Origin of the sequence: Xanthomonas sp. NCPPB 2632 (assembly GCF_041228075.2) — a bacterium.
GTDB lineage: Bacteria > Pseudomonadota > Gammaproteobacteria > Xanthomonadales > Rhodanobacteraceae > Luteibacter.
This window is the reverse complement of the sequence record NZ_CM192979.1, coordinates 3204267-3433866: the sequence shown is the minus strand read 5'-3', so window position 1 is coordinate 3433866 and position 229600 is coordinate 3204267. Positions and strand designations below refer to the sequence as shown.

Below are 229600 nucleotides of genomic sequence, written 5' to 3'. Positions count from 1 at the left end.
CACGGGTAGCCTGCTCTCGCCTACATTCATCTCCGGCCTCCGCCGGGCGCGTCGCGTAGGGCGACGACGTAACCTATCCCTGTCGCCAAGCTCTCCCCCTAAGGACGGCGACACTCCCACGGAAGGTCCGGCGCCGGCATGATTCATCCCATGCCGGCGTTTTCGCGCCCGGCGTACGCCCACGCGGTAAAATGGGGGCATGGAGCACACCGAGTCGCACCCCTTCGACGGCAAGACCTTTGTCCGCCACCTGACCACCTCGCCCGGCGTCTACCGCTATTTCGACGCGGAGGACGAACTGCTGTACGTCGGCAAGGCCGCCAACCTCAAGAAGCGCGTTAGCAATTATTTCCTGAAGCCGCCGATGGACCCGCGCATCGCCTCGATGGTGTCGCAGATCGCGCGGGCGGAAGTGACCCTGACCCGTACCGCGGGTGAGGCGCTGCTGCTCGAATCGCAGCTGATCAAGTCGCTGAAGCCGCGCTACAACATCGTGCTGCGCGACGACAAGAGTTACCCCTACATCTACCTGTCCAGCGCCGACGAGTACCCGCGGCTGGGCTTCCATCGGGGCGCCAAGACCGCGACGGGCCGCTACTTCGGCCCCTATCCCAGCACCTTCGCCGTCCGCGAGAGCCTGGGCCTGATGCAGAAGCTGTTCAAGGTGCGCCAGTGCGAGGACAGCTATTTCCGGAACCGCTCGCGGCCCTGCCTCCAGCACCAGATCGGCCGTTGCAGCGCCCCCTGCGTGCGCCTGATCGACGTGCCGGACTACCGTAACGACGTGCGTCACGCCGAGATGTTCCTGGAAGGGCGCAGCAGCGCCGTGATCGACGAGCTGGCCGTGGCGATGGACACCGCCAGCCAGGCGTTGCACTTCGAACGCGCCGCCACCCTGCGCGACCAGGTGGCGGCCCTGCGCCGGCTCCAGGCCCAGCATTTCGTGCAGGGCGCGAGCGCCGACATGGACGTCATCGCGTGCAGCATGGAGGGGGGCATGGCCTGCGTCAGCGTGCTGTTCTTCCGCAACGGCGTCAGCCTGGGCTCGCGCGACTTCTTCCCGCGGCTGGGTACGGATGCGTCGATCCCCGACGTGCTCGCGCAGTTCATCGCCCAGTACTACCTCGAGCGCCAGGTGCCGCGCGAGCTGGTGCTCAGCGACGACGTGGAAGACATCGAGGTGCTGGCCGGCGTGCTGTCGGAGCATGCCGGGCACACGGTGTCGCTCAAGCCCAGCGTGCGCGGCGAGCGCGCCCGCTTCCTGGAAATGGCCCAGCGCAACGCGGGTGCGGCGCTGACCTCGCGCCTGGCCAGCCGGCACACGCTGCTGGCGCGATTCGACGACTTGCAGAAGGTGCTCGAACTGACCGACATGCCGCGGCGCCTCGAGTGCTTCGACATCAGCCACACCATGGGCGAGGCGACAGTGGCCTCCTGCGTGGTGTTCGGTCCCGAGGGGCCGGAAAAGTCGCACTATCGGCGCTTCAACATCGCCGGGATCACCCCGGGCGACGATTACGCCGCCATGCACCAGGCACTGACGCGGCGCTTCAAGAAGGTCGTGGAAGGCGGCGTGCGGCCGGACATCCTCCTGATCGACGGCGGCACGGGCCAGGTGGGGCAGGCGGTGGATGTCCTGCGCGAGCTCGGCGTCGAGGGCATCCGGGTGGTCGGCGTGGCCAAGGGCCCCGGCCGCCGCGCCGGCGAGGAAACCCTCGTGCTCGCCGACAGCGGCCGGACCTTGCACCCCGGCACCTCGTCGCCGGCCCTGCACCTCGTGGCCGCGGTCCGTGACGAAGCGCACCGTTTTGCGATCAGTGGCCATCGCCGCCGTCGTGAAGCGGCCCGCGAACGCAGTACGCTGGAGGACGTGGCCGGCGTGGGCGCGCGCCGACGCGCGGCCCTGTTGAAGGCCTTCGGCGGACTGGCCGGGGTGGAAGCGGCCGGCGTCGAGGAATTGATGAGCGTGAAGGGCATTGATCGCGGGCTCGCGGAGCGCATCTATGCCATGCTGCATCCCTGATCGAACGGAGGTGTCGGCTCGCACCGATTCCTCCCGTACTGGCTGACCTATGCGCATCAACCTCCCCACCTGGCTCACCCTGTTCCGCGTGCTCCTGCTGCCGGTCATGGTCGTCGTCTTCTACCTGCCGTTCCGCGGCGCCAGCCTGACGGCGGCACTGGTCTTCGTGCTGGCCGCCTTCACCGACTGGCTGGATGGCTACCTGGCCCGGCGCATGAACCTGACCTCGGCGTTCGGGGCATTCCTGGACCCGGTGGCGGACAAGCTGATGGTCGCCGTCACGTTGTTCCTGCTGGTGCAGTCGCACCCGGGCGGATGGCAGGGGATATTGCTGGCGGTCACGGCCGCCGTCATCGTCGGCCGGGAAATCAGCGTTTCCGCACTGCGCGAATGGATGGCCGAGATCGGCGCGCGCTCGCGGGTCAAGGTCGCCTTCCTCGGCAAGCTGAAGACCACGATGCAGATGGTGGCCCTCGTGGTCCTGCTTCTGCAGCACGACGCGGAGACGCTGCGCCTGTACCACATCGGCGAGGCCTTGCTGGTCATCGCCGGCATCCTGACGATCTGGTCCGGGCTGGACTACCTGCGTGCCGCCTGGCCGGCCTTGCGCGGCGACGCCGAGGCGATCCATAAAAGTGAAAAAAAACCGCTGCAAGGTGGTTGACACATGGGCGTCGTGATCTAGAATAGCCGGACAACGACGCGGGAATAGCTCAGTTGGTAGAGCACGACCTTGCCAAGGTCGGGGTCGCGAGTTCGAGTCTCGTTTCCCGCTCCAAAGTTTTCACGAAACCTCGGTCACCCGGGGTTTTGTTTTTTAGGCGCCACGCGATACTCTTCGCGCTGCGCCAGCGATGGCCGGGTGGCAGAGTGGTCATGCAGCGGACTGCAAATCCGCGTACGCCGGTTCGATTCCGACCTCGGCCTCCATCGCATTCCAAGGCGCTCCGCTCACGCGGTGCGCCTTTTTTCTTGTAAGCCCGGATGGCGAAATCGGTAGACGCAAGGGACTTAAAATCCCTCATCCGCGAGGGTATGTCGGTTCGAGTCCGACTCCGGGCACCATCTGTACCAAAGGGTTCCGCGATCCGCTGAACCCGCATTGCACCTCACCCGTAAAATTCTCCCTAAAATTCACGACTTCTCAGACGTGCCGAAGACCGGCACGTCACACCGAATTGGCGCCCAATAAACGACAGCGCCTGCCTCGTTTCAAAGCTATAAGAGGGGTCGGTCGGCAAGGCACGAGGTTTCGCTCGGTGCTCCGACACACTCGGTGGGGATAACCATGATTGTCGAAACGAATGGCCGGAAGGCCGCTATGGGCGCATGCGTCGCGATCGTCATGGGTGCTTTCAGCAGCCATGCGCATGCTGCAGCGATCAATTGCAAAGACATCCCGCCGGGTGCGACCTGGCAATACGCTTCCAACGATCCGTGGGGACAGGGCAACAAATACATTTACTCCTATGAATTGCTGTCCGCGAATCCCACCTTTAATGTCAGCCAGACGTTGGTGAGCCAGAACGCCTTGCCCGACCCGATAACCGCGACGTTTACCTCATCGAAGTCGGAATCGTTCACGTCCACCGTGAGCTCGAGTCTGTCGGTGTCATTCTTCAAGTGGCTTACCGCCAACGTCAGTGCGAGCTTCACCCAGACGATCACGACCCTGATCGGCCAGTCGGCTACAGTGCCCGTGCCGGCCATGTCCAGCGTTGTTGGCCAGTACGGCGTCGATGCATACGACATCACCTACAACGTGCGAACCTTGATGATGACCAAGTCGCAGAATTTCTATTTCTGCTTCGACCTTGGCAACGAGACAAGAACGTCGAACGTTCCGACCACCACGATTCGCTGGCGTTTCTCGCCCGGCTGATTCGGTTCGTCGTGTCTGCGACGCCGAACTGGCCCTGGTGGGCTGGACTGCCTCAGTTTGTCCTTTGCATTACCCTGTCGACTTACCCGAACGCGGCGCAGGTCATCCGGACCAGGTCCGGTGTGCCCCGCTCCGGCACCACGAGTAACGAACACAGGCCCACCTCATGACACACCAGACAGCGCTCAAGGTCATTATCGGCTCGCGCAATCCCGTCAAGATCGGCGCGGTACGCAACGCGCTCACGGCGCTCTTTCCCGAGCATGTCCTCGCCTGTGAGGGCATGCATGCGCCGTCTGGCGTCGCCGATCAGCCGATGACCGCGACGGAGACGCGGCAGGGCGCCATCCAGCGCATGCAGTACTGCCAGCAACACGGTGGTGAGGCCGACTTCCATGTTGCGCTGGAAAGTGGGATCGAGATGGGTGAGGACGGTCCGGGATCAGTCGGTTACGTGGCCATCGCTAGGGGCGACCGCCTATCCGTAGGTCGCAGTGCCTGGCTACCCGTTCCACCGATTGCCTACGAGGCCCTGCTCGAAGGCGAAGAGTTGGGCGACGTGATGGACCACCTGTTCGGCACGGTCAACGTCAAGCAGCAGGGAGGCGCCATAGCCCTCGTCACGCGAGGTCATGCCACTCGCGAGGGCGTCTACACGCAGGCCTTGTTGCTGGCGATGGCGCCGTTCCTGAATCCCGATCTGTACGGTTTGGCTTAGCGAGTCGTCCCGTGAGCGAGGACACCCGTATGTCGGTTCGGCGACAGGTCACACCCCCGTAACGCCGCCTGTGCGAAACGTGGGTATTAGGGAGGTGCGCCATGCTCGGATCTACCCAGGCCACGGTGACCGCCGCCGCGACCGAACACGTCAAGCCACTGCGCGTCTACGTCTTCTATCCATCGATCAATCACCGTGCATGGTGGGTCCTGCTTCCGGGATCGGCCAAGGAGTCGTTCGACTCGGAAGGTGCGGCGATCGAGTTCGCGGTGACACGCGCCCGCACGTTGCGCGGTCACGGCCGCCCTGTCGAGGTGCTTCAGGAAAAGATCTCGGGATCGTGGATGGCCGTTCGAGTGTCATGAGAGTCCCCTGTTCGTGAGTGCCTGTTGATCCAGTTCGACCTGTCCGGAGATGTTTCGCCATGACGACCGAGTACGAAACGATCAACCAGCGCCTCATCGGCGAACTCAAGGCGCACCGTCGGGAGATGCGGAGCCCGGTGATCGTCGATCCGCGGCGTTACCGCGACCCTGAAGACGAGGCAGTGCAGCTCGCCTATCCCGGCGATGCGAGCGCAGCGGATGTGGCCTGCGACGACGCCGAGCTCGGGCAGGTGGAAGACGATCACTGAAGCGCGTCGAGGGCTTGCAATGCGGGCAAGGCTTGCCTAGAATTGCCGGCTTGATGCGGGAATAGCTCAGTTGGTAGAGCACGACCTTGCCAAGGTCGGGGTCGCGAGTTCGAGTCTCGTTTCCCGCTCCAGATTTTCGAAGCCCCGGTTAATACCGGGGCTTTTTTTTTGTTTTCTGCTCAGAGCGCGAAGGAGGCCTAGGTTTGGCTTCGTGCTTGGCTTTGTGGTCCTGTGGTCCTGTGGTCCTGTGGCCTTGGAGCCTTGGAGCCTTGGAGCCTTGGAGCAAGAGCCGGCGGGTATCCCCCTCGGCGCCACGCCTGCGGCGACCCGTCGTGGAAAGCCGCTAGCGCGGCCGTGTCTTTGATTCGCGCACATCGTGCGCTCCTACCCGCGGCCGTTTGTCTATTGCCCTTCGGGCCCGGGTCGGGCTTCGAACGGAGGTTTCCGATTCGACCTCCTGTCTCAGCGGAAACGGCGGCCGTCCTGGCCGGCCCCCTTCGGGCTTTTTCCGTTCGAAGCCCTCGCCTGCGGCTACCGGCCCCGAGGGGGCTACCCGCCGGCTCTTCCTCAAACTGGGGTGGGGTGTGGGGCGAGCAGCGCGTGGTGGTGGGTGAGTAGACGCGAAGGTACGGCGTCGCCGCTTTGTTGGCTGTTCGCGCACATCGTGCGCTCCTACGCCTGGTAGGGCAGGTTGTGAAACGCGTGATCTGCCGGCTGTGTAGGAGCGCACGCGTGTGCGCGAACCCTCAACACACCTAAGGCGGTTGATGCCGCACGCAACAGCCCAGCGAGCGTTCCCAGCAACGAAGCGAACCCCCGCTCTGTGCTCGACCCCAAGCCACCTCAGTCGTCGAAAGAGCCGGCGGGTGCCACCCTCGTGGCCGGTAGCCGTAGGCGAGGGATTCGAACGGAAAAGGCCCGAAGGGGGCCGGCCAGGACGGCCGGCCATTTTTGCTGAGCCATGGATGGCGAATCAAAAATCCCCGTTCGAAGCCCGACCCGCTGCCCGAAGGGCAATAAGACAACGGCCGCGTCAGCGGCCTTTCCTTTTCGGGTCGCCGCAGGCGTGGCCACGAGGGTGGCACCCGCCGGCTCTTGCTCCAACGCCCGAAGGCTTCAAGGCTAAGCGCGATGCCGAAGGCGAGCCCTCCCAAAAGACACCAACCTCAAGGATCAGCCACAACCCAAAGCGCCGGCATGTGCAGCTCCGCACACCCATGCCGACAGGCGAACGTGCTGTGCTCGCCGACCAGGAAGACATGCTTTCCGCCAGCCAGCGTGATGTCGAGCGTGCCGGACACCCCGGCATCCCCGCGGACGGTCGTGCGCTTGTTGGCGGTGACCGCCTCGGTGAACGACTTCGTCCCCCAGTGCCAGGTGACCGTGCCCAGCTTGCCCCGCAGGGCGATATCGGCAGGGTCTGCACCCTTGCCCGCCAGGTGGAGGTCGTCGCCCGCGCAACCAGCGAGGAGCAGGGGGAGCAGGATGAGGCCGAGTACGCGGTAGCGTTTCACGTGATGTCCAGCCGGAGGGTCGCCACCGGTAACGGCCGAGGTCGGCAAAGCTTGATGCCGGAGGATGCGCCCATGTATCCGCGATTCATGGGCCCTCCTCGACGAGGCGCTCCCCGGACGTGACCGGCTTGCCCGCGGTAACGGGTGCGACAGGTGCGCGGCGCAGCGGCGCGTCCTTCATCCACCAGGCGACGACGAACGCCACCGCCATCACGCAGGCGCCGACGTCGTACACCGTATGCAGGGAAGCACCGAACGCCTCCAGGTAGGAAGCATGGATATCGGGGGGCAGGGCGTTCACGGCATCGGGGCGAAGCGACCGCGCCGGCGAGCCGGCAGGCAGCAGGTCGGCCATGCGCGACTGCAGGCCGTTGCTGAATACGGCACCGAACACCGACACGCCCACCGAGCCGCCGATCGAGCGGAACAACGTCACGCCGGAGGTGGCCACGCCCATGTATTTCATGTCGACGCTGTTCTGCGTGGCGAGAACCAGCACCTGCAGGATCATGCCCAGTCCCACGCCGAGCAGCCCGGCGTAGGCGTACATGAGCGGGATGAGGCTGTCGTTGTGCAGCGTACCCAGCAGCGTCAGCGCCACGGTCGCGAGGAACGTGCCGACGATGGGGAAGACCCGGTAGCGCCCCATGCGGCTTATCAGGCGGCCGCTGACGATCGAGCTGACCAGCAGGCCACCCATCAGTGGTAGCAGCTGCATGCCGGCTGCCGTGGGAGACACGCCCTTGACCACCTGCAGGTACAACGGCATGAAGGTGGTCGAGCCGAACAGCGCCGCGCCGACGAACAGGCCGATGATGCAGCTGAGCAGGAAGGTGCGGTGCCGGAACAGTCCCAGCGGGATGATCGGCTCGCTGGCTACCGATTCCTCGTAGACGAAGCCGATCACGCCAATGATGGCGAAAGCCAGGATGAACCACAGTTCCCCGGACGACCACGGCAGCATCGTGCCGCCCTCGGTGGTGAATAGGATCAGGCAGCTCAGCGCGAGTGTCAGCCACGCGGCTCCCCAGTAGTCGATGGTGTGCTTCACGTGGCGCACATGGGGATGGAACGCCGCGGCGATGACGCCGATGGCGACCAGTCCCAGCGGCAGGTTGACGTAGAAGATCCAGCGCCATGACAGATGGTCGACCATGAAGCCGCCGACCAGCGGGCCGAGAACGGTCGCCAGGCCGTACACACCACCGAACAGGCCCTGGTACTTGCCACGGTCGGCTGGCGGGATCACGTCGCCGATCGAGGCCATGACGATCACAAGCAGGCCGCCGCCGCCCAGTCCCTGCAGCGCGCGCATGGCGATCAGCTGGGTCATGTCCTGGGCCAGGCCGCACAGGACGGATCCGAGGAGGAAGAGGGCGATCGCGGTCTGCAGCACCACCTTGCGGCCGAACAGATCGCCGAACTTGCCGTATAGCGGCACCACGACGGTGGAACTGAGCAGGTAGGCGGTCACGACCCACGACAACTGGCTGAAACCGCCCAGTTCCGTCACGATCGTCGGCAGCGCGGTGGAGACGATGGTCTGGTCGAGCGCGGCCAGCAACATCACCAGCATCAGCGCAGGGAACAGCACGCGCAGGGAGGGGGTGGCGGTCGGCGAGGGCGCCGAATCCGGCACGGGGGAAGCGGTCACAAGGGTATCCCGTGAATTTAATTAATGGGTAAGTTAATATAGGTGCGACACGGCGTCCGGTCAATCCGACACGCTGCCGTGGTATTGAAGTCGTGGTGTCGAGCGCCTTTCGACCATGTCGGAGCATCCTTGGTTACTTCTGTCCCCCGCCGCGGCCGTCGCCCCGGTCGGCCACCCGTCCAGCCGGACGGCCCCGACCAGCGCCAGCGCCTGGCCGATATCGCCCTGGAACTGATCGCCCGGAAGGGCTACGCCGAAACCACGCTGGCGGGCATCGCCCGGGCCGCGGGCATGACATCCGCCGCGGTGCACTACTACTTCAAGACACGCGAGCAACTGTTCGACATGTTGTTCGACGAGCGCATCGCGCCGATGCAGAAACGCCTCGAAGGCATCTTCCTGGAGCACGCCGACGATCCGGTGGCGGCCTTCGCGAGCCTGGTGCGCCGCTTCGTCGAGATCGCGGGCGATTCACCGTGGGTGGGACCGGTCTTCTTCGGCGAGATGCTCAACGACAGCGACCTGTTCAAGCAGCACATGCGCAAGCGGCTGGGCGACTCGCGCCAGCTGGCGGTCGTCGGCACCATCCGCCGGTGGCAGGAGGAGGGGCGTATTGCCCAGGACCTCGACCCCGCCCTTTTGATGGGCACGGTGCTCAGCCTGACTGTGCTGCCGGTCACTGCCAGCCGGAAATGGAAGGGCGATGCCTTGCGTGGACACATCGACGCAGAGGTGATCATGCGGCACGCGCTGGCCCTGCTGATGCACGGCATCCGGGCCCCCAGCGACCACGCCGGCTGACGTAAATACGTCCTATCCCCCGGCTTCACGTGATTGCCATGCGGCCCCGGCGACTCTTGCCGCTCTGGCGCGCACTATCCACTCGGGGATCGGATCATGGCTAATACGACGGGCTCTCACGTCAACACCATCGGCGCATTGGCCGCTGGAAAACTGCTGGCCAAGGCCACCGGCGGAAAATGGGGTCCGGCCATCCTGATCCTTGCCGGCATCATCCTGCTGCGCAAGCGCGCCGCACAACGTGCCGCACAACGACAACGCGCCGACATGGCCCTCGTGAGCCACGCCGACGCGTCGTACTGACCGTAATCAGTCCTGCTGCTTGTTGTCTTCGCCGGTGCCGTCCAACGGATCGCCGGACGAGTCGGTCTTCGGTTGCTCGGTCGGGCCCCGCTTCTGCGGCGGGGCGTCGTTCTGGCCGGGATGCTGCGGCGGGCGATTTTTCTCATTAGCCATGGTCGTCTCCTCGGGTAAAGATTCACCTTGGCGTGTCGCCGCTGACGATGGTGTGGTCACTTCGTGAGTGCGATGTCGTGAAGGCCGATTCGGCTGAGGCGTTCACCACCGTCAGGCTGTAACGATCGGCGAATTACGCTCCGGTGGCGCAGGACATGTGGCGGCGAGATGGGGAGTAGGCGAACCCCTACATACCAACGCGGACGCGGCCTACGTGACGATCGGGTCGCGTCGCCTCACGACGCGGGGAGATTACCGCTACAGGCCCTGCGGGCATTCGATGATCATACCGGCACGCTGGTTGTCTCGCCTGCACATCTGGCATTGTATGCATTCGCAGGCAGCGTGCAGGTCATTCCTCGCGCACAGAAGTACAGTCGGCCCAGGGAGGGCAAAGAATGATTAATGTTGTTTTGGTCGACGACCACGAGCTGGTCAGGACCGGTTTCCGGATGATCCTGCAGCAGCAGGCCGACGTCCGTATTCGGGGGGAGGCCGGTTCGGCGGAGGAGGGCCTGCGGCTTATCCGCTCGCATTCACCGGACATCGCACTGGTCGACGTCCACATGCCGGGCATGAGCGGCGTCGAGCTTACCGAGCGCGTCATTCGCGCCAAATTGCGTACCAATGTCGTGATTCTCACGGTGGTGGACGACGCACGGTTCCCCAAGCGCCTGCTCGACGCCGGCGCACTCGGTTACCTGACCAAGGCCTGCACCGCCGACGAGTTGCTCGCGGCCGTGCGGCAGGTGGCGTCAGGCCGGCGTTACCTCGCCCCCACCGTGGCGCAGCAACTGGCGTTGGCCACGCTGGATGGCTCCGACTCGCCGTTCGACACCTTGTCCACGCGCGAGATGGAAGTCTCGATGATGCTGGTCCGCGGCATGCCGCTCACCTCCATCGGCGAACGCCTCAACCTCAGTCCCAAGACGGTTTCGACCTACAAACAGCGCCTGATGGAGAAGCTGCACGTCGAGCATGTCGTCGGTCTTGCCCATCTCATGACGGTGCATGGCCTGCTCGATACCCATAACCACCAGGTCGGCACCTGACAAGGCTGGCGTTCAGCGCCGCTATCCACCGATGGGACCATAAAAAACGCCGGGCTTAGCCCGGCGTTTTTTATGGTGGAGAGGGAGGCTTTCGCCTCCCCCGGGCGTTACGCGTCGCCGTGCGGCTTCTCGTCGGACGAGGGCTTGTCGGACGAGGGCTTGTCGGACGAGGTTTCCTGGCGCGGACGCGTCAGCAAGTCGCCCTGGGCCGGTGCCGGTGAGGCCGGCTGCGACGGAGCCACCGGTTCGTGGGACACCGGCGAGACGTTGGACGCCTCGGGCGACTTGGGCGTGACCACCGCGGGCGGTGCCGGGGCATCGACCGGCGGTGCTGGCACATGGTCCGCAGCTGCCGGGGCCGGGGCGACGGCGGTCGGCACCGGCGTGGGAGCCGGGGCCGGAGCACGCGGAGTCGGGGCAGGTGCCGGGGACTCCACGGGTGCCGGTGCCGGTGCCGCAGGCGCCGGGGCTTCCGCGGGAGCGGGTGCCTTTACCGGGGCGGGTGCTTGCACCGGGGCCGGAGCCTGAACCGGGGCCGGAGCCGGTGCCTGGACCGCAGCGGGAGCCGGGGCCTGGGCCTGGGCCGGTGCCTCCGCCGGTGCCGGAGCGTGAGCCACGGGCGCGTCGGCCTGGCGAACCGGCTCGGCACGAGGTGCCGTCTCGACCGCGGGCGCCGCCGGAGCCGGAGTCACGGCAGCGGCTGGCCGGGGCTTGCGCTCGGGCTTCCGTTCGATCGCGGCGTCGTCGGTGTCGCCTTCGGTCGACAGCATCCCACGCGCCGGTGCATCGAGCACCGAGGGCTGGCTGGCCGGGGAGGCGGCGGGCTGAATCGTCTCGGTTGCCGGTGCCGGTACGTCGCTTGCTGCCGGGACATGGGCGGCATGCGAAGCCGGCGGCGGCGTGCTCAGCGGTGCATCCGATTCGGTCTGCCGACGCTCGGTCGTGCGGACCGGGGCGGAGTCCGCCGGAGTGGCGCTATCGATCGGGTGTGACGGAGCCGGGGCGGGCGCCGATGCCGTGGGCTGGCCCGGAATCGGCGGCAGCTTGGGCAGCGAGCTCAGGGTGAGCGCCGACGGCACGTTTTCGTCGTCCGAGGCGTCGCCCTGGACGGCCGCCGGCGCCGGGACCGAAGCGGCCGGGGCGGGACGGGTGGCTTCGTGGCGCGGGGCTTCCACGGCGAAAGCGTTCTCGGCCGCGGCAGCGGTGTCGAGCATGGGCGGCACGCTGGCGCTGGAACGGCCCGTACCGACCGGTGCTTCATCCTCACCCTCAACCTCGTCGTCGTCGAGGTCGTCGGCACCGTTGGCACCATCGGCCGAGCCGACGGCACCGCCGTCTTCCTGGCGACGACGGCGACGGCCACCGCGACGACCGCGACGGCGGCGCTGGCCACCCTCGGTATCCTTGCCGCCATCGGTGGAAGGCGCTTCGCTGTCGACCTCGCCCGTGGCGACGGCATCGACGCCCAGTGCCTCGGCGTCGAGGATCAGCTTTTCGTCGTCGTTGACCACCGGCGCGGTGACTGGCTTCTCGGCCGGGTTGCGCGGGGCGGCGGCAGCGACGTCCGGCGCGATGTTGACGTTGGCGGCCTTCTCGATGCGCTCACCCTGCGGCTGACGCTCGCCGCGCGGCTGACGCTCACGACGGCCGGTGGTCTCACCCGAGGGCGAGGTCTCGGTACGGCCACCCTGGCGACCCTGCTGTGCAGGATCCTTCTGGCGCGTTGCCTTTTCGTCGCCCTGGCGCGGCGCGGCGTCGTTACGACCCTGTGCCGGCTTGTTGCCGTTACGCGGCTGCTGCGTCTTGCCCTGCGCGGGCAGGCCATCACGGTCCTTGCGCGGACCCTGCGCCTGGCGCGGTTCGCCACCGCGGCCACGGCCTTCGTTGCCACGACGGTCGTCACGGTCGCGGCGGTTGCCACGCTCGTTGCGATCACCGCGTTCGTTGCGTTCGTTGCGGCCAGCGGGGCGGGCCTCGTCACGGCGGGACGCCGGGCCGGGCTGCGCCGTGGGGGCGGGCTGCGTGCCGGCGTTGCCGCCGAACAGGCTGCCGAACAGGCGCGAGAAGAAGCCACCCGCGGGGGCGGCAGGCGCGACCGGTGCGGCGGCGCGGGGAACCGGCGCCGCAACGGCGACGGCCACCGGCTCGGCGATTTCCTCGCGAACCGGGGCGGGCGACGACGGCACGACGCCCGTGACCAGCGGCTGCTCGCCGCTGCCCAGCGCCTGGCCCATCTTGGGCAGGGCCTGGGCCACCACCGGGGTGGTGCGCTCGTAGCTGGGCTTGCTGTGCTCGCCCATGTCCACTTCGCGGATGCGGGTGATCTCGAGATGCGGGGTTTCCAGCTTCTCGTCGGCCACTACCACCACGTGCACGTTGTGGCGCAGCTCGATCTCGACGACGCTGGCGCGCTTCTCGTTGAGCATGAAGTTGGCCACCGAGGACGGTGCCTGCACCAGGACCTGCCCGGTGTTTTCCTTCATGGCGTGTTCTTCGATCAGGCGCAGGGTGGACAGCGCCAGCGATTCCACGCTGCGGATGTGGCCGTGGCCCTCGCAGCGCGGGCAAACGATCTGGGTGGCTTCGCCCAGGCTGGGGCGCAGGCGCTGGCGGGACATCTCCAGCAGGCCGAAGCGCGAGATGCGACCGATCTGGACGCGGGCGCGGTCTGCCTTGAGGGCGTCCTTCAGGCGCTCTTCCACCTCGCGCTGGTGGCGCGGGCTGTCCATGTCGATGAAGTCGATGACTATCAGGCCGCCGGCGTCGCGGATGCGCAGCTGGCGGGCGATCTCGGTCGCGGCCTCGAGGTTGGTGTTGAACGCCGTCTCTTCGATGTCGCTGCCCTTGGTGGCCTTCGACGAGTTGATGTCGATGGCGGTCAGGGCTTCGGTCTGGTCGATGACGATGGAGCCGCCCGAGGGCAGGCGCACATTACGCTCGAAGATGCTGTCGATCTGGCTTTCGATCTGGTACCGCGAGAACAGCGGGGTCGGATCCTGGTAGAGCTTGAGCTTGCGCAGGTTGTTCGGCATCACCTGCTGGACGAAGTCGCGGGCGTCGTTGTACAGCGACTCCTCGTCGATCAGGATTTCGCCGATATCGTTGCGCAGGTAATCGCGCAGGGCGCGGATGAACAGCTTGGATTCCTGGTAGATCAGGAACGGGGCTTTTTGCGATTGCGACGCGCCGGAGATCAACTTCCACAGCTGGAGCAGGTAGTCCAGGTCCCACTGGAGTTCCTCGGCGTCGCGGCCCATGCCGGCGGTGCGCACGATGAGGCCCATGTCGTCGGGCACCTGCAGGTGCTCCATGGCCTCCTTGAGGGCCTGGCGGTCTTCACCCTCGATGCGGCGCGAGACGCCGCCGGCACGGGGATTGTTGGGCATCAGCACCATGTATCGGCCGGCGAGGCTGATGAAGGTGGTCAGGGCGGCGCCCTTGTTGCCACGTTCTTCCTTCTCGACCTGGACGATGATCTCCTGGCCTTCCTTGAGGAGATCGCGGATGTTCGACTTGCCTTCCGCGTTGGGATTGAAATATTCGCGGGAGATTTCCTTCAGGGGAAGGAACCCGTGGCGCTCGGCGCCGTAGTCGACGAAGCAGGCTTCGAGCGAGGGCTCGACGCGAGTGATGCGGCCTTTGTAGATATTGGCCTTTTTCTGCTCGCGGGACGGGATTTCGATATCGAGATCGTAGAGGTTCTGACCATCGACGATGGCCACACGCAACTCTTCGCGCTGAGTCGCGTTGATAAGCATACGCTTCATTTGTAATTTCCTCGGCCTTGCCGCGCGGCCGCGGGCCGCGGTGGCGCCCATGTGGCGGCCTGCCGGGGATCGCGCCGCAGCGGTGAGGCTTCAAGCGGCATGGGATCCGGGACCGATGCCTGGACCCGGCGTGATTCGTGATAAGCGCCTTGCAACCGGTCCGCGTCCCTACGGATTAGCCGGACAACCGCAACCCGAACCGTTACGATGTGGGGTGTCTTCGCGTTCCGTCTCCCTGGACGGACCCGCGCGACACTCGCCTTACGTGACGGTACAGGCACCCCGCGAGAGATAAGTCTTCAGCGGAGCCTGGCGCTGGCCGAGTATCCTATCAATTTCGAGTTTTATCAATGCAGACGGCAACTTCCCTCGACGGCGGCCAAGGTGTGCGCATCGTCGAAATCGGACCCGAGCGGGACGGCCAGCGCGTGGACAACGCGCTGCTTACCCTCCTGAAGGGGGTGCCGCGCAGTCTCGTCTATCGCATCCTCCGAACCGGTCAGGTCCGCATCAATGGCAAGCGCGCCAAGCCGGAAACGCGCCTGGCCGCCGGCGACATGCTGCGTATTCCGCCGGTGCGCGTCGCGGAGCGCGATGAGACGGTGGCTCCCTCCGGCATGGTGAGAGCCGTGGCCGACTCGGTCATCTTCGAGGACAAGCACTTCCTCGTGATCGACAAGCCCGTGGGCATCGCCGCTCATGGCGGCAGCGGGGTCAGCCACGGGGCGATCGAGCTGCTGCGCGCGGCGCGCCCTACGGAGCACCTGGAACTGGTTCACCGGCTGGACCGGGACACCAGCGGTGTGCTGGTGCTGGCGCGTTCCCGCCCGGGCCTGACCGGCCTGCAGGCGCTGATCCGCGAGAACGAGGTGACCAAGCAATACCTCTGCCTGATGACCGGCACGCCGCGCAAGGCCAAGTTCGACGTCAACGCGCCGCTGCTGAAGTCGGTCATGCACGGCGGCGAGCGCCTGGTGCGGGTGGACGACGGCGGCAAGCCGTCGCTCACCTTCTTCCAGGAGATGGAGCAGTACCCCGGCTCGCGCCTCATGCAGGCCACGCTGGGCACGGGGCGCACCCACCAGATCCGCGTGCACGCCCAGTATGTCGGGCATCCGCTGGCGGGCGACCCCAAGTACGGCGACGAGGAAGCCAACAAGCGGCTGCGGGCCAAGGGGTTGAAACGGATGTTCCTACACGCCGCGCGCATGAGTTTCGATCTTGGCGGCAAGAACTACGATTTTTCTTCGCCGTTGCCCGACGATCTGAAGGTTTTCCTGAACAACCTGCGCGGCTGATCCCGCGCCCATGGTTGCGGCGGCCCCTGCCTAGCCCAGGTAGCGGGCGCTGACTTCCAGCGACCGCAACGCGCCGCCGCTGACGCAGGCCTGCAGGACCACCGCGCTCAGTGCATGCGCCACCGCCACCGGCACCAGCGCGCGGTGGCGCAGGTACCACCAGGCCCAGCCCAGTTCGCCGACGAAGCACAGCTGCATCAGCAGGCCGTTGGGCGTGTGCAGCAGGGCGAACACGGTGGCCGCCCCCAGGATGGCGAGCGGGCGCGGCCACACGCGGTCGAGCAGGGCCGCCACCACGGCCAGGATCAGCCACTGCTGGAACGTGGCCCAGGCCAGATAAACCAGCACGCGTCCGATCGGGGGCCACACGGGAGCATGACCGGCGATGGCGGCCACGACGAGCGCCGCGGGCAGGGCGAGCGCGGGCACCCAGGCGACACGCCAGCCGCCCGGCCAGCCCCACGGGGGCAGTCGACATTGCCCTGCGAGCAGGGCCGCGTAGGCCACGCCGATGGCGAACATCGCCACCTCGCTCGGGGCCGGGTGAAACGACAGCCCCAGGCCGGCGATGAAGGCGACGGGTCCGAGCACGGCGAGCAAGGCGTCCGTCGGCCCGGCGCTGCCACGGCGCAAACGGTGGCGGGCAATCAGCAGAAGCAGGTAAAGCGAAGGGAGAAGCCAGGCCTTCCAGCCCGACGCGGTGCCGTCGGCGCCGGGGGCATCCGCCGCTCGGGGTGGGGTGTCGCCGTCGCCGAAGATCACCAGGGCATCGCGGGCACGTGCCTCGTCGCGCCAGCCAAGCAGGGCTTCGGCGGTGAGGCCGGTCGGCAGGCCGGTCGTGGCAAGGGCAGGCGCCGCTGGTTCGTCGGTCGATGCTAGGCGGGCGTCGCGAAGGGTGAGCGTCTCGCCGACGGGCAGTTGTACGCGCAGGCGCAGCATCGCCACGCGGTGGGGCGCCGGCATGGCCGCGCCGCGCTCGTCGGTCCAGGCGAGCCGGTCCAGCCTCACGGCGGTCGACACCAGTGGGCCGGGTCCCAGCGTGCCCAGCTCGGCACGCAGGCCCGGACTGTCCAGCGTCTGGCGGACCGTCAGGCCGTAGCGGCCCGGGGCGTTCGCCTCGGCATCCAGGTGGAATACCGCGGTTCGTGCGAGGTCCGCATCCCGACGCAGCGGCAGGCCGATCTCGAAACCGGTGGCGGCCATGGCCTGTACCGCCACCCCCCGGGTCGAGGACGACAGCTTGCCTGCGCCGAAGGCGCGTCCCGCCACGACATCCCCGGCATCGCGGAAACGCCATGCCCAGGGGGACTGGCCGCGGGCGAAAGCGGCGCGGTCGACGGCGCTGTCGCGCTCGATGGCCGTGTGGACCACCGAGGCGGCAAAGCGCGGCAAGACAATAAAAAGCAGGGCGACGGCCATGACGATGGCCGCGACCACCGTCGCCATGGGGGCCCAACCGGCGGCGCGTGGCGGCACGTCAGCGATCGAGCAGCGCCTCGACCCGCGCCGCACAGATCACGTCGTTGAGCGAGAGGCCGCCCACGTCGTGGGTGGACCACAGCACCTGACAGTGGCCGTAGCCGGCTTCGAGATCGGGGTGGTGGTCTTCCTGGTTGGCCATGAAGCCGACGGCGTTGATGAAGCCCAGGGTGTGGCGGAAATCCGGGAAGGTGAAGTCCTTGACGATGGCCTTGCCGTCGGCGGTGACCGACCAGCCGGGCAGGGTGGCCAGGTGCTCGTCGAGGGTGGCCCGATCGAGCGCGTTCTCCGCGCCCTTGCGCGGCTGGCAGTGCTGGGAGGCGAGCGGGGAAAGCGACATGGGGAAGGTCCGTCCGGGGAAAGCGCGAAGCGTCGGCGCTCCGGCTGGAATTGTCAAAAGGCGGCGCCCTGGACTAAACAGTACTAGAATGGTGCTGTATTCCGGCGTCCCCACGCCGGTACCGGATTCGGAGTGATCATGATCGATATTTCGGAGCGCGCCCAGGCGCATTTCCAGCGGTTGCTCGCCCAGCAGGGCGGCGACGGCCTCGGTATCCGCCTGCGCGTGGTCGAGGCGGGCACGCCTGCCGCACAGTGCGAGCTGGAGTTCTGCGACGCCACGGAACTCACCGGCGACGAATGGACCGTCGAGTGCACCGGCTTCAACCTCTATGTCGACAGCGAGAGCATGCGCTGGCTCGACCCGGCCAACATCGACTACGAAACCCACGCCACCGGCAGCCAGCTCAATATCCGCGCACCGCGGATCAAGGGCGATGCGCCGGGCGAAGGCGCCGGCATCGTGGAGCGGGTGACGTTCGTGCTGGAGTCGGAGGTCGCGCCGCAGATCGCCTCGCATGGCGGCCGCATCTCATTGGTGGAGGTCACCGCCGAAGGCGTGGTGGTGCTGCGCTTCGGCGGCGGCTGCCACGGTTGCGGCATGGTCGATGTCACGCTGAAGAACGGCGTGGAGAAGACCCTGCGCGAGCGCGTGCCGGAAATTACCGAGGTGCGCGACGTCACCGACCACGAGACCGGCGACACGCCGTACTTCGCCAAGGCGTAAGTACGGCCCGATGGGTCAGTCGCCCTGGATGTGGTGTTCCAGGCCCTGCAGCTTCGTCGGCATCGTGGCGAAGTACGCCGACACGTCGTCGATGTCCTGGTCGGACAGCGTTGCGGCGAAGCCCTTCATGATGGCGTTGTTGCGGCGCCCGTCCTTGTACTCGTGCAGCGCCTGCGCAAGGTAGTCGGCGTACTGGCCGGCCAGGCGCGGGTACTGCGGATCGACGGAGTTGCCGTCCTGGCCGTGGCAGGCCACGCAGGTGGCGATCTTGGTCTTGCCGCGGGCCGGGTCGCCGGCGGCGAAGCTCGAGGTGGCGGTCAGCGCGAAGATCGCGCCGATGGCAATCAGGGAAAACCCACGGATCATCATTCGTCCTCGGCGGCTTACTTGGCGAGACTGGAAAGGTAGGCGGCGATGTCGTCGATGTCCTGGTCGGACATGCTCTGCGCCTGGGCGCCCATCGTTGGGTGAGTGCGCTCGCCGCTCTTGTAGGCCTTCAGGGCGTTGACGAGGTATTGCTCATTCTGGCCGCCGATATGCGGCACGTGGTACTCGGGATACGCATTGGCATAACCCGGTACGCCGTGGCAGCCATTGCAGGTGTAGACCAGCGTCCGCCCCCTGGCCTTGTCTCCTTCGGCATGCGCGGCGGATGCGGCGCACAGAGCTACAGCGATCAGGCCAATCAGATGCAGACGCTTCATTAAGAGTTCCCTGGGTGCCGGTCGGGGCCGGGGTTGAACAGCCGTCGAAGTATAGAGGGCTGTCGCAAGGTGGAACAACTCGGGCGTAAGTGCAGGTCAGAAAAGACTTTTGAGGATGTGGAAGCCAGCGATGTACTCGCCGGCGATGGTGCCGACGCAGACCAGGAAGAAGTTCAGCAGGGTGCGGGCCACGCGATTCTTCCACCAGCCGGTCCAGTGGGTGATGTCGTCGCGCAGGTGCTCGAAGTCGATCACGCGGGGTTTGCGGACCCATGCCTCGGCCATGGCGCTGAACGCACCGGAAGGAATGCCCGGGCGGAACGGTTTCAGCGGGCCGGCCACGAACGCGGCGACGATGGACAGCGGATGGCCGCCGGCGATCAGCGCGCCGAGGGCGGACAACCCGCCCGTGAGCAGCACCCAGCTCTTCACCGCGTCGGCGCCCAGGCTGGGGCTGCGGTAGAACGCGAAGCCGATGGCGGCGAAGATCGCCAGCACCAGGCCCACGGCGAACACCTTGGGCCACGGCGAGGCCGGCGGGGTGACGGCCAGCTCGTCGGCGGTGGCGCGCGCGTCGCCGTGCTGCTCCGCCAACTGGTGGCTCATGCCCTTGAGGTGGCCCGCGCCGATGACGACCAGCACGGTGCGCGCGGGCGCGGCGGCATCCATGCGCTGGCCGTTTTCGCGCAGGCGCGCGGCCATGAATTCGTCGCGCTCCGCAATCAGCGCGCGGTACAGCGGCGCGGAGTCCTTCGCGAAATCGCTGAACGCGCTTTCCAGCAGGTCGGACTGCTTGAGTTTCTCGATGTCCGCCTCGGCGATTTCCTCGCGTTCGAACACGCTGCCCAGCATGCCGGCCATCAGGCCGAAGCGCTGGAAGAAACCGACGCTGCGCCAGGCGCGCTTGAGGGTGGTGCCCACTTCGCGATCGACCAGCCACACCGGGATGCCGCGTGCGTCGGCGCCATCCATCGCGGCCTTCATTTCCGCGCCGGGCTCGATGCCGTACTGCGCGGCCAGGCGTTTCTGGAAGCCGCCGAGCACCAGACTGGCGGCGACCATGCCGGCCTTGCCCTGGCGGATCACCTGGAAGAGATCCATCTGCTTGAAAGCTTCCGGGTCGCGGATGCCGTGCGCGCGACTGGCGCAGAGCTCCACGGCCACCGCGTCGAAGTGTTCGCGTTCCAGCAGCGCATCCACCGCCTGCACGCTGGCGCGTGACACGTGCGCCGTGCCGAGGATGACGTAGTCGACGCCGTCGCGCGTCATGCGCTCGATGGGCTGGCCGTCCAGTGCGGGATGCGGTGTGACGTCGTGCTCGGCGGGAATCATGCGCTCGGTTGTCCTGGGCTGGGGCTTAGTCGCGGAAGCGCTTGGTGAGGTCGCCGTAGGCATCGATGCGGCGATCGCGCAGGAACGGCCAGATGCGACGCACGTGCTCGCTGCGCTGCATGTCGACATCCACGATCAGCAGCTCGCGACCCTCGGTGCCGGCCTGGGCGAGGAATTCGCCCTGCGGCCCGGCCACGAAACTGGAGCCCCAGAACTGGATGCCGTTGCCGACGGCGGTGGGGTCGGCCTCGTAGCCGGTGCGGTTGCAGGCGAGCAGGGGCAGGCCGTTGGCCACGGCATGGCCGCGCTGCACGGTGATCCACGCCTCGCGCTGGCGTGCCTTCTCGTCGTCGGTGTCTTTCGGGTCCCAGCCGATGGCGGTGGGATAGAACAGGATGTCCGCACCGGCCAGCGCCATCATGCGCGCGGCTTCGGGGTACCACTGGTCCCAGCAGACCAGCACGCCGAGCTTGCCGACCGAGGTGGGGATGGGATCGAAACCCAGGTCGCCCGGCGTGAAGTAGAACTTCTCGTAGAACGCCGGGTCGTCGGGGATGTGCATCTTGCGGTACTTGCCGGCGATGGCGCGCGAGCGATCGAAGACCACGGCCGTGTTGTGGTACAGGCCGGTGGCGCGTTTCTCGAACAGCGAGGCGACGACGACGAGTTTCAGTTCCTCGGCCAGCCGGCCCAGGCGCTCGGTGCTCGGCCCGGGGATGGTCTCGGCGAGGTCGAACAGGTCGACGTTCTCGTGCTGGCAGAAGTACGGGCCGTTGTGCAGTTCCTGCAGCAGCACCAGCTCGACGCCGGCCGCGGCGGCATCGCGCAGGCCTTGCTCGATCGCGTCGAGGTTGGCGTCGCGGCTGCCGCGATCGGTTTCCTGGAGCAGGGCGACCTTGAGGGTGGTGCGGGACATGAGGGGCTCCTTCAGGCGGCGACGGCGGCGGGAAGCTGCATGGTGATGCAATGCAAGCTGCCGTTCTGCCAGATCAACGGACGGCATGGCACCTGCACTACCTCACGGCTGGGGTGGGCGAGCCCGATGATGCGTGCGGCTTCGTCATCCCGGGCGTCGCCATACGACGGCACCAGCACGGCGCCGTTGACGATCAGGTAGTTGGCGTAGGACGCCGCGAGTCGACGACCTTCATCGAGGATCGGCTGCGCCCACGGCAGCGGGTGCAACGGATACGGCGTGCCTTCCGGCGTCCGCAGCGCGGCCAGTTCATCGGCCATCGTGCCCAGTTCCGCGAAGTGCGGATCGGCGCTGTCGTCGCATGCCTGGTACACGATGCCACCGTCCTCGGAGAAGCGCGCCAACGTATCGATATGGGCGTCGGTGTCGTCGCCTTCAAGGTAACCGTGGTCCAGCCACAGCACGCGGTCGGCGTGCAGGGTGGTGGCCAGGGTGTCGGTCATCGTCTCGCGGGATAGCGTGGGGTGGCGCTGGGCGAGGCACTTCCACGTGGTGAGCACGGTGCCGCGGCCGTCGCTCTCGATGCCGCCGCCTTCCAGGGCCCAGTCGATGCGCCGGTGCGGCAGCCCCGACAGCACGCCGCGCTCGAGCAGGCCGGCGATCAGCGCGTCGTCCTGGTCGGCGCCGAACTTGCCGCCCCAGCCGGTGAACCGGTAGTCGTTCAGCAGCACGCCATCCGGACCGGTCAGGGTGATCGGGCCCGAATCGCGCAGCCAGGTGTCGTCGTAGGGCAGTTCGATGAAGTGCAGGCGAGCCATGTCGGCACCGGCGTGCTCGACGGCCTGGCGCGCACGCTCACGCAGCGCGGCATCGGCCACGATCACATGCAGCGGTTCGAAGCGGGTGACGGCCGCGGCCAGCGCCACGTAGGTGGTCTCGACGTCGGCCAGGCGATTGGCCCAGTCGGTGCCCGCGTGGGGCCAGGCGATCAGGACGCCGGCCTGCGGCTCCCATTCGGCGGGCAGGCGATACGAGCTACGGTCGGTCATGGCGGGCAACGGCGGCAAGGGGTAAGCCCGCTAGTGTAAAGCCTCCACCCCACCCACCACACACCCGCGCCGTTTGCCGCACCACCCGGTGCCGCACCCCCCGGTGTAGGAGCGCACGATGTGCGCGATCCCCGTATCCTCAATCCAGCCTACAGCCCCTCACCGCGAACCCTGCGGATTCACATTGTTCCCCGCCGGCGTATTCAACACGGCATGCACCACATGGCTGCGCTCGAAATACACGATGTAGCCCGGATACATCCACCGGTTGATCACCGGCTGCTTCGCGCTGCCGCCGCCGCGGGCGTCCAGCTTCGAGGTGGGCGTACCGAACTGGCGCTCCACCTGGGCCATGCTCATGCCCTTGCGGGGCAGGTTCATGGCCTGCTCCTGCTGCACGCGGTTGACCAGCAGGCTGTCGCCGGCGTGGGCGACCGGGGCCAGGGCGGCGAACGCGACGGCCAGGGCGGTCGCGAGGAAAACAGGCTTGAAGGTGTTCATGATGGCTCCGGCGCGCTCCCCATGCGGCGCAAGACGCCGTTTTAACAGATCGCCTCCACACACGCCATGGGGCGGCTATCATGGGCGGTCGCCAGCCGCCAGTTTGCCCAATTCATGATCTCGTTCCGCAATCTTGCCCTTCGCCGGGGCAGCCGCACCCTGCTGTCGCAGATGGACCTCACCATTCAGAGCGGGTGGAGCCTCGGCGTCATCGGCCGTAACGGCTGTGGCAAGTCCACCCTGTTCGCCGCCCTCAAGGGCGAGCTCGAGCCGGAAGTGGGCGACCTGGACATGCCGTCCAAGGTCCGCCTCGCCTCGGTCGCGCAGGAAACCCCCGCGCTGCCGGACCCCGCCATCGACTACGTGCTGGGCGGCGATGTGGAGGTGGCGGCCGTCCTGAAGGCCGAGGCGGAAGCCTACGAGCGGGAAGACTACGAAGCCGTCGCGGTAGCCAACCAGCGCATCGAGGAACTGAACGGCTACGACGCCCGCGCGCGCGCCGGCCGGCTGATGCACGGGCTGGGCTTCAGCCCTGATACCCACGAGCGCGCGGTGGCGTCGTTCTCCGGCGGCTGGCGCGTGCGCCTGAACCTGGCCCGCGCGCTGATGGCGCCGTCCGACCTGCTGCTGCTGGACGAACCGACCAACCATCTAGATCTGGACGCCGTGCTGTGGCTGGAGGAATGGCTGCGCCGTTATCCCGGCACGCTGCTGATCATCTCGCACGATCGCGAATTCCTCGACGGCGTGATCTCGCACACGATGCACCTGCACGACGGCACGGCCAAGCTCTATACCGGCAACTACACCGCCTTCGAGCGCCAGCGCGCGGAGCACCTGCGCCAGCAGCAGATCGCCCATGTGCGCGAGCAGGCCGAGCGGGCCCACCTGCAATCCTTCATCGACCGCTTCAAGGCCAAGGCGAGCAAGGCCAAGCAGGCGCAGTCGCGCATGAAGCGCCTGGAAAAACTAGCCGGCACGGAAGCCGTGCGCGCCGAGCGCTCCTTCAGCTTCTCGTTCCCCACGCCGGACCGCCTGCCCACGTCGATGTTGCAGCTGGACCACATCGACGCCGGTTACGGCGAGCACGTGGTGCTGCGCGACGTGGCCTTCGGCCTGGAGGCCGGCGATCGCATCGGCCTGCTCGGTCCGAACGGCGCGGGTAAGTCCACCATGGTGAAGTCGCTGGTGGGTGAACTCGAGCCGCTCACGGGCGAGCGCTCGTTCCACAAGGACATGAAGATCGGCTATTTCGCCCAGCACACGGTGGAAAGCCTGCACGAAGGCTGGAGCGCGTACGACCACCTGCAGGAGAAGGCGCCCACCGCCGGCCAGCAGGCCTTGCGCGACTACCTGGGTACCTGGAATTTCCCGGCCGATCGCGTGTTCGAGCCGGTGGACAAGTTCTCCGGCGGTGAGCGCGCGCGCCTGGCGCTGGCCCTGATCGCGTGGGACAAACCCAACCTGCTGCTGCTCGACGAACCGACCAACCATCTCGACCTCGACATGCGCGAGGCCCTGGCCGACGCGCTGGCGGAGTTCGACGGTGCACTGGTGCTGGTCTCGCACGATCGTCACCTGCTGGGCATGGTCTGCGACGAGTTCTGGCGTGTCGCCGACGGCAACGTCGACGCCTTCGACGGTGACCTGGACGACTACGCGAAATGGCTGCGCTCGCGCGCCACCACGCGCAAGACCGCCGCCGTCGCCTCGGCCGCGGCGGAAGCGCCCATCCAGGCCTCCGCGAAGGAGAAACGCAAGCTCAGCGCCGAGGAACGCGAGAAGGAAAAACCGCTGCGCGCGCGGGTGAAGAAGATCGAGACGCAGATCGCCACGCTCGACAAGGAACTGGCCACGCTGGAAGGTAAACTGGCCGATCCGAAGGTCTACGATGGCCCGACGGTGGAACTGATGAATCTCAGCCAGCGCCAGTCGACCTTGCGCGGCGAGAAGGAAGCCCTGGAACTGGAATGGCTGGGCCTCCTCGAGCAGATCGGGGACTGAGGCGTGGGCGTCGTCCTCAACGTGTTGTTGCCGGGGCGCGACAAGCTCGCCACCGTGGCCCCGTTCGCCACCTGGCTGGCGCGTGGCAGCACGTTGCCGGCCGCCGCTCCGGGTTACCTGTCGGCGATGGCCGAATATTTTCGCTGGCCCGGCGGGCCGCTGCCCGCCGCCGCCCTGATCCGTCAGTCGGTGGCCGGCGATGCAGGCACGGCGCAATGGCTGTCCGCCGATCCGGCCTGGGTGCAGCCCGAGCTCAGCGGCGCGCGCCTGCTGGCGTGCGGCAACCTGGGGCTGACGGTCGAGGAGTCGGCTGCCCTGGTGGCCGCGCTGACCGAAACGTTCGAGGCGGAAGGCATGTGCCTGCAGATGGGCGATGCGCAGCACTGGCAGCTGCGCCTGCCCGCTGACGTGGACGTGCCGTCCTTCCCCGAGCCAGAAGAGGCGCTGGGTGCCGATCTCTTCGAGCAGCTGCCCAAGGGCGACGCCGGACGGCGCTGGCGTGCCCTGATCAACGAGGCGCAGGTGGTGTTGCACAACCATCCGGTGAACCACGCGCGTGCTTCGCGCGGCCTGCCGCCGGTCAACAGCGTATGGCTGTGGGGGCCGGGCGTGCTGCCCGACTGGATCGAGTGCGGCTTGTCGCGTATCCACAGCGACGACCTGCTGGCCTGGTCGCTGGGCCACAAGGCCGATGTCGACGTGCAGGCGCGCAACGCGTTCGTCGGCAGCGATGCCTCGCCATATACCTTGCTCGACCTGCAGGACGTGCATGCGGACGATTTCGCACGGTCGTGGTGGCCTGCCATCCAGGCGCGGCTCGAAGACGGCGCGGAGCTTTGTCTCGCTTTCGCCGACGGCACGCGCACGGTGCTGCGCAAGCACCACCGACTGCGGTTCTGGCGCAAGCCATGACGCGCCGCGTGTGGCGCCGACGCGAGGCGGAGGCCCCGCCGAGCGGCTGGCCCGGGCACGTCCATCCCGTCATCCAGCGCATCTATGCCGCGCGTGGCGTGTGCACGCCCGATGGCGTGGAACATCGCCTGGCGCGGCTGCTGTCGCCGACGCTGCTGGGCGGCATGGACCGTGCCGTGGCGGTGCTGATGGATGCCATCGCAAACGACCGGCACATCGTGGTGGCCGGCGATTACGATTGTGACGGCGCCACCGGCACGGCGGTGGCCGTGCGCGGTCTGCGTCTGCTGGGTGCGCGGCACGTGGCGCATGTGGTGCCCAACCGCTTCGTGCATGGCTATGGCCTCAGTGAAGCGCTGGTGGCATCGCTGCAACCGTCGCCCGACCTGATCGTCACCGTCGACAACGGCATCGCCAGCGTGGCCGGCGTCGCCGCGGCACGGGCACGCGGCATCGGCGTGCTGATTACCGATCATCACCTGCCGGGCGACACGTTGCCCGAGGCCGATGCCATCGTGAACCCCAACCTTGCCGACGACGGTTTTCCGAGCAAGGCGCTGGCGGGCGTCGGCGTGATGTTCTACCTGTTGCTGTCGCTGCGCGCCGCGATGCGCGATGCCGGCCGGTTCACGCAAGGCGAGCCGGACCTGGGCACGCTGCTCGACCTGGTCGCGCTCGGCACCGTCGCCGATCTGGTGCCGCTGGATTTCAACAACCGCGTGCTGGTCGACGCCGGCCTGAAACGCATGCGCGCCGGCAAGGCCTGCGCCGGCATCACCGCGCTGATCGAAGCCAGCGGCCGCTCGCTGGCCACCATCGCCGCGACCGACCTGGCCTTCGCCATCGGCCCGCGGCTCAACGCGGCGGGGCGGCTCGAAGACATGTCGCTGGGCGTGGCCTGCCTGCTGACCGATGAGGTGGGCATCGCGCGGCGCTACGCGGAACAACTCTCCGGCATCAACCAGGAACGTCGCGAAATGCAGGCGGGCATGGTCGAGGAAGCCGAGCGCATGGTGGCGCTGGCACGGCACGTGGATGCCGTAGGCGTGGCGTTGTTCGACGAAGGCTGGCATCCGGGCATCGTCGGCCTGATCGCATCGAAGCTGAAAGAGAAACTGCATCGCCCCGTGCTGGCCTTCGCGCCGGCCGGCGACGACACCGACGAGCTGCGCGGTTCCGCACGCTCCATTCCCGGCTTCCACATCCGCGACGCGCTGGCCGAGATCGACGCGAAGCATCCCGGCCTGATCCTGCGCTTCGGCGGCCATGCGATGGCCGCAGGCCTCAGCCTGCAGGCGCGCGATTTCGATCGTTTCGCCACGGCGTTCGACGCCGCCGCACGTCGCCACCTCGACGACGATCACCTCCAGGCGCTGGTGCACACCGACGGTGAACTGGACTACCGCGACCACACCCTGGACCTGGCGAAGCAGCTTCGCCACGCCGGCCCCTGGGGCCAGGCCTTCCCGCCGCCGGTGTTCGAAGCCCACTTCGAGTGCGCCTCGTGGAAACCCATGGGCAGCCGTCACCTGCGCCTGCAACTGCGGCACACCCAGGGCGGCGCGCCGCTGGAGGCGGTGATGTTCAACTGCTACGAGGGCACGCCTCCGCCTGCGCGCATGCGTGTGGCCTACGAGCTATCGGTCAACGACTGGCAGGGCAGGGAAAGCGTGCGGTTGCTGCTGACGCATATGGAAGCCCTTTAAGGGCCGAAGCCGCTTTCCTCGTAGGGTGCGGGGAGGAGGCGTCGGGTGGTCACCCTCTGCGCTCGGGCAGCGGCCGCAAGCGGCCGAACTCGCTCAGAGGATGACTACCCGACACCTCCCTGACGACTGAGGTGCGTTGCCGGGAAAGCAACGCTCGAGGTGTCGCACGGAGCGGCATCTCCAGGGCGGGCCGCACGAGGTTGCCAACGCTTTGCTTTTCCACTCCCGCTTGCCTCTGTCGTCGCAGAGGTGCTGGGTGGTTACGCTCTGAGCGAGTTCGGCCGCTTGCGGCCGCTGCCCGAGCGCAGAGTGTGACCACCCGGCGCCTCCTCGCCGCGCCATGCAAGGACAACGGCTTCGGCTTCTTCGCGTCCCTGCCCAGCGACTTGCCTGAAAAACCTCAGGCAAACCTGCCGCGCCGTCCACATATCTGAGACGGCGCCCGCCTAACCTCGGCGCCATGGCCACGGTGAACTGGATACGGATGGGTGAGCGGCAGTACGCGGTCCTCGAGGGGACGACGCGGCCGTTCGCGCGGGTCAGTCCGCAGGACGGGCGCTGGGTGGTGCGTTGGCGCTACGGGCCGCGGCAGGGGCAGGGGACGGTGCTGCGGGGTATGTCCCTGATGCAGCGCATGGTGACGCGCTGGGCCGAGCACCACGAGGCGCGGCTGCGCAAGCTGATTCCGCCACCGGTACAGGCCTATGCGCCGCCCAGCGCCCTGGAGCGTTATTTCTACGACGCCATCTGGCCGGGCTACGTGCCGGCGTCGCGCCGGCCGAGGCGGGAAGGACGAAAAGGGCGGGAGCGCCATTGAGCCGGGGGCACACCCCCCACACATAGGCTGCATATCGTCTTGTCGCAGGTGGCGCCATGTCTCCCGAGTGTTTCGTCTCCGCCCTCCAGCAGGCCGTGGTCCGCGACAACCTCGCCGTCTACGCCGAACTGTTCCGCACCACGCCGGCCGAACGCGCTGTGGATCCGCACTGGGTGAACGCGCTGGAACTGTTCAACGGGCTGGACGAGGCTGGCAAGGAAGTCTTCCTCCAGGTGATCTGCAATACCATGATCGATACCACGGCCAACCTGCTGGGCATCGTCGACGGCTGCTGCCCGGTGGCGGGTATCGAGGGCGACGTGACGCTGTGCATCGACGGCCATCCCATCGGGGGCGAGTTGCAGGAGTTGTTCCTCGAGCTCAACGAGGCGGTGGACGACGCCGGCTGACGTTGCGCACGGTGACTGGCACACTGGGGCCTGTTCGTTCCAGGTCATGCCATGCGTTCCCGTGCTTCCAGGGCGGTCGCCCTCGCGCTGCTGTCCGCGCTGTTCTTCACGCTCACCTATGTCCTCAATCGCGCCGTGGTCAGCGGGGGCGGGCATTGGCAATGGGCGGTGATCCTGCGTTATCTCATTACGCTGCCCTTGCTGGCGGTGGTGCTGCCCTTCCGGGGTGGGCTGGGCGCGCTGCCGCGGGAACTGCGCGGGCATACGCGCACCTGGCTCACCTGGAGCGGCGTCGGTTTCGTGCTGTTCGGCGTACCCCTGACCTGGGCGGCCAGCAGCGGGCCGTCGTGGCTGGTGGCGGGTAGCTTCCAGACCACCGTTCTGGCGGGGCCCCTGCTGGCGCCCTTTATCTATCGCGACGAGCGCGCCCGCTGGCAGGTCGGTGCGCTGTCGATCGGGGCGCTGATCGTGCTGGGCGTCATGCTGCTGCAGTTCGGCCACGCGCGGGGTGCGCTGGATGCCTCCGCCTGGTTGGCGGTGGGCGCGGTGGTGTTCGCCGCGTTCGCGTATCCGCTGGGCAACCGGATGATCCTGCTGCACCTGGAGCGCACGGGCACCCGGCTGGGCGCCGTGCAGCGGGTGTTCGGGATGACCCTGGCCAGCGCGCCGGTGTGGCTGGGGTTCGCGGGCGTGGCGTGGTCCTCCCTGGGGCCGCCGTCCCTGCGGGAGGTGTTGCTGGCCGGCGGCGTGGCCTTGTCCTCGGGCGTGGTGGCCACCGTGCTCTTCTTCCACGCCACCGAGATGGTCGGCCGCCAGGGCACCGCGCTGGCCGGCGTGGAGGCCATGCAGGCCGCCGAACTGCTGTTCGCCACAGGCATCGGCGTGCTCTTCCTGCACGAGTCGCTGCCCGGCCCGCTCGCGGCCTTCGGAGCCGTGGCCATCGTCGTGGGCATTGCCCTGTTCGCATGGGCGAGTGGCCGGGACGGTTCGCCCGATCCCGACGGGGTGGATGCCGACCGGGGCGCTTGACGCCATCCAGACACGGGAAGCGTACGCTGCGCCTATCTTCCCGAGGTGCGCCATGAAACCCCTTGCCATCGCTTTCCTGCTTGGTTGCACCTTCGCCGCCTCGGCCGCGCAGACCCCGCCGGGTACCCACGGGCAGCGCGCCCCGGCGGCCGATCCGATGAAACGTTTCGCCTGGCGCGATGAAGCGGCGGGTTACACCTTCGTCGGGCCGCCGCGCTGGACGGACAAGGTCACGGCGGTGCCGCTGGATTCCGCGGCGCTGGCGAAGTCGGGCGCCACCAGCGGCGTGCGCTTCGTGGCCGGCGCGAAGACCCTTCTGGTGCTGTTGTCTTCGGACGACGAACGCGCGCATGCGATGGCGAGCTCGGGCGCGCGGGAATTGTCCCGCCACGACGGCCATGTGCTGTCGCTCAAGACCGAGGCCGGGTCCGGTGCCCTGGCCCTCACCGACGAGGAACTGGCGGCGGCCATCCAGTGGGATGGCGGCGACACCGGCACCGTCACCCGCTGAGCCGATTCATACACAGGACATATCGAAGAGGACGCATACCGGTATCGATCCGACTCAATTCAGGGTCTAGCCTTGGCGACATGGCTTATTTCCTGGAGGTTCCCGTGGACGGTTCGTCGCCCGCACCGGTCGTCGTGGCCGATCGCCGTATCAGGCACGGCACGCCGGCGTTCCGGCGCACCAACCTGGCCCTGTTCTCGTCGGGGTTCGCTACCTTCGGCCTGCTTTATTGCGTGCAGCCGTTGATGCCCGCGTTCTCGCACGATTTCGGCGTGGACGCGGCCAGCAGCAGCCTGTCGCTGTCGCTGACCACCGGCGTGCTGGCCGTGGGCATGCTGTTCGCCGGTGCCATCTCCGACGTCCTGGGGCGCAAGCCGGTGATGCTGGCCTCGCTGCTGGGCTCGTCGCTGCTGGTGCTGCTCTCCGCCATGGCGCCGCACTGGGGCACGTTCCTGGTCATTCGCGCGCTGCTGGGTCTTACCCTGGCGGGTCTGCCCGCGGTGGCCATGACCTATGTGGGCGAGGAGATCCACGGCGATTCGCTCGGCTTCGCCATGGGGCTGTATATCGGTGGCAATGCCCTCGGCGGCATGGGCGGGCGCCTGATTGCCGGCTTCGCCGCGGACCATGCCTCGTGGCGCGTGGCCGTGGCGGTCATCGGTGGCCTCGGCCTGATCGCGTCGTACCTGGTGCTGCGCGGCTTGCCCGCATCGGCGTATTTCGAGAAGCGGCGCGCGCATCCGCGGGCCCTGCTGGCGTCGTTCGGTTCGCTGTGGCGGGACAAGGGGCTGCCGTGGCTGTTCGCGGAAGGCTTCCTGCTGATGGGTGCCTTCGTCACGATCTACAACTACGTCTCATACCGTCTCATCGCCGCGCCGTTCTCGCTGTCGCAGTCGCATGTGGGTGCCATCTTCATGGTCTACGTGATCGGCGTGGGCAGCTCGGCGTGGATGGGGGCGATCGCCGGCCGGCTGGGTCGTCGTCGCGTGCTGTGGTCGGCCTTCGTCATCATGCTGGCCGGCGTAGCGCTGACGGCCAGTGCGTCGCTATGGGCCATCGTCGCCGGCATCGCGCTGCTGACCTTCGGTTTCTTCGGCGGGCATTCCATCGCCAGTAGCTGGGTGGGTCGGCGCGCGTCGTTCGCCAAGGCGCATGCGTCGTCGTTCTACCTGTTCGCGTACTACATGGGTTCGAGCATCGCCGGCTCGATCGGCGGGCTGGCCTGGAACCACGGCGGGTGGAACGGCGTGGCGATCTATGCGGCCGTGCTGATCCTTGCCGGCCTGGCGGTCGCGTTGAAGCTGCGCACGCTCACGCCTTCAGCATCAGCGCCGTAAACGCCTTCACCAGCGGCGAGGCATCGTCGCGACGGTGGGTGACGTGCAGCGCGCTGGCGGCATCCGGCGAATCGATGGCGACGTAGGCCACGCCGTCGACACGCACGTGGCGCAGCGAGTCCGGCAGCACGGCGACGCCCAGGCCCGCGGCCACCAGGCCGATCATCGTGGACGACTCGCCGGCTTCCTGGGCGATGCGCGGCACGAAGCCCGCGTTGCGACACATCGACAGCAACTGGTCGTGCACGCCGGTGCCGGCGGCACGGCTGAAGACCACGAAGCGTTCGTCGGCCAGTTCGTCCATGCGCAGCCGGGCGCGCTTGCGCGTGGCTAGCGGGTGATCGGCGCGCAGCACGGCCACGAGCGGATCGTCGACCAGCTTGTGCGAGACCAGCGTGGCGGGCAGTGCACCGCCACGCAGCAGGCCGACGTGCTGGCTTCCCTCCAGCAGGCACGCCACCTGCCGCAATGTGTTCCGTTCCACCAGCACCAGCCGCACGGCGGGATAGGCGTCGCGGAACGCGCGGATCGCCCGCGGGAACCGCTCGATCAGCGGGGTGGACCGGGTAAAAGCGACATGCAGTTCGCCGATCTCGCCACGCTCGGCGCGGCGTGCCTGATCGGCGGCGGCGTCCACGCGCGCGACGATGTCGCGGGCGGCGTCGAGGTAGACGCGGCCGGCATCGGTCAGCTCGACGCGTCGGTTGGTCCGTCGCAGCAGGCGCAGGCCGAGCAGGCTTTCCAGGTCGCGGATCTGCTGGCTGAGCGGCGGCTGGGACATACCCAGCCGCTCGGCGGCGCGGCTGAAATGCAGCTCGTCGGCCACGGCGATGAAATAACGCAGGTGCCGCAGCTCGATGCCCATGGGCGGTTCAGTCCGGCCGGACGCGGATCAGGCCTTCCTGCGCGGTGGAGGCCACCAGCACGCCGTTGCGGGTGTAGATCATGCCGCGCGCCAGGCCGCGCGCGCCCTGCGAGGTGGGGCTGTCGAACGAATACAACAGCCAGTCGTCGATACGGAACGGGCGATGGAACCACAGCGCGTGGTCCAGGCTGGCCATCTGCATGTTGCGGGTGAGGTAGGAGATGCCGTGGGGCAGGGTGGCCGTGCCGATCAGGTGGAAATCCGACGCGTAGGCCAGCAGCGCCTGGTGCAGCCCGAGCGTGTCGTCGATCGGCGCGGTGAGGCGGAACCAGATGTGCTGGTACGGCGGCCGCTTGGCCGGGCGCAGTTCGTCGCGCGGCCACACGTGGCGGAACTCGAACGGGCCGTCGATGCCGAGCCAGCGCTGGGTCTTCTCCGGCAGCCGGGCCAGCTGCTCGGCGGTCATCGCCGGCATCGGCTCGACGTCCTCGGGCGCAGGCACCTCGGGCATCGACATCTGGTGCTCGTAGCCGGCTTCCGGTTCCTGGAACGAGATGGACCCGTTGAGGATGGGCTGGCCGTGCTGGATGGCGACCACGCGGCGCGACGAGAACGAGCCGCCGTCCCGCGTGCGCTCGACGCTGTAGACGATGGGCGCGTTGATGTCGCCGGCACGCAGGAAATAGGCATGCAGCGAGTGCGCCTCGCGGCGCGGGTCCACCGTGCGCTGCGCGGCGGACAGCGCCTGGCCCAGCACCTGGCCGCCGAAGACGAACTTGGTGCCGATGTCGCGACTCTGGCCGCGGAAGAGGTTGTCTTCGAGGCGCTCGAGTTCGAGCAGTTCGACGAGTTCGCCGACGTGGTTGTCCGTCATGGGGGTCTCTGTTGAGCGGGGTGGCGACATGGCCGGAAAGTATACCGGGCCTCAGCCCGCCAGCCGCGCGAGGCGGCCCGCATCGTAGGCGCGTGCCCAGGGGAATTGCGGGCCCGGATCGCGCTTGCGTGGCACCTCGCGGTGCGGATCGTCGCTGGCGGGAACCATGGCGGTGTCCAGGTCCTCGTGGCCGGCGATATGGCGCAATGACGGAAAGTGCAGCGTGAGGTCGTCGAGCAGGGCACGCAGGGCGTCGATCTGTTCGGCGGGGTAGGGCTCGGTCATGACCTGCCGGTCGGAGTGGAACCAGTCGGGATAACGCCCCGTGTTGACCAGTTCGATGCCGATCGAGCGCGGGTTGTAGCCACGGGTGTGGTTGGCGACGCGGCGCGGATCGACGTAGCACTGGATCGTTCCGTCGCGATCGACGTAGTAGTGCCCGCTGGCGCCCGTGCCACGGTCCTCGTAGAGCACGCGCTCGCCGTACTCGCGCGCCATGGCCAGGTCGGGCAGCTCGGTGCAGTGGATGACGACCAGGTCCACCGCGTCGGCCGGGCGCTCCGGGAGGCGGTGTTCGTAGGGGAGGGGGCTGTGGCGGATGTCGATCATGGCGCTTTGATAACATAGCCGGTCATTCCGCGTACGGAGTCCGCCATGCGCGGTCACATCATCCTTTCCCACGGTTCCGATTCCGGCCCCGACGCCACCAAGGTCAGCGCGCTGGCGGCCCTGGCGGGCTCGCTGGGCTGGACCACGGTCCGCCCCGATTACCGTGAAGACGACGCCCTCGGCCACGCCGGCTGCGTCGAACCGCGGCTGGCGCGGCTGGCCCGGGCCATCGCGGACTCACCGGCGCCCCCGATCCTGGTCGGCTCCAGCATGGGCGCTTTCGTCTCGGGGCTGGCCTCGCTGCAGGCCCCGGTGGCCGGAGTGTTCCTGCTGGCGCTGCCTGCGCGCATCCCCGGCTACGGCCGGGCCTTCGACCTCGCCAGGGGCGTGCCCGCCTTCATGATCCACGGCTATGCGGACGACGTCTGCCCGGTGGATGAGGCCTTCGCCTTCGCGCGCAGCCATGCGATCCCGATGCTGCTGGTCGAGGACGACCACCGGCTGGGCAACGCCATGGCGGACATCGAAACCACCTTCCACCGTTTCCTCGAGGGCCTGGCATGAACTTCTTCGCCACCTGCCCGAAGGGCCTGGAATACCTGCTCAAGGACGAACTGATCGCCATTGGCGCGACGGACGTGCGCGAGGCCCTGGCCGGCGTGTCCTTTGCCGGTGACATCGAGACGGCCTACCGCGCTTGCCTGTGGTCGCGCATGGCCAGCCGCGTGCTGCTGCCGCTGGCCGAGTTCGACGCCGCCGACCAGGACGCCCTCTATGCGGGTGTGCAGGACATCGACTGGGCCACCCACCTGGCCGCGCACGGCACGCTGGCCGTGGATGCGAACACGGCACAGAGCAAGCTCACGCACAGCCAGTTCATCGCGCTGAAGACCAAGGACGCCATCGTCGACCAGTTCCGTGCCGCCACCGGCGCGCGTCCGGACATCGACCCGGAAGAACCCGACCTGCGCGTCAACGTGCGCCTGCGCCGTGATCGCGCCACGTTGTCGATCGACCTCTCGGGCCTGCCGTTGCATCGTCGCAACTGGCGCGAGCAGCAAGGCGAGGCGCCGCTGAAGGAAAACCTCGCCGCCGCCATGCTGGTGCGTGCGCAGTGGCCGCGCATCTACGCCGAAGGCGGCGCGCTGGTCGATCCGATGTGCGGCTCGGGCACGCTGCTGATCGAAGGCGCGCTCATGGCCGCCGACGTGGCGCCCGGCCTGCGTCGTGATTACTTCGGCTTCCTCGGCTGGGCCAAGCACGATTACGCGTTGTGGCGCTCCATCTACGACGAGGCGAAGGCACGGGCGGACGAAGGCCTGCGTGCCCTGCGCCCGGTGTTCTTCGGCAGCGATTCGGATGCGCAGATGGTGCAGACCGCCAAGCGCAACGCGCAGAGTGCGGGCGTGGCGGGTTTCGTCCACCTCGACAAGCGTGACGCGGTGCACGTGGCACCGCCGCCGGAAACCCCGCTCGGCCTGGTCATCACCAACCCACCCTACGGCGAGCGCCTGGGCGACCGTGCCGAACTGCCGGCGCTCTACCGCGACTTCGGCCAGGCACTGAAGGACCGTTTCGCCGGCTGGCGCGCGGCGGTGCTGGCCGGTGACGAGGAACTGGGTCGTGCGCTGCGCCTCAGCCCCGACAAACGCTACGCCCTGTTCAACGGCGCGCTGGAAACCCCGCTGCTGACCTACGCCCTGCGCGCACGCGACGATGCCCCGCGCGAAGCGAAGCCGCTGTCGCCCGGCGCGGAGATGCTGAAGAACCGCCTGGAGAAGAACGTCCGCCACCTGCGCAAGCGGCTCACCCGCGAGGGCATCACCTGCTGGCGCGCCTACGACCAGGACCTGCCCGAGTACGCCGCCGCCATCGACGTCTACGAAAACTGGCTGCACATCCAGGAGTACAAGGCGCCGCAGGACGTGCCGGTGGACGTGGCGCGCATCCGCATGCGCGAGATCGGCCGCGTGGCCAGCGAGGTGCTCGGCATTCCCCGCGAGCGCATCGCGGTGAAGACGCGCGAGCGCGGCAAGGGGGGCTCGAAGTACGGCCAGTTCGACCAGAAGGGCGAGTTCATCGAGGTGGGCGAGGGCGGCCTGCGCTTCCTCATCAACCCCACCGATTACCTGGACACCGGCCTGTTCCTCGACCATCGCCTGGTCCGCGAGAAGATCCGCGAACTGGCGCCGGGCAAGCACTTCCTCAACCTGTTCGCCTATACGGGCACTGCCAGCGTCTACGCGGCGGCCGGCGATGCGCGCGACACCACCACCGTGGACCTGTCCGGCACCTACCTGGACTGGGCGTCACGCAACCTGGCGTTGAACGGCTTCGAAGGCGCACGCCATCGGCTGGTGCAGGAGGACGCCCTGACCTTCCTCGAGAAGCGCTCGATGCAGTACGGGCTGATCTACGTCGACCCGCCGACCTTCTCCAACTCCAAGAAGGCCGACGACTTCGACGTGCAGCGCGATCACGTGAAGCTGCTGATGCTTTGCCTGGACCGGCTGCTGCCGGACGGGGCCATTGTTTTCTCAAACAATTTCCGTCGTTTCCAGCTTGATAAGGCGGCCCTGGAGCCCCATTTTTCCATCGAGGACTGGAGCGCCCCCAGCATCCCGTTCGACTTCTCCCGCCGGCACAACATCCACGGTTGCTGGCTGCTCCGTAAGCCGTTCGTGAATCCGTGGAAAACGTGAATTGAGGGTGTAGAAAACTTCAGATTGGATTCAGTGGCCGAGCGCGAATCTGCAGTCAACACCCGGAGGTAACTGTCATGAAAGGTAAGTTCGTAAAGTCCGCTCTCGTCCTCGCCGCTGCGGGTCTGATGGCGTTCGCACCCGGCGCCTTTGCCCGCGGTGGTTATTACGGCGGCTACCATGGTGGTTACGGCTATGGTTACCACGGTGGTGGATACTACGGCGGTCGTGGCGGTTACTACGGTCGCGGTCACTACGACCACGCCGGCCGCTGGATCGCTGGTGCCATCGTCGCCGGCGCGGTCGTCGGCCTGGTCGCCAACGCCACGCAGCCGCGCACGGTGGTCTACGACAACGGCCCGGGCTACTACTACGCCCCGCCCACCCGCACGGTGGTCTATGACGACGCGCCGGTCGTTACCCGCCGCGTGACCACCACGACCACCTACGTGGACGATGGTTACGGTGGCACCCGTTATGTGCGTGACGACGGGTATTGATCGAGGTTGTTTTCGTTGCGTGGTTTGATCGAGGGAGCCCGGCGCGAGCCGGGCTCTTTTTGTTTTGGATGGTGGGGGAATGTTGGGCGCTTTGAAGAAGGCTCGCCTTCGGCATCGCGTTTAGCCTTCGGGCGTTGGAGCAAGAGCCGGCGGGTGCCACCCTCGTGGCCACGCCTGCGGCGACCCGCTAAGGAAGGGCCGCTCCGCGGCTGTATATCTATTCCCCTTTGGGGCGGGTCGGGCTTCGAACGGGGATTTTTGATTCGCCATCCATGGCTCAGCAAAAATGGCCGGCCGTCCTGGCCGGCCCCCTTCGGGCCTTGTCCGTTCGAAGCCCTCGCCTGCGGCTACCGGCCACGAGGGTGGCACCCGCCGGCTCTTCCATACACTGAGGTTGCGTGTGGGAGAGCACAGAGCCAGGACTCGCTTCGTAGCTGGGAGCGCTCGCTCACCTGGTGTGCATGGCATCGGTCGCCTTAGATACGTCGAGGGTTCGCGCACGTGCGTGCGCTCCTACCCCCAAGCCGGCAGATCAGGCGTTGGATATGCCACAACACGTCCTACCCCTGGGGTAGGAGCCCACGATGTGGGCGAAAAGCCAACGAAGCGCTGACGCCATACCCCGCACCTCTGCGACCGCTCGCGTCACAACCTGCCTCAGTCGTTGGAAGAGCCGGCGGGTAGCCCCCTCGGTGCCGGTAGCCGCAGGCGAGGGATTCGCACAGATCAGGCCCGAAGGGGGCCGGCCAGGACGGCCGGCCGTTCTCGCGAGACAGGATGTCGAGTCGAGAACCCCTGTGCGAAGCCCGACCCGGGCCCGAAGGGCCATAGATATACGGCCGCGCCAGCGGCCCTTCATCAGCGGGTCGCCGCAGGCGTGGCACCGAGGGGGCTACCCGCCGGCTCTTGCTCCGAGCCCCGGACTCAACCACCCGGAGACGGCAGCTGCGCACCCGAGCCGCGCCGCTTGGCACTTTTCTTCATCGACTCGAATGTCGCCTTGTCGATCGTCTGCACGGACTGGACCTGGCACGGCGGCTCGTTGCGGCGAAGGATTTTCTCATCGATGCCGCCGCAGATACGCATCTCGCCCATGGCCTTGTCGCTGTTGGACGACTTGAAGCGGATGCCGCCGCCCAGGTCCATCCGCGGGCAGTCCGCGCTGGTCTTCACCACGAAATGGTTGGGTCCGTTGCGCACCGCCACCGTGCGCGCGTCGACCACGGCCCATTCGTTGATGCGGTCGGTGCGCAGGCAATCGTTGAAGGGGAGTTCGTTGCGGGCCTGGGGGACGGCGGGGCCGGGACGGGGTGCGTTGTCCTGAGCGTGCGCGGTGGACGCGCCGGCGAGCAGGAGAGCGGCGCTGAACAGGATTCGGGCAGTCATGACGGGGTCCTCCGGGAGGAATGGCGATGTTAAGCCGGGATCGGCCCACGGGCCAGATTGACAGGGGCCACGGTGCACCTTTCGTTAAGGGCGTGGAGGATGCCACTCACGTTCGTTGAACGTTTCCTCGGCCATCCTTTCCGTAATGACTGACGCTATCAAGGCCGCACAGGAGGCCAGCGCATGACGGTCCGCCCGCTTGGCCTCGACCCCACCCCCTCGGCCCCTGCGGACCTCGTTACGCGCTTCCTTGGCGTGCGTCGTCGCAGCGCCGAACTGGCCTCGCGGTTACGTCCGGAGGATACCGTCATCCAGTCGATGCCGGATGCCAGCCCGACCAAGTGGCACCTTGCCCACACCACATGGTTCTTCGAGCACTTCGTTCTCGGTCGCACCGAGGGCTATGTGTCTGCGAACCCGGAATGGCACTTTCTTTTCAATTCGTACTACCAGTCGGTAGGACCGATGCACGCGCGCCCCAGTCGGGGAATGATCACGCGGCCGGACTTCGCCGAAGTGCTGGATTACCGGCGCCGTGTTGACGATGCGGTAGCGGAGCGCCTCATGCGCGGCGACGATCCGGCGCTGGCTGTCGTGATAGAACTGGGCTGCCAGCACGAGCAACAGCATCAGGAATTGCTCCTCACCGATATCAAGCACGCGTTTGCGCAGAATCCGCTGGAGCCGGCGTTTGCCGCGGAGGCACCGCGTGCGCTCTCCGTGGCCGCGCCTGCCTTGCGCTATGTGCCGTTCGACGAAGGCGTGGTGGAGGTGGGTCATGCCGGCGACGGTTTCCACTTCGATAACGAAGGGCCTCGCCATCGCACCTGGCGCCAGGCGGGGTCGCTGGCCAATCGCCCGGTGACGAATGCCGAGTTCCTTGCGTTCGTGCAGGACGGCGGCTATCGCGACCCGTTGCTGTGGTTGTCGGATGGCTGGGCCACCGTGCAGGCCGAGGGCTGGCAGCGCCCGTTGTACTGGGACGAGGCGTGCGAGACGGAGTTCACCTTGCAGGGCCGCCGGGCCATCGATCCGCATGCGCCGGTGTGTCACATCAGCTATTTCGAGGCCGACGCATTCGCGCGCTGGGCCGGCGCGCGGCTGCCGACGGAGGTCGAATGGGAAACCATGGCCACGTCGCTGCCGATTCGCGGCAATTTCCAGGACAACGGTTTGTTCCACCCACGTGCGTCGTCGTTCGAAACCGACCTGAGTCAGATGTACGGCGACGTTTGGGAGTGGACGATGAGCCCATATGTCAGTTATCCGGGGTTTCGTCCGCTGGACGGTGCGCTGGGGGAATACAACGGCAAGTTCATGAACGGTCAGTGGATACTCCGCGGGGGCTCGTGCGCGACGCCCTCCGATCATATTCGTGCCACCTACCGTAATTTTTTTCCTCCCCATGCGCGCTGGCAGTTCACGGGGATACGACTGGGAAACGATCGATGAGTGCTCAACCCAAAGACATCCGTGTCGACGACCGCCATCCGGATGTCGAGGACACCCTCGAGACCGTACGCCGCGGCCTCGGGGCCAAGATCAAGAAGCTGCCGTCGCGCCTGTTCTATGACGAACGTGGTTCGGCGCTGTTCGAGGCCATCTGCGAGCAGCCGGAGTACTACCTCACGCGAACCGAGATCCGCATCATGCGCGATCATGCGGCCGACATTGCCGACGTGATCGGGCCCGACGTGCGCCTGGTCGAATACGGCAGCGGCAGCGGGATCAAGACGCGGATGCTGCTGGAGCATCTGGTCACCCCCGTGGCCTATGTGCCGGTGGAGATCTCGCGCACGGCGCTGATGGAAAGCGTTGCCGAATTGTCCACGCGTTTCCCGGACGTCCCCATGCAGCCGGTCTGCGCCGACTTCACCCAGCCGCTGCGGCTGCCGGTGGCCACGCGCTCGCCGCGGCGTACGGTGATCTACTTTCCCGGCTCCACCATCGGCAATTTCGAGGCGAAGGATGCGGTCAAGATCCTTCGCCAGATGCGCGCCGAGATGAGCGACGGCGGCGGTGTGCTGATCGGCGTGGACCTGAAGAAGGACGCCGCACAGATCGAGGCGGCCTACAACGACGCCGCCGGTGTCACGCGCGACTTCACGCTCAACATGCTGGTGCGGCTGAATCGCGAGATCGGCACCGATTTCGACCTCGATGCATTCCGCCACCGCGCACGCTACAACGTGCTTGCCGGCCGTATCGAAACCTCGCTGGTCAGCACGCGCCACCAGGTGGTGCATGTGGGTAGCGACGCCTTCACTTTCCGCGAGGACGAGGCGATGCAGGTGGAATACAGCTGCAAGTATTCGCTGGACGACTTCGCGCAGATGGCCAACAAGGCCGGGCTGTCGGTGTCTCAGGTCTGGATGGACGAGGATCGCCGTTTCAGCGTGCAGTACCTGGTGCGGGCGACGCCGGTCGCCTGACCCTACCTGATCCCTACGCCCGCCGCCTCACCGGCGGCCCGGCGCATCGCACCGGCGGCTCGGCGCATCGCACGGGCGGCCCGGCGCATCGCACCGGATGTTGTAGGAGCGCACGCTGTGCGCGACATCCTTTCACCGCATTCTCCGAGCTGGCGTGCCAGTTCGGAGGTTCTGCCTCAAAAGATGTCGCGCGCAGCGTGCGCTCCTGCATGTGTCGCCTGGACGATGCGTGCAGGTGTTGTGCGGGGTTCGATCACCCCGGCCGGCGGGCACCCAGGGAGACCAGCAGATCCTGCGCGGTGCGGATGCGTTCGGCGCTGCCGGGTAGTTCGAGGATCACCCGGAGCTTGTCCTGGCCGTCCATCTTGAAGATGCGTGGTTGTTGCTGGATCAGCTTGATCAGGGCCATCGGGTCGATGTCGGGCTTGTCGCGGAAGGTGATGCGTCCACCGCTGGCGCCGAAGTCCACCTTGCGGATGCCGAGCGGGGTGGCCATGAGCTTCAGTTGCGCGACGGCGAACAGGCACTTGGTCGGGTCGGGTAGCAGGCCGAAACGGTCGATCATCTCCACCTGAAGCTCGCGCAGGCCGTGCTCGTCGCGTGCGCTGGCGATGCGCTTGTACAGCGTCAGGCGCGTGTGGACGTCGGGTAGGTAGTCTCCGGGGATCAGCGCGGGCAGGTGCAGTTCCACCTCGGTCTCGTGCTCGGAGGTGAGGTCGAAGTCCGGCACCTTGCCCGACTTCAGCGCGCGCACCGCACGGTCCAGCAACTCGGTATACAGCCCGAAGCCGATCTCCTGGATCTGGCCGGACTGTTCCTCGCCCAGCATCTCGCCCGCACCGCGGATTTCCAGGTCGTGGGTGGCGAGGGTGAAACCGGCACCCAGTTCCTCCAGCGACGCCAGTGCTTCCAGGCGCTTCTCCGCATCGGCGGTCATCGCCTTGCGGTCGGGCACGATGAGGTAGGCATAGGCGCGGTGATGCGAGCGACCCACGCGTCCGCGCAACTGATGCAGCTGGGCCAGGCCGAAGCGATCCGCGCGGTTCACCACGATGGTGTTGGCGGTGGGGATGTCGATGCCCGATTCGATGATGGTGGTGGACACCAGCACGTTGAACCGCTGTCGGTGGAAATCGGCCATCACCTGTTCCAGGTCGCGCTCGGGCATCTGGCCGTGGGCGACGCGGATGCGCGCCTCGGGCACCAGTTCGCCCAGCTCACGTGAGATGCGCTCGATCGACTCTACTTCGTTGTGCAGGAAGTAGACCTGGCCACCGCGGGCCAGCTCGCGCTGGATGGCTTCGCGGATGAGCGCGGGCTGGTAGGTGGAAATCAGCGTACGAACCGCCGTGCGATGGGCCGGCGGCGTGGCGATGATCGACAGGTCGCGCAGGCCGCTCATCGCCATGTTCAGCGTGCGCGGGATCGGCGTGGCGGTGAGGGTCAGCAGGTCCACTTCGGCACGCAGCTTCTTCAGCTGTTCCTTCTGACGTACGCCGAAACGCTGTTCCTCGTCGACGATGACCAGGCCCAGGTCCTTGAAGCGGATGTCCGGGCCAAGCAGCTTGTGCGTACCGACGATGACGTCGATCTGGCCGTCGGCCAGCCGTTGCAACGCGCCGTCCACTTCCTTCTTCGACTTGAAGCGGGAGATGACGTCCACGCGTACCGGCCAGTCCGCGAAGCGGTCGGCGAAGTTGCGGTAATGCTGCTGGGCGAGCAGGGTGGTCGGCACCAGCACGGCCACCTGCTTGCCCGCGGTGGCCGCGGCGAACGCGGCACGCAGGGCGACCTCGGTCTTGCCGAAGCCCACGTCGCCGCAGACCACGCGATCCATGGCGCGCGGCGCAGCCAGATCGACGATCACCGCATCGATCGCCGCCTGCTGGTCCGGGGTTTCCTCAAACGGGAAGGTGGCCGCGAATTCCTCGATCATCGGGCGGTCGACGGATAGCGACTGCCCCTGGCGCGCCTCGCGCTGGGCGTAGATGCCCAGCAACTCGGCGGCCACGTCGCGGACTTTTTCCGCAGCCTTCTTGCGCGCGCGCTCCCAGGCGTCGCCGCCCAGCGAGTGCAGCGGAGCCAGTTCCGGCGCGGTGCCGGTGTAGCGGCTGACCAGGCCGAGCTGGGCCACCGGCACGTAGAGCTTGTCGCCCTTGGCGTATTCGATGGTGAGGAACTCGCCAGGCATGTCGCCCACGTCCAGGGAAACGAGCCCCTGGTAGCGGCCGACGCCGTGATCGATGTGGACGATGGGCGAGCCGATCGACAGCTCGGTCAGGTCCTTGATGATGCTTTCGGGATCGCGCGCGGCACCGGCGCGACGCTTGCGATCCGTACGTACACGTTCGCCGAACAGCTCGCGCTCGGTGAGCACGGTGAAAGCCGGCTTCGTGATCGCGAAACCCTGTTCCAGGGACGCGACGGTGATGGCGAGCTTCTCGTCGCGCGCGAGGAAATCCTTCCAGCTGTCGATGTTGACCGGTTTCAGGCCGGCACCGGCCAGTTGCTCGATCAGCGCCTCGCGGCGGCCGGCGGAATCCGCCGCGATCAGCACGCTGCCCTTGTAGCTGGACAGGAAATGCCGCAGCGCAGCGCCCGGTTCGTCGCCCTTGCGGTTCAGCGGCACGTCCGGTGCCGGCTGCGTGCCCAGGTCCACTGCGTGCTCGTGGCCGGCGGGCACCACGTCGATCCGCACCTGCTTGTTGAGGCGTTCGCGCAGTTGCTCCGGCGGCAGGTAGATCTCCGCCGGCGGCAGCACCGGGCGCTCGATATCGTGCGCGCGCTGGTCGTAGCGCTCGGCGGTCTGCGTCCAGAACTGCTCCGCGGCGTCCAGCGTGCCCTCGCCGAGGACGAACATCGCATCGCCCGCGATGTAGTCGAACAGGGTTTCGGTCGCGCCGAAAAACAGCGGCAGGTAGTACTCGATGCCGCCGGGCGTCACGCCTTCCTTCATGTCCTGGTAGAGCGGACAGCGACGGATGTCGATGGGAAAGCGTTCGCGCAGGTTGGCGCGGAAGTTCTTCGCCGCGTCTTCGGTCAGCGGGAATTCGCGTGCGGGCAGCAGGTCGACGCTGTCCACCTGGTGGGTGGAGCGTTGGGTTTCGGTGTCGAAACTGCGGATGGACTCGATCTCGTCGTCGAACAGCTCCACGCGGTAGGGCTCGTCGGCACCCATCGCGTAGATGTCGATGAGCGCGCCGCGCACGGCGAAGTCACCCGGTTCGGCCACCTGAGGCACGTTGCGGTAGCCGGCGGCCTCCAGCCGACGCTGCTCGGCGCCCAGGTCGAGCTTCTGGCCCTTGCGCAGCACCAGTCCCGAGCCGGTGATGTGGGCGCGTGGCGCGATGCGCTGCATCAGCGTGGCCACCGGCACCACCAGCACACCGCGCCGGGTGGTGGGCAGGCGATAGAGCGTGGCGATACGCTGGGAGACCACTTCCGGGTGCGGACTGAAGACGTCGTAGGGCAGGGTTTCCCAGTCCGGGAAATGCAGCACCGGCAGTTCACCGGCGAACACCGCCAGTTCGCTCTCCAGGTTATCGGCACTGCGGGTGTCGCGGGTGACCACGACCAGTACGCCCTCGTGCGCGCGTGCCGCCTCGGCGACTTCGAGTGCCCACGCCGAGCCATGGGGCGTGGCCCAGTAGCGGCGGGTCTTGGCGGTGGCGGGGAGTGACGGGCGGGGGAGCACTAGAGGCATGGAGTCGGCTTGGCAGCTTGCGGACAAGCCGACGATTGTACTACCTGCCCGTGAAGGGCCAGCGGTGCCGGCCCCTCGGACGGGGTCAGTCGGTGATGTCGGGCTCGAAGAAACTCCAGCGTACATCGCGGAACTCGGCCTTGAAGTCGGCCTCGACGATGTTGATCGCTTCGACCATGGCCCGCGCGGTGGGCGAGGGGCTCATGCGGGCCTTGATCGCCACCATCACCTCGTTGCCCATCTGCAGCGTGAGCAGGTTGTAGACGGTGTCGATTTCCGGGCGGGCCTCGAGGAAGGCCATCATCTGCACGCGGCGCTTCGGCTCCACGCCCTGGCCGATCAGCAGCGCCTTGACCTCGCGCGCCACCGCCACCGCCACCACGATCAGCAGCACGCCGATGGCGATGGTGCCGATGGCGTCGAACATGAGGTTACCGGTGAGCATGGTGAGCAGCACGGCGAGCAGCGCAAAGCACAGCCCCACCAGCGCCGCCAGGTCCTCGCCGAAGATCACCAGCAATTCGCTGGCGCGGGTTTCGCGAAACCACTGCCACAGCGGCTGGTCGCCGCGGGCCTTGTTCACTTCCTGCATGCAGCCATGCATGGAAATGCCTTCGGTGACGATCGAGAAAGCCAGCACGCCGATTGCCAGCCACGCCCATTTGAGCGGCTCGGGATGGGTCAACTTGTGCACGCCCTCGTACACCGAGAACATGCCGCCGACGCTGAAAAGCAGGATCGCCACCAGGAACGACCAGAAATACAACGCACGGCCCCAGCCGAGCGGATAGTCCGCCGACGGGGGGCGCTTGGCCTGGCGCATGCCCAGCAGAAGCAGGCCCTGGTTGCCGCAGTCGGCCAGGGAATGGACCGCCTCGGCCAGCATGGCCCCGGAACCGGTGAAGATGGCCGCTACGAGCTTGGCGACGAAGATGGCGAAATTGGCTCCGAGCGCGAGAAAGATCGCGCGCTTCGAATCGGCGTGTCCCGACATGTGATCCCTGTTCCCGATGGGTAATCGAAGGATCTTACCGTAGGATGCCCACGCCCACGCCGAAACTCACGTTCGGATGGCCGCCGGACATTTCCTTGGCCGTCCATACGTGCGACTGGTTCACCGTCACCAGCGGGAAGGTGTAGGACGCCTGGCCCACGTTGGATGCGCGCGTGCCGTTGAGCCGTCCGGATACCGTGACCAGCCCGCCCGCCGGGTAATCCAGGCTTTCGACATAACCGGGCATGGCGGCGATGAAGCGGCCGTTGCCGGTGTCGTTGGCCTGCGGCCGCTGCGAGCGGTCCAGCGGGTAGGCGAGGATCTCGATCTCGCTGTGGTCGGCGAAGTTGCTGACCTTGACGATGCGTCCACCCCAGATGACGTCGGCGCTGCCGTAGCGTTCCGGCTCCCGGGCCACCTGGGACGGCGGCACGGCGGCGTTGTTGGGGGTCGGCTTGTAGATCGGTGCCGGGGCGCAGGCGGAAAGGGCGGCGGCGAGCAGGAAAGCGGCGGCGGTGGAACGAACGGTCTGGGGGCGCATGGGTCGGCTCCTGGCGTGTGCCCCCAATCTACCGCCGGCGGACTGAACGTGGCGACTGCGGCGCGTGGGCTACGTCTTCATCCTTGCCTTCCTCGACCAGCCAGGTCAGGCGGTATTCGGACTGGCCGGCGGTGCCCAGGAGTTTCGGCAGCAGCTTGAGGGAATCGCGCAGGGCGTCATCCAGCTTCCACGGCGCGTTCACGATGGCGATGCCCGTGCCGTTCAAACGCAGCGGGGAATCGTCCGGACGCAGCAGCAGCTCGGCCACCAGCACGCGCCGGGCACCGCACTTGGTCAGCCAGCGGTGGAACGGCTGGACATGGCTGCGCAGCTTGATCGGATACCAGACGGCGTAGACGCCGGTGGGCCATTTTTCCAGCGCGGCTTTCAGCGTCTTCTCGATCAACCGGAACTCGGCTTCCTGCGCCTCGAACGGGGGATCGATAAGGACCAGGCCGCGTTTTTCCTTCGGCGGAACGAACGCCTTCATGGCTTCGTAGCCGTCGCGCTCGTGCACGTGGATGCGCTTGTCGTGATGGAACAGCTGGCGCAGGGCGCTGGACTCGTCGTTGCGCAGGTCCACCATCTGGGCGGAATCCGTCTCACGCATGAGGTGCGCGGCGATCCACGGCGAGCCCGGGTAGTAACGCAGCGTATCGCTACCCTCGTTGCAGGCCCGGACGATCTCGAGGTACTTCCACAGCAGGGGCGGCAGCCCGCTGGCGGTCTTGAGGATGCCGAAGCCTTCGTCCGCCTCGGCCGTCTTGCGTGCCTCGTTGCCCTGAAGGTCGTAGCGGCCGCCGCCGGCGTGGGTGTCGATGTAGCAGAACGGCGAGGCCTTCTGCTTCAAGGCATCGATGAGGGCCACGAGCACCATGTGCTTGAGGACATCGGCAAAATTGCCGGCATGGTAAGCGTGACGGTAGTTCATAAGGGGAGTATACCGGCCGAAGGCCGGTATACCGTAGGAGCGCACGATGTGCGCGACATGTGTTGAGGCCACAGCCCGGAGCTGGCGCGCAAACCTGGGGACTGGCGCGAGAAGATGTCGCGCACATGCGTGCGCTCCTACAGTAGCGGTTGCGGTTGCGGTTGCGGTTGCGGTTGCGGTTGAGGTCGGGGTTGAGGTCGCGGCCACACCCCACACCCCACACCCCTCAGTACGCGAACGTCACCCGCTTCTTCGCCGCATCGCCTTGCTCGATCCGGTCCAGCACGCCGATGGCGAAATCCGCCGTGGAAATTTTGCTGTGCCCGCCGGCATCGACCAGCAACTGCTCGCCGCCGACGCGGAAGCTGCCCTTCCGCTCACCGGGCGCGATCTCGGCGGCGGGGCTGATATAGGTCCAGTCCACGTCCGCCGTGCTGGCGCGGAAGGCCTTCAGCGCCTCGATCTGCGCGTTCGCGGATGTCTTCCACGCTTCGGGGAAATGCGGATCGTCGATGACGCGCACGCCGGGCGCCGCTTCCAGGCTGCCGGCGCCGCCGACCCAGGCGAAGCGCTTCACGTGTGCCGCGGCCAGCGCGTCGAGCAGGGTGGTGGCCTGGCGGGGGACGTTGGCGGGATCGGCGTGGTCGTTGAGGCTGGCGATGGCGGCATCGGCGCCGCCGAGGGACGGAGCGAACGAGGCCGGCGCGGCCACGTCGCCCTTCACCACGTGAAGCTTCGGATGCTTCGTAGCGAGCTTCGACGGGTCGCGGACCACCGCCGTGACATCATGGCCGCGGGCCAGGGCCTCATCGAGGATGACGTTGCCGATATTGCCGGTGGCGCCGAACAGAACGATCTTCATGGGTAAACCTCGGGTTCGGTGGGTAGGAGCACAGCATGCGCCGCGTATCGTTACGAAAAAACCACTCCATACGCGATTCATCGTAAAGTTATACTTTACGATCTGGACCAAGCCGCATGGCCATCGATATCAACCTCAACCGTTTAGGCGTCTTCGTCGCCCTGGTTCGTGCCGGCTCGTTCACGGCCGCCGCCGAGCAACTGGGCACGACCAAGGCGATGGTCAGCCAGCACCTGGCCCGCCTGGAGGCCGAGCTTGGCGTGCAGCTGCTGGTGCGCAGCACCCGCCGCATGGCGCTGACCGACGCGGGCGAGCGTTTCCACGAGGATTGCGCGCGCGTGCTGGCGGAGGCGGAAGCCGCGATCGCCCGCCTGGGCGAATGTCGAGACACCCCGATGGGCACGCTTCGCATCAGCGCCGCGAACGACCACGGCATCAACGTGGTGGCGCCGGCGCTGGCCGCCTATGCCGAGCGCTACCCGCAGGTTCGTGTGGAACTGGTGGTTACCGACACTGTGACCGACCTGATCGCCGAGCGCTTCGACCTGGCCGTCCGCCTGGGCTGGCTGCGCGACTCCAGCCTGCGCGCGACGAAGCTCTCGAGTTTCCGGCAATGCCTGGTGGCATCCCCGGCCTATCTCGCCCGCCATGGCATACCCACTGTGCCCGAGGATCTGTCCACACACCGCTGGATCGCGGTCACCGTGCTCGCCTCGCCGACCCGCTGGGTGTTCAAGGATCCGAACGCCGCGGACTGCGTGGTGCAGACCCGCGCCGTCGCCAGCGCGAACAGCGCCACGGCGGCGTACCGCTTCGTGCTCGAAGGCCTGGGCCTCTCGGTGCTGCCCGACTACATCGTGGAGGCCGAACTGAAAGCGGGCGGCCTGGTGGCCCTGCTGCCTGACTACACCTTGCCCGAGGGCGGGGTGCATGCCGTTTATCCGGGCAACCAACCGCCGGTGAAGGTGCGGGCGTTTATCGACCTGCTCAAGGAACGTCTGGCCTGAATGCGCCGCGCCGCGTGGCGCGCCTGCCGCTCACGTGACCTGGCTACCCAGCCGAAGGTTGATCCCCAGCTTGGCCGCCAGCTGGCGCATGTTCTCGTCATCGCGCGAGGACGTGATCCAGCCGGCGTAGACGTCGTCGTCCTCCGCTTCGCGGGCCCACAACGTGTAACCGTACTGGTTGAGCTGGTCGAAGGCGCGGCTGAAGATCTCCGGCCCGTCGATGTCCTCGTGGAAGTCGTCCTCGCTGGGGTCGCCGTCCCAGTCGATGGTGACGTCGCTCCAGCGCGAGACCAGCTCGGCGATCGCATCCACCAGCGTGCGGGTATCGTCGGCGTCCACTTCGAAACTGGACTGCCAGTCGGTGACCTGCGCCACGACACGGATGGGATCGTCGTCGCCCTGGTCCTCGATTTCCGCGCGGTAGACGGTGAACTGGCGAAGCGCGTTTTCCTCGTCGCCCGGGTTGATCAGCAGCAACAGCTGCCACACCTGCGACTCGACCGTCTCCTCGCCTTCTTCGTCGTCGAACTCGCGTTCTTCGGGGTAATCGTCGTCGTAGCTCATGGGGAAGGGCCTGTGGAGAACTGGCGAAATCATCGCACGATGCGCGTCAAAGCGTCGCAGTCCTTGAAATGGACGTCCAATCGACCGGGTTGACATCGGGTCGCTGCGGTGCAACAAATGGCACCCGGCCCTATCCAGGCGACACCCGCTCACCGTGAACGCACACACCTGCCACGCACCTGCCTTTCCGTCGATGTCAGCGGCCACGCCGCGATGTCCGGTCGGCGCTGCGTGTCGTTCGTGTCGACGGGCCTGAGCGACTGACGCCACGCGTTGCGCGTGTCCTGCGGGTCCGCCGCAGGTAACGATATTTCGACTCTTGTCCGGCCATGCCGGCTGCCGCTGCCTTTGCCGCGGTGTCGTGTCGCCGTTCCCGGCTATCCGGCGCCTCAGGTGCCGATCCTTCATCGTTTCCAGGGGAAAGTCCCAACCATGTCGCCTTCGACCCATCGTCGTCACCCGTTGTTCCTCGCGCTGGCCCTCGTGCTCGGCGCCACGTCCGCCCATGCCCAGGAGGCCGCCCCGGCGGACAAGGCGGAATCGGCAAAACCGAGCCAGCTGGATACCGTGATCGTCACCGGCACCCGCAGCACCGAGCGCACCGTATCCAGCTCGTTGCAGGCGATCGACGTGATCACCCCGCAGCAGTTGCAGCAGACCGGCGCCACCCAGCTCACAGCCGCGCTGGCGCGCCTGGTGCCGTCGCTCAATTTTCCGCAGCCGACCACGATCAGCGGTGCCGAAGTGGCCCGTCCCGTGACCTTGCGCGGTCTCAGCCCAGACCAGGTGCTGGTGCTGATCGACGGCAAGCGCCAGCACGCCGGTGCCTTCCTCAACCTGGGCGGCGCGATCGGACGCGGTTCGAACCCCGTGGACCTCAACGCCATCCCCGTCTCGGCGGTGGAGCGCATCGAGGTGCTGCGTGACGGGCAGTCGGCGCGCTACGGCTCCGATGCCATCGGTGGCGTGATCAACGTGATCCTGAAGAAGTCCGGCACGGGCGGGCAGGTGACCGCCAAGTTCGGCGGCTACGACGCGGGCGATGGCCTCCAGCGCCAGCTGAGCGCGGACACCGGATTCAAGCTGGGCGACAAGGGGTCGATCCATGTCGCCATCGACACGCAGAACAACGATGGCACCAACCGCGCCGGCCTGGATCGCACGGCCGCCTCGGTCGGCACCACCTACGGGAAGAAGGTGTACTGGCTGGGCGAACCCGCCGTGCAGTCGAACAAGGTGTCGCTGGTGGGACAGTACGCCTTCAGCAAGGCGGCCGAGGTGTATGTCGAAGCGCTTTACCGGCGCGATCGCGACGAGACCGCCAGCCTCTATCGCCACCGTGGCGAATCGACCAACGTCGCGTCGATCTATCCGCAGGGCTACCTGCCGGTGAACGTGCCCATCGTCAACGACACCACGCTGACCGCCGGCGTGCGTGGCGAATTCGACAGCGGCTGGCATTACGACGCGTCGGTCAGCCATGGGTCGAACGAATACGACCAGCGCAGCCATGCGATCAACGCGGACTACTACCGCGCGTTCGGCAGCACGCCGTTCTTCATCCAGGGCGCCGATTACAAGACCAACCAGCAGGTGGCCAACCTCGACATCGGCAAGGAATTCAGCCCCTCGTGGCTGCCCAACCCGGTCAGCGTGTCGTTCGGTGCGGAATACCTGCGCCAGGGCTACAAGGTGAAGCCGGGCGACGCCGTGTCGCAGTACGGCGCCAACGGCGGCATTACCGGCGACCTGCAAGGCAACTGGCAGCGCCACGACACGTCCGTGTACGTGGACCTGGACACCAACCTGACCGACCGTTTCGCGGTGTCGCTGGCCGGCCGCCATGAGCAGTACAGCGACTTCGGCGGCACCACGTCCGGTGCGTTGTCCGGTCGGTTCGACTTCACCCCGCGCGTGGCCCTTCGCGGCAGCGTCGGCACCGGGTTCCGCGCGCCCACGCTGGTGCAGCAGCACTACGCGGATATTTCCTCGCAGTTGCAGGACCTCGGCCAGGGCCAGGTGCTGGTGCAGTCCGGCACGTTCCCCGTGGATTCCGCGGCGGCCGGCCTGCTCGGCGCGGTGAAACTCAAGCCGGAGAAGTCGCGCAGCGCCACGCTGGGCCTGGTGCTGGAACCGCTGGACGGCTGGAACGTCAGTGCGGATGCCTACTGGATCAAGATCGCCAACCGGATCAACCTGTCGTCCAACATTCCGGTCAACACGCCGGCCGTCAACGCCTACCTGGCCGCCAACGGCGTGGACGCGAATTACCAGTCGATCCGTTATTTCACCAATGCGGTGAACACACGCACGCGCGGGCTCGACATCGTCAGCCAATACGGTTTCGATTTTGCCAACGGCGATCGCCTCAACACCACCGTGGGCTGGGCATACAACGAGAACGAGGTGACGCGGGTGAAGCCGAACCCGGCGGTCCTCGACGAACTGGGGGTGGCGGTGCAGCGTGTGGAGCGCCGCGAGCGACTGGGGCTGCTGGGCGATACCAATCCGCGGACCAAGCTCGATGTCGGCTTCGACTACCTGCACAGCCGCTGGGCGGCACACGCCAACGTGCAGCGCTACGGCAGCTACACCGTCTACAGCAACAGCGGCCCGGCGCTGGACCAGGACTTCGACCATCGCTGGACGCTCGACGTATCGGCCGACTACAACCTCGACCGCTGGACGTTCACCGCGGGCGCGGACAACGCGTTCAATGCGCGGCCGGAGCAGGTGAAGTACGCCAACTCCACGAGCGGCAACTTCAAGTACAGCCTGTTCTCGCCGTTGAGCTGGAACGGCCGTTACTACTACGCCAGCGTGACCTACCGGTGGGATTGATGTCGATGCGTGCCTTTCTGCTTGCCTTGTCGCTGACCGTCACCGCGGCGGACGCCACGCCGGCCGCGGACGCACCGCTGGCCGGTTTCACCCCCGCATCGTCCGCTGCCGAACGCGAGACGGAGCATCGCGTGGACGCCGCGCTGGCCGGCGCCGACCTGGACGGCTGGCTGCGCCGACTCACCTCGGCGCCCAACCACGTGGGCTCGCCGCACAACGACGAGAACGCCCGCTTCATCGCCGACAGCCTGCGTCAGTGGGGCTGGGACGTAACGGTGGAGTCCACCCGTGTGCTCGTCGCCTATCCCACGGTGCAGAAGCTTGCCCTGCTGGACGGCGACGGCTACGCGGCGGACTTCACCGAGCCGGCGGTGGCCGGCGATGCCGACACCGCGCGGCGTGACGGCGTGCTGCCGGGCATGGAGGCGTACAGTCCCGACGGCGCGGTGGATGCGCCGATGATCTACGTCAACGAGGGACTGGCGAAGGACTATGCCGACCTGGCCCGCACGGGCCAGTCCGTCGTGGGCAAGGTGGTGCTGGTGAAGTCCAGCGGCGCCGGTCGCTGGGTCAAGCCCCGGCTTGCCCAGCAGCATGGCGCGGTGGGCGTGGTCATCTATTCCGATCCGCAGGCCGACGGCTTCACCAAGGGCGAGGTCTATCCCACCGGCGCATGGCGTACGCCGCGCACCGTGCAGCGCGGCACGCTGGGCATCGACAGCGTGCTGGATGCCGCCAGTGCGAAGACGATCCAGGCGGCCAGGCATACCGACGACCTGTCGATCCCGGTGGTGACCATCGGTTACGGCGATGCCGAGCATTTCCTGCGCGCGCTGGGCGGTCGCGTCGTGCCGAACCGCTGGCAGGGTGGACTGCCGCTGACGTATCACATCGGTGGCGAGGCACGTGTCCATCTGGAAGTCCGTTCGCCGTGGGAGTGGCGCACGCTACATAACGTCATCGCCACACTCCGCGGCAGCCGCTACCCGGACGAGTGGGTGATCCGTGGCGTGCACCACGACGCCTGGGTCTACGGGGCCTGGGACCCGCTGGCGGGCACCACGGCGCTGCTGGCCGAAGCGAAAGCCATCGGTGAGCTGGCCAAGGCGGGGGTTCGACCCAAGCGCACCCTTGTCTTCGCCAGCTGGGACGGCGAGGAACTGGGCATCCTGGGCTCGCGTGCCTGGACGGAGCGCCATGCCGCGGAACTGGCGAAAAAGGCGGTGTTCTACCTCAACAACGACACCACCGGCCGCGGCCTGCTCGCCGCCCAGGGCGACCCGTCGATCGGTGCACTGGTGGACGGCGTCGCCGCCGACCTGAGCGATCCGGAGACGGGAGCGAGCGTACAGGCACGCCGTCTGGCCAAGCGTGCCGTGGACGCCGACGAGAAGGGCAGGGAGGTACCTGCTGGCCCGGTCGTCCTGCCTCGGCTGGGCACCGGTTCCGATTACCTGGCCTTCGCCCATCGACTCGGCGTTCCCTCGCTGCATGTTCGTTACGGATACGACCGCGACGGCGACGAGGAAAGCGTGCCGGTCTACCACTCGCTCTACGACACGTATGCGCACTACCAGCGCTTTGGCGACCCCGGCCTGGCCTATGTCGGCCTGCTGGCAAAAACCAATGCACGCCTGGCCCTGCGTGTCGCCAATGCCGACGTGCTGCCCTGGCGGTTCACCGTCTTCGCGCAGGCGCTGGGTCGGGATATCGATAGGGTGCAGGCCGGCGCGACGAAAGCGCGCGACGAAGCGCAGCGGCATAACGCGCTGCTGGCGGATGGGTCCTACCGCCTCGCGGAGGTGGCCTATCGTCAGTGGCAGCCGCCGGCACGGGTGGACGACGCATGGCAGCCGGTGGGCCTGGACGCCTTGCGTGCGGCGCAGCGTGACCTGCTGGCAGCGGCGACCGCTTACGACGCAGCGGCCGACGCCAGCGGGGACATCCCGCCCGCGGACGCCGTCCGGATCAATCGTCACCTGCGCGAGGTCGGCGACGCCTACCTGCAGGCCGATGGCCTGCCGCAGCGGCGCGCTTACCGCAACCTGTTGCAGGCGCCCGGCCGCAAGGAGGGGGAAGACGTGGCACCCCTGCCGGGAATCGGCGATGCGATCGAAGCGAAAGCGTGGGACGAAGCGCGCGACGAGGCGGCGTTGACCGTGGAAGCGACACGCAAGGCGACCCAGGCCTTGCAGCGAGCGACCGTCTTGTTGGCGGGGCGGAAACCGTAGTGCCACGTCGCCGGAGGGGTGGCAGTCGCGCCCCTCCGGTGCATCGGGCATGCACTCGGCTATAGTCCGCCGCACTCTCAAGGCGGATGCAGGCATGAACGACACCTCGCAAAAACACGGGTCGCATCGCAAGAAGGTGTGGGCGCCCATTCGTTACGCGCATGCCCGCCCGCGCCTGCTGGTCGGTGCGGCCGCCGCCGTGGTCGCTGCGGTGGTGCTGGAATTCAGCGGACTGCCGCGTTCGCTGCCGTTGCTGATCGGTTTCGATATCGGTGCCGTCGTGTACTTCGTGCTGCTGTTACGCATCTTCGTCGGCGCCAACCCGGCCACGATGCGCCGGCAGGCCTCGCAGCAGGACACCGGGCGCTGGACCACCCTGCTCAGTGGCGTCGTGCTGTCCGCCGTGGTGCTGGGCGCGGTCACCACCGAGCTGAACTCCAGCGACAAGGGCGGCGTGATGGCGATCGCCGTGGCGGCAAGCACGATCATCCTGGCGTGGACGTTCATGAACACGCTGTTCTCGCTGCACTATGCGCACGGTTACTACGGCGAATTCGGCGAGCCGCACAAGGGCCTGGAATTTCCCGGCGACGAAGAACCCGATTACTGGGATTTCGCTTATTTCGCCTTCACCATCGGCATGACCTTCCAGGTCTCCGACGTGCAGATCACCACGCGCTACCTGCGCCGTGTGGGCCTGATGCACAGTGCTATCGCGTTTTTCTTCAACGTTTTCATCATCGCGATCAGCGTGAACGTGGCGGCGGGCAAGGCCTGAGTTTTGGGATTGGACGTTTGGTTCGGGCTCGCCTTCGGCATCGCGTTGGGGCTTGGAGCTTGGAGCGTCGCGGCGTTCGAGCAAGAGCCGGCGGTTAGCCCCCTCGGTGCCACGCCTGCGGCGACCCGCTAAGGAAGGGCCGCTTGCGCGGCCGTCTATCTATTGCCCTACGGGCCGGGTCGGGCTTCGAACGGAGGTTTCCGATTCGACCTCCTGTCTCAGCGGAAACGGCCGGCCGTCCTGGCCGGCCCCCTTCGGGCTTTTTCCGTTCGAAGCCCTCGCCTGCGGCTACCGGCCCCGAGGGGGCTACCCGCCGGCTCTTGTCGACACTGAGGTGGGTTGTTGGGCGAGCAGCGAGTGGCGGTGAACGAGCAGAGGTAGGGTACGGCGTCAGCGCTTTGTTGGCTGTTCGCGCACATCGTGCGCTCCTACCCCCAAGGGTAGGCAGGTTGTGGCATGCCCAACGCCTAATCCGCCGGCTGTGTAGGAGCAACTGTCTTTTTCAGGCCTCTACCGTGCCGTGCCATTGAGTCTGATCGCGGGCCATGGCGTTGAGGGTGATGAGCAGTTTGCGCATGCAGGCCACGATGGCCACCTTCGGAGGCTTGCCTCGCGCTTTAAGGGCCTGATAGTGGGCTCTCAGAGGTGACTGGGTGCTGCGGATGGCGGCGAGTGCGGCCATGTAAAGGATGCGCCGCACGAAGGGCCGGCCGGCCATGATCTGGCGGGGGCCGTCCCGCCGCCCGCTCTGCTTGGTGTACGGCGCGACGCCGACCAGCGCGCTGATCTGCCGATTGCCGCGTTGGCCCAGCTCCGGTAGGAAGGCCAGCAGCGTGGCGACGGCGATCTTGCCCAGGCCAGGCACCTGGAGCAGTTGCTCAGCAAGCGGCGCATCGGCGGCTTTGGCGGCTTCCGCCATGAGCCCTTCGAGTGCCTTGATCTCCGCGGTCAGCAGGGCGCCTACCCGCTCTAGCGCCCCTTGGACGACCATCGACTCGCACCGTTTGATCCGGCGGCGGTTGTCGTCGCGCTGCCGGATCAACTGATCCCGGCCCTTCACCAGGCCGCGCAGATGGCGTTGCGCCGGCGTTGGCGGCTTATAGGGCTGCGGCGTGATGGTCTGGGCCATGTGGGCCAAGGCCCTGGCGTCGGCCTTGTCGGTCTTGGCAAACTTGCCCAGGCTACGCACGAAAGCGGTGCCACGATGCGAGGCAATCCGGGTCACCGTATAGATCTGGGCGATGGCATCCAGAATCAGGTTCTCGTAGCCACCGGTGGCCTCCAGGACCACGTGTTGCACGTCCAGCCTGGCCATGACGCGAAGCAGTTTCTTCGCACCGGCTGGGCTGTTGTCGAACTGCTCACAGGCGCCGGTTTGTTCACCGGCACGGAAGAAAGCCACGTCAAGCGTCTTGCTGCTGACGTCGATACCGAGGTAAAAAGTCATCGTCTCGTTCCAGCTAGGGCGGGATAGAGAGCACTTTCCACGGGCCCACGCTTGTGATGTTCGAGCCGTTAACTCGGGCAACTGTTCGGGCTTGGTGGAAAGAAGGGAGTGTGGCGGCCCGGGCTCCTACACGTGCTCAAGGCACCGCGCACAATCGGCCTGCCACACTCCGCTCTCGACTTCGAATCTACCCCATCGAAAAGACACAAGCGCACGCATGTGCGCGAACCCTCAATGTATCTAAGGCGACCGATGCCATGCGCATCAGGCAGGCGAGCGTTCCCAGCAACGAAGCGAAGCCCAGCTCTTCGCTCTCCCCACACGCAACCTCAGTCTTGGAAAGAGCCGGCGGGTGCCACCCTCGTGGCCGGTAGCCGCAGGCGAGGGATTCGCACAGATCAGGCCCGAAGGGGGCCGGCCCGGATGGCCGGCCGTTTTCGCGAGACAGGGATGTCGAGTCGAAAACCCCTGTGCGAAGCCCGACCCGGCCCGAAGGGCAATCAATACATGGCCGCGCAGCGGCTTTCATTGACGGGTCGCCGCAGGCGTGGCCACGAGGGTGGCACCCGCCGGCTCTTGCCGCCGCTAACCCTCCCGATATCCTCAACTGACCATTTTTCTTATTGACGCGGCGCCGCAAACGCGGTGTCCTTCCCTCGGCCGTCCATACGGCCAGGCCCGCATCGGGCCGGGAACTGGGGGTAACCAATGAAAACCAAGATGTTGGCAGGGGCGACCGCCGTCGCCGTGGCATGGGTGCTGGCCGTCGCGCCGCTGACCGCGCGTGCGGCGCCGGAGACGCCGCCGGACTCGATTTGTGCGGTGCTCGACGGCGCGGCGCGCTATCTCAACACCACCGTGACCGTGCGCGGCATCGCCAGCAGCGAGGGCAAGGTCACCACGCTGTCGGACGCGCAGTGCAAGGGCGCCGTGGCGCTGGCGATGGACGAGAAGGCGATGGGCAAGCGGGATGTCTCATCGTTCCGGCGGGCCGTCGCCGCCAAGGGTACGCGGGCCGACGCCACCGTGTTCGGTCGCTTCAAGGCCACCGGCGATACCCGGCAGCCTTATGCGATCGACGTCTACAGCGTGCGTGACGTCAACGAACTGCGGGTCGCCGAGGGCGGTTGATCAGCCGATGACACGCGCCAGGTAGGGAGCCGTGCGGCTGGCGCTTTCGGCAGCCACGGTGCGGGGTGGGCCGCTGGCGACGACGCGTCCGCCCTCGCTGCCGGCTCCGGGACCCACGTCGATCACCCAGTCGGCACCCGCGACGACGCGCATTTCGTGTTCGACCACGACGACGGTGTTGCCCGCATCGACCAGGCCCTGCAGCTGTGCGACCAGTTTGTCCACATCCGACGGATGCAGGCCGGTGGTCGGTTCGTCCAGCACGTAGAAGTTGCTGCCGCGCTGCGAACGCTGCAGTTCGGTGGCCAGCTTGATCCGTTGCGCTTCGCCGCCGGAAAGCTCGGTGGCCGGCTGGCCGAGGCGCAGGTAACCCAGGCCGATGTCGTAGAGCAGCATGAGCGGCCTCTTCACGGCCGGCTCGTCGGCGAAGAACTCGCAGGCTTCCTCCACCGTGAGTTGCAACACTTCGGCGATATTCCTGTCGTTCCAGCGGATGGCGAGCGTGGCCTCGTTGTAGCGTGCGCCGTGGCAGGTGGGGCAGGGCGCGTAGACGCTGGGCATGAACAGCAGTTCGACGCTGACGAAGCCTTCGCCGTCGCAGGTGTCGCAGCGGCCCTTGGCCACGTTGAACGAAAAACGCCCCGCATCGTAGCGCTTCGCCGTGGCCGCTCGCGTGGCCGCGAACAGCTTGCGCACGTGGTCGAACAGCCCGGTATAGGTGGCCAGGTTGGAGCGCGGTGTGCGTCCGATCGGCTTCTGGTCGACCTGGACCAGGCGGGTGATGGGGTCCGCGCCCTTGTGGATGCGACCGCCGGTTTTCGTGACGATGCCGGGCGTGGCGTCGTCGGACTCGTCGTCGATGGTCGCGGGCTCGTGGCCCAGGTGGTCGCCGAGCAATTCGACCAGGGCCTGGCTGACCAGACTGGACTTGCCCGATCCGGAGATGCCCGTCACGGCGGTGAACAGTCCCAGGGGAAAGGCGACATCCAGTGCACGGAGGTTGTTGCGGGTGATGCCTTTCAGTTCCAGCCAGCGGGAAGGCATGCGCGGCGGGCGTTCGCTCGGCCGCGTCGTCCCGAACAGGTAGGGCGCGGTGCGCGACAGCGCCACATCGGCCAGGCCCGCCGGCGGGCCGCTGTAGAGGACCCGGCCGCCGTGCTCGCCGGCATCGGGACCGACATCGACCAGCCAGTCGGCGCGGCGCATCACGTCCAGGTCGTGTTCGACGACGAAAAGGGTGTTGCCCGATCGCTTCAGTTGTTCCAGCGCGGACAGCAGCGCCTCGCCGTCGGCCGGATGCAGCCCGGCGGAGGGTTCGTCGAGTACGTAGACAACGCCGAACAGATTGGAGCGGATCTGCGTGGCCAGGCGCAGGCGCTGCAATTCGCCCGGCGACAAGGTCGGGCTGGCGCGGTCCATCGACAGGTAGCCCAGGCCCAGTGACTGCAACGTACCCGCGCGAACCAGCAGGTCCTGCGCGATGCGCTGCGCGGCGATGCGTTTCTCCGGCGAGAGGTGCGAGGTGCGGCGCACGTCCGACGAGCCCTGGTGCGCGGCGCCACCGCCGGCCACGCGCTTCGCGTCGGCGCGCTTGCCTGCGGCGCGGCTGCGCGTGCTCGTGCTTGAGTCGTCTTCGAAGCGGCCTTCGGCGATGGGCCGCAGCGTGTCCACCAGCGCATCGAACGACAGCGCGGAGAAACTGCCGATGTCCAGGCCGGCGAAGGTCACCGACAGCGACTCGCGCTTGAGGCGCTTGCCGTCGCACAGCGGGCACAGGCTGCCGATCATGTAGCGCGACACGCGTTTTTTCATCAACGGGCTTTGCGTGCTCGCGAATGTGTGCAGCACGTAGCGACGCGCGCCCATGTACGTGCCCATGTAACTCGGCTCGGTCTTGCGCTTGAGCGCGGCACGCGTTTCGGCGGGGGTGAAGCCGGCGTACACCGGCACCGTCGGCGTCTCCTCGGTGAACAGTATCCAGTCGCGCTGCTTCTTCGGCAGGTCCTTCCACGGGATGTCCACGTCGTAGCCCAGCGTGACCAGGATGTCGCGCAGGTTCTGCCCATGCCAGGCCGGTGGCCACGATGCGATGGCCCGCTCGCGGATGGTGAGGGTGGGGTCGGGCACCATCGAGGCCTCGGTCACCTCGTAGACGCGCCCCAGTCCATGGCAATGCGGGCAGGCGCCCTGCGGCGTGTTCGGCGAGAAGTCCTCGGCGAACAGCATCGGCTGGTCCGGCGGGTACGAGCCGGCGCGCGAATACAACATCCGCACCAGGCTGGATAACGTGGTGACGCTACCCACCGATGAGCGCGTGCCCGGCGTGCCGCGTTGCTGTTGCAGCGCCACTGCCGGCGGCAGCCCTTCGATGTCGTCGACATCGGGAACGCCCACCTGGTCGATGAGTCGCCGCGCGTAGGGGGCCACGGATTCGAAATAGCGCCGCTGCGCTTCGGCGTAAAGGGTGCCGAAGGCGAGCGATGACTTACCGGAACCCGACACGCCGGAGAACACCACCAGGGCGTCGCGCGGAATGTCGACGTCGATGTTTTTCAGGTTGTGTTCGCGTGCGCCGCGGACGCGGACGAAGCCGCGGGTGTCGGTGGGCGTGGGGACGGTAGCGGGAATGGTAGGCGGGGCGTTGCGTCGGGTCATGCCCGCATTATCGCCACCGGATCATCTGCCGTGACGTGAAATTGCGTGTTGTCGCTTGGAGGTAGGGGGGTGTGGGGGCGTGTTTGCGTGTGTTTGGTCGCGGGAGCGAATCGCGGGAGTGGATCGCGGACATCGTCCGCTCCAACAGGTACACGTTGCGCCGATTACTTTTGTAGGAGCCCACGATGTGGGCGATCCAGACAACCTCAGCGCCGACGGGCAACCACACGTACGCGCTGCATACGCCGCTGCTGCATCAGGTTGAACCAGAGCAGCGTTTCCGTGACCACGCCTGCGCCGACGAGCAGCAGCGTTCCGGTGACCGATCCGGCGACATACGACACGACGGCCAGGGCCAACCATGCGGCGAGGATGAGGTGGCGCTGGCTCATGGTGTTTTCTCCTGCGTGCTGCACGACACCGGGACCCGGGCGCGGCCTGAAACGATCCTCGGCTAGGCAAGAGGTGGTGTCAATCGCCCGTATGTCAAGGTTCCGTGGACGATTCAGCCTCGGTAGCGCAGCGCGTCCACCAGCAGGGTGAGGGCCGGCGCGGTCTGTCGACGGTTGGGGTAATAGAGATGGTAACCGGCGAAGGGCTCGCACCAGTTCTCCAGCACACGCACCAGTTGGCCGGCTTCGACATGCGGCGAGACCACGTCCTCGGGCACCCACGCCAGGCCCAGGCCGGCCTGGGCCGCGCGGACGATCGCATTCATGCCGTCGAGGATCAACTGGCCCTCCACCCGCACCTTCACTTCGCGACCGTCCTTCTCGAAGTCCCAGGCGTACAGGCTGCCGTAGGTGGGCAGGCGCAGGTTGATGCAGTTGTGCCCGGTCAGGTCCTGCGGCGTGCGCGGAAGCGTGCGCCGCTCGAAATAACCGGGCGTGGCGACCACGGCCATGCGCATGGGTGGGCCCACCGGTACGGCGATCATGTCCCTGGCCAGGTGCTCGCCCAGGCGGATGCCGATGTCGTAGCGCTCGGCCACGATGTCCACCAGCCCGTAATCGACGCTCAGCTCGACATGGATGTCCGGGTACTGCGGCAGGAACCGTTCCAGCGCGGGCATGACGATGGATTGCGCGGCATGCTCCGCGGTGGTGATGCGCAGGTTGCCTGCCGGACGTTCGCGCAGTTCGCCCAGGGCCTCGATTTCCGCCTCGATCTCGTCGAAGCGCGGCCCCACGCTGCCGATCAGGCGTTCGCCCGCCTCGGTAGGCGAGACGCTGCGCGTGGTGCGTGTGAGCAGGCGCACGCCCAGGCGTGCTTCCAGTCCGCGGATGGTGTGGCTCAGCGCCGATTGCGAGGTGCCGAGTTTCGCCGCGGCCCGCGTGAAGCTGCGCTCGCGGGCCACGGCGAGGAAGGCCATCATGTCGTAGATGTCTTTACGCACGCGTTGCGATGCCCCGATGGGAATGCCCGGGATCGTAGCACCCGGGCCTCCGCGCTCGTGGCGGTTTCAACGCCCGATCATGGCCTGCAGGTGCGGCGGATAGCGTCCGCCTTCGATGTCGATGGCGGCGGCCGCCTTTTCGATCCCGGTCAGCTCGTCGGCATCGAGCGACACGGCTTCCGCGCCGATGTTCTCTTTCAGTCGATGCAGCTTGGTGGTTCCCGGGATGGGCACGATCCATGGCTTGCGTGCCAGCAGCCAGGCCAGCGCGATCTGCGCCGGCGTCATGCCCTTGCCGTCGGCGATGCCGCGGATCATCCCGACCAGGGCCTCGTTGGCCGCCATCGCCTCGGGAGCGAAGCGCGGCAGCGCCTTGCGGAAGTCGTCGTCGCCGAGCTTCGTATCCTTGTTCATGGCGCCGGTGAGGAAGCCCTTGCCCAGGGGGCTATAAGCGACCAGGCCGATACCGAGTTCCCCGCATGCATCGAGGATGCCGTTGGTTTCCACATCCCGCGTCCACAGCGAATATTCGTTCTGCAGCGCGGCCACCGGCTGCACGGCATGCGCGCGGCGCAGTGTCTGCACCCCCGGCTCGGACATGCCGAAGTGCTTCACCTTGCCTTCCTGGATCAGGTCCCGGACCGTGCCGGCGACATCCTCGATCGGCACGGCGGGATCGACGCGGTGCTGGTAGAGCAGGTCGATCTGCTCGATACCCAATCGCGAGAGCGAACCCTCGGCCGCCTTGCGAATGGACTCCGGACGGCTGTCCAGGCCCGATTGCTTGCCGGCCTCGAAGGCGAAGCCGAACTTGGTGGCGATGACCACGCGTTCGCGAACGGAGGCGAGCGCCTTGCCGACGATCGCCTCGTTGGTGAACGGGCCATAGACTTCCGCGGTGTCGAAGAAAGTCACGCCGAGGTCCACGGCGTCGCGGATGAGCTGCACGGCCGCGGCCGTGTCCAGGGCATGGCCGTAGCCGAAATTCAGGCCCATGCAGCCGAAGCCGAGTGCCGACACCTCGAGGCCGCTGTTACCGAGAATCCGTGTGTGCATGGCAAATCTCCGGGGATGAGGGAAGACAGGTCACCATGCTAGCCACCCTTCACCCAGCGATTAAGCGGGGTAACACGCTTGGTCCTATGTCTTGGATTCATCAATGGGCGGGGTGACATCGCCACGTTCGCCGCGATCGGAGCGCCCGGAGAGGTTGGGCGAGGCCAGTGGATCGTCGTGGTAGACACCGTCGCTGCCGGCGTCCAGTACCCGTTGCAGCTTACGCTCGGTGTCGCGCCGTGACCCGGGCGAGGGCGCGGGACCGCCGCGCAGTTGACCGGCCAGTTCGGGCTCCACGCCGTGCGACAGCAGCGTGCGCACGCGGGTCGGCAGCGGTGCCTCCAGGCTGGGCGGGGGCGTGCCCCGGGGCACCGTGTGTCCCGTACCCCATTGCGTGGCGGCGCGGGCACGACGATCGTCTTCCAGTGGCTGGAAGCTGCCCAGCACAGGCCGTCCCGCGGATTCGGGCTTGAGCACGGCGATCCGCGTATACGGACCGCGGCCGGAACGGGGAGGCATCGATGGCATGGTGGCGTCTCCGGCAAGCGGTGAACGATCGGATGGACAGGACGGCCTAGGGCGCGGCGGCCGGCGACGGTGGCGTGGCGGGCAGGCGGATCACGGGAAGATCGTCCACGCCGAGTATCGCCTGCACACGTGGTGCGGCACGCCGGGCCGCGTCCGCGGAAACATAGCGGCCGATGGCCACGACCGACCAGTGCCGCTGCGCGGCATCCACGGTATCCAGTTGCGCCAGCGCCATCCCCTGGGTGCGTCCGGCGATGCGCCGCAACGCCGTGGTGGCCTCCACGGTGTCGACGTACTGGCCCAGCTGCAGCGCATACACGGGCTGGCCTTGCGCAGGCATCGGCTGCGCCACGTCGGTGTCGACGAGCAGGCTGGCCGTGGCGGGTGGATGTGCAGTGGACGGGCGTGCGGGGGACGCCGCCGCGGGTGGCGTGGGGTGGCTGGCGGAATCGTCGGACGTTTTCGGCACACTTGCGGACGGACGGCCGAACGCGGGTGCCGACCAGGATGCCAGACCGGTCTTCCAGCCGTCGGGCGCGAGCATGCCTGCCACGAAACAGCACAGGCCGAACGCCACGATGAGCAGCAGGAACCCCAGGCGGATGAACACGATAGCCTTCCGTTGTGACGTGCCCGCGACACACCGCGAGACGAAACCACGATAGCCGAAAACGATGGTTGCCAGCGCACGCGTGGCGTATTAGATTTTCGCGCCCAGGGGAGTCGAAGACACGCAAACCACGGTCATGCCGACCGTAGTTTCTTGCGCCCGCCTTGCCGTCCCCTGCATGCCTTCAGGGGGTCCGTGTGGAAGACGTACTGGGTGCCAAGCTGCTGGGGTCGTCGCCCCAGTTCCACCATGTACTCGCGCAATTGCGCCGATTCGCGGCCTTCGACGTCACCGTGCTCATCGGCGGCGAGACGGGCACCGGCAAGGAACTGGCGGCACGGGCGGTGCATTACCTCAGCGCGCGCGCCGGTATGCCGTTCATTCCCATCAACTGCGGCGCGCTGGCGGAATCGCTGGTGGAAAGCGAGTTGTTCGGCCACGAGCGCGGTGCCTTCACCGACGCGAAGAATGCCACCTCGGGCCTGATCGCCGAGGCCGACGGCGGCACCCTGTTCCTCGACGAGGTGGACGCCTTGCCGGCCAAGGCCCAGGCGGCACTGTTGCGCTTCCTGCAGGACCGCACCTATCGCCGCGTGGGTGGTTCGCAGCAGCGAACGGCGAACGTGCGCCTGGTGGCGGCCAGCAACGCCGACCTGGGTGCGCTGGCGGAGGCGCGCCGGTTCCGGCGCGATCTGCTGTATCGCTTGCAGGTGTTGACGCTCACCCTACCGCCACTGCGCGAACGCGGCAACGACGCGGTCGAACTGGCCCATGTCTTCCTTGCCCGGTTGAACGAGCAATACCGTGGGCAGGTCTCGTCCAAGCGCTTCCATACCGATGCGCTGCACGTCATGGCCGGGCATGGGTGGCCGGGAAACGTCCGCGAGCTTGAACACTTCGTCCACCGGGAGTTCCTGCTGTGCGACGGCGACGAGATCCGCGCCACGGCCGGGCAGGGCACGCGGCGCGATGCGGTGGGCCTGGCCACGGAAGGCGAGTTCAAGGACGCCAAGGCGCGCGCCATCGAGGAATTCGAGCGCGGCTACGTAACGCGCACGCTGGCCATGGCGCAGGGCAATGTCTCGCATGCGGCCCGCATGGCGGGCCAGGATCGCAGTGCGTTCAGCAAGCTCGTGCGCAAATACGGGGCGAAGGACAAACGGGACACGGACACGGTCGAACACTGACCGGCCTCCCGTCCCCGATTTCCCATGCCTGCATTCGTCCAGCGAGGGCCCATGACCGAACCGCTCGTGCGCGACGTGGCCGACCGTCTGATCGCCTACCTGCGTGAGCATCCGCGTGCGGCGGACACGCTGGAGGGCATTCATCAATGGTGGCTGGCTTCGCCATCGCCCGGCGTGACGCCGCAGATCACGCAGCGCGCCCTCGAACTGCTCGAAGCCGAAGGGCGGATCGAGCGTCACGCGTTCATCCGCTGCACGGTATGGCGCCTTCGCGTCACGCACGGCGGTTCCGACGGAAACCCCGCGCCCTAGACGCAGGGTGACGGAACACACACCGTGTCGTTTTTCGCACACGGTAGCCGACTCCCGGTATACCCGCCTGCCACACGGATGGCACCGGTGCGCAGCATTGCACCCACCGTGTGGAATCGCACACGGTAGCGGGCAAACGAGCCCCTCGAAACCGCTTCGCACCGCGCTGCACGGCGCCTGCGTGGCCTTGGCACGGATCGTGTTTAGACACTCTCACCTGCGGCGGCGGGCCACGTATGCCTGCCGACCATCCTACCGAGAGGCCAAGTCCGATGAGTGCCGAGAGCATCCAGCAAAAGCTGTTGCGCGTGCGTCCGCCGCGCGTTCGTATTACTTACGACGTGGAAACGGGCGGCTCGTCCGAGAAGATCGAACTGGCCTTCATCGTGGGCATGTTCGCCAACCTGTCCGGCGACGTGGACATCGACTCGCTTCCCGCGATGAAAGACCGGCGCATGCGTGACATCGATGCGGATTCGTTTGATCGCGTCATGGCCGACGTGGGTCCGGTCGCCACGCTGCACGGGCTGCCCGACCTCATCAAGGGCGACGATGCCAGGCTTCAGGGCACGCTCGGCTTCCGTTGCCTGGCCGACTTCGAACCGCTGTCGGTGGTGAAGAACGTGCCGGGCCTGAGCAGCCGCTACGACGCCAGGGGCGACCTGCGCACCCTGCAGTCGATGGCCGAGAGCAACGACGCATTGGCTGCGCTGCTTGACCTGTCCACGCGCGACGCCGCAGCCATGGGCGCACTCAAGACCACCTTCGCCGGCGAGACCACCGACAGCTGGTATGCGCTGGATATCGATGCGGACGCGCCATTGCCTTCGCCGGTCGCCGGTGCCGACGTACCCAAGGCGCTGATCGCCGTACTGAAGGGGCAGATGGCCTCCAATGCGGATGCCGCCGCGACGGCACGCACCGCGCTGGCTGCGGCCAACGAGGCGAAGAAAAACGCTGACGATGCCAACACCGCCGCCGCCGCCGCCGCGAAGGCGGCACAGGACGCTTCGACCAAGGCCGAAGCGGACCTGACCGCCGCCACCAACGCACTGGCCGCCGCCTCGGGCGATGCGGCCGTGGCCAAGGCCAGCGCCGATATCGCCGATGCGGGCAAGGCCAGGGAAGTCGCGGATGCCGCGTTGCTGGCGGCGCAGTCCAAGGCCGCGATGGCGAAGGATGCGGCCGTTCGCACGGCCGATACGGTGACCCGGCGCCAGGAGGCGTTCGTGTCCATCGATCCGTTGTCGAAGGCGCGTCGCCTTGCCGGCCGGTACACGCACGAGATCATCGCGCCACTGGGCGACAAGCAGCTGACCCAGGTGGTGCTCGGCGCCAACGGCCTGATCGACGAGCGCACCGGCGGCATCGACGTGCAGATCGGACGCCAGCTGGACGTCATCATGCATTCGAACAGCTTCCAGGCGCTGGAGGCGACCTGGCGCGGCCTGTTCTACGTCGTGTCGCGGACAGAAAGCGGCCAGTTGCTGAAGCTTCGCGTGTTCAACGCGGAGAAGGAACAACTGCGCAAGGAACTGGAAAAGGCGGCGGAGTTCGACCAGAGCTGCATCTTCAAGATGATTTACGAGCACGAGTACGGCACCTACGGCGGCATGCCGTACAGCCTGCTGGTGGGCGGCTACGAGTTTGGCCGCTCGGCCAACGACATCCAACTGCTGGAAAGCATGACCCGGATCGCCGCGTCGGCGCATACGCCGTTCGTGGCCGCGGCGTCGCCGTCGCTGTTCCACCTGGACGGTTACGACAAACTGGCCAATCCGCGTGACCTGGCCCAGCTGTTCGAATCGCCCGAACTGGCGCAGTGGAACGAGTTCCGCGGCAGCGAGGATTCGCGCTACGTGGCGCTGGTGCTGCCGCATGTGCTGCTGCGCCTGCCCTACGGCAAGGATTCGCGTCCCGCCGAGGGCCTGCGCTACGAGGAAACGGTGACGGGCGAGCAGGGCCCCGATCACGGCGCGTTCCTGTGGGGCAACGCGGCCTACGTGCTCGCCGAACGCATCACCAACGCCTTCGCGCTCTACCACTGGACCGCTGCGATCCGTGGCGAGGAGGGCGGTGGCCTGGTCGGCGGCCTGCCCGTGTACACCTATCGCGACGACGCCGGCCTGCCGGCGATGATCTGTCCCACCGAGGTGTCGATTACCGACCGTCGCGAGAAGGAACTCAACGACCTGGGCTTCATCGCCCTGTGCAACTGCAAGGGCACGGGCCAGGCGGCGTTCTTCGGTGGGCAGACCACCAACCTGCCGCGCCAGTACATCAGCGAGGACGCCAATGCCAACGCGCGGCTTTCCTCCATGCTGCCGTACATGCTGGCCGCGTCGCGCTTCGCCCATTACATCAAGGTGATCATGCGCAAGAAGATCGGCGCGTTCCTCACGCGCTCGAACGTGGAGGCCTACCTCAACACCTGGATCGCGCAGTACGTGTTGCTCGACGACAACGCGCCGCAGGACGTGAAGGCGAGCTACCCCCTGCGCGCGGCCCAGCTCAACGTCACCGACGTGCCGGGTTCGCCGGGTGCCTACAAGGCCACGGTATTCATCAAGCCGCATTTCCAGCTGGAGGAACTGACCACCTCCATACGCCTCGTCGCCGACCTGCCGGCAGGCTGATCGCCGCCGCACGCCACGACGAACCCATCAAGGAACAAGACCATGGACCTGATTCTCCTGCAACCCGGCGACGACACCATCTTCGGTGGCTCGAAGAACGACTGGAAAGGCGGCGGCAGCCTGATCGACGACCAATGGCGCGACGAGGTGCTGAAGCTGGGCCAGTGCATCGAGCTGGTGTCGATCCACCAGGGCATGAAACAGCAGATCACCACCGATGTCAGCAACTCCGCGCGCACGTCCGGCCGCCCGATCATCACCGAGTTCACCTGCGTGAAATACGTGGACAAGACTTCGGTGAAGTTCTACGAATACTGCCTGCGCGCGCAGCCGCTGGGCGTGGGCGGGAAACAGCCGACCAAGATCTACATCGCGCGCAACTCCGGCGGCATGACGGCCAACATCATCACCATCGCGCTGCGCGACGCCATCCTGAGCGAGATCCAGTTCCAGTCCAACGCCGACGACATGCCCACCGAGCAGTTCAAGCTCAACTTCACCGAAGTGCTGTGGACATACACCGTGCAGCAGAGCGACATGACCACGGCCGGCAACGTGGCAACGGGATGGAGCGTCGCCCGCAACCGTCCGATCGGCCAGTTCACCTGACCGGCCGTGCAATACCTGATGGAAAAGCTGGTTCGCCGCGTCGATGCCGTACTGGGCACCGCGCTGCCGTTCGATCTGGCGAACGCCGTGGCGGCGCAGGTCGAGCGGATCGTGCTGTGCCGTCCCCAGGTGGCCTCGGGCGTGCGGCTGAACGACTTCGGGATGCCGAGCGTCGTGGAGATGGGCGGCGGCCGGGTGGACCTGGAAGCCTACGGCGCACTGCTGCGCCGGGCGATTGAGCGCTATGAGCCGCGCCTGCGCAATGTCAGCGTGGCATGGACGCCGTCGGGTCGGGCCCTGAGCCCGCGCACCCTGGTCGTGGTCGGTGAGCTGACCGGCGATGCGGGCCCGTTCCGCTTCGAACTGGCCGATGGCGGGATGGCGGCGTGAACGCCGAGTCGCCGCGGCTGAAGCTGTGGTACGAACAGGAACTGGCTTCGCTGCGCGCGGAGGCGGTGGAGTTCGGCACCGCGTTCCCGGCCCTGGCCAGGACGCTCGCCCTCAGCGGTGGACGCAGCGCCGATCCCCATGTCGAGCTGCTGGTGCAGTCGTTCGCCTGGATGGCGGGACGCCTGCGTTACCAGCTCGAAGCCGATCAGGCGGTGTTGCCCAACGCCTTGCTCGGGCTGCTCTACCCGCACCTGGAAGCGCCGCTGCCCTCGATGCTGATCGGCGAGATCGACGTCAAGCCCGAAGGCGCCAACTTCGTTCACGGCGCGGCGCTGGAGCGCGGACGCTTCGCCTACGCCTCGCTGCAGAACGACTTCGGCCAGACGGTGCGCTGCCGGTTCCGGACCAGCTTCCACACTCCGTTGTGGCCGCTGCGGGTCTCGGCGCTGGACCTGGTGGCGCCCAATACCTACGCGCTGGACCCCGCCGACACGCGGACGCTGTCCGTCCTGCGCGTGTCCATCGAACGCAGCGGCAAGGACCCGATCCATGCGCTGAAGCCGGGTTTCCTGCGCTTCTGCATCCTCGGCGAAGACGACCAGTCGTACGCGATCCACGACGCGCTGGCGCTGAACCTGGTGCGGATGGCGGTACGCGTGCCCGGCAGTGCCGAACTGCGTTACCTGGATGCCGATCGCCTGCGCTGGTGCGGGTTCGACGACGACGAGGCGATGCTGGAGGCCAGTCCGCTGACCCACCCCGGCTATCGCCTGCTGCAGGAGTACTTCGCGTTCCCGCAGAAATTCATGTTCTTCGAAGTGCACGACCTCGACGTCACCGGCGTGGGCGAGGCGTTCGAACTGCTGTTCCTGCTGGAAATGCCGCCCTCGCGCACGGACGTGCTGGATCGCGGGTTGCTGCGGCTGAACTGCGTGCCGCTGGTCAACCTGTATCCGCAGCGCATCGAACCGTTCGTGCTGGACCAGCAGCGCTACGAATACCGGATCATGGGCGACGAGCAGAACCACCGGTACTGCGAGATCTACCGGCTGGAGGAACTGGTGTCGATCCGGCCCGACCGCAGCCCGCGACCGATCGCGCCGTATTTCTCGCTGGACGAATTCCACCTGCTGGAGCAGCAGGACTATTTCTTCGCGGCACGGCGTGAGGTGAACCAGAACGGCACGGTGCACGGCACCGAGACCTACGTGTCGTTCCTTGACCCCGACCTGGAAACCACCCAGCCCGCCGAGGAGATGATCGGCGGCCGTGCGCTGTGCACCAATCGCCGCCTGCCGTCCCAGCTGGTGATCGGCGACTCGTTGCTGCTGGAAGGCGCGGGTCCGGTGGCGACGCTGCGCGTGGCCAGCAAGCCCACGCCGCACCAGTCGCCGAAGATGGTGGGTGAACGCCCGTGGGCTCTCGTATCGCAGCTGTGCCTGAACCACCTGTCGCTGGTGGACGGTGGCCAGGGCCCCGCCGTGCTGCGCAACATGCTGCGCCTGCACGTGGGCACGGCCAGCGTTACCGGGCACCGGCAAGTCGATGGCCTGCGCCAGCTGAGCACGCGGCGTATCCAGCGGCGGGTGCCGCGCACGGAGGCATGGCGTGGTTTCGCCGATTGCCTGCAGGTGCGCGTGCAGGTCGACCCGGTTCATTTCGAAGGCGGCAGCGCCGTGCTGTTCGCCGCCGTGCTGCATCGTTTCCTGGCCTTGTATGCCGAGGTCAACACCCTGGTCGAGCTCACGCTCGAATCGTCCGATCGCCGAGGAGAACTGAAATCATGGGCACCGCTGACTGGCGCACAGGCGAGTCTCTAGACCGCCGGCTGCGCACGCGGCCGGCCGGTTTCGAGTTCTTCCAATGGGTGCGCCTGGCGTCCTGGCCGCCGCGCGATCCCGTCCACCGTTCCGACACGGTGGAGCAGGCGTCGCTCACCGTGGAGCGTTCGCTCGGCCACGAGCTCAAGGCACAGGGCGCCCGGCGGGTCGGCTCGCAGGTGCGTTTTCGCGGCGAGTTGTCGTCGGCGTTTCCGGGCAGCGAGATATCGCATGGCCGGCTGCTGGCCGAGCGCAACGGCGCGGCGACGGCGACGCGGCTTGAACTGTTCGTCAGCAACTTTTCGCTGCTGGGCGTGCTGGGACCAATGCCTGACAGCTTCGCCGAGTGGGTGCGCGAACGGCTGGGCGAGCGCGACTCGGGCATGGCCGAGTTCCTGGATATCTTCAACCACCGCATCAGCACGCTGCGCTACGAACTGAAGGCCGCCAGCGCGCTTGGTTTCGACGCGCTGCGCCCGGAACGCACCGCGTACGCCGCCGCCGCGGGTGCGCTCATGGGCCTGTCCGCGTTCGAAGGGGAGGGCGACGCCATCCTGCGCCAGGGCATGCCGATGCCGCGGCGCGCGCTGCTGGCCCTGGCCGGCGTGGTCGGCAACGGTCGCAAGAGCATCGCCACCGCGGCCACCGTGCTGCGCGTGTACCTGGGCACGCCCCTGCGCATCGATCAGATGGTCGGCGACTGGAAAGCGATCGAGCCACGCGACCGTACGCGGCTGGGCCGGCGACGCCTGGTCGATGTGGCACCGCTGGGCCGTCGCGTGTGGGTGCCGCATGCGGGCATCGCGCTGGCCCTCGGGCCGGTGTCGTACGCGCGCCTCTGCCAGTGGCTGCCCGACCGCCAGGCCGGTGCGTCCGGCGACGGGTTGCCGCCGTTCGGCAACGGCCATGCGGGCTTGTGCGCGATGCTGCGCTACCTGTTCGACCGCCGGGTGGACGTGCATGTCACGGTGCGGGTCGATCCCCGCGATGTTCCGTCGGCAGTCCTTTCCCTGCCGCGCCGACCCGTCGGCGGCGCGGGGTATGGCGCGCGCCTGGGTCAGACGGCCTGGCTGCGGGGCAGCGGGCGCGCTCCCCGCGAGGTGCGTTTCACCGTGCACGCCGGCGCATCCGGGGTGGCGGCATGACGCTGGCCGTCGCCGTCGCCGGTGCCGGTCGCACGGCGCTGCGGGCCATCGGCAGCCAGGGGCAGTCCGATTCGCCGCTGTTGTACCTGCATGCCGCCATCGCCCTGGCGGGCAACCGCTGGCTGGGCGACGAGACGTTCCGTCTGCTGTCGTTCGAGGGCGAGGAGTCGATCTCGGAGCCGTTCGGCTACCAGCTGGAACTGCGCGGCAACACCTCGCCCGGTGCGCAGCCGCCGCTGGATTTCACCGCCGTGATCGGGCGTCCGGTCACGGTCGGCATCAATCGTCCCGACGGCGGCGGGGAACCGGATGCCGCGGCGCGCTTCGCGTCGGCGCTGAAGCAGGGCACGGCGGCAGACATGGTGTTGCGCAACGGTGTGGTCGCGTCGTTTTCGATGGCGGAGCCCGGGGTGTACCGGCTGGACATGAAGCCGTCGCTGTGGAAGCTGACCCTGACCAACCGTTACGCCGTTTATCCGCACATGACCATCCGCGGCGTGATCGCGCAGCTGATGCGCACGCATTACATCGATTATTCGCTGGAGGGCGTATCCGGCGACGACGACATCGCCCTGGCACGCACGCAGGACTGGCTACAGGCCGGCGAGAGCGACTACGAGTTCCTGCGCCGGCTGATGGGCAAGGCACACATCTATTACTACTTCCGGCACACGGGCAACGGCCACACCGTGGTGTTCGCCAACCGTCCCGCCTATCCGCCGGCCTGCGGCGACCGTCCGCTGCGCTATACGCATACCGCGATCGACCAGCTGGGCCTGTCCCAGGACGACATCGTGTTCGAGTACGGGTTCCGGCTCTCGCTCACCGCCACGGGCGTCAACGGTGGCTTCGCGCACGAGCAGAGCGCGTCCCAGGTGGATGCGATTCCCACCTTCCAGGCGTTCAGCGCGTTCACGCCCGCGGACCCGGGCGAGCTGCCGTTCAACCAGTACCGCACCTACCAGTACGGCCTGAGCGAGGACGAGGTGCGGCACTACGTGAAGAACACCGCGTCCAGCCTTGCCGCGTCGGCGCAACAGCTGACCGGTGGCAGCACGTGTTCCGTGTTCGCCGCGGGCCACGGCTTCAGCCTCAGGGGCGAGATGGCCGCGGGGTGTTACCCGGCGCCGGTGCACCCCTCGCTGGAGGGCCGGCGTTTCGTGTTGTCCCGTGTGCAGCATAAGGCCAGCGCGGACGGCGGCTACACCAACACGTTCGAGGCGACCGACGCCGGCGCGTTGCTCACGGCGTTCTCGGTGCAGGATACGCAGCAGGGCACGTTGCTGGCCCAGGTGGTGGACACGCAGGGGCGCCGTCCGAACGACTGGCGCTTCTACGACCCGACCAACTTCGATCCGCAGTCCAGCCGCCTGCGCGACACCCGCGCGACGCCGCAGGACCTGATGGCGCGCGGCGTCTACGTGCGCTTCTCCACGCCGGGCGCCGACGCCGGGCCGGTGTGGGTGAAGCTGGCCGCGCACATGACCACGGTGCCCGAGATCGGCGTGATGGTGATGGTCTCGCGGGCCAACGACGAGTCCGAGCTGCCCGAGGTGCAGAGCATCGTGCAGGCCAACGGCAGCCTGGTGGTCACGCCGTCGGGCTGGACCGCGAACACGCACGTGGGCAGCAGCTACTCCACCAGTTACGGCGACGGTCAGAGCATCCGCTTCGGCCGCGGCTCGGCGTACGACCTGGATCGCGCCGTGGGCATCGTCAACGACCACTATGCGGGCGGCGAGTATCGCGATACCTCGTATTCGCAGGGCGCGAGCTACAGCTACAGCACCTCCGAGAACGGCGCCGCGGGCCTGCTCAGCCGGTCCGAGTCGCTGGGCTGCACGTACAGCACGTTCGAGGGCCTGCACACCTCCAGCACCAGCACCGTCGGCGACTCCTACAGCGACGACACGGTGACCGGCACGGCCACGCGCGTGTCCTCGCAGGCCATGGCCACGAGCACGTCGAGCACGGGCATGCAGTCCAGCGCGAACACCACCGGCCTCACCTGCGCGGTGGACACCACGGGGATGTCGAGCGTGATCTCCGCGGTGGCCCTGAGCATCGGCGCATCGACGACGGGCATGGCCACGCAGACCGCGCTGACCGGCCTGCGCAACGACACCTCGCTGACCGGTGCGTCCACCAGTCTCTCCGTCACCGGTATCAGCGACACCACGCAGGCCACCGGCACCAGCCGCAACACGTCGGTGACCGGCGTGGCGGAGCAGACCAGCGTCACCGGGTCCAGCGTGTCGGTGTCGCTCACGGGCAGTACCCAGCAGACCAGCATCACCGGCGCGACATCCGACATCGGCATCGTTGGCACGGCGACGCGCATGAGCGTCACGGGCGAGAGCACCGGCATCAACGTGACGGGCAGCAGTACCGATGTGAGCGTCAGCGGCAGCGAGTCGCGCGTGGGCGTGCACGGCACGTCCACGTCGATCGACCTGACCGGCGACGGCCTGTCGCTGTCCATCGGATCGCGCCTGTCGATCGACATCGGCAGCGAGAACATCAGCCTTCCGCTGATTTACCTTTTCGTCTGAGGACGCGCATGAAGATCGTCAAACCCATGACGCTCGGCCTGATGCACCGCCCTTACCTGTGGCAGGGCTCGCATCGGTTGCTCGTGGCCACCGTCGGCTTCTTCGCGCTCGGCGGGCGCGACGGCCCGCTGCTGCGCGACAACCTGCAATGGCGCAAGGTAGCCGCGCAGCTGCCGCACGGTCGTCCACTGGACGAACTGATGCCGAAGACGCGCGGTGAAGTACTGCTGGCCGGCAGCGCCTATGCGGCCAATGGCATGGCGACCACGGAGCAGACGGTGCGGCTGCAGCTCGGCCCGGTCGACAAGCGCCTGCGCGTGTTCGGCGATCGCCAGTGGTCGTACGGGTTGCTGCCCTTCTTCAAGGTGACCGCGCCTGCGCCGTTCGAGCGCATGCCGCTGGACTGGAGTCGCGCCTACGGCGGACCGGGCCACCCGGGTAATCCCACCGGACGCGGTTACGTGCCCAATCCGCTGGCCGCGTTCCTGGGCCGCAACCAGGCGCCCATGCCCAACATCGAGTTTCCGGCGGACCCCGTGCGCGGCCACCTGCGTCGCCACGTGCCGGCCGGCTTCGGCGCGCTGGACGTGGGCTGGATGCCGCGCCGTCGCGGTATCGGCACCTATGGCCCCCGCTGGCAGGCCGAGTCGTTTCCCGGTTTGGCCGACGACACCGACCCGGCGTTCTTCAATGCCGCGCCGGAGGACCAGCGCATCGCGGGACACTTCCAGGGCGGCGAGCCGTATCGGCTGGAAGGCCTGCATCCGGAGCATCCGCTGATCGAGGGTAGGTTGCCGACCTACCGGCCGCGGGCGTTCGTGTGTCGTAAGGGTCGCCCCTGCGATGCCGTGGACGAGGTGACGTTGGCGTGGGACACGGTCTGGTTCTTCCCCGATGTGCAACTGGGCGTGGCCATTCATCGTGGCGAGGTACCGGTGACCGACAGCCTGGCGCTCGACATTCAGGCGCTGATGGTGGCCTACGAACACCCGCTGGATACACCGCGCACGCCCGGCTACTACGGCGACGTGCTGGCGCTGCGCACGAACCGCGACACGGCGGCGCGGCATGTCTTCAACGAGGCGCAGCTGACGCCCGCGCCGGATGCCGCCACCCGCGCCGCGCGCGCGCTGGAAGAGCAGGCTGAATGCGACGCGGCCGATGCGGCGCGACAGCATCGTGAGGCCACGTTGACCGCCGAGTTCGTGGCGGCCGGCGGCGTGCCGGGTGCAGCCATCGTGCCGCCGGCCGATGCGCCCGAGCCACTGGCCATCCCGTCCACGGCATCGATGAAACGCGGCGACGTGGACCTCGGCCCGCTGATCGACAGCGCCACGCGGATCGGCGAGCAGGCGCGCGCACTGGGCGAAGCCCGCCGGCAGCAGGCCGCGGAGGCGCTGGCGGCGCAGGCGCCCGCCGTATCGCCCGTGGCCGACACGGTGGAGCGTGCACTGGCACGCGCCGCGGGTCGTTCGCCCGGCCTGGCCGACCTGATCGAACAGGCCGGCAACGACGCGTCGCTCGCGGTCGATGTCGCCCAGCTCCAGGACATGCAGCGCCAGGCCCGCCTGGCCGCACCCAGCGCCACGGCACCGGTCGGACCGCTGCCACCCGCGGTGGCCGAGGCGATCGGGGCCTGGACCCTGGCCCGCGTGCGCGACGGCGGTTCGCTGCACGGATGCGACCTGGCCGGTGCCGACCTGCGGGGGGCGGCGTTGTCGGGTGCCGACTTGCGCGGCGCCCTGCTGGAAGCGTCCGATCTCAGTGGCGCACGCCTGGACGGCGCCGACCTGCGCGAGGTGGCGCTCACCGGCGCGCGCCTGGACGACGCCGACTGCACCCAGGCGCGTTTCGACGGTGCCAACCTGGCCGGCAGCCGCGCGCATCGGTCGAGCTTCCGCGGCGCGTCGTTCACCAAGGTCCAGGCGAGCGAGGCGGACTGGCGCGGGGCCGATCTGGCCGGCGCCCGCTTCGAGGAATGGATCGCGCCGAACATCGTGCTCGAGGGGGCCTGTCTCGACGACACCACCCTGGTCGGTTGCGTCCTGCTGCATGCCAAGGCGACGGACAGCCGGTGGAAACGCAGCACCTGGCAGCGCAGCGTCGCGCTCGGGGCCAATCTGGTGGGCAGCGACTGGACCGAAGCACGGTTGACCCGCAGCGTGCTGATGGCCTGCGCGCTGGCCGACAGCCGCTGGAGCGGTGCCAGCCTGTTCCGCGTGCAGGCGGGTGGTGCGAACTGGAGCCGTGCCGACCTGGGCAAGGCCAGCGCCGATCACAGCAGCTGGCGCGATGCCGACCTGCGCCTGGCCGACCTGGGTGACGGTTCGTTCCGCGAATGCGACTTCAGCGGGGCGCGTCTTGACGAAGCCACGCTGGAACGCGGGCTGTTCTACCGCTCGCTGTTCATGGGCAGCGTGCTGCACGGCTGCCGCGCGGGCAGCGCCGATTTCTACCAGGCGGTGTGCCGCCGCGGCGATTTCACCGACGCCGACCTGTATGGCGCCAACTTCGTGCAGGCCGACTGTGCGGAAGCGACGTTCGAGCGCGCGTTGCTGGACGACGTGCGGATCGAACCCGGCCGGAGGCTGGCGCCGTGACCGACTGGAACGATATCGACGCGCTGCGCCGGTTGGGGCGCCCCTTGCAGGCGGTGGACCTGGGCGCACTGGACGGTAGCGGCCGCATCCTGGACGACCTGGTCGCCAGCCATGTGACGTGGCGCGGCGGGGCAGTGCGCGAAGCCCACCTGTCGCGGGTGACTTTCGTCGACTGCGACCTGCGCGACACGGATTTCAGCGGTGCCGTGCTCGACGGTTGCAGCTTCACCCGTTGCCTGCTTGCCGACAGCCGCTGGGACGCCGCGCAGCTGTCACGCGTCGCATTCACCGGTTGCGATGGCGATCGAAGCCGCTGGCCGGGTGCGTCGCTGTTCCTGACCGTGTTCGCGCAGGGCGACCTGCGTGGCGCCGGCTTCGACGGTGCCACGCTCCAGCGCAGCGTGCTGGCGCAGTGCCGCATCGACGGCCTGTCGCTGCGCGGCGCAACGCTGGACCAGAGCGTCATCGCCCAGGCGGACTTCCGCGTCACCGCACTGGACGGACTCGTCGCGCGCGGTGCCGTTTTCAACCAGGGCGTGTTCGACGGCATGGTGCTGGATGGCATCTGCCTGGAACGCTGCATGCTCGACGGCGCCAGCTTCGTCGGTACCCGCCTGCGCGGCGCGCGCCTGCGCGAGGCGAACTGCCGCCAGGCCCGTTTCGTCGGCAGCGACCTGCGCGAGGTGGACGCCACGCGCACGCTGTTCCTCGAAGCCACGCTGGACGATGTGGACGCGCGCGGCCTGTGCTGCGAAGAGGCACTGCTGCAATCGGCGGTGCTGCGCGGCGTACGACTGGACGGTGCACGGGCCACCGGCAGCGTGTGGGACCACGCGTCGCTCGACGACACCAGCCTGGCCGGGGCCACGCTCTGCCACGCCCGTCTCGACCATGCCACGGCCCGCACCGTCGATCTGCGCGGGGCCGACCTGCGCCACGCCAGCACCCACAACCTGCACCTGCATGATGCCGACGAGCGCGGTGCCCGCCGCGACGGTGTGCGCGGCACGTCGCCCCTGCGACTGGCCGCCGAAGCGCGTGCCCTTGCCCTGGAGATCCACTGATGCTTGCTGCCCATTCGCGTTCCTTCCCGCGTGCACGCCACCCCGCGCCGTGCGTCGATGCCATCGTGCGCGACATGGCCGAGGCGGGCACCTGGCGACTGGCCGACGGGCGCCTCGCCCGCCAGGCTGTGTCGTGTCTGGTCACCCCCGAACCGGGCGACCGCGTGCTGCTGCACGGCAGCGACGACGACCTGTTCGTGCTGCACGTGCTGGACCGCAAGGACCGTCGCAGCGCCTGCCTCAGCGTTCCGGGTGCGGAGCGACTCTCGCTGCGCCAGGACACGGTCGACGTGACGGCGACGAAGGACATCGCCGTGCGTGCCGGGCAGGGTATCGAACTGACCGCCGTGCGCGGTTCGCTGATGCTGTCGGCGCGCAACCTGTTCGCCAGCGCGGCGGAGTCGCTGGTGCATACCGCGGCCACCTATGTGGGCAAGGTGGACCAGTTCCTGGTCAGCGCGCGCCATCTCCTGCGGCTGGACGGCGAGCAGGCCGTGCTGGACGCGCGGCAGGACGTCAAGATCGATGCCGAACGCATCACCCTGGGCTGACCCGATGTTCGTCAATACCAATCTCGGTGTGCTCGACTTCGCTTTCCCGGATGTGTGCTTCGTCCCGGTGCTGGGCGTGCCCACGCCGCTGCCTTTTCCCAACATCGCCCTGTCCACGGCGGATATCCCCGCGCAGTTCGAAGTGATCGTGGGTGGCGGGCTTGCCGAGAACCTCATCACCGTGGGTGCCCTGAGCAACGGCGACCAGGTGGGCCTGGAGGGCGGGGTGGTGTCGCACCTGATCATGGGGCCGTTCCGCTCGCTGCTGGGCAGCGTCAAGGTGTTCATGGGTGCCATGCCGTGCACGCATATGCTGGGCATCGTCGGCCAGAACGGCCTGTTGCCGAACATGGTCGGCGTGTCGCTGACGCCGGCGCAGGTCACCGTGCTGGTGATGAGCTGATGCGCCCGGCCACCCTCATCGCGCTGCTGTCGTTCACCGCGACCATCGCCGGCTGCGCCGCGCTCGGCAAGCTGGTGCCGGGCCATGTCGAGACCACCTCGTTGCGCAGCGTGCGCATCGCCGCGCCGCCCGGGGCCAACCTGAATTCGGCCACGCAGCTGGAACTGGTGTTCGCCTACAGTGCGGATGCCGCGGCCCTGCTGCCGAAGACCTCGCCGGAGTGGTTCGCCCATCGCGACGACATCGTCGCGGGCGGTGGGGCCGCGCTGGAGGTGGCACCGATCGGCGTCGTACCCGACAAGCTCATCGTGCCTTTCCCGTTGCCGAAGCGTCACGCCAAGGCCGTCGCCGTCTACGGCTTCGCGCGTTACGTCGCGCCGGCGGGGCAGGGACGCCTTGACCTCACCCGATACCGCAACCCCGTGCTGTGGCTCAACGAGTCGCGCATCACGGTCACGGACCCCTAGGACACATGCCGATGAACACCCTGACGGACAATCTGCCCGACGTGCCGGATGCGGTCTCGTGGTCGGAAGGCATGCTGCTGTCGCCGCAGCATTTCCAGCAGAACGACATCTACTGGCATGCCCTGCTGCAACAACGCCTGTCCACCGTGCAGCCGCGTGGCTGGGGCCTGCTGGACCTGGCGATCGACCCGACCGAACTGGCCCGGGGCGTGGTACGCATCACGCGTGTGCGTGCGGTCATGCGCGATGGCCTGCTGGTGGATCACGAGGAGGCCGTGGGCGCGGCGCCCCTGCAACTGGACCTTTCCGGCCACGGATGGATCGCCGAACCGAACGTCACCGTGCACCTGTGCGTGCCCGTGCGCGGCAAGGGCGCCGCCAACGTTCACGGCGAGATGCAGCGCTATACCACCGTGGCCGGCGACCTGGTGGCCGACGAGCACACGGGCAGGGACGAGATCGCGGTGGATCGCCTGCGCCCCGTGTATTCGCTGATGGCGGGCGACGCGGTACCGCGGTCCTACAGTTCGTTCCCGCTGCTGCGCCTGACCGGCGATGCACGCGGCGTCGGCCTGGCGCCGTTCCATCCGCCGCTGCTGCGGCTGGAAGCCGCCGCCGTCCACGGCGAGCGCGGGCTGGATGCCCGGCTCAAACGGTTGTCCGTGCTGCTGTGGGCCAAGTATCGCGAGCTGATGGGTGCCGGCGTCGATCGCGCGGAGCGTCGGCTGGCCAGCGAGTCGCATGCCCAGGTACGCGCGGCGCGGTTCCTGGTCACCGTGCTGCCCGGCCTGGACGTGCTGCTGCAATCCGGCGAAGTGCATCCTTTCGAGGCATACAAGGCGTTGGCCGGGCTGGTAGGTGTGCTGGCCGCCAGCGACGGCGCACCGCAGCCGCCCGCCCTGGGCGGCTACGACCACGACGATTGCCTGCCACAGTTCGAACGCGCCTTCCGCTACATCGATGCGCAACTGACGCGACTCAACGCGGACTACGAGGTCTACGAGTTCCGCCGCGTCGGCGTCTCGGGATTCCAGTGCGTGCTGCCGCCCGGCATGGATACCGCGCGCCTGCTCATCGAGCTGCGGCCGGCGGTGGGCGAGACCGCGCAGACCCTGCACGACTGGATCAACACCGCGGCCATCGGTACCGACGACCTCGTCTCCACCCTGGTGCGCCGCCGCGACACCGGGGCGCCCGTGACGCCCGCCGATGCCGGCGAGGTGAAGGCACTGAACCTTCCGGCGGGTTCGTTCGTCTACGGGGTGGCGCAGCGACGGATCGACCCGGAAACCGGACCGCCGCGCGCGCTGCTCGTGGCTGGCCGCACGCTGGTGATCCTGGGTGAACCGGGCAGCCACGTGCCCACCGCGATCACGCTTTACGTGCCGCGCGTGGCGGCGGGGCACTGATCGATGCCGACCGCCTCGCCCGCCTACGTGTCGCTGCTGGGACGCTTCGCCGCGTTCTACGAGACCGTGGCCGAGGTGAAACAGGCGGCGCAGCGTGGCGAGCTGGAACGGCTGTTGCAGCCGGATACGCCCCGCGTAGTGCTGTCCGCGCACGATCTGGCCGCACGCGTGTCCGCCTACCTGCTCGACGTGCTGGATAAGCAGAAGCACGAGGTCGTCGCCTCGGCGACGGAAGCGGAGCTGACCGTCTACATCCGCGCGCGTTACGCGATGCTGGCCCTGGCCGATGAGATATTCATCCTCGACCTGGCCTGGCCCGGCGCGGAGCACTGGCCGGAATACTTGCTGGAATACCGCGTCGAGCGCAGCCGCGTCGCCGGCCGGCGGTTCTTCGACCTGGCCCAGGCGCTGGTGGAGTCGCGTGCGCCGGCGCCCCTGGATGCGGACCTGGCCGGCGTCTTCCTGCTCGCCTTGCAGCTGGGCTTCAAGGGGCGCTACCGCGGGCCCTCGGGCGAGGCGGCGATCGCCGCCTTCCGCGGCAAGCTGTACAAGCTGGCCAGCCAGGGCGACCTGGGCGTGGCGCGCCGGCATGCCTTCGACGAGGCGTACAAGCACACCGTGAGCACCGATCGCGACAACAGCCGCACGGCGCTGATGCCGTGGGTGCGCGGCGCGCTGTATGGCGCGCTGGCCTATCTGGTCGTCTCTTCCGTGGTGTGGCTGGTCTTGACCTGGTCGTTGCTGGATACCCTCCAGCGCACCGCCGGAGCCGCGTCGTGAGCCGCGCGTTCGTCGTCTGCCTCGTGCTGGCAGTGGTCGCGCTGCTGCTGATCGTCGTGCTGCTGTGGCGTGCGCGCCGTGCACCCGCGGTGCCAGCGGTACGCGGCGTGCCGCGCAAGGTGGCGGGGCACGGTCGCTGGGTCACGCTGCGCGACGCGGCACGCCGGCGTTACGCCGTGGTGGAGCGCGCGGTGCGCTACCTCCTGGCGCGACGCGACTGGCGTTATCGCAGCAACTGGCTGTTGCTGCTGGGCATGGCCGGCGACGGCAAGAGCAGTCTCGCCGCGTCGGTGCCCGACGACCTGCTGCGCCGACCCAGCGGAGCCGACCTCCGCAACGAGGCCTGGCTGCGGGCCTCGGTGCCGCGTGCGCAGTGGCGTTTCCTCGACAGCGGCGTGCTACTAGACCCCGACGCCACCACCGCGCCCGAGGTGGCCGGGCAGGCGCACTGGCACGACCTGCTCGGCGATATCGAAAGCCTGCGTCCGGACCGTGCCGTGGACGGCCTGGTCTGGGCGTTATCCGCGGATCGCCTGTTGTCGTCCGACGATGCCGCGCTGGATGCGCTGGCCCAGGCGATGTTCACGCGCGTGTACTCGGTGCAGGAGCGCTACGCGTATGCGTTGCCCGTGTACCTGGTGCTGACACGCATGGATGCCGTGCCCGGCTTCGATGCGTTCTGGGCCGCGCAGGACCCGGCGCTGCGCCGCGAGATCGTCGGCTGGTCCAGTCCCACGCTGGACGACAACGGCACACCGGCGGAATGGATCGCCAAGGCCTTCGGCAAGCTGCTGGACGGCCTGCGCACGCTGGTGCTGGCCAGCGCGGCGGCGCGCGACCATATCGACGACGCGGACGATTTCTTCCTGTTTCCCCAGCACATGCGGCGCCTGCAGGTGCCGTTGCAGCGTGTGCTGGATGTCGTGTTCAAGCCCAATATGTACGAGACACGGGCGTTCTGTCGCGGTATCTATTTCGTCGGGCCGGATGGCAGCGACGGCGCGGCGGCCAGCGCACCACGCCGGGACGTCGGTTTCCTGGGCGACCTGCTGGCGGAGAAGGTGTTCGGCGAGAAGGGCCTGGCGCAGCGCACGCGCAAGGGCATCCTGGCGCGCAACCGCCTGCTGCGCGGGTTGCAGCTGGGCGTCGCGGCGGCGGCGCTGGCAGGGGTCGTCGCGCTGCCCTGGACGGCGTGGCACGTAGCCTCGCGGGGCAAGGCCCTGCACGACATGGTCGTCGATGTCTCGGCCAGCAGCGATGCGCTGGCCCGTGGCGGCTGCCTGGATGCACGCCGCTTCAACGAACTGGTCGGGCAGATCGCACGGCTGGACACGCGCACCCGTTACCTCGCGATCCCGGCGTCATGGGTCGATCGGCGCATTCCCGACGGGGTGGTGCGCACCGTCTCGGGCAAGGCGCTGGATCAGGTGTTGCTGCCGTCGCTGGCCTGCGAGTTGCAGAAGCGTATCGATACCTTGTCGTCGGCGGTGCTGGCGCCGGCCGGCGGCGACGTGCCCCCGGACCAGGCATTCGAGCGCGCGCACGCACAACTCGACGCCCAGCTGTCGCACCTGGCGGCGTTGGAGGATGCGCTGGCGCGCTTCCGTACCCTGGGCCACCCCGCGGACGAGGGTGGCGTGCGTGCGTTGCTGGCGGCGTTCGCCGATGTGTCGCGTTACGTGCACGGCAAGCCGGTGCCGAGGGATGCGCTGGCAGCCGACGGCATGCTCGGCAAGGCGTTGCTCGCGGCCCGTTACGGGTCGGCGCCGGACATCGGCCACGACCGCCAGCGCCAGCTCATCGAGCGTTTCGACACCATGGCCGAAGAAGCCGCGAGCGACCTTTCCCGGCGCGTGGCCTCGGGTCCCGCACTGCTGGCCGAACTGAAGGACGACCGGCCGCCGGTGCTGCCCACCCTGCGTGCCTTCGACGACTGGTTGCGCTGGGTCGGCACGGGCTGGGTGTTGTCCACGCCCGCGTCCAATCCCTGCGCACGCGAGGTGGATGCCCTGCGCCCCGGTATCGACGTGCTGATCCGCAAGCATGGTTACGATGCCTCGTTGCGCGACACGCTGGGCCACTTCGACACGACCCATTGCTACCTGCCCGCGGTGGCCACGCTGCGCCAGGCCTCGGTGCCGCCTTACGGCGCGCTGTTCACGGTGAACGCGACCACGGGCGAGTTGCAGGGCATCAGCCCCGGGCTGGCCGCCGAGGCCAGCGGCCTGCATGCACTGGCCGGCATGGGCTTCATGCAGGTGGCTTCCATGCAGGCGTTCAGCTGCAACGGTTCGGCCGGTGGTTTCCGCGCGGGGGCGTTCGACGAAGTGCTGGGAGAACTGCGCGACTACCAGGCGTTCGGCACGCGCGAGCGCCAGGCGCATCCCGTGGCCGAAGGCACCGAGCCGCTGTATGAGCGCATCGCGCATGCGCAGCTGGCGCGCACGCTGGAAGACAGCCTGGCGCGCAACCAGCGCCAGCGCGTCGGCGAGGGCGATTCGCCGGGGCTGGACGCGGTCTCGGCCCTGGATCGGGAGCTGTCGACGGAAAGCGCGGCCCTGTCGGCGTCCATCGGGCCGATGCTGCAATCGTTGCAGCAACTGCGCCAGCTGCGTTTCGCCGCACTGGCCGATAGCGTCGGCCAGTGCGCGCGCAACTACGCCTCGGGCATGCTGATGGACGTCTCCGGACTGGCCTCGGCCAGCCAGCTGTACGCGCCGCCCGTGCAGGCGGCGAACGAGGCGGGCGACGCGCCGATGTTCGACCTGGGCAGCACCCCCGTGCTGCAGGCGTACCTGCAACGGCAACTGGCGCGCGCGCAGGTGCTGTCCGGTTACGCCGCGCCCTTCGTCACGCTGTTGAAGAACTCGCGCGGCACCAGCGATACCCACCGGCTGAATGCGCAGACCGACGTCTACTGGGACGGCACGATCGACCAGTTCAATCGCGCCGTGCAGTTCGCCGATCCGGCGGGGCAGGTGGCTGCGCTGGAAGACCTGTTCCTCAAGCAGCTGGCCACGCTCACCTATGCCACGTGCGATGCGGCGCTGTCGGCCTATCGTGGCCCGGCCGGGGGCAACGACCTGTTCTCGGCGCGACGCGAGGCGATGCTGCGCCAGGCCACGCTGGCGTGTACGGCGCAGGGCAAGGCCGGCTCCGAGCTGCACTTCTATCGCATCGCCATGCTGTTCAACAGCGAGGTGGCCGGGCGTTACCCGTTCGGTCCGCCGGATGCGCACGAGGTGACGCCGGATACGGTACGGGCGTTCTTCGTGTACTACGCGAAGGAGAAGGTCGAACTGATGACCTGGCTGGCCACCGCCAAGGGCGACCGCGCCGCCCGCATGAAGGCGTTCATCGCGCAGCTGGACGCCGTGCAGGCCTTCTTTGCCGGCAACCTTTCGGTGGTGCCGGTCGGTGCGCCGCTGTCCATGGAGGTGACCTTCCGTGCGCGCCCGCAGGATTCGCCGCTGAGCAACCAGCTGGTGGGCTGGACGCTGTCCAGCGGCACCGGCAAGGCCAACTGGCCCGATGTGGCGCCGACGCTGGCGTGGACGTTTGGCCAGCCGGTGTCGCTCGACCTGGCCTGGGCAGACAGCTCGCGCTACACGCCCGTGGCCGATCCGGCGCAGGCGGACCTGGGCGTGAACGGCCACCATGCCGTGTATCGCGCGGACGGCCCCTGGGCGCTGCTGCACTTCATCGACACGCATCGCGCGCCTTCCGCCAGCGGCCTGGACCCCGATGCGGTGCTGCTCGGGTTCGACGTGCCCACCGTGGTCAGCACACCGTCGGCTGGCGAAGACACCGTCGCAAGGGCACGGCTGTACATCGCGCTGCGGCTGTCGTCGAACGATCCGACCACCCATGCCGCGCAGCCGCTGCACGTACCCGTGTTCCCGCAACAGGCACCGGAGCCGTAATGAATCCCCCAGGAGGACATGCCATGTCGCCAGCCCATCCCACGCCCGCCTCCTTCGAGGGCGGCTACTTCGAAACGCACTTCGGTCGCTCGCTGGAGCGTCTGCTGGCGCCGATCCCCGGGCACGACCCCACCGGGTCGCCCGTACGTGGCACCTCGGCCTACCGTGCCCTGTCCGAAGCGCGGCGCGGCGACGACCCGTCGTTGCCGATGGGCCCGTGGGCGGCCGAACTGCGTCGTTCCAACTGGCCACGCGTCTCGCGGATCATCGTGTCGGTGCTGTCCGAGCAAACCAAGGACCTGCAGTTGGCCGCCTGGCTGCTGGAATCGGAGATCCACGAGCGCGGCCACATCGCGGTGGCGCCGTGCATCGCCCTGATGCAGGCGCTGTGCGAAACGTTCTGGGAGCGCCTTTATCCGCGCACCGACGACGCCAGTTTCGAGGCCCTGGGCAACGTGGTGCGCTGGGTCGACGAGAAGCTGATGCCGGCGCTGTCCCTGGCGCCGCTGGTCGGTGAGCCCGAGCAGACGGTGAGCTGGTCGGCCTGGGAGCAGGCGCGCCGCTTCGAGCGGATCAAGGCCGTGCAGCGCGAACTGCCCGATGAGGCCGCGGAAGCACCCACCCTGGCGGACCTCGCGGCGCTGGTGGGACGGCAGTCGACGGAGCACCTGCGCCGACGCATCGTCGATCTGGACACGGCCCACGCGGCGGTGCTCGCCTTCGAGGCCAGCCTGCGCGCGCAGGCGTCGGACATGCCCTCGCTGTCGCGACTGCGTGGGTTGCTGGAGCGCATGCAGTCGCCCATGCGCGAGGAACTGGCGCAGCGTGGCGTGGCGGTGCGCGAGCCCGGGGTGGTGCCCGTCGACCAGGCGCCGTCCGTCGATGCGGGCGGCGACGATGTCGTGGCCGCCGGGCGCGGTGCCGCTGCCGGTAGCGATGCCGGAGCGGGCGACGGTCATGCCGGCACGGACCACGACGAGTCGGACGACGACACATCGCCCGGGTACGAGCCGCTCGACCCCGTGGCCGAACGCCAGCGCGCCTACGACGTCCTCGAGGACATCGCCGCCTTCCTCGCGCGCATCGAACCGCACAGCCCCGTGCCCTACCTGCTGCGGCGCGCCGTGCTATGGGGCGGCATGAACTCCGCGCAGCTTTACCACGCCATCTTCGTGGAGGGCGGCGGACGCCTCGACATGCTCGACATACTCGGCATCACCGACGGTACGACCTCCGAGTGATGTCTTTTCCCAGGTATCCAGGACGATGACGATGCTGGCCACCCGTTCTTCACCCGCGCCCGCGGATTGCCGCGACGACACGCCGACGCCGCTCGTCCGGCGCATCGATCTTGCCGACGCCATGGCCTTGCCGGCGTTCGTGGAACAGGTGGCCGAGGCACTATGGCGCTATGCCGCGGACACGCTGGACATCGTCGATGTGGCGCCCGCCGGCGGCGTCTTCGCGGCGCGCCTGCTGAGGGCGATGGATCGCCTTGCCGTGCGCGACGGTCACGCGCCGGATATCCGGCTATACCTGTGCGGGGGCTATGCGTCGTCGCTGCTGCGTCACCGCCGCGTGCGCGACGGGGTGCGGCACGGACAGGTCTGCCTGCACGGATGGGACCCCTCCGGCGCCGACCGTCCGCCCGTACTGCGCGATCGCGTCGCGTTCCTCGGCATGGGCTACTTCCAGGGGCTGGACATCGACCTGTGCGCGACGCATTACTCACAGTGGTTCACCGGATGCATGACGGTGTCACCCGCGCAAGCCGATGGCGTCAGTAACGTGGAGGGCGCATGGTCGGTCACTAGCGGTGACGGCCCCTTGGAAGCCTACTATCGCGGCAAGCTGGCCAGTGCGGTGCTGAACCTGCCCTCGGCGGGTATTCGCGCCGTGGGCGCCATGGCCTCGTTGACGGGTGGGCGCTACCTGTTGCTTGCCGCGGATCACGGCGTCGGCGACCTTCGCGATATCGCCGACGGCGGCCTGGCGCTGCCTTCGGCATGGATCGACGGCAGCTCCGCGATGCCGGTGAATTTCCATGCGCTGGCCTGCGCCCAGCCGGATGCCCGCGTGGCGTATGAAAGGACCGCGGGTGACTCGCCGCTGTTGCTGGTGACGATGGCCGGCGACGAACCGGTCGATGCGTTCGCCCGGGTGCTTGCGCCGCTTCGCGGCGGCATGGACACCGCGCTGGCCTTGCGCGAGCAGGCCCGCTGGCTGTCGGACGAGGCGCCCGCAGCGGTCACCCTCGCCGTGCTACGGGCAGCGGCCTTCGATCCGCATGCGCTCGTTTTGCGTGGCCTGCGCGAGGAAGGGGATGCGCTCGCGCGCTCGCACTGGCGGGATGCCTTGCAATGCAGCGGGGAGCTGGCGCGTGACGAAACCACCACCGATGCCTGCCAGCGCGTGGGCGCCTGCGCGGCCGACCTGGGATTGTGGGACCTTGCTGTGGACGTGCTCGCGCCGCTACAGGCATCGCTGGTCGACGACGTGGCCGACCGGCTCACCTGGTCGTTGCTGCATGCCGGCGATGTCACGGCGGCGCAGGCCATGCTCGGTAACCCGGAAGACGACGAGCCGGCATGGAAGACCTATATCCGCGACCACGCACGTTATTGCCGTACGTTGCCATGGTTCGCCGCGGAACACGCGGCGGACGGCGAACTGCGTCTGGAGCCGCTTGCCTGGCATCACGCCCCGGCGTGGCTGCGCCAGTATCGCGATCCGCACATCGGTATCGTGACCCGCTTGCCCGCGCTCGAGGACGTGGACGCGGTGCGCGAGTGGATCGCCTTCCAGCAGGCCGATCCGCAGCGCGCCTGCTTCGCGCTGGTCGACCGGGCGGACGGCTTCGTCGGTTCGGTGGGCTACCAGCACGCCGGCAGCGCGGGGTATTTCCATTTCTGGATCGGCGCGGACCACCAGAACCGCGGGCTGGGGCGCCGGGCTGCACGGCTGCTCACCCGGCAGGCGGTAGAGGTGGGCATCGATGTGTTCTACACCTCGGCATACCGTGACAACACCCGTTCGATCGCCGCGCTGCACGCGCTGGGTTTCCAGTCGATGGCGGCGCACGCGGCGCCGCCGGACGACGACCTGCTGTTCTTCCAGCAGGCGCTGGGAATGGGCGCGTCGCCATCTATCGAAGGCTTGCGCCAGCTCTGCTTCGCCATCGGCTGTCCCTTCGATCCGCTCGACCTGTCGCCCGACCGGGCTTTCGCGAGGTAGTACGCCATGACCACATCCTCGGTGTTGGGTAAACGCAAGGCCCGCAGCCTGTCGCCCGAACCCCATGCGGCGCAGGCGAAGAGCACGCTGACGTTCTCGCACGAGGCGTTCGCGGGGAAGAGTATGGATTCGGGCCTGGCGCCCGGCACGCCACGCTTCCATGCGTTTTCCAACATCGCGTTCCCGGCGAAGGAGACCTTTCCCGATGGCGCGGTCCGGCGCGCGCCGTCGCTGGTGGCCGACTACCGTTCCGATACGGGACTCACCCCATTGTCCAGTAAGCAGGACTGGGACGCCGTGCCGTCGCCCTCGACAGATACCAACACCATGCACCGTTCACGACGTGGCTCCATCGTCGGCTTGTCCAACATGCCGGATGGTTCGGTCAAGGGCTGGCGCCTGCACTCGTTGCCCACCACCGAGGCGCTTCGCGATGCGTCAGCGTCCAAGCCGTTCGTCACCGCGTTCGACGAGAGCGCAAAGCGGCTGTATACGCCCGCGATCAACAGCAAGGGCACCGAGCAGACGATCAATACCGTGCTCTCCGATGTCGGCAAGGTGCGTTACGACCACGGCACTGCCCGCTTCGCGTGGATCGACGGCACTTATGCCATGGGTGTTTCCGCGAAGGGGCTGGACAAGAGCGCCAGCGGTTCGCCGTCCACACTCTACGCGCCCAGCGAAAAGTCGGCGAAACGGCGGGGCAAGAAGAGCAACCCGGCGCAGAACCACCATTCCGAACCGATGGCCGTGACGCTGCACGACACGCACCGGCACACGCCCATGGCCCAGGACACGGGCCTTGTGGCCACGTTCGCCAGCTTCCCCAACCAGGTGTGCTTCCATTGCGGCGAGATGTTCAAGGACAACCTGGGCTCGCACAGTGCGCTGACCGGCGTGCCCGGGCGACCCTTCGGTGGACAGCACCCCGGCGAGACCACGACCAAGAGCGGCAGCAGCATCGTGCGTGCGCATCCCATGACCGAACTCGTCGCCGACAAGGGGCACCACGCGGAACTGGCCAAGATCTTCTCGTACCACAAGCCCTGATGCCACCGGCTCTCGACGCCGCCACCGCGCCGTTTACTGCATCGCAGCGTGTCCCCATGCGTTGCGCCGCCTACAATCGATGGGCCACAGGTGTCCTGCCGCCGCCATTCCGGTGCGCAGGGTGAAACGGGAAGCCGGTCCGATGCCGGCGCTGCCCCCGCAACGGTAGGCGAGAAAACCCGACTCAGAACCACTGCGGCAACGCGGGAAGGTGTCGGGCTGATGCATGCCGCATCGCTCGCAAGCCCGGAGACCGGCCCGTGGTGGACATCGCATGCGGTGTCTTCCTCGGGTGTTGCGGTGGGCAACCGGATGAGCTGACTCGACGCGGCGTCCGTTGTCTCGAATCACTTGTCTTGTCCCTCGCACGCCCGGTTTCGCGGGTGAGCGATCTGGAGACTGGACAATGAACGAGATGAACCCGGCCGCGACCCATGTCGCCACGGTAAAGCTGCTGATCGACGGCGAGTTCGTCGAATCGACCACCACGCAATGGCGTGACGTGGTCAACCCGGCCACGCAGGTGGTGCTGGCACGCGTGCCCTTCGCCACGCCGGCGGAAGTCGAGGCGGCGGTGGATGCCGCGCGCCGCGCCTTCGTCACCTGGCGCAAGACGCCCATCGGTGCGCGGGCGCGCATCTTCCTCAAGTACCAGCAACTGATCCGCGAGCACATGGCCGAACTGGCCGCGACGCTCACGGCGGAGCAGGGCAAGACGCTGCCCGATGCCGAAGGCGACGTGTTCCGTGGCCTGGAGGTGGTGGAACACGCGGCGGCCATCGGCAACCTGCAGCTGGGCGAGCTGGCCAACAACGTGGCCGGCGGTGTGGATACCTATACGCTGCTGCAACCGCTGGGCGTATGCGCGGGCATCACGCCGTTCAACTTCCCGGCGATGATTCCGCTGTGGATGTTCCCGATGGCGATCGCCACGGGTAACACCTTCGTGCTGAAACCGTCGGAGCAGGACCCGATGGTGACCATGCGCCTGGTCGAACTGGCCGTGGAGGCTGGCATCCCCCGCGGCGTGCTCAATGTCGTGCACGGTGGCGAGGACGTGGTCAACGCGATCTGCGACCACCCGCAGATCAAGGCGGTGTCGTTCGTCGGTTCCACCCGCGTCGGCACCCATGTCTACCATCGCGCGTCGCAGGCCGGCAAGCGCGTGCAGTGCATGATGGGTGCGAAGAACCACGCCGTGGTGCTCCCCGATGCCCATCGCGAGCAGACGCTCAACGCGATGGTCGGCGCGGCGTTCGGCGCGGCGGGCCAGCGCTGCATGGCCGCCTCGACGGCCGTGCTGGTCGGCGCCGCGCGCGAATGGCTGCCCGACCTGGTGGCCCGCGCCAGGACGTTGAAGATCAATGCGGGCAGCGAGGCCGGTACGGATGTCGGCCCGGTCATCTCCTGCGCGGCGCGCGATCGCGTCCACGCCTTGATCGACGCCGGTGTGGCCGAAGGCGCCACGCTGGAGCTGGACGGTCGCGATTGCCGCGTGCCGGGCTACGAGCAGGGCAACTTCGTCGGCCCGACCATCTTCTCGGGCGTGCGCCCCGGCATGCGCATCTACGACGAGGAAATCTTCGGTCCCGTGCTCGTCGTCCTCACGGTGGACACGCTGGACGAAGCGATCGCGCTGGTCAATGCCAACCCCAACGGCAACGGCACGGCGTTGTTCACGGGCAGCGGCGCCGCGGCGCGTCGTTTCCAGGAAGACATCGACGTGGGGCAGGTCGGCATCAACGTACCGATTCCGGTGCCTGTGCCGCTGTTCTCGTTCACCGGCTCGCGCGCCTCGAAACTGGGCGACCTGGGGCCGTACGGCAAGCAGGCGGTCATGTTCTACACGCAGACCAAGACGGTCACCTCGCGCTGGTTCGACGACGGCGGCACGGGTCACGGCGTCAACACCACCATCAGCCTGAAGTGAGGGCGCCCCTCATGGACATTCCGGTGACGGTGCAGGCCCCGGGCCTGAGCGACGAGCAGAATGCGTTCCGCGAGGCGGCGCGCGACTTCGCCCAGGCGGAGCTGGCGCCGCATGCGGCACACTGGGACGCGCAAGGCATCTTTCCGCGCGAGGTCATCGGCAAGGCCGGGCAACTGGGCTTCTGTGGCCTCTACGTGGACGAAGCGGCCGGCGGTACCGGCCTGACGCGACTGGACGCGGCCATCGTGTTCGAGGAACTGGCCGCGGTCGATCCCTCCACGGCCGCCTTCATCAGCATCCACAACATGGCGACCTGGATGCTGACCACCTACGCCCAGCCAGCCCTGTTGCAGGCCTGGGGCGAACCGCTGGCCAGCGGCACGCGTCTCGCGTCGTACTGCCTGACCGAGCCGGGCGCCGGTTCCGATGCGGCCTCGTTGCAGACGCGCGCCGTGCGCGAGAACGATAACTACGTCATCAACGGTAGCAAGGCGTTCATCTCCGGGGCCGGCGCCACCGACATGCTGGTGGTGATGGCCCGCACCGGCGGCGACGGCGCGCGTGGCATCAGTGCGTTCGCGGTGCCCGCGGATACCGCGGGGATCGGCTACGGCCGCAAGGAGGAAAAGCTCGGCTGGAACAGCCAGCCCACGCGCGGCATCACGTTCGAGGACGTACGTATTCCCGCAACGAACCGGCTGGGCGAGGAAGGCGAGGGCTTTCGCATCGCGATGAAGGGCCTGGACGGTGGCCGGATCAACATCAGCGCGTGTTCGCTCGGCGCGGGGCAGGGGGCACTGGATGCGGCCCGCCGCTACCTGGGCGAGCGGCGCCAGTTCGGCCGCAAGCTGGGCGAGTTCCAGGCGCTGCAATTCAAGCTGGCCGACATGGCCACGCAACTGGTGGCCGCACGGCAGATGGTTCACACCGCCGCGCGCAAGCTCGATGCACGCAGCCACGACGCCACGGTGTGGTGCGCCATGGCCAAGCGTTTCGCCACGGATGCCGGTTTCGCCATTTGCAACGATGCCTTGCAGTTGCATGGCGGGTACGGCTACATACGCGAGTACCCGATCGAGCGGCTGCTGCGTGACAGTCGGGTGCACCAGATACTGGAAGGCACCAACGAGATCATGCGCGTGATCGTGGCGCGCCACCTGCTCAACACCGAAGAGGAACTGCGATGAGTGGCTACAAGGACACCGACTGGACCGGGCTGGCGCTGAAGGTCGAGGGCCATACGGCCGTCGTGACCCTGCGCAACCCGCCGGCCAACACCTGGACGGTGCACAGCCTGACGGCGCTGCGCGACCTGACCGGCGCATTGAACGCCGATCGTGACATCTACGCCCTGGTGGTCACGGGCGAGGGCGGCAAGTTTTTCTGCGCCGGCGCCGATCTCAAACAGTTCGCCGAGGGCGACCGCGCCGTGGCGCGCGCGGCGGCCCGTCGCTTCGGCGAGGCCTTCGAAGCCCTGTCCGCGTTCCGTGGCGTGAGCATCGCCGCGATCAACGGCTATGCGATGGGCGGTGGCCTGGAGTGCGCGCTGGCGTGCGACCTGCGCATCGCCGAGGCGCACGCGCAGATGGCGCTGCCCGAGGCCGGCGTGGGCCTGCTGCCGTGCGCGGGCGGCACGCAGAACCTGCCGCGCCTGGTCGGCGAAGGCTGGGCCAAGCGGATGATCCTGCTCGGCGAGCGCGTCGACGCGCCCACCGCGCTGCGGATCGGGCTGGTCGAAGAGGTGGTTCCCACCGGCGAGGGGCTGGCTACGGCCCTGGCCTGGGCCGCACGCTCCCACGCGCAAAGTCCGACCAGCGTCACGGCGTGCAAGCGGCTGGTCCAGGCCACCCGCACCCAGACCCACGCGGCCGCGCTGGTGGCGGAGCGTGAGGCCTTCGTCGACCTGTTCGACAGCGCCGACCAGGCCGAGGGTGTGCACGCCTTCCTGGAAAAGCGCAGCCCGCAGTGGAAGAACGCATGAGCGCGACGCCGATGGAAACGCCGGACGATGCACCGGTGTTGTTCGAAGAGCGTGCGACGCGCGACGGCCGGCGCATCGGCATCGCCACGCTGAATGCGCCGAAGACATTGAACGGCCTGTCGCTGCCGATGGCCCGACTGCTCGACGAGCGACTGCGTGCCTGGGCCGACGACGACGGCATCGTCATGGTGCTGTTGCAGGGCGCGGGCGAGAAGGCCTTCTGCGCCGGTGGCGACCTGCATGGCCTGTACCGCGGCATGCTCGACCATCGCGACGGCAGCCACGACATCGCCCGCGATACGCCTGCCGCCGCTTTCTTCGCCACGGAATACCGGCTCGACTACCGCATTCACCGCTACGCCAAGCCGGTGCTGTGCTGGGGCCATGGCATCGTCATGGGCGGCGGCATCGGCCTGATGGCCGGCGCCAGCCACCGTGTGGTCACGGAGCGCTCGAAGCTGGCGTTCCCGGAGATCACCGTGGGCTTGTACCCCGACGTGGGCGGCAGCCGGTTGCTCAGGCGTGCGCCCGGGCACGGCGGCATCTTCCTCGCCCTGACCGGCGCGCCGCTGAATGCGGGCGATGCGATCCACGCGCGTCTGGCGGACTACCGCATGGACGCGTCGTGCCATGACGACGTGGTCGCGAAGCTGATCGAGACGGCATGGTCCGACCAGGCGACGGAGAACCACGCCACGCTCTCGACCGTGCTGGATGCCTTCGCGCAGCCGGCATCCCCCGGTCCATTGCAGCAGCATGCCGCGCTCATCGAGCGCCTGTGCGCACCGTCGAACCTGGACGAGGTCGTCGCCGGCATCGTCGCCCTCGATAGCGACGATGCGTGGTTGCAGGCGGCGAAAACCACGCTGCTCGCCGGCGCACCCGGATCGGCGCGGCTGGGCTTCGAACTGCAGCGGCGCGCGGCCGACCTGACGCTGGCGGATACCTTCCGTCTCGAATACACCGTGTCGCTGCACTGCGCCGCGCACGGCGACTTCGCCGAAGGCATTCGTGCCTTGCTGATCGACAAGGATCGCCAGCCGCGGTGGAACCCCGCCACCCTCGCCGAGGCCACGCCGGCCTGGGCGGAAACTTTCTTCCATGCCCCATGGACCGCGGCGGATCATCCGCTGGCCGACCTGGGTGCCTCCACGGAATCCTCGCCATGAGTCGCATCGCTTTCATCGGACTGGGCAACATGGGCGGCCCGATGGCCGCCAACCTGCTCAAGGCCGGGCACCACCTGCGTGTGTTCGACCTGGTGCCGACGGCGGTGGCCGCGGCGGTGGCGCTTGGCGCTACGGCGTCCGCCAGCGCGGCCGAGGCGGTGGCCGATGCCGAGGTGGTCATTTCCATGCTGCCGGCCAGCCGTCATGTGGATGCGCTGTACCGGGGCGACGCGGGCGTGCTGGCGGCGATTCCCGCCGGCGCACTGGTCGTGGACTGCAGCACCATCGCCCCGGAGACGGCGAAGCAGGTGGCCCGGGCTGCGGCCGATCGTGGGCTGGCGATGCTCGACGCGCCGGTGTCCGGCGGCACGGCCGGTGCCACGGCGGGCACGCTCACCTTCATCGTGGGCGGCGACGCCGCGGTGCTGGAACGCGCACGGCCGTTGCTGGCGTCGATGGGCAAGAACATCTTCCATGTCGGTACGAACGGCGCCGGCCAGGTGGCCAAGCTGTGCAACAACATGGCGCTGGGCGTCATCATGGCCGTCACCGGCGAGGCTATCGCCCTCGGCGCCGCGCATGGACTGGACCCCGCCGTGTTGTCGCAGATGATGGCGGTCAGCACCGGACGCAGCTGGGCCACGGAGGTCTGCAACCCCTGGCCCGGCGTGCTGCCCGGCGCACCGTCCTCACGCGGTTATACCGGCGGCTTCGGTACCGACCTGATGCTGAAAGACCTGGGCCTGGTGACCGAGGCGGCGGTCGGCGTGGGCGCGTCCATCCCGCTGGGCGAACTGGCTCGCAACCTGTACGCGCTGAACAGCAAGGCCGGCCGGGGCGGGCTGGATTTCTCCAGCGTGGTGAAGCTGGTCGCGCCGTCGCTGGACGGTTGAGGCGAGGCGACGGCTCAGTCGGGCAGGTGTTCGCGGCATAGCGCGAGCACCCGCTGCCGCAGCCAGCGGTGGCCCGGATCGTTGTCCAGGCGCGGATGCCACATCTGCGACACGGTGATACCCGGTGTCACCACCGGCAACTCGAAGACGGCGATACCGTCCGGCGGCGTCGCCAGGAACGACGCGGGTACCAGCCCGACCAGGTCAGAGGCCCGGACCACCGACAGCACCGCGTGGAAGGCCGGCACCACCGCCACCACCTCGCGCTCCAGCCCGGCGACAGACAGCGCGGTATCGACCGGCCCCGTCGCCTGACCGCGACGAGAGGCCACGACATGGCCGTGCGCGACATAGCGCCCGGCTGTCACTTGGTTGCCATCGTCGAGTGGATGACCGCGCCGGACCACGCCGACGAAACGGTCGCGGAACAGGGCCTGTGTGCGTACCTCGGGCCCCATCCCACCCACGACGCCCACCTCCAGGTCGGCCAGGCCTTCGCGCAGGTGCATCGGTGTCTTCTCGGCCTTGGATGCGAAGCGCAGGCGCACGCCGGGAGCGAGTCGCCGGGCGTCGGCGATCAGCAGCGCGGCGAACACCTCGACGAATCCGTCGTTCGCACGCAGGGTGAAATCGCGCCGCAGGCCGGCCACGTCGTGTTCCGTCACGGCGGGTCGCAGGGCGCGTCGTGCCTCTTCCACCAGCCCACGGGTCAGCTCGCGCAGCGCCACCGCATGTGGAGTCGGCACCATGCGGCGTCCGGCACGCACGAGCAGTTCGTCCCCGGTGGCGGCACGCAGGCGCGCTAGCGTGCGGCTCATCGCCGATGCACTCAGGCCGAGGCGCCGCGCTGCACCCGCCACGCTGGCTTCCGCGAGCAGGGCATCCAGCGCGATCAGCAGGTTCAGGTCGGGCTCGTCCATGGCGCATCGTAGCGTGCCGCGCGCCCGATAAGGCGTCCGGTGCATCCATACGTTTCCGTTCGCGCGCCTTCCGCCGCCTATCGATGGCCACTACGTTGCATGCACCGCCCGCGAAGGGCAGCCCTGTATCGGAGCGTCGCATGACACCTTCATCCCCACGCAAGACCATCCTCCTGGTCGGCGCATCGCGCGGACTCGGTTTCGCCCTGGCCGAGGACTATCTGCGTCGCGGCTGGCGGGTTATCGCCACCGGACGTGCCCATTCGCTGGAACGGCTCCACGCGCTGGCCGACATGTCGGCGGGGGCGCTCGAGGTGATGACCCTGGACATCACCGACCCCGCCGGCATCGCCGACCTCGACGCACGCCTGGCGCCGCGCCGGCTGGACACGCTGTTCGTCAACGCCGGCACCAAGAACGCCGACTGGGAAGGCATCGCCGACGTGTCCACGGAGGAGTTCGTCCGCGTGATGGTCACCAACGCGCTGAGCCCGCTGCGGGTGATCGAGGCGCTGCACGCGTGCGTGTGGCCCACCGGCACCATCGGGGTGATGTCCTCGGGGCAGGGCAGCCTGACCAACAACACCAACGGTCAGTACGAGGTCTACCGGGGCAGCAAGGCGGCATTGAACATGTTCATGCGCAGCTTCGCGGCACGGCACAAGGACGAGGCGCGCACCTTGCTGCTGATGGCGCCGGGCTGGGTGCGCACCGACATGGGCGGGCCGGAGGCGCGGCTCACCATTGCGGAGAGCATCCCTCGCCTGGTCGATACGATGCTCGCGCACGAGGGCATGCCGGGGCTGCATTACCTGGACTACCTCGGTCGGACGGTGCCCTGGTAAGGACGTCCAGACGCCCGTCCGGTCACGTGGCCGGGTAATCCACGTCGCGGTTCGCCGATGGGATAGCCGCGTTTGCGGCAACTACGCGCAGCGGTGCGCTGCGTCACACTTGTGACGTGGTGGACACCGCATGATTCAGCCGTCCACTTCCCCCTGTGTGGACCGGGCGGCGCTCCCGCTGGATGCGCCGGCGCCGCCCATTTCTTTGTTGGGCTTTGTGGGTGGGCTCGCCTTCGGCCTCGCGTTTCGCTCTAAGCCTTAGCGTCTTGGAGCAAGAGCCGGCGGGTGCCACCCTCGTGGCCACGCCTGCGGCGGCCCGTCAATGAAGGGCCGCGTCCGCGGCCGTTTATTGATTGCCCTTCGGGCCGGGTCGGGCTTCGAACGGGGGTTTTCGACTCGACATCCTGTCTCGCGAAAACGGCCGGCCGTCCTGGCCGGCCCCCTTAGGGCCTTGTCCGTTCGAAGCCCTCGCCTGCGGCTACCGGCCACGAGGGTGGCACCCGCCGGCTCTTCCATACACTGAGGTTGCGTGTGGGAGAGCACACAGCCAGGTTTCGCTTCGTTGCTGGGAACGCTCGCTTGCCTGTTGCTCATGGCCTCGGTCGCCTTAGATACGTTGAGGGTTCGCGCACGTGCGTGCGCTCCTACCCCCCCAGCCGGCGGATCACGCGTTGGGTATTCCAACGGCCTGCCCTACCCCTAAGGTAGGAGCCCACGATGTGGGCGAAAAGCCAACGAAGCGCTGACGCCATACCCCGCACGTCTGCGATCGCTCGCGTCACAACCCACCTCAGTCCTGGAAAGAGCCGGCGGGTAGCCCCCTCGTGGCCGGTAGCCGCAGGCGAGGGGTTCGCACAGATCAGGCCCGAAGGGGGCCGGCCCGGACGGCCGGCCGTTTTCGCGAGACAGGGATGTCGAGTCGAAAACCCCTGTGCGAAGCCCGACCCGGGCCCGTAGGGCAATAGATATACGGCCGCGGAGCGGCCTTTCCTTGGCGGGTCGCCGTAGGCGTGGCCACGAGGGGGCTACCCGCCGGCTCTTGCTCCACGGCGCATGTTGCTTTTCATTCAACGCGGCAGCGTGGATCGCCCACATCGTGGGCTCCTACCGTTCGTCGCGACGAGGCGACGTCGTTACGTGGTGGATGGCGGGCGACGTCGTTACGTGGTGGATGGGCGGCGAGGGGTTAGCGGTGGGGGTGGTCGTGGCGGAGGGTTTGGACGGCCAGGGCGGCGTTGACTTCGAGGACGCCGTTGGTGAGCTTGCTGCTGCGCAGGAGCAGGTCGTGGGCGGCGTGGGCGTCGAGGTTGGGTTCGATCGACAGCAGCAGCGCGAGGATGCCGCTGACGTGGGCGGCGGCCAGTGACGAGCCGGAGCTGAAGTCGTAGCTGCCGCCGGGTTGCGTGGTGAGGATGTCGTTGCCGGGGGCGCTGAGCACGCCGGGGGGTGCGGCGGTGGTGCTGCCGGCGCGGACCACGATCACGCCATCGGCGCTGTCGGGAAAGCCGCGTTCGCTGCCGTTGGGCGGCAAGGCGGCGACGACGATCCGGCCCTGGCCGAGCAGGTGCTCCAGCAACTTGCCCAGCAGGGGATCGGCCGGGCCGCCCAGGCTGAGGTTGACGATGCGCGCGTCCGTGTCGTTGACCGCGGCCAGCGCCTTGGCCAGGGTGAACGAGTTGCAGCGTGCACCGTCGTGGCCTCCGGGGGGGTACCAGCACGCCTTGTAGAGGCTGAGCGTGGCCTTTGGCGCGATGCCGACCATGCCCTGGTGGTTGTCGCCGACCGCCGCGATGACGCCGGCGATCTCGGTGCCGTGCGCGTCGCGGTCGAAGGCACCGGCATCGGTGCCGACATCGTCCTGCGTATCGTGGATGCGGGCCTGCAGGTCGGGGTGGGTCAGGTCCGCACCGGTGTCGACCACGGCCACGCGCACGCCGTCGCCCTGGCTCACCGTGTGCGCCAGCGCGGCGTCCGTGGCGACGAAACCGCGCTGCAGGTCCACGTAGGGATCGTTGTATCGGTGCGCATCGGGCGGCGTCGGCTCGGTGTAGACCGCGTAATCCTGCAACGGCTGCGCCAGCTGCACGCGATCGTCCTTCGCCAGTGCGGCGATGACCGCGTCACGATCCACGCCGACGGCGGGTTTCACCACGATGCAGTACAGGCTCAGCGCCGTGATCGGCCAGCCGGCCACTTCCTGCAGGTCGTAGTGCTTCTTCAGTTCGGCCAGCACGCCGGCGGCGCGCTGCCCCGCGCCGTAGTGGCCGCTGGAGGCGTAACCCAGCACGTTGGAACCGGCGTGCGTGGACATCGGCGCCAGCGGATTGGCTACCGCCAGCACGATGTCGCGTCGGCTGTCCATGGACGAGGCGCCGGCGGCGGGCGTCGACGCTGGTGCCGGTGCCGGTGCCGGTGCCGGTGTCGCCGTCGCCGTCGCCGTGCCGCTGGCCGCGCGATCGGAACGCGTGGAATGGGTGGGAGCGCATGCGGCCAGGGCGACCAGGCAGGCGGCGAGCACGATGTCGCGTGGTGTCATGGCGTGCGCATGACCGGTTCCGCAAAGCGGATGCCGCGCGACGCGCGCAGTTCGCGCAGCAGCTGGTCGGGCGGGGAGGCCGGGTCGGTCGACACCAGCGTATAGGCGCCGGCTTCGTTCGGGCCGCCCACCACCTGCAGGTGATGCGCCTGCAACAGCGCATTCCAGTCGGCCAGGGCCATCGTGGCATCGGGCACGACATGGATCGCGCCGGCGGCGACGGGTGCGGCCACCTGGCTCAGCGTGCGGTAGGCGGGGCGTTCGCCATGCAGGCGCAGGGCCAGGGCGCCCAGGCCCAGGGCCTGGACCAGTACGGCGGCGACCAGGGCGCGGGTCAGCCAGGACGAGGTGCGCACGCGCACCGTTTCCTCGGCCGGGGAATCCAGCCGCGTCAGCAGGCGTTTCAGGCCCGCGTTGGCATCCAGATGGACATCCGAAGGCAGCGCCATGGCATGGCGCAGGCGCTCCTGCTGGGTGAATTCTTCACGGCAGTTGTCGCATTCGGCCAGGTGGGCATGCACCCACGTGTCCTGTTCGCGTGTCGCGGTACCCATCACCACCGAAGGCATGGCTTCCCACACGCGGCTGCACTCCCTGCCGTTTTCCGTCGAGACGGTCATGTTGCGCTCTCCCTGGCACGATGGGTCTCCCCGGCCAGGCCGGGAAGTACGTTGCGCAGCTTGACCCGCGCATGAAAGAGGCGGGCCTTCACCGTGCCCACGGGGCACTGCATGATGACCGCCACGTCGTCCAGGCTGTGGCCGACGCCGTAGACCAGCTCCACCACCACGCGCTGGTCGACCGAAAGCCGATCCATGCCCTTGCCCAGCCAGTCGCGCAGCTCGCGGTCGTCGTCGGGGTCATGGGAGGGGATCATGCTCTCGGGGATGGTGTCCTCGTCCACCGGCTCGCTGCCGTGCTGGCGCAACGCCTTCAGGCCGCACCGATAGGCGATACCCATGATCCAGGTCGACACGCGGGAGTCGCCGTGGAAGCCGCCGGCCTTCTGCCAGGCGATCCAGAAGCAGTCGTTGATCACTTCCTCGATGATGTCCGGCCGCCGGGTAAGGCGCGACAGGAACCGGCACAGGCGGTCGTGGTAGCTGCGGTAGAGCACGGTCAGCGCGACGCGATCGCCCGCCGCCATGCGCTGAAGCAGCAGGCGGTCGGTGGCCTCGGTGTCGTTCTCGGGGTCTCTCATGGGCTCGCGGCGATCGTGTGATGGAGCAGGTAAGTCCCCGATCGGGGCGAAAAGGTTGCCTGGCGGTCAGAACGCGCGCGACAGGGTGGCTGTCCAAGGGGCGATGCGCGACGGGCCGCCCTGGCCGTGCTGGCCGTTGACGATGTGCGCCAGCTGGAACCGCCAGGGGCCAGTGTCCCATATCGCGCCGGCCTGGCCGTAGAGATAGTGCCCGGGTTCCGAGTCGTAGACGTGACGCGGCCGGATCAGGGTCTGGGCGATGCCGGCGCCCAGGGACAGCGTCAGATGGTCGGCCAGCGGCCAGAGGAAGCCGAGGTCGGCCGCGCCGCGCGGGCCGCGGTTGGCGCCGTGCACCAGCTGGGCGCCCGACAGCCCGATGGTCAGCGTGTCGCGGTAGATGCCCACCACCGCCAGTTCCACCCGGTCGTAGACGTGCCACGATCCGTTGGGCGGGTAACGGTAATAGACCAGCGGCACCTGCACCTGCCAGTCGTCGGAGAGGGTCCAGGAGCGCGCCACCTGCGCCAGCGACTCCGCCAGCCGGCCGGGTGCGCGCAGCCGGGTGCTGGCGGCCAGCCCGAGCGACCACCCGGTGGGGGTGGTCCAGGTCACGGACCCCTGCAGGATGGGCGTGGCAGGCGTGAGTGCCACGGCGCGATCGACCAGCTGCGAACTGAGCGCCACGGTGCCGCTGGTGACGACCGACTGCGCTTGCGCAGGTCCGGCAAGCCCGATGGCCAGGGTGAGTCCGACGCCGCCGATCCAGCCTTGCCAGACACGCGAACGCCTTGCCGGCGCGAGGAGCGGCGGCAAGGCGTGGTGACGTTGGAGCGGGCATGGCCCCGGGCGGATCGCCGCCGGTGCCCGGACAGGGCGCGTATCGATAGGGCGTTGACCTTAGTGGAGGCTGCCGAGGTACGACAGCAGGTCGTCGAGGTCCTTGGCATTGGTCAGGCCATCGTATTTCATTTTCGTGCCCGGATTGGCCTGTTTGGCCGGCTGCGACAGATACGTGTGCAGCTGTTCAGGCGTCCAGGTCCAGCCGCTGTTGCGCACGGCGTCGGAGTAGTCGTAGTCGGCGATGCTACCCGCCTTGCGCCCGACCACGCCGAACAGGCTGGGACCTTTCTTGTTGCGGCCCTCCTTGGCGGCGTGGCATTCGGCACATTCGGCCTTGAATACGTCCGCACCGGCCGTGACGTCGCCCGCGATGACCAGCGGCGAGGCCAGCAGCCAGCCGACGAGGAGGCCGAGGACGGCGAGCGGTCGGCCGAAGCGGCTCAGGAAAGAATCGGTCACGTGCGTGCTCCCTTGGTCAGAATGCGAGGCTGGCGGAAACGGAAAACGCATTGAGGTCGCCGGCGTTGGTTTTTCGCGAACCCGGCGGCGCGGCGAAGATATCGTTGGCGCGCCCGTTGAAGCGGGTGAAGCGGAACCAGTTGGCCGACAGCCTGATGTTGGCGATGGTGGTGTAGGAGTCGTCCTTGCCGAACGGCACCCAGAACACCGTGAACAGGTTGGTGGTGGCGTTGGGGTCGCCATAGGGTGTGTAGCGCACTGCATCGTGCGGGCCGCTGCTCAGCATGTGGGTCACCATCACGCCGTAGGTCTGGCGGAAGGTATAGGCCACGCTCGCGGTCTGGTCGTGGATCGCCGCGCGGCTCTGCGCCAGTTGGCCCTGCGGACCGAGCAGCCGGGCGCCGTAATGACGTTGTTCCAGGATGTTGACGTAGCTGACCTGGACGATGTGCTCGCGGTTGCCCAGGTACTGGTAGGTGAGGTCGTAGCCGAGGTCGGTGAGGTCGTCGTGCGGGCCGGAGCGCGGCAGCTGGCGTTGCGTGGTGAGGGCGACCACGCCGGCCGAGAAGAACTGGTGCTTCATGTCTTTCATATAGGCGAAGCGCGCGTAGCCGGTGTTGCTCAGCTTGCCCGGGTCGCCGGCGACGTTGTAGCCCAGGTGGTCCTGCTGCGAGGTGGGCAGCGAGCGATAGGTGCCCACTTCGCTGTACCAGTTGCTGTCGTAGAGGGCGTAGACGGTGGCGCCGATCACGCGATCGGTCAGCGTGTTCGGGCTGGACGGGTTCAGCAGCGAGCCGGTGACGCCGGCCGGGCCGATCAGCGCGGCGTTGGGCAGCGCCGCGATGGGGTCCTGGAAACCCGGGCTGTTGTTGACGCTCACGCCGAGCAGCAATTCCTTGCCGCGCAGCTTCAGTTCCTTGGCGACGAAGCGCAGGTCGATGTTGCTCAGCTTGGTGTTGTAGGTGTTGTGACCGGTGTGGTCCGCTTCCACCTTGACGTAGCCGCCGACGTTGTCGGTCAGGCGTCCGGCGAGGTACAGGTCGCCTTCGGTCAGCGTCGTGGTGCTGTCGCCACGCGCGGGGGCGCTATGCGTTTCGGTCAACTGCAAGGCCACCGGAATCTTCGTGCCCTTTCCGTCGGTATCGGTGTAGCCGCCGAGCTTGAAGCGCATGCCGTAGGCCGTCAGCTGCGGGCCGTACGAACCGGCATGGCAGTCGGCGCAGGCCGAGCCGGTTTGCCGGGCGTATACCGGAATGGCGTGCGCGCTCGGCCCGAAGACGACCAGCAGCAGCATCAGCAGGCCCAGCCAGAGCGGCCGGTGGGTCGGGTGGCGCATGGCCTGGCGGTGCCTGGGAGGCAGCATGGAAACTCCTGGGGTGGCGTCGTCGTTCATGGGCGGGCGCGGCGCGTCATGCGGCGAAGCACGCCGTCGCGCAGCACGAAGTGGTGCCACAGCGCGGCACCGATATGCAGGCAGATCACCCCCAGCAGCACCCAGGCAGCATTCATGTGCCAGGTCTGCAGGGTGTCGGCCAGGTCTTCGTCCTCGCCGATCAACGGCGGCAGGGTGAGACCGAAGAAGTGCACGGGGTTGCCCTGGGCGCTGCTGAGTGCCCAGCCCAGCAGCGGCATGCCAAGCAGCATCGCGTAGAGCACGACGTGCGTGGCGGCGGCCGCCATGCGCAGCGGCCACGCCGTGCCGGCATCGTGCGGGCGCCTGGGCAGGCCGAGGCGAACCAGGAGGCGTGCGACGAACAGCAGCAGCACGATCAGGCCGGCGTGCCGGTGTCCTTCCATCAGCCAGCCACGCCAGGCGCGGCTGGAAAGCTCGTCGCGGGTGAGGATGAAAGCCGCGGCCGAGATCAGCGCGGCGACGGTCAGCCAGTGCAGCACCTGCACGCGGCGCGGATAAGGCAAGTCGGGCGAGAGGTGGGAAGGTGGCTTCATACGCCTTGAGTGCCGCGAGCGCGGCGAAAGGTTGCGCCGCAGGCACACGACGACCGTCGCAACCTTTTCGACGCGGGCTGGCACTCAGCCTCGTGGGACGTACTCACTCACTGGCCTGGTCCTGAGCATGGAAATCGAACGCATACCGTTGCAGTCGCACGGCGATCACCGTGGCATGCTCGTTGCCCTGGAGCAGGAGCGGAATGTCCCGTTCGAGATCCGCCGCGTCTATTACCTGTTCGCCACCAAGGGCGGGGTGCACCGCGGGCGGCATGCGCATCGCCACCTCAACCAGCTGGCGGTCGCGGTATGCGGCTCGGTCAGTTTCCTGCTCGACGACGGCACTGGCCCGGCACGGGTGACCCTGGACGATCCGGCGCACGGGTTGCTCCTGGGTAGCATGGTCTGGCGCGAGCTCTACGACTTCAGCGACGACTGCGTGCTGATGGTGCTGGCCGACCAGTACTACGACGTGGACGACTACATCGTCGATTACGATACGTTCCTGCGCGAGATCAACGGCGTGGCCTATGCCGAAGGCGGTGCCGCATGAGTCGCCCCCTGGTGCTGGTGGGTGCCGGTGAGTTCGCACTGATCGCCTGCGAATACTTCGAGCACGACAGCGACCGCGATGTGGTGGCCTTCAGCGTGGAGAGCGACTACATCACGCAACCGGTGCTGGCCGGCCGACCGGTGGTGCCTTTCGAGACGCTGGGCCAGACGTATCCGCCCGACGACTTCGACGTGTTCGTGGCCATTCCGGCCAGCCAGCTCAACCGCCTGCGCATGCGCCTGTACATGGAGGCCAAGGCCCGGGGCTACCGGTTCGCCACCTATGTCAGTTCGCGTGCCTTCGTCTGGCGCACTGCCGAGATCGGCGAGAACAGCTTCATCTTCGAGGGCAATGTCATCCAGCCCTTCGTCGGCATCGGCGACAACTGCATCCTGTGGAGCGGCAACCACATCGGTCACCGCACGGTGGTGCGCGATCATGTCTTCATCGCCTCGCACGCGGTGATCTCTGGCTACTGCGACATCGGCCAGGGCAGCTTCATCGGCGTCAACAGCACGTTCAACGATCATGTGACCGTGGGCGCCGATAACCTCATCGGCGCCGGCGCGCTGGTCACCCGCGACACCGAGCCCGGCCGGATCTACGTCGGCTCGCCGGCCCGTGCCGTCCCCGGCAAGTCCAGTCTCGACGCGAAGCTCTGAGGCGACCGATGTTCGTGTGGACGCGGAAGGGACTGGTGTTCGACACGGCGCGGCAGGGCGTGGGCGGCTGGATGCGCCACTCCGCGCTCACCCCCACGCCGTATCGCCTGGACGACGAGCGCATCCGCGTCTACGCGGGGTTTCGCGACGAGGAAGGCGTCAGCCGGATCGGCTACGTGGATGTACGGGCGGACGATCCCTCGGTGATCCTGGGCGTCAGCGCCGCGCCGGTGCTGGATATCGGCCGGGACGGTTGCTTCGACGACAACGGCGTGATCCTGGGCGACGTGGTGGACGGGCCCGGTGGCCTTTACATGTTCTACGTCGGCTTTCAGCGCGTAGCGAAGGCGAAGTTCCTGGCCTTCACCGGGCTGGCGCGTTCGATCGACGGCGGCCAGCGTTTCTTCCGCACGCAGGAAACCCCGATCCTGGATCGGGCCCACGGGCGCAGCACCATCGGCGCCGTGCATACCGCGCTGTACGAAGAGGGACGCTGGCGCCTGTGGTACGCGGTGGGCGACGACTGGGAGTCCATCGACGGTTGCGACTTTCCGCGTTACCACATCCGCTATGCCGAGACGGACGACCTCACGCGGCTGCCGCGCGAGGACCATGTCTGCCTGTTGCCCCAGGGCACCGAATACCGCATCGGTCGGCCCCGCGTCTATCGGCTCTACGACCGCTACGTGATGTATTTCACGCGTGGCAACGTCACCGGCGAGTACTTCCCCGGCGTGGCCTATAGCGACGACGGCCTGGCCTGGACACGACGCGACGAGACGCTGGGCCTGGCGCTGGCCGATACCGGCTGGGATTCGCGCGTGGTCTGCTATCCCGCCCTGATCCGCCAGCGCGACACGCTGTGGATGTTCTACAACGGCAACGACATGGGCGTGGACGGTTTCGGCGTGGCGCATGCCCACGATGCATGGCACGAGGAGGCGGACCGTGCTTGCGGTTAGGCCTTACGTCGCCGAGGATGCCGCGCACTGGGATGCTCTGGTCGCGCGCTCGCGCAACGGCAACCTGCTGCACCGGCGCGGCTACATGGATTACCACGCGGACCGCTTTATCGACGCGTCGCTGGTGGTGGAAAAGGCGGGCGAGATGGTCGGGGTGTTTCCGGCCAGTGCGCACGACGACGGCATCGTCAGCCATGGCGGGCTGACCTATGCGGGCCTGATTTCCACGGCGGCGCTGCGCGCCGAAGCCATGCTCGATGCGTTCACCGCGATCGGCACGCACTACCGTGGGCGCGGTGTATCGCGAATTCTCTACAAGGCGGTGCCACGCGTCTTCCAGTCAGGGCATGCGGACGAAGACCTCTACGCGCTGCACCGGCTCGGTGCGCGGCTGGTACGGCGCGACCTGTCGTCGGCGATCGCGCTGCGCGAACCGTTCGCGTTCTCGCAAGGTCGCCGGCATGACATCGGCAAGGCGCGCAAGGCCGGCATCGACGTGGCTGCAGGTGACGACCTGGCCGGTTTCCACGCCCTGCTGACGGACGCGCTGCACAGGCACGATGCCTCGCCGACACACCGCGTGGACGAGTTGCAGCGGCTGTGCTCGCGGTTTCCCGAGGCCATCGCGCTGCACGAGGCACGCCGTGACGGCGAGCTGCTGGCCGGCGTACTGGTCTACGACTTCGGCCGCGTGGTGCACACCCAATACATGGCGGCTTCGGAGCAGGGCCGGGCGCTGGGCGCCCTCAGCCTGACGCTGGAGCACCTGATCCGCGACACCTATGCGGACCGCCAGCACTTCAGTTTCGGCATATCAACGGAGCAGGGCGGCCAGGTACTCAATACCGGGCTGGTCGCGCAGAAGGAATCCTTCGGGGCGCGCGCCGTCGTGCACGATTTCTACGAGTGGACACCGTGAGCGACGTTCCTTTCCTGCCGCTTGGGCAGATCAATGCCCGGTTCGCCGACGAACTGAAGGCCGCCGCGGCGCGCGTCATCGATTCGGGCTGGTACATCCTCGGTGACGAGCTGGCCGCCTTCGAGCGCGAGTTCGCCGACTACTGCGGCGTGGCCTGCGCGGTCGGCGTCGGCAACGGCCTGGATGCGCTGTCGCTGATCCTGCGTGCGTACAAGCAGCTGGGCATCCTGCACGACGGCGACGAGGTGATCGTGCCGGCCAATACCTTCATCGCCAGCTTCCTCGCCATCAGCCAGAACGGCCTCGTGCCCGTGCCGGTGGAGCCGGATCCGCTCACCTTCAACCTCGATCCGCAGCGCGTGGCGGCGGCCATCGGGCGGCGCACCCGCGCGATCATGGCGGTGCACCTCTACGGCCAGCTGGCCGACATGGACGCCCTGGGCGAGCTGGCGCGCCGGCACGGGTTGTTGCTGATCGAGGACGCCGCCCAGGCGCACGGCGCGGTGGACGCGCAGGGTCGTCGCGCCGGTGCTTTCGGCGACGCGGCGGCCTTCAGTTTCTTCCCGACCAAGAACCTCGGCGCACTCGGTGATGCGGGTGCGGTGGTGACCGGCGACGCCCAGCTGGCGGCGTGCGTGGCGGCCCAGCGCAACTACGGTTCGGTCGAGAAATACGTGCATCCCCAGCAGGGCGTGAACTCGCGACTCGACGAGATGCAGGCGGCGCTGCTCCGCGTGAAGCTGCGTTACCTCGACAGCGATACCGCCGTGCGCCGCCGCGTGGCGGCACGCTATCGCGCGGGGCTGCGCCATCCGCAGATCCTGGTGCCGTCCACGCCCGAGGAAGGCCGCCATGTCTGGCATCTTTTCGTCGTGCGCTGCCGCCTGCGCGCCTCGTTGCAGCGCCACCTGCGCGCACGGGGCATCCAGACCCAGGTGCATTACCCTACGGCGCCGCATCGGCAGCCGGCGTACGCCTCGCTTCGCGTGTTGTCGCTACAGGTGACCGAACGCCTGCAGGACGAGGTGCTGAGCCTGCCGATGGGCCCCACCCTGGGCGATACGGACATCGACCGCGTGATCGCCGCCTGTGCGTCGTTCGACGGATCCGCATGAGCCTCGTCCGCACGGGTTTCTATTCGGCGCTGGGCACGGGCGCACGGCTGATCGCGGCGCTGGTCGTCATCAAGGTGGTGGCGGCGTACGCCGGTCCCGAGGGCGTCGGCAAGCTGGGCCAGTTCATGGGCCTGATGTCCGTGCTGGCCGTGCTGGCCGGGGGCGGCATCGGTTCGGCCATCGTCAAGTACGTGGCCGAGTTCCGCGACGATCCCGAGCGGGTGGCGCGTTTCCTCGCCGCGGCGCTGTGGTATTCACTGTGCGCGACCCTGTTCATGGGCGTGGTCGCGCTGATCTTCGCCCGTGGGTTGGCGTCCTGGCTGCTGGACGATGCGGGGTACGCCGGCCTGATCCGCATCCTTGCGCTGGCGCAGGTAGGCATCGCGCTGCTCAATTACATCCTGGCGGTAGTCAACGGTTTCATGGACGTGCGCCGCCTGGCCCTGATCCAGGTCACCGGCTCGGTGCTGGGAATCGCGCTGGCGCTCTGGCTCGCGCGCGAGTGGCACCTGTACGGTGCGCTGCTCGCGCTGGTGCTGGGCCAGGTGCTCTGGCTCGTGGTGGCGGTGCCCACATGGTGGACCAGTCCGTATTTCCACCGCGGCATGCTGCGCTGGCGCTTCGATGGCGAGATGGTGGTGCGGCTGGCGCGGTTCTCCGTGATGACGCTCAGCTCGGCGCTGCTGCCGCCGCTGGTCACCCTGGTGGTGCGCAACCGCCTGGCCGGCGAGTTCGGCTGGGAGCAGGTGGGCTACTGGCAGGCGGTGACCCGCGTGTCGGACGCCTACCTGCTGTTCCTCACCGCGGCGATCAATATCTACTACCTGCCCAAGCTGGCGTCGACGCGCGAGCGCGGCGCGCTGATGCGCGAGCTGCGCCAGGGTTTCCGCATCGTCGTGCCGGTGGTGGCGATGCTCGCCCTGGCGATCTACGTGCTGCGCGGGTGGATCACGCAACTGCTGTTCACCGACGCCTTCGCCCCGGCCAATCCGCTGTATGGCCCGCAGCTGGTGGGCGACGTGGTCAAGATCGCCTCGTTCATCCTGTCGTACGTGATGCTGGCCAAGGCGATGACGCGGCTGTTCGTCGTCTCCGAATGCGTGTTCGCCGCCAGCTACCTGGCGCTGGTCTTCATCCTCACCGCGCGGTTCGGCGTCGTCGGCGCCATGTACGCGTTCGCGATCAACTACGGCGCCTACCTCGTGTTCAATATCGTGGTGGTGCGCCGCTACCTGGGAGGTCTGTGACCATGGCGGCGCAACCGGTAAGGAACGTGGCGGCGATGCCACTGGTCTCCGTGCTGATCCCGGCGTTCAACCACGAACGCTTCGTCGAGCGCTTCCTCGACAGCGTCCTGGAGGACCCGTACCCGGCCAAGGAAATCGTCGTTATCGACGACGGCTCGACCGACGGCACCGCCGATCGCATCGCCGCCTGGGTGGCCCTGCACGAAGGCGAGCTGCCGATCGAATTCGTGCGGCGGGCGAACAAGGGCATCACCGCCACGCTCAACGAGCTGGTGGCGCGGGCGCGGGGCGAGATGCTGCGCCTGGGCTCCAGCGACGACTACCTGCTGCCGGGTGGCCTGGACGCCCAGGTGCGCTACCTGCTGGCGCATCCGCGCAAGGGCGCGGTGATCGGCGATTCCATCGTGGTGGACGGGGAGGGGCGCAAGCTGCACGACAGCGGCATGTGCGACCTGCACCAGGCGGACAAGCGCCTGTACCGCACCGACGACGGTATTCGCCGTGCGGTGATCACCCGCTGGGCCGTGGGCGGCCCGGTGACGCTGATCCGCAAGAACGCCCTGGAAACGGTGTCGCGCTGGACCGAAGGCCTGCGGATCGACGACTGGGACCTGTTCCTGCGCCTTGCCGCGCACGACGCGCTGGGCTTCATCGACGTGGGCGTATGCGCCTACCGCCTGCACGAGACCAACCTGAGCAAGACCACTCACGTGGCCACGCGGATCATCAACCTGTCCGAGGCACGGCAGGTGGCGATCCGCCGCGCCGAACTGTTCGACGAACCGTATCGCAGCCTGCTTCGCGCGGAATCGCAGTACCTCGGCGCGAAAGTCGCCTTCCTGCACAAGCGCTACACGCGAGTGGCGTTGCACCTCGCGGTGTATGCCGGCCTGGTCGTCGCGTCCCGCCTGCGTTTCGCCGCGCCGCATCGTCCGGAGCAGGCCACGTGATGCGTCTGCTGCGCTGGCCCTCGGCCTACCTGGGCCTGCCGATCCTGCTGGCCTGCGGCCTGACGCTGCTGACCTACGACCTGCCGGACGGTTACCTGGCCGGCATCCTGCTGCTGATGACGACGGCGGCGGCGATCCTCTTCGTGGATGCCTTCTCGACGACGCGGCTGCCGGCGATGGCGTCGTTCCGACGGCATCGCTACGCGGGCACGCGCGACGCGTTCGTGGCGCTGGCTTTCGCCGCGGTGGTCGTGATCGCGTGCCTGGTCGACCTCACCGCGTTTTCCATCCCGCTGATCGACAACCCGGCCTCGTACGCCACGATGGAGAACGGCCGCGAGCACGTGCGGCACATCTCGGACATGTGCTGGACCCTGCCGTCGATCGGCCTGCTCTGCGTACGGCGCCGCTGGCTGCGCAACGCGCTGATCCTCGTCGGGGTGGTCTTTCCCATCCTGGTGATCGACCGCAACCGGCTGTTCGCCGGCCTGATCGCGATGTGCCTGGTGATCGTCTTCCGGCGTGACGAGGCCCGACCGCTGCCCTGGAAGATCATCGGCCTGCTGGCACTGGCCGGCGGCGTGGCGTTTTCCGTGCTGGGCACCTTGCGCTCGGGCTCGATCGAGCATGTCACGCTGCCGTTCGGCTCGCTGTACCTGGCCATGCCGCAGGCGATCAAGTGGCTGCTGTTGTACACCAGCGCCGGGCCCTACAACTTCGGCGGCATCCTGGCCCGGCACTACGTCAACGCCGATTTCCTGGTCAACCAGCTGGTGCCGTTCAACGGCTCGGTGGCCACCGCCGGCACGGACATTCCGCTGGATGCGTCCAACATCAACATCGGCACGGAGTTCTTTCCCTTCGCCATGGCGATGGGGCCGCTCGGCGCCGTGGCGGCCATGGTCGGGCTCTACGCGATGCTGCGCTGGAGCGCCTGGCTGCTGCGCGGGGCCTCGCTGTTTCCGCTGCTCATCTTCCTGCGCGTGGCGTACGTGGCCGTGATGAGCCCGTTCGCGCCGCAGGCCTACACCTTTACCCATGTCGGTTTCATCGTCCTGTGCCTGGCGATGCAGCTGTTCGCCGCCTGGCTGCCCGATCGCCGTGCGCGCGCTTTTCCCACACCCCTCGAAGTGAGTTCCCATGGAACCGGATGACATCTACCTGATCGACCTGTGGCGCCTGCTGTGCCGTCGCTGGCGCTGGGTGCTCGGCACGCTGGTGCTCGTGCTGGGCCTGACCTTCGCGTACACCCGCGTGGCACGCAGCCAGTGGGAGGCGTCGGGCTGGATCCAGATCGGCCAGATCGCACCCACGCCCTCCGGCCAGGATCCCAAGATCGAGACCCTGCTGCGGACCATCGAACGCCTGCAGACCCGTGCGTTCCAGGATGCGGTGACCACCGGTGCGGGCCTGGCCGTGACCTCGCCCGAGGCGTCGCTGTATCGCGCCAGCCTCAAGTTCGATCCCGAGCCCTACGCCAACCTGATCCGCATGAAGGTGCGTGGCTATTCCGCGCGCCAGGCCGGCGACCTGGCCTATGCCACGGCAAACGCGCTGGCGGCGATCCACCGGCAGATCGGCGAGCTGCCACTGCGGCTGGCGCACCAGCACCTGGACGACATCCGCAAGGACCTGCGCACCGCGCTGGAGGATCGCGACCACCTGACCCGCGAGTCGGCGGCCGGGGGCGCCAGCGGTGGTGTGGCGGCCGTCGCGCTGTCCAGGAAGAACGACGACATCCGTGCGTTGCAGCAGGCCGAGAGCGACATGGTGGCGCGGCTGATTCCCAACTACACCTTCGACACCTCCATGCCATGGCCGGTCTACGTGCCGGCGGACAAGGTCTCGCCGCATCCGCTGATGATCTGGGCGATCGGCCTGGTGATCGGCCTGCTGCTGGGCTGCGGGGTGGCCGTGGCCCGCGATGCCGCCGGTCGGGTACGCCGCGTTGAACCGAATGCGGCCGATGCGGCACTCACGGGTCCGGGCAGGAGAGACAGATGAGCGGTCGGCACACACTGGATGACACACAGCTTCTGGAAACGCAGCAGGCCTTCGACAGCGTGGCGGCGGATTACGATGGCCCGCGCGGCAACAACGAGCTGATCCAGCGCATGCGCGTCACGCTGTGGAACACGGTGCACGCGCAGGTGGCCGCGGGTGCGCGCCTGCTCGACCTGGGCTGCGGCACGGGCCTGGACGCCATCGAGTTCGCACGACGCGGGTTCCGCGTGGTGGCCACGGACTGGTCGCCGCAGATGATCGCCCGTACGCGCGAACGCGCCGAAGCCGCGGCGCTCACCTCGAGGGTGACGGCCACGCACCTGGGCATCCAGCAACTGGACCGGCTGGAGGGCACCTTCGATGCCATCTATTCCAACTTCGGCCCGCTGAACTGCGCGCCCGACCTGCCCGCGGTGGCCGCCGAATGCGCGCGGCTGCTGGCGCCGGGCGGCACGCTGGTGTTCTCGGTGATGGGCCGGATCTGCCCCTGGGAAGTGGCGCACTACGCCCGCCGGGGCCGGTTCCGCCGGGCCGCGGTACGTGCGGCGCGTGGCGCCACCGCGGTGGGCATGAACAACCACACGATCTGGACGTACTACTACCTGCCGCGGGAGTTCTACCGCGCGTTCGCGCCGTCGTTCACCCTGGGCAGCTATCGCGCACTCAGCCTGTTCATGCCGCCGCCGTATCTCGTGGACCGCTACCGGCGTCGTCCCGCGCGCTACGAACGGCTGGGCCGCTGGGACGATCGCCTCGGCGAGGTGCCGCTGCTGCGCGACATGGGCGATCACTTCCTGATCGTCATGCACCGGCGATAAGGCCATGACGGTGATGCGACGGCGCTCGGACGTGGACCTGTGCGGATCGGTGGCGGTGTCGCCGGAGGGCGTATCGCGCCTGCCGCTGGGCATGCGCGCCGGGCGCGTCGTCGTCGCCGCGGGCGCCACCTCGTACCGGGTGGACCTGCGCGATCACCTCGTCTTCCCGGGTCTGATCAACGCGCACGATCACCTGCACATCAACGGTGTGCCGCCACTGCGCCACGCCGCGCCGTTTCCGAACAGCTACGCGTGGATCGAGGCGTTCCAGGCGCACTTCGCCGATCCCGCGGTGGCCGCCGCGCTCGCCGTACCCAAGGCGGTACGCCTGCGTCACGGGGCGCTCAAGAACCTGCTGGCCGGCACCACCTTCGTCGCCCATCACGATCCGGCGGATGCCGTGTTCGACGCGCCGGATTTTCCCGTCGGCGTGCTGCGCGGGTTCGGCTGGAGCTATGCGCTGGCCGGCCCCGGCTACGGACCGCCGGTGAGCGAGAGCTTCGCGGCCTGCGCCACGGATCGCCCCTGGATGATCCACCTGGCCGAAGGCACGGACGACGTGGCCGGTGCGGAACTGGCACGACTGGACGCCCTGGGTTGCCTGGCGCCGCACACGGTGCTGATCCACGGCGTCGGCCTCGGCACGGACGACGTGGATCGCGTGATCGCCGCAGGCGCGGCCGTGGTCTGGTGCCCGTCGAGCAACCAGGCGTTGCTCGGGCGCACGCTCGACCCGCGCCGTCTGCACGAGGCCGGCCGCCTGGCGCTGGGCACCGATTCACGCGTCAGCGGCAGCCGCGACCTGCTGGAGGAACTTCGGGTGGCCGCGTCACGCGATGGCCTGGTCCCATCCTCGCTGCTGGCCCTGGTGACCACCGATGCCGCCCGTATCCTGCGCACGCCTGGGCGTGGCGAACTGGTCGATGGCGCGCACGCCGACATGGTGATCGTGGAGGATCGTGGCGGTCCGGCCGCACGCAGCCTGCTGAACGCCTCGCGGGCGGAACTGCGCGCCGTGGTGCGTGGCGGCCTGCCGCGCATCGCCGATCCCGATTTCGCCGGCTGGTTCGCCGCCGCCGGCGTGGAAACGGTGGCGGTCACCCTGGACGGCCGGCCGAAACTGCTCGACCGCACGCTGGCCGATCCCGCCGTACTGGCCCTGGAGCCGGGGCTGACGCTGGCCGAAGCGCGCTCACGGCGAAGTGCATGCTGAGCGTGCCCGTGCTCGATCCCGCGGAAGCCTATGCCCTCTGGGCCGACAGCTATCCGCCGCACGCGCACAACCCGGTGATGCTGGCCGAGGAACGCGCGCTGCTCGCGCTGCTGCCCGCGCGGCTGGATGGCATGCGGGTGCTCGACGCAGGCTGCGGCAGCGGTCGTTACGTGCTGCATGCGCTGGCGCGCGGGGCTGCCCATGTACGCGGCATCGACCTGTCGCCGCCGATGCTGGAGCGCGCACGCGGTGCGCTGGCCGGGCATGTGGATGCCGGGCGGGTCGCGTTGCACGAAGGCAGCCTCACCGCGCTGCCGGCGCCCGCGGAGACGGCCGACCTGACCGTGTGCGGGCTGGTCGTCGGCCATCTGCCCGACCTGCACCCGGCGCTGGCCGAACTGCATCGCGTGACACGACCGGGGGGGCGCGTGGTGTGCAGCGACTTCCACCCGATCGGCGCGGCGCTCGGCTGGCAGCGCGACTTCCGCGCGGGCGGCGAGCGTTATGCCGTTCGCCACGCGCGTCACCTGTACAGCCACTGGCACGCGGCGTGCGCCACGCTGGGCCTGGCGATCGAGCGGGTCGTCGAGCCGATGCTCGATCCCGCCGATATCCCCCCCGGCGCACGATTCGATCCGGCGGCGCTGCACGTGCCCGTCGCCCTGGTGTTCCAGTTGAGGCGCCTTCCATGAACGCTTTCGAGACCACGCCTGCCGGCGCGCGGACCTTGCTGGTCAACCCGACCATCACCTCGCCCTCGAGCGCGCGGTTTCCGTTGTCGCTGCTGCACCTGGCCGCCGCGCTGGACCGACACGGCGACAGCCGGATCGTCGATGGCAACGTGGACCGCGACGTGGTCGGCGCCACGCTGGATGCCCTGGCGCACGAACGCTTCGACGCCGTGGGCATCAGCGTCATGGGCGGTCCGCAGATCGAGCCGTCCATCGCGGTGTCGAAGGCGATCCGCGAGCGTTTCCCGCAGTTGCCGATCGTGTGGGGTGGTTACTTCCCCACGCTGTATACCGATACCGCGCTGGCGGCTCCCTACGTCGATTACGCGATCCGCGGGCAGGGCGAGGAAAGCCTGCCCGAACTGATGGCCGCACTGACCACGCCGGGGCGTGACATGGCGACCATCGGCGGCCTGTCGTGGAAGCGGGACGGCGTGGTGGTGCACAACCCCAACCGGCGTTTTTCGCTCGGCGACAGCGGCATCGTGCTGCCCTACGACAAGCTGGGCGATCCGCGTCGCTACCTCGCGCGCACGTTCCTGGGCCGGCGCACCGTCGCGCACCAGGCGGCGATCGGCTGTCGCTTCCGCTGCACGTTCTGCGGCGTGGCCGCGATGTTCGGCGGTACCACGGCACTGCCGACCGCGGCGCGGCTGGAACGCGACCTGGGTTACCTCAAGCACGAACTGGGTGCCGACTCCGTCCAGTTCTTCGATCACAACTTCTTCGATCGCGAGGAAGACATGATCCCGCTGCTGGAAGTGATGGCGAAGCTGGAGATGCCGTGGTGGTGCTATGCCCGCTCGGATGCCTTGCTGAAACTGTCCGAGAGCACGTGGAAACTGGTGCGCAAGAGCCGCCTGCAGATGGCGTATATCGGTGCGGAGTCGCCCAACGGCCAGATGCTGAAGGAGATCCGCAAGGGCACGCGCCCGGACCAGACGCTGGAAGTGGCGGAGCTGTGCCGCCGGCACGGCGTGATCCCGGAACTGTCGTTCATGGTCGCGCCCCCGGAGAACACCGAGGAAGAGACCCGGCAGACCTTCGAGTTCATCCGTGAGCTGAAGAAGATCAACCCCGCGTCCGAGATCATCGTCTACATCTACACGCCGCTGCCGGAGTCGAGCAAGCACGAGAAGGATCGCGGCAAGCGACCGGGCATGGCGCTGCGCGACCTCAACGGCGATCCCGTGGTCTTCCCGACCTCACCGGAAGAGTGGATGCAGAAGCGCTGGGTGGATTACGCCTGCCATGCCGATGCACCCTGGCTCACCGACGACCTGCGCCGGCATATCCAGGATTTCGTCACGGTGCTGCGTTGCCGCTTTCCCACCGTGCAGGATCTGCGTTCGCCGCCGTGGGCCAAGCGCGGGCTGAGCGCGCTGGCCGCACGCCGCTACCGGCAGGGTCGTTACGACCGGCCGTGGGAACTCAACCTTGCCAACCGCCTGGTGCGCCTGCGCCTGCCACAGGTTTCCGGCCTGTAGGCGTGCACGTCGCGCAGATCAACGTGCAGCCGATGCCGGCGGCGTGCAGCCCCGAGGAGCTGTTCGTCCGCTGGCCGTCGATGGCGGACATCCCCGAGGCGACGGCCACCGCCGGCACACGGGTCTCGGTCATCCAGGCCGCAGCATGCGACCTGCATCTCACCCGGCAGGGCATCGATTACCACTTCGTCGACCTGCGCGGCACGACGTCGGCGGCGACGCGCGCGCTGCGCTTCGTCGACGTGCTGTACGGGCTGTCGCCCGACGTGCTCCACCTGCATGGCCTGGGCTTCGCGCACGATGCCTTCGAGCTGCACCGACGGCTGCCCGACCTGCCCATCCTCATCCAGGACCACGCCGACCCGCCGCCGACCCGCTGGCTGCGCCTGCCGTACCGTCGCTGGTATTCCGCGGCGTCGGGGGTGGCCTTCACCTCGGCGGCGCTGGCCATCCCTTTCACCTCGGCCGGCCTGTTCGGGCCTGGTACGCGCGTGTTCGCCATCCCGGAATCCAGCAGCCGATTCGTTCCGGGTGACATGGCGACGGCACGTGCGAAAAGCGGCCTGCATGGCAGCCCTTGCATCCTCTCGATCGGCCATCTCGCCGAAGGCAAGGATCCGCTCACCGTGCTGGAAGGCTTCGCGCGGGCCGCGCAGCACCTGCCGGACGCGCACCTTTGGATCGCGTCCGGCAGCGCGCCGATGCTGGCGCAGGTGCAACGGCGCGTGGCCGAGGATGGGCGTCTCGCCCGACGCGTGCACCTGCTCGGCCAGCTGGTCCACGCCGATGTGCAGACCGCGCTCCAGGCCGCCGATCTGTTCGTCTCGGGCAGCCGCGCCGAAAGCTGCGGTTTTGCGCTGCTGGAGGCGCTCGCGTGCGGTGTCACCCCGGTGGTGACGGATATTCCCGCGTTTCGTGCCCTGACGCTCGGGCGCATCGGCGAGCTCTGGCCGGTCGGCGATGCCGGTTTCCTGGCCGCGGCACTGGTGCGTGCGTCGGCCGGGCGACCCTCCGCGGCCAGCGTGCGCGCGCATTTCGACAAGGCGTTGTCGTTCGCGGCCGTGGGCCGGCACTGGGCCACGGCGTATGCGGCGCTCGTGGGCTCCCGACACGAGGGCAGGGCATGAAGCTTGCCCTTGTGCTTCCCGGGGGCGTCGATCGCTCCGGCGAATACCGGGTGATTCCCGTGTTCCTGGCGCTGATCGAGCGGCTGGCCCGGCGACACGAGGTGCACGTGTTCGTGCTGTACCAGGAGCCGCTGCCGGCCACGTGGCGGCTGGTCGGCGCGCATATCCACAACATCGGCCGGCGGCGATCGCGACTGCGCGCCGTTGCGGCGATCCGCGCCGAACACCGCATCGCACCGTTCGACCTGGTCCAGTCGATCTTTTCCGGCGATTGCGGACTGATCGCCGTGGTTGCGGCGAGGCTGATCGCTCGCCCCAGCGCGGTCCACGTGGCCGGCGGGGAACTGGTGGCGCTGCATCACATCGGCTACGGCGGCCGCCGTGACTGGAAGGGTCGCCTGCGCGAAGCCTTCGTGTTGCGTTTCGCCGACGCGGTGACCGCGGCCAGTGCGCCGATCATCGACGCGTTGCGCGCCCTGCGCGTGGCGGCGCGGCGCCTGCCGCTGGGCGTGGACCTGGATGCATGGCCGGTGCGGGCACCGCGTCGCCGTGCGCAGGGCACGGCACGGCTGATCCACGTGGCCAGCCTCAACCGGGTCAAGGACCAGGCCACGCTGCTGCATGCCCTGGCGCGAGTGGCCTCACCCTTCGTGCTGGATATCGTCGGTGTCGATACGCTGGACGGCCAGATCCAGGCGCTGGCGCAACGGCTGGGCCTGGATGACCGCGTGCGTTTCCTGGGCTTCCGCACGCAGCGGCAGTTGCAGCCGCTGCTGGTGGCCGCCGACCTTTTGCTGGTGTCGTCGCTGCACGAGGCCGGCCCGCTGGTGGTGCTGGAAGCCGCCGTGGCCGGCGTGCCCACCGTGGGCACCGCCGTCGGTCATCTCGTGGAGTGGGCGCCGGCTGCCGCGCTGGCCGTGAGGGTGGACGATGCCGAGGCGCTGGCCGTCTGCATCCAGCGCGTGCTCGACGATGAAGACCTGCGGCTGCGGCTTGCCAGGGAAGCGCAGCAGCGCGCCGTGGCCGAGGACGCCGACATGACGGCGCGCGCGTTCGAGACGCTCTATCGTGAGGTGCGCGCCCGCCGCGGCGTGGTCAGCCCGGACGACTGACGCCGTAGCCGAGTGCGGCGCGTACGACGTAAAGCGTGTCCATGCGCGGCACCGGCCGGGTCAGCCGGGTGAGTATCCGACGACCGTGGCTGCGCTTCACCCAGGCCTGGCCTTGCAGCCACAGCTGCGTACGCGCCAGGTCGGCGCGCTCCTGCACGTTTTCCTCGGTGAGGCGGAAGCGGTTGCGCACGGCGCGCCCGATGTCCCGCATCGTGCGCGCCCATTCGATCCCGGGCATGGCCTGTGCCCAGAGCGCCGAGCACGACAGCTGCGTGAGCGTGCGGCGGCGCGAGGTGCGCCGCAGCCAGCCGTGGCACTCGCCATCCAGCCGTGCGACCACCGCGGGCGGGATCGCCCCGGGGTAATACCGCGAGACCAGCGCCAGCGGCGGGAACGCCCACCATGCCGAGCCGTCGGTCCACAGCACGTCCCAGTCCGCCGTATCCATGCGTGCGGCAAGCAGGGCGATGTCGTGCAGGTGCAGCAGCCGGATACTGCGGCCGCAGATGTTACCGGCGGCGTGCAGCAACAGGTGACACATCAGGGCGCCGTGCGACGGGTAGGGCTGGATGCCCGGTGCGTGCAGCGGCACGCGGGCAGTGATGTCCACCGTGGCAATGGGCAAGCGTTCCTGGATGCGCGTGTGCAGCTCGATGTTGACCGGTGTATCGCGATGCTCGCCCAGGCCGACCGTCGGTGCGCCCACGGCCGGCTTGAACGCACGATGCCGCCAGTGCGCGAAGGATTCCACATAGCCCAGGTCCTTCAACAGCCCGGACGCGGCGTCGAGGTCGGCCTCGGCGACCAGCAGGTCGATGTCCGCCATCGGTCGCTCGCCGGGCGTGTAGACACCCAGGGCATGCAGGGCCGAGCCCTTCAGCGCCACCAGGGAGACCGACGCCGCGCGCGCGCCCGCATCGATGCGTTCCAGCAGCGTCGCGATACGCCGGTGGCGCGCTTCCACATGGTCGCGCTGTTCGGCGAGGAACGGGTTCCAGTCCGGGTGCCGCCAGCCCGTGCGCGCAGCCAGCAGGGGCGACACGCCGTGCGCGGCGGCCGCGGCCAGGGCCAGCCGCCATTGCAGGTCGGTCCAGTCGGGCGTGGCACTTTCCGGTGCCGGCGTGGCCAGCTGGACGGCCAATGCTTCGGTCGCATGCCGCAGTCCCCTGCGGATGGACGACAGGGGCGGCAGGCCCGGGCTCAAAGCTGGGTCAAGGCGATACGTCGCCTTGCCTCGCGCGGCACCGGCGTGGGGTTTTCGTTGCGGTGCAGGTGCTCGCTGGCGACCAGGGCATCCCAGCGGGCGTCCAGGGCATCGCGTTGCGCCGCCGGTGCGGTCCGCAGCGTGACTTCTTCATGCAGCAGGTCGCGCACGCGCCGGTAGAACGCGGAATCGTAGGCGCCGCGGAACATCATCGACAGGTCGCCGCTTTCCTCCCAGTGTGTCTGCTGGCCCAGCTGGGCCTTCACTTCCTCGTAGAACGGCGTGCCGGGCAGGGGATAGGACACGCTCACCCCGACATCGTCGGGTGCGGCGCGCACCACCAGGTCACGGGTGGCGAGCAGGTCGTCCAGCGCCTCGCCCAGGTAACCCAGCTGGATGAAGAAGCCGACGCGGATGCCCTGCGCGCCCAGTCGTTCGCGCGCGGCGATCAGGTCGGGAACGTGCGTGCCCTTGGTCATGCGGTCCAGCACGCGCTGGCTGCCGCTCTCCGCGCCGATCCACGCCTCGGCGCAGCCGGCCCGCGCCAGCGCGGTGACCATGCGCTCGCTGGCCAGGTCGGCGCGCGTCTGGATCATGAAGGGGATGGAGCCGTCGTTCGCGTCGAGGTGCTCGGCGAACGCCGTGACCCAGTCCACGTGGAATCCGAAGATATCGTCGGCCATCCAGATGTGGTCCGGCGCGTAGGTGGTCTTCAGGTACGCCATCTCCGCGGCGACGTCCTCGGCGGGGCGCTGCTTGTAGTGGTTGCCCCAGATCGGTTTCGCGCACCAGTTGCAGCGGAACGGGCAACCGCGCGATGCGGCCATGTTGAGGCTGAAGTAACCGTGCCGCTCGCGCCAGAACGTGCGGTAGCGCGGCATGTCGATCAGGTCCCACGCGGGCTGCCCGACCAGGCGTCCATCCGGTGGAAGGATGCCGGTACGGTGAACCTGCGTCTGTCCCGTCACCCGCGTGGCGATGCCGGGCACGCCGTCGGTCCAGTTCGTGGCGTCGATGTCCGGCTGCGCCGCCAGGCGTTCGCTCAGGGCGACGAGGGCGGCGATGCCCTCGCCCACGAGCACGACATCGGCGCCGGCGTCCAGGAATGCGTCGGGATGATCGGAGGCGTCCGACCCGGCGACGATCACGCGTGCACCGGCCGCGCGTGCCTCGCCGATCATCCGGCAAGCCGCGTCGCGCATGCGGCCGAGGCACATCTTGGTGAGGAAGTTGAAATTGTCCTCGTAGAAGACGACCAGGTCGGGCGCGGCATCCTTCAATGCCGGTGCATAGTCACCGACACCCTCGGCCAGCATGGCGTCGAACAGCGACACCGCGTGGCCGCCATCGCGCAGCAGGGCCGCGATCTGGATCGTGGCCAGCGGGGGATAGGGCTTGCCGCGTTCCCACTGCTTCCGGTCGTCGCGGAGGAAGTAGGAATGGCCGACCTGGATCGTGAGCATCGCTTTTAGAGCCTGTGCGCGGTTTGCCTCGTGAGTGCCGTCGCAGCGGGGATGGGTTGTATTTTTCTGCACCGGCAACCTTTGCCGTCCCGCGGCGCACTCACGTGCACTATTCCGACCGTGGCGTCGTCCGTGTCACGGCGCGGCCCCGGTCAACGAGCGGCGAGATGGCCTTGACCTACCAGCACGACCCCGGCGTGAGCGACCCTTTCTCGGAGCACACGGTGCTGCCGTTCACCGTATGCAAGGAGCTGCTCGGCGGACGGTTCCAGTTCGACAGCGCCAGCGAGGCGTTGCTGGACCTGGTGGAGGCGGCCTACGGTGGATTGCCTGCACAGCGGCGGTACGACGTGCCGCCGGTGTTCCGCGTCGAACTTCGGCTGGCGCCGCATCGGTCGCGCGAAGGCGCCTGGACACCGCCGACCGTGCGTGCGCAGGCCGGCGTGGGCCTGCTCTGCGGCGTGATGGACGAGTCCAACTATGTCGTCGTCTCGCCGGAGCGACACCACGCACTGGTCGTGGTGTCGGCGGACATGCTGGCGCACCCCTACCACGTGCGCTACGAGCTGATCGAGTTCGCCGTCTACCTGCTGGCCGCGCGCGGCATGCACCTGGTGCCCCTGCACGGCGCGTGCGTGGGCAAGCATGGACACGGCGTGTTGCTGCTGGGCGCCAGCGGGGCAGGCAAGTCGACGCTGGCCTTGCAGTGTCTTGTACAGGGCATGGATCTCGTGTCGGAGGACGCGGTGCTGGTGCAGCCGTCGGGCATGCTGGCCACGGGCGTGGCCAACTTCCTGCACGTGCGTGCGGATGCGTTGCGCTTCGTCGACGACGAGGCCACCCGCGAGTGGATCGCCACGGCACCCGTGATCCGCCGGCGCAGTGGCGTGGAGAAATTCGAGGCCGACCTGCGCGCCGGGCGTTCGCGGCCGCCGGGTAGCGCGCTGGCCCTGCTCGGCGCCGTGTTCGTTTCCGACCGCCAGGCGGTCGATCCGGGACACTTGCTGACCGCATTGCCCGATGACGAGGTGGCCGCGCGCCTGGAGGCCGACCAGCCCTATGCCACCGGGCAGCATGGCTGGCGTCGCTTCCTGCAAGGCATGGTCGCGCTGGGTGGATACGAGTTGCGTCGCGGTCGCCACCCCCGTGAATCCGTGCATGCCTTGCGCGCCTTCCTGCGCACGCACGACATGGCGACCTGCTGATGCCTCGCGCGGACCGTTCGCGCGGGCCGCTGCGTTCGCTGCTCACCTCCCTCTCGCGAGGCGATCGCCTCGCCCTGGCGGTTTACGTCGCGCTGTCGCTGGGTTCGGCGCTGCTAGGCAGCCTTGCCGCCCTGCTGCTGGTACCGCTGATCCAGCCCGGGCAGGCGGAGCCCCTGGGCGAGTGGGGCATCGCCTGGCGGCCACGGCCCGACCTGCTGGTGCTCGCGTTCCTTGCCACCACCATGTCGTTCGCGTGGCTACGCTGGCAGTCCGCGCGCGTCGGCGCACGACTGGTGGGGCGTTACGGCCTTGACCTGCGGCGTCGCGTCCATGCCAGCCTCGTCGATGCACCGTTGGCGTCGCTCGCCGATGCCACGTCGGCGGAGATCGCCAACGTGCTTACCTACAACATCGAGATCGTTGTGCAGGGTTTCACGGCGTTGCAGCAGTTGCTGGTAGCGGGCGTCACCGCGGCGGTCAGCCTCGCGTTCGCGTTCTGGCTGTCGCCGGGCCTGCTGCTGGCCATGCCGCTGCTGATGGCGGTGGGCATGGCCGCGTCGCGGCTGTTCGGGCGCGAGCAGGCGCGGGTCAGCCGGCAATACGTGACGGACATGACGACGCTGTTCTGGCACAGCGAGGATTTTCCGCGCCGACTGCGCCACGTGCGCTCGTTCGGGCGCGAGACCTCGGAAAAGGCCAGCTACGGCGCGATTTCCGCGCGCCTGGCCCATTGCTACGCGCGTCAGGTCGAGCTGGTCGCTTCCGGACGGATGCTGCTTGAGCTCGTCGGCGCCGTCGGCATCGCCACCGTGCTCGTGCTGGCGCGGCACTGGCAGGGGATCGATCCGGCGTCGCTGATCGCCGTCTGCCTGTTGCTGGGCCGCCTGTTCCCGTACATGGTGTCCAGTCGGCAAAGCTTCCAGCAGCTGCGGTCCGCCGTGCCCGCGTTCGAACTGTGGGAACGCTACGCGCGGCTCGGCGCTAACGCGGCGGCGCCGGTCGCCACCTGCCCGCCGGGCACGTTGCGGATCGTTCGCCTGCGGGTCGTGCCGCCCGCCGAGGGCGTGGAGGTGCGTGACCTGGACCTGGTGCCCGGCCGGATGATCCTGGTGTTCGGCGATTCGGGGATCGGCAAGAGCAGCCTGGTCGACGTGCTGGCCGGCATGGCCGAGCCCGAGGTTTTCGAAGCGACGGTGGACGGTCGCTCGCTGGCGTTCGGACGCTACCGCGATGTCGTGCGGCACGGCGCGTACGTAGGACAGAACGTCCGCCCATGGCAGACCTCGGTGCGTGAATGCCTGCTATGGGCGGCGCCGGCGGCGGACGAGGACGCCCTGCGCGACGCCCTGGCCGACGTGGGGTTGGACGTGCGGCTGGCGCGTGCCAGCGACGGCCTGGACACCGCCTTGCACGGATCGTCCAGCCGCCTGTCCGGCGGTGAACTGCAACGGCTGATGCTGGCCCAGGTGATCCTGCGGCAACCGGCGCTGGCCGTACTGGACGAGGCGACCAGCGCACTGGATGCCGCGTCCGAGCGAACGGTGCTGGAGCGCCTGAAACAGCGTCTTCCGCGTACCATCCTGATCGTCGTCTCGCATCGCGCGGACGTCGCGACGATCGCGGACCGTACGCTGCATCTCGGATCGGCGACGGCCCTGCCGACCCCCCTTGGAAAAGCCCACGCATGACGATCAAACGAACGCTTTCGCTGGGGGCCCTCGCCGTGGCCATCGGTCTGCCGTTGCACGTGCATGCCGGACACACCGGGCGCACGGGGCACAAGGAACACGTCGAACAGTCTGCCACGGGTGGATTTTCCACGGCGACCGGCTCCGGCGAGCTCGCGACCACGGTGACGACGCTGGCGCAGCTTCGTGCGGCGGTCGCGGCGTCCCGTCACCATATCGTGGTGGATGGGGCGATCTACGGTGGTCCGGTGCCGGTCACGATCCTCTTCGGCAGCACGGCGTGGAACGACACGACGATCGAAGGTGCGCCTGGCGGCAAGGCGGTGCTGGAGAACATCCAGCTGAAGTTCGACGGCGAACGACTGCCCGTGGACCAGGCCATCGAGAACATCGTGGTGAGGAACATCACCTTCCACGGCCGCATTGCGGACTTGCAGGCCCTGCCGCCCCAGGTCTTCGGCACGCCGGACAACATCGGCATCAATTACGAGGGCGTGTCGCTGCGACGGACGGTGAATGCGTGGATCGACCACTGCACGTTCTACGACACCAGCGACGACCTGCTGAGCGTGACCCTGGGCTCCGACGACGTCACGTTGTCGTATGACCATTTCTACTTCACCCAGGCCTGGGTGACCATGGACCCGGACCCGTTGTGGAACTGGGTCGGCCTCTATAGCGACCTGGCCAACGAACGGCTGGCCATGATCGTCGGCGCCAACCCGTCGGACTCCTACAGCTACGGGTCGCACGCACTGCACGTCACGCTGCACCACGACTGGTTCGGTCCGCTGGTCAAGGGCCGCCCGTTGTTGCGTGGCTGGATCCACGCCTACGACAACTACTTCGACAATGCGTCGCCGCCATCGGCGGGGCCGGCCACGCGGGCCGGTGCGGGACAGTACACGGCGTTGCAGGTCGGCAGCGGCGCGGTGGTGTATTCGGAAGCCAACTATTTCATGGGCACCCACCAGAGCAACGAGATCGGCCTGGACCGGCCCGGCGACGCCCATGCGTTCTACGAGCGTGACAACGTCTACCGGACGACGACCGGCCAGTCCGCCGCCGGCACACCGTTCGTGCGGCCGCCGGTCGCCTATGCCTACACGCTCGATCCCACCTCGGATGTTCCCGACCGCGTCAGGGCGAGCGCCGGGCCGCACTGAGGTCGCCCTGTTCCGTCGTCGTCGGCACGGCGCGTACGCGACCCGTGCGTCCGCTGACGTCGGCGACCAGCGTCTTCAGCCCCTGCAGCGCGGCCGCGATGTTCTGCTCGGGCGCCGCGACGCGGATGGCCGCCTTGCGCTGGAACGTCTGGATCGTCACCCCGCGCAGCAACGGCGGGCCGTTGCGCGCGAAGCGCCGGAACGCGGCTCGCCAGCGTGGTGAAGGGGTCGGGTCGAGGATGGCGTAGACGGTCTCGTACCCGGGCGGTTGCGCCCCGGGGGCCATGTCCAGGTAAAGAATACGTACCGGCGTGTCGTGGTGTTCGCGCATGGTGACATTCTCCGCGGGATGGATGACAGAATCAGGTGCGAAACAGCGCGTCGTAGAGCAGCGGAATGAGGCCCAGCGTGACCAGTGTGCCCAGCAGCAGGCCGCCGATCAGCGTGATGGCCATGCCGGTCCACAGCGGGCCGGCGAACAACATCAGCGGTATGAGTCCGACGATGCAGGTGAGCTTGGTCATCACGATGGGGCGCAGGCGTTTCACCGCGGCTTCGATCACCGCGTCGTGGTGGGGCAGGCCCTCCGCGATCTCCGCGTCGATGCGCTCCAGCAGCAGCACGGCGTTGTTGACGATGATGCCGGCCAGGGCAAGCAGTCCGAACGTGGCCATGAAGCCGAACGGATAGCCGCTGACCACCAGCGCGAGCGTCGCGCCGATCAGGATGAAGGGGATGCTGGCGACGATGATGAACACCTTGCGGAACGAGTTGAACTGCCAGACGAACAGCAGCAGCATCCCGCCCAGGGCCAGCGGCATGTACTGGGTCAACACGGCGTTGGCTTCCGCGGAGTCCTCGATCTCTCCGCCCAGGTCGATCGTGTAGCCCGGCGGAAGGGCGATGCGCGCGATGGCGGGCGCGAGGCGGTCGGCGATCTCCTGCGCGGTGAGCGACGGATTGCGTGCGGTCACCGTGATGGCGCGGCTCAGGTTGCGCCGTTGTACGACGCCCGGCTCGGAGTCCAGCACGACGGATGCCACGGCGGCCAGTGGTACGGGCCCACCGTTCGCCTGGCCGTCGGACGGATAGACCACCGTATCGCCGGGATCGGCATCCGAGGCGCGTTCGGTGGCGCTGCCGCGCAGGACCACCGGCACGCTGGTGCCGCCGTCGTCGATGGCGGTGGCCTGGTAGCCGCTGTAGCGCAACTGCAGGGCGTGCAGCACGTCTTCGCGGGTGATGCCGACAGCGTGCATCTTCGCCGGATCCGGCACGACCCGGTAGCGAGGAATGCGCGGTCCCCAACTGTCGAGCGTGTCGACCGTGCCGGGCAGGGCACGCAGCACGGCCGCCACCTGGTCGCCCAGCCGGCGCAGCGTGGCTTCGTCGGCTCCGGTGACGCGATAGACGGCCACGCCGGCTTCGGTGGCACCCAGCGAGAAACGCTTCGGTTCGGCGTGCAGGTTGGGAAAGCGATCGGCCAAGTAATGCTGCGAACGCGCGATGACGCTGTCGATATCCGTGCCGGGTCGCGCGGAGACGGTGAAATAGCCGATGTTCGGACCGGGCAACGGCGGGTTCAGGCCTAGCACGATGCGCGGACCGCCATCGGCGACATACCCGATGCTGTCCTCCACCTCGGGGTTGGCCTTGCGGTCGCCCAGCCAACGGCTGATGCGGGTGACGTCGTCCAGGGTCTGCCGCGCGTCCACGCCGGCCTGGAAGGTCAACGGGATCTGGAACTGCAGGCGGTCCGAACGCGGCAGGAAGTCGTAGGGCAGGCGCGATAGCGTCCACCCTGCGCCGCCCAGCAGGGCCAGCATCGCGCCCACGTAGAGCAGCTTGTGTGCGAGCACCCAGCCGATCACGCGACGGTAGCCACGATAGAAGCGCGACTCGTGCGCGATGTCGTCCGCGGCGTCCGCATGCACACGGGCGAAGTAGAAGCACAGCAGCGGCGTCACGGTCAGCCCGAGGAACCACGAGCCGAGTAGCGTCACCGCCAGCACGATGGCCAGGGAGCGCAGGTATTCGTTGGTGCTGGTCTGGCCGAGGAAGAACGGCGAGAACGCGAGCACGATGACCAGCGTGGATACCAGCAGCGGCACGGCCAGGGTGCGTCCGGCCTCGATGCAGGCCGAGCGCCGTTCCTCGCCCGCCTTGAGTCGCCGCTCGATGTCCTCGGCGATGACGATGCCGTTGTCGACCAGCAGGCCCAGCGCGAGGATGATCGCCGCCATCGACACCATCTGCAGCTCGATGTCGAACGCGCGCATGACCAGCAGCGAACTGAGGATGGTCAGCGGCACGATGGCGCCCACCACCAGGCCCATCCGCCAGCCCAGGAACAGCATGACCACGGCCATGACGATCACCACCGTCTCGCCCATCACGTGGTGCATCTTGCCCATCTCACGCGTGACCACATCGGGCTGGAATGTCACCACGTGCGCGGCGAAACCGGCCGGGAGCGACTGGCCCGCCGTGGCCAGGGTGGCCTTCAGGTCACGGCCGAAGCTGGCGATTTCCAGGCCCTTGGCCATGGACACGGAGACCACGACGGCCGGCTGGCCCTGGTAGACGGCCGCGCTTTGCGGCGGATCGGTGGGCATTGCGCGGATGACGGCCACGTCGCCCAGCGTCACGTCGCGAGCGCCGCCGTCGTGGGGCACCGCGAGCGTGACGCGTCGCAGGTCGTCCACCGAGTGCATCGCGCCGTCGACGCTGACCGACAGGCCCAGCCCCGAGACCGAGGGTTGCCCGGCGGAGGCGATGGCGTCGACGGCGGCCAGCTGGCGGCCGACGTCCATCGATGTCAGGCCCAGGGCAGCCAGCTTGCTCCGGTCGAACTGTACATACAGCTGGGTATCCTGCATGCCGTAGAACGCCACGCGCTCCACGCCCTTGAGCGCATACAGCTGCGCGCGGAACTGCTTCAGCGGCTCGCGCATCTGTGCGAGCGAGAAACCCGGCGCGGTCACCGCGATGGACGCGACCGACACGCGGCCGAAATCGTCATCAAGGAAGGGTCCTATCGTCCCCTGCGGATACGTGGGCGCTACCTCGGCCAGCTTGGACCGCACCTTCTGCCAGAGTGCATCCAGGTCGGTCACCGTGTCGTACGCGGTCAGCTGGATGACCACGGCACCGGGCCGCACGGTGGTGGCGATGGTTTTCAGGCCGCCCAGTTCGCGTAGCCGTTCTTCCGCGGGACGTGCCAGGACATCTTCGGCCTGGCGGGTATCCAGCCCGGGCAGGCTGATGGACACCACGGCGTCGCGCACGGTGACGGACGGTTCTTCCTGCGAGGGAAAGTGCAGGAAGGTCCAGGTGCCGGCGACGAGGATCAGCGCGGCGATGAACAGGGTGAGGCGGCTGGCGCCGAGCGCCGAACGGGTCAGGAACATGTCAGTGGGTCTCCAGCTGGCTGGCGCCTTCGAACGCGTGCACCGACTGCCCGTCGACCAGGAACGCGGTGCCCGCGACGACCACCTGTTCCCCCGCGGCCAGGCCGCCGCCGATCAACACGCGATCGCCCGAGCGACCGCCCACGACCACCTTCCTGCGATGCACGAGCCCGTGGGTGGTGTCGAAGACGAACACGGCGTCGTCGCCGGCCCGGGTGCCCGGCACCAGCGCGGTGAGGGGGATCGACAGCCGACCGTCGTCAGCGCCGCCCAGGCGCAGCGGCAGCAACTGCCCGGCGGTGAGGGCCGATGGCGCGCCGTCGGTGCGGAAGATCGCTTCCACCGTCGCACCCTTGTCTTCGTGGTCGGACAGCTGCGCGAGGTGCACCGTGACCGGCGTGGTGTCGGCGGCCACGAGCGTCGCCGCGGCACCCGGTGCCAGCGACGCACGCAGCGACGCCGGCAACGCGGCGACCACTTCGAACTGGCCCTGGCCATCGAGGGTCAGCACCACCTGGCCCGAAGCGACATCGTGGCTGGGTTCCTCCGCACGCGACACCACGTGTCCGGCGAACGGGGCGACGATGTCGCCATGGGTGAGATCGCGCGCGGCCAGGGCCACGGCGGCATCGGCGGCAGCGGCCTTGCCGCGCGCGGCGTCATCGGCGGCCTTGGCCATGGACAGCGTGGTCTTCGAGGCCGCGCCGTCGTCGAACAAAGCCACCTGCTGGCGCAGCTGCTCCGCGCGGTCGGCCGCTTCGGCATGGGCGGAAGCGGCTTCCGCGCGGGCCTGGACCAGGCGCAGGCGGATCGGATCGGGATCGAGCCGGGCCAGCACCTGGCCCTGGATGAAAGCGTCACCGGGCTTGACCGCGATGCTCGCGATGCGGCCGGCCACGTCGAAGCCGAGCCGGGCACGCTGCGCCTGGCGCACTTCGGCGGTGACCGTATAGGTCGCGCCCGGCGCGGGGGCGACATCGGCCAGCAGCACGGTGCGCGGCACGACGGTTTCGCGATGCGGTTCGCTGCACGAGGCCAGCAGGCAGGGCAGCAACAGGCAGGCGGCCAGGAGGGAAAAACGTGTGTTCACAACGAAGCTCCGTGAAAGGTGGACGCGCCGGGGGCATCGGGCAGCCTCACGCCGTAGAAGGCGCGGAAGACGGCGACGCGGTTGAGCGCCTGGTCGAGTCGCGCGGAAAGGCAATCGATCTGTAGCTGCGCCGTGTCGATGGTGTGGACGAGTACCTGGGAGGGGTCTTCCAGGCCCTGCCGGTGCCGCGCATAGGCCTTGGCCAGGCGTGCGCTATCCGCGGCGCAGGCGGTATCGAGGCTTTGCACGCGCGCCGCCAGCGCATCGCGGGCGCCGAGCGCATCGGCCACATCGCGGAAGGCGCGCTGCACCGTGGCTTCGTAGTCGGCCACCGCGGTGTCCTTGCGTGCCTTGGCCAGGTCCAGGTCGGCGCGCCTTGCGCCGCCGTCGAACAACGGCAGCGTGAGCTGCGGCAGGAATGTCCAGCCGCCCGTGGCCGCACCGAAGAGATGGTCCAGGCTGGACGACACATGGCCCACCGACGACGACAGCTGGATCGACGGGAAGAAGGCCGCACGCGCCGCACCGATGTTCGCGTTGGCCGCGCGCAGGCGCTCCTCGGCGCGCACCACGTCGGGTCGCTGCAACAGCACGGTGGAGGGCAGCGATGCCAGCGAGTCGGCGGCGGTATCCGTGCGGCCGATACGGTCCAGGTCCATCACCGGCGCGGGCAGCGCGTAGCCGGTCAACGATCGCAGGTAGCGCAGCGCGTCGTCGTGCCGGCGCTGTGCATCCAGCCGCGCGGCATGCACGCGCGAAGCCTGGTCGATGCGTTCCTGCAGGTCGTCGGCGGAGATCGTGCCCACGGCGTACTGCTTGCGCGCTTGAACGGTCAGCGCTTCACCGGCCTGGTCGGCGTAGACCAGCTTGCCGGCCACCTCGACGGCGGCGCGTTCATCGACATAGGCCGCGAGCACGGACGCGATCAGTTCGCCGCGTGCCTCCTTCTGCCCGGCCTCGCTGGCCAGGTAGTCGTACGACGCCGCGTCGGACAGGCTGCGCAGGCGGCCGAAGAAGTCGGGCTCGAAGCGGCCGTCCAGCGTGGCCGACTTGAAATCGCGGTTCAGCATCGCCGCGGCGGTGGGATCGTCCATCTGCGTCTTGTCGCGCTGCAGGGTGGCGCCCAGTTGCGGGAACAGCGCGGCGCGCTGCCCCGCGACGCCCGCGCGGGCCTCGGCCACCTGCGACGCGGCGGCACGCAGGTCCGGATTGGCGGCGAGTGCCGTGGTGACGATGCGGGTCGCTTCGGCGTCCGGCGCGAAGGCGCCGAGGAAACGGGCTTCCTCCATCGACAGCGCCGCCGTGGACGGTGTGGCACCGGTGGTCGTCGGCGCCTTCGGCACCACGCGCTCGCCGAGCGTCGCCGGCATGGCGACCGACGGTCGCTGGTACGCGGGCGCCAGCGAACACGCGGAAAACGGCAGGCACGCCACCACCAGCAGCAGTAGTGCTACGGAATGGGGCCAGAGGATTCGATCCTGACGGAATGACCAACGCACTGCATGCTCCCGGGCTGATAAGCTGGGCGCATTGTCAGAGACGTATCTCAAGGCTTCATCGGCCTTTCTTCAAGATTTCATCAAGGGAGAACGCCATGGTGCGACGTGTGCTCGTCGTGGAAGACGATGCCGACAGCGCGAGCATCCTGCAGGCCTATCTGCTCAAGGATGGTTTCGACGTCCATATCGCACCCGACGGCCAGCGCGGCATCGAGGCCCACGCGCAGTGGCATCCGGACATCGTATTGCTGGATGTCATGCTGCCGCTGGTCAGCGGCACCGACGTGCTCTCGGCCATCCGTCGAAGCAGCCAGACACCGGTGATCATGCTCACGGCGCTCGGCGACGAGCCGGACAAGATCGGCGCCCTGCGTTACGGCGCCGACGATTACATCGTCAAGCCTTATAGCCCCCGCGAAGTGGTGGCGCGGGTACACGCCGTGCTGCGGCGGTCGGTGCCGGTGTCGCCCACGGTAGCCTCCTATGTGGAGGGCCCGGTCACCGTCGATACCGAATCGGTGATGGCCACCGTGGCCCATGCGCAACGGGGGACGGTCGTCCTGGATCTCACTCCCACCGAGTTTGGCATCCTCGCGCTGCTGATCCGCACACCGTTCAAGGCGTTCACGCGCGCCGAGCTGCTGGAGGCCTGCCTGCCGGACAGCGATGCGCTGGAGCGCGTTGTCGACACGCACGTGCACAACATGCGCCGCAAGCTCGAGGCCCTGGACGTCACCGGGGTGCTGGTCACCGTGCGCTCGGTCGGCTACCGCTACCGATGAAGGACACCGATCGCTTGAAGCCCGTGCGCGGGCGCTCGCTATGGCGCTGGGTGGCGGTGCGGATGAGCCTGCTCGCCCTGGGCGTGGTGCTGACTATCGCGCTGTGCATGTGGTTGCGGTTCGCCATCGAGGCCTACACGATCGAGCGGCGCATCCCCCCCGCCACACGCGATCGCATCGCCGTGCTCAGCGAGGCGCCGGAACGGCACGAGGCCGAGCTATGGGGCTACCTGCGCCAGTACTACCGGCCGCAGGACCTGGTCCCCGGCCTGGTCGGTACCGACTGGCTGCTGTTCTACGCGCTGGTGCTGGCCTCGGTGCCGGTGATCGTGCTGCTGGGCCTGGTCACGTCGCGGCCGTTGTCCCGGCAGTTTTCCATCGTGGCCGCGACCGCGCGACGGGTCACCCAGGGCGACTTCTCCGCACGCGCGGAGCACGTGCCCAACGCACCGGACGAGCTCAACCGGCTGGCCGGCGATTTCAACGCCATGTGCGAGAAGCTGTCGCGCTACGAGCGCGAGGTGCTGGACTCCAGCGCCATCCTCGCGCACGAGCTGCGCACACCGCTGAACGCGGCGATGGGCCGCCTGCAAGGCATCCTCGACGGGGTGTTCGAGCCCGAGCCGGAGCAGTTGGGCATGATCCTGCGCCAGCTGGTGCAGCTGAACCGCCTGGTCTCCGACCTGCATTTCCTCTCGGTGGCCCGGGCGGGCGAACTGCGCCTGAGCGAAGACCGCTTCGACCTGGCCGAGCTGATCGCCGAACGGGTGGCCTGGTCGTCACCGGCGCTGGACGAGGCCGGTATCGCATGCAGCGTGGACGGCCCCGCCTCGTTGCGCTGGTACGGCGACCGCGACCGCCTGGGCCAGGTCATTTCCGTGTTGATCGAAAACGTCATCCGCTATGCGGCCGCGGGGCGGTCGCTGGCCATCCGCCTGACGGACGAAGGCGCCGCGCCGCGCATCGCGGTCGAGGATCGCGGTCCGGGCGTGCCGCCCGACGAGCTGCCGCGCATCTTCGACCGCTTCTGGCGCGCGGAGCACTCCCGCGGCCGGCATTCGGGCGGCAGCGGGCTGGGCTTGTCCATCGCCAGCGTGGTGGTGGAAGCCCACGGCGGCACCATCCTCGCCACCAACCGTGCCGACGGCGGTTTGCGGGTGACGGTCGCGTTGCCCCTGCGCGGCGGTTACAGCGCGTAGTTCATCGCCACGGCGGAGGTCACCGCGGTGCGCCGCGCCACGATGGGGCTGTCGGAGGCCTTGCCGGTGTAGCGCAGCCCGCTCAGCGTGACGCTGGTCGACCAGTGTGGGCTGAACACGTGGGTCCAGGTCAGCGTGCTGGAGTAGGCATAAACGCCGCCCGCAGCGCGGTAAGGCGTGAAGCGGGTGCGCGTGGCCTGAAACGGCGACACCCCGAAGTAGGCCTGGTTGAACGAGGCGTTGCCGGCATGGATGTCCGCGTTCCAGGTCAGCATGTCGCTGTCGCGCTGGATCAGCGCCCATTGCAGCCCCGCGCGGAAACGGGCGCGATGGTTGCCGTCCCTCAGCGAGTACTCGGCCTCGGCGCTGGTGGAAAGCACCGGGCTGAACTGCTGGGCCACGATGGTGCGGCTGACCACGGAGCCGGGCACGTCGCCCATGCCGCGTAGTTCGTCCGCGCCCGGTCGCAGGCCGTCGTCGCGGTCGCGGCGGCCGAAGTCGTAGTGCAGGGCCTCGCTGACCGAGAAGCCGCCCTGCGTCTGGTATTGCGCGCCCACGCCGCGCAGCGTGTCGATGAACCACGGGCCCTTGGCGATCGAGACGACGGGCAGCACCTGGATGCGGTCGCGCCTGGACCCGGCATAGCGCGGTGCGGATACCGCCGCCACGCCGAACACGGCCTGCAGCGCGTTGGAATCGGGCGAGGACGCCGGCGCGGCGTCCTGCGCGCCGACGAAGGTCGTCACGGTGACCAGGCCGAGCGCGGAGAGGGTGCGCGCGGCACGGAAGGTTCTTGGCGATGTCATGGAGGGTTCCTGAGGGGGAGGGCAACCGTGAGGCTAGGCGCCGATCGTCAAGATGACCTTCATGGATCTTCAAGATTTGATGGAGACGGGCGTCGCCGGCCCGATCGTCAGGGCGAACTGCCCGCGCGTATCGTGGCCTCGTTGATGGCGCGCACACGGGCCTCGTCCACCTTCTCGACCTTGCGGTCGTAGGTGAACAGGCCGTTGTGCTCGCCTTCCACGTCGGTGATCTGCGTATACACCGCCCCCGACACGCCGATACCCGGGCCCTTGTCGCGCAGCACCGCGGTGTTGGCCACGTAGCCGTCGTTCAACGCGGCGGCATCCTTCACCTCGCCGTACGGGTTGATCGGCGTGTTCGGCCAGACATGGCCGGGTACGCCGAGGGTCAGGCCACCATGCTCGCCGTCCATCGAGGCACGGGTGGCATCCGGCGCGGGCAGGCCGGGGCCCTGGTAATCGTGGATGTCGATCATGTCGCCCGCCATCGGATCGCCCTTGGTATCGCAGCAATTCGCGCCGCTGCGTGCGTTGACCAGGCGCGACGGATCGCGCTGCTTTATCTGCGCGGCCAGTTCGGCGGCGGCGGGCACGCTCCACTGTCCCCAGCCCTCGTTGAAGGGGATCCAGCCGATGATCGAGGTTTCTCCCTTGAGCTGGTCCACGATGGCGTCGACATCGCGGCGGAAGCCGGCCTTGTCGGCCTCGCTCAAGGTGTCGTTGTGGCCGTTCGGTAGCGCCGGCATGTCCTGCCACACCATCAGTCCGATGCGGTCGGCCCAGTAGTACCAGCGTGCCGGCTCCACCTTGATGTGCTTGCGGATGGTGTTGAAGCCGAGATCGCGGGTCTTCTGGATGTCGAACCGCAGCGCCTCGTCGGTCGGCGCGGTGTGGATACCGTCGGGCCAGTAGCCCTGGTCCAGCGTTGCCAGCAGGAAGGTGGGCTTGCCGTTGAGCACCACCCTGTTGCGGCCGCCAACCTTCGCGATGCCGATGCTGCGCAGGCCGGCATAGCTGGTTACGTCGTCGCGCTTGCTGCCGTGCGTAAGGGTGGCCTTGAGCGAGTACAGGAACGGGTCCTGCGGGCTCCATGGATGCGGCTGCGCGACGGCAACGCGCAGCGGCTTGGCGGCGGGGCCATGGGCTTCGCCGACGGCCTTGCCGTTCGCGTAGGCGGTGACATGAAGCGTGGCGTTCGCGGCATCCCCGCCCAGCGTCGACGTCACCGTGAACGCGTCCAGACGCTGTGTCGGGATGGCGTCGAGTTGAACGAGGTAGGTCGCCGGCACGGGCTCGATCCATACCGTCTGCCAGATGCCGGAAGCGGCGGTGTAGAAGATGCCCTCGGGTTTCAGGCGCTGCTTGCCGACCATGACGTTGGCGCCATCGACGGGTGCGTGCACGACCACCGTGATTTCCTGCGCGCCCTTCGGCACGAGGAAGGCCGTGATATCGGCACTGAAGGACGTATACCCACCCGTATGCCGTGCGACTTCCTTGCCATTGACGTAGACCGTCGCATCCTGGGCCACGGCGCCGAAATGGAGCAGGACATGCTGGCCGTTTGCCGTGAAAGCGGCCGGGATGTCCACGAGCCGACGATACGCCATGAAATCCGCATGCTTCTGCACACCCGACAGCACCGACTCCACCGGATAGGGCACCAGGACCTTTTCCTTCAGCGCCTGGCCGAAGGGCGGGGTGGTCTGCTCGTCGAACGCGGCGTACTGCCACAGGCCGTTCAGGCTCATCCATCGCGGATGGTCCAGCGACGGGCGGGCGAGTCGTGGGCGCGGATAGTCGGGCAGCGCGTCGTCCGGTGTCACCCTGGACGTCCACGGCGTGGCCAGTGGCGGAACCTTGCCGTTCCACGCGACGGCAGGGTCGATGCCGGCCATGGCCACCGGGGCGAAGACCATCGTCATGGCCATGATCGCCCGGAGACGGCGGTTGTGGGGTACCTGTGTCGTAGCGGTCATCGAGGATCCTTGCCGTTCGGGTTCACGGTCGTCATGGAGGGGGCCGCAGCGTGCGGGTCGCTGCCCCAGGCGGTATTTGGTTTCGGGCCCATCGTCAGCACCAGCGTGGCGCCATCGGCGATGTCCGCATGGCTGAACCAGGGCTTGTTCCAGGGCTTGCCGTTGAGCGTGGCGGACTGGATATACGGGTTGGCATCCGTGTTGTCGCGCGCAACGATCTCGAACACCTTGCCGTTGTCCAGGCGAAGGCGCACGCGATCGAAGATCGGGCTGCCGATGATGTACTCCGGCCGCGAGGGATCCACGGGATAGAAGCCCATCGCACTGAGCACGTACCACGACGAGGTGGAGCCCTGGTCGTCCATGCCGGGATACCCGTAACCGGTGGCGTCGCTGCCATACATCTGGCTGAGGATGCGACGTGCCAGTGCCTGCGTTTTCCACGGCTGGCCGCTCCACGCGTAGAGGTACGCCGCCTGCTGGTCCGGCTGGTTGCCCTGCACGTACTGGCCGATCAGGCCCGTGCAGTCGCGACAGATGCCCTTGGCCGTATAAGGCGTGGCGAAGAACGCATCGAGTTTCGCGTTGAATCCGTCACGGCCGCCCAGCAGGTCCACCAGCCCCTGCACGTCGTGCGGTACCAGCCACAGCGTGGACCAACCGGAGGCTTCCTTCATCATGAAGTTGTAGTAGGGCTCACCGGGATCGAACGGCGAGATCCAGGCGCCGTTGGCCGTGCGGCCACGGAAGAAGCCGGTCGAGCGATCGAACACGTGGCGGTAGTTGCCCGCGCGACGCTCGAACATCGCCGCATCGTCGGTCTTGCCCAGGCGGCGCGCGACGTCGGCCAGCGCGTGGTCGTCCCAGGCGTATTCCAGCGTGGTAGCCACGCCCGCCTTGCCGCCGGCATACGGCGGGCTGGGGCTGCCTTCCGGCAAGGTGTCGGCGATCCAGCCCTGCGTATCGTATTCGGCCAGGTAACCGCGCGGCCCCTTCGGGTCCGTGGCGTTCTTGCGCAGGTACTCGTACGCGGCGGCGTAGTCGAAATCGATGCCGCGCTGCCAGGCACCGTCGTAGAGCAACACCGCATGATCGCCGTGGAACGAGGTGTTCATATAGCCCCGTACGCGAGCGCGATCCAGTTCGGAGCGCATGATGTCCTTCACCACCTCTGGCTGGAGCAGCATCAGCAGGGCGATCTGGTTGCGTCCGGTATCCCAGAACGGCACGGGGCCGTACTGGTCGTACGTCGCGAGCCGGTCGTGCCCGGTGCTATCGGTGTAGTGTTCGCCCTTGCGCGCGATCATCCGCGGGCTTGCAAACGAGTGATAAAGCGTCGAATAGAACAGCATGCGCTGCTTCGGCGTGCCGCCTTCCACCTGCACGCGGTTAAACAGGCGTGCCCAGATCTCGCGCGCCTTCGCATGCACGCGGTCGAAATCCGTGTCGCTGTCCTGCGCGTGCAGGCGCTGTTCGGCTTCGGCCGCACTGTGGCCATGGGCGATGCGAAGCACCACCTGGTCACCGGCTTTCGTATCGAAGGTGACGTAGGCGCCGGCATAGTCGCCGGAAACCGTACGGCGGCCGGTCTGCACATCCTCGCGTCCCAGCCCCTCGCCCTGGTGCGTCACCTCGGCGTGGAAGCTGCCGAAGACGGTGAACGGGCGGGAAAACTCGGCGACGAAGAACGGACCGTCCGCGTCGCGATCGTGCCGTCCGGCCTTGGCCACGCCGCGGATCGTGCGATCGCCGACCACCTCCACGTCACCGCCGTCCCTGCGCAGGTTGAGCACGACGTTGGCGCGGTGGCTCTCGGGAAAAGTGAAACGCATGAGGCTGGTCCACTGCGTGGCCGTCAGCTCGACCCTCGTGTGGAACGTGGCGAGGTCCACGGCGTAGTAACCGGGCGATGCCTTCTCCGTCGCCTTGTCGTACGCGGCAGTGGTGTAGTCGGGTGGCACCGTCCAGTCGCCGACCACGGGCATCACCATGGGAGCGCCGCGAGCGCCGTACGTGGCGCCGCCGCCGGTGAAGCCGATCATGGCCGGGCGGCGGTAATCGTAGGCCACGGGTACGCCCGTGGCGAAACCCAGGTCGGTATTGATGTTGACCGGCGCCGCCTCGGTGGCGCTCTCCGGCAGGCTGGCACCGGGCGTGGTCATGCCGGTATACAGCGGCTCGCCCGGTGGCGGGGCATTGCCGATCAGGTCCTGCCGATCGAGCGGCGCGGTGCCCACGAGCGGGTTGGCCAAGTCTACGGGCGAGGGCGTCGAGGATGGCGCCGCGCGTGCCATAGCGGGAGGTTCCGCGGTGGATCGGTTCGCGGCGACACCGTCGAGCGCGAGGCTCGTCAGCACCACGGCAAGAAGAGTGCGGCCGTAGGGGGACGGCCCGCGGTGGCATGCAGGGGAGGGCTTCATGATCGGGTCCAGGCGGGCGAGACGGTTGCGGGGCCGGGCACGACGCACCGGCCCCGCTCGTACGATCGTGCTCAGCTATCCGCACCGAACTTGTAGGTCACACCTACGTAGTACTGGCGTCCGGGATACAGCAGCTGGACCAGCCGGGCGCGGGTGTCGCCGCCCAGGTAGGTATGCGGCGTGGACTTCGTCAGGTTGATGACCGAGGCGGTAACCATGAAGTGCTTGTTGAACTCGTAGTCGCCGTTCACGTCGATCTGGTGGTAAGGCTGCGCGTAGATGGGCAGGCCCGAGGCCAGGCCCTGCATCGTGCGGCCGGTCCAGTTGTCGCTGGCGCGCAGCAGCAGACCGTTCTTCTCGTAGAACACCGATACGTTGGCCGCGTACTTCGCGCTGCCGATCAGCTCGGACTTGCCCACTTGCGTGTCGCCCAGCGAGACCGGTGTTTCGTTGGTCTTGTTGAGCGTGTAGTTGCCGATGTAGCCGAAGCCCGAGTCCCACGTGTGCTGCGTGTAGAGCTCGATACCCTTGGACGTGCCCGAGCGACCGTTGGCATTGGTGCTGTACTGCATGAAGTTGGTCTGGGTGCCGCCGACGTTCACGTCGATGTTGTTCACCGTCACCGGTACGACGAAGTTCTTCACTTCCTTCTTGAACAGGTCGATGCCGACCACCGAGTGCTCGGCGTAGTACCACTCGCCGGCCAGGTCGAACTGCGTGGCCGTGAACGGCTTCAGGTCCGCGTTGGCGCCACTGCCGTACCAGCCCGGCAGCGGGGCGCCGAACTGCTTGCGGTCGTTGTAGTAGTCCTGCGTGTTGTTGGTCAGGCTGCCCAGCTTCGCGAGGTCGGTGTAGTTGGCCCGGGCCAGGGCCTGCGAGCCGGCGGCACGGATGATGATGTCATCGGCCACGGTCCAGGCGACGTTGAAGCTGGGCAGGAACTTGTTGTAACGCTTGGTGGTGCTGGAGTTGGTAAAGTCCTCGATGACCGCCACCTCCCGCGGCAGGTACTGGAAATCGCCCGGTGCGCAGGCGCCCCCGCCCGCGTTCACGCCCGAGGCCGGGCAGATAAGGATGTTGCCCGCCGCGTTGTGGTAGTACACCGCGTTGTTGGTGGTGACCTGGTTGGCCACGGTGAGGTCCTGCTTCGTGGTGACGAAGCGTACGCCCACGTTGCCACGCACGGTGCCCGTATCGAAGTTGGCCTGCACGTAGGCCGCGGCGATCTTCTCCCCGATCGACGACTTGTTCTGCGGCTTGTTGTAGAGCACGCGGTCGTACGTCGAGTTGAGATGGTTGTAGTAGGCGGGGAAGTTGATCGCCGGGAAGGTGCTGTCGTTGTAGGCCTCGCTGCTGCCATCCAGCGAGTTGGCCAGCAAAAAGCCAGGCGGCAGCTGGCCGGCGTTCGGGTCGCAGGTCTGGAACTGCGAGGTGGTGCCCTTGCAGTACCAGCGCACTTCGTTGCTCTGCTGTTCGGCATGGGCATCGGACGTCTTCACGCCGAACTGCAGCGACTGCATCCAGTGCGAGTCGAAGGCCCAGGTGAAGTCGGCCTGCGCGAAGTTTTGCGAGTTGCTGGTGTTGACCATGTTGGAGCCGGTGGAGCCCAGGTCCACCTGGCCGGCACCGTTCTGCATGTTCTGCAGCGTCTGCCCGTCGGCGCTGAGCGTCGGCTTGCCGTTGAGCGTCCACGCGGCGCCGTTGCTGCCGTTGACCCACTGGCCGTCGACGAAATTGCGCGGCTTGGCGGCCATGCCCAGCTCTACCGAGGGACCGCCCTTGGCCCACGTGCGGCCGACGTTGAACGAGCCGCTGAGGCTGCCGCCGTTGTCCCACTCGCCTTCCAGGTTCAGCGTCTGCGAAGTGGCTTTCTCGACGGAGTAGTTGCCGTTCAACCAAGGTATCTCGGTGTTGCAGACATCCACGGCCTGGCGGGTCGCGCCCGTCGACGGGTTGACCGTCGAATTGCAGCCCACGCCAGCCGCCGGCAGCCGGTAGTTGGCCCCGGTGACGATCGTGTGCGAGGGGTCGAAGGTCAAGCCGTTCGGCGCGAGCAGGCGGCCTTGCTGGTCGGCGTAGTTGCTGTTGCTGGGCAGGCCCCATTCGGGCACTTCCAGGGTATTGGTGATCTGGGTCTGCTGGCGCTCGAAGCGGAAGTAGTTACCCGTCAGCAGAAAATGATCGCTGGGCTTGAACTGCATGGTCGCCTGCGCGCCCTTGGTCTTCAGGTCCAGCTCGTTGCGGGTGGTGGAGAACTGCTGCGGCATCCAGAAACCGTTGGACACGTTGCCGGCCTGGTCGACCACGCCGCCGCCGGGCCACAGGTCGATGTTCGAATTGACATCCGCCGCATAGGTGCCGCCGTGGACGTTGCGCGGCGGCTGCGTGCACGCATCGCGGTCGGTGCAGTTGTCCGACCACCAGTGCCAGCTTCCCGCATCGGCGGAGTGGGTGGTGGCATGACGCTTCTGGTACGAGCCCGCCACCAGTATGCCGAAGGTCTCGTCCTTGTTCCTCCACGACCACAGGGCCGAACCTTGCGGCTTGAGCTTGCTGCTGGTGTCCGAACCGGCCGCGGTGCCTGTCACGAAGCCTTCGTTGGCGGCCATTTCCAGCGGCCGGCGCGTGCGCAGGTCCACGTTGCCGCCGATGCCGCCCTCGTCGAGACGCGCCTCCAGGCTTTTGTAGAGCTTGATGTCCGAGAACATGTTGGCGGGGAACAGCGTGTAGTTGAACGAGCGCGTCAGGCCCGCCGAGGTGTCGGCCGAGGCGACATAGTTGCCGTTCAACTGGGTGAGGGTGAGCTCGGGCGCCAGGCCGCGGATGCTCACTGTCTTGCCTTCGCCGGATTCGCGGCTGATGACCACACCCGGCACGTGCGCCAGCGCATCGGCGATGTTCTTGGCGGGAAACTGCGCGATGTTCTGCGCGTTGATCACCTCGACGATCGAGTTGGCCTCACGCTTGTCCTGTACGTTCTGGTCGATCGACTGGCGATAGCTGGTGACGACCACGGCATCCATGGTGGTGGTGCTTCCGGGCTCGCCGGGTTTGGGCTTGTCCGTCTTGCGGGTGTCGCTTTCGGGCGTTGCACTGGCGGCATGGGCCGGTTGTACCTGCGGCGGAGCGCTGGTGGGTGCGGCAGGTGGCGTGGATGCCTGCGCGAAGGCCGGTGCAGGAAGGACAAGACAGCCGGCAACGGACAGTGTTGCGGTGGCAAGGGCGGCGCAAAGCGGCCTGCGCGTGAGCAAGCGTGGCAGATAGGTCATGTGAATGTACTTCCCTCGAGTCGTGTGCGCCGCGACGGCGGCGTGGAGATCCCCCGATCGTCAATACCCTGCACATGGCCTATGTCTGCACGCGTTCCCCCTTGTCCTTTCGGACCCCTATCCCGAAGGTCCGGCAACACCGCAAGCCGCAGGCGGCACCTGTGACGCGTGTTACCGACGAAATTTTTCCTGCACGAAACCCCCGGGCCCGTCTTCGCGACATGGCCCGATGTCTCTTGATTGGATCGATCTAAATCCCCTGGCCGGAATTAGGCCGCCAAAGCGGCGGCGTGTCACGCTGCGCCGCAAAAAATCACGAGGGTAAAGTGCGACGTGACGCTCACTTCATTAAGCTGACACGATGACGAAGAACGACATGCGTATCGGCGCCGCGCTCGCCGACATCGAACACGATCTCGGCCGGCTGCTGACGAGCGATGCCTTCGTAATCGGCAGCGCCGCTGTATGCCTCGTCGGTGCAGACATCGAGGTCGCCGACCTGGATATCCTGACCACGACCGACGATGCGCGACACCTGGAACAGGTGTGGCAGTCGCGACGATTGCACCACTACCAGCCGCCCGACGGCGGATTGTTTCGTTCGCGCTTTGCGCGTTACGCGTTCACGGCAATGCCGGTGGAAATCATGGGCGGGCTGGAGGTGTGCGTAGAGGACGCGTGGCAACCCGTGCGCATCGATGAATCGCGCCCGCTGGACGTGTATGCCGCGCGTCTTCGCCTGCCTTCACCCGCGGAACTGCGACGCGTGCTCCATCTGTTCGGTCGGGATAAAGACCGTCGCCGTGCGGCTCTCCTTCGCGACATGTAGCGTTGCTTGCCGAGGCGCCGCCGCTCGTGCGTCAATGGCCGCTGTCGATCAGGGGAAACGCAACGGATGGCTTATCGCACCACGTTTGGATTACTGGCGCTGTGCGCCGTGATGATTGCCTGCTCACGTCCCGGTGCCGAGCCACCGGCAACAGCCCTACCGCCCCCCGCGTCGACGGCCCGGCCGGCGATGGCGCCACCGGCGCCCGCCGAAGCCATGCCGCAACCCTACGTACTCGAGGGTACCGAGGTGCGTACGCTGCACGCCGAAGGCACGGATCGCGATTACCAGGTGTTCGTCAGCTTGCCGCGTGACTACGCGGACCATCCCGAGCGTCGCTACCCCGTGCTGTTCGTCACGGATGCCAACTACGCGTTCCCGCTCATCCGCAGCATCGCCCGTCGCGTGGGCGAGCACGAAGGCGGTACCGAGGCCTTCATCCTCGTGGGCTTGTCGTATGCCGTGGGCGAGACGCCGGAATACAGCCGGCGCCGTGACTACACCCCGACGCCCGATGGCGATCCCGAACTTGCTTCCGACATGCCGGGGCGCGCCGTCGTCCATGGCGGCGGCGAAGCGTATACCCGTTTCATCAAGGACCAGGTCTTCCCGCTGATTGCCGGGCACTACCGGGCCGACATGCAGCGGAAGATCTACGCGGGCCATTCGTACGGCGGGTTGCTGGGCGCGGATATCCTGGTCCACGATCCCGGCATGTTCCAGTACTACATCCTGGGTAGCCCTTCGTTCCAGTTCGGCAATGACGTTGAGTTCGCGCGCCTGCACGAAGCCATGGCAACGCGACGCGACATGCCCGCCCATGTGCTGATCGTGCTGGGCAGCTACGAGTCGCTTTCCCCGGGCTCGCACGACCCGCGTTTCAACCACAGTACCGACATGGTTGCCGGTGCCCGGCGCTTCGTCGCCGAGCTGAAAGCGAAGCACTACCCGGGATTGCATATCCAGATGACCACCGTGGGTGACGAGGATCATATGACAGTTTTCCCGGCTGTGATTACGCGTGGGTTGCTTTGGGCGTTGCCCGGCAAACCCGGTTGATCGAACATCCTCGCTCAACGCCGCTGCGCGTAAAGATCCTTGGCAGCTGCCACGGCCGTGGCGCGGTCACGGTCCCCGAAGTCGTCCAGCGCGGGATCGGTCGAAAGGATGTGGTCGCCGGGTAGCGAGCCTGTGGCCGTAGCACTGGCATAGAGCCGCCACGCCGCGGCCGCCACGGTATCGTGTTCGACCAGCCTGCCGTTTTCCGCGAGATCGGCCATCTGGCCGGCGGCCTGGAGGTCGCCATGCAGCGCCATTTCGCGCAAGGCCTGTACATCGTCGGCGTAGTAAGCGCGTACCGTTGCGCGATCCGATGCAGACAGCCCCGAGGCCACGGCGTCGGTATCCTGTTCGTCCTGTTGCAGCTTCGCTTCCAGCAGTGCTCGCTTTGCGCCGGCACTGCCCGCCGCCGCGGCCGTGCGCAGCAGTGCGTCGACAGCGTCGTCGGATGGCATGGGCCGGGCTGCGCAAGTTGCGGCCAACGTGCGCCTCGATTCGATCGGTTCGTCGCGGCCGGTGCCGGCCTTGTCACGGTCGCCATCCTCCGCCCGCTGCCGAGCGGCCATCAGGCACATTCGATCGACGGCAGCCTCGGACTCCGCTTTCGCGGCCGTGGCGTCCATGGCGCTTGCATGTCGGTGGTCCGTCATCGCGGGGGAGTGGGCTTCCGCTAGCCGTCGCGCTGCCGTCGACGGATGCGCCGGGCCATTCCGCTCGCTTGCGTTGCCGACGATCAGCGCGGGCGCAGGCATATGCGAGACGCCTGCAACGGTGCCGAAGATGCCGAGCGCGGCAAGCGTTGCCACGACAAGAGCGACCCGCCGGCGATGGCACGGCACAGTCCGCACGACTACCGGCGCCCAGGTGAATCGGACGGCGCCTTGTCCGGCGTGCGGTGCGTCGGACTGCCCGACCTGGCGATCAGGGTATCGACGGCTTCGTCGCGAAGCACGGCTTCGATGAGCTTGTGCGAGTTCTCATACGTGGCGACCACATGCTGCTGCACCAGGATCAGGTGATAGCCCTGCGGGCCTCGCACGGGTTGCGATACCTCGCCGTCGTGCAGTTGGCTGATGGCGGAAACGAATTGAGCGGCGACGTACATGCCCAGCATCGGCTGCAGTTCACCGCCATCGCCGGCGGTCTGGGGATCGTCGGACTCGCCTTGTGCCACGGTGGCGAAGTCGGCTCCGGCGATCAGTTTTTTCCTGAGGGCGGTTGCCCGGGCGAGCGCCTCGCTCTCGGAGCGCTGGCTGCCATCGCGGGTCGGGCCCACTGCGACGAAGATATGACTCAACGAAAACTCGTCATAGGCATAGGGATGCGCAGCCAGTCTCTGGCGTACGTCGTCGGGGGTGATGGTGATGGATGCGCGCAGGCGCTCGCGTTCCGCAGGGGATACATCCCGTGCGATCGGGACCGTCAGGGTGATGTTTGCGCTGTGAGGTGTCGTCGGCGTGGAAGTCGGAGGCGTGGCCGATGCTTTGGACAGCACGGTACCGATGACGATGGCGGCGACGGTGAAGCGATGACGAATGGACATGGTGGGCATGACCCTTTGGCAGGAGACGGACATCGAAGCGGAAGAGGGGGACGACGCGCATCCCCCTCCCTGCTACGTCAGTGCAGACCGCGGGACTTGAGGAAGCCGATCAGGCCCCTCGGATCGTCCGTCGTGATGAAAGTAAACCCCTGCTTCACCAGATAGTCCCAATTGCCACGATCATCGGCAGTGTCTTTACCGCCCGGATACGAGAAGTAGATGCTGGCCAGCGTGTAGCAGCACACGCCAGTGTTCTTGTAGAAGTTGCCGTTGCCCGGTGCATCGGGAAGGGCGTTGAAGACACCCACGGCCTTGCCGTCGTGCTTGGCGAGATCCAGCTGGCCCTGCAGCAAGCCGTTCGGCTGCTTCACGTTGATCTCGACCGCCGCCGCGTTGCTCCAGTTGCGACGTGCGGTGGGTACGTCGATCACCGTCAACATGTTGGTGGTGAACACCGGGATGCCGACGATCGTGGGCGCATCGGCCTTGAAGGCCGCATAGGACGGATAAAGCGTCGCATTCACTTTCGCGCCGACTACCTTGGACGGTACGGCGAAGTTTTCCTGCGCGAGCCGGTCGATGGCCTTGACCGCATCCTTGGTCTTCGTATCGAAGATCATGGGTGTGCGGAGGCCATGCTGGTTCCAGTAGGTGAACACGCCCGTCACGTCGGGCACGAAATAGCCGGTGACCTGGGTGCGGCCCGGCGTCAGCAGATGGAGGTTCTGGATCGTGTTCCAGCTGACCGAGGCGACCGTCGGATTGGTGCCTCTATCGGTGTTGGGATCGTACTTGGTGCCGCCACGGAAAGCTGTGTAGACGTCCGTGGTGCGGCCGAGGTTGAAGTCGTGCATGAGCACGGGTACGCCCTCGGAGGTCATCTTGACGTCCAGTTCGACCGCGTCCATGCACTGGTCATCCGCGTCCTGAAGCGCGGCGCGCGAGTTCTCGGGGGTTTCCGGGTTGGGCGATCCCTTGCCCCAGAGGCCACGGTGTGCGAGCACGGATACCTGGTGGGTGGGTTCGGTTTTCAGGAGCGCCGCCATCCGGTTACCGACAGGAAGGCAGGCGGCATGGGATACCTGTGCGAGCGATCCCGCTCCGATGAGCAGCGCGAGGGCTGCCGTGATGCGACGACGTGTGTATGTGGTCATGGGTCATTCTCATGTGAGTTATGGGGATCCGGCTCGGCGTGAACGTCATCGACGGCTTCATGCCTGGCCGGGTTCGACACGGACCGGCGCTGCAGACGCGACCATAGCTTAATTAGTAACTATTACTGATATATTATGGGTGGGTAACCCTTCGATGTCGGCAAGGCTTCAATGCAGTAGCGTGTGTCGTAGCCGCTCAGGCCTGTCGGTCAGCGTCAACTTTGACATCGACGTTCTGGCGAATGGTGTCCCTTACACCCGCGATGATGCGGGTCGAGCACGTCGTGCCATGGCCGAGGCCAAACAGGGACTTTTTTCCTCCCATGGCTTTCGTGCGACAGCCATGCTCGTCCTATCTGGGCGACCCTTGGGGTACTCCACGGAAACGTATCGGGTATCCGCATCCAGCAACTGCACCGGCCGATTGCCAGCACGCGTTGAACCTTGTCGCAGCCGGTTTCATCCTTCGTCACCCTTGGGAGCTGACTACCGCAGCTGCGGCCCCAATCGCAGTGGGGTGCGTGGTGTCCACTCTAGTCTGGCTATCGGCCGCGCAATCTATCCGAGCCGTAACCCAAATCCGAGGAGATCGCAGTCGCAAAAACTTGCTCGTTGACACAATTCTCACGCTAGTCAGATTCTATCCCAGCCTCGGAGGAGCCAAAGGACGAAGGTGAGCCACACGGAGCAACTTTTTTGCGTGGAGGCGGTAGACGCTTTGCGCCCGTCCTGTATTGAAAGCATTCGGCTGGATGCGCCGGTATCGCATCATGCCTGGACTGCATTCTTTTTCCCGTTGACCCTTGGGCTATTCGGCAAGTCAATAATTATGCGAATTCCTCTGTTTTTGGGGGGCGTGTTCTTCTGCGCAAGTTCGCTGGCCGCATCGGTGTGTCCCATCGAGCACGCCCGCTATGACTACAGTGCTGGACAGGGGGGAGCAGATTTCAAAGTCATCAAGCATGTTGACGGCTTTGCGTCGCCGCTGGTTTTCCACCTGAGTCTTTCGGGCACCAAGAACCTGTGGTTTCTTTTCGACCAAGGCAATGCGCGCTACATCAGCTTGATTTCGGTCAAAGACCCAAACCAGAGCGGATGGAGTCCGCCGACTCCCGATGGCGGTGATCGACCGATTCGAGATCAGAAGTTTTTTGCGTGGAACGATGACTTGAAGATCTTTGGAGAAATGCCTGTGCCGGGTTCGCCCGCTCCAAAGTTTATTCTCGTGCCGGACCTGCCGGAAACGCTTCAGGCAAGCGCTTCTGATCGGATGTTTATCGGGTCCGGTATTTTCAAGCTCGTTGGTTGTGATCGTTAATCGAGTTTTGATGACGTAGGAGCAAACGAGGCATCGGAAAGGTCCGATGCCTCGCTATGGATCTCGTTGCGCATTTCAGCGGAGATTGGGACACTGCTCTTTTACGAGGCGTTAGCTATCCCAGCCGGCCAGTGTGGAGTATTTGGCTACGACGAGAGGTGCATGCGTATGCCATCCCCGGTGAACTGCATCCGCTATAGGCAGTGACAGCGCAACGATTAATGAAGGGGTTTGAGACCCGAGTGACAAGTTAAGGGACCCGATAGCGAGAGCCGCCAAAGTGGGTTGACCCTTGACCTAGATAAAGGGTCTAGACTTACCCCCATGAGCTCACCCACCTCCCTCACCATCGGCCGCATCGCCCAGAGCGCCGGCGTCGCTATCGACACCATCCGCTTCTACGAGCGCGAGGGCCTGCTGCCCGCGCCGAAGCGCCGGCCCTCCGGTTACCGCGAATACGACGAATCCGCGGTATCGCGCCTGCGCTTTATCCGCCGCGCCAAGGATCTGGGCTTCACGCTGGAGGAAATCCGCGAACTGTTCGCCCTTTCCGCCGACCGCCACAGTGGCGTGGAAGGCGTGCGCGAGCGTGCCGCGGCGCGTCTCCAGGCGATCGACGAACGCATCGCCGAGCTGCAGCGTGTACGCAGCGGTCTGTCCGAACTGGTCGAAGCCTGCCCCGGGCACGGCGCGCCGGAGGATTGCCCGATCCTCAAGGCGTTGGCGGAGCCGGGGGCATGAGCCACTGCTGCTCGCACGGCACCGCCACGACGCACGCACCCACGGATGCGCGGATGGACGCGCCGATGCCCGCCGGCACGACGTACACCTGCCCGATGCATCCGGACGTCCGCCAGCAGGGCCCTGGCGCGTGCCCGAAGTGCGGCATGGCGCTGGAGCCGGCCATGCCCAGCCTGGACGACGAGGACGGTGAAACGCGGACGTTGAGCCGTCGGTTGGTGTGGCTCGTCGGCCTGACGCTACCGGTGTTCCTGATCGCCATGATCCCGCACGTGGCCGGACAGGCATGGCACCAACCATGGGCCGCCTTGCTGGGTTGGGTGGAGGCGCTGCTGGCCAGCGTGGTGGTGCTGTGGGGTGGCGCGCCGTTCTTCGCACGCGGCTGGCGCTCGCTGAAACCCTGGTCGCCGAACATGTACACGCTGATCGCACTCGGCAGCGGTGTGGCCTGGCTCTACAGCGCTATCGCGTTCGCGGTGCCGTCGGCGTTCCCACCTTCCATGCGCGACATGCACGGCCAGGTGGCCGTCTATTTCGAATCCGCCGCCGTCATCGTCACGCTCGTGACCCTGGGGGATCTGCTGGAGCTGCGCGCCCGTCGCCGCACGGGCGAGGCCCTTCGGGCGCTGCTGGGTCTGGTGCCGAAGACGGCACGGCGCATCGATCCGGACGGCCACGAGGGCGATGTCGCCATCGACAGCCTGCGCGTGGGCGATACGCTGCGCGTGCGTCCCGGCGAGACCGTGCCGGTGGACGGTACGGTGCTGGACGGCGAAAGCCATGTCGACGAGGCCATGCTGACGGGCGAAGCCGTCCCCGTAGCGAAGCGTGACGGCGACCGGTTGACCGGCGGTACGCTTAACGGGCACGGAGCCGTCACACTGCGCGTGGACCATGTCGGTGCCGACACCGTGCTTTCCCGCATCGTCGCCATGGTGGCGGAGGCGCAACGGTCGCGTGCCCCGTTGCAACGCATGGCCGACCGGGTGGCGGCATGGTTCGTGCCTCTCGTCGTGGTGGCGGCGATCGTCGCGTTCGCGGCATGGTGGGTCCTCGGGCCGGCGCCGGTGCTGGCGCATGCCCTGGTCGTCGCCGTCTCCGTGCTGATCATCGCGTGCCCGTGTGCGCTGGGCCTGGCCACACCGATGTCGATCATGGTGGCGAGCGGGCGCGGCGCGCAGGCCGGCGTGCTGTTCCGCGACGCTACGGCGATCGAAGCGCTGCGCGACATCGACACGCTGGTCTTCGATAAGACCGGCACGCTGACGGAAGGCAAGCCCTTGCTGGCGGCACTGCACACGTTCAGTGGCGACCGTGGTTTCGCACTGGGCATGGCGGCCGCGGTCGAACGGCCGAGCGAACACCCGCTGGCGCGTGCGGTCATTGCAGCGGCGGAAGCGGAGGGCGTCGCGATCCCCAGCGTTTCTGGCTTTCAGGTTTACGTGGGTCGAGGCGTCAGCGGTCGCGTGGACGGGCACGACGTGGTGCTGGGCAACAGCCGGCTGATGGAGGATGAGCGGGTCGAACTCGGCGCGACCCACGACATCGCGGCCAAGGCGCGCGCGAAGGGCGCCACCGTCATGTACCTCGCCGTCGATGGTCGTCTCGCGGCGGTGCTGTCGCTGTCCGATCCGATCAAGGCCTCGTCGAAGCCGGCACTGGATGCACTGCGAGAGGCCGGCGTGAGGTGCATCATGCTGACCGGCGACGCCGCGGCCACGGCCGAAGCCGTCGCCGCGTCGCTACCCATCGATGAGGTACACGCCGGTGCGTCGCCGGAAGACAAGGCCCGCATCGTGACTGCCTTGAAGGCGGCCGGGGCCCGGGTCGCCATGGCCGGCGATGGCGTGAACGACGCACCGGCACTCGCCACGGCCGATATCGGTATCGGCATGGGCAACGGCAGCGACATCGCGATCCGTAGCGCGTCGGTCACCCTGCTCAAGGGCGACCTGGCCGGCATCGCACGGGCGCGTGCGCTGTCCGCTGCCACGGTGAGGAACATCCGGCAGAACCTGTTCTTCGCCTTCGTCTACAACGCCGTGGGCGTGCCGGTCGCGGCGGGCGTGCTGTATCCGCTGACCGGCTGGACGCTGTCCCCGATGATCGCCGCGCTGGCGATGAGCCTCAGCTCCGTGTCGGTCGTGACCAACGCGTTGCGGCTGCGTCGCGTGGCGATCTGACCGGGCTTACCAGAGGATGCCGTTATCCGGCTGCACGGGTTTCAGTCCATGCGCTTCGCCGAGCGAGTCGCGCAGGTCGATCTCGATACCGCGGGTGAGGGTGGTCAGCGGTACGTCGTCTTCGAGGTTCTCGAACGGGTTCTGCATGTCGTTGCCGATCTGCAGCAGGGCGAGGAACAGGAAGCCGGCCATCGTGGAGCCCAGCGGGGTATACAGGCCCAGTGTCTCGACCAGGCCCAGCGGCAGCAGGATGCAGAAACCGTGGGTGAAGATGCCGGGATAGGTGGCGTACTGCTGCGGTAGCGGCGTGTTCTTGATCCGCTCCATGCCGCCCTGCGCGTTGGAGATGTCCGACAGCGTGCGCGCAAGGCTGGCCAGCAGGATCGGGTCGGGGCGCGCGTCGGCGATCAGCACGCCGGTACGCGCGTGGATGGCGTTGGGCAGGTTGGTGACGTGGCGCAGCCGTTCGATCTCGTCGGCAGGCAGGCGCGGCGTCAATTCGTCCCACGGCGCCTGCCGGCGAAGGTGCAAGCGCAGCGCGTGCACATAGGCGATCTGGCGATGCGCCACGGTGGCGCCCACGCTGCGATCCGGCAGCATGGTGCCGGCCTCGCGGGCCAGGGTGCGCGAGGCGTTCACCATCGCGCCCCACAAGGTGCGGGCTTCCCACCAGCGCGCATACGCCGTGGTGTTGCGGAAGCTGAGGTACACCGCGACGGCCGAGCCCAGCAGGGTGAGCGGCAGGGCCGGGAACTCCGCGGTGAGGCGCGGATGGATCACGTACCAGAACGCCGTGACCACGACGTCCCAGGCCAGCAGCCAGATCAGCGGCTTACCCACGTAGCGCAGGATGTGTCCCACATGCGCCCGGCCCGGAAGGATCACGCGTTGTGTTCCCGCTGGATGGCCTCGGCCAGGGGGATGAACTTGAGGGAGTCTTCATTCAGCACGGCCACCTTGCCGTCGCCGATGCCGTAGACCCAGCCCTGCAGGGCGATGGTGCCGTTGGCCAGCGCGGCGGCCACGGCCGGGTGGGTGCGCAGATGGGTGAGCTGGAGGCGGACGTTTTCCTCGATCACGGCCTGCATCGCTTCGGCGCCTTCCAGCTTGCGCGCGAAGACGGCGCTCCGGGCGGCCTGCGCGTTGCGCAGCCAGGCCTCCACGGTGGGCAGGTCGCGGGTGGATTCGGGGTTGAGCAGGCCCTTCATCGCGCCGCAGTCGGTGTGGCCGCAGATGACGATGTGGCGCACGCCCAGCACCGCTACCGCGTACTCGACCACCGCGGAGACGCCACCGAGCATCTCGCCGTAGCCGGGAACGATGTTGCCGATGTTACGGCAGACGAACAGCTCGCCCGGCTGGGTCTGCGTGATCATCTCGGGAACGACGCGGGAATCGGCACAAGTGATGAAGAGCGTGTGCGGGCTCTGGCCCTCGGCCAGTTCGCCGAAAAGCTTGCGGTTTCCCGGTTCCGGGAAGACCTTGTCGCTGAAATCCTCGACGCCGCGGAGAAGGCCGAGCAGGCTTTCGTTACGTGGGGTTTCCTGGGTCATGCGCATGGCCTTGGTAAGTGCGCCGCCCGGGCGGGCGGCTGTCCGGCACGCAGTTTAGGACAACACGAGGCCAAAGAAATTCGCGCGGGTATGGAAACCCGCAGGAGCGGGGTTGGGGGGCGGGTGTAGGAGCGCACGATGTGCGCGAAATCATTGCGCTGTGCGCGACATGGCTTCGCGTCGACCCCACCGGGTTCACGCGCCAGGTTGGAGGCATGGCCTCAAAACATGTCGCGCACATCGTGCGCTCCTACATACCCACATACGCCTGAGTGGGCTCAGGCCTCCGCGTCTTCCTTGTAGGCGTCGATGGGGATGCAGGCGCACATCACGTTCTTGTCGCCGTAGACGTTGTCCACGCGGGATACCGGCGGCCAGTACTTGCTGAGCTTCAACGAGGGCAGCGGGAAGGCGGCCAGTTCGCGCGGGTAGGCGTGGGTCCACTCCGTGCCCGTGACCATCGCGGCGGTGTGAGGTGCGCGGCGCAGCGGGTTGTCCTCGCGATCCAGACGGCCATCTTCCACCGCGGCGATCTCTTCACGGATCTGGATCATGGCGTCGATGAAGCGATCCAGCTCGTGCTGCGATTCGCTTTCGGTCGGCTCCACCATCAGCGTGCCCGAGACCGGGAAGCTCAGGGTCGGGGCATGGAAACCGAAGTCGATCAGGCGCTTGGCGACGTCTTCGGCACCCACGCCGGTGGCGTCCTTGAGCGGGCGCAGGTCGAGGATGCACTCGTGCGCCACCAGGCCGTTGCGGCCGGTGTACAGCGTCTTGTAGTGCGGGGCCAGGCGACGGGCGATGTAGTTCGCGTTGAGCAGGGCGACCTGGGTCGCCTTGCGCAGGCCCTCGGTGCCCATCAGCGTGATGTACATCCACGAGATGGGCAGGATGGACGCGGAACCGAAGGTGGCCGCGCTGACCATGCCCACGTCGCCCTCACCGCCGAAGCCGCGGGGCAGGAAAGGCGCCAGGTGCGACTTGACCGCGCACGGGCCGACGCCCGGGCCGCCGCCGCCGTGAGGGATGCAGAAGGTCTTGTGCAGGTTGAGGTGCGAGACGTCCGAGCCCCACTTGCCGGGCTTGGCCACGCCGACCAGCGCGTTCATGTTGGCGCCGTCGGTATACACCTGGCCGCCGTGCTGGTGCACCACGTCGCAGATGGCGACCACGTCTTCCTCGAACACGCCGTGCGTGGAGGGGTAGGTGATCATGATGGCGGCAAGCCGGTCGGAGTACTTCTCGGCCTTGGCGCGGATATCGTCGACGTCCACGTTGCCGTTGGCGTCGCAGCGGGTGACCACCACGGTCATGCCGCACATCTGGGCCGAGGCCGGATTGGTGCCGTGCGCCGATTCCGGGATGAGGCAGATGTCGCGGTGGCCCTCATTGCGCGAGCGGTGGTACGCGCGGATGGCCAGCAGGCCGGCGTATTCACCCTGGGCACCGGAATTGGGCTGCAGGCTGACCGAGTCGTAGCCAGTGCATTCCACCAGCATCGCTTCCAGTTCGTCGATCAGCTGCTTGTAGCCCTGGGCCTGGTCGGCCGGGGCCAGCGGATGGATGTTGGCGAACTCCGGCCACGTCACCGGGATCATCTCCGCGGTGGCGTTGAGCTTCATGGTGCACGAGCCCAGCGGGATCATGGTGCGATCCAGCGCCAGGTCCTTGTCGGCCAGGCCACGCAGGTAACGCAGCAGCTCGTGCTCGCTGTGATGGGTGTTGAACACCGGGTGCTGCAGGAAGGCGGTGTCACGAAGCAGGGCAGACGGCAGCGCGTCGGCCGTGGCCGCATCCAGCGTGTCGATGTCGCCCAGCTCCGCGCCGAACACGCCGGCCAGCGCCGCGATGTCCGCGCGGATGGTGGTCTCGTCGAGGCTGATGCCCACGCTGCCCTCATCGATCGCGCGCAGGTTGAGGCCGGCCTTTGCGGCCCGCGCGTGCAGCGCCGCGGCGTCCACGCCCGTGATGTGCAGCGTGTCGAAGAAGTCGTTGCCCACCGTGACACCGGCCTTGCCCAGCACGCCGGCGAGGATGGCGGTGAGGCGGTGCGTGCGGCGGGCGATGCGGACCAGGCCGTCCGGACCGTGATAGACCGCATACATGCTGGCCATGACGGCGAGCAGCACCTGCGCCGTGCAGATGTTGGACGTGGCCTTCTCGCGGCGGATGTGCTGCTCGCGCGTCTGCAGGGTAAGGCGGTAGGCCGGCTTGCCCTCGCTGTCGACGGAGACGCCGATCAGGCGGCCCGGCATCGAGCGCTTATAGGCATCGCGACAGGCGAGGTAAGCGGCATGCGGGCCACCGAAGCCGTATGGCACGCCGAACCGCTGCGTGTTGCCGACCACGATATCCGCGCCCCAGCTGCCCGGCGCGGCGATCAGGGTGAGGGCGAGCAGATCGGTGGCGACGCAGACGATGCCACCGCGTGCGTGCGTGGCTTCGGCCAGTGCCTTGTAGTCGTTGATCCGACCGAAGGTGTTGGGGTATTGCAGCAGCACGCCGAAGCTGTCGACCGAACCGGCGTCGCCGTCCGCGCCCACGTGCAGTTCGATGCCGATGCCGTCGGCGCGCGTGCGCAGCACTTCCAGCGTCTGCGGATGGACGTCCTTCGAGACGAAGAACACGTTCGACTTCGACTTGGCGGACCGCTTGGCCAGCGTCATCGCCTCGGCGGCAGCGGTGGCTTCGTCCAGTAGCGAGGCGTTGGAGATATCCATGCCGGTCAGGTCGGTGACCATGGTCTGGAAGTTGATCAGGGCTTCCATGCGGCCCTGCGAGATCTCCGCCTGGTACGGCGTATAGGCCGTGTACCAGGCCGGGTTCTCCAGCACGTTGCGCAGGATGACGTTGGGCGTGAGGGTGCCGTAGTAGCCCTGGCCGATGAAGCTGCGGAACACCGTGTTGCGGTCGGCGATGGCGCGGATCTTGGCCAGCGCTTCCTCTTCGGTCACCGCGGCGGGCAGCGACAGCGGCGCGGGCGACTTGATCGAGCCCGGCACGATGGCATCGGTGAGGGCGTCGAGACTGGCGTGGCCGACCACGGCCAGCATGGCGTCGATCTCGGCATCGTTCGGACCGATGTGACGCTCGATGAACGCACCGTGGTTCTCGAGTTCGCGCAGCGACGGAGAGTTTTTCTGGCTCATGGCTTTGGAGGCATCCGGAAGAACGTGCCGTGCCGGCACGTGGGGCGCCCCTCTGTCCTTTTGCCTGAGAGTTTGGAGGCGGGTGGCCTCTTGCACCTTCGGCGCCGGATCTAACCGGTCTCTCCAGAGTGATGAAGCACGTCGGTGGTCATGGGAGCCTGAGCGATTACGGGCGTTGCGCCTTCGGCAGCGGGTCCTTCCGCTTCTCCCACCGGGTGTTGCTGGACACGATTATACAGAGCCGGGGCCGGGGATGATGTCTTTTTGCGAGCGTATCCCGCCCAGGATCAGATCGATCCCCGTCAGGAAGTCGGCACGGTCGTCGTGGGAGCGCAGGGCCCCGGCCATGCCGCGCGTGAAGGGGTAGGCGTCCGGGTCCAGCGCGGCCCAGGTCGTGGCGACGCTCGCCAGGAACGCCTCACGGTCCACGCCCAGCGTCTGGCCGTGGCGTGCGTTGGCCGCGTTCTGGCCGGCCACGCCCAGGATGTAGCTCCACAAGGCCAGCACGGTCGACCACTGGGCCGTCGGCGGCACGCCCAGCGCCTGCACCTCGCCGCCCAGCGCCTCCAGCAGGCGCACGCCGGGCAGCTGGCCAGGGCCGCGACCCAGCGCCGCGCCGACCCAGGGGTGGTTATCGATGGCGTCGAACATGCCCAGCGCGATGGCGCGGATCCTGTGCTCGGGCGTCGGCGCTGCGGGCGCAGTCCCCGCTGCCGCAGTTCGCAGCGCAGCCGCGACCACCGCGTCGCATGCCGCCGTCAGTAGGTCGTCCTTGTTGGCGATGTGCCCATAGAGGGCGCCCGGCCCGGTCGCCAGGCGCTCGGAAAGCGCACGGAAGGTAAGGCCGCCTTCGCCCAGGCTATCCAGGAGCGCTACGGCGGTAGCGACGATGCGATCACGCGAGAGGGCCTGGTCGCGTCGCTGGGGTGGAGGAGATGAATTGGCCATGGCCTGCATGTTGACATGGATGGAACGTCGTTCCAATATGTTGGAACGACGTTCCAAGGTCGCTTTGCTTATGGCATAGCTCAGCCGGTTAGAGCACTTGACTGTTAATCAGGGCGTCGTTGGTTCGAGTCCACCTTCGAGCGCTTGCGACCGCCGTACTGGCGATCACTTCTCTACCTATACGTGAAGCACTCCATGCCTCCTTCCATCGCTATCGTCGGTGCCGGTCTTGGTGGCCTGACACTGGCACGTGTCCTCCACGTCCACGGCGTTGCCGCGACGGTCTTCGAGGCCGAAGCCTCGGCTACCGCACGCGCCCAGGGTGGCATGCTCGATATCCACGGGGATAACGGTCAGCGCGCACTCAAGGCCGCCGGTCTTTACGAAGCCTTCCTGGACATCGTGCATACCGGCGGCCAGGCGACCCGTGTGCTTGGCCACGACGGCGCGCTGCTGTTCGCCAACGAAGACGACGGCTCCGGCGATCGACCGGAAGTGCCGCGGGGCGCGTTGCGACGCCTTCTTATGGAGTCGTTACCGCCGAATACCATCCGCTGGGGCAGCAAGCTGACGCACGCCGTGTCGACAGGACGCGGCCGGCACGACCTGCACTTCGCCGATGGCTCGACCGCCACCGTCGATCTGCTGGTGGGTGCCGATGGGGCGTGGTCGAAGGTTCGCCCGCTGTTGTCCGCTGCCGTACCGGTTTATACCGGGATGTCGTACGTGGAGACATGGCTGCACGGTGCCGACCATCGCCACGCACCCGGCGCGGCGGCCGTCGGCGGCGGTGCGCTGTTCGCCGTAGCACCGGGCAAGGGCATCCTTGCGCACCGCGAGCCGGAGGGTGTCTTGCACACCTATGTGGCCTTGCGTCGTTCCGAGGCGTGGATGTCCCGCATCAATGCAGACGAGCCGGCCCGGACGATGGCGCAGGTTGCGGCGGAGTTCGACGGCTGGGACGCGGGATTGAAGTCACTGATCACCGACGGCGAAACACCGCCGGTGATCCGACGCCTCCACGCCCTGCCATCCGAACACCGCTGGAAACGCGTACCGGGCGTAACGTTGCTCGGCGACGCGGCCCACCTCATGTTGCCTTCGGGCGAGGGCGCCAACCTGGCGATGTGGGATGGAGCCGAACTGGCACAGGCGCTGGTCGCCCAGCCAGGCGACATCGAAGCGGCACTCGCCACCTATGAGGAAACGCTGTTCAAACGCAGCGCGCTGGCCGCGGTGGATGCGCAGGAACTGCTCGATGTGTGTTTCGGCGAGCGTGCACCGGCCAGCCTGGTCGAGATGTTCACCGGCGGCGGGACTGCCGGCTAATCAGAAGAAGGCGGCGGGGCTGAGGGCGAAGCGCTTGGCCAGCGCACGGATGTGGTTGACGGTCAGTTCGCGCTTCCCTGCCAGGATCTCGGAAACCACGCTCTGTGTTCCGATTTCCGGCAGCTGGTTCTGTCGAAGATCGTGCTGTTCCATGAGGAAGCGCAGAAGATCGACGCCATGCACTTCTGCCTGGAGATAGTGGCGTTGGTCATAGGCGTAGATGAGATCGGCAATCACCTGGAACAGGGAGTGACACGGGTGTGTCGCTTGCATTGCACCCGCATCGACGAGCGTGTCGGCCAGTGCCACCAACTCGTCGTAATCGGCACTGTTCTCGATGTGACGCAGACCGGAAAGCTTTTGGAAGGCCTCCCAGCCCTCCGTGACGAAAGCCAATGAAGTTCGTGCTTTCATTTCCATTTTCCTTCGTCGTACTGGCTATGCGTAAGCACTGTCTTGATAAAACAAAGCTGCGTTGCGTAGCTGATGCCGCAAACGATACGGTAACGGTTTCCGCGAATATCGAAGACGTGCTTGTCGCCGACGATGTCTACGCTGCCCAGAGACATTTTCAGGTCGTTGAAGCCTCGATAGCTTCGTGACTCCATCAGTTTGCGCCACGCCTGCAGCGGGGTGCCTGCATCGGTGTGGAGAAGGGCGAATTCGACAAGGCGCCGATTCGTGATGACACGCATCGCACTCTTCCGTGAGCTTGGGTTCCATAATATCGCAAATTGCGATGGCGTCAACGAGAGGCGCGGATCGACACTTCTTGTCGGGTTTTAGCTCGATAACCAGTGGTCACTGGCCAGCAGGGCTATCACCAGGGATCGGTACCTTCCGTGGCGGAGAATCCGCCGGTCGGGCCGTTGTCCGGGAGCAGGGCGAGGCGAACGGTCTCGGCCGCCCCTTCGGGGATGGTCTGCGGACCGCTGTGACCGTTGAGATCGGTGGCGGTATACCCGGGATTGGCCGCGTTGACCTTGATGCCATGCTCTTTCAGTTCGGCGGCAAGCAGCACGGTGAACATGTTCATCGCTGCCTTCGATCCGTTGTAACCGAGCAGTTTGACCGCGGCGTATTCCCAGGTCGGATCGTTGTTGAGCGTGATGGAGCCGAGGCCGCTGGATACGTTGACGATACGACCCGACGCCGATTTTTTCAGCAGCGGCAGCAGTGCCTGGGTCACGGCGACGGCGCCGAAGAAGTTGGTATCGAAGATCTGTCGGACGACTGCCAGGTCGGCGACTCCGGGCATGCCGTCGCCCTGCACCGATATCCCCGCGTTATTGACCAGGACGTCGAGGTGGCCTTCGTTCGCTTCGATATCGGCGGCCGCTGCCGTCAGCGACGCGGGGTTGGTCAGGTCGATCGCGATGTAACGCACGTCGAGACCTTCACCCTGCAGGGTTTTCGCGGCCTCGTTGCCACGTGATGCGTCACGTGCGCCGAGCAGAACGCGGTGGCCGGCCTGGCCGAGCTGCCTGGCGACTTCGAAGCCGATGCCCTTGTTGGCACCGGTGATGAGGGAGATGCGACGGTCGGGGGTAGTCATGGTGTTCCTTGGTAAGACGGCAGGGGAGGCACTGGCGTTAATATATGAATCATCCTTCGGCTTTTGAATTCGCATATGTCCGTGACCCCGGCCGATCCCCTGAAGCCCCGTAAAACCCCACGTCAGGCCCGTTCGGCGGCGACGGTGGCGGCGATTTTCGAAGCCACGTTTCAGGTTCTGCTGACCGAAGGCCTCGTGCGCCTGACCACCACGCGTGTCGCCGAGCGTGCCGGCGTGTCCGTGGGCACGATGTACCAGTACTTCCCGCACAAGCAGGCGCTGTTGTACGCCTTGCTCGACCTGTACCTGGAGGAAGTGGTGGTGGCACTGGAAGACGCCTGTGTCCGCCACGAGGGCGCATCCCTGGGCGAGATCGCCGACGGCTTGGTTAATGCCTATCTCGAGGCCAAGCTGCGCCACATGCCTGGATCGCGGGCTCTTTACGCCGTGGCGGCCGAACTCGATACGGCGGACCTGATTGGCGATATCACGCGGCGTGTCGACGCCGCGCTCGCACGCGTATTGGCCAGTGCCCGCGACGCGACATTCGACGACCTGCCTACCGTGACCTTCGCGTTGCGCACCCTGCTGGTGGGCACCGTGCGCGCCGTGCTGGAGACCGATGCCTCGCCGCCGTCGATGGCGATGCTGCGAGCGCAGTTGCCCGTGATGTGCCGCGCCTATCTGTTCGCGGCATCGCGGGGGCTCCCGCCAGGGCCTTAAAGAAGCTCCCATCCTGTTGCCAAATGACCAGTGGTCATTTACATTAATGACCACTGGTCATTTGGAGTGTGGCATGGCGAACAAAGGGTGGGCGTTGGTTACTGGTGCGTCGAGCGGGCTGGGGAGGGATTTCGCGCTGGCGCTTGCGGAGCAGGGATGGGATGTGGTGCTCACGGCGCGCCGAACGGAACCCATGGAGCGGCTCGCCGCGGAGGTTCGCGCCACGCATGGCGTACAGGCGCATGTCGAGGTCCTCGACCTGGCTGTGGAAGGCGCCGCGGCTCAACTCAAGGCACGGCTCGATACGCGCGGCATCGTGATCGGCACGCTGGTGAACAACGCAGGCCACGGCCTGACGGCGGAATTCATCGACGCGCCGACGGATGGCCTCAGTGCGATGTTGCGGCTCAACGTCATCGGCACGACCGAACTGGCACACGTCTTCGCCCATGACATGGCACGCCGTGGCGGCGGGAAAATGCTTCTGGTGGCGAGCGTCGCCGCCTTTCAGCCATGCCCGCGTTTTGCCGCCTATGCAGCCAGCAAGGCCTATGTGGTGTCGCTCGGCGAAGCCCTGCATACGGAGCTGAAGTCGAAGAACGTCGTTGTGACCGTGCTGTCGCCGGGGGTAACCGATACGGGGTTCTTCGATGCGGCGGGCGAGGCGCCCAACGCCGCGATGAAACGGATGATGATGAAGTCGCGTCCCGTGGTCGATATCGGACTTGCCGCGCTGGCGGCAGGCCGCTCCGGCGTGGTCGCCGGCCGTATCAATCGGGTCATGGTCTTCCTCTCACGCCTGCTTCCGCGTCAGCAGCTATCGCGCATCACCTATAGAATGGCGGCAACCTGATGCCGGACTGAGTACATGGTGCGATACGCGCTTGCCGCGGAAGACAAGGAGGCGCGACGCGAGGCCATCGTGACCGCCGCGCGGACGCTATTCCTGCGCGATCCGGAAAAGCTGCCCTCCGCAGCGGCCATCGCCACGGAGGCCGGTCTTGCCAAGGGTACGGTGTACCTGTACTTCGAGACGAAGGAGGAAATCTTCATGGATATCCTCCACGTCTATCGCGTGGCCATGATGTCGGTAATACGCGAGGCCTTCGCCCCCGACGATCGCTCGCCTACCGATCATGTCGACGCTTTCCTCGTTGCTTATGTCGCCGATATCGTGGCGCATCCGGAAATACTTAAGCTGGAATCGCTCGGTTACAGCGTGCTCGAACGTAACGTCGCGCAGGAACGGCTGCGTTCGTACAAGGCGGCGTTGAGCGATGCGCTGATGGAAGCCGGCGGCGCGGTCGAGGCCTCGTTGGGTCTGGACGCCGGCGAGGGTGCGCGTATCCTCGTACACAGCTACGCGCTTACCCAGGGTCTATGGCAGGCGCTCGATATTCCCGCCGATTGCGTCGAGATGATGGGTGAAGCCGCGGCCGCTTTCACCGCGATGGACTACGCGAACGAGTTGACCGTGTCGCTGCGGCGTTACTGGTCGGGTCTTCCTGCGAAGGGCTGAAACATCATCACCCCTTGCCCTGTCAAAGGCTGATCGGCAATACCAGGATCGTGATGGGCAGCCGGCAAAAAACGAAGCCCGCCGGACGAAAGGTCGCGGCGGGCTTCATGTCGCATCAAACACGAACCGTGCGGCTTACTTCTTCAGATCGAACCGATCCAGGTTCATCACCTTCGTCCACGCGGCGACGAAGTCGTTAACGAACTTCTCCTTGGCATCCTCGGTGGCGTAGACCTCGGCGATGGCTCGCAGCTGAGCATGCGAGCCGAAGATCAGGTCGACACGCGTACCGGTGAACTTGCGCTCACCCGATTTGCGATCGACACCCTCGAAGATGTCCTGCGCCGAGGACATCGCCCGCCATTCCGTGCCCATGTCGAGCAGGTGGCGGAAGAAGTCGTTGGTCAGCGTGCCCGGCTTCTGCGTGAACTGACCGTGCGTATCGTTGCCGTTACGCACACCCAGCACGCGCAAGCCACCGACCAGCACGGTCATCTCCGGTGCGGTGAGGGTCAGCAGCTGCGCCCGGTCGATCAGCAGCGCTTCCGCCGGTACGTTCCACTTGCGCTTGACGTAGTTGCGGAAGCCATCGGCCTTCGGTTCCAGCGCGTTGACCGACTCCACATCGGTCTGCGCCTGCGTGGCATCGCCACGGCCCGGTGCGAACGGCACGTCGACCGAGTGACCGGCGTCCCGCGCGGCCTTCTCTATGCCAGCGTTACCCGCCAGCACGATCAGGTCGGCCACGGAAACCTTCTTGCCCGTGCTCTCGAAGTCGCTGCGGATGGCTTCCAGCACGCCCAACACCTTCGCCAGTTGCTCCGGCTGGTTGGCTTCCCAGTCCTTCTGCGGCGCGAGGCGGATGCGCGCACCGTTGGCGCCGCCGCGCTTGTCGGAGCCGCGGAAGGTGGAGGCCGAAGCCCAGGCGGTGGTCACCAGTTCGGCCACCGACAGGCCCGACGCCAGGATCTTCTCCTTCAGCGACGCGACATCGGCATCGCCGACCAGGGCGTGATCGATCGTCGGAATCGGATCCTGCCAGTCGAGCACCTCGGCGGGCACTTCGGGACCGAGGTAACGGGCACGCGGGCCCATGTCGCGATGGGTCAGCTTGAACCACGCGCGGGCGAACGCGTCGGCGAACTGGTCCGGGTTCTCGAGGAAGCGGCGCGAGATCTTTTCGTAGGCCGGATCCATGCGCAGGGCAAGGTCGGTCGTCAGCATCGTCGGACGCTGCTTCTTCGACGGATCGTAGGCGTGCGGGATGGTCTCTTCCGCGTCCTTGGCGACCCACTGGTGGGCGCCGGCGGGGCTCTTGGTCAGCTCCCACTCGTGGCCGAACAGGTTCTCGAAGAAGCCGTTACCCCACTGCGTCGGAGTGCTGGTCCAGGTAACTTCGAGCCCGCTGGTGATGGTGTCGGCACCCTTGCCGCTGCCGAAGCTGCTCTTCCAGCCGAAGCCCTGGTTCGCAATGTCCGCGGCTTCCGGCTCGTCACCGACGTTGTCGGCGGGACCGGCACCGTGCGTCTTGCCAAAGGTGTGGCCACCGGCGATCAGCGCGACGGTCTCTTCGTCGTTCATCGCCATGCGACCGAACGTCTCGCGGATGTCGTGCGCCGAAGCGACCGGGTCAGGGTTGCCGTCGGGGCCTTCCGGATTCACATAGATCAGGCCCATCTGCACCGCGCTGAGCGGGCTTTCCAGGTGGCGACCGCCGTCGGTGCGGCTCTGTTCTTCGCCGTGCTTTTCGGCATCGGCCACGAGCACGCCGCCGCCGTCGTCGTCACCGGCCTTGCCCTTGCCGTAGCGCACATCGCCGCCCAGCCAGGTCTTCTCGTTACCCCAGTACACGTCCTGGTCCGGTTCCCACGTATCCTCGCGGCCGCCGGCAAAGCCGAAGGTCTTGAAGCCCATGCTCTCCAGGGCGACGTTGCCGGTGAGGATGTAGAGGTCGGCCCAGGAAATCTTCTGGCCATACTTCTGCTTGATGGGCCAGAGCAGGCGACGCGCCTTGTCCAGGCTGACGTTGTCGGGCCAGCTGTTCAGCGGGGCGAAACGCTGCTGCCCACGGCCACCGCCGCCACGGCCGTCGCCGACGCGATACGTGCCCGCGCTGTGCCAGGCCATGCGGACGAACAGGCCGCCGTAATGGCCGAAGTCCGCCGGCCACCATTCCTGCGAATCGGTCATCAGGCGAGTCAGGTCCGCTTTCACGGCCGACAAATCGAGGCTGTTGAAAGCGTCGGCGTAGTTGAAGTCGCCACTCAGGGGGTTGGACTTGTTCGAATGCTGGGCCAGCAGGTCCACACGCAGCTGTTTCGGCCACCAGTCACGATTGGTGGTGCCGCCGCCGGCGGTGTGGTTGAACGGGCACTTGGCTTCGTTGGTCATGCGCTCTCTCTCTCCTTGGGATGGTCCCAATGGCTGGCATTACGGGGCGTCAGGCTTGCACGGAGGTTCGGCGACAATGCGCCACGGGGACAACGATGATGGGCAGTGACACTGCCGAGAGGCCGACCAGGGCGTCGTCGTCCCGCTTGCGGGAAACAGGTGAGACGGCGACGGGAGCGCGACGGGGGAGGGGCATGACGCGACCTGTGGAAGACCTGTTCCTGAGTGTACGCTGCGGGTGTGACGCTTCGGAAGCTGATTGATACTATCGAATCGATAGAGAGGGACTATGGAATCCTCTCCTTATCGTCGCGGCCCGCGCAAGGTTTGCTGGCGCGTTATCGGCAAGGAGCGCCATGACGCATGGGGAGCTTCAGCTACCGCAGCACGGCGTACGAACCAACTCCGCAGTCTGCAGGACATGACATCCGTTTCATTCGTACCGCAACTTCTTTCGGGTGAACCGGCGTAGATTGACCGCTTGGCACTCATGGCTGTTCAAATGAACGCAAACCCAAATGGATGGTTCGGCAAGAAGCGCATCGGCTGGGGCATCGGCCCGCGCCGCTGGCAGGGCTGGCTGGTCATGGCGATCTATGCGGTGGCGATGATCGCGCTGCCGCGGGTGGTGGACAGGACTGCGCATCCCTGGCTGGTCGGTGGAGGTATCGCCGTGCTGTCCGTTGCACTGCTCACCATCATGATCCTCAAGTTCGAACACGCCGAGCACCGTCGTCCCTAGCGTGTCCATGGCCGAAGCACAGGCTTCGCCAGCCCGGTGCTCACTTCAATCCACCAGTTCGATGCCCAGGCCATGCAGCAGCCCGGACGCTTCCGCGCGTGTGAACCTGGCCCCCTTGATCTGGTTATCGCGGATGTCCATGACGTAGTTGGTGGACTCTGAAAAATCCGCACCCCCCAGCTTCGTCTTCCCGAAGAGAGCTTCCGCGAAGTCGGAATAGGTGAAGTTCGCCCGCGTGAAGTTGCCCTGGCGCAGGTCGACGTGGCGGACCTTGCATTCCTCCATGACGATTTCCTGCAGATCGAGGTCGAAGAACGACGCGTAGTCCAGCACCGACTTGCGGAACGCGAGCTTGGCCGGCGCGGCGTACCGCGGCCAGTCCGCTCGCGTCCAGTCCACGCCGATGACCTTGCATTCGTTGAACGTCACGCCCTGGAACTTGCTGGCCTTGATCTTGATGTTGCTCAGGTCGCAGGCTGTGAAAGTACAGTCGATGAACTTGCAGTGGTCGAACGTTGCATCACTGAAGGTGCAGCGGGTGAACGTGCATTCCTCGAAGGTGAGCGTGGCGAGAATGCTTTCGGCATAGTCCAGGCCCTGGAACGCCTTGAGGTAAAAATCGCTTTCTGTGCCGATACGTTCGTTCATGGGGGGAGGGCCTGTGGAACACAGCGGCGATTGTCCGGCTTCGCCGCCACGCGTTCAATCTTGCGTAACCGGTGCAACTGTGTGCGAGGGCGCTGCGGACGCGATGCCCGCTGCCATCACAATTGGCCCATCACCGCTTTGTACTATTTGCGCATTTCCCACGCAGGATAATGCATCATGTCATCGGCTGAATCGCGCCATGCATGCGAAAGCGCGGCTGTCCATCCGCTTTCCAGCCCGCAACGGGATATCTACCACGATCAACTGATGAAGGGCCGCACGCCGACCTACAACATCGGTGGGTACGTCGACCTCTTCGGTGGCGTGGACGCGGTACGCTTCGAAAGGGCCTTGCAGCTCGCGGTGCGCAAGCACGATTGCCTGCGCTTGCGCCTGGTTTCCAGGGGCGATGACACACCCGGGCAGGTCATGGCGCAAGAACTTGCGATTTCGCTGCCCTTGCTGGATGTTTCCGGTCACGAGGCGCCCGAGCAGCACGCGCGGGCGTGGATTCGCGAGTGCATCAACACGCCATTCGATCTCTTCGGTGGCCATTGTTTCGCTGCGCGCTCATCAAGCTTTCGAAAAGCCGGTTCCAGTGGTTCATCTGCGCCCACCACATCGCCGTCGATGGCTGGGGCATCGATACCATCATCCAGTCCGTCGCCAGCCTGTACAGCGCGCTGGAGAACGGTGAGGCGCCGGATATCGAGGCACCGTCCTATCTTGCGTTCGTAGCCAACGATGCCGCCTACCTGGCATCCACGTCGTTCGACAGGGATCGCGGTCACTGGCTCGGTACCTACCCGGACGTGCCCGATCCGTTGCTCTCGCCGCGCCATCGGGACACGGTCGTCGGCCAGCCTTTTTCGACCGGTGAGTGCTCGTGGCGGCTGTCGCGCGATCTGGACGAGAAGATCGACGCCCTGGTCGCCGCGCATGGTTCAACGCGATTCCAGGTGTTTCTCGGCCTGTTCCAGGCGTTCTTCCTGCGCCTGGAGCAGCGTGACGAGCTGATCGTCGGCATGTCCGTGCTGAACCGCAAGGACGCCGCGGCGCGGCGGACCGCCGGCATGTTCACCAATGTCCTGCCGATGCGCCTGGCGTTCGATACGAGCGATTCGTTCGTCGCCTTGATCGCGTCCATCGCGCCGGCCTTGCGCCAGGCGTATCGACACCAGCGCTTCCCCGTCGGCGCGTTGAACGAGGGCCTGGACCTTTTCCGGAGCCATCGCGCACAGCTCTACGACCTTTCCATCTCCTACGAGCATGGCGGCACCGAGCTGTTCTTCGGCACGGTCCGCGCACTCGTCGTGAAGTGCACGAACGATCACGAGGGCACGCCGCTTCGTTTGTGTGTTCGCGACGACCTGGGCACCAGCGAGTCGACGATGTTCTTCATCTTCGGTCGCGCGTACTTCGACGACGGTGAGATCGCCACGTTGCGCGAGCGGTTCATCGTCTTCATGGAGGCGCTGCTCGCAGACGCCCACGCCCCCCTCGCCTCGATACCCGTCGTGCTCGCGAGCGAACGGAAGCAGTTCGCGGCCTGGAACGCGACCGATGTCGCTTACCCCGACACGTGCCTGCACACGGCGTTCGAGCGCTGTGTCGACCGGCAGCCGGATGCCGTCGCCCTGGTGCACGGCGATGTATCGCTCAGCTACGCCGAACTCAACCGACGGGCCAACCGGCTTGCTCACCATCTGCTGGCGACGGGTGTGCAGCCGGACGACCGGATCGTCCTTTGCCTCGAACGCGGCGTATCGATGGTGATCGGCCTGCTGGCCATCCTCAAGGCGGGGGGCGCTTACGTACCCATCGATCCGACATACCCACCCGAGCGCCTGGCCTACCTGCTGCAGGATGCGCAGTCGCGCCTCTTGCTGACGGACGAGACGGGGTGCCGCGCACTGGGTGCCTCCGTAGACGCGACGACGCACCTGCGGCTGGACCTGCCTTCGCCACCGTGGATCACGCTGCCGGCGAGCAATCCCGAGCTGGCTGGCGTGACCTCGCAGCACCTGGCCTACGTCATCTATACCTCCGGCTCCACCGGGCAGCCCAAGGGGGTGATGGTCGAGCATCGTCACGTCGCCCATCAGGTCGTCGCGTTGCAGCGTGCCTACGACCTGCGGCCAGACGACCGTCTGTTGCAGTTCGCTTCGCTGGCTTTCGACATGTCGGTGGAGGAGATTTTTCCCGCGCTGGTTACCGGCGCCACGCTCGTGTTGCGCACCGATGCCTGCCTGGCCTCGCCGACGGCGTTTGCCGCCTTCTGTGCCGAGCACGGCCTGACCTGGATCAACCTTCCCAGCACGTTCTGGGCGCAGCTGGCCACGGAACGCCCCGAACTGCCGCTGCCGGCCACCTTGCGCCGGGTCAGCGTGGGTGGGGATGCCATCAGTCCTTCCGCGGTGGCCGCGTGGTTTGCGAGGGCAGGGCACCGACCCACGCTGTTCAACGCCTACGGGCCCACCGAGGCGACCGTCAACGCGACGCTGTTGCGCATGGACGAGGCGCCCCGCGTGCCGTCGATCGGACGCCCGGTGTCGAATGCCCGGGTGCATCTGCTCGACGCCCGGAAACAGCGCGTGCCTGTGGGAGCCGTCGGTGAGCTGTACATCGGCGGGAGCGGCGTGGGGCGAGGCTATCTCCATCGGCCGACGCTGACCGCCGAGCGTTTCATCGACGACCCGTTCGCGAACCGTGCCGGTGCACGCATGTACCGCACGGGCGACCTGGGTCGTTATCTGCCGGATGGCGCGATCGAATTCCTGGGTCGCAACGATCACCAGGTCAAGGTGCGTGGGTATCGCATCGAACTGGGTGAGATCGAGGCTCGTCTCGCGAAGCATCCTTCCGTACATGAAGTGGTGGTGCTCGCGTTGGGCGAGGGGCTGACGCGAAGGCTCGTCGCCTATGTGGTGACCCGCGCCGGCGAGGCCGGCGAGGCCGACGATGCCGCGCTCGCCGGACTCTGGCGAGCGCATCTCGCCGTCGATTTGCCCGACTACATGCTGCCATCCGCCTTCGTCCGTCTGGACGCCTTCCCACTCACGCCGAACGGCAAGCTCGATCGCAAGGCGCTGCCCGAGCCCGGTGACGAGGCGTTCGCGCTGCGGTCCTACGAGGCCCCCCGGGGCGAGGCGGAAAACGTACTGGCGACGCTGTGGCGGGAATTACTGGGTGTCGAGCGCATCGGGCGTCACGATCACTTCTTCGAACTCGGCGGCCACTCGCTGGTCGCCATCCGCCTGCTCGGTCGCATGGCGCAGGCCTTCGGTCGTGTGCTGCCGCTGGCCACGCTGTTCAGTCACCCTACCGTGGCCGAGCTGGCCGTGGCCGTCGAGGCGCTTGGGCGCGAAGACGCGCATCCTGTCCTGCCGCCCATCCGTCCCGTCGTCCACGGGGCGACGTTGCCGCTGTCCTACGCGCAGCAACGCCTGTGGTTCATGGACCAGCTGGACCGTGACAGTGCGATCTATCACGTGTCGCTGGTGGTACACATGGCAGGCGAGGTGGACGGCGCGCTGCTTCGCCGCAGCCTGGACCGCCTGCTGGCGCGCCACGAGGCCTTGCGTACCGTGTTCCGAGGCATCGACGGCGAGCCGCACGCCGCGCTGCTGCCGGCGGACACCGCGTTCCCGTTCGTCGAACACGACCTGCGCGGGACGAGTGATCTCGACGGCGCACTGGCCCGATACACCGACGACAACGCGTGCATGCCGTACGACCTCGAACACGGGCCGCTGGTCCGCGCCTGCCTCGTGCGTGTCGCCGACCGTGACTGCACGTTACTGCTGGGCATGCACCACATCGTCGCGGATGGCTGGTCCCTGCACCTGTTGGCCCGCGAGATCGGCACGCTGTACACGGCATTTGCGCAAGGGCAGGACGACAAGCTGCCGCCGTTGCCGGTGCAGTATCCCGACTATGCCGCCTGGCAGCGTGCGGTGCTGACGCCCGAGCGCTTGCAACGCCAGGTCGACTATTGGCGTCACACGCTGTCCGGCGCGCCGGACTTGCTCAAGCTGCCGACAGATCGTCCGCGCCCGGCGCGACAGTCGTTCGCCGGTGCGGTGGTGCCGCTGCGGGTCGATGCCAACGTGGCCGGTCGCCTCAGGCAGGTGTGCGCCCGGCACGGCGTGAGCCTGTTCATGCTGCTGACGGCGGCGTGGTCGAGCGTGTTGGCGCGTCTCTCGGGTCAGGACGACGTGGTGATCGGAACGCTGTCCGCCAATCGGGGGCAGCGGGAGATCGAGCCGCTCATCGGCTTCTTCGTCAGCACGCTGGCCCTGCGCCTGGACGTGTCCGGCGAGCCGGATACCGCCGGGATGCTCGCAAGGGTACGCCAGCGCATCCTCGCGGCACAGGAAAACCAGGACCTGCCGTTCGAGCAGGTGGTGGAGATCGCGCGTCCGTCGCGACGGCTGGATCATTCGCCGTTGTTCCAGGTGCTCATCGCCTGGCAAAGCAACGACCGCGGGCGTTTCGCGTTGCCGGGCATCGAGGTGAGCCAGGCGGATATGTCCCTGGCGGCGATCCGCTACGACCTGGAACTGCATCTTTACGAGGACGACGATGCCATCGTCGGCGGGCTAGGCTATGCCACGGCGTTGTTCGACCAGGCGTCGATAGAGCGGCACGTGGGCTACCTGGGAGCCGTGCTGGATGCCATGGCAGCCGAGACGCCGCTGCCGTTGTCCCGCATCGCCTTGGCCGGTGCCGACGAACAGGCCTTGCTCGAACGCTGGAACCATACGGGGGTATCCGTCGCGCGGGAGGAGGGCATCCACCGGCTCTTCGAACGGCAGGCGGCGCGGTCGCCGGAGGCGATCGCCCTCATCCACGGCGAGGCACAGCTGGCCTATGGCGAGCTCAACAGGGAGGCGAACCGCCGGGCGCGTCATCTGCGCGCGCTCGGCATCGGCGCCGAGGGACGAACCGACCAGCGCGTCGCGCTCTGCGCCGAGCGCGGCTTCGCCATGGTCACCGCCATGCTCGCCATCCTCAAGGCGGGCGCCTGCTATGTACCGCTGGATCCCGCCTATCCCGCGGAACGGTTGCAGCAGGTGCTCGATGAAGCGGGCGCGACGCTGCTGCTTGCCGACGGCGCCGGGCGACGCGCACTGGGCGACCTGTCGCTCGCGGCCCCTTGCACGATCGACCTCGATAGCGCGCCGCCCGAAGACGACGCGATAGCATCGAACGACCTTGACCCGTTACCCGCGGCGACGGATGCCAACCTCGCTTACGTGATCTACACGTCCGGCTCCACGGGAACGCCGAAAGGCGTCGCCATGCCGCACGGGCCGCTGGTCAACCTGGTGCAGTGGCAACGAACGCAGAGCGAAGATGCGGGTGCCCCGGCACCGCGCACCCTGCAATACGCCGCGCTCGGCTTCGACGTGGCGTTCCAGGAGATCTTCGCCACGCTTTGTTTCGGGGGAGCGCTGGTCCTGGTAGATGTGGCGGTTCGTCTCCAGTTCGACGTGCTGGTGGACGTGTTGCGCGAGCAACGCGTGCAGCGTGTCTTCCTGCCGTACATCGCCTTGCAGTCGCTGGCCGAGGCGATCGACGAGGGTTTCGCTCATGGCCAATTGCTGCCCGACCTTCGCGAGGTGGCCGTGGCCGGCGAGCAGTTGCGCCTCACGCCGCAGATCAAGCGCCTGTTCGCGCGCTTGCCGGCGTGCGCCCTGCACAATCACTACGGACCCACGGAAACCCATGTGGTCACGGCGCAGACGCTCGGCCCGGGATCGATCGGCGATTCGCCCAGCCATGTGCCCATCGGGCGTCCCATCGCCAACGCCCGCGCCTATGTGCTCGACACCCAGGGCGTGCCGGTGCCGCTGGGTGCCGTCGGCGAGCTGTACATCGGCGGCGTGGGCATCGCGCGTGGGTACCTCGGTCGCGACGATCTGACCGCCCAGCGCTTCGTGCGCGATCCGTTCGACACCCGCCCCGATGCGCGCATGTATCGCACCGGCGATCTGGCCCGTTACCTGCCGGATGGACGACTGATCTGTCTCGGCCGTAACGATCATCAGGTCAAGGTCCGCGGTTTTCGCATTGAGCTGGGTGATATCGAGGCCCATCTCGCCGATCATCCATTGGTGCGGGAGTGCGCGGTGATCGCGCGCCCGGATACGCGTGGCGAGACGCAACTGGTCGCCTATGTCGTCGCGCCGGGCCCGGACGATGGCCTGGCGGCCACGCTGCATGCGCACCTCGCCGGCCGGTTGCCGGGCTACATGGTGCCCGCGGCGTTCATGCGTCTGGCCGCCATTCCGCTGACCGCGCACGGGAAGCTGGATCGCCACGCGTTGCCACTACCCGACGAGCAGGCGTTTGCGCGCTCGGTCTATGCGCCGCCGCAAGGCGAGATCGAGGAGGGGCTGTCGGTGTTGTGGCAGGGCCTGCTTGGCGTGGAACGGGTCGGGCGGCACGATCACTTCTTCGAGCTGGGCGGCCATTCGCTGATCGCGGTGCGGTTGCTGAGTCGTCTGTCGCAGCGTTTCGGCATGGCGTTGCCGCTGGCCGAGCTGTTCGCCCACCCGGTACTCAGCGAGCTGGCCGGCGTGCTGGCCGACAGCCGGCTCCGGTCAGGCGACACGGGCCTCGAGGTCATCCCGCGAGCGTCTCGCGGGGACAGCGCCCCGCTGTCACACGCCCAGCAACGGCTCTGGTTCCTCGCCCAGCTCGAGGGTGACAGCGCCACTTACCACATCCCACTGACGGTGCGTCTCGACGGTGACCTCGACGTGGCGGCCCTGCGCAGCGCATTCCGCCGCCTGGTGGCGCGCCATGAAAGCCTGCGTACCGTGTTCGTCGCCGAGCACGGGCGACCGCACACCATGGTCCTCGATGAGGATCGCGGCCCGGACCTGCACCACGACGACCTGCGTGACCGGCCCGACATCGAGGCCGCGTTGACACGCTTCCTGGCCGAGGACAGGAACCGTCCGTTCGACCTCGCCGCCGGCCCCCTGGTTCGCGCCAGCCTGGTCAGGGTGGGCGAGTCGCGTCATGTGCTGCAACTGACCCTGCATCACCTGGTGGCCGACGGCTGGTCGCTCGGCATCGTCGCCGCCGAACTCGGCGCCCTCTATGTCGCCGGCGTGGACGGCGTGGATAGCCTCCTGCCGCCGTTGCCGATCCAGTACGCCGACTACGCCCTCTGGGAACGCGACCGCATCAGCGGGGACCGCCTCACGGCGCAAGCCGCGTACTGGCGACGGCAGCTCGCGGACGCACCGTCCCTGCTGACCCTGCCGACGGACAGGCCGCGTCCAGCACGTCAGTCGTTCGCCGGTGCGTTTCTTCCACTGACACTGGACCCCACGCTGACGCGTGCGCTCAAACGTGTTGCCCACAAGCACGGCACGACCCTGTTCATGGTGGTGCTGGCCGCCTGGGCCGCGGTGCTGTCACGGCTCGCCGGTCAGTCGGAGGTGATGATTGGTACGCCCACCGCGGGACGCGGCCGGGAAGAACTGGAAGCGCTGATCGGCTTCTTCATCAATACCCTCGCGCTGCGCATCGACCTCGCCGCCCCACACGACGTTGCTTCGCTGCTCGACCACGTGCGGCAGGTCGCGCTGGATGCGCAGGCGCACCAGGACCTTCCGTTCGACCAGGTGGTGGAGATCGCGCAGGTGCCCCGGCGCGTCGATCGCACACCGCTGGTCCAGGTGCTGTTCGCCTGGCAGAGCCACGACGAGGGTCGGTTGTCATTGCCCGGCATCGCGGTGGAGCCGCTGCCCGCGTTCGACTGGGTGAAGTTCGATATGGAGCTGATCCTGAGCGACGTGGACGGCAGTATCCAGGGCGGCTTCAACTACGCCACCGCCATGTTCGACGACGACACCATGGCGCGTCACGCCGGCTACCTGCATACCGTCCTGGAAGCCATGGTGGCCGATGACGCCGCGACGATAGCGGCCATCCCGTTGCTCGCCGTGCCCGAGCGGCGGCAATTGCTGGACGAGTGGAACCGTACCGAGGCACCGTATCCCACGCAGACGGGCATGCACCAGCTGGTGGAGCGCTGGGAGCGCGACACACCGGACGCGCCCGCGCTGGTCGATGCCCCGGAAACACTCTCGTACGCACAGTGGAACGCGCGCGCCAATGGTCTTGCCCATGAACTGATCGCGCGTGGCGTGCGCCCGGGCGGCCGGGTGGCGCTGTGTGTCGGCAAGGGTTCGGCCATGTTCGTCGCGCTCCTCGCCGTACTGAAGACCGGCGCCGCGTACGTGCCGCTCGACCCGGCGTACGCCTCTGCGCGTCTGAACCATATCCTGGACGATGCCGCGCCCGGGCTCCTGCTTTACGACGACGCCGGACGCGCGGCGCTCGGCGCGACGGCGCTCGCGGCGCGCGACGCGCTCGACCTGACGCATCGGCTCGACCGGGACGGCGAGGGGGCCGACAACCCGGACGTAGGCGGCTTCGATGCACGCACGCTCGCGTACGTCATCTATACCTCCGGCTCCACCGGCACGCCGAAGGGCGTCATGGTGGAGCACCACGCGGTGGTCAACCTTGCGCTGTCGCTGAGCGAGCGGCTGGGCGTGGACGCAAACAGCCGGATCAGCCAGTTCGCCTCGCCCGGTTTCGATGCGAGCGTCTTCGAGAGCGTGATGGCACTCGCCACGGGCAGTGCGCTGTATTTCCCCACGCAGGCGGAGCGGCTGAATCCGGCCGCTTTCCTCGCCTTCATCGGGCGCCACGGCATAACCCACGCCTCGCTGCCACCGGCCTTCCTGCAAGGCCACCTTGAAACCCCTCGCTGGACGCATCGACCCACGCTCGTCTTCGTGGGCGACGCATCCGCGCCGGGGCTGGTGGCCACATGGCAACGCCATGCCCGTATCGCCAACGCGTACGGCCCGACCGAAATCACGGTATGCGCCACGGTATGGCTGGCCCCTGACGAGTCCAGCGAACCGACCAGCGTGCCCATCGGCAGGCCGCTCGCCAACACGCGCCTGTATGTGCTCGACGACCAGTGTCTGCCGGTGCCGCGCGGCAGCGTCGGTGAGTTGCATATCGGCGGGGCAGGGGTCGCGCGCGGCTACTTCGACCGGCCCGTACTGACGGCCGAACGGTTCGTTCCCGATCCGTTCGATGCGCGGCCCGGCGCACGCATGTACCGCACGGGTGACCTTGTGCGTTACCTGCCTGACGGCAATCTCGTCTTCGTGGGACGCAACGACCATCAGGTCAAGTTGCGTGGCTTCCGCATCGAGCTGGGCGAGATCGAGAGCCAGCTGGCGATGCATCCCAGGGTGCGGGAGTGTGTCGTGATGGCCCGCGAGGATCGCCCCGGCGAGCAGCGCCTGGTGGCCTATGTGGCGGCGCATGCCGATGGCGACGCGGACGTCGCCGTCCTGCGCGATCACCTGGCCGCGCGGCTTCCGGACTACATGCTCCCCGCGGCGTTCGTCGTGCTCGCGGCGCTACCGCTCACCGCGCACGGCAAGCTGGATCGCAAGGCGCTTCCCATGCCGGACGACGGTGCGTACGCCCGGCGTGCCTGGGAGCCGCCGCACGCCGGTACCGAGACCGCGCTGGCGAGGCTGTGGCGCGAGGTGCTGGGTGTCGAGCGTGTGGGTCGTCACGATCATTTCTTCGAGCTCGGCGGCCACTCGATGCTGGTCGTGCAACTGGTCATGCGCATCAACGAGGTCATGGACATGTCGGTGGCCGTGCGCGATGTGTTCCGCTGCCCGGTGTTGACAGACATGGCGCAACTGATGTTGCCTGCCGGTTCGCTTCCGTCGTTGCCCGTCCTCGACCTGGGCAGGGAAATCGTGCTCGACGACGCCATCCGTACCGATGCGCGACCACGCGACCACGCGCCACCGGTACATATCCTGCTCACGGGTGCATCGGGTTTTCTCGGGGCATTCCTGCTTGCATCTTTGCTGCGGCAGACGCAGGCGACGGTGCACTGCCTGGTTCGTTGTATCGACCCCGCGGATGGGTGGTCGCGGCTGACAGCGAACATCCATCGGTTCGGCATCGCCGGGCTCGATCCCGCTCGTGTGGTGATCGTGCCGGGCGATCTCGCGCAGCCGAAGCTCGGCCTGACCGAGGCATGTTTCGATCGCCTGGCCGGGACGATCGACACGATCCACCACAACGGGGCGTGGGTGGATTCATTGCACACCTACGCCAGCCTGAAGTCGGCCAATGTGACGGGCACCCAGGAGATCCTGCGCCTGGCGGCCCGGGGCACGCCCAAGCATATCCACTACGTATCCACGCTCAGCACGATACCACCGGTCGAGAGCGCCGGACCGGACATCGTGGACGAGACGCAACTGGCCGAGCACTGGCGTGGCCTTCCTTCTGGCTATGCGCAAAGCAAGTGGGTGGCCGAGCGGCTGCTGCGCGTCGGTGGCGAGCGTGGTATTCCGTACACGGTCTACCGTCCCACGCATATCGCGGGCGCCCGCACGAACGGCGCCAGCAACGCCACCGATACGTGGAGCCTGTTCATCGACGCGTGCCTCGTCCTCGAGTGCGTGCCGGACATCGATACGGCGATCAACTCGCTGCCGGTAGACGACATGGCCGACGCGATCGTGACCTTGTCGCTGCGAGGCGATATGGGCGGCCGCAGCCTCAACCTCACCAACCCACGATCGTTCATGCTCGGCGAACTGACCCGACAGGTCGCGGCCATCGATGAGCTGGAGGTGCAGCGCATGGACTATCGGCAGTGGCGGCAGCAGCTCGGCGAGCATCCCGCCACCCGTCGCCTCGCCACCGTGATGCCGGTCGAACTGTCGGCGCCGCCGGCCGGGACGCAGGCTCGTGCACCGATCGAGTTGGGCAACGCGGTGGTCGAGTTCGCTGGCGAGGGCGTGCGCGCTACGGCGATGACGCCCGAGCTATTGGGCAGGTATGTGCGGTGGCGTTATGGGCAGATGGTGCAGCCGGCTTGATCTAGTCAGGGCAGGCAGGGAGGCCCGCCTGCTGACGACCATGGTGGACGGCCTCCTTAGTTTTGTGCCCTGCGATATTGGTTAAGGCGCATCGAGTGAATTCATCGCACCCTGAGTAGATTTTCTAGCTCTGGCTGGCTCACCGCGGCGGAGGTTTACAAATTCACTATCTAGCGCTAAAACGGCCAATCGAAGCACGTGAAGAAAGCGGTTATAACAACTAGTGCAAGGAGCCGACCATGAACGGAAAACGCACTTCGCCGGAAAATGTTGGGCATGGCGTTCACCGCAAGATATTGCCCCTCGCAGTCCTGTTTCTCCTCTTGGGAATGCCGTTCGTCAGCAGTGCTGCCAATATCCCCACCGGATTCCAGAGCTACGCCAAAGTCGACGCGGGCGAGGGGCTGCAGTGCGTCGCTGGTGACATTACTGACCAAGACGCCATGAATGGAAGGGCGTACGTATACCTGGAAGAGAAGAAAACGCATCGTATTCGGTGGTCTGTCCGCATACCATTGCCTCCCAATCGCTACCAGAATCGTGCCACGCACTGCTTATCCGATGCCGGGAAGATCTATGCGCTGGTCCAGTCGGACACATCGCAGGCCCAAGCTCTGTCGCAGACCTTCGTTGATGTCGTCACGATGGATAAGGTGACCGGGCGCATCGAATCAACCGGAAAAGTGATCGCAGCGCAGGCTGGCCGTACGCCGTCTACATGGGTCGAAGCGGGAGCCGATAATTTTCGTATGGAAAACGGAAAGATTGTCGTAACGGGGAAATATTTCAACCTTCAAGACCCGGATACACGTAAGTCGTTCACCGCAAGCCCGACCCCCTGATCGACAAGGAGAGCGACATGGCGACCCGTCAAGAGCAGTTCATTGCAGATATCTATCCCGGCGCGAAGAAGATCGCAGAAGACACGGGGTCGTCGGTAGAGATCGTTCTTGCCCAGACCGCCCTTGAAACGGGATGGGGCCAGAAAGTCCTGCCTGGTACGAATAACCTTTACAACATCAAGGCGGATGCAGGCTGGAAAGGTAAGTCAGCAGAATTCACCGTACCTGAGGAAGATAAGAAGACGGGTGCGGTGTACATGTCCAAGGAAAAGTTTCGCGTCTACGATTCGTATGCCGAGTCTATGGCTGATCGCGCCAAGTTTCTTGAAGATAATCATAGGTACGAAAAAGCAGGCCTGTATAAGCCCGAGGTAAAAGGTCATCTAGAAAAGGAAGCAGAGGCCATAGCGAAGGCCGGCTACGCTACCGACTCTAACTACGCAGAGAAACTCGTCAAGATAGGCAAGGGGCCTAGCTTGAGAGCGGGGATCGAGCTTGCCGAAGGAAGGGCACCGCAATCCCATGGTGCGGACCATGATCGTCCGTTGCGCAAAGGTGAGAAAGGTGACGACGTAGGTGCCCTGCAGGCATCCCTGACGTCCCTCGGGTATAGCGACGCAAACGGTCGTGCACTAAGGCCAGACAAGGATTTCGGTACGGGTACGGACCACGCGGTGAGGGCGTTTCAGCATGATCAAGGGCTTCACCAGGATGGTGTGGCGGGGAAAGCCACGCAGGCTGCTTTGGCGGAAGCCTTAAAAGCGCAGAGATTGCCCAGCATGATGGATGTCGATCACCCCGCCAAGGGCATGTACGACCAGGCATTCCGCTGTGTCGCGCAGCTCGATAAGGATCACCAGCGCGAAACGGGGGCTCATAGCCAGATGCTTTCGGGAAGCCTCGTCTCAGCCGCCACGGCCGCCGGCTTCAGTCGCATCGACCACGTCGTGCTATCGGATGACGCAAGCCGGGCTTACGCGGTCCAGGGAGACATGAAGTCGCCGTTCAAGCAGCACATCGATGTCGACGTCGTGCAGGCGGTCCAGACGCCCCTGGCACAGTCCAGTGCCGAAGCAGCAACTCATATTCAAGCCAACGAACAGGCTCGCCTTCAGCAGAACCAGCAGCAGGCTGTCTCGCAACCGTCCCAGGATCCGCAGCAGTCTCCTCCGACCATGCAGAGGTAGCGGCTCAGGTCGGCGTCGTCACATCATCCCATTCGGCCTGCTCGAAACGCACAAGCCAGTTCAGTATGTGACGATGTTCGTGGCTACCCGTGGGATTCGTGTGGAGATGGATACGACAACGATCTAGCTCTGAGGTATCAGTCTAGGCTGAAGCTTGGATCCTATATTAAGAACGAAAGGCGGCGGCCGTCGTGAATAAGATTTTGCATTGGATATCAGGGAGTCATCGCAGTTCGCAAACTGTACGCAAGCTCGATCCGTTCCTCGGTCGAGTAGGACGACTTCTTCCCCGCATACAGTCCGTCGTTGTCGTATCGTGGAAAGACATGTAAGTGGTAGTGCCAGACATCCTGGTTGCCGGCAGGTCCATTATGCTGGCGGGTGGAGATTCCATCGCACTTAAAAACGCTCCGCATCGCCTGCGCTAGTCGGCGCGTGGCGCGAAAGAAGTCGTTTCCAAGATCGTCCGGGATATCCAAGACGTTTTCATGGTGCTTCCGCGGTATCACCAGACAATTGCCTTTTATCCCACCGTAGTAGTGCGTGGGCACCAACGCGAATACAGTGCTTTCGATCAGGACGACCGCCGATTCCGGCGCCGGCAGCGGCAGCGTCTCGGCGATACCGCAGAACGGGCATAAGTATCCGGGAGGTGCGTTCTTCATGCATATCCACTATGTCGGCGTCGTCACGTCATCCCATTCGGCCTGCTCGAAGCGCACAAGCCAGTTCAGCGCGTGATGACGTTCCTGGATCACGCCCGGGATGACATGGGGAGGGAAGTCGCGGCGGCCGAGCTCAGCCTCGCGTATGACCCAATGCGTGCGGAAGGTCATGTCGAGCGCGTCGAGGATATCATCGGTGAGACGCAGGTCACGCGTAGCCGGCATTCCATGCTCCGCATCGTCGAGCAGGCTGGCCGTGAGGCCGGCGACTTCGCAAATCGTATCCGGTGCAGGGTGGTCCGACCAAAGTCCTGCCGCCCAGGCCAGGGTCGCCATGCTCTCGTAGCGCCAACCCATCTGGGTGACGAGGTGCTCATCCGGGTTCTCGGCCTGGAGGAACGCTTGTTCGTCCGGCGACAGATACGGGAAGGCTCCTGGGAGGCGCTCGCGCATATGTTCGACATCGAGCCGTTCGCCGTCGCGGATGCCTTCGGCATAGGCGCTTACGAAAAGCAAGGCCATCACGCGTCCGACGACATCCGCCGGTGTACGCCATTGGGCTTCTTCCTCACCGACCACCGGTGGCAGGCTGGTCGAGGTGTGTATGCCTTTCTCCGAGAGTTCGGTCTCGATGACGGCTTTCCTCGCCACGGCATCGGCGGGATAGGGGACGTCCGCGGCAGGATCGCCGTCGCCCTCACTGTCGATAAGCACGCGGCCAGCCGTGTCGCGGACGCTTCCGTCGTCGTGAAAGACCACCGCGTTTGCCCGTTCGGTCCATCGCGAGAACGTGGGGAGGGCGGATGGCGCGACGCTCAGGCTGACGTGATGCTGCACCCTCTGCAGGTGCCGCATGAGGTGATAGCGCACGCGCGTCATCTCACCGTCGCCGCGGCTGAGCACATAGCCGATGAATCCCTCGAGGTGCCCAATCAGGTCGGGGTCGCCCAGGGCGCGCTGTCCGAGCACGCGATGGGGAAAATCGAGTGCGGGTAGCGTGCTTACCGTGGCATAGACGTTCAAGCGGAGTTCGCTTGCGTCCGGGTCGCCGCCCGTGGGGGACGAGAGCATCGATGTGAGGCGTGTGAACATGGAGGAGGCTTCCTTCGCAGGTTCCGACGATTCTATCGCGAGGCTTTCCTGAACCCTGGAAACAACAAAGCCCCGCATCGCTGCGAGGCTTCGTCTATAATTGGTGCCCAAGAGAGGACTCGAACCTCCACGGTTTTACCCGCTAGTACCTGAAACTAGTGCGTCTACCAATTCCGCCACCTGGGCAGGTGTCCCGAAGCATCGCTGCCCCGTGAGCCGCGTAGATTAGGTAGGTCGAGTATGCTTGTCAACTATTTTGCACCCCGGATGTGAAACTATTTCCCATCCCCCTTCAAAGGTTCTTACGTGACAAAGAAAACGAAAGGTTCGGATACCGAACGCGGTCCCCGTAAACCCAAGGCCAGCCGCGCCGGCAAGGCGCCGGAAGGCAACACCCCGGCGCATGCCGTGGTCGATCCCCATGCCGAGCGCGAAGCCCAGCGCTACGAGAAGCCTATCCCCAGCCGCGAGGCCATCCTGGCCCTGCTGGAGGAACGCGGCGAGCTGCTGGCTGAATACGACATCGCCCGGGCGCTGCGCCTGTTCGACGAATACGAGATCGTCGCCCTCAACAAGCGCCTGGGCGCCATGGTCCGCGACGGCCAGCTGCTGCGTAACCGCCGTGGCGACTACGCGCCGGCGCAGAAACTCAGCCTGATCCCCGGTCGCGTCATCGCCAATGCCGAGGGCTACGGCTTCCTGCGTCCGGACGAGGGCGGCGACGACCTCTACCTCTCGCCGCAGCAGATGCGCAGCGTGCTCCACGGCGATCGCGTGCTCGCCAGCGTGGTCGGCATCGACCGTCGCGGCCGCCGCCAGGGCGCCATCGTGGAAGTGCTGGAGCGCCGCTCGCCGCGGATGGTCGGGCGCGTGGTGATCGAGAACGGCGTGACCCTGGTCGAGCCGGACGATCGCCGCCTGCACCAGAACATCATGATTCCCGCCGGCCGCGACGCCGGTGCCCGCTCGGGCGAGATCGTCGTGGTGGAAATCACCGATCCGCCGACCCAGCAGCGCGGCCCCATGGGCACCGTGCGCGCCGTGCTCGGCGAGCGCCTGCAACCGTCGCTGGTGGTCGAGATGGCCATCGCCAGCCACGACCTGCCGCACGAGTTTCCGCCGCAGGTCATCCGCCAGGCCGAGGAAATCGAGCCCAAGGTCACCTCGGAAGAACGCAAGGGTCGCACGGACATCCGCAAGCTGCCCCTGGTCACCATCGACGGCGAAGACGCACGCGACTTCGACGACGCGGTGTATGCCGAGTCCCTGAAGGACGGCGGTTTCCGCATGATCGTGGCCATCGCGGACGTCTCGCACTACGTGCCGGTGGGTACCCCGCTGGACGTCGAAGGCTACAACCGCAGCACGTCCACCTATTTCCCCGGGTTCGTCGTGCCAATGCTGCCGGAGACCTTGTCCAACGGCATCTGCTCGCTGATGCCGAAGGTCGAGCGCCTGTGCATGGTCTGCGACATGGAGATCGACGAGGAAGGCGAGGTCACCCGCTCCAAGTTCTACGACGCGGTGATGTTCTCGCATGCGCGCCTCACCTATAACAAGGTCTGGCAGGCCGTGGGCGAGCGCAATGCCGACGTGCGCGACGAGATCGCCGACGTGCTGCCGCAGGTGGAAACCCTGCACAAGCTGTACAAGGTGATGGCCAAGGCACGCAAGCGCCGCGGCGCCATCGATTTCGAGACCCCGGAAGTCAAGTTCCGCTTGGGGCCAGCGGGCGATGTGCAGTCGATGGGCGCTTCGGATCGCAACGACGCGCACAAGATGATCGAGGAATGCATGATCGCCGCCAACGTGCAGGCGGCGCGGTTCCTCACCAAGCGCAAGGTGCCTGCGCTGTACCGCGTGCATGCCACGCCCCCGGCCGAGAAATACGAAGACCTCCTGCAGTTCCTCAAGGAGTTCAAGCTGAAGATGCCGCCGGCCGACGAAGTCACGCCTGCGGATTTCTCTGCGCTGCTGAAGAAGGTGCAGGACCGCCCCGAGGCGGAGCTGATCCAGTCGGTGCTGCTGCGCGCGCAGAGCATGGCCATCTACCACCCGGAAAACCAGGGTCACTTCGGCCTGGCGCTGGATGCGTACGCACACTTCACCTCGCCGATCCGCCGTTACCCCGATCTGCTGGTCCATCGTGCGATCCGCTACGCGATCACGCGGGGCAAGCCGTCGGAATACATCTACAGCGACACGCAGATGTCCGCCATGGCCATCCATTGCTCGCAGCGCGAGCGGCGTGCCGAGGAAGCCGAGCGCGACGTGGACGAGCGCTTCAAGTGCGCCTGGATGGAGAAACACGTGGGCGAGGAATTCGCCGGCACCATCACCGGCGTCACCTCGTTCGGGCTGTTCGTCGAGCTGGCCGCCTCGCGCGTGTCGGGTTTGGTGCATGTCTCGCAGCTACCCAACGATTACTACAAGTTCGATCCGGTACGTCACCTCCTGCAGGGTGAGCGCACCGGCGCGGCGTATCGCCTGGGCGACTACGTAAGCGTGCAGGTGCTGCGCGCCAGCCTGGAAGACCGCAAGATCGACTTCCGCCTCATCGCACGGCTGGCCGCGCTGCCCAAGCCCGCACCGAAGGTGGCCGCACCGGTCGCCGCGCCGCGCTCGGGCATGATGGAAGCGGGCAGGGCGATGGGTCGTGCGGCGAAGAAAGCCGTCGGCCGCATCTTCGGCAAGAAGACTCCGGCACCGGTGGCCGTCGAGGAACCGATCGCGCCGAAAGCCCGTCCGGAGCGTTCGGCGGCGGCGGAAACCACGGCCGATCGCTCGGAGCGTTCGTCGCAGCGGGGCTCCCGCCAGCGCGGCCCGCGTCAGGCGGGCGGTGGTGAACCGCGCCAGGACGACAACCGCTCGGGCAACCGTCGTGGGCCGCGTCGCGACGACACGCGCGACACGTCGCCGTCGCCATCTTCGGAGGCTCCGGCACGGGGCAGGGCGACATCGAAGCGCGGTGGCGCGCCGGCGGGTGCGGGTGTGTCGACCGAAGGCCGCTCGTCGGCTCCGGCCGCGAAGAAAACCGCCAGGAAGCAGGCCGCGGCACCATCGCACGCACCGACGACGGACACACCGACGGCGGAGCAGGCACCGGCGAAGAAGTCCACGACGCGTCGTGGTCCGCGTAAACCCAGGAGCAAGCCGCAAGCATGAGCGAGTCGTGGATCGTAGGCATCAATCCGGTCGAGGGCGCACTCGTCAACGACCCGGATCGTATCCGTGAAGTACTGATCGAGCAGGGTTCGAAGAACGCCCGTATCGCCGAGATCGCGGCACAGGCGCGCAAGCTCGGCCTGATCGTCAAGCCGGTGGCCAAGGAACAGCTGGAAAAGCTCGGTGGCGAAGCACGCCACCAGGGCGTCATCGCACGCTACGAAACGCCGCCGCTGCGCGACGAGAGCGCCTTGCCGGCGTTGCTCGAGGCGGCAGGGGCGGATGCGCTGGTGCTCATACTGGACGGCGTGACCGACCCGCACAACCTGGGCGCATGCCTGCGCAGTGCGGCAGCGGCCAAGGTGACGGCGGTGGTGGTGCCCAAGGATCGCGCAGTAGGCATCACCCCCACGGTGCGCCGCGCGTCCGCCGGTGGCGCCGACCTGGTGCCGCTGATCGCGGTGACCAACCTCGCCCGCGCCCTGCGCCTGCTGAAGGACGCGGGCGTCTGGATCACCGGGCTGGACGGCGACACCGACCAGTCCATCTACGCGATCGACCTGAAGGGGCCGGTGGCGCTGGTGATGGGTAGCGAGGGTGACGGCATGCGTCGGCTCACCCGCGATACCTGCGATTTCGTGGCGAAGATACCGATGCCCGGCGGGATGGAGAGCCTCAATGTCTCTGTCGCCACGGGTGTCGTCCTGTTCGAGGCATTGCGTCAGCGAGGTGCGAAGAAATGAATGCGATGTTCTGGCACGACTGGGCGGGTCTGGTCGGCGTGGCACTGGTGTTGATCGCCTTCCTCCTGCTCCAGGCGCACAAGGTGTCCGGCCAGGGTTGCGCCTATCAGGTGATGAACCTGCTGGGTGCGTTCGGCATCCTGCTGTCGCTGGTGTTCGGCATGTTCAACCTGTCGGCGTTCGTGCAGGAGCTGGCCTGGTTCCTGATCAGCGTCTACGGCATCGTCCGTGGCGCGAAGGTACGCAAGGCCGCGGCCGATCCCACGACCGGTTCCACCGGTCCGACCGTCGGCCCCTCCGTCTGACGAGCGGGTCAGCGCGGGGTTACGCACGCTCCGTATAATGGCAGAGGGTCGGCGCAATGCCGGCCCGCTTCCGGGGACGACCCCGGAACGCGCACCATCTCCGCGGGGACGACCCCGCTCTTGCGGAGCACACTCCCATGTATTGGTTGATTCTTGTCGTGGCCGGCTTTTTCGAAATCGCCTGGGCCGTCGGCCTCAAGTACACCGAGGGCTTTACCCGTCTGGTGCCCAGCGTCCTCACCGTGGGCGCGATGCTGGTGAGCATCATGCTGCTGGCCTTCGCGACGAAACAGCTTCCCCTGGGCACGGCGTACGCGGTGTGGACGGGCATCGGCGCCGTCGGCGCGGTGATTTTCGGTATCGTGTTGTTCGGTGAGTCGGCGCAGCCGTTGCGGCTGGTGTGCGTCGGGCTGATCGTGCTGGGGATTCTGGGGTTGAAGCTGACGCCGGCGTCTGAGTAACCCTGGATCGCGCACATCGTGCGCTCCTACCTGCACGGTTGACGTGACCGTTTATCGCGCACATCGTGCGCTCCTACCTGGGCGGGTAGCGTGATCGTGGATGCGTCGATGGGTAGGAGCGCACGATGTGCGCGATCCACGATCGGGCGCGGAACGGCCGCCTCACGCGAAACGGCTCCACGCGCCCGATCGATGTTACATATCCGGATTGGCGGTGGTATCGCGCTTGATCCGTGGCGCGACCAGCGGCTCGCCATGCACGACGAACCAGACGTTCTCGGCGATGTTGGTGGCGTGGTCGCCGATGCGTTCGATGTTCTTCGCCATGAACAACAGATGGGTGCACGGCGTGATGTTGCGCGGGTCTTCCATCATGTACGTCAGCAATGCACGGAACACCACGGTGTAAGCCTCGTCGAGGTCGGCGTCCGACTTCCACACTTCATAGGCGGCTTCGGCGTCCTGCGCGTCGTAGGCCTTGAGCACGTTGCGCAGCTGCTCGGCGGCCAGTTCGGCCAGGTTCTTCAGGCCGCCGGCGGCGCTGATCGGCGCCACGCGGCTGAGCGGGATGGAACGCTTGGCGACATTGGCGGCGTAGTCGCCGATGCGCTCGATATCGGCGGCGATGCGCAGCGCCGCGAACACGTTGCGCAGGTCGCCGGCGATGGGCGCGCGCAGGGCGAGCAGACGGACCACGTCCTGGCTGACTTCCTGTTCGAGGGCATCCAGCGCGTCGTCGTTGTCGACCACCCGCTGCGCCGCGCGCTCGTCGCGACGTTCCACCACGTCGATGGCGGCCTCCAGCTGCGCCACGGCCAGTTCGCCCATGCGGACGATCTCGCCGGTGGGGCGCTTCAGTTCGCCGTCGTAGCTCTTGATGATGTGTTCGTGCGGGTTGTTCATCGCGGGTGCCTCGAAGTGGGGAGCGCTCAGCCGAACCGGCCGGTGATGTAGTCTTCGGTCTGCTTCTTATCCGGCTTGGTAAAGATCTTCTCGGTCCGGTCGAACTCGATCAGCTCGCCCATGTACATGAACGCGGTCATGTCCGAGCAGCGCGCCGCCTGCTGCATGTTGTGCGTCACGATCACGATGGTGAACTGGCTTTTCAGTTCTTCCACCAGTTGCTCGATGCGGCTGGTGGCGATCGGGTCGAGTGCGGACGTGGGTTCGTCCAGTAGCAGTACTTCCGGCTTCAGCGCGATGCCGCGCGCGATGCACAGGCGCTGCTGCTGACCGCCGGAGAGGCCGAGCGCGCTCTGCTTGAGCTTGTCCTTCACCTCGTCCCACAGCGCGGCGCCGCGCAGGGCCTGCTCCACGCGGCCCTCCATGTCGCTGCGGTTGAGCTTCTCGTGGTGGCGAATGCCGTAGGCCACGTTCTCGAAGATGGTCATCGGGAACGGTACCGGCTTCTGGAACACCATGCCGACCTTGCTGCGCAGGCGGTTGAGCGAGTACTTCGGGTCGAGGATGTTCTCGCCGTCCAGCACGATCTCGCCGCTGGCGCGCAGGCTGGGATAGATCGCGTAGATGCGGTTGAAGATGCGCAGCAGGGTGGACTTGCCGCAACCGGACGGCCCGATGATGGCGGTGACCTTCTTCTCCGGCACGTCCATCGCGATGTTCTTCAGCGCGTGGAACTCACCGTAGTGGAAGTTGAGGTCGCGCACGGTCATCTTCGGCGCCGCCTGGCCGAGGTCGACGGCGGCGGCGTGCGGCGAGGTGCCGAATCCGGGCTTGGACGCGACTTCGTTGAGATTAGTCATTGGACACCTTGGAACGCGAGAAGACGAAGCGGGCGGTAAGGCTGAGCGCCAGCACGAACATGGTGAGCACGAAGGCGCCTGCCCAGGCCAGGGTGTTGATGTCCGGGCTGGGGTCCTTCGTGTATTCGTAGATGACCTGCGGCAGGCTGGGCATCTTGTCGATGGGGTTGAAGGTCATGAAGTTGTTGCCGAACGCCGTGAACAGCAGGGGCGCCGTTTCGCCACTGATGCGAGCCAGGGCCAGCAGCACGCCCGTGACGATGCCAGAGCGCGCGGAGCGCACCAGGATCTGCAGGGTCAGCTTCCACTGCGGCACGCCCAGCGACAGCGCCGCCTCGCGCAGCGTGCCGGGTACCAGCCGCAGCATTTCGTCGGTGGTGCGGACGATGACGGGCAGGGCGATGAGGGCCAGGGCGATGCCGCCGGCGATGCCGGAGAAGGTCACATCACCGCCGGTCAGCCACTTGGACGGCAGCACGATCACGGTATAGACGAACAGGCCCAGCACGATCGACGGTGCCGAGAGCAGGATGTCGTTGAGGAAGCGGATGGTCGGCCCCAGCCGCGAGCGGCGCGAGTATTCCGCCAGCCAGGTGCCGGCGGCGACGCCGATGGGCGTGGCGATCAGGATGCCGATCACGTTGAGGATGAGGCTGCCGACCATGGCGTTGGCCAGGCCGCCTTCCTCGCGGTACGCGGTGATCTTGGTGAACAGCTGCGGCCGGAGGCCGGCGATGCCCTGGCTCAGGGTTTCCCAGAGGATCCACGCCAGGAACAGCAGGCCGATGCCGGTGGCGAGCACGCTGAAGACCATCGCGAGGATGTTCTTGATACGGCGCCGGGTATACAGCGAGGCGGACATCAGGTGCCCTCCTTGGTCGCCAGGCGGCGGAGCATGAGTCGCGCGATCAGCAGCACGATGAAGGTCACCACGAACAGCAGGAAGGCGAGCGCCATGAGTGCCGATTTCTGCAGGCCCTCCGCTTCGCCGAACTGGTTGGCGATGGTGGAGGCGATGGAGCTGCCGGTCTCGAGGATGGACGGGGTGAACTGGAAGGTGTTGCCCAGCACGAAGGCGACCGCCATGGTCTCGCCCAGTGCGCGGCCCAGGCCGAGGAAGATGCCGCCGATCACTGCCGTGCGGGTGTAAGGCACCACGATGTCCCACACCACTTCCCACGTGCTGGAACCCAGCGCGTATGCCGACTCTTTCAGCCGGGTGGGTACGGTCTGGAAAACCTCGCGCATCACCGAGGAAATGAACGGGATGATCATCACCGCCAGCACCAGGCCCGCGGTGAGCACACCGGCGCCGAAGAACGGGTATTCGCTGGAGAAGAACTTCGCGATCCAGGGCACGTGCTGCACCAGCCACGACACCTGGCCGTCCGGTGGCTCCGTGCTGAGGTTGTTCATCAGCCACGGCTTGATATGCGCGGCCACGAAGGGCGCGAAGATGAAAAGACCCCACATGCCGTAGATGATCGACGGAATGCCGGCCAGCAGTTCGATGGCCGAGCTGACCGGACCGCGCAGCCAGCCGGGCGCGATTTCGGTGAGGAAGAGGGCGATGCCGAAGCTGACCGGCACGGCGAAGATCAGGGCGATGAGCGCGGTAACCACGGTGCCCATGACGGGAACCAGGGCGCCATAGCGGTTGTTGGTCGGGTCCCACTCGGCGCTGGTGAGGAAGCCCCAGCCGAACGTGGCGAAGGCGTCGCGGCCCAGCCACAGCGTGGAGGCGGCGGCGCCGACGAGGCAGACCAGGACCAGGAGGGCGCAGGCTTTCAATGCCCAGCCGAATATCCGGTCGTTACGCGTGTCCCGCGCGTTGCGGGAAGCTTCCGCCTGGCGTTCCCGATCGGCTACGGCGTTGCTGACGGTGGCGTGCATGGTCGGTGCGAATTCCCGAAAGGCCTTTCAAACATGTGGGTCGCCGCTCCTGTCGGAACGGCGACCCGCCTGGACGATACTGTGGGCCGCGGATGTGTCAGCCGACCCATCGGTGTCGAATCAGTTCTTGAACTCCGACGCCCAGTAGGCTTCGATCTGCTGGACCAGCGGCGCCGGCAGGGCGACGTAGTCGAGCGAAGCGGCCTGCGCCTGGCCCTTCTCGAGCGACCACTTGAAGAAATCGAAGGCGACCTTGCTGTGCGAGGCGTTCTTGGACTTCTTGTACATGATCGCCCACGTGGTGGCGGTGATCGGCCAGGCCTGCGCGCCCGGAGCGTTGGTCATGATCAGGTTGAAGTCCTTGGCGGACTTCCAGTCGGCGGTGGCAGCGGCGGCACCGAAGGCCTCGGCGTTCGGCTGCACCCACGTACCGGCGGCGTTCTGCATCTGGGTGTACGAGAGCTTGTTCTTGGTGGCGTAAGCGTATTCGACGTAGCCGATCGAGCCCGGGATCTGGCGCACGTACTGCGACACGCCTTCGTTACCCTTGCCGCCGACGCCAGCCGGCCATTCCACGGCTGTGCCGAACTTCACCTTCGAGGCCCACTCCGGGCTGACCTTGGACAGGTAGTTGGTGAAGTTGAACGAGGTGCCGGAACCGTCCGAACGGTGCACGACGGTGATCTTGACGTCGGGAACCTTCACGCCCGGGTTGAGCGCGGCGATCTCGGGATCGCTCCACTTGGCGACCTTGCCCAGGTAAATGTCGGCCAGCACCTTGCCGTTGAGCTTCAGCTGGCCCGGGGCGACGCCCTGGAGGTTAACGATCGGCACGATGCCGCCGACCACGACCGGGAACTGGCCCAGGCCGAACTTGGCGAGGTCTTCGGCGCTCATCGGGGCATCGGACGCGCCGAAGTCGATGGTGCCTTCCTTGATCTGGGCAATGCCCGCACCCGAACCGACCGACTGGTAGTTCAGCTTGTTGCCGGTGGCTTCGGCATAGGTGGCGGACCACTTCGACAGCACGGGGTAAACAAAGCTCGAGCCTGCGCCCGTGATATCGGTGGCCTGGGCGGACATACCGAACAGGGATGCGGCGACGAGCGCGGCGATGCGGAGTTTACGTGTGAACACGGGGTGGTCCTCGGATGGATGAGTGTCAGGCTTGTACGCCTGGGGCCGTATTGCAGCCCTGCCGTGTTGCAATGAGACGTACTGAATGTTGCAGCCTCATGACACTCGCCTTTTTGGTGTCATATTCAGGAACTTACGAAACCCCTCAGACGACGATCGGGGCCGCCTGGTCGCGTTCTGCCAGCTCCAGATGACGCCAGCGGTTGACGATCCGGCAGAAAAGCTCGGCGGTCCGCTCCGCGTCGTAGATCGCCGAATGGGCTTCGCGGGTGTCGAACGACAGCCCCGCGGCGAGCACGGCCTTGCTCAGCACCGTCTGCCCGTAGGCCAGGCCGCCCAGCGTGGCGGTGTCGAAGCAGCTGAAGGGATGGAAGGGGTTGCGCTTGTGCCCCGTGCGGCGCACGGCGGCGTTGAGGAAGGCCAGGTCGAACGCGGCGTTATGGCCCACCAGCACGGCACGCTGGCAATCGGCGGCCTTGACGGCGTCGCGCACGGCCTGGAACACATGGTCCAGGGCCTGGCGCTCGGGCAGGGCGCCGCGAAAGGGGTGATCCGGGTCGATGCCGGTGATCTCGAGCGAACGCGGGTCGATGTTGGCGCCCGGGAAGGGCTCCACGTTGGCCGCCACGGCCGGCTGCGGCACCAGGAGGCCCGAGGGCTCCATCGTCACCACGACCACGGCGATCTCGAGCAGCGCGTCGCGCTCCGCGTCGAATCCCCCGGTTTCCACATCCACGATGACCGGCAAAAACCCCCGGAACCGCGCTGACATGCTCGAAGCGGTGCTGTTACTCGTCGTATCCATCCTTAAAGGATATCAGCCGGGGGCGCGGTGCGTCCGCGTTAAGCGGATGTGCGCGTGTCTTCGATCTGTCACAAAAAGGGCATGGAACGGTAAACCCCACGGCTCATTCTTCGCGCCGTTGGCCCTGCTTGAGGATTTTCGGACAGAAAAGACTCAGCAGGGGCACAGGGGTCTACACACATTTCATACAGCGGAGAAATCCCAATGCGTTCCAAGTTGCTCACGGTGGCCATCGCCGCCGGTCTGGGCCTGACGAGCTTCGCGGCCCTCGCGGCCACGCCGAAGTCGCAGCAGCCGGCCCGTGTCACGGTCGACGCCGCCACCCTCCAGCAGCTGCAGGCGCAGCTGGCCGCCCTCCAGTCCCAGGTCGCCGACCTGCAGGCCAAGCAGGAAGCCCAGGCTGACGCCCAGATCGAAACCGCCAAGGTGGTCAACGACACGCAGGTGGCGGCGGCCAAGCCGACCGACGAACTGGCCAAGAAGCTCGACGCGCTGAACAAGCTGGTGGACAACACCAAGGTCGGCGGCACGATGTTCTTCGACGCCACCAACCAGGATCACGACGAGAAGATCGGCAACGCCCGCTCGCTCCAGAAGGACGGCCACGGCTCGACCAACGGTACCGGTTTCGACGTCAAGCGCTTCTACCTGACGGTCGACCACAAGTTCGACGACGTCTGGTCGGCCAACCTGACCACGGACTTCAACTACCAGTCCACGCTGTCGCAGACCAGCCTGTTCGTGAAGAAGGCCTACGTGCAGGGCAAGTTCGACCCGCTCTTCACCGTGCGCTTCGGTGCGGCCGACATGCCCTGGATCCCGTTCGTCGAGAAGTGGTACGGCTACCGCTACGTCGAGAACACCATCACCGATCGTTCGTTCGAAGGCGGCCGCAGTGGCGGCACCGCGACGGCCGGCGGCGTGGGCTCGTTCGGCAACTCGTCCGACTGGGGTATCCATGCCATGGGTGCCACCACCGGCGACAACGCCGTCAACTACCAGTTGTCGGTCGTCAACGGTCGCGGCTTCCGCAACCTGAGCCGCTCCAAGAGCGTCGACACCGAAGGCCGCTTCGCCTACTCGCCGATCGAGCAGATGGTGATCGCCATCGGTGGCTACACCGGCAAGCGCGGCAACGACGTCGAGAACGGCGCCCCGACCCGCACCGCCACCCGTGGCGACGTGCTGCTGGCCTGGCGCGACAAGACCTGGGGCGCGGGCGTGGAGTACTTCCACTCCGAGAACTGGGACGACATCCTGAAGTACCAGGGCGCGGGTCCGGGTGTGGGTGCCGCTACCAACACCACCAAGGACAAGGCCGACGGTTACTCGGTCTGGGCCGACTGGCACTTCTACGAGCAGTTCGCCGTCTTCGCGCGCGCCGACAAGCTCAACTACAAGTACAACAACCTGCTGAACGTCGAAGAGAAGCTCAACGACAAGTACTACAACGCAGGCGTGTCGTACGATGTGCTGAAGAATCTGAAGCTGGCACTCGTCTACAAGCACAACAAGCTGGACGGTCCCTTTGCTACCCCGTACCACTACAAGACGAACGAAGTGGGTTTCTGGGGCATGCTGAGCTTCTAACGGGCATCCTAACGGAGTTCTGCTCAAGGACGAACCGGACGGCGGGCGCAAGCCCGCCGTTTTTTTTGTGCGTTGCGAATGATCTCAGCCCTCGGGGCCGTCATCCGGACGTCCAAACTGAATGCCTACACCCCGTCGGGACGGGCGAAAGGCCGTCAAAACCGTTGTCACGTCACGTTTTCGAACAGAAAACTGCGTCATGCCTGAATTTGCTGCGTCGCCACACTTGCGGTCGCCGGTGCGCCTGTCGTAGGTTCGGCCCATGGACACCCCCGCCGCCCTCGTCATGCGCCGCTTCGCAAGCACGTTCTTCGTGTTCTTCGTGTTGCTCGTCGCCTGCATGGGCGTCAGCGCCGCACCCGCCGCGGCGGAGGCGCTGTCGGTGACGATGGCCCAGGAACATGCAACGCAGCATGCCCATGTCGCCGCCGCGGACGACACCGTCGCCTTCGACGATCAAGACGCCGTGCCCTCGCTGGAAGACAACAGCGGCGGCGGCCTCGACGACACCTTCGACGTGCCGCCCCTGCACATCGTGTCGATACCCCGCATCGCCACCACCGGCCATGCGGACGTGCGCCCCCAACCGCACGCGCATCACCATAGCCTGGACCTGCGCCCTCCCATCGCCTGATGTCCTCGCGGCGCCCGCGCGCGCCGCTTCCGCCAGCCCGTGTCGCGACCGTCGTCGCCATGCCGGGGCCTGTGCAACCCCATGTCCTTTCCCTTTCCCCGCGTGTCGGCACCTTTGCCGGCCGCCGCGAGCGTGAGCGCTCGCGCCCCCTTTCCGCCAAGAAGAGAGAAACCACCATGGAACGTCTCATCCAGGGCTTCGACAACTTCCGCCGCAACATGACCGACGACCAGCGCGAGGTCTTCACCCGCCTGGCGTCCGGCCAGACACCCCACACCATGTTCATCACCTGCGCCGACTCGCGGATCATGCCCGAGCTGATCTTCAACGCGCAGCCGGGCGACCTGTTCGTCTACCGCAACGTCGGCAACATCGTGCCGCCGTATGCCCAGCACGTCAGCGGCGTGGTCGCGGCCATCGAGTATGCGGTCACGGCGCTGAAGGTCCAGCACATCGTGATCTGCGGCCACTCCGACTGTGGCGCGATGAAGGCGCTGCAGAACCCGTCGGTACTGAAGGGCAAGCCCTCCGTGGAGCAGTGGTTGAAGCATGCCGACGTGGCCCGTTACGTCGTCGCCGAGAACCGTCCCACCATGATGGGCGAGGAAGGTCTGCGCTACCTTACCGAAGAAAACGTGGTCGGCCAGTTGGAACACATGCGCACCTTGCCGGCGGTCGCTGCCGCCATCGCCAACGGCAGCCTGCGTATCCACGGCTGGATCTACGACATCGCCCAGACGGAAATCACCGCCTTCGATCCCCTCGAAGGCCGGTTCCGCCCCCTCGTCGCCGGCGATGCCCACGCGCCCGACGCGACACCGCACGCGCGTTTCTCAACGCCGCTGCCGGTGGCAAACGCCGCTTAAGGAAAGCCAGACATGCGCGCTTATTTCTCCCAGGGCCTCTTTGGCCGCGACCTCCTCGGTTCGGTGGTCGTTTTTCTTGTCGCTCTGCCGTTGTGCATGGGGATCGCGATCGCGTCGGGTATGCCACCCAGCGCGGGACTGATCACCGGCATCGTGGGCGGTATCATCGTCGGCTCCATCGCCGGTTCGCCGCTGCAGGTCAGCGGCCCGGCGGCGGGCCTCGCGGTCCTGGTGTTCGAATTGGTGCGTGAGCACGGCGTGGCCGCCCTCGGCCCCGTCGTGCTGCTGGCGGGCCTTATCCAGGTCGTCGCCGGCCTGTGCAAGGTCGGCGTCTGGTTTCGCATGACCTCGCCTGCCGTCGTGGCGGGCATGTTGTCGGGCATCGGCATCCTCATCGTGGCGTCGCAGTCGCATGTGCTTCTCGACGCCATCCCCAAGGCCCGTGGCCTGGAGAATTTCGCGGCGCTGCCCGCTGCGGCGTGGGAGTCGGTGACCGGTGCGGCGGAGGGGCAGGCCCCGGCCGCCCTGATGATCGGCCTCGGCACCATCGCCATCATGCTCGGCTGGGAGAAACTGCGTCCGGCCAAGCTGCGTTTTGTGCCCGGTGCGCTGCTGGCGGTGGTCGCGATGACCCTGATCGCGCAGCTCACCGCCGTGGACGTGAAGCGCGTGGACGTGCCGGCCAACCTGTTCTCGGCGGTCAGCCTGCCCAGCATGGGCAGCCTGTTTGGCCTGTTCGACGCCACTCTGCTGGTAGCCGCCGCCACGTTCGCCTTCATCGCCAGCGCCGAAACGCTGCTGTCGGCGGCGGCGGTGGATCGCATGCACGAGGGCGTACGCACCAACTACGATCGCGAACTGACCGCGCAGGGCGTGGGCAACCTCATCTGCGGTTTCCTCGGAGCACTGCCGATGACCGGCGTGATCGTGCGCAGCGCGGCCAACGTGCAGGCGGGCTCCGCCACGCGCATGGCCGCCATCCTGCACGGCGGCTGGTTGCTGGCCTTCGTGATGCTGCTGCCGTGGCTGATGCGGATGACACCGGTCTCGTGCCTTGCCGGCATCCTCGTTTTTACCGGCGTCAAGATGGTCAACCCTGGCCAGATCAAGTCGCTGGCGGCCTACGGCAAGGGCACGGCGGCGGTGTACGTCGCCACCACGGTCGCCATCGTCGCGACCGACCTGCTCACCGGTGTGATCGTCGGCTTCGGCCTGTCGCTGTTCCGCCTGGCGCTGCTCTCGTCCAAGCTGAAGATGGACGTGCAGCACCACGACGAGCCCGGCCACGCCACGCTGCATCTGGAAGGCTCCGCCACGTTCCTCAAGGTGCCGACCATGGCACGCAAGCTGGAGGCCGTGCCGGCCAACACCCGCCTCAACGTGCGCATGGATCGCCTGGTCCACGTCGACCAGGCGTCGCTGGAGTTGCTACGTGAGTGGGGCCGCAATGCCTCGAAGCGAGGCTGCGAACTCGTCGTCGACTGGCACGAACTCGGCCGCCGTGTCGAAGGCGCACCCAAGGCCGCGTAACTTCGCCGCGCGGCCTGCGAAACCGCACGGCCTAGAACGGCTCGTGTAGGAGCGCACGATGTGCGCGATTCCTCAACGTTGCTATACCGAATGAAGCAAAACGCCGGCAATAGCCGGCGTTTTGCTTCCTGCTTTTTGCTTCGTTTGGCGTTCGGAAACGCCGGCGGCTATGGGTGCATGGCTTCGTTCGCTTTAGCGGCGCTGAGGGTTCGCGCACGTGCGTGCGCTCCTACGCACGGATTCCGTCGGGCGCGTCGCGCATTGCCCCGGTCCGGCGCATCAACGATCCCCCGTTCCGGCGCATCAACCTTCCCCCGTCGGGCGCATCCGGTCAGGCCGCTTTCGTCTTCTGCTTGTAGGCGCAAAGATCCACGATCGCGCAGCTCGGGCATTCCGGCTTCCGCGCCTTGCACACGTAGCGTCCGTGCAGGATCAGCCAATGGTGGGCATCCTGGATGAACTCCGCCGGGATGACCTTCTCCAGCTTGTCCTCGACCTTGCGCACGTCGGGACCTGGAGCGAGCCCGGTGCGGTTGGCGACGCGGAAGATGTGCGTGTCCACGGCGATGGTCGGTTCGCCGAAGGCGGTGTTGAGCACCACGTTCGCGGTTTTCCGCCCGACGCCGGGCAGCGATTCCAGGGCCTCGCGTGACTTCGGTACCTCACCCGCGTAGCGGTCGACGAGGATCTGGCTCATCGCGATCAGGTTTTTCGCCTTGTTGTTGTAAAGGCCGATCGTGCTGATGTACGGCTTGAGCTTGTCCAGGCCCAGGTCGAGGATCTGCTGCGGCGTATTGGCCACGGGAAACAGCTTGCGCGTGGCCTTGTTCACGCCCACGTCCGTGGACTGGGCCGACAGCGCCACGGCGGCGAGCAACTCGAACGGCGTGGTGTACGCCAGTTCGGTTTTCGGATGCGGATTCAGCTCGCGCAGGCGGCTGAACATCTCGACCACATCGGCTTTCTTCACGGGCTGTCCTTCTTCCGTGCCCTGGCCCGGGCGAGGGCCTCGAGCACCGCGTTGCGTGCGGCGGGTGCGGCCACGTCGGCCTTGCTCGCCGCCAGTTGGCGTTCGCGCTCGGCGCGTTCGCGGGCAAGCCGGGCCTCCCGGCGCTGGAAATGCCGTCGCGCGGCATCCGCGTGCCGGGGATCCTCGGCTTGCGGAGCAGGCATGGGATCGAGTCGGATGCAATCGACCGGGCAGGCGGGTACGCATAACTCGCATCCGGTGCAGAGGTCGCTGAGCACCGTGTGCATCACCTTCGAGGCGCCCACGATGGCGTCCACCGGGCACGCCTGGATGCACTTGGTACATCCGATGCAGTCGGCTTCGACGATGCGTGCCAGCGTACGCGGCTTTTCCACGCCGTGAGCGGGGTCCAGCGGCACGACCGGGCGATCCAGAAGATGGGCCAGCCGGCGAATACCCGCCGCGCCGCCGGGCGGGCAGCGATCGATACCCGCCGCGTCCGCGGCGATGGCTTCCGCGTAGGGACGGCAGCCGTGGAAACCGCACTGCTCGCACTGGGTCTGCGGCAGGAGGGCGTCGATGCGATCGGCGAGCGTTGGCGTCATGGCTGGCGCGCGGCCGGTGGGCGGATCAGCGGACGGTGGCGCCCGGTGCCGCACCCTGGTCGGCATCCAGCAGGAACAGATCCGCGCCGCCATCGCCAGCGGACAGGATCATGCCTTCCGACAGACCGAAGCGCATCTTGCGCGGGGCGAGGTTGGCGATGAACACCACGCTGCGACCGACGAGTTTTTCCGGCTCCGCGTAAGCCGCGCGGATGCCGGAGAAGATCTGCCGCGTGCCCAGCGGGCCGGCGTCCAGTTCGAAACGCAGCAGCTTGTCCGATCCTTCGACGAACTCGCAGGCCAGCACCTTGCCGATGCGCAGGTCGAGCTTGGCGAAATCGTCGATGGAGACGGTGGCGGCGGTGTCGGTGGCGGTGTTGGCAGGCGTGGCTTCGGTCATGGGCTTGGTGTTTTCTTTGGGTTTCTTGGACGGTTTGGCTTCGGCCACGGCTTCGCGGGCCTGCTCGGAGGGGGACAGCGACTCCTTCGAGGCGTCCACCATCGCGGCGATCTTCTTCGGATCCAGACGCGAGAACAGCGGCGAGAACGCGTTCACGGTATGGCCGAACAACTCGCGCCGCGCATCGTCGAAGCTGGCGATGGGCGCGCCGAGGAAGGCCTCGGCGGCGGCGACCGTGGTCGGCAGGATCGGCTTGAGCAGCCCGGACAGCAGGCGGAAGGCGTTGATCGCGAACGAGCACACCTGGTGCAACTCGTCGCGGCGCGTCTCGTCACGGGCGATCACCCAGGGCGCCTTCGCCGCGATATAGCCGTTGACCGCGTCGGCCATGGCCACGAAGCGCCGGGTGACTTCCGCGTACTCATCGGCCTCGTAGAGTGCATCGATACCGTCGTACTGCCGCAGCAGGTCGGTCCACAGCGCGGACGCCTCGGGGTCGAAGCGATCGGACAATGTGCCGGCGAAATGCGTGTGCAGGAAGCCCGCGGTACGGCTGGCGATATTGGCCCACTTGCCGACCAGGTGCGAGTTGACGCGTTCCTCGAACGATTTCAGGTCGAGATCGACGTCCACCGGCTGCGGGCTGAGCATGGTGGCGAAGTAGTAGCGCAGGGCTTCGGGGTCCAGGCCGACATCCAGGAAGGTGCGCGCCTGGATGAAGGTGCCGCGCGACTTGGACATCTTGGCGCCGTTGACTGTCAGGTAGCCGTTGGTATGCAGCGCGGTCGGCACGCGCATGCCCGCACCGTGCAGCATGGCCGGCCAGAACAGGCCGTGGAAATTGATGATGTCCTTGCCGACGAAGTGATGCATCTCGGCCGTGCTGTCGGCGCGCAGGAAATCGTCGAAGACCAGGCCCGTGCGATCGCACAGGGCCTTGAATGCGGCGAGGTAACCGGCCGGCGCGTCCAGCCAGACATAGAAGAACTTGCCCGGTGCGTCGGGAATCGGGAAGCCGAAGTAGGGCGCGTCACGGGATATATCCCAGTCGCGCAGGCCGCCGTCGATCCATTCCGCCAGCTTGGCCACGACGCCGCTGTCGGCGGTGGGCTTGCCTTTGGTGAACTTGCCCGCGAACCAGTCGCGCAGCAGCTGCTCGAACTTGCCCAGCTCGAAGAAGTAGTGCTCCGAATCGCGCAGCACCGGGGTGGCACCCGACATCACCGAATAGGGATTCAGCAGATCGGTGGGCGCGTAGGTGGCCCCGCAGTTCTCGCAGTTGTCGCCGTACTGGTCGGGCGTGCCGCACTTGGGGCAGGTGCCCTTGACGTAGCGGTCCGGCAGGAACATGTCCCGCGTGGGGTCGTACAGCTGCTGGATATCCCGGCGCGCGATGTAGCCGGCGTCGCGCAGGCGCGTGTAGATGGCCGTCGCGATATCCCGGTTCTCCGGGGAGTGCGTGGTGTGGTACTGGTCATAGCTGAAATGGAAGTCGGTGAAGTCCGCTTCGTGCGACGCCCGGATGCCGGCGATGTAATCCTCCGGTGTCAGCCCGACCTTCTCGGCGGCCAGCATGATCGGGGTGCCGTGGGCGTCCTCGCCGGCGACATACCACACCTCGTTGCCTTGCATCCGCTGCGCCCGCGCCCAGATGTCGGCTTCGATGTAGCCGAGCATATGGCCCAGGTGCAGCGGGCCATTGGCGTAGGGAAGGGCGTTGGTAACCAGGATGCGGCGGGCCATGAGGATCGCGGTCGGCTTCGGGGCCCGCGATTATGGCATGGGGCGCGGTCAGGCGGTTTTTCGCGGGCACCCGCCTTCCTTGCGAAGCGTCCGTAGGAGCGCACGATGTGCGCGATGCCCTTATAGCCGTGCCCTATCGCGCTCCCCCTCATTCCACCCGCTTTATTCCACCCGCACCCAATCCTGGCTACGCCCGATCAGCGAGAAACCGATATAGCCGTGGACGTCGAGCGTCTTGCCGCCGTTCTCCAGCTTCACGGTGAGCTTGTAGATCTTGCCCTTGGCCGGATCGAGGATCTGGCCACCCGACCACTCGTTGTCACCGTCCTTCTTCAGGCCCCAGATGATGGTCATACCCTCGATGGGCTTGTTCTTCCGCTCGCCGTCGCACTGGGCGCAGACGGGATGCGGGCCATGATCGGACTTGAGCACCTGCAGCACCTTGCCCTCCAGCTGACCGTTGGCGCCCTCGGTGATCTCGACGATGGACTTCACTTCCTTGGTGGTGTCGTCGATCGTCTTCCATTTGCCGACCGGGCTGTCGGTGGCGGCAAAGGCGGGGAGAGCGCTCGCAACGAGGGCGAGACCTAGGGCGGCGCGGATCATGGACTTCATAAGTTTGCGGTACTCCCCATACGGTAAGGTATGGCCGGAGCCTGACGAGGGCCATCGACGCCGTCAAGCTGCACCGCGCCAGATGCGCCGACAAGGGCAGGATGGACGGGAAGCGGGTGCCGACGGTCCGGTGTCACCCCGCTAGCTGGCATAATGGGCGATCTTCGATTTTGCTCAACATCCCCCATGACCCAGCCCAGCGAAACCCTCGTGCGCGGTGTCCTCGACCGCGTCATCGACCCCTATTCGGGCCAGTCGCTCAGCGCCGCCGTGCGCGCCGTGGGCGTCGATGGCGACCGCGTGTCCGTCGATATCCAGCTCGGCTACCCCGCCGTCGGCTATGTGGAGCAGGCCACGACGCAGGCCCGTGAGGCGCTCGAAGCCGAGCCGGGCATCGCCGCGGCGGCCGTCTCGGTCGGCTGGCGGGTGCACCCGCACAAGGTGCAGGGTCAGCTGGCGCCCATGCCGGGCGTGAAGAACATCATCGCCGTGGCCTCCGGCAAGGGCGGCGTGGGCAAATCCACCGTGTCGGTCAACCTGGCGCTGGCCCTGGTCGCCGAAGGTGCCCGCGTCGGCATCCTCGATGCCGACATCTACGGCCCCAGCCAGCCCCGCATGCTGGGCCTGACCGGCAAGCCCGTGTCGCCGGACGGCAAGAGCATCCAGCCGATGCTGGCCCACGGCCTGCAGGCCATGTCCATCGGCGTTCTGATCGACGAGGACACGCCCATGATCTGGCGCGGCCCGATGGTCACCCAGGCGCTGATGCAGCTGCTCAACGACACCCGCTGGGACGACCTGGACTACCTGGTCATCGACCTGCCGCCCGGCACGGGCGACATCCAGCTCACCCTGTCGCAGAAGGTGCCCGTCTCCGGCGCGGTGATCGTCACCACCCCGCAGGACATCGCCCTGCTGGATGCGCGCAAGGCGCTGGGCATGTTCCGCAAGGTGGAAGTGCCGGTGCTGGGCGTCATCGAGAACATGGCCACCCATATCTGCTCCGCCTGCGGCCACGAGGAACACATCTTCGGGCACGGCGGCGGCGCGCGCATGGCCGCGGAGGCGGGCATCGCCTTCCTCGGCGACCTGCCGCTGGATATCCGTATCCGCCAGCAGGCCGACGAGGGCACGCCCACCGTGGCCGCCATCCCCACCTCGGACCTGGCGGAGCGCTATCGCGCCATCGCCCGCTCCACGGCGGCGAAGCTGTCGCTGCAGGCGCGCAACAAGGCGATCTCGTTCCCCAAGATCGTCATCCAGAACACCTGAGAAGTGGCGTCTTCGACGACGTTCCTATACCTTTCCGGCTCCAGCGAGGGAGACAGCACGTGAGCATCAAGTCCGACAAGTGGATCCGCCGCATGGCCGGGCAGCACGGCATGATCGAGCCCTTCGCGCCCGGTCAGGTGAAGGAGCGCGACGGCCATCGGCTGGTCTCCTATGGCACCTCCAGCTATGGCTACGACGTGCGCTGCGCCGACGAATTCAAGGTGTTCACCAACATCAACTCCACCATCGTGGACCCGAAAGCGTTCGACGAGCGTAGCTTCGTGGACATCAAGTCGGATGTCTGCATCATCCCGCCCAACTCGTTCGCTCTGGCCCGCACGGTGGAATATTTCCGCATTCCGCGCCAGGTGCTGACGATCTGCCTGGGCAAGAGCACCTACGCGCGCTGCGGCATCATCGTCAACGTGACGCCGCTCGAGCCCGAGTGGGAAGGCCACGTCACGCTGGAGTTCTCGAACACCACGCCGCTGCCCGCGAAAATCTACGCCAACGAAGGCGTCGCGCAGATGCTGTTCCTCGAGTCCGACGAAGAGTGCGAGGTGTCCTATGCCGATCGCGGCGGCAAGTACCAGGGCCAGCGGGGCGTGACCCTGCCGAGTACCTGAACGCCCGTGCCGTCCCAGCCGCGCGCGAGAAAGGCGCGGGGTAAACTTTCCCTCTTCATGAACGCCGATCCACGGAGACACGCATGATCCGAGTTACCACCCTCCTGTCCCGCGCCGCCGCCGCGGTTCTGCTTGCCAGCCTGCTCGTGCTGGGCGGTTGCCATCGTGGCGTCTCCAAGAGCGACCACGTGCCAACCGAGCAAGGCCAGTTCGACGTCACCATCAAGGCCTACAAGAGCGGCCAGTTCGTCGTCGACAACGCCGTGCTTTCCGCGGCCGACACCGGCAGCCACTTCGCCTACCTGAAAGACCAGGGCAAGCTGCCCAAGACGGTGCTGCTGATCCCCAGCGACGACTCCAAGATCCGTGACATCCATCTCGGCTTCATGGCCCGCATGCAGCTGGATTACGGCTTTGCCGTGTACTACGACAAGAAGGGCGAGCTCACCCGCCTGAACGCCGTGGAAGAGAAGGCCCGCCAGCTCGAGGACACCCCGCAGAAGGCCAACCTGCCGGATCGCATGCAGGGCAAGGACGCCGCCAGCGGCGCCTACAACCCGCAGACCCAGCCGTAAACGCCAAAGGCGACGGCTCGTCGCGAGTTCTTAGCGAGCTTGTAGCGCGGAAGACGGGGCAGGTGCCATTGGCATCTGCCCCGTTGTCGTTTCGGCGATACGCCAGATAGGTCATCGGCTGGCGCTGGGCTGGGCTGGTAACAGACTCGGTGCCAGCGGCAGGCTTGACGCTGGCTACAATCCCAGCGCTTCCCTCAGTGCTTCGATCCGTCGCTCGGCCTCGCCGGGCGGATAGTCTTCGGCCTGGCCAAAGCCCCACACCGGCCCCGGCCACGCCGCATCGCCGGCGTTGCGCGCCACTACATGGACGTGCAGTTGCCGGACGATATTGCCCAGCACGCCGATATTGAGCTTCTCGCACGGCGCCACGGCGCGCAGGGCGGTGCCGGCCAGGCTGGCTTCCTGCCAGAGCCGGGCCTGGTCGTCCGCATCCAGGTCCGACACCTCGATCCTGTCGGCCTTGCGCGGCACCAGCACTAGCCAGGGGTACCGCGCGTCGCGCATCAGCAGCACACGGCTCAATGGCAGGTCGCCGACGACAAGGGTGTCGCCGGCCAGCCGGGCATCGAGGGTGAAGCCGTCGGTCATGCCAGTTCGCGGGCGAAGAACGCCAGGGTGCGTTCCCAGGCCAGCTTGGCGCTCGGCTCGTCGTAGCTGCCGCGGACATCGCAATTGAAGCCGTGGTCGGCCGGATAGACCCAGGTATCCATCTCCGGCTTCAGCTCACGGTGCTTTTCCACCATGTCCGGCGGGATGGAGTGATCGCGCTCGCCGAAGTGGAAAATCACGTTGGCCTTGGCCGGCTCGCTCAGGAACGGCACATTGCGCGCACCGTAGTAGCTGGACGAGGGCAGGCCCAGGCGCAGCGCCGCCAGTGCCGCGACGGTGCCGCCCCAGCAGTAGCCCACCGTACCCACCTTGACCTTGTACTGGTCGGCGATCAGCTTGGCGGCGATGGCGACATCCTGGAGCGGGCGCAGCAGGCCCAGTTCGCCGATCAGCTTGATGCCCTTCTGCATGCCGTCCTGGTCGTAGCCCAGCTCCACGTCCTTTTCCACGGGGTCGAACAGTGCCGGGGCGATGGCGACATAGCCCTCGGCGGCAAAGCGGTCGGCCACGCTGCGGATATGGGCGTTGACGCCGAAGATCTCCTGGATCACCACGATGCCGCCCTTCGGGGTACCAGCGGGCTCGGCGATGTAGGCGTCCATGCTCTCGGGCGGGCGGGAGGTATCGAGGATAAGCGTGCGGCCCATGGGAGGTCTCCGGAAGAGTGGGTAAGGAGACAAGGGTAACCTGTAGGCATGTCGCCGGGATGTGCGGGGCGGTGCCGGACAGCAACGACGAAGTAGATATCGCGATATCTTACGTAAAAGCCCTCATGATCGGGTGCGCAGTGCTGGCGGGCGGGGTTATTTTCGCTCTCCTGAAACATGTCCCGAAGACGCCAGTAACGCGGCGACTTTGTGGCATCACGACGTTTCTGGCATTCGTGCTTATAGCCGCGTCGATCTGTGAGAGGTTGGGCTGGATCCACTGAGGCGAAGGTCTTACCCCGCCATGGGTGAACAGATTTCAACCAGGCACCCGTTGATATCTCGCACGTACCCGACGCGCTGGCCCCAGGGCTTTGCCTCGACCGCCTTGAGCGCCAATGCACCTGCTTCGACGGCCTGGCTATAACCCTGCTCGGGTGCCTCGGTAACAAGGCATATCTCGAAGCCGGCACAAAGCTCGCTCCGGCTATTCGGACGAATGGCGACGCCGTTGAGTTCCGCCATCGATTCGCCGGCGAAACTGAGCGTGGTCTCGCCGGTCGCCATCTCCGCATACAAGCCACTCTCGTGGACGAAGCGACGTTGCAGGCCGAAGGCGCGTTCGTAGAATTCCACCGTCGCCGCGACGTCCGGCACGTAAATGATCGTATAGCCCAAGCGCATCGTAATCTCCCGTGGTGATGGCGTGTAGCGTAGGGCGCTTCACGTCGCCCTGCTTGAATAAATCGGCCACGTCATTCGATCGACATGCCGACCAGCACCAGCGGCGGCCGGCTGCCGGGAGTAAAACCCCCATGGCGCCGAAACTCACGCGTCATGTGAGCCTGGTCGCTGTAGCCGCTTTCGATCGCTGCATGGGCCGGAACGAGCGGCGCTGACGCGTCGTTGAGGAGTCGCATGGCGCGCTGGAAGCGCACGACTGCGGAAAACGCCTTGAACGACAGTCCTAGTGCAAGTGTCAACTGACGTCTCAGCGTTCTTTCCGGCACGCCGACAACGCGGGCGACCTCATCGAGCCGGAGGCGTCCACCGGATGCCTGAATGACGGTGATTGCACGTCGGATCGTCGCGTCAGGTCGCTGCACCAGGGCCGCTCGCCGATGCGCGCAAGCACTCAATGCAGCCGCCAGTGCGGATGGCGTTCGAGCGGCGCCGATCGTTATGCCGTCCGCGCCGAGTGCAGCTTCGGCTGCTTCGCCGACCAAAGCGTTGTCAGTAATCGAGGCAGGAGCGATGCCGAGGCATAGCCCACCCCATCCAGGCCGGAAACGTACGCCCAGGAAGCGGTCGCCAGCCGACACAGCGACCTCCGCCCAACGCCGGGCGGGTCCGACGATCAGCAATTTCACATTAGCGAGTCCGCTCCCTCCATCGCCCCGGAAAGCGACGATGAGGTCCATCCGGCCATCCGGAAGGACGATGTGCGTACCTTCAGTGGACGCCGTGAAAGTCCACTCCGCTTCGATCGCCTCCGAAAGGCGGACTGGGAGAAGCTGTTCCTGATAGTCCGATGGCCATGGCATGCGCGAAAGTCTACGGTATGTGCCCGGCCGCTCCCAAGGTCGCTTTCGTCAGCTTTGGCTGCCCGAATCGCAGTTTATCTACGTCTAGCTTGGGGCGCCTCGCTATTAACCGCCGTGCGATGGGTGCCTATGGCATGCTTATGCTCCTGACCTTCAGGATGAAATAATGAAGACATGGCTTTTCATTGCTGTTGCCTGGCTCGCGGCCGCCGGCCCTGGGCGCGCCAGCGATCTGCAAGGCGCTCTTGACGCGCAGCTGAAGGCCAATGCCTTGGGTCACGGCATTCCGGCCCAAGCGGTACGAGTGACCCACAACGGTGAGCTTATCTACGAAGGGACCACAGGTACGGTGGTCATGGGTGGCGGAAAGCCCATCACTCGGGAAACACCATTCCCCATTTATTCGGTGAGCAAGCTGTTCACTAACACGCTGGTCCTGCAGCTTGCGGAAGAGGGCAAGATCGACTTGACCGCACCTGCTTCGCGTTACGTCCCTAACCTTCCCTTTGCGTGGCGTTCCATTCGCATTGAGCAATTCATGAGCCACGTGACGGGCTTGCCGAATTTCTTTGACCCGCAGCATCTGGATCGGCCGTTTCCTCCGACACTCGATGCGGCTTTTGCGGCCGTAAGCACCATGCCTGTCACGTCGGCCCCCGATGTGCAGACGCGCTACTCTGGAACGAACTATCTCGTCCTCGAGGCGGTTCTTCAGAACGTCACGCACAAGCCTTATCGGGCCTTGGTCGAAGAGCGGATCATCCAGCGTCTGGGCTTGCTTCACACCTCGCTGGATATATCGCATTCCCCTCCGGGTATGGTCGAGAGTTACCACGCGGAAAACGGTCGCGCCGTCATCGACCCGGCTGTGCACTGGCCCGACTACGCCATCGCCGAGGGGTGCATCGTCTCAACACTAGCGGACATGGGTACGTTCATATCCGCGATTGCCGATGGCAAACTCGTTTCGCAAGCCGCACTAGTGAAACACTGGCATTTATACCAGTTCCCCCACGGGAATCAGGGCGGCTTTGCATCCGGTTGGGACTACGGTGAAGAAGGGCGCTGGCACGAGGTGGGCCATGACGGCGGTACGAAGGTCCGTGTCAGAATCCTGTACAGCGCAAACCTGGAAGATCATTACGTCATCGTGTATCTGACCAACGGAAACCGTGATGATGTGTGGTCGGGGACCCTGGTCAATTCGGTACAGGTCATCGCCGTGCCACGGTAATCGTCCGGTCAGGCGATTGCCCGTCTCGCGGGCGGAAAACGTGGATGACTTCGTTTAGATGCTTCGAGCTAATGGGAGACAGGGGCCATGTACTCGCTTATGCGGCGCCGCCAACATTTTCTGCCTTTGTTATTTTTGCCGCTGGTCATCGGCGCATCCCTTGCCCGTGCAGCTCATGCCAATCCCTCTTCACCTCAGCCGGGTAAGCCCCAGGGCGCTGCGACACAAGAGGCCTTCCAGCACGCCGTTGACGCACAGCGAGTCGCTATAGACGAAGAAAATGCGAACACGAAACCACGAATTTCCTGGGCTGGTGACTATTATTTCGGCGATGGCCTTGGCGCAAACGTATCCTTATCTCTCGCGCCCCATTCCGGTGTTGCTGCTACATGGCAGGGATGCCTTGGTACCTACACAACCAACAAGGGAGCGGTGATCCCACAAGCGGACGGCAGTCTGCTGCTGAAGTATGAGGAGCCCAACGATGAAAAGGGTATTGGCTTTGCTGACCACTTAGTGCCTGTCGCCTGGGGAGATCGCATGTACATGATCTCCGAGAAAGAAATTCCCGCATTCGTCAGCGCGGTGAATTTGGGTTATGAGCCGTGACAGGACGCACGGGGCATGTTCCTCATGCGTGAGGGAGATGAGGGGCGCAAGGCATACGGCATGCCTATCCTGCCACGTGCTCAGCGGTCGCTGATTCGCGAAGTGCCGCTGGAAGTCGGCGTGATCTCAGCCAAGCCGTTGCAAGATAAACACGTCGATCTACTCGAGTGCCGGTATCGGCTGGAACTGGATCACGGTGCTAACGACGGTCTGGCCGTTGGAACGCGCCTCCAAGCGACCGCTGGCTCTCCTTATGGTCGCGTTATCCTGGAACAAGTGACACCCACTCGCGCCGTGACCGTTTTAAGCTTGTTCGGCGATGAATGTACCAAGCCGGATCAGCGTTCATTGACGAAGACTCGTTTTACATCTGGCGCTTACCGCATGATCTCGACAAATGACAGACCTTGAGCGGCCACCACTGAGAACCTTTCCTATTTCATCGCCGAGAGTCGGCTTCGTTTCGTTGGTTTGCCCCTGGGGTACTCGACACCTACCGGCTGCTGGTGAGGCAAGCGAATTGCCTTACTCTGTGACATCTGGTTTCGACGGGCGTCGAAGGGATAAGAATGGCCCATGGTCAGCGCAACAATTTTGATGCACTGAGGCTGCTCGGCGCCTTCCTCGTGCTGATCAGCCATCAGTTCGCGCTTTCCGGCCGCCCCGAACCCATATTCGTCGGGGAACATTCGTTCGGCAACCTTGGCGTGCTCATCTTCTTTTCGATCAGCGGTTATTTAGTCACTGCCAGCTGGCTTAAAGATCCCGATATTCGTCGCTTTGCGGCACGTCGCGCCCTCCGGATCGTGCCGGCTCTTTGCGTGTCGATTCCGCTGACCCTGGCAGTGATCGCTGCGCTTGGATTGACGGGGTTTCCCGGAAATCCCAGGCACCTCGCCAATGGATCGCTTTGGACGATTCCGTACGAGGTCTACTGTTACGCTCTGCTTCTTGTTGCTGGCGTCGCAACGCGACATCCTTCCATCGTGCTGGCGGTGGGAATTTTCGTCTATTTCGTGCTTTCAGGCCTGCAGTCCGGAGAAAGTATCCTGGCGTGCTTCGGTTTGTTCTTCGCCGCGGGAAGCCTGCTCAGGGCCTATCCGTACCTCCGCAAACCGCTGCCGACCCTGTCGTTCCTGGTCACAGGCTGTGTGCTTGTGCATATCGATCAGACCAAACTTGGTCTCGCACTCGTCGTTCCCGTGCTGACGGTTGCGATTGGCGTCCGGTCATGGGCCGGCCTGCGCGACATTCCAGGAATCGGCGATCTCTCCTATGGCATCTACATCTACGCATGGCCCGTGCAGCAAATAGGAGTGGCGCTCATGGGGCGGCAAATGCCTTACCTTGCGCTGCTGTCCGTGACCCTTCCCGTGACCCTCGCCCTGGCGGCCGCCTCCTGGCACCTCGTGGAAAAGAAAGCCTTACGCTTCAAGCCTGGCCGGCGATCCGAATGTGAAAGGCCGTCCGGCCCTGCCGCCGCCGACCCGCTATAATGCCCGGCTTCCCTACACCCCCGGTACCCACGGCAATGTCCCAGGCCGCTCCCAAAGTCGGTTTCGTCAGCCTCGGCTGCCCGAAAGCCCTCGTCGATTCCGAACGCATCCTCACCCAGCTGAAGGTCGAGGGCTACGAGATCGTGCCCAGCTACGGCGAGGCGGATGCCGTGGTGGTCAACACCTGCGGCTTTATCGACTCGGCGGTGCAGGAGTCGCTCGACGCCATCGGCGAGGCGCTCCACGAGAACGGCAAGGTGATCGTTACCGGCTGTCTGGGCAAGCGATCCGAGCTGATCCGCGAAAGCTATCCCGAGGTGCTGGCCATCTCCGGTCCGCAGGATTACGCCAGCGTGATGAGCGCGGTGCATCAGGCCATCCCGCCGGTGCGCAACCGCTTCCTCGACCTGGTGCCTGACACCGGGGTCAAACTGACGCCCAAGCACTACGCGTACCTGAAGATTTCCGAGGGCTGCAACCACCGTTGCAGCTTCTGCATCATTCCCTCGATGCGTGGCGACCTGGTGAGCCGCCCGGTGGACGAGGTGCTGATCGAAGCCGAGAAGCTGGCGCGGGGCGGGGTGAAGGAATTGCTGGTCATCTCGCAGGACACCAGCGCCTACGGTGTGGACGTGCGCTACGCCGAGCGCGAGTGGCGCGGCAAGGCCTATCGCACGCGCATGACTGAGCTGTGCCAGGGCCTGTCCGAGCTGGGCATCTGGACCCGCCTGCACTACGTCTACCCGTACCCGCACGTGGACGAGATCATGCCGCTGATGGCGGAGGGCAAGATCCTCCCGTACCTGGACATCCCGTTCCAGCACGCCAGCCCGCGCATCCTCAAGCTGATGAAGCGCCCCGGCAACGTCGAGCGCACCCTGGAGCGCGTGCAGGCGTGGCGCCGCGAGGTGCCCGACCTCACCATCCGCAGCACATTCATCGTCGGCTTCCCCGGCGAGACGGACCAGGAATTCCAGGAGCTGCTCGGATTCCTGCGTGAAGCCGAGCTGGATCGCGTCGGCGCGTTCGCCTATTCGCCGGTGGATGGCGCGAAGGCCAACGACCTGCCGGGCCAGATCGACGAGGAACTGAAGGAAGACCGCCTGGAACAGTTCATGGCGGTGCAGGCGGAGATTTCCGCGGCCAAGCTGCAGCGCAAGGTGGGCCGGACCATCAAGGTGCTGATCGACGAGATCGACGCCGACGGCGCGTGGGGTCGCTCCAGTGCCGATGCGCCGGAAATCGACGGCGCCGTGCGCATCGACGACGGCCAGCTGCTCAAGCCCGGCCAGTTCGTCGACGTGCTGGTCGAGGAAGCCGACGCTCACGACCTCTACGGTCGCCTGGCCTGAGCCCATGCGGTACGTGGCGCCGACGCGGCAATCGCTCGAGCGGAGCGTGCTCGCGTCGCCGCCGCTGTCGTGCTGGCGCGACTACGCCACGCTGCTGGGTGGGGAGGCGTGGCCCGATATCGCAGCCCTGAACGCGCTGCTGCCGGCAGACGCCGACGTGCATTTCGTCACCCAGGACAAGGCGCTGCTCGACGACGGCCTGCATTACGAGGAACGCATCGCGCATCGCCGTGCCATCGCCACGCGGCCGGACAACTGGCACGACCTGATCAACGCCCTGGTATGGCTGCGCTATCCGGCGCTGAAACGCGCGCTCAATGCGCGGCAGATGGCGGAGATCGCCGTGATGGGGCGGCGGGAGCGCTCACGGCCGCAATGCGCCCTGACGCATTTCGACGAGGCGGGGATGATCGTCACGCTGCGTGAGCCGGCCATGCTGGCGGCCTGGGATGCCCACGACTGGACCACGCTGTTCTGGACGTACCGCGAAGCGTGGCTGACTGGCGGGGCCCGCGTCGAGGTGTTCGGTCATGCCTTGCTTGAGCACGCACTCACGCCCGGCAAGCTGCTGGTCGGCAAGGCCCTCGTGGTGATGGGCGAGGGCGATGCGCGGGCGATCTGTGCGGACGCCATCGCCGCCGGCAGCGTTCTCAACGATCCGCAGGAACTGAGGCCACTGCCCGTGTCCGGCGTTCCCGGTTGGCATGTCGATACGGATCGGCCGTCGTTCTACACGACGGCACCGTGTTTCCAGCCCCTGCGCGAAGGTCGGACGTATCCGTTACCGCTTTGACGCTGGATCGGCCAGGCCGTGGTCGCGCACGTAGTCGCCCAGCAGGCTGTCGTGGTCGACGCCCAGCTTGCGCATGGCGTCGCGCTTCTGCCGGCTGATGGTCTTTACTGACTTGCCTTCGCGGTCGGCGATCTGTTGCAGCGACATGCCGGCGACGAAGGCGCGGATGACTTCCGTTTCGCGCGGCGACAGCGGCGCGCCCGGCATGGCCACCGAGGTGTCGTCGGCCTCGTTGAGGATGTCGAGCAGGGTTTCGCTGAGGTAGGTTTCACCGTCCGCGACGGCGCGCGCGGCCGTGGCCAGTTCGTCCATCGGGGCGCGCTTGTCGACGATGCCGCGTGCGCCGCGCCCCAGCATGGATTGCAGGGCGGCCGGGCGGTTGATCATCGTCAGGACGATGAGCGCGACATGGGGATAATCCCGGTTGATGGTTTCCAGGAGGGGAAATCCATCGTCCTGCCGATCGCTCGGCATGAGAAAATCCGTAATGACGACATCGCAGGCGCGGTCGGCCAGCATGGCCAGGAGTTCGTCCGCGGCCTTGGCCGCACCGACCACTTCGATGTGCGCGTTCTCCAGCGCAAGCCGCCCCCCAACAAGAACGAGGGGGTGATCGTCTGCCAGAATGACCTTGAGTGGCATGCCTTGCGTTCTCCTGAATACGTTGCGATACAGCGGGCTTCGACTCGATTATGCCCATGAAGGTTACCTTGACGAAGCCTCCCGTGTGATCCGACGCCTGCTCCCGTTAATGCTGCTTGTGCTCGCCCGCATGGTCATGGCCATGCCGGACGTGCCGTTGCGCCCCGCGGACGCGGAATGGCTGCGCCACCATCCGGTGCTCATCGTGGGCGCGTATCCGGAGGGCTATCCGCCGTTCGAGGAGCTGCGCGACGGCGAGCTGGAAGGCCTGGGCCCCGATTACCTGCGCGAGCTGGCCGGCGAGCTGGGCGTGACGCTGCAGACGCGGGAATACCCCAGCTGGCCGGCCCTGCTGGCCGCGTTGGCCAAGGGCGAGATCGACGTGGCGACCTCGGTCACTCCGCTCGAACAGGGCATGCCGGGTATCCGGGTGGGCGCCACGTATTTCGAATCGCTCCCCGCGCTGGTGGAGCGCGTCGACGCACCGATCGCCCACCGCCCGGGTGACCTGCGTGGCAAGCGCCTGGCGGTGCACACCGGGTATTTCGACATCGCCGCGCTGCGCCGCGAGTTGCCCGAAACGACGTTGGTGGAAACCGCCTCCACGGCGGAGGCGCTGGGGCGGGTCAGCCGCGGCGACGTGGACGCCTACCTGGACAACCCTTATTCGGCACGTGAATTCGTCTCGCGCCTGCGCCTTGACCACGAACTGCGGGTGGGCAGCCCCGTGGCATTGCCGATCAGTGCACTGGCCTTCGCGGTGCCCGCGTCACGCGCACCGCTGGGCCGGGCGCTCGATCACGCCTTGGGCGAACTCACCGCCGCCGACCACGGCCGCCTGCGCGCGCGCTGGGTCGGACGCGACATCGCCCCCCGCCCCCGCGAGGCCGGCATTCCCCTCAGCGAGAAGGAAAAGGACTGGCTGCGTGCGCTGCCGCCCTTGCGCCTGGGCGTGGACCCCAGCTATGCGCCTTTCAGCCTGATCACCGGCCGGGGCGAGGCGGAAGGGCTGTCCCTGGATTACGTGCGCGAGATCGCGGCGGAGTTGGGCATCCGGGTCACCCAGGTGCCCAGCGAGAACTGGGCTGGCACCGTGGAGCGCGTGCATCGTGGCGAGGTGGACGTCGTGGCCGCGATCAATCCGCAGAGCGCCACGGCACCGTTCCTGGAGCCGAGCGTGCCCTACCTCGACTTCCCGATCATGATCGTCACGCGCGAAGGCGCGCCCACCATCGCCGGTCGCGATGACCTCGCCGGCAAGCGGGTGCTGGGCAACACCACCCGTGAGCCGATCCGCCGGCTGCTGTCGCGCATCCCGGGCGTCCAGGTGGTGTCGGTCGATACCGAGGCGGAAGGCCTGCGCCGGCTGGCGGCGGGCGAGGGCGATGCGTTCGTCGGCAACCTGGCCTCCGTGGATTACCTGATCCGCGACAACTTCCTCGGCCAGCTCAAGGTGGCCGCGCCCACGGGCGACAACGAGGCCATCGCCATCGGCGTGCGGCGCGAGCTCGCGCCGCTGGTGCCGCTGATCAACCGCGTGCTGGTCAACCTGTCGACGCACCGCCAGCAGGAGATCCGCAACACCTGGTTCGCCTCGCATTACGTGGTCGGCCCCACCTGGCGCGAGATCGCCGGGCGCGTGGCGCCGTTCGTGGCGGTGTTGCTGGCCTCGCTGATCGCGATCAGCTACGCCTACCTCAACCTGCGCCGCGAGACACGCCGGCGCGAACGCACGGAGCGGCGCCTCGCCGAGGTCACCGCACACGTGCCCGCGGTGGTGTACGAAGCGGTCCGCGGTCTGGATGGCACCTATGCCATGGCCTACGTGGGTGGCGATCCGCAAAGCATCCTCGGCATGGAGCCCGGCCAGCTGCTGGCCGCGGGCGAGGCCATGCTGGCGCCCGTGCCGGAAGACGACCGTGAGGCGCTGCGCGCGGCGTTCGAGCGTTCGGCGCGTGAGCTCACGCCGTTGCATGTCACCGTGCGCGCGCACGTCGGCGGCCGTACGCGTTACCTCAGTTCCGACGCGGTGCCGCTGGCAGCCGCCGACGGCAGCGTGCGCTGGAACGGTTACTGGGTGGATGTGACCGCGCAGGAACTGGCCTCCCGCGGCATGGCGCATGCACGCGACGAAGCCGAGGCGGCCACGCGTGCCAAGAGCGATTTCCTCGCCACGATCAGCCACGAGATCCGCACGCCGATGAACGGCGTGATCGGCCTGCTCGATGTGCTGGAACGCACGTCACTGGATACCGATCAGCGCAAGATGGTCTCGACCATCGAGCACTCGGCGGAAGCCCTGCTGCACATCCTCGACGACGTGCTGGATTTCTCGAAGATCGAAGCCGGGCACCTCACCTTCGACCCGCGCCCGGCCGATCCTCGCGGCATCGTCGAAGGTGCCATGGCGATCATGGTGGCACAGGCGGAATCCAAGGGCTTGCGCCTGGAAGCCTCGTTCGATCCGGCGCTGGCCCCGGCCGTCACCGTCGACGACGGGCGCCTGCGCCAGGTGTTGCTCAACCTGCTGGGCAATGCGATCAAGTTCACGGCGGAAGGCTCGGTGCTCATGGCGGTGCACGTGGACGAACACCACGGCGCACGCCAGCGCCTGCGTTTCGTCGTGCGCGACACCGGTATCGGCATTCATGCCGCGAAGCTGCGCCACGTGTTCGCACCGTTCAGCCAGGCCGAATCCTCGACCACCCGCCGCTTTGGCGGCACCGGTCTGGGCCTGACCATCGCCCGGCGACTGGTCGAGCGCATGGGCGGGCACATCCTCATCGAGAGCGAGCCGGGGCAGGGCACGACGGTCACCGTCACCCTGGAACTGATGATTGCCGACATGCCCGTGCCCTCGCAGGCGCAGGGTGGCGACGCGTCCGCACCGACGGTGCCCGCGCGCGACGCACGGATACTCCTGGCGGAGGACCATCCGGTGAACCAGGAACTGGTGCGGGTGCAGCTGGCCTTGCGCGGTTACCGCTGTGACATCGTCGACGACGGCGTGGCTGCGCTCGAAGCGCTTGCCGCGCAGGCGTACGACCTGCTGCTCGTGGATTGCCACATGCCGCGCATGGACGGTTATGCGGTGGCGCAGGAAGTACGTCGTCGCGAGGCGGGCGGCGCACGCCGCCTGCCCATCGTGGCCATGACCGCGGATGCGCGTGCCGAGCAGCGCGAGCTGTGCCGGGCCGCCGGCATGGACGACCTGCTGCGCAAGCCGATCCGGCTGGAAGCGTTTCACGCCGCCGTGGCCCGCTGGCTCGGCGACACGGGCGAGGGAATACCCGATGTGGACATGGGCCGGATGCGTCGCGCGTTCGGTTCGGACGAGAACATCGCCAGCGTCATCGATGCCGGCGTGCAGGCCACGCGCGAGGCGCTGGCGCGGCTGGATGCGGTCGCCGTGCATGCCCAGGCAGAGGCCGTGGCCGGCTGGATCCACCACGTGCTCGGGGGCGTACACGTGTTCGGGCACTCGCCGGTGGGTACCCGGGGCGAACGCATGGAACTCGCGCTGCGCGAAGGCGCCGACGTCGACATCGCTGCGCTTCACGAGTTCGCAGGTGACGTCGCCACGTTTACCGATGGCCTGGAGCGATTGGCGATTCGCCTCCGCCAGAACACGCAAGCCCCAACGGACGCTCAGTCGTAGGACACGTCCAGGATCGCGAAGCGCGTACGCCCGCCCGGCAGTTCCGCGTCGAACTCGTCGTCCAGGCGTTTCTTCAGGACCGCGCGGGCCATGGGCGAGTCGATGCTGATCCAGCCCTTGCGGGCGTCGGTTTCGTCGGGCCCGACGATGCGATAACGCACCGTCTCGCCGCTTTCCACGTTTTCCAGGGTCATCGTGGCGCCGAAGAACACGGCGTCGCGTTGCGAGGGCGCGGCCTCGACCACCTTGAGCGCCGGGATGCGCTTGCTCAGGTAACGTGCGCGCCGGTCGATCTCGCCGAGCTGCTTCTTCCGATAGGTGTACTCGGCGTTTTCCGACCGATCACCCTCGGCGGCGGCCGCGGCCAGCGCCTTGACCAACTCAGGCCGCACCGTGTGCCACAGGTGGTCCAGCTCGGCCTTCAGGCGTTCGAATCCCTCTCGCGTGATGATCGCGGTGGAAGAGGGGGAGGGGGGGCGCCAGCGACTCATGGCGTCGCCTTGGGGGCGGTTTCGAGCGTGGCGAGCAGCGTCGCGATATCGGGGGCCAAGGGATGATCCGGGTAAGTGGCGAGCAGTTGCCGCGCGAGGGTGGCGGCGGCCGGCGTGTCGCCGAGGCGATCGTGCAGGCGTACCGCCAGTAGCCCGTAATGGGGTGCGCCCATGTCGCCGGGCCAGGTGTGCAGATAGCCCATGGCCAGGTGCAGCCCCAGCCGGGTCATCCCACCGTGCGCGGCGGTGTCCGCCAGTGGCCCGCAGGTACGTGGATCGTCGGGCAGGAAGGCCGGATCGACCTCCACGCCGTCCTGCACCACGCCCAGCGCGCGACGTGTCTCCTGCGCGGCGACCAGCGCGGCGATCCAGATCTGCGCATGCACCAGCAGTTCGGGCCGGCGATCCTGTGCCCGCAGCAATTCACGATAACGAACGTGAAGCGGCGCCGGTGCAAGACCCTCCCGAAGGCGTTCGGTGAGGATGTCGGTCGCGTTGGGGATGTCGTCGCACGCGATCAGGTTCACGTGCGCCAGCAGCGCATCATCGTCGTCGGGCTCGGCGGCCTCGCGCAACGCGACGGACGTTGGCTGGTAACCCAGTGCCTCGTGCCTGTGGTGGATCAGTGCGCCCATGAGATGGAAATTGTAGAGCGTGAGGTAATTGGCCACGGCGTAATAGCCGAGCACGCCGATGAAGGTCGGGCCGTGGTCCTTCAGCGCGTACTGGGCTCCTGCCTGCAGCAGGCTGGTGGCCATCACGATAGCGAACAGCAACAGGTAGGCGCTGCCCAGGCGGCCGATCGCTTCCACCCAGGTGCGCGGATCGAGCGCCGCGCCCACCCCGTCGAAGGTCAGTGACATGGTGATCACCGGCAGCACGAAGGCGAACACCAGGGACACCAGCAGGCCGGGGATGCCGAGGAACAACGGCGCCAGCACCGCCACCGCGTTGCCGGTCAGCTGGATGACGATCAGCGCCACGCCCGTGCTGTCCTCCGTGTCGATCGCCAGTTCCGGAGGATCGGCGTAGCCGTCGGCGGTATGGCGCAGGCACTCGAAGGCGTAGACGTAGATCGCCAGCCAGCCGATGAAGATCACCAGCAGCTTCAGCCCGAGCACCGGCAGGAACGACAACGACTCCAGCAGCGTGACGGCCACCAGGGTCATGCGCGCACCGCCGCCCAGCGGATAGCGGAAGCCGGTCAGGGCTCGCTGCGGGAAGGGCGTATCGGCATCGGCGAGGGCGTGGCGCGGCATGGCTACTCCTTAAGAATCTCCTGAACAAGTGTACGCAACGATATGCCGTTACGAGAAAAATCGTCATATGCCCGCTTGAGTCCGGGGCGTGCGGCGGGTAACGTGGCCGCCACTGCCTGACCCTGAGTTCCATACATGTCCTTTCGCGTGCCGCGTCCGCTCCTCTTGCTTCCCCTGGCGGTCCTCGCCGGTTGCGCTTCCAGCGGCGGAACACCGCGCACGGGCAAGGTCACGCCCCAGGTAAACGCCCTTTACGACCGCATGAACCAGGCCAGCAAGGGCTACGAGGCGGCCATCGACCAGGCCCGTCGCGGCGATACCCCGCAGGCGGCGCAGACGCGCAAGCAGGCCCTCGACCAGCTCAAGGACGCCTCGGCGCGCTGCAGCCTTACCCCGGGCTGCGATCCGCAGCGTTTCGCCGCCGTCTTCGACCGGCTGCTGCGCCTGAAGGACGGCAGCTTCATCGAGGGGGAGGACGCGGACGATACCGAGCAGGGTGCCGAGGTGGGCGTACAGCCCGGCGACGTCAACCTGCCCGGCTCGGTGGCGATCGGCTCGCTGCCCGCGGCGCAGCGCAGCGTCACCATGTTGAAGGGCCACCAGTTCTCCGACCTGATGGTGATGAACGGGCCGGTGAAGGCGGCGCTGGAGTTGTGGCTGACCCAGCTGCGGCCCAACCTGATGGATGCCTACGTCAACTACCAGATGATGCGCTACAAGATGTGGCCGGCGTACAAGAAGGCCGACCTTCCCGAGGCACTGCTGTTCGGCATCATGGCCAAGGAATCCGGCGGCAAGGTGCATGCGGTGTCGCGCTCGGGCGCGTCGGGCCCGCTGCAGTTCATGTACGCCACGGGCCTGCGTTTCGGCCTCAGCAACGCCGATGGTTTCGACCAGCGCTTCGATCCGACCATGGCCGCGCAGGCCAACGCGGAATACATCGACGAGCAGCTGGCCGCGTTCAACAACAACCTGGAAATGACCCTGGCCGCCTATAACGGCGGGGAAGGGCGCATGCGCCGCATTGCCGCCGGCAGCCCGGGTGCCAGCTTCTACGATCCGCAGATCTACGGGCAGATGTCGGCCGAAACCCGCGACTACGTGCCCATGGTACTGGCCGCCGCCTGGTTGTTCCTGCATCCGGACAGCTACCACCTGCGCTGGCCGAAGATCGACGGCGAGCCGGGCCAGATCGTGCTCAAGCGGCCGGCCTCGCTGTCGGAGCTGACCATCTGCCTGGGCTCCTCGCAGGACATGCCCGAGGGCTGGTTCCGCACGTTGCGCAACCTCAACCCGCGCCTGGACCCGCAGATCAGCCAGCCGGTGGGTGCGCGGCTCGAGGTACCCAAGCAGCTCGAAAAAGCCTACGCATCCAGCTGCGCCGACGGCCCCTGGCCCATCCTCGCGTCCGACCTGCACAACGCGGCGAAGATCGTCGCGCCGCCGCCGCCCGCCGCGACCTCGGCCGCCCTGGCCGGTGGCGGATCGTCGTCGTCGTCGCGGGCGTCATCGTCCGCCTCGCGCAGCTACACCGTGCGCAGCGGCGACACGCTGGTCAGCATCGCGCGCAAGAGCAGCTGTGCGGATGTCGAGGACATCGCTCGCATGAACGGCATCAAGGGCCACCAGTTGAAGGTCGGGCAGTCCATCCGCGTGCCGGTTTGCCGGTAAGCGGGAAGGGCCGATCGTTACGCCAGCGCGCTGGGGGCCATCCAGCGCGAAGACGCCTCGCGCGTCTCCGAGGCGGACAGTTCCTTGATCTGGCGCATCAGCCTGAGGATCTGGCGATGCAGTTCATCCATGCCCGGGCGGCGTGAGCCCAGGGTCTCGTGGTAGACCGCGGCGATCCACAAGGCGACGCCACGCGCAGCAATCAGGGGGTTGTCCGAGCGCGCTTTACCCAGGCCGACTTCAGGGCCATGGCCATGGGCGCTGTAACGCTCGTCGGGCGGGGTGCCGTAGAGGTGGGGGAAGTCGCAGACCGATGCCTGCTCCATCTCGCGCCTGACCAGCTGCTGCAGGTCGGCATGGGCCCGCACCGGAAGGGAGAGCACCACGCGCTCGATATCGGCAAGCTGCCGACGCAGGCGGATCTCGCGGCTTACGGCGATGAGATGGGTGACCAGTCGCATGATGAGTTACCTCGGGCTGACGCTTTCAGCAGGCACCGGTTTCCTCCCCCACGGAGTGACCGGTCGCCGCGAGCATAACCCTTGGACACGTCGAAATGAAGACATTTTCGTCACATTGTGACGCGGGGGGTCAGCCGTGCGGCGCGGCGCCTACCCATCGACCCAGGCGCTGCCCGACCATGACCTGCTGCTGCGGCTGCAGGTCGTCCAGCGCATAGCCCTCGGGCAGGAGCAGGATGACCGTGGATCCCATGTTGAACCGGGCCATTTCGCCGAAGCGGTCCAGGTCCACGCCGCGCCCGCGGCAGTCCTTGCGGATGATGGACGAAGCGTAGGGCGGGATGGCCATGCCGTCCCAGACGGTGGCCACGCTGGAGACCAGGATCGCCCCGACCATCACCGAGACGAACGGCCCGTGTTCGCCATCGAAATGGCAGACCAGGCGCTCGTTGCGGGCGAACAGGCGCGGGATGTCCTGCACGGCGAACGGGGCGACGCTGAAGATGCGGCCCGGCACGTGGGTGGTGCCGGTAAGGGTGCCGGCCAGCGGCATGTGCACGCGGTGGTAATCGCGCGGCGAGAGGTACACCGTGACGAAGCTGCCATTGCGGAAGGGCACGGCGGCGGCGGCGTCGCCGAGCAGCTCGGCGGCGGTGTATTCCTGGCCCTTGGCCTGGAAGATACGGCCGTCGCGAATCCGGCCCGACTGGCTGATCCGGCCGTCGGCCGGGCACAGCACGGTGGCGGGGTCGTCGTCCGGGCGGCGCGCGCCCGGTTTCAGCTTGCGGGTGAAGAACGCATTGAAGTGCTGGTAGGCCAGCGGGTCCGGCTGCGCGGCCTGGCTCATGTCCACGTCGTAGCGCTGGACGATCTCCCGGATGAGGAAGTTCTTCCAGGGCGCCCATGCCCAGCGCGTCGCCCAATAGACGATCCGCGAGAGGAACCGGTGCGGGAGGATGTACTGCAGCAGGACCTTTGGCTTCATCGGGGGAGTATAGGCGACCGCCGGCCCTTGCCGCAGCGCCCCGGCTACTTCACCACCGGCAGCTCCACCCAGGTGCCGTCGGCGCCGCCGCGGAATACCTTCTGCGTGGCCTTTTTATAGTCGCCCGGCTTCGCATTGAAGATATTCGGCACGAACGTCTGCGGATTGCGGTCGTACAGCGGAAACCAGCTGGACTGCACCTGCACCATCACCCGATGCCCGGGCAGGAAGACATGGTTCACCGTGGGTAGCGGGAAGCGATAGGCCTGGGCCTTGTCCGATACCAGGGCTTTCGCGGTGGCGTAGCCCTCGCGGTAGCGCCCGCGGAAGATCTCCATGGCTACCGGCAACTGGTAGCCGCCCATGGACGGCTCCGCTTCCACCTCGTCCGGGTAGACGTCGATCAGCTTCACCACCCAGTCGCTGTCGGTGCCGCTGGTGGAAGCGAGCAGGTGGACCAGCGGCTCGCCGGCGATGCCCATCGGCTGGGTCAGCACCGGCGACACGTAGGTCAGCACGTCGGTGCGCGTGGCGAACTGGCGCTGGTCGTCCACCAGCCATTCGGGCCAGCTGTCTTCACGGTCGGCCACGCCGTGCGACCACGACTGGATGGGACGCACGCGGTAGGGCACCGGCTTGGCCGGATCGGACACATAGGCGTCCTCGCCCGTCGCTGGCGCGGTCGTGCCGAGCGTGCCGTCCGCGCCCACGAACCAGCGCTGCATCGTCGGCGCGCAGCCCGTGCGGCAGGCGGACGGCCAGGTGTCGAGCTGGCGCCAGGTATTCGCGCCGGTGACGAAGGCATTCACCGGTGCGATAGCCACCTGCGGCGCATCGTCCTTGAGGTAGCGCGCGAGGAAGGGGCGCAGGATGGTCTGGCGGAACGTGGTGGCGGTGTTGCTGCCCAGGTCGATCGCACCGATGGTGTTGCCTTTCTCCCAGGTCTTGGCGTGGCGCCAGGGGCCCAGCACCAGCCACAGCTTCTCGTGGTTCGGGTCGCGTGGTGCAAGCGCGCGGTACACGGCCATGTCGCCGTAGTTGTCTTCCTGGTCCCACAGGCTGTGCACGAGCATGGTCGGCACGGTCATGGGCTCGTTCGCTGCGACCTTGTCCAGCGCCTGGTCCGACCAGAAGCTGTCGTAGGCGGGGTGCGCCAGGATCTTCTGCCAGAACCCGAGGGCTTCCATGCCGTAGGCACGGCCGATGTCGCCGGCGGAGCCGCCCTTGAGGTAAAGGTCGTAGTCGTCGCGGTAGCCGGTGCTCCAGCCGATGTCGCTGCCGCGCGAGTTCACCATGCCGTAGATGTAGGGAATCATCTGCTGGCGGAACGCGCCGCGATGGAACCAGTCGTCGCCCATCCAGCCGTCGATCATCGGGTTGATCGGCACGGCCACCTTGAGGGCGGGATGGGGGCGGATGGTGGCGACCATCGCCTCGAAACCGTCGTAGGAGATGCCGATGATGCCGACCTTGCCGTTGGACTCCGGCACGTGCTTCACCAGCCAGTCGATCGTGTCGTAGATGTCGGACGATTCGTCGATGGCGGTGGGGTTGCCGTGGCCGATCGGCGGCCGGTTCATGACGAAGTCGCCTTCCGAACCGTGCTTGCCGCGAATGTCCTGGATTACGCGGATATAGCCGTCCTGGACCACGACATCGGCCGGGTTGTCGTAGCCGCGCAGGGTGCTGTCCAGGTGGGGGCTGTCGTTGCGGTGGCCCATGCCGTCCGCGCCGTAGGGCGTGCGCGTGAGCAGGATGCCGGCATGCGTGCTTCCTTTGGGCACCAGGATCACGGTGTGCAGTTTCACGCCGTCGCGCATCGGGATCTCGACGGTGCGGCGCACGTAGTCGAAACCGGTGTCGGTGGGAACGAAGTGTGCCGGCGTTTCCGTCGGCAGGGGGTTGTCCGGGGCCGTGTCGCCGAACGCCGGGGTCGCGAGGACCCCGGCGGCCAGTGCGACGATGGCCAGTCGCAGGAGTGGATGCATGGCGGTTCCGTCAGAAGTCGTAGGTGACGCCGAAACGTGCGTAGCGCGGCTGGGTGTAACCGATCACCTGCTGGTAGCCGTCGTTCACCGAGTTCTTGCTGCCCGAGACGGGGTTGCTGCGCTGCGAGCGTTGCTGGTTCAACGCGTTGAACACCGAGGCGGTGAAGGCCAGCTTGCGATCGGCCCACAGCGGACGGTATTCGACGTTGACATCGACCAGTTCCTCCCACGGCTCGCGACCCTTGGCGCCGTACGCCGACGGCTCGCCGAAGCAGAAGTGGTAGTAGCTGCCGTAGCCCGACGGGTCGCTCTCGTTCGCACCGTAGCGGCCCAGGCACGACTTCGGCAGGCCCGACTGGATCAGCAGGTTGGCCGAGACCATCCATTCCGGTGCGACCTGGTACGAGCCGTACAGCTTGATCTGGTGCTTGCGGTCGTTGGCGAGATAGCCGTTGGCATAGTTCATCAGCGTGGCGTAGTCCCAGTCACGCGAGGCGGCCACCGAACCCTGGCCCACGTCCGAGCGCACCTGGCCTTCGGTGTTGCCGTAGCTGCGCGAATACAGGTAATCGACCTTGCCCGACCACGTGCCGTCGAACGGATGCGACAGGTACAGGTCCAGCCCGTAGTAGTTGCGCTTGAGGTGCGGGAAGCCGAAGTCGGCGTTGGTCACGGTGACATCGGTGTAGCCGCCGCTGGCCTTGGCCAGCTGGTAGACGTTGGCCCGGCCCGGATTGGACAGGTAGCAGCTGCCTACCGTCACCGCGTCGATGTCCGCCCCCTGGGCCACCGCGGCGCGCGTGATGGCACCGTTGTCGCACACGTCGTCCAGTGCGTTGCGCAGCTTGCGCACCGTGGCCTTCGCGCCGGCCACCCAACTGGGATCGAGCTGCTTGTCCAGGCCGAGGATGTATTCGTCCTGGTACTCGGACTTGATGTTCTTCGCGCTGACCGTCTTCGGGTCGGGCGGCTGGCCGTATTCGCCGTTGGGCGATACCGCGCCGCCGGTGGCTGACTGCACGAAGGTGACGCCGGTGGGCAGGCCGCCGGCGTCGATACCCGTATAGGTGAAGTACTGGTTGGTGGCCAGCGAGCCGGACGAGGTGCGCAGCGCGACCGAGGCGGGCATGGCCAGGAAATAGCGTCCCGCGTTGCCGTACACCTTCATGCTCGAATCGCCATTCACGTCCCAGCTGAAGCCGAGGCGCGGGGCCCACTGCGGCTTGGTCAGCTTCAGGTAGGGCTGGCCGGCAGGGTTGTAGTTGGTGAACTGGTCGTTGCGCAGGCCCAGCGATAGCAGCAGGCGGTCCGACACCTGCCAGTCGTCCATGACGTATTGCGCGCGCTGCTTCACGCGCACCGAGGCCAGCGTGTTGTAGTGGCGGTAATACCCGTAATAGCCGGTCTGGCCGCCGGGATAATTGGCCGGCTTGTCGACGAACGGGCTGTCGCTGATGTTGAGGTTGGGATCGCCCTTGGCATACCACAGCTCGTAACCGTCGCCGCCGATGGTGGTGCCGTCGTCGATGTCATGCGAGTCCTGGTTGTCGATGCCCGCGGTGATCGAGTGGTCGCCGGCCTTGTAGTTCAGGTCCACGCGCAGGTTGCGGTTGGTCGATTGGTGATCGGGGTTGTCCACCGTATCCAGCGTCTGCCCGTTGCTGATCGGCGTGCCGCCGTTCAGTGCCGGGTTCTGCTGGCTGACGTTGCCCAGGAACGGGCCGGTGACACCGGTGGCCGGCGGTTCGTTGTAATAGGTGAGTTTCGACTTGCCGTACAGCGCGGTGAGGGTCAGGTCGTCGGTGATGTAACTGGTGAACTTGGCCGAGTACACCATGGCGCGGGTCTTGTACGTCGAATCGGTGCTGGCGAAATCGCCCACCGTGTTCGTGTCGTAGTCATAATTGTACTTGTTGCCGTTGGAACGGTGGGTCTGGTTGACGCCGGTCAGCTCGAGGATATTGCTGTCGTTGATATTCCAGTCCAGCTTGCCGTACCACTTCGGGTCCTTGTACGTGTAACGGGTGTCGTAGGCGTGGTTGACGTCGCCGATGCTGTTGCCCTTGCTGCGCTGCATTTCCACCGCGGCGAAGGCGTACAGGGTGTCCTTGATCAAGGGGCCGCCGGCATACGCGCTGACCGTGGTGCTCCACTCGTGGTTGTCGTCGTTGCGCTGGTTGATCGTGCCTGGCGGAGCGGGGTTGTCGTGGCCGTAGGTGATGTTGCGTGCGCTGGCGCGCGCGAAGTCCGGCTCCCACAACACCTGCGCACCGAAGTGCCAGTCGTTGGTGCCGCGCTTGCCCACCTGGCTGATGACGCCGCCGTCCGAGCGGCCATACATCGCGGAATAGCCGCCGCTGAGTATCTCCTGCTGGTCCACCGCGCCATAGGGCAGGGTGACACCGCCGAAACCGCTGAGCGGGTCGGTCGTGTTCATGCCGTTGATGTAATACGCGTTCTCGGACACCGCGGAACCCGCGAAACTGACCAGGCTGCCGCCGAACGCGTTCTGGAAACCGGAGTAGCCGGGCGAGGCCCCCGGTGCCAGCAGGGCGATCGCCTCGGCCGAGCGCTGTAGCGGCAGGCGAGCCATGTCGGCCGCCGTGATCACGGTGCTGGAAGCCACGGTCGCGACGTCGATCTTCGCCACCTGCGTGGCCGAGACGGTCACCTGGTCGAGTTGCTGCGCCGTGGCCGACGAGCCGGCGGACGCGAACGAGACATCGGTGGCCGCACCGACGCGCAGGGTGACGTTGTCACGCGAATCGATCACCTGGCCGTTGGCCTTGAGTGACACCTTGTACGTGGCCAGCGGCAGCGCCTCGGCGACATAACGGCCGCGCGGATCGACGGCCACCTCGCGGGTGAGGCCGTTGCTGCCTTCGATCAGGACGGTTTCGCCGGCGGCGACCGGTGCGCTGCCGGCGATGCGACCGGCGGTGGCCTGGCCGTAGGCCACGCCGGTGAGCGAAGCCGCGACGGCGGCACATAACAGGCTGCGTCGAAGATAAGGACGGGAAATCATGGGTTGCTCCGGGAAGGACAGATAAGGACAAGGGTGGGTTGGCCGTCCTGGCGCATGGTTTTCGGGTCAGGCATAGGCGATATCGCCGACGGCTTTGCCGAGGGCGGCGATACCGCGGGATTTTTCCGCGCGCCGGTCGGTGACCAGCAGGTCGATGCGATCCGCGGGGCACCAGGCGACGCGACTGCGCACGCCGATCTTGGAATGGTCGGCGGCAATGACGATGCGTCGCGCGTTCGAGCACATGGCTCGTGCGATCTCGGCTTCTTCCATCTCGAAACTGCTGGCGCCCGCCTTGGCGTCGATGCCCACCGGCGAGAGGATCACCATGTGCGGCTGGTAGCGCCCGATCTCGGCGATGGTGCCCGAGCCGTTGGTGCAGCCGATCTGCGCATCGAAGCGTCCGCCCAGCAGGTGCACGTCGTTCCCGGGACGCGAGGCGAAGCGCGCGGCCACGTCCACCGCGTTGGTGACGATGGTGAGCCCGGTACGGGTGGCCAGCGCTTCGGCCACCAGGTTCATCGTGCTGCCGGCATCCATGAAGATGGTCTGTCCGCTCTCGACCAGGCTGGCCACCTTCCGTGCGATGGCGCGTTTTTCGCGAACGCGGGTGGCGTGGCGCACGGCGATCGGCGGTTCGTCGCCGGTGAGCACGGCACCGCCGTGTACGCGACGGATCTCGCCGCGGGCGGCCAGTTCGACCAGGTCGCGGCGGATCGTCTCGCGCGACACGCCCAGCTCGGTCACGATGCGCTCGACGGATACCTGGCCGCTGGTGCTGAGCAGGTCACGGATACGGGTGTGTCGTTCTTCATGCCACATGGCGTCGGTCCCTGAGTGTGTGGAGGAGAAGGCGCATGGCGCCGAGTGCGAGGCCGCCGGCGGCCACCACGCATGTCGCATAGGCAGCGGCCGGGGCGAGGAAGCCGTTTTCGTCCAGGCGCATCACCGACACCGAGGCCAGGCCCAGGTCGGCGGTCACCAGGAAGATCACGCCCGACAGCGTCACCATCGAGCGCATGAACAGGTAGAAGAACGCCGCGATCGCGGCTGGCGCCGCGAACGGCAGCACGGCGTCGCGCAGCACGTGGCGTGTATCGCCGCCGCACACGGCCACCGCATCTTCCAGGGCGTCGGGCACGCGGCGCATGCCGGTCTGCATGGTCAGGAAGGTGGGTGCGTGATAGTGGTAGAGGCTGCATGCCGCCACGATCGCCACGCTGCCGTACAGCCATGTCGACAGCACGCCATGGTTGAATGCCAGTACGTAGCCCAGGCCCAGCACCATGCCGGGAACGGCGGCGGGCAGGGCCGCCAGTAGCTGCAGCGGGCGGGCCAGCCATCCGGGCAGGCGACGCAGGCCGGCCGATAGCATGAACACGCCGACGACACCGACGGTCGCGGCGAGCAGCGACATGCCCACCGACGTCGCCACGGGTCCGTAGCCTTCCGGCATGCCGCCCAGGTAGTTGGCGAGGGTGAGCGTGCGATCGTACGGCCACAGCCTGACCACGCTCACGTACACCACCGTGCCCAGGGTAACGACGATCGACAGCACCGCCAGCGCGGCAACCCCGCCCAGGGCGGCGTCACGCCAGGGATGCCGTTCCGGCCGCAGCGCATGGCCGGGGCTGGCGTCGCCCAGGTCCTGCCGGCGTCGCGCCAGTCGTCCCAGCCACACCGACAACAGCGCCGGGGCCAGCAGCAGCATGCCCAGCGTGGCGCCCATGGCGAAATCGCGCTGGCCCACCACCTCGCTGTAGATCTCCATGGCCAGCACGCGGTAGTCGCCGCCGACCACCACGGCGCTGCCGAAGTCGGTCAGCGTTTCGGTGAAGACCAGGAAGGCGGCGGCCCAGAGGGCGAAGCGAATCCGCGGTAGGGTCACGTCGACGAATTGCCGCCAGGGCGTCGCGCCCATCGACGCGGCGGCGTCGTAATGGCGTGCGGGGGTGCGTTCCAGCGCGGCCGAGACGATCACGACCACCTGCGGCAGGCCATACATCAGGTTGGCCAGCAGCAGGCCCCAGAAACCGTAGATATCGGTGGGCCAGCCGGTCAGCCGATGCACGAGGCCGTTACGTCCCAGCAGGCAGACCAGGCCGAGGCCGAGCACCAGCGAGGGCGCCAGCATGGGCAGCAGCAGCGCGCCGCGGATCAGCGCCTTGCCGGGCAGGCGCGAGCGGTGCAGCGCCATCGCCACGCACAGGCCGATGGCGAGGGTGCCCAAGGTGGTGGTCGCGCCGATGACCACGCTGTGCCATGCCGCACGCGGCAGGCCGGGGTCGTCCAGCAGCCGGGCGTAGTTGTCCAGCGTGAGCGTGCCCCCGTCGTCCACGACGCTGCGCATCAACACGCTCAGCAAGGGATGCAGGAAGAACACGCACAGGCCCAGCAACGGCAGCGCCACCATCGGCAGGCCGGGCAGCAGCGAACGCTTCATGTCGTCACCCAGGCGCCGCGCGATACATCGACGGTCACGGCCTCGCCTTGCGCCAGCGTGCTGCGGCCCGACAGTTCGGTGAGCAGCGAGCGACCGCGCCAGGCGACGCGGGCGTGCGCGAGGCTGCCCAGGAAGGTCAGTTCCTCGACCACGCCTTCGCCGCGCGGGTCGGCGGCGATCGTGAGGTCTTCCGGGCGCACGCACAACTCGAACGTGGCATCCGCGCCGGGCGGCCGTCGTTCGAGGAAGGCGGGCAGAGCGTCCCGCACCAGATCCGTCGGCAGCAGGTTGGCCTTGCCGATGAAGCCGGCGACGAAGCGCGTGCGCGGCCGCTCGTAGAGGCATCGCGGCGAGCCGACCTGTTCCACGCGCCCTTCGTTCATGCAGACCACGGTGTCGGCCATGGACAAGGCCTCGTCCTGGTCGTGGGTGACCATGAGCGTCGGAATACCCAGCGATCGCTGCAGTGAACGGATCTCCGCACGCAGCTGCGTGCGGATGGCCGGATCCAGCGCCGATAGCGGCTCGTCCAGCAGCAGCATGGCCGGGTCGCTGGCCAGGGCGCGTGCCAGGGCGACGCGCTGCTGTTGTCCGCCGGACAACTGATCGGGAAAACGCGCGTGCAGGTCACCCATGCCGACGCGGGCCAGCAGGTCGCTCGTGCGCGCGGTGATCGCGGCGGGGCTCTCGCGACGCAGGCGCATCGGGTACCCGATGTTGGCTGCGACAGTCATGTCGGGAAACAGCGAGTACGACTGGAACACCAGGCCCATGCGTCGATCGCGTGGCGGCAGCGCGGTGATATCCCGGTCGCCCAGGATCACGCGCCCGCGGTCGGGCGGCGTGAGGCCGGCGACGATGCGCAGCAGGGTCGTCTTGCCGCAGCCGCTGGGGCCGAGCAGGCAGACCAGGTCGCTTTCGCCGGCCTGGAAGGACACGCCGTCGAGCACGGTGTGACCGCTCCAGGCCTTGGTGATGTCGTCGATGCGAAGGTGCATGGTCCCCTGGTCTCCGATGGCCGCGGCGTCAGCGCGTCGATCGTTTGTAGCGGTCGATGAGCGCGGCGCGTTCGCGCGCCGCGCCGGCGAAGTCACGTGCGGGCAGGGTGGCGACGACGTCGGCCGGCAGGCCCTGCCGTTGCTGTTCGGCACTGGGCACGCTGCCGGGTGCGGCCACGATTTCCTTGAAGCCGCGATAGAGGGCGGCCGCTTGCGGGGATGCCGTCCAGTCGAGGAACCGGCGTGCCTCCGCCGCGTGCGCGGAACCTTTCATCAGCGCCGAACCTTCCAGTTCGTAACCCGCGCCGTCGGCCGGGATCACCATGGTGATCGGATAGCCCTGGCGGATGGACTGCATGGCGGAAAAGGCGAACGAGATACCGATGGGAAATTCACCGATGCGCGCCAGCTTGCAGGGCGCGGAGCCGGACAGCGTGACCTGCCCGACGTTGCGTGCGATGGCCGTCACCAGCACCATGCCGCGGGCATCGCGCCCCGCGTCGGTGAGTGAGGACAGCACCATGTAACCCGTGCCGGAGGATGCCGGATCGGGCATGGCGACCTGGCCGCGGTAACGGGGCGATGCCAGGTCGCGCCAGGTACGCGGCATGGGCAGGCCGCGCTCGGCCAGTGCTTCCCGGTTGACGCACAGCGCCGCGAGATAGCCGGTAGGGGCGAACCAGGTGTTGTCCGCTCCACGAAAACGTGCGGGCATGGC

At 67.1% G+C, this 229600-nt stretch carries 192 protein-coding genes, 5 tRNA genes, 1 pseudogene and 2 riboswitches (1 of these 200 running past the window's edge); of the genes and pseudogenes, 111 read left to right on the top strand and 87 right to left on the bottom strand.

All coding sequences use genetic code 11. From position 1 onward, the window contains the following. Positions 1-199: 199 nt before the first annotated feature. The 10 genes from uvrC to AB8808_RS14585 all read left to right on the top strand — a co-directional run bounded on the left by uvrC (position 200) and on the right by AB8808_RS14585 (position 5388). Positions 200-2023, top strand: a complete 1824-nt coding sequence (gene uvrC, locus AB8808_RS14630) for an excinuclease ABC subunit UvrC (protein WP_369930385.1) — start codon at positions 200-202, stop codon at positions 2021-2023. A gap of 49 nt (positions 2024-2072) precedes the next feature. Next, on the top strand, positions 2073-2687 hold the full coding sequence (gene pgsA / locus AB8808_RS14625) for a CDP-diacylglycerol--glycerol-3-phosphate 3-phosphatidyltransferase (protein ID WP_369930384.1): 615 nt from the start codon (positions 2073-2075) through the stop codon (positions 2685-2687). A 38-nt stretch (positions 2688-2725) separates the two neighbouring features. Then, positions 2726-2801, top strand: a tRNA-Gly gene (locus tag AB8808_RS14620). A gap of 78 nt (positions 2802-2879) precedes the next feature. After that, positions 2880-2953 (top strand) — tRNA-Cys (locus AB8808_RS14615). A 48-nt stretch (positions 2954-3001) separates the two neighbouring features. Further along, positions 3002-3088: transfer RNA gene (locus AB8808_RS14610), tRNA-Leu, on the top strand. 223 nt (positions 3089-3311) lie between these two features. Next, a complete protein-coding gene (locus tag AB8808_RS14605) occupies positions 3312-3905 on the top strand; it encodes a hypothetical protein (RefSeq protein WP_369930383.1) in 594 nt (197 codons plus the stop codon). Between the two features lie 166 nt (positions 3906-4071). Then, on the top strand, positions 4072-4623 hold the full coding sequence (yjjX, locus tag AB8808_RS14600) for an inosine/xanthosine triphosphatase (RefSeq protein ID WP_369930382.1): 552 nt from the start codon (positions 4072-4074) through the stop codon (positions 4621-4623). A gap of 101 nt (positions 4624-4724) precedes the next feature. Beyond that, entirely contained in the window at positions 4725-4988 is a 264-nt protein-coding gene (locus tag AB8808_RS14595) for a hypothetical protein (protein WP_285402093.1), read from the top strand. Between the two features lie 59 nt (positions 4989-5047). Beyond that, positions 5048-5257, top strand: coding sequence for a hypothetical protein (locus AB8808_RS14590; RefSeq protein ID WP_369930381.1), 210 nt, complete (start codon positions 5048-5050; stop codon positions 5255-5257). A 55-nt stretch (positions 5258-5312) separates the two neighbouring features. Then, positions 5313-5388 (top strand) — tRNA-Gly (locus AB8808_RS14585). 1035 nt (positions 5389-6423) lie between these two features. On the opposite strand, the gene AB8808_RS14580 is transcribed toward AB8808_RS14585, so the two are convergent. Both AB8808_RS14580 and AB8808_RS14575 read right to left on the bottom strand, forming a co-directional pair. Beyond that, entirely contained in the window at positions 6424-6771 is a 348-nt protein-coding gene (locus AB8808_RS14580; protein ID WP_369930380.1) for a hypothetical protein, read from the bottom strand. Positions 6772-6856: 85 nt separating this feature from the next. Beyond that, entirely contained in the window at positions 6857-8425 is a 1569-nt protein-coding gene (locus AB8808_RS14575; RefSeq protein ID WP_369930379.1) for an MDR family MFS transporter, read from the bottom strand. 129 nt (positions 8426-8554) lie between these two features. Between AB8808_RS14575 and AB8808_RS14570 the strand changes: the two genes are divergently transcribed. Then, complete coding sequence (locus AB8808_RS14570; RefSeq protein ID WP_369930378.1) at positions 8555-9226, top strand: TetR/AcrR family transcriptional regulator; 672 nt, start codon at positions 8555-8557, stop codon at positions 9224-9226. Positions 9227-9322: 96 nt separating this feature from the next. After that, on the top strand, positions 9323-9529 hold the full coding sequence (locus tag AB8808_RS14565) for a hypothetical protein (protein ID WP_369930377.1): 207 nt from the start codon (positions 9323-9325) through the stop codon (positions 9527-9529). Positions 9530-9535: 6 nt separating this feature from the next. Here the strand turns inward: AB8808_RS14565 and AB8808_RS14560 are convergent, their stop codons facing one another. Next, positions 9536-9682 (bottom strand): hypothetical protein, encoded by a 147-nt coding sequence (locus AB8808_RS14560; protein ID WP_369930376.1) that lies wholly within the window; start codon positions 9680-9682, stop codon positions 9536-9538. 398 nt (positions 9683-10080) lie between these two features. Between AB8808_RS14560 and AB8808_RS14555 the strand changes: the two genes are divergently transcribed. Next, entirely contained in the window at positions 10081-10734 is a 654-nt protein-coding gene (locus AB8808_RS14555; protein WP_036140617.1) for a response regulator, read from the top strand. 107 nt (positions 10735-10841) lie between these two features. Here AB8808_RS14555 and rne read toward each other — a convergent pair whose 3' ends face one another. Further along, complete coding sequence (rne, locus tag AB8808_RS14550) at positions 10842-14501, bottom strand: ribonuclease E (RefSeq protein WP_369930375.1); 3660 nt, start codon at positions 14499-14501, stop codon at positions 10842-10844. A 350-nt stretch (positions 14502-14851) separates the two neighbouring features. Between rne and AB8808_RS14545 the strand changes: the two genes are divergently transcribed. Beyond that, positions 14852-15799, top strand: coding sequence for an RluA family pseudouridine synthase (locus AB8808_RS14545; RefSeq protein ID WP_081916469.1), 948 nt, complete (start codon positions 14852-14854; stop codon positions 15797-15799). A gap of 30 nt (positions 15800-15829) precedes the next feature. On the opposite strand, the gene AB8808_RS14540 is transcribed toward AB8808_RS14545, so the two are convergent. Beyond that, positions 15830-17245, bottom strand: a complete 1416-nt coding sequence (locus AB8808_RS14540) for a CPBP family glutamic-type intramembrane protease (protein WP_369930374.1) — start codon at positions 17243-17245, stop codon at positions 15830-15832. Positions 17246-17276: 31 nt separating this feature from the next. Continuing rightward, on the bottom strand, positions 17277-17618 hold the full coding sequence (locus AB8808_RS14535; protein WP_369930373.1) for a 4a-hydroxytetrahydrobiopterin dehydratase: 342 nt from the start codon (positions 17616-17618) through the stop codon (positions 17277-17279). A gap of 138 nt (positions 17619-17756) precedes the next feature. Between AB8808_RS14535 and AB8808_RS14530 the strand changes: the two genes are divergently transcribed. Then, positions 17757-18344, top strand: a complete 588-nt coding sequence (locus AB8808_RS14530; RefSeq protein WP_036140620.1) for an NfuA family Fe-S biogenesis protein — start codon at positions 17757-17759, stop codon at positions 18342-18344. A 15-nt stretch (positions 18345-18359) separates the two neighbouring features. Here the strand turns inward: AB8808_RS14530 and AB8808_RS14525 are convergent, their stop codons facing one another. The 6 genes from AB8808_RS14525 to AB8808_RS14500 all read right to left on the bottom strand — a co-directional run bounded on the left by AB8808_RS14525 (position 18360) and on the right by AB8808_RS14500 (position 22846). Continuing rightward, positions 18360-18710 carry a c-type cytochrome gene (locus AB8808_RS14525; protein WP_369930372.1) on the bottom strand — a complete coding sequence of 117 codons (351 nt, stop codon included), beginning with the start codon at positions 18708-18710 and terminating at the stop codon, positions 18360-18362. A 17-nt stretch (positions 18711-18727) separates the two neighbouring features. Beyond that, positions 18728-19048, bottom strand: coding sequence for a c-type cytochrome (locus AB8808_RS14520; RefSeq protein WP_036140622.1), 321 nt, complete (start codon positions 19046-19048; stop codon positions 18728-18730). A 96-nt stretch (positions 19049-19144) separates the two neighbouring features. After that, a complete protein-coding gene (locus AB8808_RS14515; RefSeq protein WP_369930371.1) occupies positions 19145-20380 on the bottom strand; it encodes a TraB/GumN family protein in 1236 nt (411 codons plus the stop codon). 25 nt (positions 20381-20405) lie between these two features. Next, entirely contained in the window at positions 20406-21296 is an 891-nt protein-coding gene (locus tag AB8808_RS14510) for a carbon-nitrogen hydrolase (protein WP_285402127.1), read from the bottom strand. Between the two features lie 11 nt (positions 21297-21307). Then, positions 21308-22345 carry an agmatine deiminase family protein gene (locus AB8808_RS14505; protein WP_369930370.1) on the bottom strand — a complete coding sequence of 346 codons (1038 nt, stop codon included), beginning with the start codon at positions 22343-22345 and terminating at the stop codon, positions 21308-21310. Between the two features lie 159 nt (positions 22346-22504). Then, entirely contained in the window at positions 22505-22846 is a 342-nt protein-coding gene (locus AB8808_RS14500; protein WP_036140626.1) for a hypothetical protein, read from the bottom strand. Positions 22847-22960: 114 nt separating this feature from the next. Between AB8808_RS14500 and AB8808_RS14495 the strand changes: the two genes are divergently transcribed. The 8 genes from AB8808_RS14495 to AB8808_RS14460 all read left to right on the top strand — a co-directional run bounded on the left by AB8808_RS14495 (position 22961) and on the right by AB8808_RS14460 (position 31572). Continuing rightward, positions 22961-24850 carry an ABC-F family ATP-binding cassette domain-containing protein gene (locus AB8808_RS14495; protein ID WP_369930369.1) on the top strand — a complete coding sequence of 630 codons (1890 nt, stop codon included), beginning with the start codon at positions 22961-22963 and terminating at the stop codon, positions 24848-24850. A 3-nt stretch (positions 24851-24853) separates the two neighbouring features. Beyond that, positions 24854-25762, top strand: coding sequence for a phosphoglycerate mutase (locus tag AB8808_RS14490; protein WP_369930368.1), 909 nt, complete (start codon positions 24854-24856; stop codon positions 25760-25762). Next, positions 25759-27468, top strand: a complete 1710-nt coding sequence (recJ, locus tag AB8808_RS14485; RefSeq protein ID WP_369930367.1) for a single-stranded-DNA-specific exonuclease RecJ — start codon at positions 25759-25761, stop codon at positions 27466-27468. The genes AB8808_RS14490 and recJ overlap by 4 nt, the downstream gene beginning before the upstream one ends. Positions 27469-27937: 469 nt before the next feature. Next, the gene (locus tag AB8808_RS14480; RefSeq protein WP_369930366.1) at positions 27938-28285 is read left to right on the top strand and encodes a hypothetical protein; all 348 of its coding nucleotides are present in this window, start codon (positions 27938-27940) and stop codon (positions 28283-28285) included. 56 nt (positions 28286-28341) lie between these two features. Continuing rightward, positions 28342-28695: a hypothetical protein gene (locus AB8808_RS14475; RefSeq protein WP_369930365.1), complete on the top strand. Its 354-nt coding sequence runs from the start codon at positions 28342-28344 to the stop codon at positions 28693-28695. A gap of 51 nt (positions 28696-28746) precedes the next feature. Next, positions 28747-29724: a multidrug resistance efflux transporter family protein gene (locus AB8808_RS14470; RefSeq protein WP_369930364.1), complete on the top strand. Its 978-nt coding sequence runs from the start codon at positions 28747-28749 to the stop codon at positions 29722-29724. A 52-nt stretch (positions 29725-29776) separates the two neighbouring features. Further along, complete coding sequence (locus AB8808_RS14465; RefSeq protein ID WP_036140633.1) at positions 29777-30235, top strand: hypothetical protein; 459 nt, start codon at positions 29777-29779, stop codon at positions 30233-30235. Between the two features lie 80 nt (positions 30236-30315). Beyond that, the gene (locus AB8808_RS14460) at positions 30316-31572 is read left to right on the top strand and encodes an MFS transporter (protein WP_369930363.1); all 1257 of its coding nucleotides are present in this window, start codon (positions 30316-30318) and stop codon (positions 31570-31572) included. On the opposite strand, the gene AB8808_RS14455 is transcribed toward AB8808_RS14460, so the two are convergent. The 3 genes from AB8808_RS14455 to AB8808_RS14445 are packed head-to-tail and all read right to left on the bottom strand — an operon-like array spanning position 31547 to position 33920. Continuing rightward, positions 31547-32437, bottom strand: a complete 891-nt coding sequence (locus tag AB8808_RS14455; protein WP_369930362.1) for a LysR family transcriptional regulator — start codon at positions 32435-32437, stop codon at positions 31547-31549. The genes AB8808_RS14460 and AB8808_RS14455 overlap by 26 nt on opposite strands. Before the next feature lie 7 nt (positions 32438-32444). After that, complete coding sequence (locus AB8808_RS14450; protein WP_036140635.1) at positions 32445-33311, bottom strand: acyl-CoA thioesterase; 867 nt, start codon at positions 33309-33311, stop codon at positions 32445-32447. 51 nt (positions 33312-33362) lie between these two features. Further along, positions 33363-33920 carry an N-acetylmuramoyl-L-alanine amidase gene (locus AB8808_RS14445; RefSeq protein WP_369930361.1) on the bottom strand — a complete coding sequence of 186 codons (558 nt, stop codon included), beginning with the start codon at positions 33918-33920 and terminating at the stop codon, positions 33363-33365. 45 nt (positions 33921-33965) lie between these two features. Here AB8808_RS14445 and AB8808_RS14440 point away from each other — a divergent pair, with 45 nt between their 5' ends. The 3 genes from AB8808_RS14440 (at position 33966) to AB8808_RS14430 (ending at position 37122) form a co-directional block, all read left to right on the top strand. After that, complete coding sequence (locus AB8808_RS14440; protein WP_369930360.1) at positions 33966-34484, top strand: alpha/beta fold hydrolase; 519 nt, start codon at positions 33966-33968, stop codon at positions 34482-34484. Then, positions 34481-36622 (top strand): bifunctional 23S rRNA (guanine(2069)-N(7))-methyltransferase RlmK/23S rRNA (guanine(2445)-N(2))-methyltransferase RlmL, encoded by a 2142-nt coding sequence (gene rlmKL, locus AB8808_RS14435; protein WP_369930359.1) that lies wholly within the window; start codon positions 34481-34483, stop codon positions 36620-36622. Before AB8808_RS14440 ends, rlmKL begins: the two co-directional genes overlap by 4 nt. A gap of 77 nt (positions 36623-36699) precedes the next feature. After that, positions 36700-37122 carry a hypothetical protein gene (locus AB8808_RS14430; protein ID WP_036140639.1) on the top strand — a complete coding sequence of 141 codons (423 nt, stop codon included), beginning with the start codon at positions 36700-36702 and terminating at the stop codon, positions 37120-37122. Positions 37123-38046: 924 nt separating this feature from the next. On the opposite strand, the gene AB8808_RS14425 is transcribed toward AB8808_RS14430, so the two are convergent. Beyond that, positions 38047-38508 carry a DUF6491 family protein gene (locus tag AB8808_RS14425; protein WP_369930358.1) on the bottom strand — a complete coding sequence of 154 codons (462 nt, stop codon included), beginning with the start codon at positions 38506-38508 and terminating at the stop codon, positions 38047-38049. A gap of 183 nt (positions 38509-38691) precedes the next feature. On the opposite strand from AB8808_RS14425, the gene egtB reads away from it, so the two are divergent. Both egtB and egtD read left to right on the top strand, forming a co-directional pair. Next, on the top strand, positions 38692-39960 hold the full coding sequence (gene egtB, locus AB8808_RS14420) for an ergothioneine biosynthesis protein EgtB (RefSeq protein ID WP_369930357.1): 1269 nt from the start codon (positions 38692-38694) through the stop codon (positions 39958-39960). Continuing rightward, positions 39957-40940 carry an L-histidine N(alpha)-methyltransferase gene (egtD, locus tag AB8808_RS14415; protein ID WP_369930356.1) on the top strand — a complete coding sequence of 328 codons (984 nt, stop codon included), beginning with the start codon at positions 39957-39959 and terminating at the stop codon, positions 40938-40940. Before egtB ends, egtD begins: the two co-directional genes overlap by 4 nt. Before the next feature lie 253 nt (positions 40941-41193). On the opposite strand, the gene mfd is transcribed toward egtD, so the two are convergent. From mfd to AB8808_RS14390, 5 genes are all read right to left on the bottom strand, one after another. Further along, positions 41194-44643 (bottom strand): transcription-repair coupling factor, encoded by a 3450-nt coding sequence (gene mfd / locus AB8808_RS14410; RefSeq protein WP_369930355.1) that lies wholly within the window; start codon positions 44641-44643, stop codon positions 41194-41196. A gap of 85 nt (positions 44644-44728) precedes the next feature. Then, positions 44729-45637, bottom strand: coding sequence for a cation diffusion facilitator family transporter (locus AB8808_RS14405; RefSeq protein ID WP_369930354.1), 909 nt, complete (start codon positions 45635-45637; stop codon positions 44729-44731). A gap of 34 nt (positions 45638-45671) precedes the next feature. Beyond that, positions 45672-46178 (bottom strand): Slp family lipoprotein, encoded by a 507-nt coding sequence (locus AB8808_RS14400; RefSeq protein ID WP_369930353.1) that lies wholly within the window; start codon positions 46176-46178, stop codon positions 45672-45674. A 28-nt stretch (positions 46179-46206) separates the two neighbouring features. Beyond that, a complete protein-coding gene (locus tag AB8808_RS14395) occupies positions 46207-47109 on the bottom strand; it encodes a 23S rRNA (adenine(2030)-N(6))-methyltransferase RlmJ (RefSeq protein WP_369930352.1) in 903 nt (300 codons plus the stop codon). A 226-nt stretch (positions 47110-47335) separates the two neighbouring features. Then, the gene (locus AB8808_RS14390) at positions 47336-47971 is read right to left on the bottom strand and encodes an NAD(P)-dependent oxidoreductase (protein ID WP_369930351.1); all 636 of its coding nucleotides are present in this window, start codon (positions 47969-47971) and stop codon (positions 47336-47338) included. Positions 47972-48087: 116 nt separating this feature from the next. On the opposite strand from AB8808_RS14390, the gene AB8808_RS14385 reads away from it, so the two are divergent. Next, complete coding sequence (locus AB8808_RS14385) at positions 48088-48978, top strand: LysR family transcriptional regulator (protein WP_369930350.1); 891 nt, start codon at positions 48088-48090, stop codon at positions 48976-48978. Positions 48979-49008: 30 nt separating this feature from the next. Here the strand turns inward: AB8808_RS14385 and AB8808_RS14380 are convergent, their stop codons facing one another. Then, on the bottom strand, positions 49009-49542 hold the full coding sequence (locus AB8808_RS14380) for a DUF6630 family protein (protein ID WP_036140648.1): 534 nt from the start codon (positions 49540-49542) through the stop codon (positions 49009-49011). Positions 49543-49974: 432 nt separating this feature from the next. On the opposite strand from AB8808_RS14380, the gene AB8808_RS14375 reads away from it, so the two are divergent. From AB8808_RS14375 to AB8808_RS14365, 3 genes are all read left to right on the top strand, one after another. Next, positions 49975-52383 (top strand): TonB-dependent receptor plug domain-containing protein, encoded by a 2409-nt coding sequence (locus AB8808_RS14375; RefSeq protein ID WP_369930349.1) that lies wholly within the window; start codon positions 49975-49977, stop codon positions 52381-52383. Positions 52384-52388: 5 nt separating this feature from the next. Then, positions 52389-54614: a M28 family peptidase gene (locus tag AB8808_RS14370; protein WP_369930348.1), complete on the top strand. Its 2226-nt coding sequence runs from the start codon at positions 52389-52391 to the stop codon at positions 54612-54614. Between the two features lie 94 nt (positions 54615-54708). After that, positions 54709-55392 (top strand): DUF1345 domain-containing protein, encoded by a 684-nt coding sequence (locus AB8808_RS14365; protein ID WP_369930347.1) that lies wholly within the window; start codon positions 54709-54711, stop codon positions 55390-55392. Positions 55393-55894: 502 nt separating this feature from the next. Here AB8808_RS14365 and AB8808_RS14360 read toward each other — a convergent pair. Continuing rightward, positions 55895-56839, bottom strand: coding sequence for an IS110 family RNA-guided transposase (locus AB8808_RS14360; RefSeq protein ID WP_369925716.1), 945 nt, complete (start codon positions 56837-56839; stop codon positions 55895-55897). 708 nt (positions 56840-57547) lie between these two features. Between AB8808_RS14360 and AB8808_RS14355 the strand changes: the two genes are divergently transcribed. Then, a complete protein-coding gene (locus tag AB8808_RS14355) occupies positions 57548-57970 on the top strand; it encodes a hypothetical protein (RefSeq protein WP_369930346.1) in 423 nt (140 codons plus the stop codon). Here AB8808_RS14355 and AB8808_RS14350 read toward each other — a convergent pair whose 3' ends face one another. From AB8808_RS14350 to AB8808_RS14325, 6 genes are all read right to left on the bottom strand, one after another. Next, positions 57971-60625, bottom strand: a complete 2655-nt coding sequence (locus AB8808_RS14350) for an excinuclease ABC subunit UvrA (protein ID WP_369930345.1) — start codon at positions 60623-60625, stop codon at positions 57971-57973. Positions 60626-60831: 206 nt separating this feature from the next. Continuing rightward, complete coding sequence (locus tag AB8808_RS14345) at positions 60832-61017, bottom strand: hypothetical protein (protein ID WP_369930344.1); 186 nt, start codon at positions 61015-61017, stop codon at positions 60832-60834. Between the two features lie 113 nt (positions 61018-61130). Next, positions 61131-62000, bottom strand: coding sequence for a LysR family transcriptional regulator (locus AB8808_RS14340; RefSeq protein WP_369931266.1), 870 nt, complete (start codon positions 61998-62000; stop codon positions 61131-61133). A gap of 87 nt (positions 62001-62087) precedes the next feature. Then, a complete protein-coding gene (locus tag AB8808_RS14335; protein WP_369930343.1) occupies positions 62088-63077 on the bottom strand; it encodes an aldo/keto reductase in 990 nt (329 codons plus the stop codon). An 84-nt stretch (positions 63078-63161) separates the two neighbouring features. Next, entirely contained in the window at positions 63162-63605 is a 444-nt protein-coding gene (locus AB8808_RS14330) for a hypothetical protein (RefSeq protein WP_369930342.1), read from the bottom strand. 46 nt (positions 63606-63651) lie between these two features. Beyond that, positions 63652-64215, bottom strand: a complete 564-nt coding sequence (locus AB8808_RS14325) for a hypothetical protein (RefSeq protein ID WP_369930341.1) — start codon at positions 64213-64215, stop codon at positions 63652-63654. Positions 64216-64412: 197 nt separating this feature from the next. Here AB8808_RS14325 and AB8808_RS14320 point away from each other — a divergent pair, with 197 nt between their 5' ends. The 24 genes from AB8808_RS14320 (at position 64413) to mmsB (ending at position 96320) form a co-directional block, all read left to right on the top strand. After that, positions 64413-65402, top strand: coding sequence for a sigma 54-interacting transcriptional regulator (locus tag AB8808_RS14320; RefSeq protein WP_369930340.1), 990 nt, complete (start codon positions 64413-64415; stop codon positions 65400-65402). A gap of 51 nt (positions 65403-65453) precedes the next feature. Continuing rightward, the gene (locus tag AB8808_RS14315) at positions 65454-65714 is read left to right on the top strand and encodes a hypothetical protein (RefSeq protein WP_369930338.1); all 261 of its coding nucleotides are present in this window, start codon (positions 65454-65456) and stop codon (positions 65712-65714) included. Between the two features lie 272 nt (positions 65715-65986). Continuing rightward, positions 65987-68350: a type VI secretion system contractile sheath large subunit gene (tssC, locus tag AB8808_RS14310; protein ID WP_369930337.1), complete on the top strand. Its 2364-nt coding sequence runs from the start codon at positions 65987-65989 to the stop codon at positions 68348-68350. Positions 68351-68392: 42 nt separating this feature from the next. After that, on the top strand, positions 68393-68959 hold the full coding sequence (locus tag AB8808_RS14305; protein WP_036140659.1) for an Hcp family type VI secretion system effector: 567 nt from the start codon (positions 68393-68395) through the stop codon (positions 68957-68959). A gap of 18 nt (positions 68960-68977) precedes the next feature. Next, positions 68978-69349: a hypothetical protein gene (locus AB8808_RS14300; RefSeq protein ID WP_369930336.1), complete on the top strand. Its 372-nt coding sequence runs from the start codon at positions 68978-68980 to the stop codon at positions 69347-69349. After that, complete coding sequence (gene tssF, locus AB8808_RS14295) at positions 69346-71169, top strand: type VI secretion system baseplate subunit TssF (RefSeq protein WP_369930335.1); 1824 nt, start codon at positions 69346-69348, stop codon at positions 71167-71169. Before AB8808_RS14300 ends, tssF begins: the two co-directional genes overlap by 4 nt. Next, positions 71133-72314, top strand: a complete 1182-nt coding sequence (gene tssG / locus AB8808_RS14290) for a type VI secretion system baseplate subunit TssG (RefSeq protein WP_369930334.1) — start codon at positions 71133-71135, stop codon at positions 72312-72314. Before tssF ends, tssG begins: the two co-directional genes overlap by 37 nt. Next, positions 72311-74866: a contractile injection system protein, VgrG/Pvc8 family gene (locus AB8808_RS14285; RefSeq protein ID WP_369930333.1), complete on the top strand. Its 2556-nt coding sequence runs from the start codon at positions 72311-72313 to the stop codon at positions 74864-74866. The genes tssG and AB8808_RS14285 overlap by 4 nt, the downstream gene beginning before the upstream one ends. Positions 74867-74874: 8 nt before the next feature. Next, entirely contained in the window at positions 74875-77466 is a 2592-nt protein-coding gene (locus AB8808_RS14280; RefSeq protein ID WP_369930332.1) for a DUF2169 domain-containing protein, read from the top strand. Next, positions 77463-78530 (top strand): pentapeptide repeat-containing protein, encoded by a 1068-nt coding sequence (locus AB8808_RS14275; RefSeq protein WP_369930331.1) that lies wholly within the window; start codon positions 77463-77465, stop codon positions 78528-78530. Before AB8808_RS14280 ends, AB8808_RS14275 begins: the two co-directional genes overlap by 4 nt. Then, positions 78530-79081 (top strand): DUF3540 domain-containing protein, encoded by a 552-nt coding sequence (locus tag AB8808_RS14270; RefSeq protein WP_369930330.1) that lies wholly within the window; start codon positions 78530-78532, stop codon positions 79079-79081. The genes AB8808_RS14275 and AB8808_RS14270 overlap by 1 nt, the downstream gene beginning before the upstream one ends. Continuing rightward, on the top strand, positions 79056-79484 hold the full coding sequence (locus AB8808_RS14265) for a DUF4150 domain-containing protein (protein WP_369930329.1): 429 nt from the start codon (positions 79056-79058) through the stop codon (positions 79482-79484). The genes AB8808_RS14270 and AB8808_RS14265 overlap by 26 nt, the downstream gene beginning before the upstream one ends. Beyond that, positions 79484-79951: a hypothetical protein gene (locus AB8808_RS14260; protein ID WP_369930328.1), complete on the top strand. Its 468-nt coding sequence runs from the start codon at positions 79484-79486 to the stop codon at positions 79949-79951. The genes AB8808_RS14265 and AB8808_RS14260 overlap by 1 nt, the downstream gene beginning before the upstream one ends. Before the next feature lie 11 nt (positions 79952-79962). Then, positions 79963-81360 (top strand): type VI secretion system baseplate subunit TssK, encoded by a 1398-nt coding sequence (gene tssK, locus AB8808_RS14255; RefSeq protein WP_369930327.1) that lies wholly within the window; start codon positions 79963-79965, stop codon positions 81358-81360. Between the two features lie 3 nt (positions 81361-81363). After that, on the top strand, positions 81364-82140 hold the full coding sequence (locus AB8808_RS14250) for a DotU family type IV/VI secretion system protein (protein ID WP_369930326.1): 777 nt from the start codon (positions 81364-81366) through the stop codon (positions 82138-82140). Next, a complete protein-coding gene (locus AB8808_RS14245; protein WP_369930325.1) occupies positions 82137-86063 on the top strand; it encodes a type VI secretion protein IcmF/TssM N-terminal domain-containing protein in 3927 nt (1308 codons plus the stop codon). Before AB8808_RS14250 ends, AB8808_RS14245 begins: the two co-directional genes overlap by 4 nt. Positions 86064-86086: 23 nt before the next feature. Further along, positions 86087-87304, top strand: a complete 1218-nt coding sequence (gene tssA / locus AB8808_RS14240) for a type VI secretion system protein TssA (RefSeq protein WP_369930324.1) — start codon at positions 86087-86089, stop codon at positions 87302-87304. A gap of 25 nt (positions 87305-87329) precedes the next feature. After that, positions 87330-89297: a GNAT family N-acetyltransferase gene (locus AB8808_RS14235; protein WP_369930323.1), complete on the top strand. Its 1968-nt coding sequence runs from the start codon at positions 87330-87332 to the stop codon at positions 89295-89297. A 6-nt stretch (positions 89298-89303) separates the two neighbouring features. After that, positions 89304-90347: a hypothetical protein gene (locus tag AB8808_RS14230; protein WP_369930322.1), complete on the top strand. Its 1044-nt coding sequence runs from the start codon at positions 89304-89306 to the stop codon at positions 90345-90347. A gap of 71 nt (positions 90348-90418) precedes the next feature. Beyond that, positions 90419-90623: riboswitch (cobalamin riboswitch) on the top strand. A gap of 139 nt (positions 90624-90762) precedes the next feature. After that, positions 90763-92277, top strand: coding sequence for a CoA-acylating methylmalonate-semialdehyde dehydrogenase (locus AB8808_RS14225; RefSeq protein WP_369931264.1), 1515 nt, complete (start codon positions 90763-90765; stop codon positions 92275-92277). Positions 92278-92288: 11 nt separating this feature from the next. Beyond that, positions 92289-93464: an acyl-CoA dehydrogenase family protein gene (locus AB8808_RS14220; protein ID WP_369930321.1), complete on the top strand. Its 1176-nt coding sequence runs from the start codon at positions 92289-92291 to the stop codon at positions 93462-93464. Further along, positions 93461-94258 carry an enoyl-CoA hydratase gene (locus AB8808_RS14215; RefSeq protein WP_369930320.1) on the top strand — a complete coding sequence of 266 codons (798 nt, stop codon included), beginning with the start codon at positions 93461-93463 and terminating at the stop codon, positions 94256-94258. The genes AB8808_RS14220 and AB8808_RS14215 overlap by 4 nt, the downstream gene beginning before the upstream one ends. After that, complete coding sequence (locus AB8808_RS14210; RefSeq protein WP_369930319.1) at positions 94255-95427, top strand: enoyl-CoA hydratase/isomerase family protein; 1173 nt, start codon at positions 94255-94257, stop codon at positions 95425-95427. Before AB8808_RS14215 ends, AB8808_RS14210 begins: the two co-directional genes overlap by 4 nt. Beyond that, positions 95424-96320, top strand: coding sequence for a 3-hydroxyisobutyrate dehydrogenase (gene mmsB, locus AB8808_RS14205; protein WP_369930318.1), 897 nt, complete (start codon positions 95424-95426; stop codon positions 96318-96320). The genes AB8808_RS14210 and mmsB overlap by 4 nt, the downstream gene beginning before the upstream one ends. Positions 96321-96334: 14 nt before the next feature. Here mmsB and AB8808_RS14200 read toward each other — a convergent pair whose 3' ends face one another. Then, complete coding sequence (locus AB8808_RS14200; protein ID WP_369930317.1) at positions 96335-97240, bottom strand: LysR family transcriptional regulator; 906 nt, start codon at positions 97238-97240, stop codon at positions 96335-96337. 140 nt (positions 97241-97380) lie between these two features. On the opposite strand from AB8808_RS14200, the gene AB8808_RS14195 reads away from it, so the two are divergent. Next, positions 97381-98085, top strand: a complete 705-nt coding sequence (locus AB8808_RS14195) for an SDR family NAD(P)-dependent oxidoreductase (RefSeq protein WP_369930316.1) — start codon at positions 97381-97383, stop codon at positions 98083-98085. A gap of 1186 nt (positions 98086-99271) precedes the next feature. Here the strand turns inward: AB8808_RS14195 and AB8808_RS14190 are convergent. The 7 genes from AB8808_RS14190 to AB8808_RS14160 all read right to left on the bottom strand — a co-directional run bounded on the left by AB8808_RS14190 (position 99272) and on the right by AB8808_RS14160 (position 105068). Then, positions 99272-100621 (bottom strand): S8 family serine peptidase, encoded by a 1350-nt coding sequence (locus AB8808_RS14190; RefSeq protein WP_369930315.1) that lies wholly within the window; start codon positions 100619-100621, stop codon positions 99272-99274. After that, positions 100618-101241: a zf-HC2 domain-containing protein gene (locus AB8808_RS14185; protein ID WP_369930314.1), complete on the bottom strand. Its 624-nt coding sequence runs from the start codon at positions 101239-101241 to the stop codon at positions 100618-100620. The genes AB8808_RS14190 and AB8808_RS14185 overlap by 4 nt, the downstream gene beginning before the upstream one ends. Beyond that, complete coding sequence (locus AB8808_RS14180) at positions 101238-101822, bottom strand: RNA polymerase sigma factor (RefSeq protein WP_369930313.1); 585 nt, start codon at positions 101820-101822, stop codon at positions 101238-101240. The genes AB8808_RS14185 and AB8808_RS14180 overlap by 4 nt, the downstream gene beginning before the upstream one ends. A 66-nt stretch (positions 101823-101888) precedes the next feature. Then, positions 101889-102635, bottom strand: coding sequence for a TorF family putative porin (locus AB8808_RS14175; protein WP_369930312.1), 747 nt, complete (start codon positions 102633-102635; stop codon positions 101889-101891). A gap of 84 nt (positions 102636-102719) precedes the next feature. Next, on the bottom strand, positions 102720-103121 hold the full coding sequence (locus tag AB8808_RS14170) for a c-type cytochrome (protein WP_369930311.1): 402 nt from the start codon (positions 103119-103121) through the stop codon (positions 102720-102722). Positions 103122-103137: 16 nt separating this feature from the next. Beyond that, positions 103138-104484: a cytochrome C gene (locus tag AB8808_RS14165; protein ID WP_369930310.1), complete on the bottom strand. Its 1347-nt coding sequence runs from the start codon at positions 104482-104484 to the stop codon at positions 103138-103140. Positions 104485-104510: 26 nt separating this feature from the next. Further along, a complete protein-coding gene (locus AB8808_RS14160; protein WP_369930309.1) occupies positions 104511-105068 on the bottom strand; it encodes a cytochrome b in 558 nt (185 codons plus the stop codon). A gap of 127 nt (positions 105069-105195) precedes the next feature. Here AB8808_RS14160 and AB8808_RS14155 point away from each other — a divergent pair, with 127 nt between their 5' ends. From AB8808_RS14155 to AB8808_RS14085, 15 genes are read left to right on the top strand one after another with little or no spacing between them, the layout of a single operon-like run. Beyond that, positions 105196-105621: a sugar 3,4-ketoisomerase gene (locus AB8808_RS14155; RefSeq protein ID WP_369930308.1), complete on the top strand. Its 426-nt coding sequence runs from the start codon at positions 105196-105198 to the stop codon at positions 105619-105621. Continuing rightward, positions 105618-106283, top strand: a complete 666-nt coding sequence (locus tag AB8808_RS14150) for an acetyltransferase (protein WP_369930307.1) — start codon at positions 105618-105620, stop codon at positions 106281-106283. Before AB8808_RS14155 ends, AB8808_RS14150 begins: the two co-directional genes overlap by 4 nt. Positions 106284-106291: 8 nt before the next feature. Beyond that, entirely contained in the window at positions 106292-107245 is a 954-nt protein-coding gene (locus tag AB8808_RS14145) for a glycoside hydrolase family protein (RefSeq protein WP_369930306.1), read from the top strand. Next, positions 107232-108164, top strand: coding sequence for a GNAT family N-acetyltransferase (locus AB8808_RS14140; protein ID WP_369930305.1), 933 nt, complete (start codon positions 107232-107234; stop codon positions 108162-108164). Before AB8808_RS14145 ends, AB8808_RS14140 begins: the two co-directional genes overlap by 14 nt. After that, entirely contained in the window at positions 108152-109279 is a 1128-nt protein-coding gene (locus tag AB8808_RS14135; protein WP_369930304.1) for a DegT/DnrJ/EryC1/StrS family aminotransferase, read from the top strand. The genes AB8808_RS14140 and AB8808_RS14135 overlap by 13 nt, the downstream gene beginning before the upstream one ends. Continuing rightward, positions 109276-110526, top strand: a complete 1251-nt coding sequence (locus tag AB8808_RS14130) for an O-antigen translocase (protein ID WP_369930303.1) — start codon at positions 109276-109278, stop codon at positions 110524-110526. The genes AB8808_RS14135 and AB8808_RS14130 overlap by 4 nt, the downstream gene beginning before the upstream one ends. 2 nt (positions 110527-110528) lie before the next feature. Further along, complete coding sequence (locus AB8808_RS14125) at positions 110529-111476, top strand: glycosyltransferase (RefSeq protein WP_369930302.1); 948 nt, start codon at positions 110529-110531, stop codon at positions 111474-111476. Continuing rightward, positions 111473-112630, top strand: a complete 1158-nt coding sequence (locus AB8808_RS14120) for a hypothetical protein (protein ID WP_369930301.1) — start codon at positions 111473-111475, stop codon at positions 112628-112630. Before AB8808_RS14125 ends, AB8808_RS14120 begins: the two co-directional genes overlap by 4 nt. Continuing rightward, positions 112617-113480 (top strand): Wzz/FepE/Etk N-terminal domain-containing protein, encoded by an 864-nt coding sequence (locus tag AB8808_RS14115; RefSeq protein WP_369930300.1) that lies wholly within the window; start codon positions 112617-112619, stop codon positions 113478-113480. The genes AB8808_RS14120 and AB8808_RS14115 overlap by 14 nt, the downstream gene beginning before the upstream one ends. Continuing rightward, positions 113477-114298, top strand: a complete 822-nt coding sequence (locus AB8808_RS14110) for a class I SAM-dependent methyltransferase (RefSeq protein ID WP_036140686.1) — start codon at positions 113477-113479, stop codon at positions 114296-114298. Before AB8808_RS14115 ends, AB8808_RS14110 begins: the two co-directional genes overlap by 4 nt. 4 nt (positions 114299-114302) lie before the next feature. Then, a complete protein-coding gene (locus tag AB8808_RS14105; protein ID WP_369930298.1) occupies positions 114303-115511 on the top strand; it encodes an amidohydrolase family protein in 1209 nt (402 codons plus the stop codon). After that, entirely contained in the window at positions 115505-116203 is a 699-nt protein-coding gene (locus tag AB8808_RS14100) for a class I SAM-dependent methyltransferase (RefSeq protein WP_369930297.1), read from the top strand. Before AB8808_RS14105 ends, AB8808_RS14100 begins: the two co-directional genes overlap by 7 nt. Then, positions 116200-117729, top strand: coding sequence for a B12-binding domain-containing radical SAM protein (locus AB8808_RS14095; RefSeq protein ID WP_369930295.1), 1530 nt, complete (start codon positions 116200-116202; stop codon positions 117727-117729). Before AB8808_RS14100 ends, AB8808_RS14095 begins: the two co-directional genes overlap by 4 nt. Before the next feature lie 32 nt (positions 117730-117761). Beyond that, entirely contained in the window at positions 117762-118856 is a 1095-nt protein-coding gene (locus AB8808_RS14090; protein WP_369931263.1) for a glycosyltransferase family 4 protein, read from the top strand. Beyond that, positions 118853-119968, top strand: coding sequence for a glycosyltransferase family 4 protein (locus AB8808_RS14085; protein ID WP_369930294.1), 1116 nt, complete (start codon positions 118853-118855; stop codon positions 119966-119968). The genes AB8808_RS14090 and AB8808_RS14085 overlap by 4 nt, the downstream gene beginning before the upstream one ends. On the opposite strand, the gene AB8808_RS14080 is transcribed toward AB8808_RS14085, so the two are convergent. Together AB8808_RS14080 and AB8808_RS14075 are read right to left on the bottom strand one after the other, a co-directional pair. Continuing rightward, complete coding sequence (locus AB8808_RS14080) at positions 119952-121172, bottom strand: nucleotidyltransferase family protein (RefSeq protein ID WP_369930293.1); 1221 nt, start codon at positions 121170-121172, stop codon at positions 119952-119954. The two genes, AB8808_RS14085 and AB8808_RS14080, sit on opposite strands and share 17 nt — an antisense overlap. Then, entirely contained in the window at positions 121169-122635 is a 1467-nt protein-coding gene (locus AB8808_RS14075) for a B12-binding domain-containing radical SAM protein (RefSeq protein WP_369930292.1), read from the bottom strand. Before AB8808_RS14075 ends, AB8808_RS14080 begins: the two co-directional genes overlap by 4 nt. 167 nt (positions 122636-122802) lie before the next feature. Here AB8808_RS14075 and AB8808_RS14070 point away from each other — a divergent pair, with 167 nt between their 5' ends. Genes AB8808_RS14070 through AB8808_RS14060 form a run of 3 tightly spaced genes read left to right on the top strand, consistent with a single transcriptional unit; the run spans position 122803 to position 126694 of the window. Beyond that, positions 122803-123840, top strand: coding sequence for a serine kinase (locus AB8808_RS14070; RefSeq protein ID WP_369930290.1), 1038 nt, complete (start codon positions 122803-122805; stop codon positions 123838-123840). After that, positions 123840-125528 carry an ATP-binding cassette domain-containing protein gene (locus tag AB8808_RS14065; protein WP_369930289.1) on the top strand — a complete coding sequence of 563 codons (1689 nt, stop codon included), beginning with the start codon at positions 123840-123842 and terminating at the stop codon, positions 125526-125528. Before AB8808_RS14070 ends, AB8808_RS14065 begins: the two co-directional genes overlap by 1 nt. Continuing rightward, complete coding sequence (locus AB8808_RS14060) at positions 125525-126694, top strand: pectate lyase family protein (RefSeq protein WP_369930288.1); 1170 nt, start codon at positions 125525-125527, stop codon at positions 126692-126694. The genes AB8808_RS14065 and AB8808_RS14060 overlap by 4 nt, the downstream gene beginning before the upstream one ends. Here the strand turns inward: AB8808_RS14060 and AB8808_RS14055 are convergent. The 4 genes from AB8808_RS14055 to AB8808_RS14040 are packed head-to-tail and all read right to left on the bottom strand — an operon-like array spanning position 126669 to position 132693. Beyond that, the gene (locus AB8808_RS14055; RefSeq protein ID WP_369930287.1) at positions 126669-127025 is read right to left on the bottom strand and encodes a hypothetical protein; all 357 of its coding nucleotides are present in this window, start codon (positions 127023-127025) and stop codon (positions 126669-126671) included. The two genes, AB8808_RS14060 and AB8808_RS14055, sit on opposite strands and share 26 nt — an antisense overlap. A 31-nt stretch (positions 127026-127056) precedes the next feature. After that, a complete protein-coding gene (locus AB8808_RS14050) occupies positions 127057-130104 on the bottom strand; it encodes an efflux RND transporter permease subunit (RefSeq protein ID WP_369930286.1) in 3048 nt (1015 codons plus the stop codon). A gap of 1 nt (position 130105) precedes the next feature. Then, complete coding sequence (locus AB8808_RS14045) at positions 130106-131194, bottom strand: efflux RND transporter periplasmic adaptor subunit (protein WP_369930285.1); 1089 nt, start codon at positions 131192-131194, stop codon at positions 130106-130108. Beyond that, positions 131191-132693, bottom strand: coding sequence for an efflux transporter outer membrane subunit (locus AB8808_RS14040; protein WP_369930284.1), 1503 nt, complete (start codon positions 132691-132693; stop codon positions 131191-131193). Before AB8808_RS14040 ends, AB8808_RS14045 begins: the two co-directional genes overlap by 4 nt. A 95-nt stretch (positions 132694-132788) precedes the next feature. Here AB8808_RS14040 and AB8808_RS14035 point away from each other — a divergent pair, with 95 nt between their 5' ends. After that, complete coding sequence (locus AB8808_RS14035) at positions 132789-133475, top strand: response regulator (protein ID WP_369930283.1); 687 nt, start codon at positions 132789-132791, stop codon at positions 133473-133475. Then, complete coding sequence (locus AB8808_RS14030) at positions 133472-134674, top strand: sensor histidine kinase (RefSeq protein WP_506193224.1); 1203 nt, start codon at positions 133472-133474, stop codon at positions 134672-134674. Before AB8808_RS14035 ends, AB8808_RS14030 begins: the two co-directional genes overlap by 4 nt. Here AB8808_RS14030 and AB8808_RS14025 read toward each other — a convergent pair. From AB8808_RS14025 to AB8808_RS14010, 4 genes are all read right to left on the bottom strand, one after another. Continuing rightward, positions 134662-135480 carry a MipA/OmpV family protein gene (locus AB8808_RS14025; RefSeq protein WP_369930282.1) on the bottom strand — a complete coding sequence of 273 codons (819 nt, stop codon included), beginning with the start codon at positions 135478-135480 and terminating at the stop codon, positions 134662-134664. The genes AB8808_RS14030 and AB8808_RS14025 overlap by 13 nt on opposite strands. A gap of 107 nt (positions 135481-135587) precedes the next feature. Continuing rightward, positions 135588-137459 carry a glycoside hydrolase family 2 protein gene (locus AB8808_RS14020; protein WP_369930281.1) on the bottom strand — a complete coding sequence of 624 codons (1872 nt, stop codon included), beginning with the start codon at positions 137457-137459 and terminating at the stop codon, positions 135588-135590. Beyond that, positions 137456-139711 (bottom strand): GH92 family glycosyl hydrolase, encoded by a 2256-nt coding sequence (locus AB8808_RS14015; RefSeq protein ID WP_506193223.1) that lies wholly within the window; start codon positions 139709-139711, stop codon positions 137456-137458. The genes AB8808_RS14020 and AB8808_RS14015 overlap by 4 nt, the downstream gene beginning before the upstream one ends. A gap of 239 nt (positions 139712-139950) precedes the next feature. Beyond that, on the bottom strand, positions 139951-143148 hold the full coding sequence (locus AB8808_RS14010) for a TonB-dependent receptor (protein WP_369930280.1): 3198 nt from the start codon (positions 143146-143148) through the stop codon (positions 139951-139953). 361 nt (positions 143149-143509) lie between these two features. Between AB8808_RS14010 and AB8808_RS14005 the strand changes: the two genes are divergently transcribed. Both AB8808_RS14005 and AB8808_RS14000 read left to right on the top strand, forming a co-directional pair. Further along, complete coding sequence (locus AB8808_RS14005) at positions 143510-143977, top strand: hypothetical protein (RefSeq protein WP_369930279.1); 468 nt, start codon at positions 143510-143512, stop codon at positions 143975-143977. A 66-nt stretch (positions 143978-144043) separates the two neighbouring features. Then, entirely contained in the window at positions 144044-145036 is a 993-nt protein-coding gene (locus tag AB8808_RS14000) for an alpha/beta hydrolase (protein WP_369930278.1), read from the top strand. Positions 145037-145050: 14 nt separating this feature from the next. Here AB8808_RS14000 and AB8808_RS13995 read toward each other — a convergent pair whose 3' ends face one another. From AB8808_RS13995 to AB8808_RS13985, 3 genes are all read right to left on the bottom strand, one after another. Then, complete coding sequence (locus tag AB8808_RS13995; protein ID WP_369930277.1) at positions 145051-145842, bottom strand: hypothetical protein; 792 nt, start codon at positions 145840-145842, stop codon at positions 145051-145053. A gap of 44 nt (positions 145843-145886) precedes the next feature. Continuing rightward, positions 145887-146579 (bottom strand): peptidylprolyl isomerase, encoded by a 693-nt coding sequence (locus tag AB8808_RS13990; RefSeq protein WP_369930276.1) that lies wholly within the window; start codon positions 146577-146579, stop codon positions 145887-145889. Between the two features lie 77 nt (positions 146580-146656). Next, positions 146657-147733, bottom strand: coding sequence for a glycerophosphodiester phosphodiesterase family protein (locus AB8808_RS13985; protein WP_369930275.1), 1077 nt, complete (start codon positions 147731-147733; stop codon positions 146657-146659). 673 nt (positions 147734-148406) lie between these two features. Between AB8808_RS13985 and AB8808_RS13980 the strand changes: the two genes are divergently transcribed. The 3 genes from AB8808_RS13980 to AB8808_RS13970 all read left to right on the top strand — a co-directional run bounded on the left by AB8808_RS13980 (position 148407) and on the right by AB8808_RS13970 (position 151975). Further along, positions 148407-149051 carry a hypothetical protein gene (locus AB8808_RS13980; RefSeq protein ID WP_369930274.1) on the top strand — a complete coding sequence of 215 codons (645 nt, stop codon included), beginning with the start codon at positions 148407-148409 and terminating at the stop codon, positions 149049-149051. Between the two features lie 324 nt (positions 149052-149375). Further along, positions 149376-149792: a heavy metal-responsive transcriptional regulator gene (locus AB8808_RS13975; RefSeq protein WP_369930273.1), complete on the top strand. Its 417-nt coding sequence runs from the start codon at positions 149376-149378 to the stop codon at positions 149790-149792. Next, positions 149789-151975 (top strand): copper-transporting P-type ATPase, encoded by a 2187-nt coding sequence (locus AB8808_RS13970; protein WP_369930272.1) that lies wholly within the window; start codon positions 149789-149791, stop codon positions 151973-151975. The genes AB8808_RS13975 and AB8808_RS13970 overlap by 4 nt, the downstream gene beginning before the upstream one ends. Before the next feature lie 6 nt (positions 151976-151981). Here AB8808_RS13970 and AB8808_RS13965 read toward each other — a convergent pair whose 3' ends face one another. The 4 genes from AB8808_RS13965 to AB8808_RS13950 form a co-directional block, all read right to left on the bottom strand. Continuing rightward, complete coding sequence (locus AB8808_RS13965; RefSeq protein WP_369930271.1) at positions 151982-152860, bottom strand: bestrophin family protein; 879 nt, start codon at positions 152858-152860, stop codon at positions 151982-151984. Further along, positions 152857-153528, bottom strand: coding sequence for a carbonic anhydrase (locus AB8808_RS13960; RefSeq protein WP_369930270.1), 672 nt, complete (start codon positions 153526-153528; stop codon positions 152857-152859). Before AB8808_RS13960 ends, AB8808_RS13965 begins: the two co-directional genes overlap by 4 nt. Before the next feature lie 278 nt (positions 153529-153806). Next, entirely contained in the window at positions 153807-156677 is a 2871-nt protein-coding gene (gene gcvP / locus AB8808_RS13955; protein ID WP_369930269.1) for an aminomethyl-transferring glycine dehydrogenase, read from the bottom strand. 42 nt (positions 156678-156719) lie between these two features. Next, a riboswitch (glycine riboswitch) is annotated at positions 156720-156814 on the bottom strand. Between the two features lie 94 nt (positions 156815-156908). Next, a complete protein-coding gene (locus AB8808_RS13950) occupies positions 156909-157682 on the bottom strand; it encodes a TetR/AcrR family transcriptional regulator (protein WP_506193222.1) in 774 nt (257 codons plus the stop codon). Positions 157683-157820: 138 nt separating this feature from the next. Between AB8808_RS13950 and AB8808_RS13945 the strand changes: the two genes are divergently transcribed. Next, the gene (locus tag AB8808_RS13945; protein ID WP_369930267.1) at positions 157821-158954 is read left to right on the top strand and encodes an FAD-dependent oxidoreductase; all 1134 of its coding nucleotides are present in this window, start codon (positions 157821-157823) and stop codon (positions 158952-158954) included. On the opposite strand, the gene AB8808_RS13940 is transcribed toward AB8808_RS13945, so the two are convergent. The 3 genes from AB8808_RS13940 to AB8808_RS13930 all read right to left on the bottom strand — a co-directional run bounded on the left by AB8808_RS13940 (position 158955) and on the right by AB8808_RS13930 (position 160509). Then, positions 158955-159368: a helix-turn-helix domain-containing protein gene (locus tag AB8808_RS13940; protein WP_369930266.1), complete on the bottom strand. Its 414-nt coding sequence runs from the start codon at positions 159366-159368 to the stop codon at positions 158955-158957. It lies immediately after the preceding gene. After that, complete coding sequence (locus AB8808_RS13935; RefSeq protein WP_369930265.1) at positions 159365-159649, bottom strand: type II toxin-antitoxin system HigB family toxin; 285 nt, start codon at positions 159647-159649, stop codon at positions 159365-159367. The genes AB8808_RS13940 and AB8808_RS13935 overlap by 4 nt, the downstream gene beginning before the upstream one ends. A 125-nt stretch (positions 159650-159774) precedes the next feature. Then, positions 159775-160509 (bottom strand): SDR family oxidoreductase, encoded by a 735-nt coding sequence (locus tag AB8808_RS13930; RefSeq protein WP_369930264.1) that lies wholly within the window; start codon positions 160507-160509, stop codon positions 159775-159777. A gap of 75 nt (positions 160510-160584) precedes the next feature. Between AB8808_RS13930 and AB8808_RS13925 the strand changes: the two genes are divergently transcribed. Genes AB8808_RS13925 through AB8808_RS13915 form a run of 3 tightly spaced genes read left to right on the top strand, consistent with a single transcriptional unit; the run spans position 160585 to position 162751 of the window. Next, positions 160585-161232: a TetR/AcrR family transcriptional regulator gene (locus AB8808_RS13925; protein ID WP_369930263.1), complete on the top strand. Its 648-nt coding sequence runs from the start codon at positions 160585-160587 to the stop codon at positions 161230-161232. A gap of 46 nt (positions 161233-161278) precedes the next feature. After that, positions 161279-162085, top strand: a complete 807-nt coding sequence (locus AB8808_RS13920; RefSeq protein WP_369930262.1) for an SDR family NAD(P)-dependent oxidoreductase — start codon at positions 161279-161281, stop codon at positions 162083-162085. A gap of 15 nt (positions 162086-162100) precedes the next feature. Then, on the top strand, positions 162101-162751 hold the full coding sequence (locus AB8808_RS13915; protein ID WP_369930261.1) for a TetR/AcrR family transcriptional regulator: 651 nt from the start codon (positions 162101-162103) through the stop codon (positions 162749-162751). A 135-nt stretch (positions 162752-162886) separates the two neighbouring features. Here the strand turns inward: AB8808_RS13915 and katG are convergent, their stop codons facing one another. Beyond that, positions 162887-165142: a catalase/peroxidase HPI gene (katG, locus tag AB8808_RS13910; RefSeq protein WP_369930260.1), complete on the bottom strand. Its 2256-nt coding sequence runs from the start codon at positions 165140-165142 to the stop codon at positions 162887-162889. A gap of 502 nt (positions 165143-165644) precedes the next feature. Here katG and AB8808_RS13905 point away from each other — a divergent pair. Then, positions 165645-165884 (top strand): hypothetical protein, encoded by a 240-nt coding sequence (locus AB8808_RS13905; RefSeq protein ID WP_369930259.1) that lies wholly within the window; start codon positions 165645-165647, stop codon positions 165882-165884. A 45-nt stretch (positions 165885-165929) separates the two neighbouring features. Here AB8808_RS13905 and AB8808_RS13900 read toward each other — a convergent pair whose 3' ends face one another. Next, positions 165930-166532 carry a pentapeptide repeat-containing protein gene (locus tag AB8808_RS13900; RefSeq protein WP_369930257.1) on the bottom strand — a complete coding sequence of 201 codons (603 nt, stop codon included), beginning with the start codon at positions 166530-166532 and terminating at the stop codon, positions 165930-165932. A gap of 177 nt (positions 166533-166709) precedes the next feature. On the opposite strand from AB8808_RS13900, the pseudogene AB8808_RS13895 reads away from it, so the two are divergent. The 4 genes and pseudogenes from AB8808_RS13895 to AB8808_RS13880 form a co-directional block, all read left to right on the top strand. Further along, positions 166710-168013: pseudogene (locus tag AB8808_RS13895) on the top strand (condensation domain-containing protein); the annotation flags it as partial. After that, positions 167999-177493, top strand: coding sequence for a non-ribosomal peptide synthetase (locus AB8808_RS13890; RefSeq protein WP_369931260.1), 9495 nt, complete (start codon positions 167999-168001; stop codon positions 177491-177493). The pseudogene AB8808_RS13895 and the gene AB8808_RS13890, both read left to right, overlap by 15 nt. A 239-nt stretch (positions 177494-177732) precedes the next feature. Further along, positions 177733-178335: a hypothetical protein gene (locus AB8808_RS13885; RefSeq protein ID WP_369930256.1), complete on the top strand. Its 603-nt coding sequence runs from the start codon at positions 177733-177735 to the stop codon at positions 178333-178335. Between the two features lie 17 nt (positions 178336-178352). Next, on the top strand, positions 178353-179522 hold the full coding sequence (locus AB8808_RS13880) for a glucosaminidase domain-containing protein (protein ID WP_369930255.1): 1170 nt from the start codon (positions 178353-178355) through the stop codon (positions 179520-179522). A gap of 215 nt (positions 179523-179737) precedes the next feature. On the opposite strand, the gene AB8808_RS13875 is transcribed toward AB8808_RS13880, so the two are convergent. From AB8808_RS13875 to AB8808_RS13865, 3 genes are all read right to left on the bottom strand, one after another. Continuing rightward, positions 179738-180187, bottom strand: coding sequence for an HIT family protein (locus AB8808_RS13875; RefSeq protein WP_369930254.1), 450 nt, complete (start codon positions 180185-180187; stop codon positions 179738-179740). Positions 180188-180196: 9 nt separating this feature from the next. Next, a complete protein-coding gene (locus AB8808_RS13870) occupies positions 180197-181210 on the bottom strand; it encodes a DUF4272 domain-containing protein (protein ID WP_369930253.1) in 1014 nt (337 codons plus the stop codon). A 170-nt stretch (positions 181211-181380) separates the two neighbouring features. Further along, positions 181381-181465, bottom strand: a tRNA-Leu gene (locus AB8808_RS13865). A gap of 222 nt (positions 181466-181687) precedes the next feature. Here AB8808_RS13865 and rnr point away from each other — a divergent pair. The 4 genes from rnr (at position 181688) to sugE (ending at position 185953) form a co-directional block, all read left to right on the top strand. Continuing rightward, complete coding sequence (gene rnr / locus AB8808_RS13860; protein WP_369931259.1) at positions 181688-184444, top strand: ribonuclease R; 2757 nt, start codon at positions 181688-181690, stop codon at positions 184442-184444. Next, positions 184441-185187: a 23S rRNA (guanosine(2251)-2'-O)-methyltransferase RlmB gene (rlmB, locus tag AB8808_RS13855; protein ID WP_036140713.1), complete on the top strand. Its 747-nt coding sequence runs from the start codon at positions 184441-184443 to the stop codon at positions 185185-185187. Before rnr ends, rlmB begins: the two co-directional genes overlap by 4 nt. Further along, on the top strand, positions 185184-185492 hold the full coding sequence (locus tag AB8808_RS13850) for a CBU_0592 family membrane protein (RefSeq protein WP_369930252.1): 309 nt from the start codon (positions 185184-185186) through the stop codon (positions 185490-185492). Before rlmB ends, AB8808_RS13850 begins: the two co-directional genes overlap by 4 nt. Before the next feature lie 137 nt (positions 185493-185629). Further along, the gene (sugE, locus tag AB8808_RS13845) at positions 185630-185953 is read left to right on the top strand and encodes a quaternary ammonium compound efflux SMR transporter SugE (RefSeq protein WP_369930250.1); all 324 of its coding nucleotides are present in this window, start codon (positions 185630-185632) and stop codon (positions 185951-185953) included. 195 nt (positions 185954-186148) lie between these two features. Here sugE and phoU read toward each other — a convergent pair whose 3' ends face one another. The 6 genes from phoU to rnt form a co-directional block, all read right to left on the bottom strand. Then, positions 186149-186856 (bottom strand): phosphate signaling complex protein PhoU, encoded by a 708-nt coding sequence (phoU, locus tag AB8808_RS13840; protein WP_369930249.1) that lies wholly within the window; start codon positions 186854-186856, stop codon positions 186149-186151. A 26-nt stretch (positions 186857-186882) separates the two neighbouring features. After that, on the bottom strand, positions 186883-187716 hold the full coding sequence (pstB, locus tag AB8808_RS13835; RefSeq protein ID WP_036140716.1) for a phosphate ABC transporter ATP-binding protein PstB: 834 nt from the start codon (positions 187714-187716) through the stop codon (positions 186883-186885). Then, a complete protein-coding gene (gene pstA, locus AB8808_RS13830; protein ID WP_036140717.1) occupies positions 187709-188578 on the bottom strand; it encodes a phosphate ABC transporter permease PstA in 870 nt (289 codons plus the stop codon). Before pstA ends, pstB begins: the two co-directional genes overlap by 8 nt. Then, a complete protein-coding gene (gene pstC, locus AB8808_RS13825) occupies positions 188578-189609 on the bottom strand; it encodes a phosphate ABC transporter permease subunit PstC (RefSeq protein WP_036140718.1) in 1032 nt (343 codons plus the stop codon). Before pstC ends, pstA begins: the two co-directional genes overlap by 1 nt. 120 nt (positions 189610-189729) lie before the next feature. Continuing rightward, positions 189730-190692, bottom strand: coding sequence for a phosphate ABC transporter substrate-binding protein PstS (gene pstS / locus AB8808_RS13820; protein ID WP_240003968.1), 963 nt, complete (start codon positions 190690-190692; stop codon positions 189730-189732). 199 nt (positions 190693-190891) lie between these two features. Next, positions 190892-191551, bottom strand: a complete 660-nt coding sequence (rnt, locus tag AB8808_RS13815; protein WP_369930248.1) for a ribonuclease T — start codon at positions 191549-191551, stop codon at positions 190892-190894. A gap of 204 nt (positions 191552-191755) precedes the next feature. On the opposite strand from rnt, the gene AB8808_RS13810 reads away from it, so the two are divergent. The 4 genes from AB8808_RS13810 to AB8808_RS13795 all read left to right on the top strand — a co-directional run bounded on the left by AB8808_RS13810 (position 191756) and on the right by AB8808_RS13795 (position 196171). Then, a complete protein-coding gene (locus AB8808_RS13810; protein ID WP_036140721.1) occupies positions 191756-193141 on the top strand; it encodes a hypothetical protein in 1386 nt (461 codons plus the stop codon). A gap of 262 nt (positions 193142-193403) precedes the next feature. After that, positions 193404-193775, top strand: a complete 372-nt coding sequence (locus AB8808_RS13805) for a hypothetical protein (RefSeq protein WP_369930247.1) — start codon at positions 193404-193406, stop codon at positions 193773-193775. 176 nt (positions 193776-193951) lie between these two features. Then, positions 193952-194641 carry a carbonic anhydrase gene (locus tag AB8808_RS13800; RefSeq protein WP_036140723.1) on the top strand — a complete coding sequence of 230 codons (690 nt, stop codon included), beginning with the start codon at positions 193952-193954 and terminating at the stop codon, positions 194639-194641. A 12-nt stretch (positions 194642-194653) separates the two neighbouring features. Then, positions 194654-196171, top strand: a complete 1518-nt coding sequence (locus tag AB8808_RS13795; RefSeq protein ID WP_369930246.1) for a SulP family inorganic anion transporter — start codon at positions 194654-194656, stop codon at positions 196169-196171. Between the two features lie 331 nt (positions 196172-196502). Here AB8808_RS13795 and nth read toward each other — a convergent pair whose 3' ends face one another. From nth to AB8808_RS13775, 4 genes are all read right to left on the bottom strand, one after another. Then, a complete protein-coding gene (gene nth / locus AB8808_RS13790) occupies positions 196503-197141 on the bottom strand; it encodes an endonuclease III (protein WP_369930245.1) in 639 nt (212 codons plus the stop codon). Then, the gene (locus AB8808_RS13785) at positions 197138-197746 is read right to left on the bottom strand and encodes an RnfABCDGE type electron transport complex subunit B (RefSeq protein WP_369930244.1); all 609 of its coding nucleotides are present in this window, start codon (positions 197744-197746) and stop codon (positions 197138-197140) included. Before AB8808_RS13785 ends, nth begins: the two co-directional genes overlap by 4 nt. A 25-nt stretch (positions 197747-197771) precedes the next feature. Next, a complete protein-coding gene (gene metG / locus AB8808_RS13780; protein WP_369930243.1) occupies positions 197772-199889 on the bottom strand; it encodes a methionine--tRNA ligase in 2118 nt (705 codons plus the stop codon). 162 nt (positions 199890-200051) lie between these two features. Beyond that, complete coding sequence (locus AB8808_RS13775; RefSeq protein ID WP_285401334.1) at positions 200052-200504, bottom strand: DUF2147 domain-containing protein; 453 nt, start codon at positions 200502-200504, stop codon at positions 200052-200054. Positions 200505-200690: 186 nt separating this feature from the next. On the opposite strand from AB8808_RS13775, the gene apbC reads away from it, so the two are divergent. The 3 genes from apbC (at position 200691) to AB8808_RS13760 (ending at position 202977) form a co-directional block, all read left to right on the top strand. Further along, the gene (gene apbC / locus AB8808_RS13770; RefSeq protein ID WP_369930242.1) at positions 200691-201776 is read left to right on the top strand and encodes an iron-sulfur cluster carrier protein ApbC; all 1086 of its coding nucleotides are present in this window, start codon (positions 200691-200693) and stop codon (positions 201774-201776) included. 59 nt (positions 201777-201835) lie between these two features. Further along, positions 201836-202402 (top strand): dCTP deaminase, encoded by a 567-nt coding sequence (dcd, locus tag AB8808_RS13765; protein WP_285401330.1) that lies wholly within the window; start codon positions 201836-201838, stop codon positions 202400-202402. Positions 202403-202485: 83 nt separating this feature from the next. Beyond that, a complete protein-coding gene (locus AB8808_RS13760; protein WP_036140731.1) occupies positions 202486-202977 on the top strand; it encodes a hypothetical protein in 492 nt (163 codons plus the stop codon). Positions 202978-203151: 174 nt separating this feature from the next. Here the strand turns inward: AB8808_RS13760 and AB8808_RS13755 are convergent, their stop codons facing one another. The 4 genes from AB8808_RS13755 to AB8808_RS13740 all read right to left on the bottom strand — a co-directional run bounded on the left by AB8808_RS13755 (position 203152) and on the right by AB8808_RS13740 (position 205777). Then, positions 203152-203565, bottom strand: a complete 414-nt coding sequence (locus AB8808_RS13755; RefSeq protein WP_369930241.1) for an HIT domain-containing protein — start codon at positions 203563-203565, stop codon at positions 203152-203154. Next, positions 203562-204233 (bottom strand): dienelactone hydrolase family protein, encoded by a 672-nt coding sequence (locus tag AB8808_RS13750; RefSeq protein WP_036140732.1) that lies wholly within the window; start codon positions 204231-204233, stop codon positions 203562-203564. Before AB8808_RS13750 ends, AB8808_RS13755 begins: the two co-directional genes overlap by 4 nt. Positions 204234-204527: 294 nt before the next feature. Next, positions 204528-204917 (bottom strand): VOC family protein, encoded by a 390-nt coding sequence (locus AB8808_RS13745; RefSeq protein ID WP_036140734.1) that lies wholly within the window; start codon positions 204915-204917, stop codon positions 204528-204530. 71 nt (positions 204918-204988) lie between these two features. Then, on the bottom strand, positions 204989-205777 hold the full coding sequence (locus AB8808_RS13740; RefSeq protein WP_369930240.1) for a helix-turn-helix domain-containing protein: 789 nt from the start codon (positions 205775-205777) through the stop codon (positions 204989-204991). 166 nt (positions 205778-205943) lie between these two features. On the opposite strand from AB8808_RS13740, the gene AB8808_RS13735 reads away from it, so the two are divergent. The 6 genes from AB8808_RS13735 (at position 205944) to AB8808_RS13710 (ending at position 211261) form a co-directional block, all read left to right on the top strand. Further along, positions 205944-207011 (top strand): serine hydrolase domain-containing protein, encoded by a 1068-nt coding sequence (locus tag AB8808_RS13735; RefSeq protein ID WP_369930239.1) that lies wholly within the window; start codon positions 205944-205946, stop codon positions 207009-207011. Between the two features lie 87 nt (positions 207012-207098). Further along, positions 207099-207620, top strand: a complete 522-nt coding sequence (locus AB8808_RS13730; RefSeq protein ID WP_369930238.1) for a hypothetical protein — start codon at positions 207099-207101, stop codon at positions 207618-207620. A gap of 15 nt (positions 207621-207635) precedes the next feature. Beyond that, complete coding sequence (locus tag AB8808_RS13725; protein WP_369930237.1) at positions 207636-208031, top strand: hypothetical protein; 396 nt, start codon at positions 207636-207638, stop codon at positions 208029-208031. Between the two features lie 158 nt (positions 208032-208189). Continuing rightward, on the top strand, positions 208190-209116 hold the full coding sequence (locus AB8808_RS13720; protein ID WP_369930236.1) for an acyltransferase family protein: 927 nt from the start codon (positions 208190-208192) through the stop codon (positions 209114-209116). A gap of 35 nt (positions 209117-209151) precedes the next feature. Further along, positions 209152-210468, top strand: coding sequence for a 30S ribosomal protein S12 methylthiotransferase RimO (gene rimO / locus AB8808_RS13715; RefSeq protein ID WP_036140736.1), 1317 nt, complete (start codon positions 209152-209154; stop codon positions 210466-210468). A gap of 4 nt (positions 210469-210472) precedes the next feature. Continuing rightward, positions 210473-211261: a DUF3025 domain-containing protein gene (locus AB8808_RS13710; RefSeq protein WP_369930234.1), complete on the top strand. Its 789-nt coding sequence runs from the start codon at positions 210473-210475 to the stop codon at positions 211259-211261. Here the strand turns inward: AB8808_RS13710 and AB8808_RS13705 are convergent. Further along, complete coding sequence (locus tag AB8808_RS13705) at positions 211250-211903, bottom strand: response regulator (protein ID WP_369930233.1); 654 nt, start codon at positions 211901-211903, stop codon at positions 211250-211252. The genes AB8808_RS13710 and AB8808_RS13705 overlap by 12 nt on opposite strands. A 109-nt stretch (positions 211904-212012) precedes the next feature. Between AB8808_RS13705 and AB8808_RS13700 the strand changes: the two genes are divergently transcribed. After that, the gene (locus tag AB8808_RS13700; protein ID WP_369930232.1) at positions 212013-215561 is read left to right on the top strand and encodes an ATP-binding protein; all 3549 of its coding nucleotides are present in this window, start codon (positions 212013-212015) and stop codon (positions 215559-215561) included. Here the strand turns inward: AB8808_RS13700 and greB are convergent. Next, a complete protein-coding gene (greB, locus tag AB8808_RS13695; RefSeq protein ID WP_369930231.1) occupies positions 215552-216052 on the bottom strand; it encodes a transcription elongation factor GreB in 501 nt (166 codons plus the stop codon). The genes AB8808_RS13700 and greB overlap by 10 nt on opposite strands. Then, positions 216049-217311: a DUF4013 domain-containing protein gene (locus tag AB8808_RS13690; protein ID WP_369930229.1), complete on the bottom strand. Its 1263-nt coding sequence runs from the start codon at positions 217309-217311 to the stop codon at positions 216049-216051. Before AB8808_RS13690 ends, greB begins: the two co-directional genes overlap by 4 nt. A gap of 135 nt (positions 217312-217446) precedes the next feature. Between AB8808_RS13690 and AB8808_RS13685 the strand changes: the two genes are divergently transcribed. Then, entirely contained in the window at positions 217447-218982 is a 1536-nt protein-coding gene (locus AB8808_RS13685; protein WP_369930227.1) for a transglycosylase SLT domain-containing protein, read from the top strand. Positions 218983-218999: 17 nt separating this feature from the next. On the opposite strand, the gene AB8808_RS13680 is transcribed toward AB8808_RS13685, so the two are convergent. The 8 genes from AB8808_RS13680 to AB8808_RS13645 all read right to left on the bottom strand — a co-directional run. After that, positions 219000-219443, bottom strand: coding sequence for a hypothetical protein (locus AB8808_RS13680; protein WP_369930225.1), 444 nt, complete (start codon positions 219441-219443; stop codon positions 219000-219002). A 130-nt stretch (positions 219444-219573) separates the two neighbouring features. After that, a complete protein-coding gene (gene asd / locus AB8808_RS13675; protein ID WP_369930223.1) occupies positions 219574-220428 on the bottom strand; it encodes an archaetidylserine decarboxylase in 855 nt (284 codons plus the stop codon). A gap of 44 nt (positions 220429-220472) precedes the next feature. Then, the gene (locus AB8808_RS13670; RefSeq protein WP_369930221.1) at positions 220473-222416 is read right to left on the bottom strand and encodes a CocE/NonD family hydrolase; all 1944 of its coding nucleotides are present in this window, start codon (positions 222414-222416) and stop codon (positions 220473-220475) included. 10 nt (positions 222417-222426) lie between these two features. Then, positions 222427-225441: a TonB-dependent receptor gene (locus tag AB8808_RS13665; RefSeq protein ID WP_369930219.1), complete on the bottom strand. Its 3015-nt coding sequence runs from the start codon at positions 225439-225441 to the stop codon at positions 222427-222429. A 66-nt stretch (positions 225442-225507) separates the two neighbouring features. Continuing rightward, positions 225508-226263, bottom strand: a complete 756-nt coding sequence (locus AB8808_RS13660) for a DeoR/GlpR family DNA-binding transcription regulator (RefSeq protein ID WP_369930217.1) — start codon at positions 226261-226263, stop codon at positions 225508-225510. Continuing rightward, the gene (locus AB8808_RS13655) at positions 226253-227884 is read right to left on the bottom strand and encodes an ABC transporter permease subunit (RefSeq protein WP_369930215.1); all 1632 of its coding nucleotides are present in this window, start codon (positions 227882-227884) and stop codon (positions 226253-226255) included. The genes AB8808_RS13660 and AB8808_RS13655 overlap by 11 nt, the downstream gene beginning before the upstream one ends. Beyond that, positions 227881-228882, bottom strand: coding sequence for an ABC transporter ATP-binding protein (locus AB8808_RS13650; protein ID WP_369930213.1), 1002 nt, complete (start codon positions 228880-228882; stop codon positions 227881-227883). Before AB8808_RS13650 ends, AB8808_RS13655 begins: the two co-directional genes overlap by 4 nt. Positions 228883-228910: 28 nt before the next feature. Beyond that, a protein-coding gene (locus AB8808_RS13645) for an ABC transporter substrate-binding protein (protein WP_369930210.1) crosses the window boundary here: on the bottom strand, positions 228911-229600 show its 3' portion. It continues 288 nt past the right edge of the window; 690 of the gene's 978 nt are visible here — the last part of the coding sequence; the start codon falls outside the window, past its right edge; it ends in the stop codon at positions 228911-228913.

Excerpts from the sequence above, each read along its gene's own strand:
- tssK (WP_369930327.1), top strand. The coding sequence starts at position 79,963 with ATGAACACCCTGACGGACAATCTGCCCGACGTGCCGGATGCGGTCTCG.
- AB8808_RS13690 (WP_369930229.1), bottom strand. The coding sequence starts at position 217,311 with ATGCCGCGCCACGCCCTCGCCGATGCCGATACGCCCTTCCCGCAGCGA.
- AB8808_RS14090 (WP_369931263.1), top strand. The coding sequence starts at position 117,762 with ATGCCGGCGGCGTGCAGCCCCGAGGAGCTGTTCGTCCGCTGGCCGTCG.
- AB8808_RS14315 (WP_369930338.1), top strand. The coding sequence starts at position 65,454 with ATGACCGAACCGCTCGTGCGCGACGTGGCCGACCGTCTGATCGCCTAC.
- AB8808_RS14025 (WP_369930282.1), bottom strand. The coding sequence starts at position 135,480 with ATGACATCGCCAAGAACCTTCCGTGCCGCGCGCACCCTCTCCGCGCTC.
- phoU (WP_369930249.1), bottom strand. The coding sequence starts at position 186,856 with ATGAACAACCCGCACGAACACATCATCAAGAGCTACGACGGCGAACTG.
- AB8808_RS14070 (WP_369930290.1), top strand. The coding sequence starts at position 122,803 with ATGGCCTTGACCTACCAGCACGACCCCGGCGTGAGCGACCCTTTCTCG.
- AB8808_RS14105 (WP_369930298.1), top strand. The coding sequence starts at position 114,303 with ATGACGGTGATGCGACGGCGCTCGGACGTGGACCTGTGCGGATCGGTG.
- AB8808_RS13800 (WP_036140723.1), top strand. The coding sequence starts at position 193,952 with ATGGAACGTCTCATCCAGGGCTTCGACAACTTCCGCCGCAACATGACC.
- AB8808_RS14220 (WP_369930321.1), top strand. The coding sequence starts at position 92,289 with ATGGACATTCCGGTGACGGTGCAGGCCCCGGGCCTGAGCGACGAGCAG.
- AB8808_RS14505 (WP_369930370.1), bottom strand. The coding sequence starts at position 22,345 with ATGACCGACCGTAGCTCGTATCGCCTGCCCGCCGAATGGGAGCCGCAG.
- AB8808_RS14540 (WP_369930374.1), bottom strand. The coding sequence starts at position 17,245 with ATGGCGACGGTGGTCGCGGCCATCGTCATGGCCGTCGCCCTGCTTTTT.
- AB8808_RS14495 (WP_369930369.1), top strand. The coding sequence starts at position 22,961 with ATGATCTCGTTCCGCAATCTTGCCCTTCGCCGGGGCAGCCGCACCCTG.
- AB8808_RS14155 (WP_369930308.1), top strand. The coding sequence starts at position 105,196 with ATGGAAATCGAACGCATACCGTTGCAGTCGCACGGCGATCACCGTGGC.
- AB8808_RS14360 (WP_369925716.1), bottom strand. The coding sequence starts at position 56,839 with ATGACTTTTTACCTCGGTATCGACGTCAGCAGCAAGACGCTTGACGTG.
- AB8808_RS14335 (WP_369930343.1), bottom strand. The coding sequence starts at position 63,077 with ATGCACACACGGATTCTCGGTAACAGCGGCCTCGAGGTGTCGGCACTC.
- AB8808_RS13940 (WP_369930266.1), bottom strand. The coding sequence starts at position 159,368 with ATGAAAGCACGAACTTCATTGGCTTTCGTCACGGAGGGCTGGGAGGCC.
- tssG (WP_369930334.1), top strand. The coding sequence starts at position 71,133 with ATGGGCACCGCTGACTGGCGCACAGGCGAGTCTCTAGACCGCCGGCTG.
- AB8808_RS13665 (WP_369930219.1), bottom strand. The coding sequence starts at position 225,441 with ATGATTTCCCGTCCTTATCTTCGACGCAGCCTGTTATGTGCCGCCGTC.
- AB8808_RS14030 (WP_506193224.1), top strand. The coding sequence starts at position 133,472 with ATGAAGGACACCGATCGCTTGAAGCCCGTGCGCGGGCGCTCGCTATGG.
- AB8808_RS13655 (WP_369930215.1), bottom strand. The coding sequence starts at position 227,884 with ATGAAGCGTTCGCTGCTGCCCGGCCTGCCGATGGTGGCGCTGCCGTTG.
- AB8808_RS14180 (WP_369930313.1), bottom strand. The coding sequence starts at position 101,822 with ATGAGAGACCCCGAGAACGACACCGAGGCCACCGACCGCCTGCTGCTT.
- AB8808_RS14145 (WP_369930306.1), top strand. The coding sequence starts at position 106,292 with ATGTTCGTGTGGACGCGGAAGGGACTGGTGTTCGACACGGCGCGGCAG.
- AB8808_RS14530 (WP_036140620.1), top strand. The coding sequence starts at position 17,757 with ATGATCGATATTTCGGAGCGCGCCCAGGCGCATTTCCAGCGGTTGCTC.
- rnt (WP_369930248.1), bottom strand. The coding sequence starts at position 191,551 with ATGGATACGACGAGTAACAGCACCGCTTCGAGCATGTCAGCGCGGTTC.
- pgsA (WP_369930384.1), top strand. The coding sequence starts at position 2,073 with ATGCGCATCAACCTCCCCACCTGGCTCACCCTGTTCCGCGTGCTCCTG.
- rlmKL (WP_369930359.1), top strand. The coding sequence starts at position 34,481 with ATGAACTTCTTCGCCACCTGCCCGAAGGGCCTGGAATACCTGCTCAAG.
- AB8808_RS13700 (WP_369930232.1), top strand. The coding sequence starts at position 212,013 with ATGCTGCTTGTGCTCGCCCGCATGGTCATGGCCATGCCGGACGTGCCG.
- AB8808_RS14250 (WP_369930326.1), top strand. The coding sequence starts at position 81,364 with ATGCCGACCGCCTCGCCCGCCTACGTGTCGCTGCTGGGACGCTTCGCC.
- AB8808_RS13795 (WP_369930246.1), top strand. The coding sequence starts at position 194,654 with ATGCGCGCTTATTTCTCCCAGGGCCTCTTTGGCCGCGACCTCCTCGGT.
- AB8808_RS14340 (WP_369931266.1), bottom strand. The coding sequence starts at position 62,000 with ATGATGGCCTTCCTCGCCGTGGCCCGCGAGCGCAGCTTCACGCGGGCC.
- AB8808_RS14430 (WP_036140639.1), top strand. The coding sequence starts at position 36,700 with ATGAAAGGTAAGTTCGTAAAGTCCGCTCTCGTCCTCGCCGCTGCGGGT.
- rne (WP_369930375.1), bottom strand. The coding sequence starts at position 14,501 with ATGAAGCGTATGCTTATCAACGCGACTCAGCGCGAAGAGTTGCGTGTG.
- AB8808_RS13975 (WP_369930273.1), top strand. The coding sequence starts at position 149,376 with ATGAGCTCACCCACCTCCCTCACCATCGGCCGCATCGCCCAGAGCGCC.
- AB8808_RS14380 (WP_036140648.1), bottom strand. The coding sequence starts at position 49,542 with ATGAGCTACGACGACGATTACCCCGAAGAACGCGAGTTCGACGACGAA.
- AB8808_RS14200 (WP_369930317.1), bottom strand. The coding sequence starts at position 97,240 with ATGGACGAGCCCGACCTGAACCTGCTGATCGCGCTGGATGCCCTGCTC.
- mfd (WP_369930355.1), bottom strand. The coding sequence starts at position 44,643 with ATGCCTCTAGTGCTCCCCCGCCCGTCACTCCCCGCCACCGCCAAGACC.
- AB8808_RS14035 (WP_369930283.1), top strand. The coding sequence starts at position 132,789 with ATGGTGCGACGTGTGCTCGTCGTGGAAGACGATGCCGACAGCGCGAGC.
- AB8808_RS14455 (WP_369930362.1), bottom strand. The coding sequence starts at position 32,437 with ATGGGCATCGAGCTGCGGCACCTGCGTTATTTCATCGCCGTGGCCGAC.
- AB8808_RS14350 (WP_369930345.1), bottom strand. The coding sequence starts at position 60,625 with ATGACCCGACGCAACGCCCCGCCTACCATTCCCGCTACCGTCCCCACG.
- mmsB (WP_369930318.1), top strand. The coding sequence starts at position 95,424 with ATGAGTCGCATCGCTTTCATCGGACTGGGCAACATGGGCGGCCCGATG.
- AB8808_RS13670 (WP_369930221.1), bottom strand. The coding sequence starts at position 222,416 with ATGCATCCACTCCTGCGACTGGCCATCGTCGCACTGGCCGCCGGGGTC.
- AB8808_RS14280 (WP_369930332.1), top strand. The coding sequence starts at position 74,875 with ATGAAGATCGTCAAACCCATGACGCTCGGCCTGATGCACCGCCCTTAC.
- AB8808_RS14595 (WP_285402093.1), top strand. The coding sequence starts at position 4,725 with ATGCTCGGATCTACCCAGGCCACGGTGACCGCCGCCGCGACCGAACAC.
- AB8808_RS14560 (WP_369930376.1), bottom strand. The coding sequence starts at position 9,682 with ATGGCTAATGAGAAAAATCGCCCGCCGCAGCATCCCGGCCAGAACGAC.
- AB8808_RS13680 (WP_369930225.1), bottom strand. The coding sequence starts at position 219,443 with ATGCGACTGGTCACCCATCTCATCGCCGTAAGCCGCGAGATCCGCCTG.
- AB8808_RS14425 (WP_369930358.1), bottom strand. The coding sequence starts at position 38,508 with ATGACTGCCCGAATCCTGTTCAGCGCCGCTCTCCTGCTCGCCGGCGCG.
- AB8808_RS14110 (WP_036140686.1), top strand. The coding sequence starts at position 113,477 with ATGAGCGGTCGGCACACACTGGATGACACACAGCTTCTGGAAACGCAG.
- AB8808_RS14400 (WP_369930353.1), bottom strand. The coding sequence starts at position 46,178 with ATGCGCCCCCAGACCGTTCGTTCCACCGCCGCCGCTTTCCTGCTCGCC.
- AB8808_RS13805 (WP_369930247.1), top strand. The coding sequence starts at position 193,404 with ATGGACACCCCCGCCGCCCTCGTCATGCGCCGCTTCGCAAGCACGTTC.
- AB8808_RS13880 (WP_369930255.1), top strand. The coding sequence starts at position 178,353 with ATGGCGACCCGTCAAGAGCAGTTCATTGCAGATATCTATCCCGGCGCG.
- AB8808_RS13775 (WP_285401334.1), bottom strand. The coding sequence starts at position 200,504 with ATGAAGTCCATGATCCGCGCCGCCCTAGGTCTCGCCCTCGTTGCGAGC.
- AB8808_RS13810 (WP_036140721.1), top strand. The coding sequence starts at position 191,756 with ATGCGTTCCAAGTTGCTCACGGTGGCCATCGCCGCCGGTCTGGGCCTG.
- AB8808_RS14500 (WP_036140626.1), bottom strand. The coding sequence starts at position 22,846 with ATGAACACCTTCAAGCCTGTTTTCCTCGCGACCGCCCTGGCCGTCGCG.
- AB8808_RS13850 (WP_369930252.1), top strand. The coding sequence starts at position 185,184 with ATGAATGCGATGTTCTGGCACGACTGGGCGGGTCTGGTCGGCGTGGCA.
- AB8808_RS14565 (WP_369930377.1), top strand. The coding sequence starts at position 9,323 with ATGGCTAATACGACGGGCTCTCACGTCAACACCATCGGCGCATTGGCC.
- AB8808_RS13875 (WP_369930254.1), bottom strand. The coding sequence starts at position 180,187 with ATGAAGAACGCACCTCCCGGATACTTATGCCCGTTCTGCGGTATCGCC.
- AB8808_RS14130 (WP_369930303.1), top strand. The coding sequence starts at position 109,276 with ATGAGCCTCGTCCGCACGGGTTTCTATTCGGCGCTGGGCACGGGCGCA.
- AB8808_RS13970 (WP_369930272.1), top strand. The coding sequence starts at position 149,789 with ATGAGCCACTGCTGCTCGCACGGCACCGCCACGACGCACGCACCCACG.
- AB8808_RS13650 (WP_369930213.1), bottom strand. The coding sequence starts at position 228,882 with ATGCACCTTCGCATCGACGACATCACCAAGGCCTGGAGCGGTCACACC.
- tssC (WP_369930337.1), top strand. The coding sequence starts at position 65,987 with ATGAGTGCCGAGAGCATCCAGCAAAAGCTGTTGCGCGTGCGTCCGCCG.
- pstA (WP_036140717.1), bottom strand. The coding sequence starts at position 188,578 with ATGTCCGCCTCGCTGTATACCCGGCGCCGTATCAAGAACATCCTCGCG.
- AB8808_RS14285 (WP_369930333.1), top strand. The coding sequence starts at position 72,311 with ATGACGCTGGCCGTCGCCGTCGCCGGTGCCGGTCGCACGGCGCTGCGG.
- AB8808_RS14150 (WP_369930307.1), top strand. The coding sequence starts at position 105,618 with ATGAGTCGCCCCCTGGTGCTGGTGGGTGCCGGTGAGTTCGCACTGATC.
- AB8808_RS14440 (WP_369930360.1), top strand. The coding sequence starts at position 33,966 with ATGCGCGGTCACATCATCCTTTCCCACGGTTCCGATTCCGGCCCCGAC.
- AB8808_RS14270 (WP_369930330.1), top strand. The coding sequence starts at position 78,530 with ATGCTTGCTGCCCATTCGCGTTCCTTCCCGCGTGCACGCCACCCCGCG.
- AB8808_RS14085 (WP_369930294.1), top strand. The coding sequence starts at position 118,853 with ATGAAGCTTGCCCTTGTGCTTCCCGGGGGCGTCGATCGCTCCGGCGAA.
- AB8808_RS14305 (WP_036140659.1), top strand. The coding sequence starts at position 68,393 with ATGGACCTGATTCTCCTGCAACCCGGCGACGACACCATCTTCGGTGGC.
- AB8808_RS13900 (WP_369930257.1), bottom strand. The coding sequence starts at position 166,532 with ATGAACGAACGTATCGGCACAGAAAGCGATTTTTACCTCAAGGCGTTC.
- AB8808_RS14075 (WP_369930292.1), bottom strand. The coding sequence starts at position 122,635 with ATGCTCACGATCCAGGTCGGCCATTCCTACTTCCTCCGCGACGACCGG.
- AB8808_RS13755 (WP_369930241.1), bottom strand. The coding sequence starts at position 203,565 with ATGACCGACGGCTTCACCCTCGATGCCCGGCTGGCCGGCGACACCCTT.
- AB8808_RS14445 (WP_369930361.1), bottom strand. The coding sequence starts at position 33,920 with ATGATCGACATCCGCCACAGCCCCCTCCCCTACGAACACCGCCTCCCG.
- AB8808_RS13720 (WP_369930236.1), top strand. The coding sequence starts at position 208,190 with ATGGCCCATGGTCAGCGCAACAATTTTGATGCACTGAGGCTGCTCGGC.
- AB8808_RS14005 (WP_369930279.1), top strand. The coding sequence starts at position 143,510 with ATGACGAAGAACGACATGCGTATCGGCGCCGCGCTCGCCGACATCGAA.
- gcvP (WP_369930269.1), bottom strand. The coding sequence starts at position 156,677 with ATGAGCCAGAAAAACTCTCCGTCGCTGCGCGAACTCGAGAACCACGGT.
- AB8808_RS14100 (WP_369930297.1), top strand. The coding sequence starts at position 115,505 with ATGCTGAGCGTGCCCGTGCTCGATCCCGCGGAAGCCTATGCCCTCTGG.
- AB8808_RS14020 (WP_369930281.1), bottom strand. The coding sequence starts at position 137,459 with ATGACCGCTACGACACAGGTACCCCACAACCGCCGTCTCCGGGCGATC.
- AB8808_RS14535 (WP_369930373.1), bottom strand. The coding sequence starts at position 17,618 with ATGTCGCTTTCCCCGCTCGCCTCCCAGCACTGCCAGCCGCGCAAGGGC.
- egtB (WP_369930357.1), top strand. The coding sequence starts at position 38,692 with ATGACGGTCCGCCCGCTTGGCCTCGACCCCACCCCCTCGGCCCCTGCG.
- greB (WP_369930231.1), bottom strand. The coding sequence starts at position 216,052 with ATGAGTCGCTGGCGCCCCCCCTCCCCCTCTTCCACCGCGATCATCACG.
- AB8808_RS13685 (WP_369930227.1), top strand. The coding sequence starts at position 217,447 with ATGTCCTTTCGCGTGCCGCGTCCGCTCCTCTTGCTTCCCCTGGCGGTC.
- AB8808_RS13960 (WP_369930270.1), bottom strand. The coding sequence starts at position 153,528 with ATGACCCAGGAAACCCCACGTAACGAAAGCCTGCTCGGCCTTCTCCGC.
- AB8808_RS14355 (WP_369930346.1), top strand. The coding sequence starts at position 57,548 with ATGAAAACCAAGATGTTGGCAGGGGCGACCGCCGTCGCCGTGGCATGG.
- AB8808_RS13985 (WP_369930275.1), bottom strand. The coding sequence starts at position 147,733 with ATGACCACATACACACGTCGTCGCATCACGGCAGCCCTCGCGCTGCTC.
- AB8808_RS13740 (WP_369930240.1), bottom strand. The coding sequence starts at position 205,777 with ATGCCATGGCCATCGGACTATCAGGAACAGCTTCTCCCAGTCCGCCTT.
- yjjX (WP_369930382.1), top strand. The coding sequence starts at position 4,072 with ATGACACACCAGACAGCGCTCAAGGTCATTATCGGCTCGCGCAATCCC.
- AB8808_RS14525 (WP_369930372.1), bottom strand. The coding sequence starts at position 18,710 with ATGATCCGTGGGTTTTCCCTGATTGCCATCGGCGCGATCTTCGCGCTG.
- AB8808_RS14210 (WP_369930319.1), top strand. The coding sequence starts at position 94,255 with ATGAGCGCGACGCCGATGGAAACGCCGGACGATGCACCGGTGTTGTTC.
- AB8808_RS14160 (WP_369930309.1), bottom strand. The coding sequence starts at position 105,068 with ATGAAGCCACCTTCCCACCTCTCGCCCGACTTGCCTTATCCGCGCCGC.
- AB8808_RS14095 (WP_369930295.1), top strand. The coding sequence starts at position 116,200 with ATGAACGCTTTCGAGACCACGCCTGCCGGCGCGCGGACCTTGCTGGTC.
- AB8808_RS13885 (WP_369930256.1), top strand. The coding sequence starts at position 177,733 with ATGAACGGAAAACGCACTTCGCCGGAAAATGTTGGGCATGGCGTTCAC.
- AB8808_RS14235 (WP_369930323.1), top strand. The coding sequence starts at position 87,330 with ATGACGATGCTGGCCACCCGTTCTTCACCCGCGCCCGCGGATTGCCGC.
- AB8808_RS14195 (WP_369930316.1), top strand. The coding sequence starts at position 97,381 with ATGACACCTTCATCCCCACGCAAGACCATCCTCCTGGTCGGCGCATCG.
- pstB (WP_036140716.1), bottom strand. The coding sequence starts at position 187,716 with ATGACTAATCTCAACGAAGTCGCGTCCAAGCCCGGATTCGGCACCTCG.
- pstS (WP_240003968.1), bottom strand. The coding sequence starts at position 190,692 with ATGTCCGCCCAGGCCACCGATATCACGGGCGCAGGCTCGAGCTTTGTT.
- AB8808_RS13920 (WP_369930262.1), top strand. The coding sequence starts at position 161,279 with ATGACCACTGGTCATTTGGAGTGTGGCATGGCGAACAAAGGGTGGGCG.
- AB8808_RS14390 (WP_369930351.1), bottom strand. The coding sequence starts at position 47,971 with ATGAAGATCGTTCTGTTCGGCGCCACCGGCAATATCGGCAACGTCATC.
- AB8808_RS13905 (WP_369930259.1), top strand. The coding sequence starts at position 165,645 with ATGAACGCAAACCCAAATGGATGGTTCGGCAAGAAGCGCATCGGCTGG.
- AB8808_RS13735 (WP_369930239.1), top strand. The coding sequence starts at position 205,944 with ATGAAGACATGGCTTTTCATTGCTGTTGCCTGGCTCGCGGCCGCCGGC.
- AB8808_RS14605 (WP_369930383.1), top strand. The coding sequence starts at position 3,312 with ATGATTGTCGAAACGAATGGCCGGAAGGCCGCTATGGGCGCATGCGTC.
- AB8808_RS13745 (WP_036140734.1), bottom strand. The coding sequence starts at position 204,917 with ATGCGCTTGGGCTATACGATCATTTACGTGCCGGACGTCGCGGCGACG.
- AB8808_RS14330 (WP_369930342.1), bottom strand. The coding sequence starts at position 63,605 with ATGCCATCGATGCCTCCCCGTTCCGGCCGCGGTCCGTATACGCGGATC.
- AB8808_RS14385 (WP_369930350.1), top strand. The coding sequence starts at position 48,088 with ATGGCCATCGATATCAACCTCAACCGTTTAGGCGTCTTCGTCGCCCTG.
- AB8808_RS14265 (WP_369930329.1), top strand. The coding sequence starts at position 79,056 with ATGCCGAACGCATCACCCTGGGCTGACCCGATGTTCGTCAATACCAAT.
- AB8808_RS14450 (WP_036140635.1), bottom strand. The coding sequence starts at position 33,311 with ATGACGGACAACCACGTCGGCGAACTCGTCGAACTGCTCGAACTCGAG.
- rlmB (WP_036140713.1), top strand. The coding sequence starts at position 184,441 with ATGAGCGAGTCGTGGATCGTAGGCATCAATCCGGTCGAGGGCGCACTC.
- egtD (WP_369930356.1), top strand. The coding sequence starts at position 39,957 with ATGAGTGCTCAACCCAAAGACATCCGTGTCGACGACCGCCATCCGGAT.
- AB8808_RS14215 (WP_369930320.1), top strand. The coding sequence starts at position 93,461 with ATGAGTGGCTACAAGGACACCGACTGGACCGGGCTGGCGCTGAAGGTC.
- AB8808_RS14555 (WP_036140617.1), top strand. The coding sequence starts at position 10,081 with ATGATTAATGTTGTTTTGGTCGACGACCACGAGCTGGTCAGGACCGGT.
- pstC (WP_036140718.1), bottom strand. The coding sequence starts at position 189,609 with ATGCACGCCACCGTCAGCAACGCCGTAGCCGATCGGGAACGCCAGGCG.
- AB8808_RS14190 (WP_369930315.1), bottom strand. The coding sequence starts at position 100,621 with ATGACACCACGCGACATCGTGCTCGCCGCCTGCCTGGTCGCCCTGGCC.
- AB8808_RS13660 (WP_369930217.1), bottom strand. The coding sequence starts at position 226,263 with ATGTGGCATGAAGAACGACACACCCGTATCCGTGACCTGCTCAGCACC.
- AB8808_RS14185 (WP_369930314.1), bottom strand. The coding sequence starts at position 101,241 with ATGACCGTCTCGACGGAAAACGGCAGGGAGTGCAGCCGCGTGTGGGAA.
- AB8808_RS13760 (WP_036140731.1), top strand. The coding sequence starts at position 202,486 with ATGATCCGAGTTACCACCCTCCTGTCCCGCGCCGCCGCCGCGGTTCTG.
- AB8808_RS13890 (WP_369931260.1), top strand. The coding sequence starts at position 167,999 with ATGGAGGCGCTGCTCGCAGACGCCCACGCCCCCCTCGCCTCGATACCC.
- AB8808_RS14465 (WP_036140633.1), top strand. The coding sequence starts at position 29,777 with ATGAAACCCCTTGCCATCGCTTTCCTGCTTGGTTGCACCTTCGCCGCC.
- AB8808_RS13915 (WP_369930261.1), top strand. The coding sequence starts at position 162,101 with ATGGTGCGATACGCGCTTGCCGCGGAAGACAAGGAGGCGCGACGCGAG.
- AB8808_RS13750 (WP_036140732.1), bottom strand. The coding sequence starts at position 204,233 with ATGGGCCGCACGCTTATCCTCGATACCTCCCGCCCGCCCGAGAGCATG.
- AB8808_RS14460 (WP_369930363.1), top strand. The coding sequence starts at position 30,316 with ATGGCTTATTTCCTGGAGGTTCCCGTGGACGGTTCGTCGCCCGCACCG.
- AB8808_RS14260 (WP_369930328.1), top strand. The coding sequence starts at position 79,484 with ATGCGCCCGGCCACCCTCATCGCGCTGCTGTCGTTCACCGCGACCATC.
- AB8808_RS14515 (WP_369930371.1), bottom strand. The coding sequence starts at position 20,380 with ATGATTCCCGCCGAGCACGACGTCACACCGCATCCCGCACTGGACGGC.
- AB8808_RS14405 (WP_369930354.1), bottom strand. The coding sequence starts at position 45,637 with ATGTCGGGACACGCCGATTCGAAGCGCGCGATCTTTCTCGCGCTCGGA.
- AB8808_RS13945 (WP_369930267.1), top strand. The coding sequence starts at position 157,821 with ATGCCTCCTTCCATCGCTATCGTCGGTGCCGGTCTTGGTGGCCTGACA.
- AB8808_RS14000 (WP_369930278.1), top strand. The coding sequence starts at position 144,044 with ATGGCTTATCGCACCACGTTTGGATTACTGGCGCTGTGCGCCGTGATG.
- AB8808_RS14510 (WP_285402127.1), bottom strand. The coding sequence starts at position 21,296 with ATGTCCCGCACCACCCTCAAGGTCGCCCTGCTCCAGGAAACCGATCGC.
- AB8808_RS14545 (WP_081916469.1), top strand. The coding sequence starts at position 14,852 with ATGCAGACGGCAACTTCCCTCGACGGCGGCCAAGGTGTGCGCATCGTC.
- AB8808_RS14060 (WP_369930288.1), top strand. The coding sequence starts at position 125,525 with ATGACGATCAAACGAACGCTTTCGCTGGGGGCCCTCGCCGTGGCCATC.
- tssA (WP_369930324.1), top strand. The coding sequence starts at position 86,087 with ATGTCGCCAGCCCATCCCACGCCCGCCTCCTTCGAGGGCGGCTACTTC.
- AB8808_RS13710 (WP_369930234.1), top strand. The coding sequence starts at position 210,473 with ATGCGGTACGTGGCGCCGACGCGGCAATCGCTCGAGCGGAGCGTGCTC.
- rimO (WP_036140736.1), top strand. The coding sequence starts at position 209,152 with ATGTCCCAGGCCGCTCCCAAAGTCGGTTTCGTCAGCCTCGGCTGCCCG.
- AB8808_RS14165 (WP_369930310.1), bottom strand. The coding sequence starts at position 104,484 with ATGCTGCCTCCCAGGCACCGCCAGGCCATGCGCCACCCGACCCACCGG.
- AB8808_RS13705 (WP_369930233.1), bottom strand. The coding sequence starts at position 211,903 with ATGCCACTCAAGGTCATTCTGGCAGACGATCACCCCCTCGTTCTTGTT.
- apbC (WP_369930242.1), top strand. The coding sequence starts at position 200,691 with ATGACCCAGCCCAGCGAAACCCTCGTGCGCGGTGTCCTCGACCGCGTC.
- katG (WP_369930260.1), bottom strand. The coding sequence starts at position 165,142 with ATGACCAACGAAGCCAAGTGCCCGTTCAACCACACCGCCGGCGGCGGC.
- asd (WP_369930223.1), bottom strand. The coding sequence starts at position 220,428 with ATGAAGCCAAAGGTCCTGCTGCAGTACATCCTCCCGCACCGGTTCCTC.
- AB8808_RS14230 (WP_369930322.1), top strand. The coding sequence starts at position 89,304 with ATGACCACATCCTCGGTGTTGGGTAAACGCAAGGCCCGCAGCCTGTCG.
- AB8808_RS14010 (WP_369930280.1), bottom strand. The coding sequence starts at position 143,148 with ATGACCTATCTGCCACGCTTGCTCACGCGCAGGCCGCTTTGCGCCGCC.
- AB8808_RS13925 (WP_369930263.1), top strand. The coding sequence starts at position 160,585 with ATGTCCGTGACCCCGGCCGATCCCCTGAAGCCCCGTAAAACCCCACGT.
- AB8808_RS13935 (WP_369930265.1), bottom strand. The coding sequence starts at position 159,649 with ATGCGTGTCATCACGAATCGGCGCCTTGTCGAATTCGCCCTTCTCCAC.
- AB8808_RS14125 (WP_369930302.1), top strand. The coding sequence starts at position 110,529 with ATGGCGGCGCAACCGGTAAGGAACGTGGCGGCGATGCCACTGGTCTCC.
- AB8808_RS14395 (WP_369930352.1), bottom strand. The coding sequence starts at position 47,109 with ATGAACTACCGTCACGCTTACCATGCCGGCAATTTTGCCGATGTCCTC.
- uvrC (WP_369930385.1), top strand. The coding sequence starts at position 200 with ATGGAGCACACCGAGTCGCACCCCTTCGACGGCAAGACCTTTGTCCGC.
- AB8808_RS14475 (WP_369930365.1), top strand. The coding sequence starts at position 28,342 with ATGTCTCCCGAGTGTTTCGTCTCCGCCCTCCAGCAGGCCGTGGTCCGC.
- AB8808_RS14520 (WP_036140622.1), bottom strand. The coding sequence starts at position 19,048 with ATGAAGCGTCTGCATCTGATTGGCCTGATCGCTGTAGCTCTGTGCGCC.
- AB8808_RS14365 (WP_369930347.1), top strand. The coding sequence starts at position 54,709 with ATGAACGACACCTCGCAAAAACACGGGTCGCATCGCAAGAAGGTGTGG.
- AB8808_RS14300 (WP_369930336.1), top strand. The coding sequence starts at position 68,978 with ATGGAAAAGCTGGTTCGCCGCGTCGATGCCGTACTGGGCACCGCGCTG.
- AB8808_RS13930 (WP_369930264.1), bottom strand. The coding sequence starts at position 160,509 with ATGACTACCCCCGACCGTCGCATCTCCCTCATCACCGGTGCCAACAAG.
- AB8808_RS13725 (WP_369930237.1), top strand. The coding sequence starts at position 207,636 with ATGTTCCTCATGCGTGAGGGAGATGAGGGGCGCAAGGCATACGGCATG.
- AB8808_RS13990 (WP_369930276.1), bottom strand. The coding sequence starts at position 146,579 with ATGTCCATTCGTCATCGCTTCACCGTCGCCGCCATCGTCATCGGTACC.
- AB8808_RS14225 (WP_369931264.1), top strand. The coding sequence starts at position 90,763 with ATGAACCCGGCCGCGACCCATGTCGCCACGGTAAAGCTGCTGATCGAC.
- AB8808_RS13785 (WP_369930244.1), bottom strand. The coding sequence starts at position 197,746 with ATGACGCCAACGCTCGCCGATCGCATCGACGCCCTCCTGCCGCAGACC.
- AB8808_RS14055 (WP_369930287.1), bottom strand. The coding sequence starts at position 127,025 with ATGCGCGAACACCACGACACGCCGGTACGTATTCTTTACCTGGACATG.
- sugE (WP_369930250.1), top strand. The coding sequence starts at position 185,630 with ATGTATTGGTTGATTCTTGTCGTGGCCGGCTTTTTCGAAATCGCCTGG.
- metG (WP_369930243.1), bottom strand. The coding sequence starts at position 199,889 with ATGGCCCGCCGCATCCTGGTTACCAACGCCCTTCCCTACGCCAATGGC.
- AB8808_RS14370 (WP_369930348.1), top strand. The coding sequence starts at position 52,389 with ATGCGTGCCTTTCTGCTTGCCTTGTCGCTGACCGTCACCGCGGCGGAC.
- AB8808_RS13730 (WP_369930238.1), top strand. The coding sequence starts at position 207,099 with ATGTACTCGCTTATGCGGCGCCGCCAACATTTTCTGCCTTTGTTATTT.
- AB8808_RS14590 (WP_369930381.1), top strand. The coding sequence starts at position 5,048 with ATGACGACCGAGTACGAAACGATCAACCAGCGCCTCATCGGCGAACTC.
- AB8808_RS14115 (WP_369930300.1), top strand. The coding sequence starts at position 112,617 with ATGGAACCGGATGACATCTACCTGATCGACCTGTGGCGCCTGCTGTGC.
- AB8808_RS14065 (WP_369930289.1), top strand. The coding sequence starts at position 123,840 with ATGCCTCGCGCGGACCGTTCGCGCGGGCCGCTGCGTTCGCTGCTCACC.
- AB8808_RS14470 (WP_369930364.1), top strand. The coding sequence starts at position 28,747 with ATGCGTTCCCGTGCTTCCAGGGCGGTCGCCCTCGCGCTGCTGTCCGCG.
- AB8808_RS14375 (WP_369930349.1), top strand. The coding sequence starts at position 49,975 with ATGTCGCCTTCGACCCATCGTCGTCACCCGTTGTTCCTCGCGCTGGCC.
- recJ (WP_369930367.1), top strand. The coding sequence starts at position 25,759 with ATGACGCGCCGCGTGTGGCGCCGACGCGAGGCGGAGGCCCCGCCGAGC.
- AB8808_RS14050 (WP_369930286.1), bottom strand. The coding sequence starts at position 130,104 with ATGTTCCTGACCCGTTCGGCGCTCGGCGCCAGCCGCCTCACCCTGTTC.
- AB8808_RS14345 (WP_369930344.1), bottom strand. The coding sequence starts at position 61,017 with ATGAGCCAGCGCCACCTCATCCTCGCCGCATGGTTGGCCCTGGCCGTC.